Source organism: Nocardioides gilvus, from assembly GCF_003194605.1.
GTDB lineage: Bacteria > Actinomycetota > Actinomycetes > Propionibacteriales > Nocardioidaceae > Nocardioides > Nocardioides gilvus.
The window spans coordinates 115,344-346,029 of sequence record NZ_QHKY01000002.1; the positions used below are offsets into that span (position 1 = coordinate 115,344).

At 68.9% G+C, this 230,686-nt stretch carries 206 protein-coding genes, 7 tRNA genes and 2 pseudogenes (2 of these 215 only partly in view); 103 read left to right on the forward strand and 112 right to left on the reverse strand.

Annotation, left to right across the window (positions count from 1 at the left end; genetic code table 11):
- The 16 genes from DNK52_RS05900 to DNK52_RS05970 all read left to right on the forward strand — a co-directional run.
- Positions 1-1,023, forward strand: the 3' end of a protein-coding gene (locus DNK52_RS05900) for a hypothetical protein (protein ID WP_110240078.1). Its footprint begins 1,992 nt before the window's first position; the window shows 1,023 of its 3,015 coding nt (coding positions 1,993-3,015); its start codon lies off the left edge, out of view; it ends in the stop codon at positions 1,021-1,023.
- Positions 1,023-1,490, forward strand: a complete 468-nt coding sequence (locus DNK52_RS05905) for a phage tail protein (protein WP_110240079.1) — start codon at positions 1,023-1,025, stop codon at positions 1,488-1,490. The genes DNK52_RS05900 and DNK52_RS05905 overlap by 1 nt, the downstream gene beginning before the upstream one ends.
- The gene (locus DNK52_RS05910) at positions 1,483-2,214 is read left to right on the forward strand and encodes a CIS tube protein (RefSeq protein WP_110240080.1); all 732 of its coding nucleotides are present in this window, start codon (positions 1,483-1,485) and stop codon (positions 2,212-2,214) included. Before DNK52_RS05905 ends, DNK52_RS05910 begins: the two co-directional genes overlap by 8 nt.
- Before the next feature lies 1 nt (position 2,215).
- On the forward strand, positions 2,216-2,374 hold the full coding sequence (locus DNK52_RS15995) for a hypothetical protein (RefSeq protein ID WP_162598642.1): 159 nt from the start codon (positions 2,216-2,218) through the stop codon (positions 2,372-2,374).
- The gene (locus DNK52_RS05915; protein WP_110240081.1) at positions 2,374-3,450 is read left to right on the forward strand and encodes a phage late control D family protein; all 1,077 of its coding nucleotides are present in this window, start codon (positions 2,374-2,376) and stop codon (positions 3,448-3,450) included. The genes DNK52_RS15995 and DNK52_RS05915 overlap by 1 nt, the downstream gene beginning before the upstream one ends.
- A complete protein-coding gene (locus DNK52_RS05920; protein WP_110240082.1) occupies positions 3,450-4,151 on the forward strand; it encodes a phage baseplate assembly protein V in 702 nt (233 codons plus the stop codon). The genes DNK52_RS05915 and DNK52_RS05920 overlap by 1 nt, the downstream gene beginning before the upstream one ends.
- On the forward strand, positions 4,148-5,668 hold the full coding sequence (locus DNK52_RS05925) for a hypothetical protein (RefSeq protein ID WP_162598643.1): 1,521 nt from the start codon (positions 4,148-4,150) through the stop codon (positions 5,666-5,668). Before DNK52_RS05920 ends, DNK52_RS05925 begins: the two co-directional genes overlap by 4 nt.
- Positions 5,668-6,084 (forward strand): GPW/gp25 family protein, encoded by a 417-nt coding sequence (locus DNK52_RS05930; RefSeq protein WP_110240084.1) that lies wholly within the window; start codon positions 5,668-5,670, stop codon positions 6,082-6,084. Before DNK52_RS05925 ends, DNK52_RS05930 begins: the two co-directional genes overlap by 1 nt.
- Entirely contained in the window at positions 6,081-8,276 is a 2,196-nt protein-coding gene (locus DNK52_RS05935) for a baseplate J/gp47 family protein (protein ID WP_110240085.1), read from the forward strand. The genes DNK52_RS05930 and DNK52_RS05935 overlap by 4 nt, the downstream gene beginning before the upstream one ends.
- A complete protein-coding gene (locus tag DNK52_RS05940) occupies positions 8,276-11,026 on the forward strand; it encodes a phage tail protein (RefSeq protein ID WP_110240086.1) in 2,751 nt (916 codons plus the stop codon). The genes DNK52_RS05935 and DNK52_RS05940 overlap by 1 nt, the downstream gene beginning before the upstream one ends.
- Positions 11,027-11,060: 34 nt before the next feature.
- Positions 11,061-12,677: a hypothetical protein gene (locus DNK52_RS05945; RefSeq protein ID WP_110240087.1), complete on the forward strand. Its 1,617-nt coding sequence runs from the start codon at positions 11,061-11,063 to the stop codon at positions 12,675-12,677.
- Positions 12,677-14,416, forward strand: coding sequence for a hypothetical protein (locus tag DNK52_RS05950; protein ID WP_110240088.1), 1,740 nt, complete (start codon positions 12,677-12,679; stop codon positions 14,414-14,416). Before DNK52_RS05945 ends, DNK52_RS05950 begins: the two co-directional genes overlap by 1 nt.
- Positions 14,417-14,418: 2 nt before the next feature.
- The gene (locus DNK52_RS05955) at positions 14,419-16,011 is read left to right on the forward strand and encodes a hypothetical protein (protein ID WP_162598644.1); all 1,593 of its coding nucleotides are present in this window, start codon (positions 14,419-14,421) and stop codon (positions 16,009-16,011) included.
- On the forward strand, positions 16,008-18,083 hold the full coding sequence (locus DNK52_RS05960) for an ATP-binding protein (RefSeq protein ID WP_110240090.1): 2,076 nt from the start codon (positions 16,008-16,010) through the stop codon (positions 18,081-18,083). Before DNK52_RS05955 ends, DNK52_RS05960 begins: the two co-directional genes overlap by 4 nt.
- Positions 18,084-18,217: 134 nt before the next feature.
- Entirely contained in the window at positions 18,218-21,568 is a 3,351-nt protein-coding gene (locus DNK52_RS05965) for an eCIS core domain-containing protein (protein WP_162598645.1), read from the forward strand.
- A gap of 14 nt (positions 21,569-21,582) precedes the next feature.
- Positions 21,583-22,629, forward strand: coding sequence for a tetratricopeptide repeat protein (locus tag DNK52_RS05970; protein ID WP_110240092.1), 1,047 nt, complete (start codon positions 21,583-21,585; stop codon positions 22,627-22,629).
- 82 nt (positions 22,630-22,711) lie between these two features.
- On the opposite strand, the gene DNK52_RS05975 is transcribed toward DNK52_RS05970, so the two are convergent.
- The 3 genes from DNK52_RS05975 to DNK52_RS05985 all read right to left on the reverse strand — a co-directional run bounded on the left by DNK52_RS05975 (position 22,712) and on the right by DNK52_RS05985 (position 25,749).
- A complete protein-coding gene (locus tag DNK52_RS05975; protein WP_110240093.1) occupies positions 22,712-24,352 on the reverse strand; it encodes a cation:proton antiporter in 1,641 nt (546 codons plus the stop codon).
- A 98-nt stretch (positions 24,353-24,450) separates the two neighbouring features.
- Complete coding sequence (locus tag DNK52_RS05980; RefSeq protein ID WP_110240094.1) at positions 24,451-25,221, reverse strand: isocitrate lyase/PEP mutase family protein; 771 nt, start codon at positions 25,219-25,221, stop codon at positions 24,451-24,453.
- A 57-nt stretch (positions 25,222-25,278) separates the two neighbouring features.
- Entirely contained in the window at positions 25,279-25,749 is a 471-nt protein-coding gene (locus DNK52_RS05985) for a PPOX class F420-dependent oxidoreductase (protein ID WP_110240095.1), read from the reverse strand.
- 113 nt (positions 25,750-25,862) lie between these two features.
- Between DNK52_RS05985 and DNK52_RS05990 the strand changes: the two genes are divergently transcribed.
- The 3 genes from DNK52_RS05990 to DNK52_RS06000 all read left to right on the forward strand — a co-directional run bounded on the left by DNK52_RS05990 (position 25,863) and on the right by DNK52_RS06000 (position 30,751).
- Positions 25,863-26,369 carry a DUF3253 domain-containing protein gene (locus tag DNK52_RS05990; protein WP_204163414.1) on the forward strand — a complete coding sequence of 169 codons (507 nt, stop codon included), beginning with the start codon at positions 25,863-25,865 and terminating at the stop codon, positions 26,367-26,369.
- Between the two features lie 112 nt (positions 26,370-26,481).
- Positions 26,482-28,656: a glutamine synthetase III family protein gene (locus DNK52_RS05995; RefSeq protein ID WP_110240097.1), complete on the forward strand. Its 2,175-nt coding sequence runs from the start codon at positions 26,482-26,484 to the stop codon at positions 28,654-28,656.
- Positions 28,657-28,840: 184 nt separating this feature from the next.
- Positions 28,841-30,751, forward strand: coding sequence for a heavy metal translocating P-type ATPase (locus DNK52_RS06000; RefSeq protein WP_204163415.1), 1,911 nt, complete (start codon positions 28,841-28,843; stop codon positions 30,749-30,751).
- Here the strand turns inward: DNK52_RS06000 and DNK52_RS06005 are convergent.
- The 4 genes from DNK52_RS06005 to DNK52_RS06020 are packed head-to-tail and all read right to left on the reverse strand — an operon-like array spanning position 30,699 to position 34,282.
- Positions 30,699-31,514 carry a hypothetical protein gene (locus DNK52_RS06005; protein ID WP_110240099.1) on the reverse strand — a complete coding sequence of 272 codons (816 nt, stop codon included), beginning with the start codon at positions 31,512-31,514 and terminating at the stop codon, positions 30,699-30,701. The two genes, DNK52_RS06000 and DNK52_RS06005, sit on opposite strands and share 53 nt — an antisense overlap.
- 4 nt (positions 31,515-31,518) lie before the next feature.
- Entirely contained in the window at positions 31,519-31,812 is a 294-nt protein-coding gene (locus tag DNK52_RS06010) for a hypothetical protein (RefSeq protein WP_204163416.1), read from the reverse strand.
- Positions 31,809-33,053, reverse strand: coding sequence for a TFIIB-type zinc ribbon-containing protein (locus DNK52_RS06015; protein ID WP_110240100.1), 1,245 nt, complete (start codon positions 33,051-33,053; stop codon positions 31,809-31,811). The genes DNK52_RS06010 and DNK52_RS06015 overlap by 4 nt, the downstream gene beginning before the upstream one ends.
- A gap of 14 nt (positions 33,054-33,067) precedes the next feature.
- A complete protein-coding gene (locus DNK52_RS06020; RefSeq protein WP_110240101.1) occupies positions 33,068-34,282 on the reverse strand; it encodes an SHOCT domain-containing protein in 1,215 nt (404 codons plus the stop codon).
- Positions 34,283-34,522: 240 nt separating this feature from the next.
- Between DNK52_RS06020 and DNK52_RS06025 the strand changes: the two genes are divergently transcribed.
- A complete protein-coding gene (locus DNK52_RS06025; RefSeq protein ID WP_110240102.1) occupies positions 34,523-35,212 on the forward strand; it encodes a hypothetical protein in 690 nt (229 codons plus the stop codon).
- Positions 35,213-35,266: 54 nt separating this feature from the next.
- On the opposite strand, the gene DNK52_RS06030 is transcribed toward DNK52_RS06025, so the two are convergent.
- Entirely contained in the window at positions 35,267-37,051 is a 1,785-nt protein-coding gene (locus DNK52_RS06030; RefSeq protein ID WP_110240103.1) for a thiamine pyrophosphate-requiring protein, read from the reverse strand.
- Between the two features lie 75 nt (positions 37,052-37,126).
- On the opposite strand from DNK52_RS06030, the gene DNK52_RS06035 reads away from it, so the two are divergent.
- The gene (locus tag DNK52_RS06035) at positions 37,127-37,531 is read left to right on the forward strand and encodes a secondary thiamine-phosphate synthase enzyme YjbQ (RefSeq protein WP_110240104.1); all 405 of its coding nucleotides are present in this window, start codon (positions 37,127-37,129) and stop codon (positions 37,529-37,531) included.
- A gap of 14 nt (positions 37,532-37,545) precedes the next feature.
- Here DNK52_RS06035 and DNK52_RS06040 read toward each other — a convergent pair whose 3' ends face one another.
- The 6 genes from DNK52_RS06040 to glnA form a co-directional block, all read right to left on the reverse strand.
- Positions 37,546-38,349 carry an alpha/beta fold hydrolase gene (locus tag DNK52_RS06040; protein ID WP_162598646.1) on the reverse strand — a complete coding sequence of 268 codons (804 nt, stop codon included), beginning with the start codon at positions 38,347-38,349 and terminating at the stop codon, positions 37,546-37,548.
- Between the two features lie 92 nt (positions 38,350-38,441).
- On the reverse strand, positions 38,442-38,984 hold the full coding sequence (locus DNK52_RS06045) for a signal peptidase I (RefSeq protein WP_162598647.1): 543 nt from the start codon (positions 38,982-38,984) through the stop codon (positions 38,442-38,444).
- A 65-nt stretch (positions 38,985-39,049) separates the two neighbouring features.
- A complete protein-coding gene (locus tag DNK52_RS06050; RefSeq protein WP_110240107.1) occupies positions 39,050-39,628 on the reverse strand; it encodes an alternate-type signal peptide domain-containing protein in 579 nt (192 codons plus the stop codon).
- 124 nt (positions 39,629-39,752) lie between these two features.
- Positions 39,753-41,894, reverse strand: a complete 2,142-nt coding sequence (locus tag DNK52_RS06055; RefSeq protein WP_110240108.1) for an ATP-binding protein — start codon at positions 41,892-41,894, stop codon at positions 39,753-39,755.
- Positions 41,887-42,555, reverse strand: coding sequence for a response regulator transcription factor (locus DNK52_RS06060; RefSeq protein WP_204163417.1), 669 nt, complete (start codon positions 42,553-42,555; stop codon positions 41,887-41,889). The genes DNK52_RS06055 and DNK52_RS06060 overlap by 8 nt, the downstream gene beginning before the upstream one ends.
- Before the next feature lie 304 nt (positions 42,556-42,859).
- A complete protein-coding gene (glnA, locus tag DNK52_RS06065; protein WP_110240109.1) occupies positions 42,860-44,281 on the reverse strand; it encodes a type I glutamate--ammonia ligase in 1,422 nt (473 codons plus the stop codon).
- Between the two features lie 177 nt (positions 44,282-44,458).
- On the opposite strand from glnA, the gene DNK52_RS06070 reads away from it, so the two are divergent.
- Positions 44,459-44,851 carry an RDD family protein gene (locus DNK52_RS06070; RefSeq protein WP_110240110.1) on the forward strand — a complete coding sequence of 131 codons (393 nt, stop codon included), beginning with the start codon at positions 44,459-44,461 and terminating at the stop codon, positions 44,849-44,851.
- A 40-nt stretch (positions 44,852-44,891) separates the two neighbouring features.
- Positions 44,892-45,749, forward strand: a complete 858-nt coding sequence (locus DNK52_RS06075; protein WP_110240111.1) for a hypothetical protein — start codon at positions 44,892-44,894, stop codon at positions 45,747-45,749.
- 12 nt (positions 45,750-45,761) lie between these two features.
- Here DNK52_RS06075 and DNK52_RS06080 read toward each other — a convergent pair whose 3' ends face one another.
- From DNK52_RS06080 to lipB, 5 genes are all read right to left on the reverse strand, one after another.
- A complete protein-coding gene (locus tag DNK52_RS06080; RefSeq protein WP_110240112.1) occupies positions 45,762-46,469 on the reverse strand; it encodes a DUF4191 domain-containing protein in 708 nt (235 codons plus the stop codon).
- 52 nt (positions 46,470-46,521) lie between these two features.
- The gene (gene lipA / locus DNK52_RS06085) at positions 46,522-47,490 is read right to left on the reverse strand and encodes a lipoyl synthase (RefSeq protein ID WP_110240113.1); all 969 of its coding nucleotides are present in this window, start codon (positions 47,488-47,490) and stop codon (positions 46,522-46,524) included.
- 36 nt (positions 47,491-47,526) lie between these two features.
- Complete coding sequence (locus DNK52_RS06090; RefSeq protein WP_110240114.1) at positions 47,527-48,519, reverse strand: ABC transporter permease subunit; 993 nt, start codon at positions 48,517-48,519, stop codon at positions 47,527-47,529.
- Entirely contained in the window at positions 48,519-49,448 is a 930-nt protein-coding gene (locus DNK52_RS06095) for an ABC transporter ATP-binding protein (RefSeq protein WP_110240115.1), read from the reverse strand. Before DNK52_RS06095 ends, DNK52_RS06090 begins: the two co-directional genes overlap by 1 nt.
- 136 nt (positions 49,449-49,584) lie before the next feature.
- A complete protein-coding gene (gene lipB / locus DNK52_RS06100) occupies positions 49,585-50,310 on the reverse strand; it encodes a lipoyl(octanoyl) transferase LipB (protein WP_110240116.1) in 726 nt (241 codons plus the stop codon).
- A gap of 67 nt (positions 50,311-50,377) precedes the next feature.
- Between lipB and DNK52_RS06105 the strand changes: the two genes are divergently transcribed.
- Positions 50,378-50,908, forward strand: coding sequence for a hypothetical protein (locus DNK52_RS06105; protein ID WP_110240117.1), 531 nt, complete (start codon positions 50,378-50,380; stop codon positions 50,906-50,908).
- Here DNK52_RS06105 and DNK52_RS06110 read toward each other — a convergent pair.
- On the reverse strand, positions 50,882-51,778 hold the full coding sequence (locus tag DNK52_RS06110; protein ID WP_110240118.1) for a TIGR01777 family oxidoreductase: 897 nt from the start codon (positions 51,776-51,778) through the stop codon (positions 50,882-50,884). The genes DNK52_RS06105 and DNK52_RS06110 overlap by 27 nt on opposite strands.
- A 52-nt stretch (positions 51,779-51,830) precedes the next feature.
- Entirely contained in the window at positions 51,831-53,645 is a 1,815-nt protein-coding gene (gene sucB, locus DNK52_RS06115) for a 2-oxoglutarate dehydrogenase, E2 component, dihydrolipoamide succinyltransferase (RefSeq protein WP_110240119.1), read from the reverse strand.
- 297 nt (positions 53,646-53,942) lie between these two features.
- Here sucB and DNK52_RS06120 point away from each other — a divergent pair, with 297 nt between their 5' ends.
- Entirely contained in the window at positions 53,943-54,266 is a 324-nt protein-coding gene (locus DNK52_RS06120; RefSeq protein WP_110240120.1) for a hypothetical protein, read from the forward strand.
- Between the two features lie 51 nt (positions 54,267-54,317).
- Here DNK52_RS06120 and DNK52_RS06125 read toward each other — a convergent pair whose 3' ends face one another.
- A complete protein-coding gene (locus DNK52_RS06125; RefSeq protein ID WP_239455420.1) occupies positions 54,318-55,832 on the reverse strand; it encodes a leucyl aminopeptidase in 1,515 nt (504 codons plus the stop codon).
- 63 nt (positions 55,833-55,895) lie between these two features.
- Between DNK52_RS06125 and gcvT the strand changes: the two genes are divergently transcribed.
- The 7 genes from gcvT to DNK52_RS06160 are packed head-to-tail and all read left to right on the forward strand — an operon-like array spanning position 55,896 to position 60,237.
- The gene (gene gcvT, locus DNK52_RS06130; RefSeq protein WP_110240121.1) at positions 55,896-57,029 is read left to right on the forward strand and encodes a glycine cleavage system aminomethyltransferase GcvT; all 1,134 of its coding nucleotides are present in this window, start codon (positions 55,896-55,898) and stop codon (positions 57,027-57,029) included.
- Positions 57,030-57,032: 3 nt separating this feature from the next.
- Positions 57,033-57,251, forward strand: a complete 219-nt coding sequence (locus DNK52_RS06135; RefSeq protein WP_110240122.1) for a hypothetical protein — start codon at positions 57,033-57,035, stop codon at positions 57,249-57,251.
- A gap of 3 nt (positions 57,252-57,254) precedes the next feature.
- Positions 57,255-58,076 carry a PhzF family phenazine biosynthesis protein gene (locus tag DNK52_RS06140; protein WP_110240123.1) on the forward strand — a complete coding sequence of 274 codons (822 nt, stop codon included), beginning with the start codon at positions 57,255-57,257 and terminating at the stop codon, positions 58,074-58,076.
- Between the two features lie 55 nt (positions 58,077-58,131).
- Positions 58,132-58,941, forward strand: coding sequence for a thymidylate synthase (locus DNK52_RS06145; RefSeq protein ID WP_110240124.1), 810 nt, complete (start codon positions 58,132-58,134; stop codon positions 58,939-58,941).
- A complete protein-coding gene (locus tag DNK52_RS06150; RefSeq protein ID WP_110240125.1) occupies positions 58,938-59,435 on the forward strand; it encodes a dihydrofolate reductase in 498 nt (165 codons plus the stop codon). The genes DNK52_RS06145 and DNK52_RS06150 overlap by 4 nt, the downstream gene beginning before the upstream one ends.
- Entirely contained in the window at positions 59,432-59,782 is a 351-nt protein-coding gene (locus DNK52_RS06155; protein WP_110240603.1) for a GntR family transcriptional regulator, read from the forward strand. The genes DNK52_RS06150 and DNK52_RS06155 overlap by 4 nt, the downstream gene beginning before the upstream one ends.
- Positions 59,783-59,835: 53 nt before the next feature.
- On the forward strand, positions 59,836-60,237 hold the full coding sequence (locus DNK52_RS06160; RefSeq protein WP_110240126.1) for an NUDIX hydrolase: 402 nt from the start codon (positions 59,836-59,838) through the stop codon (positions 60,235-60,237).
- A gap of 70 nt (positions 60,238-60,307) precedes the next feature.
- Here DNK52_RS06160 and DNK52_RS06165 read toward each other — a convergent pair whose 3' ends face one another.
- Positions 60,308-61,762 carry a protein adenylyltransferase SelO gene (locus DNK52_RS06165; protein ID WP_110240127.1) on the reverse strand — a complete coding sequence of 485 codons (1,455 nt, stop codon included), beginning with the start codon at positions 61,760-61,762 and terminating at the stop codon, positions 60,308-60,310.
- A gap of 60 nt (positions 61,763-61,822) precedes the next feature.
- On the opposite strand from DNK52_RS06165, the gene DNK52_RS06170 reads away from it, so the two are divergent.
- The 3 genes from DNK52_RS06170 (at position 61,823) to DNK52_RS06180 (ending at position 65,427) form a co-directional block, all read left to right on the forward strand.
- Complete coding sequence (locus tag DNK52_RS06170; RefSeq protein ID WP_110240128.1) at positions 61,823-62,752, forward strand: LLM class F420-dependent oxidoreductase; 930 nt, start codon at positions 61,823-61,825, stop codon at positions 62,750-62,752.
- 75 nt (positions 62,753-62,827) lie between these two features.
- Complete coding sequence (dapA, locus tag DNK52_RS06175) at positions 62,828-63,724, forward strand: 4-hydroxy-tetrahydrodipicolinate synthase (RefSeq protein WP_110240129.1); 897 nt, start codon at positions 62,828-62,830, stop codon at positions 63,722-63,724.
- Between the two features lie 8 nt (positions 63,725-63,732).
- Entirely contained in the window at positions 63,733-65,427 is a 1,695-nt protein-coding gene (locus tag DNK52_RS06180; protein ID WP_110240130.1) for a ribonuclease J, read from the forward strand.
- Between the two features lie 38 nt (positions 65,428-65,465).
- Here the strand turns inward: DNK52_RS06180 and cydD are convergent, their stop codons facing one another.
- From cydD to DNK52_RS06195, 3 genes are read right to left on the reverse strand one after another with little or no spacing between them, the layout of a single operon-like run.
- A complete protein-coding gene (gene cydD, locus DNK52_RS06185) occupies positions 65,466-68,813 on the reverse strand; it encodes a thiol reductant ABC exporter subunit CydD (RefSeq protein WP_110240131.1) in 3,348 nt (1,115 codons plus the stop codon).
- Positions 68,814-68,818: 5 nt separating this feature from the next.
- Entirely contained in the window at positions 68,819-69,871 is a 1,053-nt protein-coding gene (gene cydB, locus DNK52_RS06190; RefSeq protein WP_110240132.1) for a cytochrome d ubiquinol oxidase subunit II, read from the reverse strand.
- 13 nt (positions 69,872-69,884) lie between these two features.
- Positions 69,885-71,330 (reverse strand): cytochrome ubiquinol oxidase subunit I, encoded by a 1,446-nt coding sequence (locus tag DNK52_RS06195; protein ID WP_110240133.1) that lies wholly within the window; start codon positions 71,328-71,330, stop codon positions 69,885-69,887.
- A 121-nt stretch (positions 71,331-71,451) separates the two neighbouring features.
- Here DNK52_RS06195 and DNK52_RS06200 point away from each other — a divergent pair, with 121 nt between their 5' ends.
- From DNK52_RS06200 to DNK52_RS06235, 8 genes are all read left to right on the forward strand, one after another.
- Complete coding sequence (locus DNK52_RS06200; protein WP_110240604.1) at positions 71,452-71,847, forward strand: BlaI/MecI/CopY family transcriptional regulator; 396 nt, start codon at positions 71,452-71,454, stop codon at positions 71,845-71,847.
- Positions 71,848-71,855: 8 nt separating this feature from the next.
- A complete protein-coding gene (locus DNK52_RS06205; protein WP_110240134.1) occupies positions 71,856-72,719 on the forward strand; it encodes a M56 family metallopeptidase in 864 nt (287 codons plus the stop codon).
- A 93-nt stretch (positions 72,720-72,812) separates the two neighbouring features.
- Positions 72,813-75,452 (forward strand): FtsK/SpoIIIE family DNA translocase, encoded by a 2,640-nt coding sequence (locus tag DNK52_RS06210; protein WP_204163418.1) that lies wholly within the window; start codon positions 72,813-72,815, stop codon positions 75,450-75,452.
- A complete protein-coding gene (locus DNK52_RS06215; RefSeq protein WP_110240136.1) occupies positions 75,449-77,311 on the forward strand; it encodes a helix-turn-helix domain-containing protein in 1,863 nt (620 codons plus the stop codon). The genes DNK52_RS06210 and DNK52_RS06215 overlap by 4 nt, the downstream gene beginning before the upstream one ends.
- 93 nt (positions 77,312-77,404) lie before the next feature.
- Positions 77,405-78,844: a 30S ribosomal protein S12 methylthiotransferase RimO gene (gene rimO / locus DNK52_RS06220; protein WP_204163458.1), complete on the forward strand. Its 1,440-nt coding sequence runs from the start codon at positions 77,405-77,407 to the stop codon at positions 78,842-78,844.
- Positions 78,841-79,467: a CDP-diacylglycerol--glycerol-3-phosphate 3-phosphatidyltransferase gene (gene pgsA / locus DNK52_RS06225; protein WP_110240138.1), complete on the forward strand. Its 627-nt coding sequence runs from the start codon at positions 78,841-78,843 to the stop codon at positions 79,465-79,467. Before rimO ends, pgsA begins: the two co-directional genes overlap by 4 nt.
- Positions 79,468-79,470: 3 nt before the next feature.
- Positions 79,471-79,971, forward strand: coding sequence for a CinA family protein (locus tag DNK52_RS06230; protein WP_110240139.1), 501 nt, complete (start codon positions 79,471-79,473; stop codon positions 79,969-79,971).
- Between the two features lie 40 nt (positions 79,972-80,011).
- Positions 80,012-80,317 (forward strand): helix-turn-helix domain-containing protein, encoded by a 306-nt coding sequence (locus tag DNK52_RS06235; RefSeq protein WP_110240140.1) that lies wholly within the window; start codon positions 80,012-80,014, stop codon positions 80,315-80,317.
- Between the two features lie 23 nt (positions 80,318-80,340).
- On the opposite strand, the gene DNK52_RS06240 is transcribed toward DNK52_RS06235, so the two are convergent.
- Together DNK52_RS06240 and DNK52_RS06245 are read right to left on the reverse strand one after the other, a co-directional pair.
- Entirely contained in the window at positions 80,341-81,126 is a 786-nt protein-coding gene (locus DNK52_RS06240) for a DNA-formamidopyrimidine glycosylase family protein (RefSeq protein ID WP_110240141.1), read from the reverse strand.
- On the reverse strand, positions 81,119-85,660 hold the full coding sequence (locus DNK52_RS06245; protein WP_110240605.1) for an ATP-dependent helicase: 4,542 nt from the start codon (positions 85,658-85,660) through the stop codon (positions 81,119-81,121). The genes DNK52_RS06240 and DNK52_RS06245 overlap by 8 nt, the downstream gene beginning before the upstream one ends.
- Before the next feature lie 71 nt (positions 85,661-85,731).
- Here DNK52_RS06245 and DNK52_RS06250 point away from each other — a divergent pair, with 71 nt between their 5' ends.
- The 6 genes from DNK52_RS06250 to DNK52_RS06275 all read left to right on the forward strand — a co-directional run bounded on the left by DNK52_RS06250 (position 85,732) and on the right by DNK52_RS06275 (position 89,838).
- On the forward strand, positions 85,732-85,926 hold the full coding sequence (locus DNK52_RS06250) for a DUF3046 domain-containing protein (RefSeq protein ID WP_110240606.1): 195 nt from the start codon (positions 85,732-85,734) through the stop codon (positions 85,924-85,926).
- Positions 85,927-86,130: 204 nt separating this feature from the next.
- Positions 86,131-87,216, forward strand: coding sequence for a recombinase RecA (recA, locus tag DNK52_RS06255; protein WP_110240607.1), 1,086 nt, complete (start codon positions 86,131-86,133; stop codon positions 87,214-87,216).
- The gene (locus DNK52_RS06260; protein WP_239455421.1) at positions 87,206-87,799 is read left to right on the forward strand and encodes a regulatory protein RecX; all 594 of its coding nucleotides are present in this window, start codon (positions 87,206-87,208) and stop codon (positions 87,797-87,799) included. Before recA ends, DNK52_RS06260 begins: the two co-directional genes overlap by 11 nt.
- 46 nt (positions 87,800-87,845) lie before the next feature.
- Positions 87,846-88,703, forward strand: a complete 858-nt coding sequence (locus DNK52_RS06265) for a PPK2 family polyphosphate kinase (protein ID WP_110240143.1) — start codon at positions 87,846-87,848, stop codon at positions 88,701-88,703.
- Positions 88,700-89,461, forward strand: a complete 762-nt coding sequence (locus DNK52_RS06270; RefSeq protein ID WP_110240144.1) for a HipA family kinase — start codon at positions 88,700-88,702, stop codon at positions 89,459-89,461. Before DNK52_RS06265 ends, DNK52_RS06270 begins: the two co-directional genes overlap by 4 nt.
- Positions 89,458-89,838 carry a DUF3037 domain-containing protein gene (locus tag DNK52_RS06275; RefSeq protein ID WP_110240145.1) on the forward strand — a complete coding sequence of 127 codons (381 nt, stop codon included), beginning with the start codon at positions 89,458-89,460 and terminating at the stop codon, positions 89,836-89,838. The genes DNK52_RS06270 and DNK52_RS06275 overlap by 4 nt, the downstream gene beginning before the upstream one ends.
- An 84-nt stretch (positions 89,839-89,922) precedes the next feature.
- On the opposite strand, the gene DNK52_RS06280 is transcribed toward DNK52_RS06275, so the two are convergent.
- The 4 genes from DNK52_RS06280 to DNK52_RS06290 form a co-directional block, all read right to left on the reverse strand.
- Entirely contained in the window at positions 89,923-90,666 is a 744-nt protein-coding gene (locus tag DNK52_RS06280) for a sirohydrochlorin chelatase (protein WP_110240146.1), read from the reverse strand.
- Positions 90,667-90,792: 126 nt separating this feature from the next.
- Positions 90,793-91,539: a phosphoadenylyl-sulfate reductase gene (locus DNK52_RS06285; RefSeq protein ID WP_110240147.1), complete on the reverse strand. Its 747-nt coding sequence runs from the start codon at positions 91,537-91,539 to the stop codon at positions 90,793-90,795.
- Positions 91,536-91,700 carry a hypothetical protein gene (locus DNK52_RS16110; protein WP_204163419.1) on the reverse strand — a complete coding sequence of 55 codons (165 nt, stop codon included), beginning with the start codon at positions 91,698-91,700 and terminating at the stop codon, positions 91,536-91,538. The genes DNK52_RS06285 and DNK52_RS16110 overlap by 4 nt, the downstream gene beginning before the upstream one ends.
- Position 91,701: 1 nt before the next feature.
- The gene (locus DNK52_RS06290) at positions 91,702-93,402 is read right to left on the reverse strand and encodes a nitrite/sulfite reductase (protein WP_110240148.1); all 1,701 of its coding nucleotides are present in this window, start codon (positions 93,400-93,402) and stop codon (positions 91,702-91,704) included.
- Between the two features lie 343 nt (positions 93,403-93,745).
- Here DNK52_RS06290 and DNK52_RS06295 point away from each other — a divergent pair, with 343 nt between their 5' ends.
- The gene (locus tag DNK52_RS06295; protein WP_110240149.1) at positions 93,746-95,191 is read left to right on the forward strand and encodes a glycine hydroxymethyltransferase; all 1,446 of its coding nucleotides are present in this window, start codon (positions 93,746-93,748) and stop codon (positions 95,189-95,191) included.
- Positions 95,192-95,270: 79 nt separating this feature from the next.
- Here DNK52_RS06295 and DNK52_RS06300 read toward each other — a convergent pair whose 3' ends face one another.
- Both DNK52_RS06300 and DNK52_RS06305 read right to left on the reverse strand, forming a co-directional pair.
- Entirely contained in the window at positions 95,271-96,152 is an 882-nt protein-coding gene (locus DNK52_RS06300; RefSeq protein WP_110240150.1) for a PDDEXK family nuclease, read from the reverse strand.
- A gap of 162 nt (positions 96,153-96,314) precedes the next feature.
- Positions 96,315-97,949: an acyl-CoA dehydrogenase family protein gene (locus tag DNK52_RS06305; RefSeq protein WP_110240151.1), complete on the reverse strand. Its 1,635-nt coding sequence runs from the start codon at positions 97,947-97,949 to the stop codon at positions 96,315-96,317.
- A 17-nt stretch (positions 97,950-97,966) separates the two neighbouring features.
- On the opposite strand from DNK52_RS06305, the gene DNK52_RS06310 reads away from it, so the two are divergent.
- The 3 genes from DNK52_RS06310 to cobU are packed head-to-tail and all read left to right on the forward strand — an operon-like array spanning position 97,967 to position 100,604.
- Positions 97,967-98,938, forward strand: a complete 972-nt coding sequence (locus DNK52_RS06310; RefSeq protein ID WP_110240152.1) for a YihY/virulence factor BrkB family protein — start codon at positions 97,967-97,969, stop codon at positions 98,936-98,938.
- Complete coding sequence (locus DNK52_RS06315; protein ID WP_239455422.1) at positions 98,935-100,026, forward strand: potassium channel family protein; 1,092 nt, start codon at positions 98,935-98,937, stop codon at positions 100,024-100,026. Before DNK52_RS06310 ends, DNK52_RS06315 begins: the two co-directional genes overlap by 4 nt.
- Positions 100,026-100,604 carry a bifunctional adenosylcobinamide kinase/adenosylcobinamide-phosphate guanylyltransferase gene (gene cobU / locus DNK52_RS06320; protein WP_110240154.1) on the forward strand — a complete coding sequence of 193 codons (579 nt, stop codon included), beginning with the start codon at positions 100,026-100,028 and terminating at the stop codon, positions 100,602-100,604. The genes DNK52_RS06315 and cobU overlap by 1 nt, the downstream gene beginning before the upstream one ends.
- A gap of 24 nt (positions 100,605-100,628) precedes the next feature.
- Here cobU and DNK52_RS06325 read toward each other — a convergent pair whose 3' ends face one another.
- The 7 genes from DNK52_RS06325 to DNK52_RS06355 all read right to left on the reverse strand — a co-directional run bounded on the left by DNK52_RS06325 (position 100,629) and on the right by DNK52_RS06355 (position 103,124).
- Positions 100,629-101,384: an adenosylcobinamide-GDP ribazoletransferase gene (locus DNK52_RS06325; RefSeq protein ID WP_110240155.1), complete on the reverse strand. Its 756-nt coding sequence runs from the start codon at positions 101,382-101,384 to the stop codon at positions 100,629-100,631.
- On the reverse strand, positions 101,377-102,411 hold the full coding sequence (gene cobT / locus DNK52_RS06330) for a nicotinate-nucleotide--dimethylbenzimidazole phosphoribosyltransferase (RefSeq protein ID WP_110240156.1): 1,035 nt from the start codon (positions 102,409-102,411) through the stop codon (positions 101,377-101,379). The genes DNK52_RS06325 and cobT overlap by 8 nt, the downstream gene beginning before the upstream one ends.
- Before the next feature lie 103 nt (positions 102,412-102,514).
- Positions 102,515-102,589: transfer RNA gene (locus tag DNK52_RS06335), tRNA-Val, on the reverse strand.
- A 49-nt stretch (positions 102,590-102,638) separates the two neighbouring features.
- Positions 102,639-102,714, reverse strand: a tRNA-Gly gene (locus DNK52_RS06340).
- A gap of 132 nt (positions 102,715-102,846) precedes the next feature.
- Positions 102,847-102,921, reverse strand: a tRNA-Val gene (locus DNK52_RS06345).
- 19 nt (positions 102,922-102,940) lie between these two features.
- Positions 102,941-103,011, reverse strand: a tRNA-Cys gene (locus tag DNK52_RS06350).
- Between the two features lie 40 nt (positions 103,012-103,051).
- Positions 103,052-103,124 (reverse strand) — tRNA-Gly (locus DNK52_RS06355).
- 162 nt (positions 103,125-103,286) lie between these two features.
- Here DNK52_RS06355 and DNK52_RS06360 point away from each other — a divergent pair.
- Complete coding sequence (locus tag DNK52_RS06360; RefSeq protein ID WP_162598648.1) at positions 103,287-103,997, forward strand: aminotransferase class IV; 711 nt, start codon at positions 103,287-103,289, stop codon at positions 103,995-103,997.
- An 80-nt stretch (positions 103,998-104,077) separates the two neighbouring features.
- On the opposite strand, the gene DNK52_RS06365 is transcribed toward DNK52_RS06360, so the two are convergent.
- Complete coding sequence (locus DNK52_RS06365; RefSeq protein ID WP_110240158.1) at positions 104,078-104,512, reverse strand: SsgA family sporulation/cell division regulator; 435 nt, start codon at positions 104,510-104,512, stop codon at positions 104,078-104,080.
- A gap of 119 nt (positions 104,513-104,631) precedes the next feature.
- On the opposite strand from DNK52_RS06365, the gene DNK52_RS06370 reads away from it, so the two are divergent.
- Both DNK52_RS06370 and DNK52_RS06375 read left to right on the forward strand, forming a co-directional pair.
- Entirely contained in the window at positions 104,632-105,132 is a 501-nt protein-coding gene (locus DNK52_RS06370; protein ID WP_204163420.1) for a PGPGW domain-containing protein, read from the forward strand.
- 67 nt (positions 105,133-105,199) lie between these two features.
- Positions 105,200-105,271: transfer RNA gene (locus tag DNK52_RS06375), tRNA-Val, on the forward strand.
- A 92-nt stretch (positions 105,272-105,363) separates the two neighbouring features.
- Here the strand turns inward: DNK52_RS06375 and DNK52_RS06380 are convergent.
- The 13 genes from DNK52_RS06380 to DNK52_RS06435 all read right to left on the reverse strand — a co-directional run bounded on the left by DNK52_RS06380 (position 105,364) and on the right by DNK52_RS06435 (position 116,149).
- On the reverse strand, positions 105,364-105,603 hold the full coding sequence (locus tag DNK52_RS06380; RefSeq protein WP_110240159.1) for a helix-turn-helix domain-containing protein: 240 nt from the start codon (positions 105,601-105,603) through the stop codon (positions 105,364-105,366).
- A 73-nt stretch (positions 105,604-105,676) separates the two neighbouring features.
- Positions 105,677-105,829, reverse strand: a complete 153-nt coding sequence (locus tag DNK52_RS16000) for a hypothetical protein (protein ID WP_162598649.1) — start codon at positions 105,827-105,829, stop codon at positions 105,677-105,679.
- A gap of 8 nt (positions 105,830-105,837) precedes the next feature.
- Entirely contained in the window at positions 105,838-106,833 is a 996-nt protein-coding gene (locus tag DNK52_RS06385; RefSeq protein ID WP_110240160.1) for a DUF4192 domain-containing protein, read from the reverse strand.
- A 37-nt stretch (positions 106,834-106,870) separates the two neighbouring features.
- Positions 106,871-108,022 (reverse strand): hypothetical protein, encoded by a 1,152-nt coding sequence (locus tag DNK52_RS06390; RefSeq protein WP_162598650.1) that lies wholly within the window; start codon positions 108,020-108,022, stop codon positions 106,871-106,873.
- A gap of 161 nt (positions 108,023-108,183) precedes the next feature.
- Complete coding sequence (locus DNK52_RS06395; RefSeq protein WP_239455423.1) at positions 108,184-108,486, reverse strand: hypothetical protein; 303 nt, start codon at positions 108,484-108,486, stop codon at positions 108,184-108,186.
- 121 nt (positions 108,487-108,607) lie between these two features.
- Positions 108,608-109,141, reverse strand: a complete 534-nt coding sequence (locus DNK52_RS06400; protein WP_110240162.1) for a hypothetical protein — start codon at positions 109,139-109,141, stop codon at positions 108,608-108,610.
- A 12-nt stretch (positions 109,142-109,153) separates the two neighbouring features.
- Positions 109,154-109,576, reverse strand: coding sequence for a single-stranded DNA-binding protein (locus tag DNK52_RS06405; protein WP_110240163.1), 423 nt, complete (start codon positions 109,574-109,576; stop codon positions 109,154-109,156).
- 197 nt (positions 109,577-109,773) lie between these two features.
- Positions 109,774-110,673 carry an amidase domain-containing protein gene (locus DNK52_RS06410; RefSeq protein ID WP_162598651.1) on the reverse strand — a complete coding sequence of 300 codons (900 nt, stop codon included), beginning with the start codon at positions 110,671-110,673 and terminating at the stop codon, positions 109,774-109,776.
- Positions 110,674-110,993: 320 nt separating this feature from the next.
- Positions 110,994-112,664 (reverse strand): TraM recognition domain-containing protein, encoded by a 1,671-nt coding sequence (locus tag DNK52_RS06415; RefSeq protein WP_239455424.1) that lies wholly within the window; start codon positions 112,662-112,664, stop codon positions 110,994-110,996.
- A 41-nt stretch (positions 112,665-112,705) separates the two neighbouring features.
- The gene (locus DNK52_RS06420) at positions 112,706-113,173 is read right to left on the reverse strand and encodes a hypothetical protein (protein WP_110240166.1); all 468 of its coding nucleotides are present in this window, start codon (positions 113,171-113,173) and stop codon (positions 112,706-112,708) included.
- Positions 113,170-114,249 carry an ArdC family protein gene (locus DNK52_RS06425; protein ID WP_110240167.1) on the reverse strand — a complete coding sequence of 360 codons (1,080 nt, stop codon included), beginning with the start codon at positions 114,247-114,249 and terminating at the stop codon, positions 113,170-113,172. Before DNK52_RS06425 ends, DNK52_RS06420 begins: the two co-directional genes overlap by 4 nt.
- Complete coding sequence (locus DNK52_RS06430; protein ID WP_110240168.1) at positions 114,246-115,745, reverse strand: VirB4 family type IV secretion system protein; 1,500 nt, start codon at positions 115,743-115,745, stop codon at positions 114,246-114,248. Before DNK52_RS06430 ends, DNK52_RS06425 begins: the two co-directional genes overlap by 4 nt.
- Positions 115,742-116,149: a hypothetical protein gene (locus DNK52_RS06435; protein WP_110240169.1), complete on the reverse strand. Its 408-nt coding sequence runs from the start codon at positions 116,147-116,149 to the stop codon at positions 115,742-115,744. Before DNK52_RS06435 ends, DNK52_RS06430 begins: the two co-directional genes overlap by 4 nt.
- A gap of 555 nt (positions 116,150-116,704) precedes the next feature.
- Here DNK52_RS06435 and DNK52_RS16005 point away from each other — a divergent pair.
- From DNK52_RS16005 to DNK52_RS06445, 3 genes are all read left to right on the forward strand, one after another.
- The gene (locus DNK52_RS16005; RefSeq protein WP_162598652.1) at positions 116,705-117,052 is read left to right on the forward strand and encodes a hypothetical protein; all 348 of its coding nucleotides are present in this window, start codon (positions 116,705-116,707) and stop codon (positions 117,050-117,052) included.
- A 449-nt stretch (positions 117,053-117,501) separates the two neighbouring features.
- Positions 117,502-118,691, forward strand: a protein-coding gene (locus tag DNK52_RS06440; protein WP_110240170.1) for an IS3 family transposase whose coding sequence is annotated in 2 segments (ribosomal slippage) — positions 117,502-117,786 and positions 117,789-118,691 — 1,188 coding nt in all. Because the reading frame shifts where the segments join, the coding sequence is not laid out codon by codon here.
- Positions 118,692-118,911: 220 nt separating this feature from the next.
- Entirely contained in the window at positions 118,912-119,313 is a 402-nt protein-coding gene (locus DNK52_RS06445) for a DUF4209 domain-containing protein (protein ID WP_162598653.1), read from the forward strand.
- Positions 119,314-119,353: 40 nt separating this feature from the next.
- On the opposite strand, the gene DNK52_RS06450 is transcribed toward DNK52_RS06445, so the two are convergent.
- The 3 genes from DNK52_RS06450 to DNK52_RS06460 form a co-directional block, all read right to left on the reverse strand.
- On the reverse strand, positions 119,354-119,707 hold the full coding sequence (locus tag DNK52_RS06450; RefSeq protein WP_162598654.1) for a hypothetical protein: 354 nt from the start codon (positions 119,705-119,707) through the stop codon (positions 119,354-119,356).
- A complete protein-coding gene (locus tag DNK52_RS06455; protein ID WP_162598655.1) occupies positions 119,691-120,590 on the reverse strand; it encodes a lecithin retinol acyltransferase family protein in 900 nt (299 codons plus the stop codon). Before DNK52_RS06455 ends, DNK52_RS06450 begins: the two co-directional genes overlap by 17 nt.
- Before the next feature lie 259 nt (positions 120,591-120,849).
- The gene (locus tag DNK52_RS06460) at positions 120,850-121,917 is read right to left on the reverse strand and encodes a hypothetical protein (protein WP_110240174.1); all 1,068 of its coding nucleotides are present in this window, start codon (positions 121,915-121,917) and stop codon (positions 120,850-120,852) included.
- Positions 121,918-122,198: 281 nt separating this feature from the next.
- On the opposite strand from DNK52_RS06460, the gene DNK52_RS06465 reads away from it, so the two are divergent.
- On the forward strand, positions 122,199-122,591 hold the full coding sequence (locus tag DNK52_RS06465; RefSeq protein ID WP_110240175.1) for a hypothetical protein: 393 nt from the start codon (positions 122,199-122,201) through the stop codon (positions 122,589-122,591).
- Positions 122,592-122,796: 205 nt separating this feature from the next.
- On the opposite strand, the gene DNK52_RS06470 is transcribed toward DNK52_RS06465, so the two are convergent.
- Entirely contained in the window at positions 122,797-123,249 is a 453-nt protein-coding gene (locus DNK52_RS06470; protein WP_162598656.1) for an Imm8 family immunity protein, read from the reverse strand.
- A gap of 157 nt (positions 123,250-123,406) precedes the next feature.
- Here DNK52_RS06470 and DNK52_RS06475 point away from each other — a divergent pair, with 157 nt between their 5' ends.
- Both DNK52_RS06475 and DNK52_RS06480 read left to right on the forward strand, forming a co-directional pair.
- Entirely contained in the window at positions 123,407-124,000 is a 594-nt protein-coding gene (locus tag DNK52_RS06475) for a hypothetical protein (protein WP_110240177.1), read from the forward strand.
- 72 nt (positions 124,001-124,072) lie between these two features.
- On the forward strand, positions 124,073-124,963 hold the full coding sequence (locus tag DNK52_RS06480) for an arginase family protein (RefSeq protein ID WP_275426145.1): 891 nt from the start codon (positions 124,073-124,075) through the stop codon (positions 124,961-124,963).
- Between the two features lie 41 nt (positions 124,964-125,004).
- Here the strand turns inward: DNK52_RS06480 and DNK52_RS06485 are convergent, their stop codons facing one another.
- Both DNK52_RS06485 and DNK52_RS06490 read right to left on the reverse strand, forming a co-directional pair.
- On the reverse strand, positions 125,005-125,802 hold the full coding sequence (locus tag DNK52_RS06485; protein WP_110240179.1) for a hypothetical protein: 798 nt from the start codon (positions 125,800-125,802) through the stop codon (positions 125,005-125,007).
- 75 nt (positions 125,803-125,877) lie between these two features.
- Positions 125,878-126,825: a class II glutamine amidotransferase gene (locus tag DNK52_RS06490; protein WP_110240180.1), complete on the reverse strand. Its 948-nt coding sequence runs from the start codon at positions 126,823-126,825 to the stop codon at positions 125,878-125,880.
- 165 nt (positions 126,826-126,990) lie between these two features.
- Between DNK52_RS06490 and trhA the strand changes: the two genes are divergently transcribed.
- Complete coding sequence (gene trhA / locus DNK52_RS06495; RefSeq protein ID WP_239455425.1) at positions 126,991-127,704, forward strand: PAQR family membrane homeostasis protein TrhA; 714 nt, start codon at positions 126,991-126,993, stop codon at positions 127,702-127,704.
- Positions 127,705-127,711: 7 nt separating this feature from the next.
- On the opposite strand, the gene DNK52_RS06500 is transcribed toward trhA, so the two are convergent.
- From DNK52_RS06500 to dnaK, 4 genes are read right to left on the reverse strand one after another with little or no spacing between them, the layout of a single operon-like run.
- Positions 127,712-128,137 carry a heat shock protein transcriptional repressor HspR gene (locus DNK52_RS06500; RefSeq protein ID WP_110240181.1) on the reverse strand — a complete coding sequence of 142 codons (426 nt, stop codon included), beginning with the start codon at positions 128,135-128,137 and terminating at the stop codon, positions 127,712-127,714.
- The gene (gene dnaJ / locus DNK52_RS06505; protein WP_110240182.1) at positions 128,137-129,303 is read right to left on the reverse strand and encodes a molecular chaperone DnaJ; all 1,167 of its coding nucleotides are present in this window, start codon (positions 129,301-129,303) and stop codon (positions 128,137-128,139) included. The genes DNK52_RS06500 and dnaJ overlap by 1 nt, the downstream gene beginning before the upstream one ends.
- Before the next feature lie 58 nt (positions 129,304-129,361).
- The gene (gene grpE / locus DNK52_RS06510) at positions 129,362-129,970 is read right to left on the reverse strand and encodes a nucleotide exchange factor GrpE (protein ID WP_239455426.1); all 609 of its coding nucleotides are present in this window, start codon (positions 129,968-129,970) and stop codon (positions 129,362-129,364) included.
- A complete protein-coding gene (gene dnaK / locus DNK52_RS06515; RefSeq protein ID WP_110240183.1) occupies positions 129,967-131,817 on the reverse strand; it encodes a molecular chaperone DnaK in 1,851 nt (616 codons plus the stop codon). Before dnaK ends, grpE begins: the two co-directional genes overlap by 4 nt.
- A gap of 246 nt (positions 131,818-132,063) precedes the next feature.
- Between dnaK and DNK52_RS06520 the strand changes: the two genes are divergently transcribed.
- Positions 132,064-133,287, forward strand: a complete 1,224-nt coding sequence (locus tag DNK52_RS06520; protein WP_110240184.1) for an MFS transporter — start codon at positions 132,064-132,066, stop codon at positions 133,285-133,287.
- Here DNK52_RS06520 and DNK52_RS06525 read toward each other — a convergent pair.
- The 3 genes from DNK52_RS06525 to DNK52_RS06535 all read right to left on the reverse strand — a co-directional run bounded on the left by DNK52_RS06525 (position 133,274) and on the right by DNK52_RS06535 (position 136,127).
- A complete protein-coding gene (locus DNK52_RS06525) occupies positions 133,274-133,882 on the reverse strand; it encodes a hypothetical protein (RefSeq protein WP_110240185.1) in 609 nt (202 codons plus the stop codon). The genes DNK52_RS06520 and DNK52_RS06525 overlap by 14 nt on opposite strands.
- 84 nt (positions 133,883-133,966) lie before the next feature.
- A complete protein-coding gene (locus tag DNK52_RS06530; RefSeq protein WP_239455427.1) occupies positions 133,967-135,253 on the reverse strand; it encodes an MFS transporter in 1,287 nt (428 codons plus the stop codon).
- A gap of 1 nt (position 135,254) precedes the next feature.
- Positions 135,255-136,127 carry a sucrase ferredoxin gene (locus tag DNK52_RS06535; RefSeq protein WP_110240186.1) on the reverse strand — a complete coding sequence of 291 codons (873 nt, stop codon included), beginning with the start codon at positions 136,125-136,127 and terminating at the stop codon, positions 135,255-135,257.
- A 69-nt stretch (positions 136,128-136,196) separates the two neighbouring features.
- Here DNK52_RS06535 and DNK52_RS06540 point away from each other — a divergent pair, with 69 nt between their 5' ends.
- On the forward strand, positions 136,197-136,802 hold the full coding sequence (locus DNK52_RS06540) for a nitroreductase family protein (RefSeq protein ID WP_110240187.1): 606 nt from the start codon (positions 136,197-136,199) through the stop codon (positions 136,800-136,802).
- 8 nt (positions 136,803-136,810) lie between these two features.
- Here the strand turns inward: DNK52_RS06540 and mnhG are convergent, their stop codons facing one another.
- From mnhG to DNK52_RS06570, 6 genes are read right to left on the reverse strand one after another with little or no spacing between them, the layout of a single operon-like run.
- The gene (mnhG, locus tag DNK52_RS06545; protein WP_110240188.1) at positions 136,811-137,179 is read right to left on the reverse strand and encodes a monovalent cation/H(+) antiporter subunit G; all 369 of its coding nucleotides are present in this window, start codon (positions 137,177-137,179) and stop codon (positions 136,811-136,813) included.
- Entirely contained in the window at positions 137,176-137,472 is a 297-nt protein-coding gene (locus tag DNK52_RS06550) for an MrpF/PhaF family protein (RefSeq protein WP_110240189.1), read from the reverse strand. Before DNK52_RS06550 ends, mnhG begins: the two co-directional genes overlap by 4 nt.
- Positions 137,472-138,053, reverse strand: a complete 582-nt coding sequence (locus DNK52_RS06555; protein WP_110240190.1) for a Na+/H+ antiporter subunit E — start codon at positions 138,051-138,053, stop codon at positions 137,472-137,474. The genes DNK52_RS06550 and DNK52_RS06555 overlap by 1 nt, the downstream gene beginning before the upstream one ends.
- Positions 138,050-139,774: a Na+/H+ antiporter subunit D gene (locus DNK52_RS06560; RefSeq protein WP_110240191.1), complete on the reverse strand. Its 1,725-nt coding sequence runs from the start codon at positions 139,772-139,774 to the stop codon at positions 138,050-138,052. The genes DNK52_RS06555 and DNK52_RS06560 overlap by 4 nt, the downstream gene beginning before the upstream one ends.
- A complete protein-coding gene (locus tag DNK52_RS06565; RefSeq protein WP_110240192.1) occupies positions 139,771-140,403 on the reverse strand; it encodes a Na(+)/H(+) antiporter subunit C in 633 nt (210 codons plus the stop codon). Before DNK52_RS06565 ends, DNK52_RS06560 begins: the two co-directional genes overlap by 4 nt.
- Positions 140,400-143,285, reverse strand: a complete 2,886-nt coding sequence (locus DNK52_RS06570) for a Na+/H+ antiporter subunit A (RefSeq protein ID WP_110240193.1) — start codon at positions 143,283-143,285, stop codon at positions 140,400-140,402. The genes DNK52_RS06565 and DNK52_RS06570 overlap by 4 nt, the downstream gene beginning before the upstream one ends.
- A gap of 116 nt (positions 143,286-143,401) precedes the next feature.
- Here DNK52_RS06570 and DNK52_RS06575 point away from each other — a divergent pair, with 116 nt between their 5' ends.
- The 6 genes and pseudogenes from DNK52_RS06575 to DNK52_RS16270 all read left to right on the forward strand — a co-directional run.
- Positions 143,402-144,730 carry a M20/M25/M40 family metallo-hydrolase gene (locus tag DNK52_RS06575; RefSeq protein WP_110240194.1) on the forward strand — a complete coding sequence of 443 codons (1,329 nt, stop codon included), beginning with the start codon at positions 143,402-143,404 and terminating at the stop codon, positions 144,728-144,730.
- Between the two features lie 60 nt (positions 144,731-144,790).
- Positions 144,791-146,263 (forward strand): MFS transporter, encoded by a 1,473-nt coding sequence (locus DNK52_RS06580; protein ID WP_110240195.1) that lies wholly within the window; start codon positions 144,791-144,793, stop codon positions 146,261-146,263.
- A gap of 40 nt (positions 146,264-146,303) precedes the next feature.
- On the forward strand, positions 146,304-146,873 hold the full coding sequence (locus DNK52_RS06585; protein ID WP_110240196.1) for a DnaJ family domain-containing protein: 570 nt from the start codon (positions 146,304-146,306) through the stop codon (positions 146,871-146,873).
- Positions 146,874-146,957: 84 nt separating this feature from the next.
- Positions 146,958-148,034 carry an HpcH/HpaI aldolase/citrate lyase family protein gene (locus DNK52_RS06590; RefSeq protein ID WP_110240613.1) on the forward strand — a complete coding sequence of 359 codons (1,077 nt, stop codon included), beginning with the start codon at positions 146,958-146,960 and terminating at the stop codon, positions 148,032-148,034.
- Between the two features lie 24 nt (positions 148,035-148,058).
- Complete coding sequence (locus tag DNK52_RS06595; RefSeq protein WP_110240197.1) at positions 148,059-148,931, forward strand: HpcH/HpaI aldolase/citrate lyase family protein; 873 nt, start codon at positions 148,059-148,061, stop codon at positions 148,929-148,931.
- 147 nt (positions 148,932-149,078) lie between these two features.
- Positions 149,079-149,885, forward strand: a pseudogene (locus DNK52_RS16270) (IS3 family transposase); the annotation flags it as partial.
- 112 nt (positions 149,886-149,997) lie between these two features.
- Here DNK52_RS16270 and DNK52_RS16015 read toward each other — a convergent pair.
- The 5 genes and pseudogenes from DNK52_RS16015 to DNK52_RS06630 all read right to left on the reverse strand — a co-directional run bounded on the left by DNK52_RS16015 (position 149,998) and on the right by DNK52_RS06630 (position 157,194).
- The gene (locus DNK52_RS16015) at positions 149,998-151,164 is read right to left on the reverse strand and encodes a hypothetical protein (RefSeq protein WP_162598657.1); all 1,167 of its coding nucleotides are present in this window, start codon (positions 151,162-151,164) and stop codon (positions 149,998-150,000) included.
- Between the two features lie 1,160 nt (positions 151,165-152,324).
- Positions 152,325-152,981, reverse strand: coding sequence for an ABC transporter ATP-binding protein (locus DNK52_RS06615; RefSeq protein ID WP_110240201.1), 657 nt, complete (start codon positions 152,979-152,981; stop codon positions 152,325-152,327).
- A 963-nt stretch (positions 152,982-153,944) separates the two neighbouring features.
- Entirely contained in the window at positions 153,945-154,370 is a 426-nt protein-coding gene (locus DNK52_RS16120) for a transposase (protein ID WP_204163422.1), read from the reverse strand.
- 1,084 nt (positions 154,371-155,454) lie between these two features.
- Positions 155,455-155,633 (reverse strand): annotated as a pseudogene (locus DNK52_RS16475) (transposase); the annotation flags it as partial.
- A 169-nt stretch (positions 155,634-155,802) separates the two neighbouring features.
- Positions 155,803-157,194: a hypothetical protein gene (locus tag DNK52_RS06630; protein ID WP_110240203.1), complete on the reverse strand. Its 1,392-nt coding sequence runs from the start codon at positions 157,192-157,194 to the stop codon at positions 155,803-155,805.
- A gap of 549 nt (positions 157,195-157,743) precedes the next feature.
- Between DNK52_RS06630 and DNK52_RS06635 the strand changes: the two genes are divergently transcribed.
- Genes DNK52_RS06635 through DNK52_RS06650 form a run of 4 tightly spaced genes read left to right on the forward strand, consistent with a single transcriptional unit; the run spans position 157,744 to position 160,954 of the window.
- On the forward strand, positions 157,744-158,583 hold the full coding sequence (locus tag DNK52_RS06635; RefSeq protein WP_162598658.1) for a hypothetical protein: 840 nt from the start codon (positions 157,744-157,746) through the stop codon (positions 158,581-158,583).
- A 2-nt stretch (positions 158,584-158,585) separates the two neighbouring features.
- Positions 158,586-159,857 carry a methyltransferase gene (locus DNK52_RS06640; RefSeq protein ID WP_110240205.1) on the forward strand — a complete coding sequence of 424 codons (1,272 nt, stop codon included), beginning with the start codon at positions 158,586-158,588 and terminating at the stop codon, positions 159,855-159,857.
- Positions 159,854-160,480: a TetR/AcrR family transcriptional regulator gene (locus tag DNK52_RS06645; RefSeq protein ID WP_110240206.1), complete on the forward strand. Its 627-nt coding sequence runs from the start codon at positions 159,854-159,856 to the stop codon at positions 160,478-160,480. The genes DNK52_RS06640 and DNK52_RS06645 overlap by 4 nt, the downstream gene beginning before the upstream one ends.
- Before the next feature lie 48 nt (positions 160,481-160,528).
- Entirely contained in the window at positions 160,529-160,954 is a 426-nt protein-coding gene (locus DNK52_RS06650) for a hypothetical protein (protein ID WP_110240207.1), read from the forward strand.
- A 59-nt stretch (positions 160,955-161,013) separates the two neighbouring features.
- Here the strand turns inward: DNK52_RS06650 and DNK52_RS06655 are convergent, their stop codons facing one another.
- The gene (locus tag DNK52_RS06655; protein ID WP_110240208.1) at positions 161,014-161,358 is read right to left on the reverse strand and encodes a hypothetical protein; all 345 of its coding nucleotides are present in this window, start codon (positions 161,356-161,358) and stop codon (positions 161,014-161,016) included.
- A 125-nt stretch (positions 161,359-161,483) separates the two neighbouring features.
- On the opposite strand from DNK52_RS06655, the gene DNK52_RS06660 reads away from it, so the two are divergent.
- The gene (locus tag DNK52_RS06660; protein ID WP_110240209.1) at positions 161,484-165,170 is read left to right on the forward strand and encodes a heterodisulfide reductase-related iron-sulfur binding cluster; all 3,687 of its coding nucleotides are present in this window, start codon (positions 161,484-161,486) and stop codon (positions 165,168-165,170) included.
- A gap of 114 nt (positions 165,171-165,284) precedes the next feature.
- Here the strand turns inward: DNK52_RS06660 and DNK52_RS06665 are convergent, their stop codons facing one another.
- A complete protein-coding gene (locus DNK52_RS06665) occupies positions 165,285-165,803 on the reverse strand; it encodes a MarR family winged helix-turn-helix transcriptional regulator (RefSeq protein WP_204163423.1) in 519 nt (172 codons plus the stop codon).
- Positions 165,804-165,869: 66 nt separating this feature from the next.
- On the opposite strand from DNK52_RS06665, the gene DNK52_RS06670 reads away from it, so the two are divergent.
- The 5 genes from DNK52_RS06670 to DNK52_RS06690 all read left to right on the forward strand — a co-directional run bounded on the left by DNK52_RS06670 (position 165,870) and on the right by DNK52_RS06690 (position 172,932).
- A complete protein-coding gene (locus tag DNK52_RS06670) occupies positions 165,870-167,372 on the forward strand; it encodes an MFS transporter (protein ID WP_204163424.1) in 1,503 nt (500 codons plus the stop codon).
- Positions 167,373-167,556: 184 nt separating this feature from the next.
- A complete protein-coding gene (locus tag DNK52_RS06675) occupies positions 167,557-169,149 on the forward strand; it encodes an AMP-binding protein (RefSeq protein ID WP_110240212.1) in 1,593 nt (530 codons plus the stop codon).
- 249 nt (positions 169,150-169,398) lie between these two features.
- The gene (locus DNK52_RS06680; protein WP_110240213.1) at positions 169,399-169,692 is read left to right on the forward strand and encodes a YiaA/YiaB family inner membrane protein; all 294 of its coding nucleotides are present in this window, start codon (positions 169,399-169,401) and stop codon (positions 169,690-169,692) included.
- 137 nt (positions 169,693-169,829) lie between these two features.
- Positions 169,830-170,447 (forward strand): TetR/AcrR family transcriptional regulator, encoded by a 618-nt coding sequence (locus DNK52_RS06685; protein ID WP_110240214.1) that lies wholly within the window; start codon positions 169,830-169,832, stop codon positions 170,445-170,447.
- A 115-nt stretch (positions 170,448-170,562) separates the two neighbouring features.
- Positions 170,563-172,932, forward strand: coding sequence for an MMPL family transporter (locus DNK52_RS06690; RefSeq protein WP_110240215.1), 2,370 nt, complete (start codon positions 170,563-170,565; stop codon positions 172,930-172,932).
- 73 nt (positions 172,933-173,005) lie between these two features.
- Here the strand turns inward: DNK52_RS06690 and DNK52_RS06695 are convergent, their stop codons facing one another.
- The 6 genes from DNK52_RS06695 to dcd form a co-directional block, all read right to left on the reverse strand.
- Positions 173,006-173,947 (reverse strand): siderophore-interacting protein, encoded by a 942-nt coding sequence (locus tag DNK52_RS06695; protein WP_239455428.1) that lies wholly within the window; start codon positions 173,945-173,947, stop codon positions 173,006-173,008.
- Positions 173,948-174,823: an ABC transporter ATP-binding protein gene (locus tag DNK52_RS06700; protein ID WP_110240216.1), complete on the reverse strand. Its 876-nt coding sequence runs from the start codon at positions 174,821-174,823 to the stop codon at positions 173,948-173,950.
- 5 nt (positions 174,824-174,828) lie between these two features.
- Positions 174,829-175,887 carry a FecCD family ABC transporter permease gene (locus DNK52_RS06705; RefSeq protein WP_239455429.1) on the reverse strand — a complete coding sequence of 353 codons (1,059 nt, stop codon included), beginning with the start codon at positions 175,885-175,887 and terminating at the stop codon, positions 174,829-174,831.
- Entirely contained in the window at positions 175,884-176,930 is a 1,047-nt protein-coding gene (locus DNK52_RS06710; RefSeq protein ID WP_110240616.1) for a FecCD family ABC transporter permease, read from the reverse strand. Before DNK52_RS06710 ends, DNK52_RS06705 begins: the two co-directional genes overlap by 4 nt.
- Positions 176,930-177,961: an ABC transporter substrate-binding protein gene (locus DNK52_RS06715; protein ID WP_110240217.1), complete on the reverse strand. Its 1,032-nt coding sequence runs from the start codon at positions 177,959-177,961 to the stop codon at positions 176,930-176,932. The genes DNK52_RS06710 and DNK52_RS06715 overlap by 1 nt, the downstream gene beginning before the upstream one ends.
- A 124-nt stretch (positions 177,962-178,085) precedes the next feature.
- Positions 178,086-178,661: a dCTP deaminase gene (dcd, locus tag DNK52_RS06720; RefSeq protein ID WP_110240218.1), complete on the reverse strand. Its 576-nt coding sequence runs from the start codon at positions 178,659-178,661 to the stop codon at positions 178,086-178,088.
- 98 nt (positions 178,662-178,759) lie between these two features.
- On the opposite strand from dcd, the gene DNK52_RS06725 reads away from it, so the two are divergent.
- The 3 genes from DNK52_RS06725 (at position 178,760) to DNK52_RS06735 (ending at position 180,390) form a co-directional block, all read left to right on the forward strand.
- The gene (locus DNK52_RS06725) at positions 178,760-179,521 is read left to right on the forward strand and encodes an SGNH/GDSL hydrolase family protein (protein ID WP_110240617.1); all 762 of its coding nucleotides are present in this window, start codon (positions 178,760-178,762) and stop codon (positions 179,519-179,521) included.
- A 30-nt stretch (positions 179,522-179,551) separates the two neighbouring features.
- A tRNA-Gly gene (locus DNK52_RS06730) sits at positions 179,552-179,627 on the forward strand.
- Between the two features lie 127 nt (positions 179,628-179,754).
- Entirely contained in the window at positions 179,755-180,390 is a 636-nt protein-coding gene (locus DNK52_RS06735; protein WP_110240219.1) for a DUF2461 domain-containing protein, read from the forward strand.
- 159 nt (positions 180,391-180,549) lie between these two features.
- Here the strand turns inward: DNK52_RS06735 and DNK52_RS06740 are convergent, their stop codons facing one another.
- Positions 180,550-181,008, reverse strand: coding sequence for an RrF2 family transcriptional regulator (locus DNK52_RS06740; protein WP_110240220.1), 459 nt, complete (start codon positions 181,006-181,008; stop codon positions 180,550-180,552).
- Between the two features lie 265 nt (positions 181,009-181,273).
- On the opposite strand from DNK52_RS06740, the gene DNK52_RS06745 reads away from it, so the two are divergent.
- Positions 181,274-183,154, forward strand: a complete 1,881-nt coding sequence (locus tag DNK52_RS06745) for an acyl-CoA dehydrogenase (protein ID WP_110240221.1) — start codon at positions 181,274-181,276, stop codon at positions 183,152-183,154.
- 72 nt (positions 183,155-183,226) lie between these two features.
- On the opposite strand, the gene DNK52_RS06750 is transcribed toward DNK52_RS06745, so the two are convergent.
- Positions 183,227-183,472: a DUF6458 family protein gene (locus DNK52_RS06750; protein ID WP_110240222.1), complete on the reverse strand. Its 246-nt coding sequence runs from the start codon at positions 183,470-183,472 to the stop codon at positions 183,227-183,229.
- A gap of 158 nt (positions 183,473-183,630) precedes the next feature.
- Positions 183,631-185,385, reverse strand: a complete 1,755-nt coding sequence (locus tag DNK52_RS06755; RefSeq protein WP_110240223.1) for an NHL domain-containing thioredoxin family protein — start codon at positions 185,383-185,385, stop codon at positions 183,631-183,633.
- Positions 185,386-185,421: 36 nt separating this feature from the next.
- Between DNK52_RS06755 and DNK52_RS06760 the strand changes: the two genes are divergently transcribed.
- Positions 185,422-186,222, forward strand: coding sequence for a maleylpyruvate isomerase family mycothiol-dependent enzyme (locus tag DNK52_RS06760; RefSeq protein ID WP_110240224.1), 801 nt, complete (start codon positions 185,422-185,424; stop codon positions 186,220-186,222).
- Between the two features lie 13 nt (positions 186,223-186,235).
- Positions 186,236-187,180: an SDR family NAD(P)-dependent oxidoreductase gene (locus DNK52_RS06765; RefSeq protein WP_110240225.1), complete on the forward strand. Its 945-nt coding sequence runs from the start codon at positions 186,236-186,238 to the stop codon at positions 187,178-187,180.
- A gap of 21 nt (positions 187,181-187,201) precedes the next feature.
- On the opposite strand, the gene DNK52_RS06770 is transcribed toward DNK52_RS06765, so the two are convergent.
- The gene (locus tag DNK52_RS06770; RefSeq protein ID WP_110240226.1) at positions 187,202-188,761 is read right to left on the reverse strand and encodes a hypothetical protein; all 1,560 of its coding nucleotides are present in this window, start codon (positions 188,759-188,761) and stop codon (positions 187,202-187,204) included.
- Between the two features lie 110 nt (positions 188,762-188,871).
- On the reverse strand, positions 188,872-189,063 hold the full coding sequence (locus DNK52_RS06775) for a hypothetical protein (RefSeq protein WP_110240227.1): 192 nt from the start codon (positions 189,061-189,063) through the stop codon (positions 188,872-188,874).
- A gap of 146 nt (positions 189,064-189,209) precedes the next feature.
- On the opposite strand from DNK52_RS06775, the gene DNK52_RS06780 reads away from it, so the two are divergent.
- The gene (locus tag DNK52_RS06780) at positions 189,210-190,157 is read left to right on the forward strand and encodes a hypothetical protein (protein ID WP_110240228.1); all 948 of its coding nucleotides are present in this window, start codon (positions 189,210-189,212) and stop codon (positions 190,155-190,157) included.
- Between the two features lie 154 nt (positions 190,158-190,311).
- Here DNK52_RS06780 and DNK52_RS16125 read toward each other — a convergent pair whose 3' ends face one another.
- The 5 genes from DNK52_RS16125 to DNK52_RS06810 all read right to left on the reverse strand — a co-directional run bounded on the left by DNK52_RS16125 (position 190,312) and on the right by DNK52_RS06810 (position 197,919).
- Positions 190,312-192,171, reverse strand: a complete 1,860-nt coding sequence (locus DNK52_RS16125; protein WP_204163425.1) for an MSCRAMM family protein — start codon at positions 192,169-192,171, stop codon at positions 190,312-190,314.
- Between the two features lie 82 nt (positions 192,172-192,253).
- Positions 192,254-193,903 (reverse strand): carboxypeptidase-like regulatory domain-containing protein, encoded by a 1,650-nt coding sequence (locus tag DNK52_RS06790; RefSeq protein ID WP_162598659.1) that lies wholly within the window; start codon positions 193,901-193,903, stop codon positions 192,254-192,256.
- A gap of 124 nt (positions 193,904-194,027) precedes the next feature.
- Positions 194,028-195,284, reverse strand: coding sequence for a hypothetical protein (locus DNK52_RS16020; protein WP_162598660.1), 1,257 nt, complete (start codon positions 195,282-195,284; stop codon positions 194,028-194,030).
- A 179-nt stretch (positions 195,285-195,463) separates the two neighbouring features.
- Complete coding sequence (locus DNK52_RS06805; RefSeq protein WP_110240231.1) at positions 195,464-196,723, reverse strand: fatty acid desaturase family protein; 1,260 nt, start codon at positions 196,721-196,723, stop codon at positions 195,464-195,466.
- Between the two features lie 71 nt (positions 196,724-196,794).
- Positions 196,795-197,919 carry a ferredoxin reductase gene (locus DNK52_RS06810; protein ID WP_110240232.1) on the reverse strand — a complete coding sequence of 375 codons (1,125 nt, stop codon included), beginning with the start codon at positions 197,917-197,919 and terminating at the stop codon, positions 196,795-196,797.
- Positions 197,920-198,111: 192 nt separating this feature from the next.
- On the opposite strand from DNK52_RS06810, the gene DNK52_RS06815 reads away from it, so the two are divergent.
- From DNK52_RS06815 to DNK52_RS06825, 3 genes are read left to right on the forward strand one after another with little or no spacing between them, the layout of a single operon-like run.
- A complete protein-coding gene (locus DNK52_RS06815; RefSeq protein ID WP_110240233.1) occupies positions 198,112-199,047 on the forward strand; it encodes an ATP-binding cassette domain-containing protein in 936 nt (311 codons plus the stop codon).
- Positions 199,044-199,874 carry a hypothetical protein gene (locus DNK52_RS06820; protein WP_110240234.1) on the forward strand — a complete coding sequence of 277 codons (831 nt, stop codon included), beginning with the start codon at positions 199,044-199,046 and terminating at the stop codon, positions 199,872-199,874. Before DNK52_RS06815 ends, DNK52_RS06820 begins: the two co-directional genes overlap by 4 nt.
- A gap of 41 nt (positions 199,875-199,915) precedes the next feature.
- Positions 199,916-201,118, forward strand: coding sequence for a PucR family transcriptional regulator (locus DNK52_RS06825; protein WP_110240235.1), 1,203 nt, complete (start codon positions 199,916-199,918; stop codon positions 201,116-201,118).
- Here the strand turns inward: DNK52_RS06825 and DNK52_RS06830 are convergent.
- Positions 201,070-202,560 carry an amidohydrolase gene (locus DNK52_RS06830; protein ID WP_110240236.1) on the reverse strand — a complete coding sequence of 497 codons (1,491 nt, stop codon included), beginning with the start codon at positions 202,558-202,560 and terminating at the stop codon, positions 201,070-201,072. The genes DNK52_RS06825 and DNK52_RS06830 overlap by 49 nt on opposite strands.
- Before the next feature lie 46 nt (positions 202,561-202,606).
- Between DNK52_RS06830 and DNK52_RS06835 the strand changes: the two genes are divergently transcribed.
- Positions 202,607-204,100: a carboxyl transferase domain-containing protein gene (locus tag DNK52_RS06835; RefSeq protein ID WP_110240237.1), complete on the forward strand. Its 1,494-nt coding sequence runs from the start codon at positions 202,607-202,609 to the stop codon at positions 204,098-204,100.
- Between the two features lie 199 nt (positions 204,101-204,299).
- On the opposite strand, the gene DNK52_RS06840 is transcribed toward DNK52_RS06835, so the two are convergent.
- The 6 genes from DNK52_RS06840 to pdhA form a co-directional block, all read right to left on the reverse strand.
- The gene (locus DNK52_RS06840) at positions 204,300-205,691 is read right to left on the reverse strand and encodes an AI-2E family transporter (RefSeq protein WP_110240238.1); all 1,392 of its coding nucleotides are present in this window, start codon (positions 205,689-205,691) and stop codon (positions 204,300-204,302) included.
- A 77-nt stretch (positions 205,692-205,768) separates the two neighbouring features.
- On the reverse strand, positions 205,769-206,227 hold the full coding sequence (locus DNK52_RS06845; RefSeq protein ID WP_110240239.1) for a DUF4265 domain-containing protein: 459 nt from the start codon (positions 206,225-206,227) through the stop codon (positions 205,769-205,771).
- Between the two features lie 37 nt (positions 206,228-206,264).
- Positions 206,265-207,245, reverse strand: a complete 981-nt coding sequence (locus tag DNK52_RS06850) for a DUF2804 domain-containing protein (RefSeq protein WP_204163426.1) — start codon at positions 207,243-207,245, stop codon at positions 206,265-206,267.
- Between the two features lie 101 nt (positions 207,246-207,346).
- Positions 207,347-208,885 carry a dihydrolipoamide acetyltransferase family protein gene (locus DNK52_RS06855; protein WP_110240241.1) on the reverse strand — a complete coding sequence of 513 codons (1,539 nt, stop codon included), beginning with the start codon at positions 208,883-208,885 and terminating at the stop codon, positions 207,347-207,349.
- A 10-nt stretch (positions 208,886-208,895) separates the two neighbouring features.
- Positions 208,896-209,903, reverse strand: a complete 1,008-nt coding sequence (locus DNK52_RS06860) for an alpha-ketoacid dehydrogenase subunit beta (protein ID WP_110240242.1) — start codon at positions 209,901-209,903, stop codon at positions 208,896-208,898.
- A complete protein-coding gene (gene pdhA / locus DNK52_RS06865) occupies positions 209,900-211,006 on the reverse strand; it encodes a pyruvate dehydrogenase (acetyl-transferring) E1 component subunit alpha (protein ID WP_204163427.1) in 1,107 nt (368 codons plus the stop codon). The genes DNK52_RS06860 and pdhA overlap by 4 nt, the downstream gene beginning before the upstream one ends.
- Positions 211,007-211,125: 119 nt before the next feature.
- Between pdhA and DNK52_RS06870 the strand changes: the two genes are divergently transcribed.
- Positions 211,126-212,079 carry a cation diffusion facilitator family transporter gene (locus tag DNK52_RS06870; protein ID WP_110240244.1) on the forward strand — a complete coding sequence of 318 codons (954 nt, stop codon included), beginning with the start codon at positions 211,126-211,128 and terminating at the stop codon, positions 212,077-212,079.
- Between the two features lie 87 nt (positions 212,080-212,166).
- Here the strand turns inward: DNK52_RS06870 and DNK52_RS06875 are convergent, their stop codons facing one another.
- From DNK52_RS06875 to DNK52_RS06885, 3 genes are all read right to left on the reverse strand, one after another.
- The gene (locus tag DNK52_RS06875) at positions 212,167-213,744 is read right to left on the reverse strand and encodes an MFS transporter (RefSeq protein ID WP_239455430.1); all 1,578 of its coding nucleotides are present in this window, start codon (positions 213,742-213,744) and stop codon (positions 212,167-212,169) included.
- A 91-nt stretch (positions 213,745-213,835) separates the two neighbouring features.
- A complete protein-coding gene (locus DNK52_RS06880) occupies positions 213,836-214,822 on the reverse strand; it encodes a glutathione S-transferase family protein (RefSeq protein ID WP_110240245.1) in 987 nt (328 codons plus the stop codon).
- A gap of 42 nt (positions 214,823-214,864) precedes the next feature.
- Entirely contained in the window at positions 214,865-215,452 is a 588-nt protein-coding gene (locus tag DNK52_RS06885) for a VanZ family protein (protein ID WP_110240246.1), read from the reverse strand.
- Between the two features lie 32 nt (positions 215,453-215,484).
- Between DNK52_RS06885 and DNK52_RS06890 the strand changes: the two genes are divergently transcribed.
- Positions 215,485-216,441, forward strand: coding sequence for an EamA family transporter (locus DNK52_RS06890; protein ID WP_110240247.1), 957 nt, complete (start codon positions 215,485-215,487; stop codon positions 216,439-216,441).
- A gap of 72 nt (positions 216,442-216,513) precedes the next feature.
- Here the strand turns inward: DNK52_RS06890 and DNK52_RS06895 are convergent, their stop codons facing one another.
- Positions 216,514-217,782, reverse strand: coding sequence for a S8 family serine peptidase (locus DNK52_RS06895; protein WP_110240248.1), 1,269 nt, complete (start codon positions 217,780-217,782; stop codon positions 216,514-216,516).
- Positions 217,783-217,924: 142 nt separating this feature from the next.
- Here DNK52_RS06895 and DNK52_RS06900 point away from each other — a divergent pair, with 142 nt between their 5' ends.
- The 5 genes from DNK52_RS06900 to DNK52_RS06920 all read left to right on the forward strand — a co-directional run bounded on the left by DNK52_RS06900 (position 217,925) and on the right by DNK52_RS06920 (position 221,985).
- Positions 217,925-218,314 (forward strand): phage holin family protein, encoded by a 390-nt coding sequence (locus DNK52_RS06900; RefSeq protein WP_110240249.1) that lies wholly within the window; start codon positions 217,925-217,927, stop codon positions 218,312-218,314.
- Positions 218,307-218,876: a low molecular weight protein-tyrosine-phosphatase gene (locus DNK52_RS06905; protein ID WP_110240250.1), complete on the forward strand. Its 570-nt coding sequence runs from the start codon at positions 218,307-218,309 to the stop codon at positions 218,874-218,876. The genes DNK52_RS06900 and DNK52_RS06905 overlap by 8 nt, the downstream gene beginning before the upstream one ends.
- A complete protein-coding gene (locus DNK52_RS06910) occupies positions 218,873-219,784 on the forward strand; it encodes a fructosamine kinase family protein (protein WP_110240251.1) in 912 nt (303 codons plus the stop codon). The genes DNK52_RS06905 and DNK52_RS06910 overlap by 4 nt, the downstream gene beginning before the upstream one ends.
- Positions 219,785-219,859: 75 nt before the next feature.
- Positions 219,860-220,567 carry a response regulator transcription factor gene (locus tag DNK52_RS06915; RefSeq protein ID WP_110240252.1) on the forward strand — a complete coding sequence of 236 codons (708 nt, stop codon included), beginning with the start codon at positions 219,860-219,862 and terminating at the stop codon, positions 220,565-220,567.
- On the forward strand, positions 220,564-221,985 hold the full coding sequence (locus DNK52_RS06920; RefSeq protein ID WP_110240253.1) for a sensor histidine kinase: 1,422 nt from the start codon (positions 220,564-220,566) through the stop codon (positions 221,983-221,985). Before DNK52_RS06915 ends, DNK52_RS06920 begins: the two co-directional genes overlap by 4 nt.
- Positions 221,986-222,183: 198 nt before the next feature.
- Here the strand turns inward: DNK52_RS06920 and DNK52_RS06925 are convergent, their stop codons facing one another.
- The 4 genes from DNK52_RS06925 to DNK52_RS06940 form a co-directional block, all read right to left on the reverse strand.
- Entirely contained in the window at positions 222,184-223,470 is a 1,287-nt protein-coding gene (locus DNK52_RS06925; protein ID WP_110240254.1) for an anthranilate synthase component I family protein, read from the reverse strand.
- Positions 223,467-224,093, reverse strand: coding sequence for an anthranilate synthase component II (locus DNK52_RS06930; protein WP_110240255.1), 627 nt, complete (start codon positions 224,091-224,093; stop codon positions 223,467-223,469). The genes DNK52_RS06925 and DNK52_RS06930 overlap by 4 nt, the downstream gene beginning before the upstream one ends.
- A gap of 17 nt (positions 224,094-224,110) precedes the next feature.
- Entirely contained in the window at positions 224,111-226,036 is a 1,926-nt protein-coding gene (locus DNK52_RS06935; RefSeq protein WP_110240256.1) for an anthranilate synthase family protein, read from the reverse strand.
- A 138-nt stretch (positions 226,037-226,174) separates the two neighbouring features.
- Entirely contained in the window at positions 226,175-227,089 is a 915-nt protein-coding gene (locus DNK52_RS06940; protein ID WP_110240257.1) for a hypothetical protein, read from the reverse strand.
- Positions 227,090-227,306: 217 nt separating this feature from the next.
- On the opposite strand from DNK52_RS06940, the gene DNK52_RS06945 reads away from it, so the two are divergent.
- The 4 genes from DNK52_RS06945 to DNK52_RS06960 form a co-directional block, all read left to right on the forward strand.
- Positions 227,307-228,074, forward strand: coding sequence for an enoyl-CoA hydratase-related protein (locus tag DNK52_RS06945; RefSeq protein ID WP_110240258.1), 768 nt, complete (start codon positions 227,307-227,309; stop codon positions 228,072-228,074).
- 191 nt (positions 228,075-228,265) lie between these two features.
- Positions 228,266-228,823: a SigE family RNA polymerase sigma factor gene (locus tag DNK52_RS06950; RefSeq protein WP_239455431.1), complete on the forward strand. Its 558-nt coding sequence runs from the start codon at positions 228,266-228,268 to the stop codon at positions 228,821-228,823.
- Complete coding sequence (locus DNK52_RS06955; RefSeq protein ID WP_110240260.1) at positions 228,820-230,169, forward strand: hypothetical protein; 1,350 nt, start codon at positions 228,820-228,822, stop codon at positions 230,167-230,169. Before DNK52_RS06950 ends, DNK52_RS06955 begins: the two co-directional genes overlap by 4 nt.
- A 114-nt stretch (positions 230,170-230,283) precedes the next feature.
- Positions 230,284-230,686, forward strand: partial view of a HelD family protein gene (locus DNK52_RS06960; protein WP_110240261.1) — the start only. 1,769 nt of this gene lie beyond the right edge of the window; 403 of the gene's 2,172 nt are visible here — the first part of the coding sequence; the start codon lies at positions 230,284-230,286; its stop codon lies off the right edge, out of view.

Here is a 230,686-nt window from a genome sequence, read left to right on the forward strand (position 1 = left end):
GACCCGGTGTTCTCCTCGGGCACGCTCACCCACCCGGTCGCGGTGCGACAGTTCCTGGTGCCGCGGCCGCTGGGCGCCACCACGTACGTCCGGGTGCGGTCGGTCGCTGGGCCCATTCCCGGGGCCTGGTCCAACACGGTCATCGTGAGCGCTGTGCCCGCTCGTCGGTGGCTGCTCCACGAGCCCGACGGCCAGGACCCGGAGGCGACGCTCTCACCGGCCGGGCTGGCAGTGCATCGCGCGCTGGTCGTCCTGGCTGCGGCCCGACGCGACCTCACGCTGCTCCTCTCCTTCCCGCGCTGGTACGGACTCGGGACGATGGAGCGGCATCTCGGTCTGCTGTCAGCCGCCCCGGGGGCCGGGACGGACTGGGCACAGTTCCACCACCCCTGGACCCTCACCTCAGGCGAGGACGGTGTGCGTACGCTGCCGGCCGACGGGGCCGTCGCCGGACAGATGGCGCGCGGTGCGCTGCTGCGCGGGCCCTGGATCGCGACCGCAGGAGTTCCCCTGGTCGGTGCGGTCGGGGTCGACGAGATTCGCGGCGGCACGGAGCCGGGTGCCCTGCGGGCCGCCGGGATCAACCCACTCACGGTCTCCCGCGTCGGTGCCCCCGGGCTGCGTGGTGCGGGCGTGCGGGCGTGGGGTGTCGACACGCTCGCTGCCGATCCGGGCGTACGTCCGGTGACCGTACGACGACTGCTGATCCTGCTGCGGCGTCTAGCGCTGCGCGAGGGGCGGGAGCTGGTCTTCGAGCCGAACGGACCGGACCTGCGTCGACTCACCCGGACCCGCTTCGAGTCGGCGTTGGGGGAGATGTTCCGGCTCGGCGCGCTGGCAGGCACTCGGCCCGACCAAGCCTACCGAGTGCTCTGCGACACCGGACTCAACCCGCAGCGGGTCAGCGACGCCGGGCTCCTGGTGGTCGAGCTCCAGGTCGCACCGTCCTTTCCCCTGGAGTTCCTGGTGGTCCGCCTCGTGCAGTCCGACGACGGCGGCTTCCGACTCTCGGAGGTGGCCTGATGGGGATCTTCACCGCCTTCAACTTCTCGGTGCTGATCACGCTCGAGGGGGAGAGCGCCCCCCTCTGCGAAGGAGGGTTTTCCGCCTGCGACGGGTTGGAGGTCACGCTCGCCAACAAGACGATCCGCGCCGGTGGGGACAACGGTCGGATGATCCATCTGGGCGGGATCGTCAACAACGGCACGCTCACCCTCAAGCGCGGAATGACGAGCTCGTTCGACCTCTGGGACTGGTTCGAACGGGTCACGCTCGACGAGGAGCGGGGTCTGCGGGCCACCTGCCAGGTGGTCTCCCTGGCAGCCGACCGCAGGAGCGAGCAGGCGACCTTCGTGCTCGAACGCTGCCTCCCCACCAAGCTGAAGGTGCCGGCCCTCGACGCCGCCACCGGACAACTCGCCGTCGAGGAGTTGCAGGTCGCCTACGAGACGATCCGCCTCCGCAAGCCACAGGAGGCCTCCCGTGACTGACCAGACACCGCTCGCGGTGGCCGAGCTGATCGAGATCGATCTCGGTACCGAGCACCAGGACGCCCAACCCACCTCGGGTGGCAGGACGGTCAAGGTCCAGTTCAACCCGGAGTCGCTGAAACTGACCGCAGCCAACACGGTGGCGAGGACAGAGGCGGCCGGGACTGCTGCCATGCAGTACGTCGGCGCCAGCTCGACGAAGTTGGATCTGGAACTCTGGTTCGACGCGACCGTTGACCCCCAGGGCCGCGACCTGCGGACGCTGACCGAGGGTGTCCATCACTTCATCACTCCCCAGAAGTCGGACGGCGCTCCGGCTGAGTTCAAGGTGCCCGGCGTGCGCCTCCAGTGGGGCGCGTTCACCTTCGACGGCGTGATGACCACCCTCAACGAGACACTGGACCTGTTCAGTCACGACGGGCGCCCGCTGCGATCGAGGATCGCGCTGAGCTTCTCCGCGCAGGAGATCCGCTTCCGCATCGAGGGGATGGCGAACAGCGGTGGCTCCGGCGGTGGCGCCACCCCCGGGGTGACGCCCCAGACCCCATTGGCCCAGGGGACGTCGGTCCAGCAGGCGGTGACCGCCCCCGGAGCGACCTCGGCCGCGTGGAAGAGCGTGGCAGCGGCCAACGGCATCGAGAACCCCCGCTTCCCCGAGACCGATGCCCTGATCGGTGCCACGGCCGGTGCCGGTGCCGGCCTCCAGCGCCCGAGGAGGAGTTGAGATGCCTGTCGTCGTGGGAGAACTCGAGGTGGTCGCCGCCCCGCCTCCGGGCGAACCCGCCTCCTCCGCCGCCAGTCCACCTCCCGGGCTGCGCGCTGCGGACGTGGTCCGGATCCAGGCGCGCGAGGACCAGCGCCGAGCCCGCAGGGCGGCGGACTGATGACCGTCGTCCCGGCCCTGCAGGCCGCTACTCCCCTCGTCGCGGTGGCCGGGGAGGGCAGCGGGGTGCTCAGCGCCTCGCTGGAGCAGCTGACGGTGAGCGAGTCGACCGAGGGAATGGTCACCTGCGAGGCCAGGTTCAACAACGTCTCCGCCGCGGGGTCTGACCCCGGGTTCCTCTTCTTCGACCGTGAGCTCCTCGACTTCGGTGCCGAGGTCAGGATTGACGCGGGCGCCGGTGAGCGCGAAGGCACCCTCTTCACCGGGCGGATCACCGGACTGCGAGCCGAGTTCGCCCAGCAGGGGGGCGGCCAACTCACGATGCTGGCCGAGGACGCGCTGCAGGACCTGCGGATGACGCGGCGTACCCGGGCGTTCGAGGAGATGAGTGATGCCTCGGTCTTCGAGCAGATCGCTGCCGACCACGGGCTCGGTGCCGAGGTGGACCTGCCCGGCCCCGTCCATCGTGTCGTGGCCCAGGTAGACCAGAGCGACCTGGCCCTGCTCCGTGGCCGTGCCCGGCCGGTCGGGGCCGAGGTCTGGCTTGGTGACCGCACCCTGCACGTGGCCCGGCGCAGTAGTCGGCGCGGCCAACCGGTCGTGCTCAGCAACCGGCAGAACCTGCGCGAGGCCAGCCTGGTCGCTGACCTGGCGGGGCAGCGTACGTCCTTCGCCGTCAGCGGGTGGGACCCCTCGACCAAGGAGTCCATCGACGTACGCACCGAGGTCGCCGCCCTGGCCTCTGAACGGGTCGGGGGCGGCACCGCCGGTGCGGAACTCCTGGAGCAGTCGTTCGGCACCCGCGCGGAGAGAATCGTGCACGCCGTGCCGTTGGGTCCGGACGAGGCCCAGCAGATGGCCGACGGTCACTTCCTGGCGATGGCCCGGCGGTTCGTCACCGGCGAGGTGGTGGCCGACGGCGACGCCCGGATCCGGGTCGGCACCCGCGTCGAGCTGGTCGGTGTGGGGCCCTGGTTCTCCGGGGTCCACGACGTCGTCGCGACCCAGCACCTGTTCGACCTCGAGCAGGGCTACCGCACCCTCCTGCACGTCGAGCGCGCGGAGTTGATGTTGTGATGACGCTGACCAGACCCGAGCAACGGCTCGGCCTGCACGACGACTCGAGATGGTTCGGGGTGTTCGTCGCCCTGGTGGTGGACGTGGTCGACCCCGATGGGCAGGGCCGGGTGCGTGCACAGTTTCCGTGGGCCCCGGACACCGACGGGGTGCCCCTCGAGGCGTGGTGCCGGCTGGTGGTGCCGATGGCCGGTGGTGGGCGCGGGACCTGGTGGGTCCCGGATGTCGATGACGAGGTCGCGGTCAGCTTCGAGGCCGGCGACCCGCGGCGCCCCTTCGTGGTGGGCTCGCTGTGGAACGGGGTCGACGACCCGCCCGAGTCGATGGACGGTGGGGGAGCCAACAACATCCGCGCGATCCATTCGCGTTCGGGGATCCGGGTCGTCATGGACGACACCGACGGGGCGGTCGCCTTCACGATCGACACCCCGGCGGGGCACTCCATCGAGATGCTCGACAGCGGCACGACGCTCACCGTGGCCGATCCCAACGGCAACCGGGTCGAGCTGGCCCCCGGTGGGATCACGGTGGAGACCAGCGCCAAACTGACCGTCAGCGCGAGCACGGTCGAGGTCACGGCCGGCACCGTGACCGTCAATGCAGGGATGTCCAGGTTCAGCGGTGTGGTCCAGGCGGACACCCTCATCGCGAACACCGTGGTGGGGACCAGCTACACCCCCGGCGCCGGGAACATCTGGTGAGCCCGGCTCGCGCCCCGCAGGCCCCCGGGCCGGGCGAACGCGTGGTGTGGCGCAGTCCCCGGGTGCTCGGTCAGGGCGAGACACCGCGACTGCTCGCCTTCCGGTCCGATGACTTCATGGTGGAGCTGGAGACCTCGTTGGCCACCTCGCCGGCCGCCGTGGCGGCCCGGATCGCTGGCCCTGAGCACTGGTCCGACACCCAACCACCCCTGCACGCGGTGCCGGCCCGACCCAAGAGCCCCACTCCGGTCGGTCTCAAACTCTTTCAACCGGCCCACCAGCGCTACTACCTGGTGAGTGCCCACCTCTGCTGCCGGCGATTCGGCTTCCCCGACCGTCGCCTGTCGCCCAGCGAGTCGGTCGGCTTCGTGCTGCGCCGCGTCGAGCCCAGCGGCAGCGCAGCGGTCGACGTCCTCGACCCCACCTCGTTCGACGAGTTCGCGTGGACCCCTGAGGGCAGCGCCGGTTCCTGGCAGCCGGTGGCCCAGCGTCATGCCCTCGGTGAAGGAGAGGAGCTGCTGCCCCTGGTGCCGACGGTGCACACCCACGACGCGCGCCGCTCCCGGTTGCTGACCGGTCTCGTACCGGTCGGGGCGCGGGAGCGGTACGAGGCACGTGGGCGCGCGGTGGTCGCCCAGACGACCACCACCGGTGACCTCCTGGCCAATCCGCACAGGGCGCTGCTGGAGGGGACGGTGATCGAGGCGTTCCGGCAGGTCGGCGTCTTCGCCGCGGGTCCGGTGGTCACCGATGACGACCTGGAGGAGATGTTCCTCTGGGCGTTGATCGACCTGGTCGACTTCGTCAGCGAGGTCGTGCACGGCAGCCCCGCCACCATGGCTGACACCCACCTCGACGTCCAGGCGCGCGCCACCCCCGCACTGACCTGGGCCACGATCGTGAAGCGGGTGGCCGCCGAGCGCGCAGCCCTGCAGGACGGAGACCCGCCCTCGGACGAGTTGGCCAGTGACCTCGAGTCGGTGCGTGACCTCGACGTCGCGACGCTCATCACCCGGCTCATCAGCTACCGCGGCACAGTGCCGGCGCCGCCGACGCCTCCCGCAGCACCGACCGGGGACCCCGACCCGGTGCGCGGACTGGAGTACGTGGCGCGCTGCGTCTATCGGCGACTCGACTGCCCGACCCCGCGCCCGGAATGGGTCAGCCCGCCGACCGTGCCGTTCCGTTTCGCCTCGTTCTTCGACCCGGACGCCCCGGCCCGACCGGTCCAGATCTCGCTGCCCTTCGACACCTCCCCGGCCGGGCTGCGGTCCTTCCCGCGCAACGTCTCGGTGGTCATCTCGAAGCAGTTGCGGGCCCAGATCCAGCAGGTCAGGGGGCTCGACGACATCGGCGGCAAACCGACCTTCGATCTCGGGATGGTGTGCCAGTTGTCGATCCCGATCATCACCATCTGTGCCCTGATCCTGCTGATGGTCGTCGTCTCGCTGCTCAACATCGTCTTCTTCTGGGTGCCGTTCTTCAAGATCTGCCTTCCCAAGCCTGGAGGTGACTGATGGAACTCGCCACCACCTTCGGTCGCGGAGTCGCCTTCCCCGTGGGCCTCTCGGACGGCAGCCGCGTGGCGCTGAGCCAGGGCCCGGACAACATCGCGACCTCACTGCGGATCATCCTGTCCACCGAACCGGGGGAGCGGGTGATGCTTCCGGCCTTCGGTACCGGACTGCGTCGCTACCTCTACGAACCCAACGTTGCGCTCACCCACCACCTGATCGAGGAGGCCGTGCGCAGAGCCGTCCACCGGTGGGAACCTCGCGTACGCCTGGACCAGGTGCAGGTGGGCGCCGACCGGGACGACCCGCGTACGGCGCGGATCGAGGTGCGCTACCGCCTGGTGGCCACCGGAGCTCCCGGGGAGCTCTCGCTCGCCGTGCCCGTCGCGGCCGGCACCGTGGAAGGAGCGCTGCGATGAGTCTGGAGATGCCGTCGATCGACGACCTGGACTACGAGACGCTGATGGCGGAGGCCAAGGCCAGGATCGCGGTGCACAACCCGGACTGGAACAACTGGAACGACGCCGATCCCGGAATCACCCTGCTCCAGCTCTTCGCCTTCATGACCGACAGCCTGCTCTACCGGGCCAATCTGGTCCCTGAACGCAACCGTCGGGCCTTCCTGCGCCTGCTCGGGTTGCGCCAGCGCTCCCCGGTCCCGGCCGAAGGGCTGGTCGCCTTCGACGCGACCAAGGGGCCGTTGGCCGCGCACGTCGTGCCGGGCCGCGCCGAGGTGCGGGCGGGCAACGTGCCGTTCCTCACCGACCGTGCCATCGACGTGCTGCCGGTGAGCGCACTGGCCTGCGCCAAGGTGCCGTCGACGGCCGAGCTGGGCGACTCCGCGCGCTCGGCCTACCTGTCCATGTACGCCGACCTGGACCCCGACGCCGACGACGTGCAGCTCTACGACACCAGGCGTCTCGACGTGCCCGCCGGAGGCGCCCGCTACCGGCCGATCCGGATCGCCGAGTCGGTGGACCGCTCACTGTGGGTCGCGCTGTTGGCGCCGAGACCGACCCTCGTCCAGGCGGTGCGCGACCTGATCGGCGGCAAGGTGCTCTCGATCGGGATCGTGCCCGACGTCGTCGACGCCTCCCGCGTCATGGCGCCAGCCTCGGTCCTGAGGGCGAGTCCCGCCCCGCGCCTGGTGGTGACCACTCCGGCCCCCGGTCCGTTGCCGGTGGACCCGGAGCCACGGATCCCGACCTACCGAGAGCTCGACACCTCCGAGCACGGAGACGTGCTCGTCGAGCCCGGGGTCCTCGACGTGACCCTGCCACCGCCCGACGAGCTGGTGCTGTGGGACGACCTGGAGGGCAGCGAGGAGGGGTTCGGTGACTTCCCACCGCCCCTCGAGCCCGGTGAACGGGCCCGTGTGGTCACTTGGCTGCGCATCACCCGGGCGCTGCCCAGCAGCGGCCCCGGGGGTGCGCTCGGTGCCTCCTTCTCGTGGCTCGGGGTCAATGCCACCACGATGCGGCAGATCGGCCGAGTCGCCGAGGAGCGGCTCCCCGACGGGACCGGGGAGTCGGACCAACGCGTCCACCTCGGACAACGCTCGGTGCTTGCGGAGTCGGTCAGGATCCGGGTCGACGGAGTCGAGTGGCAACGCGTCGACGATCTGCGAAGCGCGCCGGCGGAGACGCATGCGGGCACGGTGGCGGACCGCAGCCCCCACGTCTTCTTCTGCGACTCCGACGGAACAGTGCGCTTCGGCGACGGGCTGCGCGGTGCCCGGCCGCCGAGGGGCGCGCGGATCCGTGCCGAGTACGCCTGGTCTGAGGGAGCCGCAGGCGTGCTGCCTGCCGGTGGGGTCAGGACGGCGCTCGGACTGCCCCCGGGGCTCCAGGTCACCAACCCGGTCGCGACGTGGGGTGGGCAGGACGCGGAGAGCATCGAGGACGCCGAGGCCCGGATGAGTGAGGAGATCCACCACCGCGATCGTCTGGTGACCCGCCAGGACATGCTGGAGATCGTCCGGCGCACTCCGGGTGTCGATCTCGGGCGGGTCGAGATCCTTCCGCTCCTGCACCCGCTACTGGTCGGGGTCGAGTCACCAGGAGTGGTCACCGTCATGGTGATCCCGCGATTCGATCCCGCCCAACCCGACGCACCGCGGCCTGACCAGATGTTCCTCGACCAGGTCTGCTCCCACCTGGAGCCTCGGCGTCTGGTCACCACCGAGTTGCACGTGCTCGGGCCGCAGTATGTCGAGATCGTGCTCTCGATCGGGTTCGACCCGGCTCCGGGACGAGACGTCCCCGACGTGCGCGAACGCATCAAGGCCCGCGTACGCGCCCTGCTCTCACCCGTGGACACCGTGGCGGACGACGACCTGGGTGCCTGGCCCCTGGCCAAGGCCGTGGACCCACTGGAGATCCTCACGGTCGTTGCGCGGGTGGACGGTGTCGCCCGGATCAACGGGGTGCGACTCACCGGTCCGGACGGCGTCACGGTGGTGGGCTCGCTGCCCCTGGGCGGACTGCAGTTGCCCAGGCTGGTCGGCCTCGCCGTGCAACCCGGTGACGCCCCCACCATCGCCACCGGTGCCGACTCCGCACCGCCCACGACCCGGCTGCTTCCGGTGCCGGCGATCCCGGAGGAGTGTTGATGGCTGACGTCAACGGCTCCTCGTTCCACCTACTCCTCACCGAGCAGGACTGGTTCACGCGCGTCGGGGAGAGTGGTACCCCACCCGTCGTCAGCGGCGACCCCGAGCCGGACCTCGAATGGACCCCCACCTGCGGGCTGCGTCTGCGGCGTACCGTGCCCTTCGACCGGACCGAGAGCCTCGTCCGCCTCCAGCCCGATGACCGCCGGGGGAGTGACCGCGACGTCGACGGAGTCTTCTGGCACGTGGGCGAGGACGCCGTGAGTCTGTGGCGCACCGACGAGGGTGATGCCACGAGGTACTGGCCTCCCCGGGCCGCGGTGGGCGCGGAGACCTTCAGCCCCTGTACGCCGAGCATGAGCGTCCCGACACGACTGGGGGCGGTGGTGGCGACCCGGGACCGCTGGCTCGTCGTCGGCCTCCTGGACACCCCGGGCCCCGGACTGCTCCTGCTGGATCTCCTGGGTGGCGGCGACCCGGTGGTGCGCGACTGGTCGGCGTGGGTGCCGGACTTCCGGCCCGTCGAGGCGTGTCGACGCCCTGACGGTGGACTCCTCGTGCTCGACGCCCTGCCCGGACGCGCCGAGCCGACGCGGATCTGGCCGCTGGACTCCCGTGCCGACCCCGAGCTGCTGATCGCGACCGAGGTCGAGGCACCGGTCTTCGATCGCTGTGCCGAACTGCCCCCTGATGAGAGTGAAGAAGGCGACACCGGGAGCGACGAGGTCGAGGAACCAGCCGTGGTCGGCCTCCCCGTGCCGTGGGTGTTGCCCCTGCAACGGGCGGTCTCGGTGGTGGCCCTGGACGATGCCTCCTACCTGGTGCTCGACCTGGCGTCTCGTCAGGTGGTGCGATTCGAGGGCGAAGCCCGTGCCGGGCACCTCGACCTCGACATCGCCCTGGCCGGCAGGCTCACCGACCCCACGGCGGACCCGGCGGTCCGGGGCCACGACATCGCGGTCGTGCGGGACACGGCAGGGCGATCCATCCTCTTCGTCAGCGACGCCGGTGGCGACGAGGTCTTCACCTTCGACGTCGACGACGACTTCGCTCCTCTGGCGGAGCACTTCCCCATGCGGCGCCACCACGGCCGAGGGCTGGTCAGTGACGGGGAGTCGGTCTGGTTCGACACTGCGCGGCGGTGGCACCCGCTGGTCACCCGAGGTCGGTCGCGCCACCGCTCCTGGGGCACGGTGGTGACCTCGGAGTTCGACGGTCATGAACGAGGCTGCCGGTGGCACCGCGTGCTGATCGACGGACGCCTCCCGAGCAGCACGTCGCTGCGGGTCGAGACCCGGGCCGCCGACGACTTCGAGGCCCTGGCCGGGATGCCGTGGCGCCTGGAGCCGACGCCGTACCGGCGACGGGACTCCCGCGACCCCGGTGACTCCAGTGACTTCGGGGACCGTGTTGACCCCGAGGCCCCCGGGACCTGGGAGACGCTCGTCCAGCACACCGACGGACGCTTCTGCCAGTTGCGGGTCACCCTGGAGAGTGCCGGGGGAGCGACCCCGGAGATCGCCGCCCTGCGGCTGGTGGCGCCCCGCTTCTCCTACCTGCACGCGTACCTGCCGCAGGTCTACGCCCAGGAGGACGCGCCCACCCGCTTCCTGGAGCGCTACTTGGCCAACCCCGAGGGACTGCTGAGCGACCTGGAAGGACGGATCGCCGACGTCGACCTCCTCTTCGATGCCCGGACCAGCCCGGCGCGGTACCTCGACTGGCTCAACTCCTGGCTGGGATCGGTCTTCGACTCCGACCTCGACGAGCGTCGGCGGCGACTCTTCCTGACCCACGCCACCCGGCTCTTCGCCCGACGCGGGACCCCCGGCGGTCTGGTGGCCATGCTGCGTCTGGTGTTGGACGAGTGCCCGGAGGCGGCCTTCGACGATGTCGCCGACGACCCGACCTTCATCGTGCGAATTGCCGAGCGGTACCTGAGTCGGTCGGTCACCATTCCGTTGCCCGGAGGGCCCACGGAGACGCGGGTCGAAGGGCCCGACGAAGTCGCGGCCACCGACCGCTGGGTGCCAGGACTGGGCAGCAGCGAGCTGCACCAACGTTTCCGCGAGGCGCTGGTGGCTCGACATGGTCCCGACTGGAGCAGCACGGCGATCGGGGTGCCGGACTGGCTGCGCGGGCGGACACCGGACGAAGTGGAGATCAGCCCCTTGACACCGGTGGCCCCCGACGCGAAGGCCGACTGGGTCCGCTTCCTCGGTGGCCAACTCGGTCTGCGTACGGTCTCGCTGACCGATGCCCACCTGCCGCTGTGGCGTCGGTTCCTGCTGCAACGCCACGAGCGGATCGAACGACTCGTCTCGGCCCACCAGATGGTGCCGGCGCCTTCCTCCTTCGACGCGGTCGGCTGGCCGGATCGTCTGCCGGCCTTCGGCCCGGGACTGGAGGACTGGACCGCGATGGTCTCCCTGGTGGTGCCGATCGCCGAGTCCGCCCACCGCTTCTCGGTGCTGCTGCCCGTCGACCTGGAGACACCCGAGGGCGAGCAGTTGCGCCTCCTCGAACGCGCTCGCCGGGTGGTCGAACAGGAGAAGCCCGCGCACACCGTCTTCGACGTACGCCCTTACTGGGCTGCCTTCCAACTCGGCGACGCCCGTCTCGGGGTCGACACCCGGCTCGGTGCCGGTGCGCGGCGAGCCGCCCTGGTCCTCAACCGCAGCCGCCTGACCCAGGCGGGGCTGGCTCCACCCACCACCCACACCGCGTCCTGCGGATGTGACCACGACTGATGCACCCACGCAGGTGGGAGGAAGGGGAGCGACGATGACCGTCTTCGCGCCGTCGCACGAAATGAGCGAACTCGATCCGGACAAGCGGGTCCGCTACTCGTTGGGCATGATCGTCGGTGACGACGAGCTGCGACAGGACCAGCGTTACCTGATGGCCAGGGACGAACGGCACCAGCGGGCCCTCCACGGGTGGGGGGTCGTCGCCGGGTTGGAGCTCGTGATCGCGGACGAGGCGCACGTGGAGGTGCATCCCGGTGCTGCCCTCGACGCCCAGGGGCGGTGGATCGGCATCGACGTCACCCAGTGCGCCGACCTCCTTCCGTGGCTGGCGGCCCACCGTGAGGAGTTGCCGGCGCTCCCGGCAGACGTCCCCGTCTGGATCACACTCTGCTACGACGAGTGCGCGACCGACCTGATCCCCGTGCCGAGTGGACCGTGCCGGACCCTCGACAACTCGGTCCAGCCCTCCCGGGTCAAGGACTCCTTCCAGCTGGGATTCACCTTGGAGGAGCCTCCGGTGCGTGGGGACCTGGACGAGTTCCCCGAGGCCGGAGTAATGACAGTGCTCCTCGACGAGGACGCCGACCTGGCGACCAAGCGCAGCGCCCTGTCCGACTTCGTCTCCTCCAGGGGCGACCCGGGTGGCTTCGCGAACCCCACGCTCGACGCCCTGGAGCCCGGATGTGTGGTCCTCGGTCGCGTCGACGTGCCCTTGGCTGTCGTCGAGGAGGAGCTGGTCCTGGGCAGCGACGTGGAGGCGTCGTGGCTGACCTTCTCCGACCGGCCCCTGGTGCTCTCGACCCAGTTCATCCAGGAGTGGCTGCTGCGGGTGGAGGGCGGAGGGACTGTCGTCATTCCACCCGACCCGGATCCGTTCTTCACCCTGGACGAACTGACCGACGTCAACGCCCCGACCGCTCGAGAGGGCAACGTGGTGATCGGCACGGTGCGCCCCGACGAGGTCGGGACCGGGATCGGTACCGACGCCCCACCCCCCAACCCACGATGGGAGGAACGCCTGCTCAACCTCGATCTGCTGGCGGACGTGCAGATCCCGGCCAACTTCGGGGCAACTTCCTCGGACATCGGGCTGGTCCTGAAGTTCGACGGTCGGGTGTGGCGCCCCCAGACCGACGACGTGGGCACAGTGACACCGGAGATCCAGCCTCACGTCCGCTGTCGCCCGACGCCGTACGCCATCGTGGCGGGAGGAGTTCTGGACCTGCACCTCAACTCCGACGGGTTCCTCGAAGAGGTCACCCAGCGCACCAGGTACGGGGGGCTCGAGGCCGAGATTCTCGCCCGGGGGCGGGTCGGCAGCCTGCTGCACCTGCGTTTCCACGGCTACCGGGAGACCCGCGAGGCCTTTCGGGAGCTCTTCGGACGACAGTTCGTCGTGAAGCTGACACCGGAGGCCGGGGGTGCCCTGCTGCGGACCCAGGTGGTGCACATGGGTGACGAGGGAGTCGTCGTCTTCGTCGGACAACTCCTCGAGCGCGACGTCGAGGAGTACCGGAACATGGTGGTCGAGCACCTCGGTGACGACGTGCTCGCGATTTCCGCCCTGCACGTCGAGATCTCTGCCTTCGACGACCGCGAGGCCGGCAACGAGACGCTCGACAAGGTCCCCCAACTCACCGAGGACCTGTGATGAGCACGCCCTTGGACCAGATCGACGTGACCGGCGGGATCTCGGTCCCGAACTTCTTCAACGGCCGGATCCTGAGTGCCGAGGACATGCGCCAGTGGCAGGGCGCCGAACGCAGTCACCGGCGCCTGCTCGGCCGGTCGATCGGCCCGGGAGTGGCTGCAGGTCTGCACGTGACTCGACTCAGCGCCACGACCGTCCGGGTGAGCTCCGGGGTGGGGATCAACCGTCTGGGGGAGACGATCGAACTCCCCCTCGACACCGAGGTGCGCCTGGCCGGGACGGCTGCCGTGGCCGAACCGGCGACGTCCTCGGGCCCTGTCTTTGCCGACTGCGGGGGGACCAGTGGTGGCTCCAACGCCTCGAACGCCTTCCTGCTCACAGTGCGTCCCGACAGTGTGGAGGCGGGGTCGGCACCGGCAGATCCCTACCTCACCGGACAGTCCTGTGGACCCGGCCACGTGACCGAGGGCGTGCGATTCCGCCGGATCGGCATCGACCCGACCTACCTGGCCGCGGTGCTGGACCTGTCCGGGACGGCCAACCTGGGTAGCGCCTCAGCCCTCTCTCGCAACATCGTCAGTCACCTCTTCCTGGGGTCCAGACGCTGGGAGATCTTCGGTGACGTGACCACGGCCTCCGGCACCCAGCCCGATCTCGAGGCCGCCCAGGACCTGGTCGGGTTGCAGGGCTGCGAGGTCCCACTCGCGCTGTTCTACCTGCAGGGCGGCACGGTGACCCAGCTCGACGAGTGGTCCGTACGGCGACCCTGTCGTCCCGCCGGTGACGACGCGACCGGACTGGGCGGCTTCGTCTCCTCGATGCGGGCGGCGGCGGGGGAGGCCACCTTCAGACAGTTCCAGGCGCAACTCACCGACCTCCTCGGGGGCAGCTCCAGCGACCCTCCCCGGGCGGGAGTCCACTTCCGTCATCTCCCGGCCGCCGGCATCCTTCCCGGGACAGCGATCGGGTCTCCCGCCACCTTGGCTGCTTTCCGCACCTCGGCGACCCTGCCCTTCTTCCAGGCACTGTCGTCAGTGGCGTGGAGACGCTCGGAGCGCACGATCGACAGCGCCCGGGTCGAGTCGGTGATCCGGGACGGGTGCCGTCATGCTCCGGTGGACCTCGTCAGCACCCGAGGTCTGCCGCTCACCGTGGTGCCGGTCCGGGAGTCGTTGTCGTCCGGCCGCCCCTACGCCGTCTTCGTCTCCGCCACTCACCCCTATCGGGACCGCATCGACCTGGACGGGGTGATCGACCGGATCGCCGCGCTGGAGCCGGAGATCGACGACGAGCCGTACGTGACCGTGGTCAGCCAGGATGTCCGGCCGGTCCGCAGCTTCGACGGACATGCAGTCCGCGTCCAGTTCCGGATCACCACCAACACGGCGGGGGAGTACGTGCTCGATCCGGTGGCCTCCTCGCGGCTGGCCAACCGGGCCGATCCGGAGGCGACCGTGGCCTCCGGTGAGGCGGTCCAGTCCCTGCCCGAGGGGAGCACCGTGGTGGAGGTCAGGTACTTCATCGCCTTGACCGAGACGAACGGCGGCCTCCTCCGGGAGAAGAGGCGTCCGCTCTCCGACGACACGGAGAGAGGCAGGAGTGACGAAGAGTTCGAGGCGTCCGAAGGTGACCAGCCCTCGAAGTCGTTGAAGCTTCCCTACCTCCTGGGTCTCGAGGTCGCCCTGGAGAGCGATCCCGAGGTCAGGGCGCGCGCCAGCGTGGGGTACCGGCCCTCGTGATCGTGGACGATCGTATTGCCCGACTTGCTCTGGTCGACTGGCCCGAGGGGAAGGCCGTGCCCCAGATCCAGGAGTTGCGCCCTCCTGCCCTGGACGACCGCGCCGTGCTCCTGGTCCGCCGGCTCAGTGTGGTCGCCGATCCCGACGACGTGCCCGCAGCCGTGGCAGCGGAGGTGCAGGCGGGTGCTGCGCGGGCCGTACGCCCGATCCGCGGTGGCCTGGCCCTCGAGGCCGAGGCAGTGCTCTTCGACGACGAGAGCCAGATGCTGGCCTGCTACCTGCTGGCTGCCTCGGGTCACACCCTGGAGCACCACTGGTGCTGGCCGCTGCTGCGGACCACTCTGCCGCCTCCTTCGCTGCGCGCGGTGGTGAGTGATCCGAGCACTCCGGTGCTGGGGGTGTTGGCGGCGCTGATCGGCTGGGGTCGGTTGGTCGACGTGGTCGGCGAACTCGACCGAGCGACCCGGTGGCGGGTGCTGACGGCCATCGCCGAGCGCCACGACCTCTGGCTGCGCGAGGTCGCAGCGGTCGACCCGACGACAGGTGACCCAGGGGGTGGGCGAGGTTCGAATGGGTGGTCACCAGAGCAGTCACCCGCCGAGGAGGGGGTCGGCCTCCGCCTCGGGGGAGTGTTGTCCGCGCGGGGCGCCAAGGGCGACCTCGGCGCCGCGTCGACGCGGACGACCTCGCATGACTCCCCGGCGGACTGGGCGCCCTCCGGGCGGAGGGTCGGGTCCGGTGGCCTCCCGGGTTGGCACGTCGGGCGCGAGGGCTCCGCGCGTGCCCTGTGCCACCTGCCTGCCGGGGAGGACTTCCCCACGGGCCTCGCCCGGTTGGTCGCGACACTGCTGGGGCGACGGTCCGGGGTCGGGGACGGTCATCGGACCCTGATTCATCCCGGGGCTCGTGGGCTGGAGGACGTGGCCCAGCGGCTGTCGCCGCACACGGTGCCCGTCGCCCTGAACAGCCCGCGGGACGAAGTGGAGTCCCCTGCCGGGAGAGTGCCCGATTCGCGTACGCCTTCATCGGCGGCGACCGGGCGGGAGACGTACGCACTGGATCACCCTGGTCCTGGAGAGGGCATCGAGCACGGGGTCCGCACCAACCTCGGCGGGGTGCTGTACCTGGTCAACCTCCTACGCCGTTTCGACCTGCTTGAATTCGGCCTCGTCGACGCAGACGCCTGGGACGTGGTCGACGGACTGGCGCGGGCCGCCCTGTCGTGGTCGCAGGGCGAGGGCGGCGCCGCTCCCGATCGGGATGGCCTGACGTGGGACGACCCGATCTGGGACCTGCTCTCTGCCCTGGCCGGTCGCGAGCCCGGTGAGGCTCCCGAGCCCGTCGTCGTCCAGTGCTGTCGCGAGGCACTGAGGGCCCTCCTGCCCGCGTTGGCCTTCGCCGACGACGAGCCGGGGTGGGGGACCTTGTTGGCCGTTCCGGGTCGCGTCACGAGCGACGCGACCCACGTCGAACTCTTCACCGCCTTGACCCAGGTGCACCTGTCGATCCGCAGACGGGCGCTGGACAGCGACCCCGGGTGGGTGCCGGCACTGGGCCGAGTGGTGCTCTTCCACTTCACCGGAGGGCAGCGATGAGTCCCCGTCGGGGCACCACCACCCAGGAGCACGCACGCGCCCTCACCCTGGCGGGGGTCACGGCACTGCTCAACCTGGCCGAGACCACCCTGCCCGGCGGGGTCGACGAGCTCGTTGAACGCCAACCCTTCGTCGCAGGCTACGTCGACGAGCTCGCCCGGGTGCTGCCCGACCCGATCAGCTGGGAAGCAGCCGTGGTTTGGTGGCACCGACATCTCGCCGACCTCGAACGAGCAGCCCCGGCGGCACGACGCGGATCGGTGCCACCGCTCCCGTTGACCCTGGTCCCCGGCCTGGCCGAGGTCCGGGACCGGATCGCCGTGGGGCTGGTGGCGTTGCCCGAGGAGGACGAGCGCTTCACCCAGGTCGTCAGGGAGTTGCAGGGCGTCGCTCCCGCCGAGGGCATGCCCACCGCGGTGGTGGTGGGTGCCCTCGAACGACCGGGCGAGCGCGTCGTGGCGCGCCTGCTGGATCGGCTCACCCGTGACCAGGTGCTCATCGAGGTCCCCGGTGTCGGGCAGGCACGTCGAGTGGCGCCGTCATGGTGGGCGAGCGTCCGCGACGACGAGGCCTGGGCCGACTTCGCCGCGGCGACACCGGCAGGTGATCCGAGCCGACTGAGGCACTGGCACCGATCGCGTCGTGAGGAGCTGGTCCGACTGCTGCGGATGCTGGAGGAGGAGCAACTCGACACCGTGGTGATCCGCCAGGTGCCGGGGGCCGACGGCGCCGCCAGCGTCGCCGCCGCCAGCACCCGGCGTCTGCTCTGGCGTACGCCCGACGAGCTTCTCCGGGGGCCGGGGCTCGTGCTGGCGGCCTCGCTCGACGCGATCCCGGCGGTCTCGCTCAGCCTGGTGGCGGGGGAGGAGATCGACGTGCCGCGCCCACCGGGCTACTCCGGCCCACTGGTCGTCCTCACCGGAGTGGCCGGGGGGCTGCGCACCACGGAGAAGGAACGCTCCGCCTCGCTCACCCTCCACCGAGGCGATGCAGACGAACGACACAGGCTGTGGAAGGCCCTCTTCCCGCGCGCAGGAGACGTCCGCCTCACCGAGCTCGCCGCGGCCTGTGTCGTCCCCGACGGGCACCTGCGCCGCCTCGCGGCAGACGCAACGGTGATCGCACGTCTGGACGGGCGACGGCTCCCGGGCGTGGACGACGTACGAGCGGCCAGTCGTCGGCTCTGCGACCACGTCCTGGAGACCCGCGCGACCCGGATCGACAACGAGGACCTGAGCTGGGACGACGTCGTGACCAGTGCTCCTGTGCGCACGGACCTGGAGATGCTGGAGAGTCGGTGCCGGCTGCGCGAGACCCTGGCCGTCGGTGACCGCGGGGTCGGAGGCGCTGGCGTACGCGCCCTGCTCACCGGTGCCAGTGGGTGCGGCAAGACCCTGGCGGCCAGGACGCTGGCCTCCGTGCTCGGTCGCAGCATCTACCGCGTCGACCTGGCCGCTGTCTTCGACAAGTACGTCGGGGTCACCGAGAAGATCCTCGACGGCCTGCTGACCGAGGCCGAGCAGCTCGACGCGGTCCTGCTGCTGGACGAGGGCGACACCTTCCTGGGCAGCCGCACCGACGTGCGCTCGGCCAACGACCGGTACGCCAACCTCGAGACCAACTTCCTGCTCCAACGCCTGGAGACCTACTCCGGGATCATCGTGGTCACCACCAACTCCCCGGACCGGATCGACACGGCCTTCAACCGCCGGATGGACGCCACGATCCTCTTCGGCAAGCCGCGCGCCGAGGCACGGGCCGAGATCTGGTCACTGCACCTGCCCGACGGCCACCAGGTTGGGCCCGAAGAGGTGGCTCTCATCGGGCAGCGTCACCGCCTCACCGGCGGCCAGATCCGCAATGCCGTCCAGTACGCCCGACTGCTCAGCGCCCGTGACGAGCGGCCGCTCGATGCCCGCACCGTGCGCGATGCGATTGCCGCCGAGTACCGCAAGGCCGGCGCCATGCCGCTCGGCCTCTCCCCGGCGCCGCCCGACTCGGCGGTGGCGCTGGACACGTACGTGCGCTCCGTGGCGGAGGCCGCCCCGCGCCGGGCAGGGAGACGGAAGTGACCACGGACCGGGCGCGCAGCAGGGCCACGTCAGGGTCAGAGTCGACCGCGCACCCCCGCTCGCACCGGCCTCCGGTGGTGGGTCACCGCGCAGGCGGGTCCGTCCCCCCGGCGCTCCAGTTCAAGGAGGCGGCGGTGGGGTCCTCCGGGGACGGGTTCGAGAAGGAGGCAGACCAGGCCGCCGAGCACGTCGTCCAGGGGCGTACGGCTCCTGCGTTGTCGGGAGTGACCCCGCAGGCCCTGCAGCGGATGGCCGAGGTGCCTGCGGTCTCGCCCGACGAGTTGGCCGAAGGCGGGGGACTGACCCAGGCCCTCTTCGATGAGGAGGTGACGGAGGAGGAACCGGTGCAGGCCAAGGCAGCGGGACGTTCGGGCTCGCCGTCCACCGTCGACCTGCCGGCGACCGGCGCGGGGCGAGCGTTGGCGCCCGCCCCCCGGGCCGCGCTCGAGTCCGGCTTCGGCACGGACCTGGGGGCCGTACGCGTCCACGACGACTCGACCGCGCGCAACGCTGCCGACCGGATGGGTGCCAAGGCCTTCACCCACGGCACCGACATCTCCCTGGGTTCGGGGCAGTCGGCCGACGACGTGGGCCTGCTGGCGCACGAGGCGGCCCACGTGGTGCAGCAGGCCGGCGGCTCGGGAGCAGTGGCCCAGCGCAACGAGACCACCGACGCAGCACCGGCACCGGCACCGGCCGCCACCGTGACTGACAAGACCTGGCCGGACGGAGCCGCGATCAACACAGCGACCACCCCACGCCGGGTGACTCTGGGCAGCCTGCAGGTGCCGGCGACGAAGCGGGACCAGACGTCCAACCCGCTACCCACCGACGTCCCGGTCGGCAGGGATCGCCACACCACCCAGTCGACGAAGTGGGCACAGCAGCTGCGGGCAGCCACCCGGACGGCTGCGGAGACCGTGTTGGCGAAACCCGAGGTGATGGCCACCAAGGACGAGAACGACCAGTTCTTCCTGGTCAACCCGGTGGCAACGAATCACCCGGTGGTCGTCAGCACGGATTCGCTGGCGACCCTGGCGCTGCGGCCGACCTGGGACAAGAGCGGGGTCCCGACCCGATTCCACGTCGACCACCGGGTCGAGTACCAACTCGGCGGCGCCGATGAGCCGGAGAACTACTGGCTGCTGGAGGAACAGGCCAACATGAGCTCCGGCTCCTCGATCGCGAACCTCATCGCCGAGGGCATCAACAACGTCTTCACCCGGGCTCGCGGCGAGGGTGTGGCCAACGTGCCGGCTGATGTCGCCGCGGCCCGCGGTGGACAGTGGAAGTTCTCGGTCGCCTCGATCTCGACCTCGCCGCTGCCCGTCGCGGGCCGTGAGACCAGCAACTGGACCAAGGACGAGGTGGAGCAGGGAGACCCGGTCCTCGATCACCTGCGGGCGATGACCACCACGGAGATGCAACAAGCAGGCGGGACCGCCGATGAGCTGGTGCTCTTCCTGGGGCCTGAAGGTGGCGCCCGGGCGCCCGTCGCATGGGGAGCTGCCGGAGCCACCGGGGTGAAGGAGATGCCGGGCTGGTGGTTCCACTTGGGCACCTCTGCACCGGGGGCGACCAACAACAACTTCCGGGTGGAGCGCATCCGCTGGTCAGCAACGGCCGACGGGGCCGTGGAGGGGAAGCTCTTCAAGGCGAACCGCCGCAACAAGGGCGTGATCGCCGAGGTGGCCAAGTCGATCCCGATCAAGGTTCGCCCGCAGATCCCGTGGTCGGGCTTCCTGGACAAGCAGCGCTTCCTCAACGAGGCCCGGACCGAGCTCTCGTTCACCGGCCTGAGCCCGATCGAGCTCGAGGAGATGGATCTCGACTCGGCGCGCGGGTTGGTGGCGCGGGGCCGGCTCCTCCCCACCGTCCCACTCATCTCCGAGGCCGAGGTCGACGTGGTCATCGAGGGCGACAACGTCTACCTCTCGAAGGTCTTCACCACCGACGACTTCTCCTTCCCGGGCCCGATCGAGGTCGGCACCTGCAGCCTCGAGCTGCGGTTCGGCACCCAGGGGTTCGAGATCCTCGGCGAGGCGGGCTTCCAGGTCCAGGGCCTCGGCACCGGTCGAGTCTTCGCCCAGGCTGGCGCCAACACCGAGGAGGTCTCCTTCGCCCTGGGTGGCGAGTTCAACTTCCTCTCCGACCTCTTCGACCCCGCCCGCGTCGAGCTCTGGTACCGCGACGGCGAGTTCGGGGGCCGGGGCACGCTCGGCATTCCCGAGGGGCGGGTCAACGGGCTCAGATCGGCCAACGCCACGGTGGAGTGGGCCGGTGGACAGATCACGGCGAACGGCACCTTCGCCACCGAGATCCCGGGCGTCGAGTCGGGGACCCTGGCGTTCGCGTACCGCCCCGACGGCACCGTGGAGCTCGGCGGCACACTCAACCTGGGTTCACAGGTGCCCGGCATCTCCAGCGGCAGCGTCGAGGCCCAACTCGTACGCAATCCGGAGGGTGGGTGGAAGGTCTTCGGTCGCATCCGCGCCGTGCCCGCGATCCCCGGGGTGGCGAGCGAGATCACCGGCACCTACGACGACGGCGCTATCCAGATGGAGGCGAGCGTCGCCTACGAACGCGGGATGGCCGCGGGACAGTTCACCGTCGGCGTCTCCAACCGTCCCCTCGACTCGGCCGGACAACCCGCCGGCGACCCGGGGCCCGACCTCACCGCGTACGGCGGCGGGCAGGTCGCCCTGACGCTGGCACCGTGGTTGCGGGCCACCGCAGGGCTGCGGCTGCTGCCGTCGGGCGAGATCGAGGTCAGTGGTGAGATCGCGTTGCCGTCGACCCTGGAGGTCTTCGCGCAGCGCTCGGTGGAGCGTGAGCTCTTCCGGATCGGGCTCGACATCCCGATCGTCGGGTTGGCCGTGGCGGGGCAACGAGTGGGGATCTTCGCGACCATCGCCGGAGCCGCGCAGCTGCGGGCCTACTTCGGACCGGCCGAGTTGCGCGAGGTGCGCCTCGGAGTGGTGTGGAACCCCGACCGCCAGGAGGAGACCACCGTCACCGGGCACGCCGCGCTGCACCTGCCGGCCGGCGCCGGGGTCCGACTGAGCGTCTCTGCGGCGCTCGGGGCCGGGATCCCGCTGGTCTCGGCCCGCCTGGGCCTGGAGATCGGAGGCCAACTGGGCATCGAGGCGGTGATCGGGGCAAGCCTCGACGTGGCCTGGACCCCGACCACCGGGCTGGTCCTGGAGACCGTGGCCGAGGCCTACGCCGAGCCGGTCTTCCGCTTCGACATCACCGGCTTCGCCAGCGTCGACCTCGACCTGTTGCTGCGCACCATCAATCTCTACGAGCAGCGCTGGGAGCTGGCCGCATTCGAGTACGGCTCCGGGCTGCGCCTGGGGATGCGGTTGCCGATCACCTACCGCGAGGGAGAGCCATTCGAACCATCCCTCTCCGACGTCGAGTTCGAAGTCCCTGACATCGACCCGGGCCAGTTGCTCTCGGGTCTCGTCGACCGTCTCACCTGACCCGGGAGGTCACCATGAAGTCCAGCACCGGACCCCACGCGATCGCCGCCCGACGCGCGGCCCGAGGCGCCGCCGAGTGTCCCGACCAACCCGGCGGCGAGGACGACCGGACCACTCTGCTGCGGCGTGCGGCGCTGCTCCACCTCGACGGTGACTGGGACGGCGCCCAGAAGGCGTACGAAGCGGTGCTGGCCGACGATCCCGGCCATGCCGTGGCGCTCAACAACCTTGGCCTGGTACGCGCCCAACGACGTGACCCCACGGGGGCGCTGGCGGCCTACGAGGCGATCGGTCCCGACGAGACCCTCACCCCGACAGCGCTGCTCAACAAGGCCAACGCCCACCTGGCCCTCTCCCACCCGGACCGGGCGTTGCCCCTGCTCCAGCGCGCCGTGAGCCTCGACCCCGGCTCGAGCGCCTGGGTGGCGTTGGGTCAGTGCCACCTTGTCACCGGGGACCTGGCTGCCGCGGAAGCTGCCCTGCGCCAGGCGTACGAGCGCCTGCCCGCGCGCGCCGACGTGCACCGTTCGTACGCCTCCTGCCTGGCTGCTCGTGGAGCGGTGACCGAAGCCGCGGATCTCCTGTCGGAGGCGGTCCGGCTGGATCCTCACGAGGAGTCAGGATGGCGCCAGTTCGGAGCAGTGCTGCTGACGATGCGGGACCTCGGCTCGGCTGCCCGAGCGACAGCCGAGGCTGTGCGTCTGGCGCCCGACTCCGTGACGTCGCTGCGGCAGATGGCCGTGGTCCTGGTGGCACTTGGGCGCCCGAGCGAGGCGGCTGAGCAGTTGGACCGGGCCCTCGCAGCGGAACGCCAGTGTGACGTCCTGGTTGACCGGGCCGTGCTCCACCTGGCGTGTGGCGAGCCGGACGGCGCGCTGTCGCTGCTCGACGAGGCCTGCAGCGGTGCGGGGCACCCGCGAGCGGAGTTGTACCGGGCGTACGCCCTGCTGGCTGCCGACCGGATCGAAGAAGGTCGGCGCCAGCTGGAGGCGGTGACGGTGGAGCCGTACGCAACGCAGGCGCGCGAGGCGCTGGAGCGGGTCCAGCCAGAGCCCTCCTGACGTGTCCCCAGTCGTTGAGCAGACACAAGGACCTGTCAACGGGTGGTGGATGGGTCTGATCGATCAAGTCGGTCCGGGGTGATCACCCTTCGGAGTTGAGGGCGCGCGCGGCCTGTTCGGCTGCTGCGTGGAAGGGGTGGAGGACGAGGTCCACGTGCCCGGAGTCGAGTTCGCGGGTGAAGGAGGCGGCCTCGGCATTGGTGTGTGCGGTCACCGCGAACCTGCCCGCGAACTGCCAGCGTCGCAGTGCGGTGGCCAGGATCCGATTGGTCGTCACTCGGGGGATCGTGCTGACAACCCAGGGGGTGGAGGAGAGCGGCAGGCTGGCGGGGAACTCCGGGTCGTCGGCGTCACCGAAGACGAGGTGCACGCGTGCGGCTGCCTCCTCGGTGGGCAGGTCGAGGCGCGCGTACGGGTCCCAGTCGACGACGAGGACCCGCATGCCTTCGTCGGCGAGGCGTCGTACGATGTGATGGCCGTAGCGCCCGTAGCCGTAGACGATCACGTCGACCGGTTCGTCGCAGTGCTGCGTGGGATCCAGTGGCCTCCGCCGCTCGAACGGACGCAGGAACGGTGCCAGCCTTTCGTAGATCTGGTGCGAGTAGAGGATCAGGTAGGTCGAGGTGCCGATCGTGATGATTCCGACGAGGGTGACCAGCCCGACGGCGTCGTTCTCGATGTGACCGAGACTGAGGCCCAGCGCCACCAGGATCAGGGAGAACTCGCTGATCTGGGCGACTGCGAGGCCCGCCAGGAAAGAGACCCGTTTCGGGTAGCCCATGAGCCCCATCAGCACCAGGACGATCAGCGGGTTGCCGACCAGGACGAAGACTGAGAGGACGAGGGCCGCAGGAATCTGCGAGCCGATCTCCGCGAAGTCGAACTGGGAGCCGAGCTCGATGAAGAAGAAGAGCAGGAGAAAGTCCCGCAGGCCGGTCAGCGAGGAGGCCAACGACTCGCGATAGCGCGTCGAGGCGAGGGCGAAACCCGCGAGGAACGCGCCGACCTCGATCGAGAAACCCATCCAGTCGCCCAATGCTGCGACCGAGGTGGCCCACGCCACCGCGAAGACGACCAGCAGCTCCTGGGATCCCGCCACGAAGCCCATCAGACGGGGCAGCACCCAGCGCATCAGGATGGCCAGCCCCACAACCAGGCACACTCCTTGGGCCACCACGAGCATGATCTGCACCCCTGCAGAGCCTTCGTGCTCCCCGCCGAACGAGGAGAGCACGATCATCAGCAGCACGACCACGATGTCCTGCACGATGAGGAACCCCAGTGCGATCCTGCCGTGCAGTTCATCGAGCTCACGTTTGTCGGAGAGCAGTTTGACGATGATGATCGTCGAGGAGAAGGTGAGGGCGATCGCGACGTAGAGGGCAGTGACCGGGTCCATGCCCAGTGCCAGCGCGAGCCCGTATCCCACCACTGAGGTGAAGACCACCTGACCCAGTCCGGTGATCAGGGCGACCCGGCCCGTGGTGCGGACCAGGTGGAGGTCGAGTTTCAGCCCCACCAGGAAGAGCAGGACCGCGATGCCCATCTCGGCGAAGAGTTCCAGCGGTTCGCTCTCCTCCACCCACCCGAGCACCGAGGGCCCCACGAGCACACCGACGGCGATGAAGGCGACGATCAGCGGCTGACGAACCCGATTGGCGATCATGCCGACCGCCGCGGCGACCGCTAGCACTGCGGCCGTGCTCTGGAAGGTGCTCTCCATGTCAGCTCACCAGGTTGGTCGTCGGGCACGGGTCTGGTGAGGCATCGGGGCCCCCGGCGGTGGTGGGCGGCGAGGACCTGTTGGTGGGAGGTGGTGACTCATCGCCAGCGAGCAAGCCACTCCTGCGACACCTTCGCCAGCGCCATCTGCCAGGTCGGGCCGAAGCTGATCCGGCCGGCGCCGGCGCGGCGGTACATCTCCAGGTCGTCGACGTCCGGGCGAGCGATGGCATTGACCGGCAGGGTCAACTCACTGCAGAGGCGGGTCAAGGTCGCCTCGTCGTGGAACCCGACCGGGTAGAGGCACGACGCGCCGGCGTCGGCGCACAGTTGCATCCGGGCGATCGCGTCGTCGATACGGGTTGCCTCCTCACCGTGCTGGCCCTTGAACCAGTCGGTGCGCGCGTTGATCACCACGGGCACGCCGGCCGCATCGGCAGCGGCACGCAGGTCGGCGACGTACGCCGCGTGCTCCTCACCGCTGCGCAGACGTCCGCCCTCGGAGTGGACGGTGTCCTCGACGTTGATGCCGACGGCGCCCACCTCGAGCATCCCGTTGATCAGGGCGGCGGGTTCGAGCCCGTAGCCGGCCTCCACGTCGACGGAGACCGGCACGTCGACGGCCTCGGTGATCTGGGCGACCCGCGTGGTGACCTCCTCGAAGGTCATGCCCTCCCCGTCGGGACGACCGATGGAGTCGGCCATCGGGTGGCTGCCGACGGTCAGGGCAGCGAAGCCGGCGTCCACGGCCAGCGTGGCCGACCACGCGTCCCACACGGTCGGGAGGACCACCGGATCGCCGGGCCGGTGCAGGGCCTGGAGAGCCTGGGCGAGCGCTGACAGGGACGTGCTCGAAGCAGTCTGGGTCATGTCAACCAATCTAGCGATGCCGTGGTCCGGGCAACAGGCCCGCGACGGTGAGCAGGCTCAGGCCACGCTCGCGGGGAAACCGCCGGTCGCAACCGGGCCCCAGGCATTCGGAGTGATCCGCAGCAACGACTTGCCCTGGTCGACCATCGCCCGGCGGTACTCGTCCCAGTCGGAGTGCTCGCCCGCAATGGTGCGGAAGTACTCCACGAACGCGTCCAGGGCGGTGTCACCCTCGGTGGCGTCGAGCACCTCGCAGTCTCCCGTGACCTGGACCCAGGGTCCGTCCCACTCGTCCGAGACGACCACGACGTGGACCTCCGGGTGGCGGCGTGCGTTGCGCGTCTTCGCGCGCTCGGGGTAACTGGCGATGACGAGGCGGCCCTCCCGGTCGACCCCGCCGGTGACCGGCGAGGCCTGGGGTGAGCCGTCGCTGCGCTGGGTGATGAGGAGCATGCGGTGACGCGGTTTCACGAACTCCACGAGTCCGTCCCGGTCCACGGGGGTGTTCGTGGCGATGTTGCGGGCCATGACTGCTCCTTCGCTGATCGGTGTCGAGGTCCGAGTCTAGGGAGTCTGGCGGCGCCACCAGTGATGTGCGAACCTCGGGGAGGTCAGGACCGGGTGTGGCAGGAGGTGTGGACGTGCCGGACTCGTCGGAGGTCGAACGTACGCCGGACGGCCGGTACCTGGTGGTTGACGGTCGGCGGTGGCGCGCCAGCGATCCGGGCATCCCGGAAGGGCTGCGGCAGGAGTTGGTCGACGAGTTGATGGCGGCGCGACGTGGGGTGCGTACGGACCCGGCAACGGCCCGCCCCCGGGTGCACGACGCCAAGGTGGCGCTGGGGGAGCGCGGGCGGGCCTGGTGGGAGGAGCCCTCCGAGCCGGAGCTGGTCGAGCGGATCACCGCGACCATCAGGGCCCTGCTGCGCAAGCGTGACGGCAAGTCGATCTGTCCCAGCGACGTGGCACGCGTGGTGGGCGGTGAGGGGTGGCGGGGCCGGATGGCAGACGTACGCGCGGTCGCCGGTGAGTTGGCTGGGCGCGGAGTCCTGGTGGTGACGCAGAAGGGCGAGACGGTCACCGTGGACGCGTCCGGGCCCATCCGCCTGAATCGAGGGACGGCCTTCGACGACGGTCGCGAGGCGTAGGCGAGGGCTCTGGATGACCAGACGTTTAACATGCCTGAAACACGTGGGCCATCGGAGGTAACAGGAGCGACCTAGGGTCATCGCAACGAACATCGACGATTGTGAGTTGAACATGACTGCCAACGAAGTCCGTAGCGGTGCCATCACCGAGGTACTGAACCGCACTGGCGTGGAGACGGCCGAGATCCGCCCCCTGAGCGAGACCTGGGCAACCGACGTCTTCAACCTGGACAAGATGGAGGAGGCGCTCTCGAAGAACGCCTTCAAGGCCGTCAAGAAGACGGTCCAGACCGGAGAGCCGCTCGACCCCGCCACGGCCGACATCGTCGCCGCCGCCATGAAGGACTGGGCGATGGGCAAGGGTGCGAAGTTCTTCTCGCACGTGTTCTACCCGCTGACCAACATCACTGCGGAGAAGCACGACGGCTTCATCATCACCAACGCCGACGGCAACGCAATCACCGAGTTCACCGGCAGCCTGCTGATCAAGGGTGAGCCGGACGGCTCCTCGTTCCCGAACGGCAGCCTGCGGATGACCAACGCGGCACGCGGTTACACCGCCTGGGACCCCACCAGCCCCGCGTACATCATGCAGACCGCCAACGGCGCCACCCTGATGATCCCGTCGGTCTTCATGTCCTGGACCGGTGAGTCGCTCGACAAGAAGATCCCGCTGCTGCGCTCCAACGCTGCGATGGACCAGGCTGCTCGCCGCGTGCTCACGCTGATGGGCGAGACCGACATCGCGCCGCTCAACGCCAGCTGTGGCGCCGAGCAGGAGTACTTCCTGGTCGACCAGCACTTCGCTGCCGCGCGACCCGACCTGATCCTCGCCGGCCGCACGCTCTTCGGCGCCCCGCCGGCCAAGGGCCAGGAGTTCGACGACCACTACTTCGGGGCGATCCCCGAGCGCGTCCAGATCTTCATGCAGGACTTCGAGGACAAGCTCTACCGCCTGGGCATCCCGGCCAAGACCCACCACAACGAGGTGGCCCCCGGCCAGTTCGAGATCGCGCCGTACCACGAGGCCGCCAACATCGCCGCCGACCACCAGCAGCTGCTGATGACCGTCATGAAGAAGACCGCCGCAGAGCACGGCTTCCTGTGCCTGCTGCACGAGAAGCCGTTCGCCGGTCTCAACGGTTCGGGCAAGCACGTCAACTGGTCGGTCGGCAACGCCACCCAGGGCAACCTGCTGGACCCCGGCACCTCCCCGGAGCAGAACCTCAACTTCCTGCTCTTCTGCGGTGCGGTCATCCGTGGCGTGCACAAGTTCGGTCCGCTGCTGCGCGCCGTCATCGCCAGCGCTTCCAACGACCACCGTCTGGGCGCCAACGAAGCGCCCCCGGCGATCCTGTCGGTCTACCTCGGCGACCAGCTCGAGGCTGTCTTCGAGGACATCAAGAACGGATGCGTCTCCGTCTCCAGCGACGGTGGCGAGATGGACCTCGGTCTGTCGCAGATCCTCAACTTCAAGCGCGACCCGGGCGACCGCAACCGCACGTCGCCGTTCGCCTTCACCGGCAACCGGTTCGAGTTCCGCGCGGTTGGTTCCTCCCAGTCGGTCTCCGGTCCTCTCGTCGCGATGAACACGATGCTCGCCGACTCGCTCAACTGGATCGCCGACCGCCTCGAGGTCCAGCTCGAGGGGGGCAAGACCCACGCCGAGGCCGTGGCGGTCGTGCTGAAGGAGCTGCTGGAGCAGCACGGCAACGCCATCTTCGGTGGCGACGGCTACTCGTCCGACTGGCACGAGGCCGCCGTCTCCGAGCGTGGCCTGCGCAACCTGCCGACCAGTGCTGACGCTTTGCCGGTCTTCACCGAGCCGGAGGTCGTGGAGCTGTTCGAGTCGACCGGGGTCCTGTCGGCCGTCGAGCTCAACGCGCGCTACGAGGTCTACGCCGAGCAGTACATCAACTCCATCGCGGTCGAGGCCAAGCTCGTCATGGAGCTGGCCAAGACGGTCATCTACCCCGCCACCCTGAAGTACGCCTCGGAGCTGGCCCGGACGATCACCGCCGCGCAGGAGCTGGACGCGTCGTTCGACACCGGCCAGGTCAAGGTGATCGCCGACAACGCGAACAAGCTCATGGAGACGGTCAGCCAGTTGGCCGTCGAGGCGGAGAAGCACGACTTCGCGGACACCGAGGCGCACATGCACCACTGCGCCAAGGCCATCCGCCCGCTCATGGAGAAGGCCCGCGTCTACGCCGACACCCTCGAGGCCGAGGTGGACGACGCAGTCTGGCCGTTGCCGAAGTACCGGGAGATGCTCTTCATCAAGTGATGAGGTAGCGATCCGCACATCGCCCCGCCAGCCCTCATGGCCGGCGGGGCGATGTCGTCGGTCGATCTGGTCCGGCCGAGATCCACAGACCTGACATCATGGAGGTCGACAGGCGGCAATGGTCCCGGTGCATGACCCCGTGCATGCCCAGGGGCATTCCGCAGCGACACGAAGGGGTCCACGCGTGCGCCAATCGGTCGTCTTCCTCCGCCAACAGTTGTTGACCCTGTTCGCCGCCCTCGGGCTGGGGCTGGGAGTGGGGCTGTGGGCATTCGGGCCAGCCTCGGCCCTGGCGGTGACTGCCTTCGTAGTGCTGGGTGTCGTCATGGTCGCCACCGCGATGGGCATGGTGCGCGACCTCATGGAGGGCCGCTGGGGCCTGGACGTCCTGGCGCTGATCGCCATGGGCGCGACGTTGGCCGTCGAGGAGTACGTGGCCGGCCTCATCATTGCGCTCATGCTGACGGGCGGGGAAGCACTGGAGGCGTGGGCCGCGCGTCGCGCGACCCGGGAGCTCGACACGCTGCTCAACCGAGCTCCCGCGTACGCCCAGCGGATCGATCCGCGGACCGGGGACGTCGTACAGATCAGCGTCGACGAGGTGGCCGTCGGGGACGAACTGCTCGTCCGATCGTCGGAGATCCTGCCGGTCGACGGCGTCGTCGTCTCGGAGCGGGCGGTCATCGACGAGTCCTCGGTGACCGGCGAACCGCTGCCCTCGACCTTCGCAGCCGGTGACACCGTGTTGTCCGGCACGATCAACGGCACCGAGACCTTCACGATGCGGTCCACGAGGACCGCCAAGGACTCCCAGTACGCCACCATCGTGCAGCTCGTCGAGAGTGCCGTCGCGTCCAGAGCGCCGATGGTGCGCCTCGCGGACCGCTATGCGCTGCCGTTCACGGGCATCGCGCTGCTGATCGCTGCTCTGGCCTGGTATCTCAGTGGTGACCCGGTGCGTTTCGCCGAGGTCCTCGTCGTCGCCACGCCGTGCCCGCTGCTCATCGCAGCGCCGGTGGCCTTCATGGGCGGCATGAGTTCGGCGGCGAAGCTCAACGTCATCATCAAGGAGGGCGGCGCCCTCGAGAAGCTTGCTGGGATCCGTTCAGTGGCTTTCGACAAGACAGGCACGCTCACGGCCGGTCGGCCCGACGTGGCCCGGATCGTGCCGGGCGCGGAGTCCCCGCGGGAGGTCCTGAGGCTGGCGGCCGCAGCCGAGCAACACTCGGTGCACGTCTACGCCCAACCCGTGATCGAGGCGGCCCGCGGCGAGCATCTCGAGCTGCCTCAGGTCCGTACGGCTGCAGAGGTCGCCACCAACGGCGTGCGGGTCACCCTCGTCGACGGGTCACAGGTGCGAGTGGGCAAGCCTGCCTTCATCGAGGAGGCAGTGGGCCCGTTCGACCGGGACGTCCTCGACGGGGGTGAGACGGCCGTCTACGTATCCGTCGACGACGCGCTCGCCGGTGTGATCGTGCTGTCGGACCCGGTGCGCAGGCATGCGGCGCAGACCGTGGAGCGGTTGCGTGCGTTCGGGGTGAGCGGGTTCGTGCTCGTCACCGGAGACGTCGCCTCGACCGCGGATTCGGTGGCGGCCGAGGTCGGGATCGCTACGGTGCACGCGGAGACCACCCCGCAGCAGAAGGTCGAGATCGTCAGGGCCCTGGAGCCCCGGCCGGTGTTGATGGTGGGGGACGGGATCAACGACGCACCCGTACTGGCGGCAGCTGACGTCGGGATCGCGATGGCGGGCAGGGGCGCGACCGCCGCCAGTGAGTCCGCCTCGGCAGTCGTCACCTCCGACGACCTCTCGCGGGTTGCCGACGTGGTGGAGGTGTCGCAGCGCACGGTGGCCATTGCGCTGCAGTCGATCTGGATGGGCATCGTCATCTCGATCGGTCTGATGCTGGTGGCGGCCTTCGGTCACCTCCCGGCGGTGGCTGGCGCCCTGCTGCAGGAGGCTGTCGATCTGGTCGCGATCGTGTCTGCGTTGCGGGCCCTGAGGCTTCACCGTCGCTTCGGGCGTGCTCCGGTGGGTGATCTCAAGGGCCTTCGAGGCGACTCGGAGCTGTCGGGGGGTCCATCTCACGCCTGAGCTGACGGGCGGCCTCGAGTGCTTGGTCGAGCTCGTCGAGGTCGCCGTCAGGGGCGAACTGCAACTCGCCGGCATCGACCTGTCGTTGCGTGGCGGCCTCCAGCTCACGCTCGGCCTCGGCGAGCGCCGACGCCTTGGCCGCGCTCCGGAAGACCCACTCCCGCGAAGCTGCGTGCTCCTTGGTGTCCTGGTGGCCGGGCACGCCGTCGGCCCGACCCAGCGCAACCACCAGGGCTTGCATCCTGAGGTCGTTGGCAGCGATGGCTGCCCGGGCCTGGGAGGCCCCGTCGAGAGCCTCGACCTTGTCGCGTGCGGCAAGCCAGTCCCTCCAGGCGTCCGCGAGACCACCCCGCAGGGCCAGGTGACGCTCGGCGTCCAGTTGTCGAAGGGCTCGACCACGATGGGCCGCCAGGGCGACGACAGGCAGCAGCAACGCCCAGATCGCGAACTGCGCCGCGAGCGGGCCGACGGCCACCCCGACGATGAGCAGGACCGGAGCCAGCAACACCGCCAGGCCGAGTTGCGTGCTGAGCTCGCGGTGGCGCTGGTTCAAGGCGGCGTAGCGACGTGGGGACACCGACGGATGGGGGAGTGCGACCTCGGAGGTCGTGGATCGCTGGTAGCGGCGCAGGGCCGTCTCCTCCGGCGTACGGACGAGGCCACCCGCCGAAGCGATCCTCGACCGCAACTCGGCGGCGTCGCGGGTCCATCGCTCCAGTCGACGACCGAAGGTCTTGTCCCCGGGTCCTGGATCGACGGCCATGGGTTCAGTTTAGGCGCTTGACCCGAGACCGGTGGTCGGAGACGTTGTTGCCGCTGATCTCCGTACGCTTCGTGCCCCGGACGCTGTCCACCTTGTGCTCCGACCCGGTGACAGGTTGGGACTCGATGTGAGTCTCCTTCTCGAAGGCGTGGGACTTGTCGGTGTTGCGGTAGTAGCGGTAGATCGCCCAGTAGACACCCGCCGCACCGGCCGGCCCGAGGAGCAGCAGGGCCAGCGAACCGTCCGCATCCGTCGCCATCGGAAGGACCGCGTACGTGAGCATCACGAGGGTGGTCACGATGCCACCAGGATCGCGATGGCGATGGTCTCCAGGACCGTGCCCGTGGTCAGGGCAGCGACCATCAGCCGCCAGTGCGAGACAGGGACGCTGCCCATGGTCTCGCCGGTGCGCCCGTTGACTGCGATGTAGTGGACCATCGCCCGGCCCCCCTCCTCGTGGTAGTAGGAGTAGAGCCATACCGGCAGATACATCGACACCCACCGGGTCCCGTGCACCGTGAGGCGTTCGGTCTCCCACCGCACCCCGCGGTCATAACGCTTGACCGAGTCGCGCACCTCGGAGCGGGTGATGGAGAGCAGTTGGTGCTCCAGCGCCGGCACCAGGGCAGACACGTCGGTGTCGCGTCGTTCTGAGGTGTATCCGACGAGGTAGTTGGCGTTCCACTGCACTGCGTTCTTGGTGTCGAACGGCAGGATCGTGTTGATCACGTTGTTGGTGTTGACGAAGGCGTTCATGTTGGCGCGCTCGGTGGACGACTCCAGGGTCAGGTCGTCGACCGTGAAGTCGACGTGGCGGTCCACGCGGTAGATGTCCGCGTCGTACACGGTCTCCTTGTTGTCGCCGCTGCCGCGGGTGTAGCGCCGGGTCTGGACCTCGCCGACCCCCTGGACGTCACCGCTCGCGTTGCTGTCGACGATCATGTACGGGAGGTAGACACCGACGACGTTGCCAGGGGTGAACTCCCGGACGAAGCGTCGGTGCGCGAACAACTTCCGCTTGCCGGCGAAGGCCGTGATCTGCTCGATCGCCTGGTCCCTGGTGATGCTGAACGGCAGGACCGCGTCGGGGACGGCGCCGTTGGGCACCTGTTCGTTGACGGTGAGCACGTGACGGCACCAGTGACAGCGCGACGACGTGGCCTCCGCGGTGTTGACCACCACTTCCGCGCCGCAGCCGGAGCACTTCATGGTCAACATCTCGGCATCGGCCTGGATGTCTGACGCGCCCGACGTCACCGTCGTGCCGGTGAGGTCGCGGATCGACCCCTCACCGGTCACGAGCGGCTCGATCACGGCTTCTGCCCACTCGTGGCGACAGAACAGGCAGATCAACTTCGAGGTCGACACCCGGAGCTGGATCTCGGTGGATCCGCACTTCGGGCAGCGGTTGACGCCGTCCTCCAACCGTTCGTTGGCGGTGTTGATCACCGGATCCGTCGCTGGGGTCGGACCGGCGAGGTTCAGGTCGGGGGAGTCGCTCGGGACCGCGTGCGGCGCCCCGGTGGAGTTCTCAGTCATGGCCGGTCTCCGGGTTACAGGCCCAGAGCCTTGGCCTTGGCCGCGTCGTAGTCCTCCTGGGTGATCAACCCGGCGTCGAGCATCTGCTTGGCCTTCGTCAACGTCGCCATGGCGTCGTCGGCCGCGGGTGCCGGCGCGGCCGCAGCAGGAGCAGCCGGCTGAGCCGGGGCGGCCTGGGCCGGGGTCGACTGTGCGCCGACGCCGGGCACGGGCTGCTGGAGCCCGCCGATCCCGGCGCCACCGGCGGCCATCCCCATGCCGATCAGGCCGCCGGGGCCGGCGTTCTCGCCCGCCGACTCGAAGCCTGCCGCGACCGAGGCCTGCAGGTTGGAGTTGCCACGTGCCCCCGAGAGCGCGTCGGCACGCTGCACGTTGCGGAGCAGTTCACGGGTGGACTCGTCATACTCGATCGAGATGATGGCGACCGAGATGATCTCGAGCCCGCGGCCGGTGCTCCACTTGTAGTTGTCCTCTACGGCGGCCGACAGGCTCTGGGCGAAGCCCACCGAGTCCTGCTGGATCTTGGTGATCCGGTTGCCCTTCGACGGGTCGTTCGTGTACATCGAGAACGCGGGCGCCAGAGAGCCGACGACCTCGTTGAAGAGCTGCGAGGCGGCGTCGTTCTCGACATCGGTGAAGTCGAAGACCTTGCCGGGCTCGAGGTATGCAGCGGGCACGAAGGCCTTGATGAAGAGGATCGGGTCAACGATGCTGAGTGTGTACGTGCCCCGGGTGATCGCGCCGACCTGGGCGTTCATGTAGGCGTCGTCCCAGTAGATCTCCGACTGGGTCCCGAAACGGTTGTTGGGCAGCTCCTTGAGCGTGACGAAGTAGGCCCGCTGCTGGCTGCTGGGGCGTCCACCGAACTTGAAGCGCTCCCACGAGGTGGTGATCAAGGGGCTCACGAGGCCGTTGCCCGCGAAGATCGACTGCGAGTCCTGCGCCTCGGAGTTCCACTCGTAGCCGCCCGCCTCCGCGGCGAATCCGGTGATGGCTCCGTCCTGCATCAGGACCAGGCCATAGCCCTCCGGCACCACGATCTTGCTGCCGTTGGTGATGACGCCGTCCGACGCCTTGCTGTTCGATCCGCGACCGGAGTTGCTGCCTCGGGGAACCGCGGCGAAGAGCGCGGCGGTGGGTGCGAGACCGTCAGGGACTGTGTAGAAGTCCTTCCACTGGTCGGCCAGGGTGCCACCGAGTGCACCGATCGCTGCCTTGATGAGTCCCATGGATGACGCCTCCGCTTTCGGCTGACAGGAGTGCTCACCCTAACCGGGAGGGGAGCAGGCCCCTGCACGTCTCGACAGGAGGGCGCGGTCGAGTCAGTGGGCGCCCGACCGGCGAGTTGTGGTCGCCGTCACATTTACCGCATTTGGAACTTCCGCCCCGGGGCCATACGGGCGTCTTCTGGAATTCAGGTTTCATCCCTCCTCACACCGGGACACGAGATGCGAGATTCCCTTGAAAAGTTGGGCAGTCGATTCACCTACGCCAACGTCGTCAGCACGGTGGCGCTCGTCATAGCTGTCGGTGGGGGCGGTGTGGCAGCCAACGCTGCCCTCGCCAACAACACCGTCGGTTCTCCACAGATCAAGAACGGTCAGGTCAAGAACGTTGATCTGGGCCGCAAGTCGGTCACCACGTCCAAGCTGCGCAACAACTCTGTGCTCAGCAGGCACGTGAAGAACGGCACTCTGCAAGGAAAGGACGTCAAGAACGGCTCCCTCACCCGCAACGACCTGGCGCCGAGCTCGATCGTCGCCAGTCTGCTGGCGTCCGGCTCGGTCACTGGAGACGCGATCGCCGACGGCGCAGTCGCTGCCGACGACCTGGCGTCGAGCCCCCTGGGGGTGGCTCGTGCCTACGCGTGGAACAACATCCCCGCAGGCCCCCTGGGCGTCAGCTCGGTGCTGAACAACGGATACGTCTACAACAGCAGCGGGGAGGACACCACGGTGACCCGAAACGGAGTGGGCTACTACGCGGTGCGGTTCACCGGGGTGGACCTCGGATCGGGTTCTGTCCACGTCACCGCGTACGGCTCCTCGTCCGACACGTGCAAGGTGCAGTCGTGGGGCGCCGAGAGCGTCTGGGTCAGGTGCTTCGACGCTGCCGGGAATCCTGCGGACAACCGGTTCACCGTGGGGTACTACCGCTGATCCGCTCGGCCTTCCGGTTGCGACCGTCACGAGCGGTGCCACCCAGGGGCTGGTTCACTCCTGCTCCTGGGCGGCCTGGTCGTCCAGCAACCTGCGAGCGCGATCACCGTTCTCCTCCTGCGCCAGGGCACGACGGAAGTTGTCCAGCTTCTGCTCGCCAGCAGGGAAGGGCGGCAGCAGCGGCACGTCCGGATCGACGATCGCCTCCAGCACGACCGGCCGGTCCGCGCTCAGCGCGCGCTGCCACGCCGCATCGACCTCGTGACCGTGCTCGACGCGGATGCCGGTGAGGCCGAGCAGTTCCGCGTACGCCGCGTACGGGAAGTCGGGCAGCGACTGGCTGACGTCGTAGCGCGGGTCGCCCTCGGTCTCGCGTTGCTCCCAGGTCACCTCCGCCAGGTCCTGGTTGTTCAGCACGAGCACGACGAACCGCGGGTCGGTCCAGTCCTGCCAACGCGAGGCGACGGTGATGAGTTCGGCGATGCCGTTCATCTGCATGCCCCCGTCGCCGACGAGCGCCACCACTGGTCGCTCCGGGGCCTCCAACTTCGCTGCGAGCCCGTACGGCAGACCCGAGCCCATCGAAGCCAACGTCGAGGAGAGGTGGGCCTGGACGCCGACCGGCAGCGTGAGGTGACGGGCGTACCAGTAGACGACGGACCCCACGTCGACGCTGACCTGCGCGTCGGCGGGCAGACGCGGTGTCAGCGCCCGGACGACGTACTCCGGGGTGAGCGGGTGGGCCTGCGCCGAGGCGCGCTCCTCGGCGATGCGGTGCCAGCGCTCGACCTGCTCAACCACCTGGGATCGCCACGTCGACTCCGAGCGGTCCTCGAGCAGGGGGAGGAGCCGTTCCAGGGTCTCGGCGGCGTCTCCGACGAGCCCGACCTCGACCGGGTAGCGATTGGCGAGGTGACGTCCGTCGATGTCGACCTGTACGCCCCGCGCCTGACCCGGCGCGGGGTAGAACTCGGTCCACGGGTCGTTCGTGCCGACCATCAGCAGCGTGTCGCAGTGGTCCATCAACCATCCCGACGCCGTGGTGCCCAGATGGCCCATGACCCCGCAGCTGGTGGGGAGCGTCTCGTCCCACCACGGCTTGCCGAGAAGGCTCGTGGTGACGCCGGCCCCCAGTCGCTCCGCCACTGCTCGCACCTGTGCGCCGGCGTCCCTGGCCCCTTGGCCGACCAGGAGCGCGACACGCTGGCCTGCGTTCAGGACGGCTGCGGCCTCTGCGAGGTCGTCGTCTGCGGGGATCACACGGGGCTTGCGCCACTGTGGTGCGGTGGGCACGACGCCGTGCTCGTGTGGCGGCTCCTCGGGTGCGGGTTCGACCTGTACGTCATGGGGCAGGACGACGACGCACGGCGAACGGGTGGCGAGGGCCGTACGGAAGGCACGGTCGATGACCATGGCAGCCTGCTCAGGAGCCAGCACCGTCTGGACGTACTGGGCAGCGACGTCCTTGAAGAGTGACGGGAGGTCGATCTCCTGCTGGTACTCCGAGCCGAGCGCCGTGGTCGGCTGCTGGCCGACGATGGCCACCACCGGCTGGTGGTCCAGCTTCGCGTCGTACAGCCCGTTGAGGAGGTGCACGGCCCCGGGACCCTGGGTGCTGGTCACGACGCCGATCCCGCCGGTGTACTTGGCGTGGCCAACGGCCATCAGCGCGGCGTTCTCCTCGTGACGTGCCTGGACGAACGCCGGGTCGCCGCCCGCTCGTCGCAACGCACCCATCACCGGATTGATGCCGTCTCCGGAGTAGCCGAAGACGCGGTGCACGCCCCAGGCCAGCAGACGTTCGACCACCAGGTCCGCGACCAACCGTTGTTCCGTCATCGAGGCTCCATACCCCGACGTCGGGGGAATCATGCGAGCCTTCACGGGCTGGTTCGGGCAAGCCACCATGGGCTGGTGGAATCACAGGTGCACCGCTACCGGACCGGGGACGTCGAGCGCGTCCTCGACATCACCGACGACGTTTCCGACTGGGTTGCTGAGCGCGGGGACGGGTTGCTGCACGTCTTCGTACCGCATGCCACTGCCGGGATCGCGATCCTCGAGACCGGTGCTGGTTCGGACGACGACCTGCTGGCGGCCCTGGCCGACCTGCTGCCGGTCGACGACCGTTGGCGCCACCGGCACGGTTCGCACGGCCACGGTCGCTCGCACGTGATGCCGGCCCTGGTTCCGCCGTACGCGACGGTCCCGGTGCTCGGCGGGCGGTTGATGCTGGGGACCTGGCAGAGCATCTGCCTGGTCGACCTCAACATCGACAATGCCGATCGAGAGGTCCGCTTCTCGTTCGTCGCCGGGTGACGCAGTCCGGCAGGTCAGTCGACGAAATCCCGGACCAACCTCGCGAGCTCCGCGGCGTGCAGGTCGAGCATTCCGTGGCTCCAGCCGGGTAGGTGCCGGTAGGCCAGGTCAGGGCGTAGGTCGAGGGCCTTCAGCGTGTGGTCGTGCAGGTCGTCATCGCCGTTCAGGACCAGCGTGGGGACGGCGCTTCGGGCCACCGCGCTCGCGTAGTCATGGTCGAACGCGGCGGCGTGGCCCCACCACGAGGTCCGTGGGTTGCGCAGGACGTCGGCGAACTGTTCGGCCAGGTGGTCGGCCGTCCAGGCGGCCTCCGACCATTTGCGATGCCCGTCCCACATGCGCTGGATGTGGCTGCCGTCGTCCTCGACTGCGGGTCGCAGGTAGTGCTCGCGCATCGCTGCGCGCTCGTCGTCGCTGAAGATCGGCGCGGAGATCAGCACGGCGTGCTTGACGAGGTCCGGTCGGCGTTCCGCGACGGCCAGCGCGGTCATCGAACCGGTGTGGTAGCCGAGCACGTCGATCTCGTCCCACCCCAGGGCGTCCGAGAGCTCAGTGATTGCCTCGGCATAGTCGTCGATGCTGGGCCGCGTGGAAGGCACGTAGCTCTCCCCGAAACCGGGGGTGTCGGGGGCCGCGACGATCCGGTCGGTCCCCATCTCGTCCTGGAACCGTCGGTAGATGCGCCCGGAGTTGGGGCTCATGTGCAGGCACACGAGCGGACGGACAGAAGCAACTTCCGGCGTCGCGACTCGGCAGTGGAGCTGCCCCTCGGGGACATCGACGTAGGACTTGCTGAACGACGGAGTGGACTGAGTCACAGTCGCAGATTACAACGATGTTCCGCTCCGTGGAACCTGTGAGTTGGGGGGGGCCTGCCTACGTCCAAGGACTTCTGTCCCCGGGGTTGTCGTCACGAGGCCACGGCCGAGTCTTGTGGCTGCGCGCTCGACTCGGCAGGCTCTGCCGGCAGCCGGCGCGCACGATCGCGCCACGCGCTGACGAACATCCACGCGGCGTAGAGCAGCAGTGCGCCACCCGCGACGGGGACGAATCGCATCCTCATCTCGCCGGAGATCATGACGTTCATCCACCCCAGCAGGGGGATCGAATACGTCACGACGCCGCGCAGTTGCTCCTCACGTACGGGCTCGAGGTCGGCGGTGGCGTTCGCGTCGCCCTTCGTGACCAGCAATCGGGCGCCGTCCTCGACCCCTGTGCCGACCACCCGGTGGGTCGCGACGGTCGGCTTGCCGGACTCCAGCTGAAAGGTGACCACGCTGCCGACGGGCACGTCATCGATGCTCCGGGGCCGCACGACCACCAGCGACCCCACTGGAATGGTCGGCTCCATCGAGGCACCCAGGATTGTGTAGCGCTGCGCGCCCGTGACAGCGGGGACCACGATCACCGCGATGACAGCCAGGGCCGCCAGGCCGAAGAGTCCCCACGTCACTCCGCGACCGAGGTACCGCCACGCCGATCGGGTCGTCCACGAGGACCGGGCCCGTCCGACGAGCATCAGCCTTCGGCGGGGGGCAGAGGCTCAGCGACCTGGGTCAGGGTGACCGGAACGGGCTCAAGGAAGATCCCGTTCACCATCGACTCCGGGTCCTCGAGGTCCGCCGGCACCGAGATCGAGATCTTGACCTCGACCATGCCGCGACCCGTGACGTTGAAGGCACGCGCTTCGTTCGTCGGTGCATAGCTGAGGCCGTCGGACCATTCCTCGACCGTGCTCACTGTCAGTTCGGCGTCGATCGCGTCCATGACTGACGAAGAGGTGTTCCCGAAATCCAGCGCGGCAACGCGCAGCACCGCGTCCGCCCCCAGGGCCACATCGATCCCGAAGTTGTGCTGGTACGTGACGACATCGCCGGGGACCAGACGATTGCTGTAGCCGATCAGCGTGTCGTAGGTCATTGCCTCGCCGTTCAACGAGTACGTCTTCGCACCGCTGTCGAGCAGGAGATGACCCATCTGGAGAGTCATCGCGTCCGTGCTCTCGGAGTCCTGCCAGTAGGCGAGCGAACCAGCACCGCTTCCGAAGAGTGCGACGGCCGCGGCGGCGGCGACTGTTCCTTTGATGACCTTGTTCATGACAATCCTTAGGGGAGGGGGGACACGCCGTTCAGTGGCGGTGCGCTCACCCTAGGAACGCGTGTCATCGAGCATGCGGCTTCCAGCCACCGACATCGGTGGTTGTGGGAGCCGTCCCTTGCTCTCAACCGTGGTAGGTCTGTGCGCGATCGTCCACGAGGACCTGCGCGGCCCACGGTCGATCCGGGGGGAGCAAGCGACCTACGAAGCGGTTGTCCGCCTCGTCGAGCAGGACTCGCATCCATGCGGCGACCGCCGTGGCGGTCGCCGGCTCGACGCGGCCGTCACCTGCGTCGTCCAGGAGGACCACGTCGACGCCGCGGGTGCGCGCCCGCATCGCCGCGTCGATCAACGCAGGGTCCAGCAGCCGACCCGCACGATACCCGTCTCGCAACCGCCCCTCGATGCCACGCGCGCGGGCTCGACCCGCCGCGTCGAGAGCATGTCCCGCCGCGACTCGCGAGAGGAACGGCCCGGCCAGGTCGTCCATGGCGGCGGCGTGATCCTCGAGCTCGTGTCGGGCCGCGGCATCCCACTCCCGCTGCTCGGTGGCCGTCACCGCCCGACGCGCGAGCGCCCGCGTGGAACGCCGCAACCGAACGATGGCGACGGACAACAGCGTTCCCAGGCCGACTGTCGTCGCTGTGCGCACACCGACGCTCACGAGCTGGACAGCCTCACCGTCGCGCAGCGCGGCGTGAGTCAGGAGCATTGCGAGCATCACCACCAGACCGCAGATGGCGAGCACCGGGCGCGCGTTCAGTGCCACGGCCACGAGCACGAATCCCGCGGCGGGTAGGAACCACGCGCTTCCGTAGGTCAGCGGGGCCGGTGTTGCGAGCAACCCCAGCAACACCGTGACGCAGGCCAGCACGACCGTCGCCACGTTGCGGATCGTCGGCGCGGGCAGTGAGGGAAGCGTGAGTGCGGCAGAGACCAGGATTCCGGCGAGGATGAGCAGTGGCATCCACCAGCTGTCGGTGACGGTCACGGACGCCGCCACAGCGACGAGGGTCTGGGTCGCAACGAACAGGACGGTGGCAACGAACGCACCCACCCGGTCACCGTCCAGAGTCGGCCCCGGTGTACCTGCCACGTCATCATCCTCGCCGTCGCTCGCCTCAGCCCAGCGCAGCTCGACCGTCGTACCGTGCTTCGGCTCGGACGTCACGCGGCCGGTACCGCCCGCGACATCCCGCATCGCACCCACGATGCTGGCGGTGACACCCATCCGCCCTGGCCGGATTGACTCCGCAGAGAATCCGATCCCGTCGTCAGCGATCCGCAGCAGGAGATCGCTGCCGCCGACCTCGAGCCGGACGCTGCGCCTGCACGGCCCGGCGTGGCGGACGCTGTTGTCCAAGGCCTGGCGGGTCGCGATGAGCATCGCCTCTGCCACGTCACGGCGAGGGACCAGTGCCTGCGGGACGCAGTTGATCTGTAGGTCAGCGCCGGCGTCCGCAGCCATTGCGCGCAGTTGCTCGATCCAGTCACTGACATCGCGGTCCGCATCAATCATCGCAGCGGCCCGCCGAGCCTGCGATTGCACCGCTGTCGCGGTGTCCGGCGTGTACTCGGCTGCGCCACGAAGGGCGGCCAGCACCTCGTCGTGGACGAAAGCGGCGACTCTGGCGCGTGCGGCCAACCGGCCCCGGGCGGCGCCCTGCTCGGCCGCGAACTGCTCGGCCCGCCCGGCGGCAGCGTCGAGCTCGCGACTCGTCCGCAAGGCATGGGCGGCGATCACACACAGGGCCGCAGCCGTCATCAGCGCCTGGGCGTCGTTGGCGAGTCCGATCATCGAGTAGCCGCCCAGGAGCAAGCGGTACAGCACCACGAGACACACCCACACCACAGTTGATGTCCACCCGAGCCGTGCGCCGCCCGCTACAACAGCGGCCACGGCAAACCCCCCGAAGGTGGTCAGCGCCCACGGCAGTGTCCCGCCCGATCCGGTTCCGGTGAGGGCTCCGCTCACCGGGGCGAACAGCACGAGCGCCGCGAAGAACAGTGCGACGCCGGTCGCTGCTCCGCGTCGCAGGGCCCGCGCACCCAGCCAGGGCGCCGCCACACCGACGACCAGGAGCACGGCAAAGGCTGAGGTCGTGAGCGCAACGAGCCAACCCGGTAGCTCCACCCGGCCACGGGGGTCCGCGACCGCGGATGTCACGACGGCGGAGAAGATGACCGCGACCGCCACGCCGAGCAGCAGGATGCGCAGGGTGGCCAGCTCAGCGGGGTGCCCCTGTGACCGTCCGGAGTCAGCCATGGCGCGGCGTCGGCAGGAACCCGTCTTCGAGGCTGCGCCGATACAGCTCGACCTTTGTCGCTGCAGGTCGGCCGAGCTGGTGGTAGACGCTCCGGATGCGCCGCAGGTGGTCGTTGACGGTGTTCTCACTCACGAACAGCATCTCGCCGACTTCTCTCGCCCCCAGCCCAAGGGCGTACAGGCTCAACACCTCACGTTCACGCGCCGACAGCGGCGCCGAACGGAGGATCGGATCAGTGTCGAGCGCAGATGCCCACTCTGTGGTCGGGACGCACTCGCCCTGCGCCGCCGCGAGCAGCGCCGCGCTCAGCACCTCACGGGGAGCAGACTTGCGCATGATCCCGAGCGCCGCGGTCTGGGAGGCCGCCCGCACCAGAAAGGGGTTCTCGGCCGCGGTCAGGAACAACACCGACGCACCCCACGCGACTGCCGCCTGCACGTTCTCGTCCGGCGTGCTCTCGTCAGGGAGGCTGAGGTCGAGAACGACGAGGTCTGCGTCCTGGCCCGGTCGGATGAGGGACTTCATCGACGTCTCGTGGCGCGCGAACACGAGTCCGGGTGTGTCATCGACGATGGCCTGCACCGCCATGGCCACGAGCTCGTGGTCATCGACGACGGCGACCCGCTTCGGCTGGGCCACCAGCTCAGTCTCAGATGACACCCGCTGAGCCTATCGTCCTGACCGGGGCTGGTCAGGCAAAGCAGTGAACACGGCAGCATCCGTCGGGACCCCTCACTCGATCGAACCGACGCAAGTCAGGCTCGAGCCCGGACTGCGTCGGATTGTGCGGACTGTGCGGTGTCTGGGTGTCACTGGGTGACACCCAGACACCGCACAAGCACTGAGCCACCGGTCCGGGGGCTTCGGGATCTCCATGCACTCCGTGGTCAAGCTCTGGAGCAGACGAAAGGGCCCCTGGTCCTGCGGTTGCAGGTTCGGGGCACCTTCGGGGTTCAGGCGTGGATCAGATGTCGTAGTAGAGCTCGAACTCGTGCGGGTGCGGGCGCTGCTGCACCGGCTCGATCTCGTGGGTGCGCTTGTAGTCCACCCAGGTCTCGATGAGGTCGGGGGTGAAGACGTTGCCCACCGTGAGGTAGTCGTGATCGTCCTCGAGAGCACCGAGCACGGCCTCCAGCGAGGTCGGGACCTGCGCGATCTCGGCCATCTCGTCCGGCGGCAGCTCGTAGATGTCCTTGTCGATCGGGTCCGGCGGCTCGATCTTGTGCTTGATGCCGTCGACACCGGCCAGCATCAGGGCCGAGAAAGCCAGGTACGGGTTGGCCGACGGGTCGGGGAAGCGCGCCTCGACGCGCTTGGCCTTCGGGTTGGTGCCGGTCAGCGGGATCCGGATCGACGCCGAGCGGTTGCGCGAGGAGTAGACCAGCGAGATCGGGGCCTCGAAGCCCTTCACCAGGCGGTGGTACGAGTTCACCGTCGGGTTGGTGAAGGCCAGCAGCGACGGCGCGTGCTTCAGGATGCCGCCGATGTAGTGCCGCGCCATCTCGGAGAGGCCGCCGTAGCCGGTCTCGTCGTAGAAGAGCGGCTGGCCGTTGGTCCACAGTGACGAGTGCACGTGCATGCCGGAGCCGTTGTCGCCGAAGATCGGCTTCGGCATGAAGGTGACCGACTTCTTGGCTTCCCAGGCGGTGTTCTTGACGATGTACTTGAACTTCATGACGTCGTCAGCGGCCTTGAGCAGCGTGTCGAAGCGGTAGTTGATCTCCGCCTGACCGGCGGTCCCGACCTCGTGGTGGGCGCGCTCCACGAGCAGTCCGGAGGCCTCGAGGTTCTTGACCATCGCGTCGCGCAGGTCGGTGTAGTGGTCGTACGGCGCGACCGGGAAGTACCCGCCCTTGAGTCGGGTCTTGTACCCGAGGTTGTCGTCGCCCTCCTTGCCGGAGTTCCACCAGCCCTCGACGGAATCGATGTGGTAGTACGACTCGTTGACACCGGTCGAGTAGCGGACCGAGTCGAAGATGTAGAACTCCGCCTCCGGGGCGAAGTAGGCGGTGTCCGCGATGCCTGTCGAGTCGAGGTACGCCAGCGCCTTGCGAGCGATGTTGCGAGGGTCGCGGGAGTAGGCCTCGCCGGTGATCGGGTCATGGATGAAGAAGTTCACGACCAGCGTCTTCGCCGTACGGAACGGGTCGAGGTAGGCGGTCGACGGGTCGGGGAACAGGTTCATGTCCGACTCGTTGATGGCCTGGAAGCCGCGGATCGACGAACCGTCGAAACCGAGCCCCTCCTTGAAGACGGACTCGTCGAACGACGAGGCAGGCACCGTGAAGTGCTGCATGATGCCGGGCAGGTCGCAGAAGCGTACGTCGACCATCTCGACGGCTTCGTCCTTGATGTACTTCAGCAGATCATCGCTGTTTGCGAACATTCGTCCTCCTTGGCCGCGTGTCTGGGGCGACCTGACGTTCCGGGGAGTGGCCGGTGCGACGCTGCACCGAATGACGTGTACTTGCAGGGCAGATGCTGAGACCGTATCCCGATTGTTTCAGGCCCGTCCCCATCGCCCGCCCAGTGGGTGTCGCTGTGGTGCGACTAACCTGACGACGTGATCGAGACTGCTTCCTGGGGACACCGCATCCTCGCCCTCGCCATTGACTGGGTCGGCAGCATCTTGGTGGTGATGGCGTTCATCGGTCTCGACGGTTGGATCGAGGACCCCGCCTCCGGGCTCTACACGCTCGGGGTCTTCGTCCTGCAGTCCGCGATCCTGCTCGCGCTCGCCGGTGGTTCGTTCGGCCAGTTGGTGACCAGGTTGCGCGTCGTCCGTTACGACGGCGTCCCGCGCCCCGTCGACCTGATCCGTGCCCTCGTACGCCAGGTCCTGATCGCCCTGGTCATCCCGCCGTTGGTCTTCCGCCCCGACGGTCGCGGTCTGCACGACATGGCGGTCGGCTCCGCTGTGGTTCGTCTCCGCGACCTGCAAGGGGCAGCGCGCTAGGGTCGACGACGCACACCGTCTCGACCCGAAAGGCCCTCCGATGTCTCGACCCCTTGCCCTACGTCGTGCCGGCGCAGCACTGGCGCTGCCCCTGCTCCTGGGCCTGACGTCCTGCGCCGATGACTCCAACTCGGAGGACTCGCAGAGCTCTGTCAGCGAAAGCACCCCGACCGATGACTCGTCGGAGTCTCCTGACGGGGCCGGTGACAACGAGGCCGAGGCCGACGCGAAGGACGCTCCGCAGGGCAGCAAGAAGTCTGGGAACAGCTCCGGCACGCAGTCGCCGCTCACCACGCTCGACGTGGAGGCGGGGGCGACCGTCGACGGCAAGAAGTTCGCGGCCCTCACGAAGTGGGCCCTCGACAACGCCACGACGGCTGACATCGACCTCGACTCCAGCGCCCAGGGTGGGGTCAGCGGCTCAGGCTCGGTCGACCACACGACCACACCGCTGTCGCTCCAACTCACGATCGAGGCGAACGGCAGCAAGGGGGACGTACGTCTCGTCGACGGCGCCATCTACATGTCGACGCCCGGGATGGGCGGAGGCAAGTACCTGAAGCTGGACGTCTCCGAGGGCGCAGGCACCGGGCTGGGGCTCCCGGAGCTCGACCCGTCGCGCGAGCTCGAACGCGGCCTCGGGAAGAAGAAGTTCACCTACCGCGGGGTGGAGACGATCGACGGCACCCCCGCCCGACGCTTCTCCACTGCCGACGTCGACATCTGGTTCGACGAGAGCGGTTTCCTCCGTCGGGTCAAGCGCGACGCCGGGGACAAGGGAGTGACGACGGCGACCTACTCGAACTGGGGCAAGGAGGTCGACATCTCGGCTCCGCCGGCCGACCAGGTGCAGGAGATGCCGTCGCTGCCCTCGATGCCGCAGGCGCCGAAGGGTTAGAGCACCCAGAGGTCAGCGGCCGCGCATGTTGCCGCGCATGCCCTTCATGCTGGTCGGCACGGGGCCCTTGGGCATGGGGATGTTGGACCGGTTGGCGTCCAGCGCCTTGAGACGGTTCAGGATGTCGGTGATCTCGGCGGGCTTGACGTTGCGGCCCAGTTTGGTCACGTGCTTGATCAGCTTGTCCAACGGCACCTCGCCCTCGTCCTTGCCGCAGACGACCTCGAAGATCGGTGTGTCGGAGACGAGGCGCTCGTGCTTGCGGCGCTCGCTGATCATCAGGCTGCGCAGACGGGCCTTGCTGCGGCCCTCACCCACCAGCACGATGCCGGGAGGACCGATCACCCGGTGCACGACGTCCTGCTGCTTGGTGAAGGCCACCACGGCGTCCACCTTCCAACCGCGGCGAAGCATGCCCAGCGCGGCCGCGGCCGCGCCGACCTGACCGTCCATCTGCTTGTACGCGGCGCGTTGGACCCGGCGTCCGAAGATGAGGAGGGCAGCCAGGGTGCCGACCAGGATCGCGCTGATGGCCGCGAAGATCCAGGAGAGGATGCCGCCCCCGGGGATCAGCCACACGACGAAGAAGCCGACCACTGCGCCCAGGGCGAACCACGCCAGCAGGATCAGACCGAGCTTCGGGTCGCTCTTCTTCGCCATCTGGTACGAGCGGACCAGCTGTTGGCGACGGCTGAGGTCTTCGGTGACGGGGGTCGACATGCGATGCCTTTGCTGACTGGCCGGGGGAGATGACCCCGGCAAGGGGTCGGACTCAGAAGGTGGCCGCGGAGGCGGCCTGCTTGGACGTACGCGCATCCATGGCCTGACGGTACAGGCGTCCGGCGCGGTAGGACGAACGTACGAGCGGGCCGGACAGGACCCCGGAGAAACCGATCTCCTCGGCCTCTGTGTTGAGCTCCACGAACTCCTCCGGCTTGACCCACCGCTCCACGGGGTGGTGACGCGCCGAGGGGCGCAGGTACTGGGTGATGGTGATCAGCTCGCACCCGGCCTCGTGCAGGTCACGCAGCGCCTGCGAGACCTCCTCACGGGTCTCGCCCATGCCCAGGATCAGGTTGGACTTCGTGACCAGGCCGAAGTCGCGGGCCTGGGTGATCACGTCGAGGGAGCGGTCGTAGCGGAAGGCCGGACGGATCCGCTTGAAGATGCGCGGCACGGTCTCGACGTTGTGGGCCAGGACCTCGGGACGGGACTCGAAGACCTCCTGGAGGAGCTCCGGCTTGCCGTTGAAGTCGGGGATCAGGTTCTCCACGCCGGTGCCGGGGTTGAGCTCGTGGATCACCCGCACCGTCTCGGCGTAGAGCCAGGCGCCGCCGTCGGCGAGGTCGTCGCGAGCAACGCCGGTGATGGTCGCGTACTTCAGCTGCATCTTCTGCACCGACTCGGCGACCCGACGGGGCTCGTCCCGGTCGAGCGGCTGGGGCTTCCCGGTGTCGATCTGGCAGAAGTCGCAGCGACGGGTGCACTGGTCACCACCGATGAGGAAGGTCGCCTCGCGGTCCTCCCAGCACTCGTAGATGTTGGGACAGCCCGCCTCCTGGCAGACCGTGTGGAGTCCCTCGGACTTCACGAGACTCTGGAGGGCCTTGTACTCGGGCCCCATCTTGGCTCGCGTCTTGATCCACTCGGGCTTGCGCTCGATCGGGGTCTCCGCGTTGCGCACTTCCAGACGGAGTAGCTTGCGACCTTCGGACTGGGGTGATGCAGGCTGGGACGTCACGGTGCAGACTTTACGCCGCGCTCGGCGCCGACCCAATCAAGGGACGTCCCTGCGGCGGAACGAGACGATGCTGGGCACCAGGATGAGGACCAGGATCACCCCGAGGTACGTGGCGCCGTGGGCAGCGGTGATCAGCGCGGTGTCGTCACAGTTGCCGTACTCATCGCAGGTGCCGGTGCCCGGGACCCAGTACTCGTAGCCGTCCATGACCACCGCCATGGCGTTCGTGGGCAGCATCCACTTCTCGGCACCCACGCCGAAGACGGCGGCGATCAGCAGACTGCTGAAGAGGGTCACGCCGAACATCAGCCCCAGGGAGCCGACCGTGCTGCGGAACCACATGGTCAGGGCGTACGCCGCCAACGCGGCAGCGGCGACGAGCCCCAGACCACGGGCCTGGGTCCAGACCACGTCGCGCCACACGTCTGACGTGGCCTCGACGTCGCGGAGCTGGGCCAGGACGAAGATCGCTGCCCAGAAGAGCATCACGGCGACAACGGCCATCGTGAGTGACCCCACCACGACTGCTACTGCCTTCGCGAGCCAGATCCGGGGACGACGGCTCTCGAAGAGCAGTTGGTTGCTCATCGACCCGCTGGCCCAGTCGTGCCCGACGAAGGTGGTGCCGATGAGTGCGCCGAGCAGTGCCAGCACGGTGATGACCGCAACCCCGGTGTCCTGGTTGGTGCGCTCGATCTGCATGGGGGTGCGGTAGAGGTAGTCCTCGACCGCCCCGCCGTATCCCATGTTCTCCTCGCAGGCCGCGGTCAGTTCAGCCTCCGGCAGATCCTCCGAGACGCCCCAGTCCTGGGGTTCGGCGAGACAGTTGGGCAGTTCCTCCTGCGCATACACCAGGGATTCTTCGTAATTGGCCTGGGCCTCGGCGTACTCGGCGTCCGTGAAGGGACGGGTGTTCCACGCCTCGGCGACGAAGAGCACCGCGGGCACGAGGATCATGGCTGCGAGCAGCACGAGGACCGCGCGACGCAGGCGCAGACGGGTGAACTCGGTGCGGATCAGGGGCCACATCAGCGCTCACCTCCCAGGGTGTCGTGCGCGGTGAGCTCGAGGAAGACGGACTCGAGGTCGCGGCGTACGGGGGTCAGTTCGCGCACCCAGAGGTCGGCCTGCGCGAGCGACCTGACGACCTTGGTGGCGTCCTCGGCCTCGACCAGGAGGCCCTCGCCGTCGGTGGACACGGCGAATCCTGCTGCCCGGAGGAGTTGTTCGGCCCTGACGGGGTCGTCGACGACCACCCGGTGCTGGGTGGCGGTGGTGGTGTCGGCGATCAGTTCACTGACCGGCCCCGATGCGATCTGCCGGCCGTTGCCGATGATCGTGGCGGAGTCACACACCTGCTGCACCTCGGCCAGGATGTGGGAACTGAGCAGGACGGTCACGCCCGCGGCGCCGAGCCCACGGATCGTCTCGCGGATCTCCCTGATCCCGGCCGGATCGAGACCGTTGGTCGGCTCGTCGAGGATCAGCAACTGGGGTTCCTTGAGCAGGGTCGCGGCGATGGCCAGGCGCTGCTTCATCCCCAGCGAGTACGAGTTGTACCGGTCGTCGGCACGCTCGCCGAGGTTGACCGTGGTCAAGGCGGACTGCACCCGCTCCTGCGGAAGTGAGACCGAACGGGCCAGCAGGGTCAGGTTCTGGCGGCCGGTGAAGTTGGGGGAGAACTTCGGCGACTCGACCACCGCACCGACCGCACCGATCACCTCGGGCAGCCGCTCGGGCACCGGGGTGTCGAAGATCCGCATGGTCCCGGAGGTGGCGGAGGCCAGCCCGAGGAGCATCCGGATGGTCGTGGTCTTGCCCGAGCCGTTCGGCCCGAGGAAACCGTGGACCCCGCCGCGCGGGACGGCCAGGTCCAGGGACTCGATGGCGACGCGACGCCCCCTCCTGCCTCTGAACTCCTTGCGGAGCCCATGGGTCTCGATCACCAGATCGCTCACGTGTTGCCTCTCGGGTCTGCACCCGGGAACGGACCGAGACGGGTGAGTCAGGCAACCATGGCGAGGCAGTCGAGGGTTGTCACGCCACCACGCCGGGTGTCGCGCAAGGGGCTGGGGCGTGAGGTTCGGATTCTCGTCAGCCGGGGGTGACGAGCTGGATGCGGGGCGTACGGCCCGGCTCGGGGCGTGCTTCGTAGTCCGGGGTGGCTTCGTAGGCCGCCCACTCCAGCAGGCGCGCGACGTGCTTCTCGACCAGCGGGGCGACTTCGGCGACCGTGACGTCGCGACCGAGCTCGGCGCTCAGCGAGGTGACTCCGGCATCGGCGATCCCGCACGGCACGAACCGGCCGTACCAACTGAGATCGACGTCGCAGTTCAAGGAGAAGCCGTGCATCGTCACACCGCGGCTGACTCGGATTCCGATCGCGGCGACCTTGCGTTCGGGGCCGCGGGCATCGGCCTGCAACCACACCCCGCTGCGTCCGGGTACCCGGGCAGTGGTCACGCCGAGCTCGGCGCAGACCGCGATCAGGGCCTCTTCGACCCGACGTACGTAGTCCACGACCTTCACGTGGTCGGGCAGCGCGACGATGGGGTAGCCCACCAGTTGGCCGGGGCCGTGGAAGGTGATCTTGCCGCCACGATCGACCTCGATGACGTCGGCGCCACCGGGGTCGGCCGGGAACTCGTGGGCGTCGGTGCGCTTGCCAGCGGTGAAGACGGGCGGGTGCTCGAGGAGCAGCACGGTGGGCGGCCGTGAGCCGGCCACCACCTGGGCGTGCACGCCCTTCTGCAGCTCCCAGGCCTCCAGGTAGGGGACTGCCTCGTCACCGAAACCAGCGACTTCGAACTGCAATGACATGCCCTGAATCTAACCTGCCTGTGGATGAGCCGGAACGGGGTGGCGCAGAAGTCGGCACAGTTGACCCATGGCTCTCACCCGCGCTGCCGTCGTCGCCTGCCTGGTCGCCCTGCTGTGTCTCAGCGGGACGGTGCTCCTGTGGCTGTTGACGCCGGGCGGGGCGGACGAGACGTCCGAAGCAGCGACTGCGGATCCCGGTGGTGCGCCGGCGGTGGAGGTCGTACGTGCCTGGGACGCCCAGCGTTCACGCGCCTGGGCCTCGGGGTCCCTCAGCGAGCTCGAGGGGTTGTACGTCGACGGGTCCCGCGCCGGGCGTCGCGATGCCGCCATGCTGCGCGCGTACGTGGATCGCGGCCTGGTCGTGGAGGGGCTCGACGTGCAACTCATCAGCGTCGAGGAGGTGCGACGTGGGCAGAAGTCGATGGTGCTGGACGTGACCGACCGGGTGCATGCCGGCCGAGTGGTCGGTGAGGGGGTGGAGCAGGTGCTGCCACGCGACGGCGCCGACACCCGCCGTCTCGTTTTTCGCCTGGTCGAGGATCGGTGGGTGCTCGATCGGGTCGCCGACCGCTCAGACCGGGTCGGCCAGGCCAGTTGAGAGCACGTCAGTGACGTCGTGGTCGCGGAAGTCGTACCCGGCGGCCTCCAGCGCCGCGGGTCGGGTGCGCAGCGACCCGAGGAGTTCGGGAGCCATGGCGCCTGCCCCCACCTTGATCAGCGGTGCGGGCACCTTGAGGAAGACCTTCCGCCCAACCGCCTTGGCGAGAGCGGCGGTGAACTCGGCGTTCGTCGGGGTCACGGGGGAGCAGAGGTTGAACGGTCCGGAGAGGTCGTGCGACTCGGCGAGGAACGCCGTGGCGCAGAGCCAGTCCCGCAACGAGATGATCGGGAAGTACTGGTCCCCGGGGCCGAGCCGGGCCCCGAGACCGAGCCTGAAGAGCGGGGCCATCGTCTGCAGCGGCGGGGACTCCTTGTCGAGCACCGGAGCCGTACGCAGCACGCAGACCCGCGCGCCGGCGCGTACCGCCGGCTCGGCGGCTGCCTCCCACTCGCGGGTGACGTCGGTCAGCAGCGCGTCACCGCGGGAGTCCGAGGACTCGGTGAGCACCTCGTCACCGTGGTCGCCGTAGACCGAGATCCCGTTGCCGGCCAAGAAGGCGGGCGGCTTGGCCTGGGCGGCGATCGCCTCGGCCAGCACCTGGGTGGTGCGCACCCGGCTCTCGCGCAACTGCGTGGCCCACTTGGACGAGTGCGGATTGCCGATGGTCGGGGAGCCCGCCAGGTTGATCACCACGTGCACGCCCTCCAGGGCCGCCGGATCGAGCGGTCCGGCGTAGGGGTCCCACTGGATCTCGTCGGGGCCGGGGGTGCGACGCACAAGGGCACTCACCTGGTGACCGTGACCACGGAGGTGACGGACCAGATGAGTGCCCAGGAAGCCGGACGAACCGGCGATGACGATGCGCATGGGACCAGCCTTGCAGGTGACTGGTCAGCGGTCCCGCGATCGACTCAGTGCATCAGATGTCGAAGCCACCGGCCTCGAGGCGTGCCTTGACGTCGCTGAGGAAGCGAGCCGCGTCGGCACCGTCGACCAGACGGTGGTCGTAGGTGAGGGCGAGGTAGACCATCTGGCGCACCGCGATGGTCTCGCCGAGGTTGGCGTCGTCGATCACCACGGCCCGCTTCACGACCGAGCCGGTGCCCAGGATGGCGACCTGGGGCAGGTTCAGGATCGGGGTGTCGAAGAGCGCGCCCCGGCTGCCGGTGTTGGTGAGCGTGAAGGTGCCGCCCGACAACTCGTCGGGGGTGATCTTGTTGTTGCGCGTGCGGTCCGCCACGTCGGCGATCTTGCGAGCCAGACCGGCGACCGACAGGTCTCCGGCGTCCTTGATGACCGGGGTGAGCAGGCCCTTCTCGGACTCGACGGCGATGGCGAGGTTCTCGCGGTCGAAGTAGGTGACCTCGCCCTTCTCGACGTCGATCTGGGCGTTGACGACCGGGTGGTCCTTGAGCGCGTCGATCGCAGCCTTCGCGAAGAACGGCATGAAGGAGAGCTTCACGCCCTCGCGGGCCAGGAAGTCAGCCTTCTTGGCGTCGCGCTGGCGGGAGATGTCAGTGACGTCGACCTCGACCACGGTGGTCAGCTGGGCGGCGGTCTGGAGCGACTCGACCATCCGCGAGGCGATGACCTTGCGCAGACGCGAGAGCTTCTCCGTACGGCCACGCAGCGGGGAGGCCGAGGACGCTGCTGCGCCGGAGCTGGCCGGAGCAGCGGGTGCCTCTGCGGCCGGAGCCTCCGCGGCGGGAGCAGCCTTGGCCGCCGCAGCGTCCAGGATGTCCTGCTTGCGGATACGGCCACCGACGCCGGTGCCGGTGACGGAGTCCAGGTCGACGCCCTGGTCGGCGGCGAGCTTGCGCACCAGCGGAGTGACGTACGCGCTCTGGTCGTCGTCGCGCGACGGACGCGAGGACTTCTCCGCGGTCGTCGGAGCAGCAGGTGCTGCGGGGGCGGCCGGGGCCTCCTTGGCAGGCTCAGGCGCCTTCTCGGCCGGCTTCTCAGGAGCGGCCTCAGGGGCGGGCTGAGTCTGGGCAGGCGCAGGCTCGGGCTTCTTCTCCTCGGCAGCCGGGGCGGGCGCCTCGGGCGCCTTCTCCTCAGCGGCAGCGGGAGCGCCAGAGCCGATCACGGCGAGCTCGGCGCCCACCTCGACGGTCTCGTCCTCGGAGACCTTGATCTCCATCAGCGTGCCGGCCACGGGGGACGGGATCTCGGTGTCGACCTTGTCGGTGGAGACCTCGAGCAACGGCTCGTCGACGGCGACCTCGTCACCGACGGCCTTGAGCCAGCGGGTGACGGTGCCCTCGGTGACCGATTCACCCAGCGCAGGCAGGGTCACGGAGGTGGACTCACCGGAGGACGCGGCCGGCTTCTCGTCCTGCTTCTCCGGGGCCGCGGGCTTCTCAGCGGGGGTCTCCTCAGCCGGTGCTTCTGCGGCCGGTGCCTCTTCGGCGGCGGGCGCTTCCTCGGCCGGGGCAGGGGCCTCGTCAGCCTGGGCAGGCTCCTCGGCCGGAGCGTCGTCGCTGCCGCCGCTCTCACCGGCCTCGCCGATGACGGCCAGCACGGCGCCGACCTCGACGGTGTCGTCCTCGTTGGCGCGGATCTCGAGCAGGACCCCTGCGATCGGGGACGGGATCTCGGTGTCGACCTTGTCGGTGGAGACCTCGAGCAACGGCTCGTCGACGGTGACCTCGTCACCGACCTGCTTCAGCCAGCGGGTGACGGTGCCTTCGGTGACTGATTCGCCGAGTGCTGGGAGGGTGACTTCGGAGGCCATGAGTGTCCTGTCGTCTCGTGAGGGTGGTGGGGGTTCAGGAGTTGGTGTGCCGAGGGGCGCCGGCTGGAGCCAGGTGTGCTCGGATCAGCGCCTCGTTCTGGGCGGGACGGCAGACGAAGGGTGCGTCGTGTGGGGCCGCAGCCACGGTCGTGAGTCCCTCTTGTTGATGAGGAGTGTGTTCGTCGCCACCATCTTCGCACTTCCGTCTGTGCTGTCCAGCACCGGATCTTCACCCCACCCGTCACACTGTGTGCCATGAGTTTGTTCGATCGATTCCGCCGAGGCGGTTCTTCCCGCATGCGCAGGCCCTCCGGCGACACCGCGCGCACCGGGTCGACGACGGTGCGTTCCGCCACTGCCGCCGACACCAAGCACCTCAACGACTGGGTCGCCGGCAGGCGCGGGGTCGAGGGATTCGTCGAGCCGCGCACGGCGGTCAACGACGTCACCCTGCTGCTCGTGGCGCACGACGGGGAGTGGACCCGACGCCGCGTCCAGTCGGTCAAGTGGGCACACGACTTCTGCAACCACCACCGCATTCCGTCCTACGACGCCGCCGTGGTGGGCGTGCCGCAGCGGATGCGCGAGTGGAACCGGCGCAAGAAGGCCGGCGAGGTCTGACCTCGACCCACGCCGACGCCCCACGCCCCACGCCCCAACGCCCTACGCCGGTCAGGCGGGCAGTCCTTCGTCGGCGAGCGTGCGGGCGTACTCGACGAGGGTGGCCACGGCAACGCCCGTGCCCCCCGAGGTCCAGTCGCCGAAGGGACCGCCGGAGTTGAACGAGGGCCCTGCGATGTCGAGGTGGGCCCACGGGAGCCCGCCGGTGAACTCGCGCAGGAAGGCGGCTGCGTAGAGGCCTCCGCCCCACCGGGTCCAGTCGTGCTGGGCCAGGTCGGCGACCTTGCTGCTGCGGATGCGTTCCTTCATCTCCTCCGGGATGGGCATCGGCCAGGCGGCCTCACCCACCCGCGCACCGGCGGCGACGACGCTGGCGACGATGTCGTCAGAGCCCATCACCCCGGTGACCTTCTCGCCCAGGGCGACCACCATCGCGCCGGTCAGGGTGGCGACGTCGAGCACGACGTCGGGCTCCTCCTCCGTGGCGAGCACCAATGCGTCACCGAGGACGAGGCGTCCCTCCGCGTCGGTGTTGAGGACCTCGACCGTCTGTCCGCCGCGCATGGTCAACACGTCACCGGGCCGGCTGGCCGCGCCGGAGACCATGTTCTCCGCCATCGGAGCGAATGTGGTGACGCGGATGGGGAGACCCAGGGCGGCGATCGCGAGGGTGGCCTGGACGACGGCCGCGGCACCGGCCATGTCGGACTTCATCGTGCCCATGCTGTTGGCGGGCTTGATGCTCAAACCGCCAGAGTCGAAGGTGATGCCCTTGCCCACGAGGGCCAGGTGAATCTTGGCGCCCTTGGGTGCGTACGTCAGCTTGGCCAGACGCGGGGGAGCGGCCGAGGCGGCGCCCACCGCGAGGATTCCGCCGCACTCCAGCTCCGCGAGCCGGGTTTCGTCGAAGACCTCCAGGGCCACCTTGGGTGCTCCCCGGCCGTGGGTGGCGACCCGGTGGGCCTCGGTCACGGCGTCGCTGAACTTGGCGGGGGTGAAGTCGCCGGGAGGCTGGTTGACCCAGTCGCGCGTGGTCGCGACGGCGGAGGCGATCACCTGCGCGGTCTCGAAGGCGGCCTTGGTGGCTCCGCTGCGGGCGTTGGGGGCGAGCACGACGACCTCGCTGGCCCTCGTGTCGGGCGTGGGCTTCTTGTAGGTGGTGAAGGTGTACCCACCGAGCACGTAACCGCTCAGCGCGGCGGCGACCAAGGCGTCCTCGTCGGCCGGCAGCGCCAACGTCACCGAGGAGGCGTTGGGAACGTTGCGTGCCGCGACCCCGGCGGCCCGGCGCACGGAGACGACGTCAGCGGCCTCACCGAGTCCGACCAGCACGAGCAACGGAGCCTTGATGGTGCCACTGGTGGGGATCTTGACCGCCTCACCAGCCTTGCCGGTGACGCCCATGGTCGTCAGCAAGGGGTGCAGCTTGCGCCCGTACGCGTCGGCGACGTCTGCGCCGCCCGGGGCCAGGACCGGCCCTCGCTCGGTCTTGAGGACACCGACGACGACGGCGTCGCTGCGGGTCTTGGCGGGGCTGGCGGAGCGCAAGGTGTACGTCGGGGTCACCTCTGCACCCTAGCCAACGCGTCGCGCGGGCTCGGTGGCCGCGGGCTGCGTTAAGGTCATCGCATGTCGACAAACTCGGGTTTGAAGCAGTCGCCCCTGCATGCTCGTCACGTCGCCCTGGGCGCGAAGTTCTCCGAGTTCGGCGGCTGGTCGATGCCCCTGGAGTACGCGACGGGCATCGTCAAGGAGCACACCGCGGTCCGCGAGGCGGTCGGGGTCTTCGACGTCTCCCACCTCGGCAAGGTGCTGATCAGTGGCCCCGGTGCGGCGGACTTCGTCAACGCGACCCTGAGCAACGACCTCGGTCGGATCGAGCCGGGCAAGGCGCAGTACACGCTCTGCTGCGACGAGGAGACCGGCGGGATCGTCGACGACCTCATCGCCTACCTCTCCGACGACGAGCACGTGTTGCTGGTGCCGAACGCGGCCAACTCCGCTGAAGTCGTACGCCGCCTCGCTGCGCAGGCACCCGACGGCGTCAAGATCACCGACCATCACGACGACTACGCGGTCCTGGCGATCCAGGGCACGAAGTCCGACGAGGTGCTCGCTGCGGTCGGGCTGCCGGCCGACCACGGCTACATGTCCTTCGTCGAGGCCCCCTGGGAGCCGGCGGCCACCGGTGAGGAGGTGCCTGCGATCGTCATCTGCCGCACCGGCTACACCGGTGAGCGCGGCTACGAGTTGATCGTCCCCAACGCGCAGGCGGAGCAGGTCTGGGACGCGCTCATGACGGCCGGAGCCGAGTTCGGGCTGACGCCGTGTGGTCTCGGTGCCCGTGACACCCTGCGCACCGAGATGGGCTATCCCTTGCACGGCCAGGACATCACCCCCGAGACGACTCCGCTGGAGGGCGGCCTCGGGTGGGCGGTCGGCTGGGACAAGGAATCCTTCTGGGGCAAGGACGTCCTCACCGCGAAGAAGGCCGAGGGTGCGACCCGGGTGCTGCGCGGCCTCGTCGCGACGGGTCGTGGCATCCCGCGCCCCGGGATGTCGGTCACACTGACGGCTGACGTGCGGTTGGGTGACGTCACCTCCGGCACCTTCAGTCCGACCCTCAAGAAGGGCATCGGCCTGGCGCTGCTGCCCACGACGATCGCGGTGGACACCGAGGTCGGGGTCGACGTACGTGGACGCCGGGAGATCTTCCGGGTGACGAAGCCGCCCTTCGTCGACACCTCTGTCAAGGAGAAATGACGCATGGCTGCTGACGACCAGTGGTACTGGACCCTCGAGACGACTGCCGGGCTGCCGGTGCAGGTGAGTGAGGAGTACACGGGCGTTCGCTTCGAGACCGAGCTCGAGGCAGAGGCCTGGATCGGCGAGGTCTTCGATGCTCTCCTCGACCAGGGCGTCGACGCGGCCACTCTCTTCGAGGGTGAGCGCAAGGCGTACGGCCCCATGTCGCTGCACCCCTGAGCGGTGCACGACTTCTCCCAGGTCGACGTCTTCTCGGACGAGCCGCTGCGGGGCAACCCCGTGGCCGTCGTGCACGGGGCCGACGACCTCAGCGACGAGCAGATGGCTGCCTTCGCCCGGTGGACCAACCTCAGCGAGACCACCTTCTTGTTGACCCCCACAGATCCGGCCGCCGACTACCGGCTGCGGATCTTCACCATTGACGGCGAGCTGCCCTTCGCGGGGCATCCCACACTCGGGTCGGCGCACGCCTGGCTCGAGGCCGGGGGAGTGCCCCGTGGTGACGATCTGGTCCAGGAGTGCGGGGCCGGGCTCGTACGCATCCGTCGCCGGGAGGTGCTCTCGTTCGCGGCGCCCCCGTTGCGGCGCAGCGGGCCGGCCGACACCGCGACCATCAACGAGGTCGTCAGAGCGCTGGGGATCGAGCTCTCCGACGTGGTCGCTGCGGAGTGGGTGGACAACGGACCGGGCTGGGTGGCGGTGCTGCTGCGTGATGCGGCCGCGGTGCTCGCCGTGCGCGGTGACCGGGTCGATGCTGGCGATCTCGCGATCGGCGTGGTCGGTCTCCACGACGCCGGTGCCGAGTGCGCCGTCGAGGTGCGCGCCTTCTTCCGCAGCTTCGAGGACCCGGTGACCGGTTCACTCAACGCAGGACTGGCGCAGTGGTTGATCGGGCGAGGCACGCTGCCCCCGACCTACACCGCTGCCCAGGGCACGGCCCTGGCCCGTCGCGGCCGGGTCCGGGTCGAGCAGGTGGGCGCCGACATCTGGGTCGGTGGCGCCACCCGGACCACGATCACCGGACAGGTGATGCTCAACGACTGAGGTCGTTGGTCGGGCCTCCCGCGCCCACGTGGCGACCGGCGATAGTCTTGCGGCCATGCGTGCCTACCTCGACCTGCTCCAGCGGATCCTCGACGAGGGCGTGGACAAGTCCGACCGTACCGGGACCGGGACCCGTTCGGTCTTCGGCCACCAGATGCGCTTCGACCTCTCCGAGGGTTTCCCGCTGGTGACGACCAAGAAGGTCCACACCCGCAGCATCTTCGGTGAGCTGTTGTGGTTCCTGCGTGGGGACACCAACGTGAAGTGGCTCCAGGACCGCGGCATCACCATCTGGGACGAGTGGGCCGACGAGAACGGCGACCTCGGCCCGGTCTACGGCTACCAGTGGCGTTCCTGGCCGACCCCCGACGGCGGCACGGTCGACCAGATCGCCAAGTTGATCGAGGGCATCAGGACCAACCCCGACTCGCGGCGCCACATCGTCTCGGCCTGGAACGTCGCTGACGTTGACGACATGGCCCTGCCGCCGTGCCACTCGCTCTTCCAGTTCTACGTGGAGCCGGTCGCCGACGGCCCGGCCAAGCTCTCCTGCCAGCTCTACCAACGCTCTGCCGACGTCTTCCTGGGCGTGCCGTTCAACATCGCCTCGTACGCCCTGCTCACCCACATGGTGGCGCAGGTGACGGGTCTTGCGGTCGGCGACTTCGTGCACAGCATCGGCGACGCACACCTCTACTCCAACCACGTCGAGCAGGCCAAGCTCCAACTGACTCGCGAGCCGCGGGAGTTGCCGCGCCTCCAGCTCAACCCTGCGATCACCGAGATCGACGGCTTCGACCTCGAGGACATCTCCGTCGTCGGCTACGACCCGCACCCCGGCATCAAGGCCCCGATCGCGGTATGAGCACGGACGACGGTCCGGGCCGGCGGATCACCCTCGTCGCCGCGCACTCCCGGGGGCGGGTCATCGGCAACGGCCCCGCCATCCCGTGGCACAGCCGTGAGGACTTCGCCCACTTCAAGGCGACCACCCTGGGACACACGTTGGTGATGGGTCGCGTCACCCACGAGTCCATCGGACGTCCGTTGCCGGAGCGGCGCACGATCGTGATCACGCGTTCGCCCGACTGGACCGACGCCGGAGTCGAGGTGGCGCACTCCTGGGAGGAAGCGCTCGAGATGGCGGGCGAGAGTGAGCTCTTCGTGGCGGGGGGCGCCCAGATCTATGCGCTCGCCCTGCCGCTGGCCACCCATCAGGTGATCACCGAGATGCACCTCGACGTCGAGGGTGACGCCTTCTACCCGGACTTCTCGACCGAGGAGTGGATCGAGACCGAGCGTCGTTCGCACCCGGAGTTCGATCCCGGACTCGACTGGGTCTGGTGGGAGCGCCGGTGAAGGTGCACATCGACCACGACGCCACCGAGCCGGCCTTCGAGCAGGTGCGGCGTCAGATCACCGAGGCCGTCGACAGCGGTGACCTCGCGCCGGGGCAGAAGCTGCCACCGGTGCGTACGTTGGCGGCCGAGGTCGGCCTCGCCGTGAACACGGTGGCCAAGGCGTACAAGGAGCTCGAGGCGCTCGGAGTCGTCGCCACCCGGGGCCGGGCCGGGACCGTGGTCCTGGGCCGTGGCGCTGACCGCGCCGCCCGCGAGGCCGCCGCCACCTACGCCGCCACCGTGCAGGCTCTGGGACTGGGTCAGGCCGAAGCCATCGAGCTCGTCCGCCGGGCCCTGACGCCCTGAGGCTCGTCGCCCTGGCGTGCTGACGCTCGGAAGGTCGCGGCAGACTGTGCGGCGTGAGTCCCACGATCGTCGTCTCCGCCGTTGCCCTCGTCCGCGACGGAGCCGTGCTGACGGTGCGCAAGGCCGGGACCAGCCGCTTCATGCTGGTCGGCGGCAAGCCGGACCCCGGCGAGAGCCCGCTCGACTGCGCGCTGCGCGAGACGCGTGAGGAGGTCTCCCTCGACCTGGCCGATCTCGTCCTGCTGGGGGAGTTCGAGTCGGAGGCCGCCAACGAGCCGGGACACCGACTGCACTCCACCGTCTACACGGCCGAGCTGACGGGAGAGCCCGTGGCCGCCGGGGAGATCGCCGAGCTGCGCTGGACCGGGCTCGACCGCGCCTACGACGACCTGGCACCGATGCTGGAGTTCAACGTCCTGCCACTGCTGCGCGGGCGCCACGCCCCGACTGAGTAGTCCCCGGCAACGTGTGACGAAGCGGTCGCGCTGGCGACCGGATCGTCACACGTCACACCGACAAGGAGGCTCAGGTCCCGCAGAAGGTCTGGAAGCCCTCTGCGAAACCGGGCGGTGCCGGCTGGGCGTAACGCTCGCCGCCCTCGATCGGGGTGAAGGGCGCGCGCACCGCTGCCAACAGTGCCTCGTACGGCCCCAGGTCGCCGGCGGTGGCGGCCCTGAGGGCTTCGTCGAGGAGGTGGTTGCGGGGGACGTGCACCGGGTTGACCGCGTCCATCGCGTCGGCGTCGGGGGAGTGGGCCATCCACCGGTCGAGCCACTGGTCGAGCGCCGTGACGTCGTGCGTCGTGGCGTGCACGGCACTGCGGTCACCGCGGGCGGCCCGGGTCAGGTCGCGGAAGAAGGTGGTGAAGTCGACCCGGCTCGCCTCGAGCAGGCCGTGCAGGGTGGTGACGAGGTCGACCAGGTCGGCCAGGTCCGCGGAGATTCCCAGCTTGGCAGCCATCGCTCCCATCCACGCCTCGTTGAAGTAGGCCGGGAACTGCTCCAGCACCGCTGAGCCGGCCTGGACGGCCTCGGCCTCCTCATCGGCGATGATCGGCAACAAGGCCTCTGCGAAGCGCGCCAGATTCCACTGGGCGATCTGCGGCTGGTTGCCGTAGGCGTAGCGGCCACCGGTGTCGATCGAGCTGAACACCGACCCCGGGTCGTACGCGTCGAGGAAGGCGCACGGACCGTAGTCGATGGTCTCCCCGGAGATCGTCATGTTGTCGGTGTTCATGACGCCGTGCACGAAGCCGACGGTGAGCCACTGGGCGACCAACCGTGCCTGGGCAGCGACGACGTGGTCGAAGAGGGCCAGCGGCGGGTTGTCGGCCTGGAGACCTTCGGTGTGGTGGCGCTCGAGGGCATAGCGGGAGAGCTTGACCAGCACCCGCATCTGGTTGCTGGCCCGGGCGTACTGGAATGTGCCGACCCGCAGGTGGCTCGACGCCACCCGGACGAGAACGGCGCCGGGCAGGGCGCCCTCCTCGCGCAGCACCGGGGTGCCGGTCGCCACCACGGCCAGCGAGCGCGTGGTGGGGATCCCGAGAGCGTGCATCGACTCGCTGACCAGGAATTCGCGCAGCATCGGGCCCAGCGCGGCGAGGCCGTCCCCACCGCGGGTGAAGGGGGTGGGCCCGGAGCCCTTGAGGTGGATGTCGCGCAGCCCGTCAGGGGTCTCGACCTCACCGAGCAGCAGGGCGCGGCCGTCTCCCAGCTGCGGGGAGTAGCCGCCGAACTGGTGGCCCGAGTAGAGCTGCGCCACGGGCATCGCGCCCTCGGGCAGGTTGAGCCCGAGCAGGAAGAGCACGCCGTCCTCGGTGCGCAACCACTCGACGTCGAGGCCCAACTCGCGGGCCAACGGTTCGTTGAGCACGATGAGTTGGGGCGCGGGCACCGGTGCGGCCGAGGCCTTGCGGGCAAGCTCGGGGAGTTGCTCGGCGAAGCCGTGCTGCAGGGCGATGTTCTCCGGCGCGTTCACAGGTCCAAGGCTACGGGGCGGGTGATGCGTCGCCTTGTTCGCGGTGGCAAGGTGGCAGACATGGAACTGCGCATCTTCACCGAACCCCAGCAGGGCGCCACCTACGACGAGTTGCTCGCGGTGGCCCAGGCGGCCGAGCGGCTCGGATACGGAGCGTTCTTCCGTTCTGATCATTACCTGACCATGGGCGGTGACGGCCTTCCCGGACCCACCGACGCCTGGACCACGCTGGCAGGTCTGGCCCGCGACACCAGCACCATCCGCCTCGGCACCCTGATGACCTCGGCGACCTTCCGCCACCCCGGCGTCCTGGCGATCCAGGTCGCGCAGGTCGACCAGATGAGCGGTGGCCGGGTCGAGCTCGGTCTCGGAGCCGGGTGGTTCGAGGGCGAGCACACGGCGTACGGGATCCCCTTCCCTGACACCCGTGAGCGCTTCGACCGCTACGAGGAGCAGTTGGAGATCGTCACCGGTCTGTGGGCCACGCCGGTGGGTGAGCAGTTCACCCACTCCGGCGAGCACTACCAACTGGTCGACTCGCCGGCCCTGCCCAAGCCGACCCAGGCCAAGCCGCCGGTGCTGATCGGTGGCCGCGGCAAGCGGCGTACGCCCGCACTCGCGGCCCGGTACGCCGACGAGTTCAACCTGCCCTTCGTCGACGAGACCGAGACCCGCGACCAGTTCGCCCGCGTCGCTGCGGCCTGCGAGGCGATCGACCGGGACCCGGCGACGATGACCTGGTCGAACGCCCTGGTGCTCTGCGTCGGCGAGGACGAGGCCGAGATCGCCCGCCGCGCCGCCGCCATCGGGCGGGACGTCGAGGAGTTGCGCGCCAACGGTCTGGCCGGCACCCCGTCCGAGGTGGTCGACAAGCTGGGCCGCTTCTCCGACCTCGGGAGCCAGCGCGCCTACCTGCAGGTGCTCGACCTCGACGACCTGGACCACCTGACGCTGGTCGCCGAGCAGGTGCTGCCACACCTACGCGACTGAGTGTGGGCCGGCGCAGGTGACCACGGTGGTTCACCTGCCGCAGATCCGCCCCGCGAGGGGGATAACCTTGCCCTCATGAGCACTGCACCCATCGCACCGTTCGGACGCATGTTGACCGCGATGGCGACGGCATTCAAGGACGACGGATCGGTGGACCTGGACGGCACCGCCCGCATCGCGGCCCACCTCGTCGACCACGGCAACGACGGCGTCGTCGTCTCCGGCACCACTGGTGAGTCCCCGACGACCACCGTCGCCGAGGACGCCGAGATCCTGGTGGCCGTGAAGGACGCCGTCGGTGACCGGGCCACGGTGATCGCAGGAGTGGGCACCAACTCCACCCAGCACTCCGTCGAGCTGGCCCGCAACGCCGCCAAGATCGGGGTCGACGGCGTGCTCCTCGTCGCTCCGTACTACAACAAGCCTTCTCCTCGGGGAGTGCAGCACCACTTCGACTCGGTGATTGACGCGACCGACCTGCCGGTCATGCTCTACGACGTGCCCGGCCGGGTCGGCATCTCCATCGCCATGGAGACCTACGAGCGCACCGTCGCCTCCGACAAGGTCCTGGCGGTGAAGGACGCGTACGGCGACATGGTGCGGGCCACCCACCTGGTCGACATGGGTTACGCGGTCTACTCCGGCGACGACCCGGCGACGCTGAGCTTCCTCGCGCACGGCGGCTGCGGTCTCGTCTCGGTCGTCGGACACGCGGCCTCGCCCCAGCTCAAGCAGATGATCGACACCTTCCTGGCCGGCGACCACGTCGCGGCCCATACCATCTTCCGTCGGCTCATCCCTGCCTTCGACGCCGTGATGGGGGTGCCGAACTACGGCGCCACCACCGCCAAGGCCGCCCTGCAGATGCAGGGCGTCCTCGACAACCGCAACGTCCGCGGCCCGCTGGTGCCGCTGGACGACGCTGAATACGCCGCCCTGCGCGAAGGACTCGCTGCCGCAGGCCTGATCTGAGGAACTGCATGTCTCATCCCCACCCCGAACTCGCCGCGGCCCCGCCGCTCGCCCAGGGCGCACTGCGTGTCATCGCCCTCGGTGGCCTGGGCGAGGTCGGTCGCAACATGACCGTCTTCGAGTACGACGGTCGTCTGCTGATCGTCGACTGCGGCGTCCTCTTCCCCGAGGAGCACCACCCCGGCGTCGACTTGATCCTCCCTGACTTCGACGCCATCCGGGACCGCCTCGACGACGTCGAGGCCCTGGTCCTCACCCATGGCCACGAGGACCACATCGGCGCGACGCCCTACCTGCTCCGGGAGCGCGGCGACATCCCGCTGGTCGGCTCCGAGCTGACCCTGGCCCTGCTCGGGTCCAAGCTGCGCGAGCACCGGCTCAAGGAGACCGTGCACCATGTGGTCAAGGAGGGCGAACGCATCCAGTTCGGTCCCTTCGACCTCGAGTTCGTGGCCGTCAACCACTCGATCCCCGACGCCCTCGCTGTCGCCATCCGCACCGGGGCCGGCATGGTCCTGCACACCGGTGACTTCAAGATGGACCAGTTGCCGCTGGACGGCCGGGTCACCGATCTGCGGGCCTTCGCGCGACTCGGCGAGGAGGGGGTCGACCTCTTCCTCACCGACTCGACCAACGCCGAGGTGCCCGGGTTCACCACCCACGAGAAGAGCATCGGTCCCGTCCTGGACCGGGTCTTCTACAAGTCGAAGCAGCGCATCATCGTGGCCTGCTTCGCCTCCCACATCCACCGGGTCCAGCAGGCCCTCGACGCGGCGGTCGAGCACAACCGCAAGGTCGCGTACGTCGGACGGTCGATGGTCCGCAACATGCAGATCGCCAAGGACCTCGGCTTCCTGACCGTGCCGGCCGGCGTGCTCGTCGACGCCAAGGAGCTGGCCCATCTGCCGCCCGAGCGTCAGGTCCTGATCTCGACCGGTTCGCAGGGCGAGCCCCTCTCCGCGCTGGCCCGCATCGCGCAGCGCAACCACTCGTTCGTCCACCTCGAGGAGGGCGACACCGTCGTCCTGGCCAGCTCGATGATCCCGGGCAACGAGAACGCGATCTACCGGGTGATCAACGGTCTCGCCAAGTTGGGGGCCAACGTCGTGCACAAGGGCAACGCTCTCGTGCACGTCTCGGGCCACGCCAGTGCCGGGGAGCTCCTCTACTGCTACAACATCGTGAAGCCGCGCAACGTCATGCCGGTGCACGGGGAGATCCGTCACATGCTGGCCAACGCGGCGCTGGCTCGAGAAACCGGCGTGCCGGCGGAGAACGTCGTCATCGCCGAGGACGGCGTCGTCGTCGACCTCGTCGACGGCCACGCCAAGATCGTGGGCAAGGTCGACTGCGGTTACGTCTTCGTCGACGGCACGACCGTCGGGGGTGACATCACCGAGGCCTCGTTGAAGGATCGTCGGATCCTCGCGGAGGAGGGTTTCATCTCGATCATCACGGTCGTCGACTCGGTCACCGGCAAGGTCTCCACCGGCCCGGAGATCCACGCCCGGGGGTTCGCCGAGCACGACGCCACCTTCGACTCCGTACGTCCCCAGATCGTGCGGGCCATCGAGGCCGCCATGGAGGAGGGCGTCACCGACACCTACCAGCTCCAGCAGGCCGTACGCCGTGTCGTCGGTCGCTGGGTCAACAAGGCGCACCGTCGCCGGCCGATGATCGTCCCGGTCGTCATCGAGGCCTGAGCCCCGGCGTACGAGCATGACCCCGAGCATGACCCCGGTCAGGCGACCGGGGTTGGCTGCCCTGCGTTCATCGTGACCACGTGGTCCATCTCATCCAGCCCGATGGTGCCGTGGGTGATCCAGAGGATCGTGCGACCGGTGGTGCCCAGGATCTCCGCGGTGACGGTGCGCGCGTTCTCGGCGTCGAGGTGAGCGGTCGGTTCGTCGAGGACCAGCACTGGCAGATCGGCTAGCAGTGCGCGCGCCATCGCCAGGCGGGCCCGCTCGCCGCCGGAGACGTGGGCGAATCCTTCACCGATCATCGTCTCGGCACCGTGGGGGAGCGCGGCCACCCAGGCACCGAGGCGCGCCTGGTCGAGGGCCGTGCGCACCTCGGCGTCGGTGGCCGTGGGACGGGCGAGACGTACGTTCTCGACCACGGTCGAGGCGAAGACGTACGGGTCGTCGTCGACCAGCCCCACACGCTCCCGGATGCGGTCGGCAGCCAGCGTGCGGGCCTCCTGGCCGTCCCACCGGACGGCGCCGCCCATCGGGTCGAGGAAGCGCATCAGCAGCGCCGCCACCGTTGACTTGCCGCACCCGCTCGGGCCGACCAGGGCGACTCGGCCCCCCGCCGGGAGGTCGAGATCGAGTCCGGTGAAGGCGGGGGTGGCGCCCCATCCGGCGTCGACACTGTCGAGCGTGCCGTGCGGGTGGGCGGACAGGGGCGCCTGTGAGTTGTCGGTCTCGTCGATCGCTGGGGCCTGGCTGGTCAGGGCATCGAGGCGCATTCGCGCGGCGCGCGTGCGCACCGCCACCGGGGCGGCGTCGACCAGGGGACCCAACACGTCAACCAGTGCCAACGGCAGCATGACCAGGAGCGCGGTCATGGCCGGCGACAGCTCACCCCGGCTCAGGGGGTCGGTGAGCAGCCACGCCATGGCGATCAACCCGAAGCCACAGGTCAGGGTGACGAGGAGATGACCGCGTGCGGTGGCTGCCGCCGAGCGGACGGACGAGGTGCCCAGGCGCCTCGAGGCCCCGTCGACCTCGTCGAGCACCCGGTCGCGCGCCTGCCACAACACCCACTGGCGCAGGTCGTGGAGGTAGCCCTCGACGTGGGTGGAGACACCGGCGCGGGCGGAGACGAAGTCAGCTTCGGCCGACCACACGCCGCGCAGGGTGCGGATGTGGATCAGCACCCCGAGCAGGCAGACCGCGACGATGACGGCGCCGCCGACCGGGTGGACCAGCACGGCGAAGAGGCCGGCGAGCACGAGCACGAAGGCAGCCGTGGAGCGCGGTTGGCGCACCCGCAGCTGTTCGTCGACGAAGGCGTCCACGTCGTCGACGACCGAGGTGAGCAGGTCACCGCGACGCACCCCGAGTCGGCCGGGCACCAGCGGCACCAGAGCGTCGTAGACCTGGGCTCGCCGCTCGGCGAGCATGCGGAAGGCCGCGTCGTGCGAGACCAGGCGCTCGGCGTAACGGAGCACGGGTCGGGCGAGACCGAACGTACGGACCCCGACGATCGCGACGATCAGGTACATCACCGGCGGATGCTCGGAGGCACGCGTGATCAGCCACGCGGCGGTCGCCGTCAGAGCCACGCCGGAGGCGACCGAGAGACCACCCAGGAGGGTGCCGGTACGCACGCCCCACCGGGTCGGCTCCACGGCGTCGTCCGAGATGGTCACCTGTCGGGCCCTTCGGGGCGCTGCGAGTGGGGGAGTTTCCACGGCGACACCCGCAGAAGCGATCGGCGCGGGGACGTGCACCACGTGGTCGGCCGCTTCGACGACCTGCTCCCGGTGAGCCACGACGACGACGAGGCAGCGGTCGGCGAGGCGACGGAGCGTACGCAGGAGGACAGCTTCGCTGGCGGCGTCCAGGTGGGCGCTCGGCTCGTCGAGCAGCACCACCGGGCGCTGTGCCAGCACCACTCGCGCGAGGCCGAGTCGAGCGCGCTGGCCAGCGGAGAGACCGGCGCCGTCCTCTCCCAGGAGGGTGTCGATGCCTCGGGGCAGGAGGCTGACGACGTCGCCCAGGTCGACGTCGTCCAGGGCACGCCACACCGCGCAGATCAGTGCCTCGGGTCGACCCACCCGCAGGTTCTCCTCGATGCTGCCGGGGGTGAGCCAAGGACGCTGGGGTGCCGTCGCCACCGTGGCACGCCACTGCTCGGGCTCCACGTCGGCCAGTAGATGCTCGCCGATCCGGACGTCACCGACGGTGGGTCTGAGTTCACCGGAGAGCACGGACAACAGTGTCGACTTGCCGGAGCCGGACGGGCCGGTGATCGCCACCAACCCGGTGGTGGGCAGCGTCGCGGTCACGGGCGCGAGGGCGGGTGTCTCGCGGCCGGGGTAGGTGAAGCCGACCCCAGCCAACGTGATCGAGATCGGCGTCTGCAGGGCCCTGGCGGGGATGGCGCCGGAGGCGTCGGCTCGCTCCTCGACACCTTCGAGCAGGGCGGTGGCGGCCTCGAAGGTGGCTGCACCTTCCGCGGCGCTGTGGAACTCCGCCCCGACCCGACGCCACGGCCAGTACGCCTCCGGGGCGAGCAGCAGCACGATCAGGGCGGTCTCGAAGTCCATGCCGTCGGCGGTGAGGCGCAGACCGACGACGACGGCGACCAGCGCGACCGAGATGGTGGCGATGAACTCCAGGGCGGCCGAGGAGACGAAGGCGATCCTGAGGGTGTCGAGCGTGGCCTTGCGGTAGCGCTCGGTCACCTGGCGGATCGTGCGCGACTGCGCGTCGGCGCGACGGTGCGCCACCAGGGTGGGCAGACCGCGTACGACGTCGAGGAAGTGTCCCGACAGGGTGGCGAGCTCCCGCCACTGGCGGTCTGCGGTGTCCCTGGTGTTGAGACCGACGAGGATCGCGAAGATCGGCACCAGGGGCAGGGTGAGGACGACGATCAGCCCGGAGATCCAGTCCAGCCAGAAGATGGTCGCCACCGTCGCGACGGGAAGCACTGCCGCGAGCACCAGCGACGGGAGATACCTGGTCAGGTAGGGCTCGACGGCGGCCATGCCCCGGGTGGCCAGTGCGGTCATCTCGCCCGTACGCGTGCGCGAGAGGTCCACGGCGTCGAGGCGGGCGGCGGACTCCAGGAGCCGGCGTCGCAGGGTGGTGGAGACGACGTCCGCGGCCTTCGCGCCACTGACGTCGACGACGTAGGAACAGGCGGCGCGGACGATGACGATGCCGCCCAGCCAGAGGGCGGGGGAGTGCCACCCGGGGCCAGCGGGGTCGGTGACCAGGCGGACGATCAGGACGCCGATCGCCCAGGCCTGGGCGACCGCCAGAAGGCCCTGCGTCGTCCCGGCAACCAGCCCCACCACGAGAGGGCGGCGCGCGGGCAGGAGGTGCGGGACGAACGCAGGGTCAAGCGGTTTCATGCGACTCAGCTCTCCACGTGCTCGGTGACGGCGGCGTGTCCGGTGTGGCCCGTGTGAGCGATGTGGTCGGGGATGTGCGCGGTGGTGATGCGCTTGCGGAAGACCCAGTAGGTCCACCCCTGGTACATCAGGACGATCGGGGTGAAGGCGACCGCTACCCAGGTCATCACCTTGAGCGTGTAGGCCGTGGCAGCCGCATTGGTGGTGGTCAACGAGAAGGCCGTGTCGGTCGTCGAGGGCATCACGTCGGGGAAGAGCGCCAGGAAGAGGCCTCCGACCGCGAGCGCAATGGTCACGAAGGTGCCGATGAAGGCCCAGCCCTCACGCCCTGCCTGGTTGGCGATGAGCGCGCCCACCAGGGCCAGAGCGGCCACCACGAAGGCGACGGCCGAGCTGAGGTCGCCGGTCCTCACCTGGATCCACACCATGAAGACGACCGCCAGGACGGCGGCCAGCAGGCCCAGTCTGGTGCCCAACGCCCGCGCCCGGTGCCGGATGTCGCCGTCGGTCTTCAGTGCGATGAAGAAGGCGCCGTGGGTGGCGAAGAGCGTTGCGGTCACCAGACCACCCAGCAGGCCCAACGGGTTCAACAGGGTGAAGAGGTTGCCGGTGAACTCCTTGGTGGCGTCGATCGGGACACCCGCAACGATGTTGGCGAAGGCCACGCCCCACAGGACGGCCGGCAGCCAGGAGCCCAGGATGAGCGCCCGGTCCCACCGTGCCCGCCAGCTGTCGGTGTCGCCCTTGTGGCGGTACTCGAAGGCCAGGTTGCGCACGATCAGGGCGACCAGGATCAGCAGCAGCGGCAGGTAGAAGCCGCTGAAGAGAGTGGCGTACCACTCGGGGAAGGCCGCGAAGGTGGCGCCGCCGGCGACCAGGACCCAGACCTCGTTCCCGTCCCAGGTCGGTCCGACGGCGTTGTACATGACACGGCGTTCCTTCTCGTCCTTCGCCAGCACGGGCAGCAGCATGCCCACGCCGAAGTCGAACCCCTCGAGGGTGAAGTAGCCGATCCACAGGATCGCGATGAGCGCGAACCAGACAGTGGTGAGTTCCATTGATCCTTCTCCCTCAGTACGCGAACGCCATGGGGCGGTCGTCGTCGTTGCCGCCCACGGGGACCTCAGGGGTCTCCTCGTACGGGGCGGCGCCGATCTTGATGAACTTGGCGAGCAGCCCGAGCTCGATCACCGCGAGCACGGCGTAGAGCAGGGTCAGCACGATCAGCGACGTGGCCGCCTCGAAGACGCTCACACCGGGCGACACAGCGTTCTGCGTGGTCATCAACCCGTAGACGGCCCAGGGCTGGCGACCCATCTCGGTGAAGATCCAGCCGAACGAGTTGGCACCCACCGCGAAGACCGGCAGCGAGATCCCCATCCACCCGACCCATCCCATGATCGGGTTCCGACGGCCCTTGCGGGTCATCCACAGCAGGGCGGCCGCACCGCCCGCGACGACCATGCCCAGGCCCATCATGAAGCGGAAGGACCAGTAGGCCACCGGGATCACGGGCGAGTAGTCGCCTGCGTGGTAGTACGTGGCGCCCGGGTCCTGCCCGTACTGCTCCTTGTACTTCTCGCGCAGTGGGTTGATGCCCTCGACCTCGCCGTTGAACGAACCGGTGCCGAGGAAGGAGAGCAGTCCGTGGACCTCGATGATCGGCGTCGCCTCCGAGCCGTCCAGCTTGCCCCAGGTGAGCACCGAGAACGGCGCGGTCGAGGTGGTCTCGTACAGACCCTCGGCGGCCGCCATCTTCATCGGCTGCACCTCGGTCATGACCTTGCCCTGGAAGTCGCCCGAGACGGCCACGCCGAGGCCGCCGATCAGGGCCGCGACGGCACCGATGCGGATCGCGGTCCGGTAGAGCGGACGGTCGTGCTCGTGCCTCTTGCTGACGTAGAGGTAGGCCGCGACGCCGGCCATGAACGCACCCGCGGTCATGTAGGCGGCCATGATCACGTGCGGGAAGGTGACGAGCTGGACCTTGTTGAACATGACGGCCCAGAAGTCGATCATCTCGGCGCGACCGTTGGCCTCGTTGTAGAAGTAGCCGACGGGGTGCTGCATCCAGCTGTTGGCCGCGAGGATGAAGTAGGCCGAGGCGAGCGTGCCGAGGTGGACCAACCACATGCAGGCGGCGTGCAGGGCGCGGGGGAGCTTGTCCCAGCCGAAGACCCACAGTCCCAGGAACGTGGACTCGAGGAAGAAGGCGAGCAGTCCTTCGATCGCCAGGGGTGCTCCGAAGACATCGCCGACGAAGCGCGAGTAGTCGGACCAGTTCATGCCGAACTGGAACTCCTGCACGATGCCGGTCACCAGGCCGAGTGCGAAGTTGATCAGGAAGAGCTTGCCGAAGAACTTGGTCAGACGCAGGTACTCCTCCTTGCGGGTGCGCAGCCACATGGTCTCCAGGATCGCCAGCAGGGCGGAGAGACCGATCGTGAGCGGCACGAACAAGAAGTGATAGACGGTGATGATGCCGAACTGCCATCTGGCAATTTCCAGAACGTCCACATTGACTCCGTTGGTGAGTGGCCATGGCCGGAGTTCCTCGAACCCCGGCCTCTACTACGCACTGTAGTTACTACGCACTGTAGTACGGAGTGCTCCGTAGTACTATGTGGGGGTGACCACGATGAAGCGGACCCCCCGTAAGCAGGCCAAGGCATCGCTCGGTGAACTCGAGCGCGCGGTGATGGACGTCCTGTGGGAGCTGCCCGATGGACAGGACGTCACGGTGCGTGAGGTGCACACCACGCTCAGCTCCACTCGCGACGTCGCCTACACCACGGTCATGACGGTGATGGACCGGCTGGCTCGCAAGGAGCTGGTCGTGCAGCAGAAGTCCGGGCGTGCCTACCGTTACCACCCAGCGACCTCGCGCGCGGAGATGACCGCCGACATGATGCGCGGCACCCTGTCCACCCTCGGGTCGGGGGAGCGTGGCCCGGCACTCGTCGCCTTCGTGGAGGAGGCGTCCGCCGAGGACGTGGAGGCGCTGCGTCAGGCCCTCGCTGCCCTGGGCGACTGACTGCCGACGTGATCACCCCCTTCGTGCTCGGTCTGCTGGCCGTCGCGCTGGCCGGCCCGGTGCCAGCGCTGATGGCGCGTTGGCGCGGCCTCCACCACACCCCGTTCGTCGCCATGCTCCTGTGGCAGTCGGTGGCGCTCGCCGGTGTCCTGGCCGCCGTCGGTGCCGGTCTCTCGTTGTTCACCCACACGACCGGCACCTCGGACCTGACCTGGCGCACCGGTCCGATCACTGTCCTGACCGTGCTGATCACCGTCACCGTCGTGGGCCGCCTGCTGCTCAGCGGCCACCTGGTCGGCACCTCACTCCGGGTCGTACGACGCCAGCAACGCCAGGAGCTCGACCTGCTTGCCGAGTGGCGCGGTCGGGTCCGCGTCGTCGAGCACGACGTGCCCGTGGCCTACTGCGTGCCCAGCGTCACCGAGCCGCGGGTCGTGGTCTCCGATGCGACCCTGACCAGGCTCGACGAGGGCCAGCTCAACGCCGTCTTCGCGCACGAACGGGCCCACCTCACCGCCCGCCACGACCTGGTCCTCGAGGCGTTCACGGTCCTGCACCGGGCCTTCCCCCGCTGGGTCTCCTCCGACGCCGCGCTGCGAGAGGTGCGTCTGCTCGCGGAGATCCTTGCCGATCGCGCCGCACTCCGGGTCGCTCCGGCCAAGGACCTCGGGGGAGCGCTGCTGGCGATGGCGACCGGGCGTACGCCCGAGGGCGCCATGGGTGCCAGCACCGTGGACCTGGTCGAGCGGGTCCGACTTCTCGGCGAGCTCCGACCTCGACCTGCCCAGACGGTGCTCATCGCGTTGCTGGGGTGGGCCGTCCTGGTGCTGCCCACCGGGCTGGTCGTCGCGCCCTGGCTCACCGCGCTCTGACTCCGCTCTCTGGCAGGCCGATCCCGCAGCCACTCGGCGACACGCATCTGTGGTTCATGTGACTGATGGGACCGATCAACTAGGGTCGAAACCATGGCGACCCGTACGTCTTCCCCGCCGGGTTCGCGGAGTTCGAGCGCTTCCACGAAGAGTTCCGCTTCACGATCCCGGAGTACTGGCTCAAGCGCAGCCAGCAAGAACACCAAGCGTCCTGCCCCCAAAACGGCAGGACGCTCCTCTGCCGCGTCCCAGAACCGTTCGGCCCAGCGACGGCCGGCCCCCCGGGCCGTCCGCAACGGTCCGGGTCCGGTGAGTCGTGGTTTCGGCGCTCTCGGGCGCGGGGTCCGTACGGTCTGGCTCGGCACGGCGCACGGCGCCGGTTCCGTCGCACGCAGCTTCGGCCACAGCGCTCGAGACCTTGACCCGGCGCTGAGGCGTGACGGGGTCGGTCTCTTCCTGCTGGGTCTGGGAGTCGTCGTCGCGGGTGCCGTCTGGTTCCAGCCGCCCGGTGGCGCCATGGACCTGATCCGCTCCGCCACCGCCGGCACCGTCGGCAAGGTCGCGTGGATCGTCCCCCTCGTCTTCGTCTACCTGGGGTGGCGCATGCTGCGCGACCCCGAGCGGAACGGCCCGGCCGGACGCCAGGTTATCGGCTGGACCGCCGTCCTCCTGGGCGTGCTCGGGCTGATTCACATCGCCAACGGCAGCCCGAAGCCGAGCCTGGGCGACGCCAGCGAGCTCCAGCAGGCCGGGGGAGCGATCGGGTTCGTCGTCGCCAGCCTGCTCCTGGACCTCTTGCGCACCCCGTTCGTGGTCGTGCCGTTGCTCGTCCTGCTCACGCTCTTCGGGGTCCTGGTCATCACGGCCACCCCGATCTACCAGATCCCGACGCGTCTGCGTGAGCTCACCGACCGTCTCCTGGGTCGCACGTACGACGAGGACAGCGAGGAGGAGTCCACGCGTCGTCAGCGCCGCGGCGCAGGCGACGAGATCGACCCCGACATGGGCGACCCCGCCTACGACACCCCGCTCCTCGAGGATCGTGAGATCACCAAGCGGCGTCGTCGGCCGGACCCGATCGACGTGGCCCTGGGTCACGACGCACTGGGCCACGACGCACTGGGCCACGACGCGGACACCGAGGTCAACCCTGCGGTGCCGGGCAACGCCGGCGTCGACATCTTCAACCCCGCCGACGAGGCCGTCGAGCCCCCGCCGCACACGCCGCTGCCGCCTCGCGTGGAGCAGTTGGCTCTCTCCGGCGACATCACCTACACGCTTCCGTCCAGCGACGTGCTCAAGCCCGGTTCGGTCGGCAAGAGCCGGTCCAAGGCCAGCGACGACGTCGTCGTACGGCTGACGCAGGTGCTGGAGGAGTTCGGCATCGACGCGCAGGTGACCGGCTACACCCGTGGTCCGACCGTGACCCGCTACGAGGTCGAGCTCGGCCCGGCGGTGAAGGTCGAGAAGGTCACGGCGCTGTCGAAGAACATCGCCTACGCCGTCGCGTCGGCTGACGTGCGCATCCTGAGCCCGATCCCGGGCAAGTCCGCGATCGGTATCGAGATCCCGAACCTCGACAAGGAGATCGTCTCCCTCGGTGACGTGTTGCGCTCCGACGCGGCGCGCAACAACCACCACCCGATGGTGACCGGCCTGGGCAAGGACGTCGAGGGCGGCTACGTCGTCACCAACCTGGCCAAGATGCCCCACCTGCTGGTGGCTGGTGCCACCGGATCCGGAAAGTCGTCGTTCATCAACTCGATGATCACCTCGATCCTGATGCGCTCCACGCCCGACGAGGTGCGGATGATCATGGTCGACCCCAAGCGGGTCGAGTTGAACGCCTACGAGGGCATTCCCCACCTGATCACCCCGATCATCACCAGCCCCAAGAAGGCCGCCGAGGCGCTCCAGTGGGTCGTGCGCGAGATGGACATGCGCTACGACGACCTGGCGAACTTTGGTTTCCGTCACCTGGACGACTTCAACAAGGCCGTGCGCGCCGGCACCGTCGAGGTCCCGGCCGGCAGCGAGCGCGTGCTCTCGCCGTACCCGTACCTCCTGGTCATCGTCGACGAGCTCGCCGACCTGATGATGGTCGCCCCGCGCGACGTCGAGGACGCGATCGTCCGCATCACCCAGCTCGCGCGAGCAGCCGGCATCCACCTGGTGCTCGCCACCCAGCGCCCGTCCGTCGACGTGGTCACCGGCCTGATCAAGGCCAACGTCCCGTCCCGTCTGGCCTTCGCGACCTCCAGCCTGGGCGACTCCCGGGTGATCCTCGACCAGCCCGGCGCCGAGAAGCTGGTCGGTCAGGGTGACGGTCTCTTCCTGCCGATGGGCACCTCCAAGCCGGTCCGTGTCCAGGGTGCCTGGGTCACGGAGGCCGAGGTGGCCCAGGTCGTGGCTGCCTGCAAGGAGCAGTTGGAGCCCACCTACATCGAAGAGGTCACCGCGCCCGCAGCCGCCAAGCGCGACCTCGACGACGACATCGGTGACGACCTCGACCTGGTCGTCCAGGCGATCGAGCTCGTGGTCTCCACGCAGTTCGGTTCGACCTCGATGTTGCAGCGCAAACTGCGTGTCGGTTTCGCGAAGGCAGGTCGACTCATGGACATCATGGAGAGCCGCGGAGTCGTGGGGCCCAGTGAGGGTTCCAAGGCACGAGACGTACTGGTCAAGCCGGACGAGATCGACGGCGTGATCGCCACCCTGGAGGGGGACCGATGAACACTGCCGAGCAGTACGACGACAACGCGTCCGAGTTGGACCACCACAGGTCCGAGATCGACGGCGCGGGGTTGACGGTCGCCGGGGAGATCGTCGAGGTCCGTCGCAACGCGGGTGTCTCCGCCGGTGTCGGCGCCGTGGCCTCAGCCGTGGGCATCGCCTGGTTCGGTCGAGCCATCGGCACCGGTTCGGTCCTCGACTGGGCGCTCGTCGCCGTCATGGCCCTGCTCAGCGTGAGTTGGCTCGCAGCCTTCGTCGACGCCCGTACGCCGCTCCTCGTCGCCGACGCGCAGGGTGTGCGGCTTCGCCTCGGCCGAGCGTGGCTCGGTCTGCCCTGGAGTGCGGTGGCCCGGGTCGAGCACCGTCCGCGCCGCGGTCTCCTGCGCGACGGGGTCCTCAACGTCGTTCCGCACAACCCCGACCGTCTGCTCGCGGAGGTCGGCCCGGCCGGCAAGCGGCAGGCTCGCCTGGCTTCTCGACTGCACGGTGGCCCGTTGGCTGTACCGCTCGGCCTCAGCACCAAGGTGATCTCCGATGTAGACCTCACCGACGCCCTGGCCCGACTGGCCGAGCGCAACGCCGAGGTCGTCCTCATCGACGCCCCCCAGGCGGACACCGAGCTCGTCGACGTCGACGGTGTGGACCGGGCTGATGTCTCGAGCGAGCTCGCCGAGGGTGACCAGCTGGACGTCGCTCCCACGGACTCGCCTCGCCGTGGGGCCAGGGCTCGCGCGTTCGTGTCCCGTGCCAGCTCGGGCGTGACTGCTGCCATCGGCGCAGTCACCTCGAGGCGTACGCACGACGAGGTCGTCGAGGACGACCTCGAGGCCTCGGACCTCGCCCTGCTCGACGACGAGACGGCCAGCGAAACCCCCGAGCCGATCCGCCCGGTCACCGCGCCGGCGCGGGGCGAAGTGGTGAGCATCGCCGCGGTCGTCGACGAGACCTCGGAATTGGTGCTTGCCGAGACCGAGACCGAGTCCGTCGAGTCGGCTGACGAGACGGACCAGGACCAGGCTGGGCAGGACGAGGCTGAGCAGGACCGGGCTGAGCAGGACCCGAGGTGGGCCCAGCGGGTGCGCCCGATCTCACGCGAGGGCCACGCGGTCGCTCCGCTCGTCCTGGACGCCTTCGACGTCGAACCTGCCTCCGACCCGGTTGTGGGCCCTGAGCTCCGAGCGGCTCGTACGCGCCTGGGTCTGACCACTGACCAGTTGGCCGAGCGGACCCGGATCCGTCCGCACGTCATCGAGGCCATCGAGGTCGACGACTTCGTGCCGTGCGGCGGCGACTTCTACGCACGCGGTCACCTTCGTACGCTCGCCCGGGTGCTGGGCGTCAACGTGGCACCGCTGTTGACGAGCTACGACGAGCGGTACGCCCACGCCCCGATCGACCCGCGACGGGTCTTCGAGGCAGAGTTGGCGACCGGTGCGCACGGTTCGATCCGTGGCACGCGTGGCGGCCCCAACTGGTCCATCCTGGTGGCCGCAGTGATGGCCCTGGTGCTGGTGTGGTCGGTGGCCAGGCTGGCCATGGACACGCCCGACGACGTGAGCAACACCCCGGTCCTCAACGGCTCCGGCGGACCGCAAGGAGTGGGTTCGGTGATCACCGAGCCCGTCTCCGTCACGGTGGAGGCCCCGGAGTCGGGCGCCGAGGTCGTCGTGCGCGACGCCAACGGTGCGGTCGTCTTCCAGGGCACCCTGGCGATCGGCGAGAGCCAGGTCGTGAAGGCGTCCCCGCCGGTGCGGGTGCAGAGCAGTGACGGCTCCGTCACGGTGGTCGTCGACGGCGCCGAGCGCGGTGCCATCGGCGAGGGTGGAGAGCCCGGTCAGGGGACGTACGCCGGGGAGTGACCGCGCGGCCCACAGGATGCGGCTCTGCGCTGCCCCAGCGGGCATAATCGTGAACCTATGAGCCTCAAGATCTCTCCCGCCCCCGCTGCCCCGATCAGCGTCGCCGTGGTCACCCTCGGCTGCGCCCGCAACGAGGTCGACTCCGAAGAGCTCGCCGGACGCCTGGAGGCCGACGGCTTCCGCCTGGTGGACGACCCCGAGGACGCCCAGACCGTCGTGGTCAACACGTGCGGATTCGTCGAGTCGGCGAAGAAGGACTCCGTCGACACGCTGCTCCAGGCCAGTGACCTGAAGACGCAGGGTGGGGTCACTCAAGCAGTCGTCGCGGTCGGGTGCATGGCCGAGCGGTACGGCAAGGACCTCGCCGAGTCGCTGCCAGAGGCCGACGCGGTCCTGGGCTTCGACGACTATCCCGACATCGCGCAGCGTCTGCGCTCGATCCTCGGCGGTGAGAAGCACGAGCCGCACGTCCCGGCCGACCGTCGCCGACTGCTGCCGATCTCACCGACCGAGCGCGACGCCACGACGTTGAGTGTCCCGGGTTTTGCGGCCCCGGACCTCAACGCGGCCGAGTCGCCCGCCAGTGGGCCGCGCGCCATTCGCCGCCGTCTGGACGGTGGCCCGATGGCTCCGCTCAAGCTGGCCAGCGGCTGCGACCGTCGTTGTTCGTTCTGCGCCATCCCCAGCTTCCGCGGCTCCTTCGTGAGCCGTCGTCCCAGTGACGTCATCCAGGAAGCGCAGTGGCTCGCCACCCAGGGGGTGAAGGAGCTCTTCCTGGTCTCGGAGAACTCCACCTCCTACGGCAAGGACCTCGGTGACCTGCGCCTTTTGGAGACGATGCTGCCCGAGCTCACCGCCATCGACGGGATCGAGTGGGTGCGCGTCTCCTACATGCAGCCGGCCGAGACGCGCCCGGGGCTGATCGAGGCGATGGCCCAGACGCCGGGCGTCGTCCCCTACTTCGACCTCTCCTTCCAGCACGCCAGCGCCGCGGTGCTGCGCCGGATGCGCCGCTTCGGTGACCCGCAGAGCTTCCTCGACCTCCTCGCGAAGGTCCGGGCCCAGGCGCCCGAGGCAGGCGTACGGGCCAACGTCATCGTCGGCTTCCCCGGGGAGACCGAGGAGGACGTCGAGACGCTGTGCCACTTCCTTGAGGAGGCCCGTCTCGACGTGACCGGCGTCTTCGGCTACTCCGACGAGGACGGCACCGAGGCCGCGACGTACGACGGCAAGGTCGACGAGGACGAGGTGGCGGACCGTGTGGCCCACGTCAACGCCCTGGTCGAGGAGCTCACCAGCCAGCGGGCCGAGGAACGGATCGGCCAGCGCGTGCAGGTGCTCGTGGAGTCGGTCAGCGACGGCGTCGTCGAGGGCCGCGCCCAGCAGCAGGGCCCCGAGGTGGACGGGATGACTGCACTGCTCGATGCTCCTGTGGGCGCCGCGATCGGTGATCTCTACTGGGCCGACGTGGTGGCGAGTGAGGGAGTCGACCTGGTGGCTCGTGTGCAGGACCTGAGTGGAGGAGCCCGATGACCGACACCGTCGTCAAGGCCAGCAACTACAACATCGCCAATGCCCTCACGGTCCTGCGGATCGTGATGGTGCCGTTCTTCGCGTGGGCGCTGCTGATGGACGGCGGCGACTCCGCACTGTGGCGCTGGGTGGCCTTCGGCATCTTCGTGGTGGCGATGATCACCGACAAGATCGACGGTGACCTGGCCCGCAAGTACAACCTGGTCACCGACTTCGGCAAGATCGCCGACCCCATCGCCGACAAGGCGATCACCGGCATGGCCCTGATCGGGCTCTCGCTGGTCGGCGACGTGTGGTGGTGGGTCACCATCGTCGTGCTGCTGCGGGAGTGGAGCGTGACGCTGCTGCGGCTCTCGGTGCTCAAGAGGGTCGTCATGCCGGCGGCCCAGTCGGGCAAGATCAAGACGGTGCTGCAGTCGCTGGCCCTCGGTCTCCTGCTCATGCCTATGCCGCACGGTGACGCCCACGGCGGAGCCTTCGACAACCTCGGCACTGCGGGTGAGGTCGTCTTCTACGGCGGTCAGGTGGCGTTGGCCGGTGCGGTCGTCATGACCTTGTGGTCGGGCTTTGAGTTCTACCGAGAGGTCTGGCGCCAACGCGGGTCCTTGAAGCAGGGGGCCTGAGCCATGGACCTTGCCTCGTTGGGCGACTCCACCGGGGTCGTCAGGGAGTTGCTCCTCCGGGAGGCGACAGTGGGGACCGCGGAGTCCCTGACCGGCGGTCAGGTGGCAGCAGCGATCACGACGGTCCCGGGCTCCTCAGGTGCCTTTCTCGGCGGCGTGGTGGCCTACGCGACCGAGGTCAAGGTCAAGGTGCTCGGTGTCCCCGAGCAGGTCGTGGAGGAACACGGAGTCATCTCGGCCGAGTGCGCAGAGTCGATGGCCACCGGAGTGCGCGAGTTGACCGGCGCCACGTACGGGATCGCCACCACCGGCGTGGCCGGTCCTTCCGAGCAGGAGGGCAAGCCCCCCGGGACGGTCTTCGTCGCGGTGGCCGGGCCACGGGGGGTGGAGGTCGCGGCTTTGAACCCGCAGGGCAACCGGACCCAGATACAGTGGGCTTCGGTCGAAGGAGTCCTCAGTCTGCTGCTCGGAATCCTCCGCCGGGAAGAACCAGCTGTCGGGTAGCGTTGTGACCGTTGAACCACTGATCAACCGAGGAGGGCGCATGGTGCTGTTTCGCCGGACGTTGGGTGAGGTCCTTCGTGCTGCTCGGATGGAGCGTGGTCTGACGCTGCGTGAGGTCTCCGCCCAAGCGCGCGTGAGCCTTGGTTACATCTCCGAGATCGAGCGTGGTCAGAAGGAGGCCTCCTCAGAGCTGCTGGCCTCCTTGTGCGGCGCTCTCGGGATGCCGCTCTCCCTGGTGCTGCGTGAGGCCAGTGACTCCGTGGCTCGCGAAGAGGCCTTGGCGGCCCCGACGCCCATTGCTGCGGCTCGCACCACCAGCGGCGCCGTCGTCGCCTCCGCAGCCTGAGCCCAGAGCTCGTCGGCCGAGGTCTACCTGGCCGGTTGACAGGACGCGCACCAGTAGGTGGCGCGTTCGCGACCGGGCGCCCCGATCATCGTCGTGCTGATCGTGGTCCCGCAGCGCAGGCAGCCGCGCTGCCGATAGACCCACGTACGCCGCCCCTTGCGCAGGTCGCCCGTCGTCGACTGGCTGGCCCGGACCTTGTTGGCCTCGAGCACTGACTTGGCGCGGTCGACCAGACGGCGCGGATCCGGGACCTCACCGATGGCAAGTTGCGGAGCCAGGCCGGCAAGGAAGCAGAGCTCGTTGGCGTACATGTTGCCCACGCCCGCGAGTCGCGTCTGGTCCTGGATGGCCTGGACCACGGGTGTCTCCGGGGTGGCGAGCAACCGCGCGAGCGCGGTGTCACGGTCCCAGTCCGGGCCGAGCAGGTCAGGGCCCAGGTGTCCCACGAGCTCGTCCTCGGTCGAGCGAGGGACCAACTCCACGACGCCGAGGGAGAAGCCGACCGCGCTGCCGGCGGCAGTGGTGAGGACGACCCGTGCGGTGTGCACCGGACGCCGCCAGCGCTCACCCGCCCGGTAGGCCTGCCAGGCGCCCTCCATCTTGAGGTGGGTGTGCAGGGTCAGCGGGGTCGCCGCGTCGATGCGGGTCAAGAGGTGCTTTCCGCGCGAAACCGTCCCCGCGATCCGGGCACCGCTCAGGTCGACGGTGGCGATGCTGGGCACCCGGAAGTCGGAGTCGAGCAGGGTCTGTCCCGCCAGCGCGCGGTCGAGGAGGCGCGCGGCCCGCCAGACGGTGTCGCCCTCAGGCACGGATCCGCAGTCCCTTCGGGGTGACCACGAAACCGGCCTCGGCCAGCGCCAGGCGCAGCGGGGTGTCGCCGGCTCCCAGGAGGGGGGTCCCGTTGGCCTTCTCGACGGTCAGCTTGCCCAACGCCCCGCGGCGTACGGCGTCGGCCAGCCCGGCGGCCGCGCCAGCGAGGTCACCGTTGTCCTCGGTCCAGGTCAGCAGGGTCTTCCCACCGCGTTCGACGTAGAGCACGAGACGGCCGTCGACCATCACGACCAGGGCCCCGGCCTTGCGTCCGGGTCGGTGGCCGCCGCCTTCGTGGTTCGCCGCGGGCCACGACAGGGCAGCGCCGTACGGATTCGCGGGATCGGTGGCCGCCAGCGTGATCGTGGTCGGCGGTGTGGTGGGGTCCACCGACGTCTCGGTGAACGTACGCAGTCGGTCCACGGCGCCGGGAGAGCCGAACTGTGCGGCCCCGAGCCCTTCCACGAAGTAGCCCCGCCGACAACGCCCGGCTTCCTCGAAGGCCGAGAGCACCTTGTAGACACCTGCGAAACCCCCGATCACGCGCTCGGAGACCACCGCACCGCGGGTGACGACGCCGTGCCGCTCGAGCAGGTGTTCCGCGCGGGCGTGGGCCCGCAGGGTCGGATCGGAGTCGGTCTGGGGCAGCAAGGACCAACGCCCCGCCACGTCGGCCGGCCCGGTGCGGGCAGGCATCCGGCCGGTCCGCGGAGGCGTCCGGCGGGTGCGGTGCGACGCGGTGCCGGAGCGGACCAACGCCCGCAGGGGAGTCAGGGTGTCGTTGGTGACGTGCCCGCTCCACACCAGTGACCACAGGGCGGAGCTGAGGGCGGAGTCGGAAGGAACGGAGTCGGTGAAGTCGCCCACCCGCTGGGCCAGCTGGCGGAAGAACCACGCGCCTCCGCCCGCCAGGACCTCGAGGAGGGCCTGGGCCAGCTCATCGACCGCGTCCGGGTCAGGAGGAGCCAACGTCAGGTGGCACTGGTCGGCGAGGTGGAGGCTGACCCATCCGTCGCTTCCCGGCAGCGCCCCCTGGCCGGCCCAGACGATCTCGCCGGAGGCGGTCAGCTCGTCGAGGTAGGAGGGTTGGTAGTCCTTGACCCGGGCGGCCAGCACCAGCGGCTCCAGCGCACTGGCCGGCACCGGGCAGCCGGCGAGGTGGTCGATGGCGCTGAGGACCCCGTCGACCCCGCGCAACCCTGATCGCGGTCCGCTCGCGGCGACCTTCTGCCACGCGGGGAGGAAGCGAGCCAGCGCTTCCTGGGGGACTGGCTCGACCTCGTGCCGCAGTCGGGCCAAGGAGCGTCGGCGCAGTCTGCGCAGCACCTCGGCGTCGCACCACTCCTGACCGCTGCCGGACGGGCGGAATTCGCCCTCGACGAGACGTCCGCGTGCGGTCAGCCGCTCCAGGGTGTGGCGTACCACGGCGACGCCGAGCCCGAATCTGGTTGCCACCTCGGTCACGTCGAAGGGGCCGTGCGTGCGCGCATGGCGGGCGACGAGGTCACCGATGGGGTCCTCCTGGACCTCGGTGAAGGCCACGGGCACCCCTTGCGGCACCGGGACGCCGAGACCGTCACGCAGACGGGCGATCTCCTCGACCGTGCACCAGACCTCGCGGCCGGCCATCCGGACCTGGGCGATCCGCCGGGCCTGTTGCAGCGACTGGAGCCAGCCGCGTACGTCGGCCTCGTCGATGCTGCGAGCGGCGATCTCCTCGGTGCTCAACGGCCCGAGCAGTCGCAACATGTCGGCGAGCGCCTCCGCGGTGCGAGCTCGACGTTCTTCGCTGAGCCACTGCAACTCGGCCTCGATCTCGGCCAGGACCTCGGGGTCGAGGAGGTCGCGCAGCTCGGTGCGGCCGAGCAGTTGGGCGAGCAGGGACGCATCCAGGCTCAACGCGGCGGCGCGCCGCTCCGCGAGGGGCGAGTCGCCCTCGTACAGGAACTGCGCGACGTAGCCGAAGAGCAGGTTGCCGGCGAAGGGGGACGGCTGGGTCGTCGCGACCTCGGTGACGGTGATCTCGCGGCGTTGCACGGCACCCAGCAGGCCGATCAGCGCGGGCAGGTCGTAGACGTCCTGGAGGCATTCGCGTACCGCTTCGAGCACGATGGGGAAGGTGGGGTAGCCCGCGGCGACCTCCAGCAGTTGGGCGCTGCGTTGGCGTTGTTGCCACAGCGGGGAACGGCGCCCGGGATCGCGACGCGGGAGGAGCAGGGCGCGGGCGGCGCACTCGCGGAAGCGGCTCGCGAAGAGCGCGGAACCACCCACCTGGGTCGTGACGATCTGTTCGATCTCCTCGGGCTCGAAGACCACGATCGAGGCGTCCGGCGGCTCACCGTCGGTGTCGGGGACCCGGATCACGATGCCGTCGTCGGAGGCCATCGCCTGGGTCTCCACGCCGTAGCGCTCCCGCAGTCGCGCGTTGATGGCAAGGGCCCAGGGGGCGTGCACAGCGGTGCCGTACGGGGAGTGCAGGATCAGCCGCCAGTCACCGAGCTCGTCGCGGCAGCGTTCGAGCAGGACCTGCTTGTCGTGGGGGAGCAGGTTGGTGGCTTCGCGCTGCTCCTCGATGTACCGCACGAGGTTGTCCGCGGCGTACTCGTCCAGGCCCTCCTCGCGAGCCCGGGCGCGGGCGGCCTCGCCCGGCATCGAGGCCAGGGTCCGGGTGAACTCCCCGATGGCCGCCCCCAGCTCGGCGGGACGCCCGAGGCTGTCGCCCTTCCAGAACGGCAGCCGGCCCGGCACTCCTGGTGCCGGGCTGACGAGCACCCGGTCGTGGGTGATGTCCTCGATGCGCCAACTCGTCGCGCCGAGGGCGAAGACGTCGCCGACCCGGGACTCGTAGACCATCTCCTCGTCCAGCTCGCCGACTCGGCGCCCGACGCCGTCACCGACCAGGTAGACGGCGAAGAGTCCCCGGTCCGGGATGGTGCCGCCGCTGGTGACCGCGAGGCGTTGTGCGCCCGGTCGGGCGTGGATGCGTCCCGCGACCCGGTCCCAGACGATGCGGGGGCGCAGCTCCGCGAACTCCTCGCTCGGGTAGCGCCCGCTCAGAAGGTCGAGTGTCGCGTCGTACGCGCTGCGCGGGAGAGTGGAGTAGGGAGCGGAGCGCCGCACCAGGTCATAGAACTCCTCGACGTCCCACTCATCCATCGCGGTCGCGGCCACCACGTGCTGGGCCAGGACGTCGAGGGGGTTGCTCGGCACCCGAAGACTCTCGATGGCGCCGCTGCGCATGCGTTGCACCGCCACTGCGGTCTGGGCCAGGTCGCCGCGGTGCTTCGGCATCAGGACACCTCGGCTCACCTCGCCGACCTGGTGACCCGCGCGCCCGACCCGCTGCAGGGCGCTGGCGACGCTCGGCGGGGACTCGATCTGGACGACGAGGTCGACGGCGCCCATGTCGATGCCGAGCTCGAGGCTGCTGGTGGCGACCACGCAGGGCAGTCGGCCCTGTTTGAGGTCGTCCTCGATCAGAGCGCGCTGCTCCTTGGAGACCGAGCCGTGGTGCGCCTTGGCGATCACGACCTCCGCGCCCTTCGAGGCATCAGAGGCAGCCATCAGTTGGGCCGGAGGGGCGACGTCGTCCGGGAGAGCGGCGCCAGCGCGGGCGGAGGCGATCTCATTGAGGCGGGCGGTCAGCCGCTCGGCCAGGCGACGGGAGTTGGCGAAGACGATGGTCGACCGGTGTTGCTCGACCAGGTCAACAACGTGCTCCTCGACGTGTGGCCACAGCGAGGGCGAGGAGCCGCCGCCGTCAGCGCTGTCGTCGTACTCACCCGGCGCGGTCATGTCCTCGACCGGCACGACCACGCGCAGGTCCCACTCCTTGGTGCTGGGCGGTGCGACGACGTCGACCGGGGCGGTGCCGCCGAGGAACCGGGCGACCTCCTCCACCGGGCGCACGGTGGCGCTCAGTCCGATGCGTTGGGCCGGGCGTTCCAACAGGGCGTCGAGTCGCTCGAGGCTGACGCTCAGGTGGGCGCCCCGCTTCGATCCGGCGACCGCGTGTACCTCGTCGATGATGACGGTCTCCACACCCCGGAGCGACTCGCGCGCCTGGCTGGTGAGCATCAGGAAGAGCGACTCGGGCGTGGTGATCATGATCTCGGGTGGACGGGTCACCTGACGACGCCGCTCGGCCGCTGGCGTGTCTCCCGAGCGCAGGCCCACGCGTACGTCCGGAAGCGTGGTCCCCAACCGTTCGGCGGTGTGGCGAATGCCGGTGAGCGGTGCGCGCAGGTTGCGCTCCACGTCGACCGCGAGCGCCTTGAGCGGCGAGACGTACAGCACCCGGCAGGCGTGCTGGGGATTCGTGTCGGGCGCGGGACTGGTGAGCAGGTCGTCGATCGCGGAGAGGAACGCGCTCAGCGTCTTGCCCGAGCCGGTGGGTGCCACCACGAGGGCGTGTCGACCGCGGGCGATCGCATCCCAGGCACCTTCCTGGGCGGCCGTCGGCGCGGCGAAGGCAGCCGTGAACCACTCACGGGTCGGCTGGCTGAAGCGGTCGAGTGCAGGCACGCCACACATCTTGTCACCGTGCACCGACTACACCGGCCTCTGGTTTTCCTCCGGGCGGCTGGTGTGGTCCCATGCTGGGCATGAGGCACACCGAGTTCTGGTCCCGTCTGGACGCCGCCCTGGGGTCCGCGTCCTCGCGGACCTGGGCAGAGATGTTCGTGATGGCAGAGCTCGGCTCGCGCACGGCGCAGGAAGCGCTTGATGCGGGCGTCGCGCCGAAGACCGTCTGGGCCGCCTGCTGGAAGCACCTGGGTCTGCCCGACCGCGATCGCTGACCCCCTTTCCCGGTCCTTCTCCTGCGCCGACACGCCCACACAACCACTCGCCCATCGAACACCTGTTCGGGTACTCTCGTGTCAACAGGTACGACGCGGTGGTGAGGTTCTCCACAGCTTCGTCAGGACTGATCAGGTCTTGTCGGTGGCTCCCACTAGCGTCGAAGACGTACTTGGGACACCGACGATCTGATGGAGAAGAAGATGGCTGCGCACGGACCGAAGAAGAGCAACGGCGGCGGCGGGGGAGACCGGAGCAAGGCTCTGGACGCTGCGCTGGCCAACATCGAGAAGAATTTCGGCAAGGGCTCGGTGATGCGTCTGGGCGACGAGACCCGTGCGCCGCTCGAGGTCATCCCGACCGGATCCATCGCCCTGGACGTGGCGCTCGGGCTCGGTGGTCTGCCCCGAGGCCGGGTCGTCGAGATCTACGGCCCGGAGTCCTCCGGTAAGACGACGGTCGCCCTGCACGCGGTGGCCAGCGCCCAGGCGGCCGGAGGCATCGTCGCCTTCATCGACGCCGAGCACGCCCTCGACCCGGAGTACGCGAAGAACCTCGGCGTCGACACCGATGCCCTGCTCGTCTCCCAGCCCGACTCCGGTGAGCAGGCGCTCGAGATCGCGGACATGCTGGTTCGCTCCGGGGCGCTCTCCCTCATCGTCATCGACTCCGTGGCGGCGCTGGTGCCTCGCGCCGAGATCGAGGGCGAGATGGGTGACAGCCACGTCGGTCTGCAGGCCAGGCTCATGAGCCAGGCGCTGCGCAAGATGACCGGTGCGTTGAACAACTCCAACACCACCGCGATCTTCATCAACCAGCTGCGCGAGAAGATCGGCGTGATGTTCGGTTCGCCCGAGACCACCACCGGTGGCCGGGCCCTGAAGTTCTACTCCTCGGTGCGTCTCGACGTGCGACGCATCGAGACGCTCAAGGACGGCACCGACATGGTCGGCAACCGGACCCGCGTCAAGGTCGTGAAGAACAAGGTCGCCCCGCCCTTCAAGCAAGCGGAGTTCGACATCATGTACGGCAAGGGCATCAGTCGTGAAGGTGGCCTGATCGACGTGGGGGTCGAAGCCGGACTGGTCCGCAAGGCTGGCGCTTGGTACACCTACGAGGGTGACCAGCTCGGTCAGGGCAAGGAGAACTCGCGCACCTTCCTCAAGGACAACCCGGACCTGGCCAACGAGCTGGAGAAGAAGATCCTCGAGACGCTGGGAGTCGGACCGCAGGTCGATGCGCCGGCCGACGTCCTGTCGGACGAGCCCATCGGGGTCGATGACTTCTGAGTCGCGGGCCGACGACCCGTGGAGTGGTGACGTCCGCCTGGGTGTGCAGGCCTGGACCGGGGATCTTCCTGAGGACCCCGTCCAGGCCGGCCCGCCGGCTGACGCCGAAGAGGTCGCCCGCAAGATCCTGCTCGATCAACTGACCGGTCAGGCGCGCAGTCGCAAGCAGCTGGCCGACAAGTTGGCGCAGCGTGACGTGCCGCCCGAGATCGCGGAGCGGTTGCTGGACCGCTTCGTCGAGGTCGGCCTCATCAACGACGAAGCCTTCGCCCGCATGTGGATCGCGAGCCGGCAGCCTGGAAAAGGGCTCGCCGGCAGGGCGCTGGCCCAGGAGTTGCGTCGCAAGGGGATCGACGACGAGATCGTGCGCGAGACGATCGCCGAGATCGACCCCGAGGACGAGGTCGAGGCGGCCCGCGCCCTGGTCCGCAAGAAGTTGCGGACCCTGCGCAACGTCGACCGCACCACGGCGACCCGTCGCCTCGTCGGCCTCCTGGCCCGCAAGGGGTACGGCAGCGGGATGGCCTTCAGTGTCGTCCGCGAGGAGCTCGGGGATTTCGAGGCCTCCGAGGAGACGGACTGAGTGTCCGGTCGGACATCATCGGTGTCCGTTCAGACATGATGTCTCCATGACGAACACCACTCCCGTCGACACCAGCGCGCTGCGCCTGCCACCGGGGTCGGTGGACCTCCGAACTCTCTCCCCGGACGACACCCCGGGGTTCGAGGGGGAGAAGGAGGACGGAAAGAGCGCTCTCGCGGCACTCGAAGGATCACTCGCGGACCTCCAGGAACGACTGTGGGCCGAGCGCACCACGGGGTCGAACCGTCGCGTGCTGCTCGTGCTGCAGGGGATGGACACCAGTGGCAAGGGCGGGGTGATCCGCAAGGCGCTCAGCCTGGTCGACCCCCAGGGGCTGTCGATCATGGCGTTCAAGGCGCCGACGGAGGAGGAGCAGCAGCAGGACTTCCTCCTTCGCATCCGCAACGCGCTGCCCGAGCCCGGACACATCGGGGTCTTCGACCGCAGCCACTACGAGGACGTCCTGATCCACCGGGTGCGGGAGTTCTGCGCCCCCGAGGAGATCGAGCGTCGCTACGACGCCATCAATGCCTTCGAGACCGAGCTCGTCGAGGACGGGGTCGTCATCCTCAAGTGCATGCTGCACATCAGTGCCGACAAGCAGAAGGAACGGCTGGCCGAGCGGCTGACCAACCCGGAGAAGCACTGGAAGTACCACCCCGGTGACGTCGACGACCGCGCTCTGTGGCCGGCCTTTCGCGACGCCTACGAGGTCGCCCTCGAGCGGACCAACACCGAGGTGGCCCCGTGGCACGTCATCCCGGCGGACCACAAGTGGTTCCGCAACCTGGCGGTGGCCTCCCTGCTCCACGACGCACTCGCGAGGATGGGACTGCGCTGGCCCGAGGCCGAGATCGACGTCAAGGCGGAGTTGCAGCGACTGGAAGAGTTGGTGATCGAGTGATCCCCACCGTGGGAGTGGTCCGGTACGTGACCCCGCTGCGCGAGGGCGGCAGCCTGCCCGGCGTGGTGGAGGGTGAGGACCTGGGCACGTACGTGTGCAAGTTCGTCGGTGCCGGCCAGGGCGTACGGGTGCTGGTCGCCGAAGTGATCGTCAGCGGACTGGCCAGCCGCCTGGGGCTGCGTACGCCCCGTCTGGTCGCCCTCGACCTGGCCAGTGAGATCGCCCGCTACGAAGCGGACGAGGAGGTGCAGGACCTCCTGCAGGCCAGCATCGGACTCAACCTCGGCGTCGACTTCCTGCCCGGCTCGTTCGGGTTCGACGGCGAGGTGAACGCCGACAGCTCCACCTACGGGATGATCCTGTGGCTCGACGCCTTCTGCGCCAACGTCGATCGCAGCTGGCGCAACCCGAATCTCCTCGTCTGGCACGGCGACGTCTGGGTCATCGACCACGGTGCCTCCCTCTACTTCCACCACGCGTGGAGCAAGGGCATCACGGATCCGGCGCGGTTCGCGCAGCAGCCCTGGGACATCAGGGACCACGTCCTCGCGAAGCACCTGGCTCTCGTGCCGGAGGCCGACGCCCGGGCCCGTGAGCTGTTGGGCCCCGAGGTCTTCCGTGAGATCGTCGACGAGATCCCCGATGAGTGGCTCTGCTCGATCCCGGACGTGAGTCCGGGCGCGTTGCGTGACGCCTACGTCGAGTTCCTCACCGCCCGGCTGGGCAGCCGCGCCTGGGCCCCGGGGGAGGCGTCATGAGCCACCTCGCCTACCAGTACGTCGTGCTGCGCTGCGTGCCTCGACCGGAGCGGGAGGAGTTCCTCAACGTCGGGGTCGTCCTCTACTGCCAGGCCGAGGACTTCCTGGCCGTTGCCTGGGACGTCGACCGCGCACGGCTGGCGGCCTTCGCCCCCGATCTGGACCTCGACCGGGTCTGCGCCGGGCTCGACTTCGTCGAAGGGGTCTGCGGCGGTGATCCCCGCGGCGGGGAGGCCGCGTCGCGTCCGTTGACCCAGCGGTTCGGCTTCCTCAAGGCACCCAAGTCGACGGTGCTCCAGCCCGGCCCTGTGCACGGTGGGGTGACCGCAGACCCTCAGGCCCAGTTGGAGCGTCTGCTCACCCAGTTCGTCGGCTGAGCCCAAGGGTCCGGAGAAGCAAGCAAGCCCCAGCCCGAAGGCTGGGGCTTGCTGATTGCTGCAGTTGTGCCTCGGGCGGGAGCCTCAGACGGGCACGAGCTCGACGGCGCCGACGGCGTACCGGGCGAGGATCGTACGAGCCACCTCCGGGTGGGCACCCAGCGGCTCGGAGACGGCGACCGCGCCGGCCTCGTAGGCCAGCTCCGCAGCCCGGTCCGGCAGGAAGCCGGGGGCCAGGAAGAGCGACGCCACGGCGATGTGGCGGCGGCCCTGGCCACGGAACGCGCGCACGGCCTCAGCGGTGGCCGGCGGAGCTGCCGAGGCGAAGGCGGCCTTCACGGGCAGCTTGTGGCGGGTGCCCCAGAGTCGGGCCAGACGGGCGACCGACTGGTTCGCGAGCGGGTCCGAGGAGCCGGCGGATGCCAGGACGAGGGCATCGAGCTCACGCACCCGGCTCTCCTTCAGCGCCTCGCGCATCCTGATGTCCAGCACGTCGAGGAACGCCGTCTCCAGACCGAGGACCGAGGTCGCCCGGATCTGGATGCCCTCGTGGCGGGCCATCGCCGTGGCGACGGCCTCGGGGACGTCCACCTTGGCGTGGTGGGCCTCGGTGAGCAGCAGCGGCACGACGACGATCTCGTCGAAACCGGCGCGTACGAGCTTGTCGACGGCCGTCTGGAAAGACGGCTTGGACAGTTCCAGGAATGCGGGCTCGATCCGGAGGTCCGGGCGCATGCGCCGGACCTCGTCAACCAGGGCCTTCACAGTTGCGGCGGACCGCGGGTCGCGGCTTCCGTGGGCGAGTGCAACCAACGCAGGAGCAGCCATCGATGAGCCTCCCAGCTCTCAAGTGATGTGCATCGACGTCGTTGTCGATCCGTGTGTTCGTTCGGTGTGCTTCGGTGCTTGTGCGGGGGGAGTTCTGTGGGGGAGTTCTGGGGTGCGGCCGCTCCGTCAGGAGTGGATCCCGCACTCGGTCTTGTTGGTCCCTGCCCAGCGGCCGCTGCGCGGGTCGTCGCCAGGGGCGACTCGGCGTGTGCACGGCCAGCACCCGATCGAGGGGTAGCCGTCGTACACGAGGGGGTTCACGAGCACGCCGTTGTCGGCGATGTAACGCTCCACCTGTTCGTCGCTCCAGCGCGCGATGGGTGAGATCTTCACCTTGCCCTTGCGTGCGTCCCACCCGATGACAGGTGCGATGGCCCTGTTCTGGGTCTCCGCGCGGCGCAACCCCGAGGCCCAGGCGTCATAGCCTGCCAAGGAGTCGGCCAGCGGCTGGACCTTGCGCAACTTGCAGCACAGGTCAGGGTCGGTCCGGTAGAGGTCCTTGCCGTACTGGGCATCCTGTTCCGCCACGCTCAGGGGTGCCTGAATGGTGATCAGGTTGACGTCCAGAACGGCCTCGACGGCGTCACGGGTCCCGATGGTCTCGGGGAAGTGGTAGCCGGTGTCGAGGAAGACGACGTTGATCCCCGGGGCGACGCTGGAGGCCAGGTGGGCCAGCACGGAGTCACCCATGGAGGAGGTGATGCAGAAGCGCTCGCCGAAGGTGGCGAACGCCCATTCGATGATGGTCTCGGCAGGAGCGAGCTCCAGCTCGGCGCCCATGTGCGAGATGAGTTCGCGCAGCTCCTCGGGCGTACGTCCCTCGGTGTGCGTGCCGCGGAAGGCGCGGGCAGCAGCAGTCGTCTCCGTCGTCATGCCTTCACCTCCGGTCGCGGAATCGATCCGAGCATCTTGAGCACGAAGTGACGCAGGCAGGAGCGGCACTCCCAGGCAGCGAGGCCGTCGACGGACTCACGGGGCCACAGGTTCTCGTCGCCGCAGTAGGGGCAGTTGTTGGGCTGGGATCGCTCTGACATGTCAGACCGTTTCCAGGACGACGTCGCCGCGCAGGTGGGCCTCGTCGGCGCGGGCCGCCCAGTGCGCGAAGGACTCGCCGTCGGTGCGGTCGGCGAGGTAGTTGAGCACCACGGTGGTGATGTAGTCGTCCAGTCCCACGCTGGTGACCTTGTGGGCACGCAGCTTGCGGCCGTGGTTGGCCTCGAGCCCGAGCGCGCCGCCGAGGTGCACCTGGAAGCCGTCGACCTGGTTGCCGTGCTCGTCCATGACCAGCTGGCCCTTGAGGCCGAAGTCGGCGCTCTGGGTGCGGGCGCAGGCGTTGGGGCAGCCGTTGACGTTGACGGTGATCGGCACGTCGAGGTCGGGGATGCGTCGCTCGAGCTCGGAGATGAGCGCCTTGCCGCGTGCCTTGGTCTCGACGATCGCGAGCTTGCAGAACTCGATGCCGGTGCAGGCCATCGTGTTGCGACGCCAGTTCGACGGGGCGGGGTCCAGACCGATCGCCTTGAGCTCGCTGCTCACGGCCTCGACGTCGGCACCGTCGACGCCGATCACCACTGCCTTCTGCTGGGCGGTCAACCGCACCCCGGCTGCGCCGTACTTCTCGACGACATCGGCCAGGTTGAGCAGGAACTGGCCGTCGATGCGACCGACCACAGGGGCGCCACCGATGTAGAACTTGCCGTCGCGCTGCTCGTGCACACCGACGTGGTCGCCGGGGATGCTGGGGGAGGCGGGGGACTCGTTGCGGACCAACTCACGCTGCAGGTACTCGCCCTCGAGGATCTCGCGGAATTTCTCGATGCCCCAGTCAGCCACCAGGAACTTCAGCCGGGCACGCGAGCGCAGGCGGCGGTAGCCGTAGTCACGGAAGATGCCGGCCACCCCGGCCCAGACGTCGACGACCTCGTCGAGCGGCACCCACACGCCGAGCTTCTGGGCGAACATCGGGTTGGTGGAGAGACCCCCGCCGACCCAGACGTCGAAGCCGGGACCGTGCTCGGGGTGCACCGTGCCCACGAAGGAGACGTCGTTGATCTCCGGCGCCGAGTCGTGACTCGGGTGACCGCTGACCGAGGTCTTGAACTTGCGGGGGAGGTTGGAGAACTCGGGGTTGTTCAGGGCCAGGGCCTTGATGTCGTCAAGGGCCTTGGTGCCGTCGATGATCTCGTCCTTGGCGATGCCGGCGACCGGCGAGCCCAGGAAGGGGCGCGGTGAGTCGCCGCACGCCTCGACGGTGGTGAGGCCGGCACTCTCGAGGCGCTCCCAGATCGTCGGCACGTCCTCGACCTGGATCCAGTGGTACTGGATGTTGGTGCGGTCGGTGATGTCGGCGGTGTTGCGGGCGAAGTCGGTCGAGCAGCTGCCCAGGGCGCGCAGCGCGGCGGCGTCGAGGATGGCGCCGTCGGTGCGGACCCGCATCATGAAGTAGCGGTCGTCCAGCTCTTCTTCCTCGAGGGTGGCGGTCTTGCCGCCGTCGAAGCCGGGAGCGCGCTGGGTGTAGAGGCCCATCCACCGGAAGCGGCCGCGCAGGTCAGCGGGGTCGATGGAGTCGAAGCCGCGCTTGGAGTAGATGCCGAGGATCCGGTCCCGCACGTTGAGCGGGTTGTCGTCCTTCTTGCTCTGCTCGTTCTTGTTGAGCGGCTCGGAGTAGCCCAGTGCCCACTGACCCTCGCCGCGCTTGCGACGGGGACGTGCGGTGGGAGCAGGGGTGGCAGTCATGAGGTGGTCCTGGATTCGCTGAGGCCGCTCAGGAGTCGAGCGTGCAGTGGTGGTCGTCAGGGAGTCAGTGGGGCCAACAGGTCATGCTGCCGACGCGCATCAGGTCCACGTGGCGTCGTACCACGAGGTGCTTGTGCGTTGCTCGGCTGATCACAGAGTGGAGTCTCACTGGCCGGACAGGCTTGCGGCAATTGCGGATCTCATATGGCGGAATGCCGTACCAAATAGTGAGACCCAAATTGGGGATGCCAGTCGAGCCGCTGAGCCTCAGTGAGGCGCAAGTCACATCGGGCCCGGGTGCCCGAACTTCGGGGACAGCCGCAGGCTCATTAGTCTGGGGCCCATGACCGATTCTGTTGCCGCGACCGCCAGCACTGCCTACGACGCCGCTCTGAAGGTGATTGCCTCCGTCGAGCCCCGGATCGCCGAGGCGACCCGGCGCGAGTTGGAGGACCAGCGTGGATCGCTGAAGCTGATCGCGTCGGAGAACTACGCCTCGCCCGCCGTCCTGCTCACCATGGGCACCTGGCTGAGCGACAAGTACGCCGAGGGCACCGTCGGTCACCGCTTCTACGCGGGCTGCCAGAACGTCGACACCGTGGAGTCGCTGGCCGCCGAGCACGCTCGCGAGCTCTTCGGCGCCGACTACGCCTACGTCCAGCCGCACTCCGGCATCGACGCCAACCTGGTCGCCTTCTGGTCGATCCTGGCCAACCGCGTCGAGACCCCGGCCCTGGCCAAGCTCGGCGCCAAGAACGTCAACGAGCTCACCGAGGCCGACTGGGAGACGCTGCGCGGCGAGCTCGGCAACCAGCGCCTCCTGGGCATGAGCCTGGACGCCGGGGGTCACCTGACCCACGGCTTCCGCCCGAACATCTCCGGCAAGATGTTTCACCAGCAGCAGTACGGCACCGACCCGGCCACGGGCCTGCTCGACTACGACGCCGTCGCCGCCAAGGCCCGCGAGTTCAAGCCGCTGATCATGGTGGCCGGCTACTCCGCCTACCCGCGCCGGGTGAACTTCGCCAAGATGCGCGAGATCGCCGACGAGGTCGGCGCCGTGCTGATGGTCGACATGGCCCACTTCGCCGGGCTGGTGGCCGGCAAGGTCTTCACCGGCGACGAGGACCCGATCCCCTTCGGCCACGTCGTCACCACGACCACCCACAAGTCGCTGCGCGGTCCGCGCGGCGGCATGGTCCTGGCCCAGAAGGAGTTCGCGGCCGACGTCGACCGCGGTTGCCCGATGGTCCTCGGCGGCCCGCTCTCCCACGTGATGGCCGCCAAGGCCGTCGCGCTCGCCGAGGCGCGCACCGACGAGTTCAAGGCGTACGCCCAGAACGTCGCCGACAACGCGAAGACGCTCGCCGATGGCTTCATGAGCCGCGGCACCAAGCTGGTCACCGACGGCACCGACAACCACCTGGTGCTCCTCGACGTCAGCTCGTACGGCCTCACCGGCCGGCAGGCCGAGTCGGCGCTGCTCGACGCCGGCGTGGTCACCAACCGCAACTCGGTGCCCAACGACGCCAACGGCGCCTGGTACACCTCCGGTGTCCGCCTCGGTACGCCGGCGCTCACCACCCGCGGTTTCGGCAAGGACGAGTTCGACAAGGTCTCCGAACTCATCGTCGACGTGCTCTCCAACACCCAGCCCGGCGTCACGAAGGCCGGCAGCCCGTCGAAGGCCTCTTACAAGCTGGCCGACGGCGTGGCTGACCGCGTACGTGCGGCGAGCGCCGAGCTGCTCGACGCCAACCCGCTCTACCCGGGTCTGCAGCTCTCCTGACGTTGCACCTCGGGTCTGTGTGCGCAGATCCACCCGACTTGCCGCTGGGTGAGGGCATATGCGCACACAACCCGGGAGGTCAGGGCCCCAGCTTGGGCCAGAGCAACGCCCGACCCGCACGGGTGAGGGTGGACGTACGCAACGTCTGCCCCCACCCTGCCAATCGGGCGGGTTCGTGCACCCGTCCCAGCGTCCGGTCCACGTCACGCAACAGGTCCTGAGGACGGTGCAGGAGATCTCGTGACGTGTAGCCACGGCGTACCCAGCCGGCTTCCTCCAACCGGCGGTCTCGCAGCAGGTCGGAACGGTGCTGCTCGATGTCGCGATGCACGCCGCCGTCGTACTCGTGCAGCACCGCGGCCTCACCGACCCGAAGGTCGCCCCGCGCCACGAACCGACCGTCGGCTCGGGTGACGACGTACTGCGGGGTGACCGGTGCCTCGACGTGTCGGTGGAACTCTCGCAGCACGGTCTCCCATGCAGATTCCGTACGCGCCTCGCAGCGCCGCAACAGTCGCCGCAGCCGCGGAGCCCCGTGCCGACCACTCGCACAGGCATCCTCCAGGACCTGTCGGGTGAGGTACTTCTGGTGTAGCGCTGCGTCGAGGGCCATCAGGGCTCCCAGGTCGTCGAGGTCACGGCAAAGGCTGAGGAGTACGTCCGGCACCGAGGCGACGGGCATGCCACGAGCCGTTCCCGGCCGTCCTACGGGATCGCTGCGCAGCGCCCGCAGACCGGGACGGCGGACGGGGTGCGCGCCGGGAGGCAGTTGGACGACCACCGCGGTCTGCGGTGGGAGCGGCGGCAACCAGAGGCCAAGTATTTCAGCTGCTGTCACGTGCGTGAAGCAGGTGCCGGGCGGTAGTACCTCCAGCCAGGCGGTGAGGGTGGCGCGCACGGGGTCAACCGCGTCGAGCGGCCGGTAGGCACCGTGGGTGACCCGGATCAGTCGTCCTTGCATGGTGCGGACTCTGACCCATGGGTCCTGCCGCCGTGCGGCCCTACGCATCCTCCTGTGGACAGGCGTACGTCTGTGTGCGCGGACGGGCACGACACGCCGGTGACCGGCCCGGTTCGTGCACACAAACCTGAGGCGCAGCGCAGGTCGCCCGGCAGTCGAGGGTCAGTCGACGACGGGCGTGTTCCGCTCCACCACGTACGCCTGCTCGCCGCCGGTGAGCATCCCGAAGACGCCCATCGGCGCGCCGTCGAGCCGGGAGGCGCAGAAGAGGTCGGAGACCTCGGCGGGGGAGTGACGCACCAGCAGTGCGCCCTGGAGGCAGAGCGCCATCCTGCTGGCCAACAGACGGGCGTTGGCCTCGACCCCGATGTTCTCGCCGAGCAACGCGAGGGTCTCGTCGACCGCGCGGTCCAGGTGACGGTTGGCGCCGCGGGCGGCACCGACCTCGAGCATCCAGGCCTCCATCGACTCCGGCTCCCGGGCCAGCGCGCGGAGCACGTCGAGGGCGTTGACGTTGCCGGAGCCCTCCCAGACGGAGTTCAGCGGGGCTTCGCGATACATCAGCGGGAGCCCGGACTCCTCGACGTAGCCGTTGCCGCCCAGGCACTCCAGCGCCTCGGCCACCGCGGCCGGGGTGCGCTTGCAGACCCAGAACTTCGCCAGCGGCAACGCGATGCGGCGCAGCGCCTTCTCGTGCGGGTCATCAGCTGCGTCGACGGCCGTGGCCAGGCGCATCGCCAGCGCGGTCGCGGCCTCCGACTCGAGCGACAGGTCGGCCAGCACGTTGCGCATCAGCGGCTTGTCGGCCAGCAGGCCGCCGAAGGCTGAGCGGTGCGCGGCGTGCCACGACGCCTCGGCCAGCGAGTGGCGGATCAGCGCCGCGGAGCCGAGCACGCAGTCGAGCCGGGTCGCGGCCACCATCTCGATGATGGTGCGTACGCCGCGCCCCTCCTCGCCGAGCCGCCGGGCCAGGGTGCCGTCGAACTCGAGCTCGCCGGAGGCATTCGAGCAGTTGCCGAGCTTGTCCTTGAGCCGGACCACGTCGAAGGTGTTGCGGGTGCCGTCGGGCAGCACCCGCGGCATCACGAAGCAGGTGAGCCCGCCGGGGGCCTGGGCTAGCACCAGGAAGACGTCGTTCATCGGCGCCGAGGTGAACCACTTGTGGCCGTGCAGCGTGTAGAGGCCGTCCTCGCCGGTGGGTCGCGCGACGGTGACGTTCGTACGTACGTCGGAGCCACCTTGCTTCTCGGTCATGCCCATGCCGGCGAGCAGGCCCGACTTGTCCTGCGGGGTGCGTATGCCGAAGTCGTACGTCGTCGAGGTGAGCCCGGGGACCCATTCGTCGGCGAGCGTGGGGTCGACGCGCAGGGCCGGGACCGCGGCGTACGTCATGGAGATGGGGCAACCGTGGCCCGGTTCGGTCTGTGACCAGGCGTAGAAGCCGGCGGCGCGGCGCAGGTGGGCGTCGGGCTCCGGCGAGCCCCACGGCGCGGCCTGGAGTCCGTGGTCCACCGCGCGGTCCATCAACCAGTGCCAGGAGGGATGGAAGGTGACCTCGTCGACGCGGTTGCCGTGGCGGTCCTGGGTGAGCAGGCGCGGAGGGTTTTCGTTGGCGGCGAGCCCGTGCTCACGGGCCTCGGCGCTGCCTGCCTCCACTCCGAGTGCGGTGAGGCTGGCCAGTGTCTCGGGCGAGCCGTGGCGCAGGACCGCCTCGCGCAGTGCGGGGTCCCCTCCCACGACGTCGTGACCGGTCAACGGTGGTGTCTGGTTGGAGGTTGCCCGGAGTTCGCTGCGCATATGACTACGGTAGGCGCATGTCGTCGTCGTTCCAGTGGAATCGTCTGACCACTGGGGCCAGGGACCGGGGCTCTGCGTGGCTGCACCTCGCGTGGCGCCTGATCGTGAACACGGTGGGCGCGTGCCTGCGCCACCGGGTCACGGGTCTGGCTGCCGAGGCTGCGTTCTTCGCGATCCTCTCGGTGCCGCCGCTGATCTTCGCGTTCACGGGCGCCATCGGCTTCATCTCCGAGCGCTACCCACCGGCAGCGGTCGCCGACCTGCAGGCAGCGATCATCGAGTTGGCGTCGCGGGCGCTGACCGACGACGCGGTCCAGCGGGTCATCTCCCCGACGATCGAGGAGGTCCTGGGCCAGGGCCGCTTCGACGTCATGTCGCTGGGCTTCTTCCTGGCGCTCTGGTCGGGGTCGCGGGCGCTCAACGTCTTCGTGGACACCATCACGATCATGCACGGGCTCGGCGGGCACCGGGGGATCGTGCGCACCCGCGCCCTCTCCTTCTCGCTCTACCTGATGGCGATGGTGCTCGGCTCGATCGCGCTGCCGCTGGTGGTGGCCGGGCCCGGGCTGATCGGGAGCTGGCTGCCGGACCGCTTCGAGATCGTGATGACCTTCTACTGGCCCGTGCTGGTCGTGCTCTGCATCCTCTTCCTCGCCACGCTCTACCACGTGGCCGTCCCGGTGCGGACCTACTGGACCTTCAACCTGCCCGGGGCGGTCTTCTCGCTGGTCAGCTGGATCATCGGCTCGTTTGCCCTGCGCTGGGTGCTGACCGCCACCGCGTCGGAGTCGAGCTCGGTCTTCGGGCCTCTGGCGGCGCCGATCGCGGTCCTGCTGTGGCTCTACGTACTCTCCATCGCGGTGCTGATCGGGGCCGCGCTCAACGCGGCCTTCGACCAGGTCTTCCCGCAGCCGGCGACGACCGAAGGGCGCAACTCGCTGCGACAACGCTTCAGGGGGCGGATCGGCGTGGGAGACTCCAGATCGTGAACGAACCGTCGCCCCTCTCTCGTGCCGGGAGCATGATCAAGCTCCCCGACCCGGTGCAGTCGCCGTGGGTGGCCCTGGGTCGCCGGATCCTGGCGGCGGCCTCAATCCTGCTCGGCACTGTGCTGCTGGTCTACCTCGACCGGGAGGGGTACCGCGACTCCCAGCACCCCGGCGAGACCATCGGCCTGCTCGAGGCGTTCTACTACACCACCGTCACGCTCAGCACGACCGGTTACGGCGACATCGTCCCGGCGACCGACCAGGCCCGCCTGGTGAACGCCCTAGTGATCACCCCCGCGCGCATCGCCTTCCTGGTGCTGCTGATCGGTACGACCCTTGAGGTGCTTGCCAGCCAGGGCCGCGAAATGTTCCGGGTCGCCCGGTGGAGGAAGAACATGCGAGACCACATCGTCATCATCGGCTACGGCACGAAGGGGCGCAGCGCTGCGCTGACCCTCGTCAAGAACGGGCACGCCCGTGAGTCGATCGTCGTCGTCGACCCCTCGTCCACCGCGCTGGTCGAGGCGCACGCCGACGGCTTCGCGGTGATCACCGGTGACGCGACCCGTCGTCAGATCCTGACCAGCGCCGATGTGGCCGAGGCCCGCCAGGTCATCGTCACCACCAACCAGGACGCCACCAACGTGCTGGCCACGCTGACCGTGCGCCAGCTCAACCCCGAGGTCCAGATCGTCGCCGCGGTGCGCGAGGAGGATAACGTCCCCCTGATGAAGCAGTCGGGTGCCGACTCGGTGATCACCACCGCGGAGACCGTGGGTCGTCTGCTCGGGCTCTCCACGCTCTCTCCCGATCTGGGCGACGTGATGGAGGACCTGTTGACCTCCGGCGCCGGGCTCGAGGTCGCCGAGCGTGACATCCTGCTCAGCGAGGTCGGCATGCAGCCGCAGCGGGTCTCCGACCAGGTGATCGCGGTCGTGCGTGACGAGAAGACCCACCACTACTACGACCCGGTCGTGACCCAGCTGGCGCGCGGTGACCGGCTCATCGTCGTACGTCCTTCGCAGGAGCGGCCGTGGGCGCCGCGCCCGGGCACGCACGTCGACGAGGACTACGCGCAGGACGCCTGATGGTGTCCGTGGCGTCGAGCGGCGCGGAGCGCCCGCGTACGGTCCTGGTCACTGGGGGAGTGCGCTCCGGCAAGTCGACGCACGCCGAGCGGCTCCTGGCCGACGAGGCAGCGGTGGTCTACGTGGCGCCCGGCCCGAGCCCGGACGTCGAGCAGGACCCCGACTGGGCAGCCCGGATCGAGGCGCACCGCTCTCGCCGCCCGGCGCACTGGGAGACCGTCGAGGGTGACGATCTGGCGGGGGCGCTGCAACGCGAGGGTCAGCGCGAGGGCGCGGCGGTGCTCGTCGACTGCCTCGGCACCTGGCTCACCAGCGTCATCGACGCCGCGGGCGCCTGGGAGGAGAGCTCGGAGGCCGTGCACGACCTCGTGCTCGATCGTCTCGCTGCGGTGACGGTCGCGATCCAGGGGCATCCGGGGCGGATCGTGCTGGTCACCAACGAGGTGGGGCTCGGAGTGGTGCCTGAGCACCGTTCGGGTCGGCTCTTCCGGGACCTGCTCGGCACCGTCAACCAGCGGGTGGCCGAGGTGTGCGACGAGGTGCACCTGGTGGTCGCCGGCCGGGTCCTCGTCCTCTGACGCCTCGCGTGCCGGGGGTCCACCTCAGCTGAGCGTGATCAGCAGGACGGCCAGCGACAGTTCGATCGCTGCGCCGAAGACGTCACCCGTGACGCCACCGAAGCGGCGACGGGTGTGTGCCACCAGGGCCAGGACGACGGCCGCCATCAACCCCAGGCTGAGCGCGGCGCGCCACCACTGCAGGCCCAGCCACAGCGTCAGGGCGCTCAGCAATGCGCCGGCCACGAGCCAGGCGAGCACCACGACGGGGGTCGGGACGACCTCGGCCATCGGCTGCCCGAGCCCCTCCTTGCGAGCCGGGACCACGCCGCGGCGACACGTCAGGGTGAGGGCGAGGCGGGAGAGGCAGACCAGGACGCCGGCCAGCACCGCCCCTTCGACGGTGCCCAGGAGTGCTGCGAAGCCGGCCACCTGGAGACCGGCGACGACGAGGGTGGCCAGCACCCCGGCGGGGCCCGAGGTGCCGGACTTCATCACCTGCAGTGAGCGCTCGGGGTCGTACGACGCGGTGAGGCCGTCAGCGGTGTCGGAGAGGCCGTCCCAGTGGAAGACGCGCGTGCCGAGCGCGAGCACGCCGAGCGCGAGGAAGCCCATGACCAGCCACGACAGGCCGGTGGCCTGGCCGAGGAGCCCGACGGCCAGGACGGCTGCACCCAGGGGCACCACGGCCAGGGGAGCAAGCAGGACGGTCCCGCGGGCCGTCGCGGGGGTGACCTCCGACGGGGGCGGCGTGGGGAGCGCGGTCAGCGTCCCGACGGCGAGGCGCCAGGAGTCACGCACCGTCGCCCATCACCTCGGAGAGCAGGGCCACGTCACGCAGGATCGCGATCGCGCTGCGGAGCACGGGGACGGCGGCGACGGCGCCGCTGCCCTCACCGAGGCGCATCTCGAGGTCGACCAGCGGGCGCAGGCCCATCTTCTCCAGGGCCATGGACTGGCCCGGCTCGGTGGAGCGGTGGCCCGAGGCGAACCAGGCCACCGCACCGGGGGCAATCTGCTCGGCGGTGAGAGCGCAGGCCACCGACATCAGGCCGTCGAGCAAGACCGGCACACCGGCCTCGGCGGCGGCGACGAGGAAACCGGTGGTGGCGGCGAGGTCGGCGCTGCTCAGTGCCTTGAGGGTCTCGTACGGGTCTGCGGTGCGGTCACCGACGCGGTCCAGTGCCGTCTGGACGACCGTGACCTTGTGCCCCCAGGCGATGTCGTCGATGCCGGTGCCGCGACCGGTCACCTCAGCGGCGGGCACGCCGAGGACAGCAGCGATCATCGCTGCGGCGGGCGTGGTGTTGCCGATCCCCATGTCGCCGGTCATCAGGAGCTGCGCGCCGGCGGCGATCTCCTCCGCGGCGACGGCGCGGCCGACGGCGTACGCGGCCGTGAACTCGTCGTCGCTGAGCGCGTCCTCGAGGTGGATGGCGCCGCTGGAGCGGCGGACCTTGTGGGCGGTGACCTCGGCGGGCACGCCGACCAGGTCGTCGTTGACGCCCAGGTCGAGGACGCGTACGGAGACGTCGTGGGCGCAGGCCAAGGCGTTGACCCCGCCCTTGCCGGCCAGGAACGTACGCAGCATCGCGCCGGTGATCTCGGAGGGGAACGCGGAGACGCCGTGCGCGGCGACACCGTGGTCGCCGGCGAAGATCACGAGGCGGGCGTTGGTGAGCTCCGGCGGGGGGACCTGACCCTGGGTGGCGGCCCACCAGACGGCCGTCTCACCGAGGCGCCCCAGGGCGCCGGGGGGAGTGGCCAGCCCGGCCAGCCGGTCGGCGGCGAGTTGGCGGACGGTGTCGTCAGGCGCAGTCAGGGTCACCGGCTCATCCTAGGACTCGTGGTCCGACTCGGGACGATGCGCCCGTGGGAGCGGACGCAGAAGACCCCCGACCGGCGCTGTCGCGGGTCAGGGGTCCTCGTGGTGGTGGGCGATACTGGGTTTGAACCAGTGACCTCTTCCGTGTCAGGGAAGCGCGCTACCGCTGCGCCAATCGCCCATGTTCAGTTGTGTTGCGCGAAGCCCTGGTGCGGGTGGTGCTGGCTTCGTGGAGCGGACGACGAGACTCGAACTCGCGACATCCACCTTGGCAAGGTGGTGCTCTACCAACTGAGCTACGTCCGCATGTGCATGTCCCGTCGGGTCGGACCCGTCGGTTGCTGCGGGAGAAACCTTAACTCATGTGGGCAGCGACCTCGCCATCCGGGTCGCAAATGCAGAGCACCCCGGCCGCTGGGGTCGGGGTGCTCGTCGTACTGGTGGGCGATACTGGGTTTGAACCAGTGACCTCTTCCGTGTCAGGGAAGCGCGCTACCGCTGCGCCAATCGCCCATGTTGAGTTGTTTCTTCGAGGTGGGTACGGGATTTGAACCCGTGTACACGGATTTGCAGTCCGTTGCCTCGCCTCTCGGCCAACCCACCATGGAAATCCCTCCACAGAGGAACGATGGAGAAGACCCAGAGCGGACGACGAGACTCGAACTCGCGACATCCACCTTGGCAAGGTGGTGCTCTACCAACTGAGCTACGTCCGCATGCAACTTCCCGGACGTTTTGAGGCGCCCGGTTGGTGCGATACGAAACATTAGCCGATGCCTCGAATCGCGCAAAACCGGGGCGCCTCCGGAGTGTTGCCTCGACTCGTCGCCGCTGGGCGCGGTGCCGCTGACCTGCGGTTATTGCCTACAGTGACGCCCATGCACCCAGCCTACGGCCTCTTCGAGACGCTCAAGGTCCTCGACGGCGTCCCCTTCGCGCTGACCCGCCACCTGAGGCGTCTGGAGAGCTCCGCACAGGCCTTGGGGATCGAGGGCTACGACGAGACCCAGGTGCGTGACGCGGTGAGCCGGGCGCTCGCGAGTGCGGGTCCGGAGGCGATGCGGATGCGCGTGCTGTGGGGGAGTGGCGGTGTCGAGGTGGAGCTCACCGCGCTGCCGCCCGTGGCGGCGTCCACGGCCGTACGGACGAGTCGGTGGCGCCGCAACGAGCAGAGCGCCGTACGAGGTCACAAGACCACTGCGTACGCGGAGAACCTGCTGGCCCTCGCGGAGGCGACGCGCCAAGGCTGTACGGAGTCGTTGCTGGCGGACACCCGCGGGATGCTCAGCGAGGGGACCGGCGCGAACGTCTTCTACGTCATGGATGGAGAGTTGCGTACGCCGTCACTCGCGACCGGTTGCCTGCCCGGCGTGACCCGCGCCCTGGTGTTGGAGTGGTGCGGGGCCGTCGAGGTCGACGAGCCGATCACGGTGTTGGAGCGCGCGAACGAGGTGTTCCTGACCTCCAGCACGCGGGACGTGCAAGCAGTGCGCCAGGTCGACGGGCGCCAGTTGACTGCGCCGGGGCCGCTCACCCGCGAGGTGCAGGAGACGTGGCGCGAGCGCGTACGGACGACACCTGATCCCTGAGGTCGAGCCTGCAGGGAGGAGATGTCAGCCGACGAGGAGCTGCTCGACTCTGTCAGCCGACGAGCAGTTGCTCGACTCTGTCAGCCGACGAGCAGTTGCTCGATCATGGCGTCGAGGCTGAGGTGCTGCGACTCCTCGCCTTCGGGGACGAGCGCCAGCGAGCGCTGTACGAAGGTGAAGAGCTCGTTGGTGGGGGCCTCGGTGACGAGGTGGCCGTCGGGCGAACTGAGCTCGATGATCACGACGGCGTGGCCGCGGTCGTTGATGCTCGGGCAGACGTGGACGTCGCCCTCGCCGATCGGGGCGGTCAGGCCGCGGAGCAACAGGTCGCGGCTGAACGTCCACGGGAGGTCACCCTCGGGGGTGAGGAACGTGATCGTCACCGCGAACGGGTCATCCTGGGCATACGAGAAGACGGTGTCGAGGTCGTGCGCGCGCCCGGACGTGTCGATGCACTGAATGGTGATGTCGTGCGTAACCGTACCGGCGACACGACGGTCGTTGCGACTTGCCATGATGACCCTCCAACTGGTCTCTGTTGGTCAAGAGACGCTGTGCACAATCTGCCATGACGCGGCTTTTCATCCTTCATTTTGGGGAAAGTCGTCTTGGTCACTTTCGGTAGGCTCAGATCGTGACCGAACCGGACCTCGCGGAGCGCCGTGCAGCCGTCGATGACGAGGCTGCCGCGGAGTACTTCGGGCCCAAGTTCTTGGCGCGGCTGCACACGCGGATGCACCGCAACCCGGTCACTGGGTTCATCACGAAGATCGTCGTCACCATCGCCGGCGTGCTGATGATGACCGCCGGCCTGATCATGATGGTCACCCCCGGGCCGGGGATCGTCGGTTTGATCCTGGGTCTCGCGATCCTCTCAACCGAGTGGCGCTGGGCCGACCGGTGGCTGGACGCGGCGCGCGCTGCTGCGCACAACGCCGCGGAGAAGGCCAGGGAGATGGACCCCGCCGTACGCCGTCGCCGCCTCGCCGCCGTCGTGCTCCTGGCCGTCGCCGCGGTTCTGTTGGTCTCGGGGTTGTTGCGGCTCTTCGGGTGGCCGGAGGTCGCGATCGACGGCTGGGACTGGGTGCAGGGCCTGAACGGTGCGGTGCCTGACCTGCCAGGGATGGACGGTTGAGGCGGGCTCGGGGGCCGGATGTGGTTGGGGCCACGACCATGCGCTAATGTTTCGCGACGTACCACGCGGGCGATTGGCGCAGTGGTAGCGCGCTTCGTTCACACCGAAGAGGTCACTGGTTCGAACCCAGTATCGCCCACCGCATGCAAAACCGCCTCTGACCTGCGGAAACGTGGTTCAGAGGCGGTTTTCATTTCGGGCTCCGTGGTCTCTACGTGGTCTTAGGAACAGTCACCAGTGGGCCGCGGGCATGCGCTGGAACGCCGCTTCGAGGTCCTCCAGCCGGATCCGAATGTTGCGTCGGCCACACTGATAGGCGGGGATCGTGCCGTCGCTGATCCGCCGCCTGATCGTCTTGGCCGAGACCGACATGACCGCTGCGGCCTCGTCAACGCTGACGTAGATGGGCAGAGGTTGGCTGCGGTGAGCCTGCTTTGCGGAGATGCGTGGCCTGGGTGTCTGAGTCGTCATGTGGGGCTCCTTGGGTGCGTGCGTCCGCAGAGAAGGTGGGCGCACCCGACCACTCCCTGGTGGGTGATCCGGATCAGCGCTCGCGGGGTATCGGCACGACGTGGATGTCGTGGATGAGGTCGACCCGCGTATGTGACGGCTCCGAGGAGTCTGAGCGGCCGACGAGGTGCGCGAGGAGCCGCTCGATGCGGCTGTGCGGCGTATGACGCTGGCGGGTGGTGTTCATGTTGGTGCTCAGATCCCTGGTGCGGGCGGGTCGGGTCGGGTCCTCGTCGTGGAGCTGAGGGCTTCGATGCGTTGACTGACGTCGTGGGCGGTGGTGGTGAGCGCCGCCCACTCGTGGGGGTGGACGCCGTTCTGCACCAATGCGGTGACAAGGTGCGCGGCGTCGTACGGCTTGTCCTTGGGCACCTGATCGAGGGCACACCACGCGAGTGCGCCGTTGCCGTTGAGCCAGCTGGCGAAGGCGAGCATGGTGGCCGGGGCTGCCCGCAGCGAGTCGGGCGCCCTGCGGGTCAGATCGCTCCAAAGAGCGACGTGTGACGTGGCGGTCTGCGCGTTCATGTCGACCCACAGTCGGTCGCGGACCGGGATGGACTCGAGCGCGACGAGGAGCTGGGTGGCCGTGAGGTCAGGGAGGCGTTTGCCATCGGTGTGGAAGGCTCGGAGACGGTGGAGCGCGAACGCTGTCTCGGCGCGGATGCTGCTGCTCGCAGCGTGCGTCCGGGCGTCGGTAAGGTGGTCGGTGATGGGTTGGCGATCGCCGACGAGTGAGTCGGCCAGCGAGGTACGACTGGCTGCAGGCTGGGCCATGCCGTTCAGGACGGTGCTGGCAGCGATCCGGTCACGGGTGGCGGTGCTTAGCGGGCCGGAGACCTGGTTGCCGAAGTCGATCCACGCGGTCTCGCTGGCTCCCAGGCGGATCGGGGTGGCCACCCCAACACCGCCCAGGCGCAGGGCGAAGTCTTGGCTGAGCCTGTCCCCGTAGTCGCTGTCGGTGGTGAAGGTGACGATCGCAACCCTCGATGTCGGTTGGGCGCAGCGGGCGTACACCTCGCCGATGGAGTCCCACGCCTGTTCACGCTCGCGCGCCGAGCTGGGAACGTCGACTCGGACTACCGGAAGGTCCGGAGCGAGGGGGACGAGGACGAGCGATTCGTTCGGGTGGAATCCGAGAAGGTGGGGGATGGACACCACCAGTTCTTCGGGGGAGCGGATGGAGAGGTTCATGTCCTGTAGGTGAGCGACACCCGCCGGAGACTCGGAGTCACGTGCCGAGAGCGCCGTAATCGCTGCGCGTTGGAGGTCGGTGAGTGAGGGCGGCGTGCAACTCGACCCGTGTGGGTCCCGGAGTCGCAGCAGTCGGGGGTGCCTGCGGGCGAAGCCTTTCGTTCACGGTGCCTACGACCGCCAGGTCTGTCGCCGGTGAGACCGGTTCGAAGCGCTCGTTGACCGGGGTGCCCATGCCCCCGGTTCCGCTCTCGAAGTGGGGGAGTGTGAGGCGCTCGCAGTAGGCGCCGCGCTGCACGCCTTCGTTGATGACGTCGGCAATGCGGTGGTCGACCCCGTTGAAGAGCAGTTGGAAGCCTGAGAGCACGCGTGGCTCGACGACTGTGTCTGGCCTGACTGCGCGCAGACGCGCGACAGCATTGGCTCCTTCGGCTGCGGCCGAGGCACCGTTGCCGAGTACGCCGCCGATCCCGCGGAGCTGCTTCTGGATCAGCGTGTAGGTCTCTGCGCGCTCGGACCAGCGGCCCGCGAGCCGGTCGTCGACCCGTGCTGCGAACGGAACGAGGTGGGCTGAGACGAGCCGTTGGGAGTCGACCACCAGACGCAGGTTCGTGGCGCTCGGGAAGGCGCTCATCCGGACCGCGAGATTGTGTTGCGCCTGCAGCACGCCGAGGATGCCTGCCCGGACGGGGTCGAGGATGACCTTGGTCTTGGGACGCCACCCCAGCTGGTCGACGCTGTAGTCGGGTTGTCCGAGATTGATGTCGAGGGCTGCGGCGAGTGAGACCCATCCGAGGCGTGCGCTCTGGGTGAGAGGCTCCCAGCCTGGGGTGTTGCGGTAGCGCTGGTCTAGGACCACGAGAGCCTGCGTCATCGCCGCGATGTCGGCGACGATCGCTTGGGCTTGGGGCGCCGTCAGCCTGGCCGCGAACCGTGGCGAGGTGTCGTGTTCGGCGAGTGCAGCAGCCCGGGCCGTACGACGCCAGGGCTCGACCATCGGCCAGCGGTGAGGTGAGGCCAGTGACTCCAGCGTGGGGAGCGGCGCCGTGGACTTGGCGACAGCGAGGTCGATGGCGCGCGCGAGTTCGGCTGCAGAGCTGTGGCTGGCACCGGACAGCCCCGCCGAGCGGAAGGGATTCGGCTGCCTGTGCGGCAGGTTGGAAAAGGCCAGCGGGCTGACGGCGTGCATGGTCCGGCTCATCCACACCAGCACCGCCTGGCGATATGCCCGGACTGCCGAGCCGACTTCCTCGCGATCCTCTCGCGACCGCCCCAACTTATGTTGCACCCGGTGCTGCCGCAGGAGAGTCGCCAACTCTTGCCGCATCTCTGCGCCGGTCTCGCCGTACATCAGGGACCGTCGAGGGTGTAGGCGTCGTCCAGCATCGCGATGATGAGTTCGATGCTCAGCGCGTCGACCCCGTGTCGATCGAGTTCCTCGAGCGCAACTGTGGCCATCGGGAGGAGGATCGCCCGGTCTTCGCAGCGCCTCTTGCTGTCGATTGTCGGCACGTCGTCGCCGTGGACCCGGTCGAGTTCGATCAGTGCATGTTCGTAGGCCGACGACGCGTCGATGGTCGTGGCGTGATCGGCGAGCGCAGCCAGGTAGGAGCGTGCCTGGGCGAGCGTCATCGCGTGGGGGAGCAGGATCATCGGCAGCTCCTTTCGTGGATGGATCCTCCGAGGGTGCGACTAGCAGTTCGTCGGCGTCGTTCGACCGTGGGCTGCGCTGTGGAGGAGACCGCCCGGCCTGCTGCTGTGGGGAGAACCGTGCTCAGCCGACCAGCGGGCTGTTGACCGAGGCTTCGATACGGCGCCTGCGCTGCACGTCCCGGCGTACGAACTCCTCAAAGTGGCCGTCGCGGTCCTGGATCGTGATCTCGGCGGGTTGGACGACAGGTTCCTCTCCGGGCCAAGCGGTGACTCGGGTCGGACGGTCGCGATCGAGACGGGTGCCGGAGATCGCTACCCAATCGCGGAGCCGATGCTTGGCATCCTCGAAGTCGCGTCGCCACGCGATCGGCGCTGAAGGTGACGCTGTCTGGTGGTAGCAACTCAGCCAGTGGGTATGGAGCGCTGAGAGCTCCCAGACGAGTTCGTCGTGCAGGTAGTAGAACGGCGGGACGATCGAGGGGGAGAGCCCGTGGCTGGTCTTGAGCCACTTCACCCACCGATCGAGGTCGTGCCATTCGTACTCGGCCTCCTCGGCCAGGAGCAGGTTCCAGTTGATCGGCCCTGGGAGGTCGTCGCGCAAGAAAGCGCCCGACGACGAATCGTCGGGACCGTCGTGGCCGACGTACGGATCCATGGTGGCTCCTCGTCAGATTCCGACGGCCGGACTTGTCTGCTCTGGTGATGTACGCGGCGCAGGAGCGGTCGGCTCCAGTCGGCGACGCTGCACCTCATACGCCGTCTTGTTGACGTTGTGGCCGATCTTGCGCGCGACGAACTCCTCCTTGATCACGCTGCCATCGCGCCGCTCGACCTCGTACTCGTGGACGTAGCCGCTGGCGACAAACGAGTCACCCTTGCGGAACCGTGCGTAGGTCTCGCGGGCCGTGCTCTCGAAGGCGACCATGTCGTGGAAGGTCGGGTCGAGCTTGGTGAAGTTGCCGTCGACTTCCCGACGCCACTGCTCGACGCCCACACGGACGCGGAGGTACTCGGCGCCTGCAGCGGTGAAGTGAAGGTCCGGCTCGCTGGCGATGAAGCCGACCAGGCTCATTCGGGTGGGGATGGACATCGCGACTCCCTCGGTCGTGCACACCACGGACTGGAGTGTGCTCGATCGACAGGTGTGCGACACCTACCACCGGATCGCGGATGAAGCCAGCGAACCCCGGGCACTCGAGTATGCCCGGGGTCGTGAACGACCCCCAGATCTTGTGCCTCCGGCTACCGAAAGCTGCAAGGTCTGGGGGCCGCCTACACGCTTCGGTGCTAGTTGAAGCGGACCAATTGGGCGCTTACGTCAGGCTCTACTTCCTGAAGCCAAGCCTGGTTCTTCTCCGAGTAGGTCCAACCTCGGTAGTCGTAGGCCACGACATTGCCCTTGTACCAGTCGACGGTGCCCCATTCCGAGACCAGCGGGTAGTCACCTTCGTCGATATCCACGATGAGCGCGAGGTGGTCGATGACACCGTCGGACTCCCAGTCGTAGGCCACGACATCACCGGGCGTCGCCTCTGGGACCGCGTTCCCGGAGAAGTCCATGGGGATCAGGCTCGCGCCCTTGGTTGCGACTAGGTGCTCGACCAGATCCTCCGCGAGCCATGCTGTGGCGCTGCCCTGGCGCTGACCAAAACGACCGTTGACGTCGGTGCCGTTCCACTCGACATCCTGCGACATACCTCCGGCCCACAGAGCCTGGCTTACGAACCATGTACACCCGGCAACCCCGATGGGTTGTGGGTCGGTGACGTGGCTCAATGCCCAGGCGACCGCAGCGTGGCGATCAAAATCGTCGGATTCGCTCGAGTTTGATACCGGAACCTCGCACTCGGGGAGCCCGACCGGAACCCCGAAACTTCCTGTCTCCAACCACGCCTCGGAGAAGTACCCCGAGGACGGGTCGAGGATCCAGATGTCGCTGGTGTACCCGCCGGGGCTGGTTACATCATCGCCAGCAGCCCAACAGGCCGCGACAATGGTCGAACCTTGCGGCAGTGCAGTCCCCACTCGAGCGTCGTAGACCGGAATCGAACGAGGATAGGCGCCCGTGCCCGCGGTGAAAGCGAGGACGTACGTGTTGTCTGACGCGTGCGCCGAGGGGGCGGTGAGAGTCGTGGTCAGGAAGGCAATGATGGTAGCCACCAGACCTGCGGTCGAGAGTCGGATCATGATGAGGTCCAATCCCCGGCCTGTGCGCACCCCCGGATTGGGGTGCGTGTGGTCCCGGAATCCGAGAGTAGGGTTTGAGCAGGCCGTGCAGAATCCCCCGTCTCAGGAACGACGTGTCGTGCGCCGGGAGTCGCAGCGGAGACTCTCGAGAATCAAGCGCGGTCAGGGTGCTCGCACAATCGACACTCTTGGATAGGCCACATACCGGCCCCCACCGCACCGACGCTACAACCGACCATGCCTTCCCGGAATAGAGCGAAGTGCCCCGCGCTCCCGCAGCCGCCTCCTTGTCGCACAGGAGCTGGAGGACTGCGGTCCGTCTACCGGGCGCGCCACGAGCGTAGGCGAGCGACGATCGGCGGGGCGCTTCGCAGCAGCACGAGGCCGGTGCCGAAGGGGAGCATCCTGATCTGCTCCGGCGGCATGACGTGTCGCCGGCGGGTTGACCTTTGAACGGAACGCGCGCCGTTTTCGTTGATCGTGATCGTGTCGTTGGGGTCGTCGCGCTCGCCGATGAGGACGGAGAGTTCCTGCAGGTCCTTGGACGCGGAGGCGCCGCCCAAGATGACCTTGACGATGGATGCGTCCCAGATGGTGCTGGCCGCGTGCTCGCCCCACTTCGCGCGGGCCTGGGAGAGCGACTGGAGGACCGGCATGGTCGTGATCCCGTTGCCGCCGCCCTCTGCCATGAGGACCGGGAGCGACGGGAGGGGAGCGAGGTTGCCGATCTCGTCGAGCGCGAGCAAGAGGGGTGGGTCCAGGCGGGTGCCTGGTGATGCTGCTGCGAGGTGGCGTGCGGTTTCGGTGAGGTCTTCCAGGAAGGCAGCTACGAGAGGCCAAGCAGCTCCTGCTCCGGCTCCGGTGGCGAGCAGGTAGAGCGTCCCGTTGTTGGTGAGGAAGTGGGTGGGGTCGAACTCGTCGCCGGGGGAGGGGCTGACAGCGTCAAGCACCTTGGGGTCCGCGAGGGAAGCCATGGACTGGGAGACGGCCATCCAGATCGAGTCGCGGGTGCGCGGGTCGGAATGGATCATCCCGTGGAGTGAGTCGGCCCAACCGGGCGCGGCACCGCCGTGGCTGGCGAGGATCCCGACGGCGTCCATCGCTGCTGTCGCGGAGAGTGACCATTCGAAGAGCACGCGGGTGGGGAGTCGGTCGAGCGCGGCGGCGTGAAGAAGTGCCTGGATGACGGCACGGGCGCGTCCTTCCCAGAAGCCACCTGACTCGGTTCCCCCCGCCGAGAGGCCGGTCGAGGACGCGAGCCCGGTGGCGCGGATCATGGCCGTGAGCGGGTCTTCGCATCCGCGGATCGGTGACCAGCGCACGCCGACTCCACCAACGTCGGTGAGCCCGGCGGTGAGACGCTGCGGATCGAAGACTGCAACCGGTCCGACGTCGCGCCGCGCTCGGATCGTGGCCGCGAGGTTGTCGGGGCGCGTCGAGGTGGTGACGACGGCGCCTGGTGCGCCGAGGATCGCGTTCACCACCAGGTGAAGGCCTTTGCCAGAACGCGGTGGACCAATGACGAGGATCGAGTCTTCGACCGAAGCCCAGACACCTCGCCCGTGGCTCTTGCCGAGTAGGTAGCCGACGTCGCGCGCTGTGGGGCGAGTGAGCGATGGGCGCAGAGTGTGACCCCGACGGAGCAGGGCCTTCTCCGAAGCGGTGTCGTCGATGTCCCGTCTGGTCGCGGTGCCTTGGATACGGCTGGGGTCGTGGGCGCTGCGGTGCCGCCCTCTGGAGACGAGCACCCACACCGTCCACAGGAGTCCGATCAGCAGCGCGACCAGGGTGAGCATGCTGCACCAGTACGCGACAGCCGAGAGGCTGGAGGCGCCGAGCGCCAGCCCGGGCGTACGCGGCTGAACAAGAACGCGTAACCCGGCCGCCAGGCCTGCAGAGGGTTGCTCTGACCCGGTGGCGAAGGCGGCGATCAAACCGGCGGCGTGCAGGAGCAGCGCGAGAATGAAGACCCCACAGATGGCGATCAGCACGGCATTCGTGAGCCTATTGTCGACGGATTGACTCCGGGTGTTCATGCCGGCTGCTCGATCTCGGCTACGGCGGCGGACGTCATCCCGACCAGCAGCAGTTTGGGTCCGCCCCGGCGCAGGACAGCGGGCGGCAGGTTCAGGCTTGTCTGCCCGTCAGCATCGGCTGTCTGCGTGCACACGACGTACGCGATGACGACTTCCTCGCCCGGGTGAAACCCTTGGCCGTGGAGGCCCGGTTGGGACACCGGGATCGGTGCGTCGCACTTAGGACTGTTCTCTGTTGCAGGCGGGGGTGTGGCGATGTCGGCGTAGGTGGCGCCGTCGGCTTCACGGATCTCGACGCGAACGGCGGTCCCGAGGCCTGTCGTGATTGCGTCCAGCACCGACTGGAGGTCGCCGCGCCCGAAAACATGCTCGCTCTGGTGGGGGGTGCCGTCGACATCGACGGTGAGGCGCCCGTCAGGGTCGATGTCGACGTGGACGGCGCTGAGAACGACCGGGATCTTCATAGTCCGAGTCCCGTCGAGTCATTGCGTACGCCGGTGGCCACCGCAGGTCTCCTGGCTTGGTGGTTGAACGCCTCGCGGTCGAGGCCTGGTGGATTGCCGTCCCCGATCTTCTGCGTATCGAGTCTCTCGAGGATCCCCAGCGCAGCACTCCTGACGCGGTCGGCCGTCGACTGGACGACCTCGAGCGGGGTCTTGCCCGGGACACTCGATGCCCACGTGGAGACGTACGGGATCGTGTAGGTCGACGTGTCGAGGCCGTGCGCGGCGCCGACCATCAGGGCGATGGACTCAGCCTCAACTTCCGCGATGCCGCGATGCAGGGTCGCGTCCGCTGCCGGCTCGGTGGACATGGGGTCAGCGCGGGGGCTGTGGAGCAAAGCATGCCCAAGTTCGTGGCTGAGTGTCTTGACCTGGGCTGCGTCGTCCATGTCCACCCGGACCGACACCTCGCGGGTGAGGAAGTCGGTCAGCCCGTTGGCTCCGCCGATTGTGGCGGCTGACGAAACCAACCGGAGGTCAAACCCCAGCCCCGTGACCTGATCGGCGAGGCCGTCCCACAGCCCGCTCGGTGCCTCGCCCCGGAGCAGGTGGGGTCGGGGGAGCTCAGGCAACGGGTCACCTGCGGTCTGAGAAACATCCCAGACGTGAGTCGGTTTGAGGCCGATGAGCTTCGACTTCACAGCCTCGCCGAAGCCGGGCTTCTCACCGCGCGCGAGCCGATGCCACGACGCAGGATTCGACGGGGTCGCGGAGACGAACCTGGCGGTGACGGGCGCGAGGATGCCGTACCCGTGCTGGCCTTTCTCAACATGGCGGCCTAGGGAGAGCCACTGGTGGAACCCCGCGACGTACGTGGGAGTCGGCGCGGGTACGCGTCCCTCGGTGTACGCCGCGTAGTGCTGGGCGTAGATGAGGATCGTGTTGTTGAAACTGCGGGAACGGAACCGGGCCGCGAACTCCAGAGCACGCTTCCAGTCCTCGCCCGTGACGAGTGCTGCAACGGACCCGCTGAGTTGTTGGTGTAGTGCCTCCAGCTTGGCTTCCCGAGCCCCTCTCCCTCGAACTTCAGTGGTCATGACGCAGTGCCTCCTGTCATGCGGCCGGTGGTGTCGAAGAGTTCGAGCTCGTCGGGGTGCATCTGGTGCTGCACGACGAAGGATCGGTTCTTGATGCGCCAGAGTCCTTGGCCGGTACCGAGCGTGGGGATGAGGGACTGCTCGGTGCCCGTGAGACCCAGCGCGGCGGAGGTGGCCCCGAGCTGGTCGGACTCCTGCCGGTAGACGATGCGGGTCTCGGCGTTGGCGAGCAGCGACGAGGCAAGGGCACGCATCGCGGAGCCGGAGTCGCCGACGTTGTCGAGGTCGGAGAGCTTGTGAAAGATCAGCATGTTCGCGATCCCGTAGTGCCGCGCGAGGCGCCAGTGGGCGTCCATTCGGCGCAGGAGCGCGGGGTGCGACATCAGCCGCCAGGCTTCGTCGTACACGACCCAGCGCTGCCCGCCGGCCGGGTCCATGAGCGCGGACTCCATCCACGCTGAGGCACACGTCATGAGCACGGAGACGAGCGTGGAGTTGTCGGCGACTCGGGACAGGTCCAGCGAGATCATCGGCAGCGACGGGTCGAAGTCGACGGTGGAAGGGCCATCGAATAGTCCGGCGAGGTCGCCGGCTACCAGTCGTCGTAGGGCGTGGCCTACGAGCCGTCCGTCTTCAAGTAGTCGACCGTCGTGGTCATCGGTTGCGTCGGGTGCGAGAAGGCGGTCCACCACCATCGGGAGCACCGGTACGTCCGCTCCGCGGACCGTGCGGTCCAGGGCCACGTCGATCGCGGTGTGCTCGAGGGGAGTGAGGCGTCGGTCGAGGACGGTCTCGGCGAGCGCTCCGATCAGGTCGCGTCGTCGGCTGGTGACTTGGCTGGCCCACTGTGCGTTGTCGAGTCCGGCAGGACGGTGGCCCTCATCGAGTGGGTTGAGCCGGTTTGGCATGCTGTGGCCCAGCGCGATGGCCTTGCCGCCGATGGCCTCGGCGACGGCGGTGTGTTCGCCCTTGGGGTCGCCGGGCACGTAGACGCGTCGGCCGAACGGGATGGAGCGGGTGTAAAGGCTCTTGGCGAGGCTCGACTTGCCGGAGCCGACGATCCCGGCGAGTACGAGGTTCGGTGCGGTGATCAGGCCGCGGGCGTAGAGAACCCACGGGTCATAGACGAACGACGATCCCGAGTAGAGGTCCTGGCCGACGAAGACGCCCTCGCTACCGAGCCCTCCTTCGGCCAGGAACGGGTAGGCGCCAGCGAGGGTGGCGGAGGTGTCTTGATGCCGGGGGAGACGGAGCCGTCCGGGGGTACGCAGCGTCGCGGGACCAGGTTCGCCGGCGCGGGGAAGCAACACGGTCGCGCGCTTCTCGGCCGCCAGGTCGGCGGCCTTCTGACGTGCTGACGATCGCTGGACGTCGCGGTCGTCGTTGATCAGCGCCCGCGCGGAGGCGCTTCTGAGTTTCCGGTCGGCTCGTCTCTCGCGTCCGGGGGACACGAGGACTGCGGAGTGCAGGTTTGATTTCTCGAACCGTTTGGTCATAGCGACAGTCCGCGCCCGCGCTGCGTCCGAGGCGTTTCGATCGATAGATCAGCCTCGCGGAGGTCGTACGTGATGGTCGCCTCGAGCTCGTGAGCCTTGTCGAGGGCCTTCGCCCCTTGGGCGAGCATCTCGGCGGCCCGGTGCAACTCCCAGGCGACTTGGTACGAAGTTGCGCGCCCTGCGCGCGCGTCACCAGCCAACTGGACGTGCCCCCGCCCTGGCGCATCGTGGAACGCGGCAATCTGGTGCAGCGACTGCGCGAAGGAGACGAGACCGTTCGAGAGGTCGCCCAAGATTGCGTAGATCTGCGTGGGATCCTCGATGTGACGGGTGCCGTGGGCCAACTGCCGGAGTGCTTGCCGTGCCTTGTCAGCGCGGGCTTCGAGGCTGTCGGAGGTTGTCATGGGCTACTCCCTGATGAGGATTTCATCAGGGAGGTAGTCGCGGCGCCCCGGGGCGATTCAATCTTTGCGCTGCGTCCTGGGGCACGCCTGGTCCGAGCCACGCCCGGGAGAGGTGAGTGAGTCAGGTGGTACCTATAGCGGCTACTAGACGGTTTCCTCAGGACCGGGGTCCGGCCAGACTCGGTCAAGGTGATTGGCGGGGTGCGCTTCTTGCGGGTGCCCACCGGGCCCGGCTGTGGCACTTGTTCGGGCCGCGTCCAAGTCGACCACTGTGTGGAGGTGAGGCTCAAGAGGGGACGGTACTGCCCAGCTCGCAGCAGCAATGGCGGCCTCGCACCTACATGCAGTCGCGGCCTGAAGACGGACTCCATATACGGGTGTTTGTCGGGCTCTACCGCGGACGCACGGGCTGTTACCGGACCGGCAGAGTTGTAGCCGGGCCCCAGCCTCAACCCCGGGCCTTTGGCAAAAATCCCAAGAAGGGATGGACATCGAGTGAGACACGCGGATACGGTCACGCACGTAACAAATAGCTGCATATCAGGAGGTTCCACGATGGGTCTGTTCCGCAAGAAGGCATCAAATTCCGCGAAGCATGACCAAGCGTTCCAAAAAGCTCTCGATGATGCTGGTCAGTTGGATATTGCTGCCGATTTCCCCAGCGCGACCCCCGAACAATCCGAACTGATGGAACAGATGTGGATTGGTGTCGTTAGCAAGGTTGGCGGTGCGGGTTCGTTCGATCCACAGCAGGTTGCTGCCATGAGTACGCTAGGCGAGCGCCTAGTCGCCGATAGCCCTGCGCTTGGCGCCTTCATAGAACGGCTACGCGGAATAGCCGAGGCCGAGTCTTCCCGTCGACCAACAGACCCCTCCTGGCGGGCCCTCGTCAGGCACCTGTAAGTACGCGGTGGCTAGTGGCGGGAAGCGGTGACAGTAACGTTACCAAGTGAAGAGGTGCCGCGAACCAGTGCATCTCAATCCGACGGGTGCGCGCGCACTCCCCGACGTCACTGAGAATAGAGCCCATATGTGGCGCCCGTCCGACCAAAATTTGCGGTCGAACCAATGCTCAGGTCAGTAACAGCACTCCGGAGACCCGGCTTAGACCCGGGCCCAGCCAGACATTGCCATGCATGAGAGGGCATCCATATGTTCAAGGTTGACGCGAAGAAGACCTCTGAGGGGAACTACAACGTGGCTACTACCTGTTCCAAAGGCCACACCTCGTTCAAGAAGGCTGGTGACACCTCGAGCGCCTACAAGTGTCCGTACTGCGGGCACGGGACTGCTGCACGGATAGGTGACAACCGAGCGGCCTAACCAGATGGTTGGGCTGGAAGGATGTCCCCGTGACGAAGCCGTACCCCAAGGAGTTCCGCGACGACGTGGTCCGCGTCGCCAGGAACCGTGAGCCCGGTGTTGAGCTCTCCCAGATCGCCAAGGACTTCGGGATCCACTTCACCACCTTGTACACGTGGATGAAGAAGGCCGACATCGACGACGGTGACCGCCCCGGCACCACCGCCGTTCAGTCCGCTGAGCTGCGTGAAGCCAAGAAGCGGATCAAGACCCTCGAACAAGAGGTCGAGGTCCTCAGAAGGGCTGCGGCCTACTTCTCCCAGGCTCATCTGCCGGGAAAATGAGTTACCCGCTCGTCCGCGACCTTGCCGCTGATGGGATCCCCGTGACGGTGACGTGCCGGGTGCTCAAGATCGCCCGCCAGCCCTATTACCGCTGGCTCGCGAACCCGGTCACGACCGCGGAACTGGATGAGGCCTACCGCGCCAACGCCCTCTTCGATGCCCACCGCGACGACCCCGAGTTCGGCTACCGGTTCCTCGTTGACGAGGCCCGCGACGCCGGCGAGCCGATGACGCCACGAACGGCGTGGAAGATCTGCTCCAGCAACGGCTGGTGGTCAGTGTTCGGAAAGCGCAAGAGCGGCACCAAGAAGGCAGGGCCACCGGTCCACGACGACCTCTGCGCGATCACCGATGAGAAGGGCCGGACCCGGCACGAGTTCACCGCCGATGCTGCGAACCGGCTCTGGATCGGGGACATCACGGAGCACTGGACAAGTGAAGGGAAGCTCTACGTCTGCGCGTTCAAGGACGTCTACTCCAACCGGATCGTGGGCTACTCCATCGATTCGCGGATGAAGTCACGCCTGGCCGTCACAGCCCTGAACAACGCCGTCGCCCGGCGCGGTGACGTGGCCGGGTGCGTGGTCCACACCGACCGAGGCTCGCAATTCAGGAGCCGGAAATTCGTGCACGCTCTGAACCGTCACGACATGGTCGGATCCATGGGCAGAGTCGGGGCCTGCGGCGACAACGCCGCCATGGAATCGTTCTTCGCCCTGCTACAGAAGAACGTCCTGGACCGTCGCGCCTGGGCCACCCGTGAAGAGCTGCGGATCGCGATCGTGACCTGGATCGAACGGACCTACCACCGGCGCCGCAGACAGGACCGTCTCGGCCGGTTGACCCCGATCGAGTTCGAGACAATCATGACCACGCCAGCCACTCAGGCTGCGTGACTAATCACTGTCACCTGATCGTGCAGCAGTCCCGACCGGAATCGCGGTCACCGGCTTCATCATCCCCGCGCACGAGGTGGTGACTTTCGAGCACCGGTACGACCTAGGCTTCTTGCAGCGCGTCTGCGCAGATTCCCCCCTCGTACCGTCGGGACACGAGGACCTCTGGGCCCGCGGCCTCCGCCACGGCCTGAACGGCGACTTCGCCTCCGCTGCGGCCGTGCTGATCCCTCAGATGGAACAGCTGATCCGGGCCGTCCTCAAGCGCCAAGGGATCCACACGCTGTTCGTTGACACCTACGGCGTGGAGTCGGAGAAAAGCCTGCCCTCGCTGCTCGCCATGCCGGATACAGCGCGAATCCTCGGTGAGTCGCTTCAGTTCGAACTCCAAGCAATGCTGGTCGAGCAGAGTGGGCCCAACTTGCGACATAACACTGCCCATGGACTGTTGGACGACGCCCAAGCGTGGAGCGCATCGTCGGTCTACATCTGGTGGCTGTGTCTGAAATTGGTGGTCGTGCCACTCTGGAACATGACGCAGCCAGCCGAGGACGAGGTGTCTGACGAGGCGGACGCCGCAACGCCTCCTGGAAGCGGTTCGGACACCCCGACTGGGTCATAGCGCCGCGTGGCGGGGCCAGCCATGCACGTGGACCCGTCAATCAGGGGTCAGCCAACCCCATGCTGCGTCGATCCAGCAGGAGGGTGAACCGCTCGCGAGCCGCGAGGTAGTCGTCCAGCATTAGGTCGAATGTGCGGTCGACTTTGAATCCATCCTCGACCCACTGCTTCTTCTCCCGCAGCCCCCACAAGTGAGTCTCGCCGGTGCCGAGCTTCTTCATGCGAAACTCGTCCACGTCAGCCAGCCGTTCGGTATGGACGTCTCCTTCGCCCGAGACCTCGTCGTTGAAGGTGCTGACCTTGAAGTTGCCAGTCACCTCTGCCCCGTGCCTGTTGTAGACGTAGGCGAGAGCAAGGTCGTGAGCGATCTGATGCCGGTCAATCACTTTCGGCACCCTCGGTCGTGGCAGATGGCTCGATGCTCGAGTCGGTGCGATGGTCTGTCCGCCTCAGGTGCCGACTAAGCATGAAGACTCCGGCACCCAGGCCCGCGCCCACCACGGCAGGAGCAGCCACGACTGCGACAGTGCCCGCCGCCATCCCGCCTCCCACAAATCCGCCGATCGTAGCGAGACCGCTGGCAATACCAGCAGCACTCAAGCCGGTCGTTCCAGCTGCGCTGATGGCGGCAACCCCACCGAGCGTGCTGGCGCCGGCACCGACTAACGATGCGGCCCGCCCGTCGCGACGGGCCTTCCGCTCGTCCTGCGGCAATGTCTCATCATCACGCAAAGCAACTTGGGTGATCCCCACGCTTACAACGGCGGGCCCGAGTCCGATCATGGCCGGCCCAATCGCGGCCCCGCCACCCGCAAACCCTCCTGCGGTTGCCAGGCCCGACATGATTCCTGCGCCGCTCAGTCCACCCACCGCGCCCATCGCGCCGACGACGCCGGTCGTCGCTGCGACTGTGGTTCCCGCGACCGCGCCGTGTGCGGTGAGACTTCCCGCTCCGCGCACCTGCTTGCTCAGGCTACGTCCGGTGCAGCACCAGGTCGCGAAGTGCTCACAGTTGTTGACGACCAAGTGGTAGCCAGTCTCTCCGAGACGCGCCTCTGCACGTTCCATAGTCGTGTCCGCGTCATCCCGCGTTCCATACCGCCGGGTCTTGAGATCGCCCCCCTTGAGGAACTCGCCCATTGAGGATCGGGCGATCGAAGCGTTGATCTTGGCGGTCCCTGGTTCGCCGGTGAAGTGGATGACTGTGCCATCTCCAGCATCGATCCCATGGTGCGTATACGGACCACGGCTGACGTAAATGTGATCGGCCCTACCCACGGACGCCCCCAGTTGTTCGCATGGACAGCAAACATAGAGCGCGAACCGTCCTCATGTAGGAGATCGGGTAGCTCTACGCGTATGAGCCCTGCAGCGCAGGCAATTCCTTCGGACGGGGGGTGCGTCACTCCGCCGCGTACGGCCGGGCAGCACCTTAGGTCGTTGACCGACGTTGACGCTGCATCATTCAAGCCTAGGGCGCTCGATCATTGGCGTCCGGGTGAGCAAACGCGATGGATCAGCAAGCTTGAGGCCCGCCTCAGGCTGGCGCCGGGTTATCCGCCCATGCAGCGCGCTCACGGATGCGTAAAACATCCGCGACCACGAGGTAGGTCTGGACGACGCATGTATCGACCTCGTAGGTGGTCACATCTGCGTGCACACCTTTGCTCGCAAGCGCGTTGAGCGCGTCTAGGCGTGCGGAGACATCCATGAGCGCGGCCTGCACAACGGCACCGTTCTCGTGCTTGCCCACGGTCTCGGCGACGTAGTGGAGGATCCGGTTTACGAACATCATGTCGTTGAGCACCCGCGTCTTTCCGTCCGCGCCGGTCACGGGCTCTGAGGTCGCGGGGTAGAGCTCGTCGGCCAAGGTCTTGAGCACTCGACGGCAGGATGTGAGGGCATGCGCCCGGTCCTCATTGCCGCCGTCTTTCAACCGACGGTAGGCGGCCTGGAACTGTTCGAGAGCCGGCGGCGAGATCGTCGTGAGCTGCTTGTCGACGTAGGACCGCAGCCGGTCGAACGTCTCGGCCGAGGCTTCGCCGAACGAAAGCTCATATTCAGTCTCGCTCAGGAACTCCCAGAGACGGCTCTTGATGCGGGCAAGCACCGTGTCGAGCGAGATTCGTGTGGTGACAAGCTTGGTACGTGTCCGATCTCGATCGGAGATGAACCTACCGAGCTCCGGACCGCTCATTCCAGGCGGTGGCGGGACCAGCGTCGCGGCCTCCTGCTCGCGCAGCATTTGGACCAACTCCTCGATCTGCTGAACGCTGCGGAGATTGGCTTCTTGCTGGCCTGACTGCACTCGGCGCCGGCTTATGTAGTCGTTGTACTCCGCCGTCCACTTCGCGTTCGTTTCGTCACCGGGCAGGGCGTTGAGCAGACGAGCAACCAACGACCCGCGCGGCATATCTGTCGTGCTCTCGTTCAGGTTCGCGACGTCTGTCGACTCGAGTGTCAGCCACGAAAGTGCGATGGCGTCCCCGCGCAGAGTGGCGATCCGCTGACAGCGCCGGGTGAGCGCAGCCACCGCAGTTCCTGGCGCATCGAACTGGTCCATGGTGTCTTGAACGAGGATTGAGGCGCGGTCGACGATTGGCACCGCGCAAGGCTATCGGTCGTCTGGGTCACGGTGTGGCAATAGCGGAGTCGTCGGGTCACCGCAAGCCACGCATGCCTGGCCAGACAGACGGGACTGCTGCACCGTTGGGACAGCAGAACCTGCTGCACTTCGCCGCCTGTCGGCGTGTGACGCGGACGTACCTCTCTGCCGACATCCGGTCGCAGGGCGGCGACAGCGCGCGTCCGGCAATTCCTCAAGGTCGAGCGCCGGCAGCTAAGCGGGCTGGGCAACGTCCGCCAGCGTCCCGATACAGTCCAGGGGTGACCATCCACGTTCTCGTCAATCGCGACCCGGCCGCCCCCTTCAGCGACTCCTGGGAGCGCGTCGGCACGCTCGAGACCAGCGAGCCCAAGATCAACCAGCAGGCTGGCCGGAAGCTGCAGCAACTGTCGGCGGGTGGTGGGGTTCGCATCGAGTTCTACCTCTCCGGAGATGCCGACAACGGTTGGGTACACGACGAGCCCGCACACGCCCGGTTCGGCATCGCGTTCGACCTTTTCGGCGACGGCACGCGGGTCCTTGTCGCCGAACACGGCGGGCATGTCGCCCCGCTTACTAGCCGTCCTTCCGAGCCCCACCCTGGCCTCCTCAAACGGCCGGTGATGCTTGGCGTGAAGGTCAGCGGCAAGCTCCGCAGGGTGGCGGGCGAGTAGTTTGCCGGTCGCCGCCCGGCCGTCGCCTGCATCCGGCGCCACCGACGCGGTCAGCTCACGGACGGAATGCTGCCCTGCCAGCCGAGCAGCGTCTGGTCCTCGACGGTGAGCCCGAACTGGGTGAGCAGCAACTGCGTCACTTCCCCGCCAGCCGGGCGCACCTATCCCGGCACGGGCCTACGTTGCGGCGCCGCCCGGGTACCCGTTAGGTGCGGTAGTCGTCGTGCCAAAAGGAGTGCTTCCGCCGGGGTAGGCCTGCGCGCTCGTTCAGTTGGTCGTCGTGTCTGTAGTCGTACTCCCAGGGCAGGTGGCGGCCTATGCGGGCGGCAACCGTTTGCCAGTCTGGGCCCGGGCTCACTGCCGTAACCAGTCGTTCTACGGCGGCTTCAAACGCGGCCGGTGACCACGTCTTCATCAGCCATACACCGCGTACGGGCAGGACTTCGCCGCCCGGCAGGACATCTTCTGCGAATCCATGGCCCCATCGCTCGACCCCGAATCGGTCAGCGAACATGCTGGGGGAACACAAGATGACGTCAAACGAGTCGGCCAGGTCGCTGTCTGTCGAGCCGATCAAGACCTGCGCGGTAACCCCGAAGTGCCTTGCTCCGACCTCAGGCTCGGTGTTGTCCCACCAGTGATACAGGACTTGCTTCACGTCTGCGACGACTCCTGGCGAACCCATGGTCCAACTCTGTCAGAGGGCGCCCCCGCAAGTGAGTCACTTCCCCGCCTATGAGCGCGGACATGGTGGGACGGACCCTGAAACCTGCATCGCCAACACGCTGGTCGGCCGTTCGTGCAACGATCGCTCGGTGAGCAAGGCTGATCCGCGCATCGACGAGCTTGAAAGGGCGATGCGCGAACAGACCCTGGTCAACATCAGTCGGTCGCCGAGGAACGCCGACCGTGTAGACGGGTTCGTCGTCGCGATGGGCTCCAAGTGGGTCCTGATCGCGCAGACTCGAGACGGTGGCTACTTCGACGGCCTCACCGCAGTTCGACTCAGGGACGTCGTCAAGGTCGCCGATGACTCCACCTTCGCCGAGAGGTTTGCGCGCTCCCAACCTCAATGGCCACCAAGTGCGCCGGAAGACTTGGACCTCGGCAAGACGCGCCGCCTCATCGAGACCCTCAGCAAGGCATCTGAACTGATCGGGATTGAGCAGGAGAGGCGCCACAAATCGGCCATGCAATGGATCGGAGCCGTCGACGAAATCGAGTCCGGATGGCTCTGGCTGCGCGAAGTACGCTCCGACGCGACGTGGCACGACGAGGCCCTGGGCTACAAGCTCAGCCGAATCACCAAGGTCGTCGTCCTCAATGACTACCAGCTTGGCCTGACGGCAATTGCCGGCCAGGTCCCGGATGGTGACTGCACGGGGCTCCCTCGCGAGTGCTTCCCGTAGGCCTGCGTCTCTGAGACAGTGTGAATGCCGGATCAGCCGCGGGGGTGATCTCACATCAAGGACATCGAGCTCATCGGGGTGCCGTTCGACGGTTACGGACGCCCGGGCAATCAGGCTGCCGCTTCTGCGGCGCTGCGTGCGGTGGGGATCAGGCACGCGTTCGGTAGTCGAACTGTCCGAGACACGGGAGATCTGGCCCTGCCCGCCCCTCACCCACAGCGCGGGCGCGCAACGTCGCTCATCAACGAAGTTGCGCTCCTCGCCATGGTCGAGCGTCTGGGCGACGCCGTGGCACGGGCCGTGTCCAGCCACCGATTCCCGATCGTCTTCGGCGGCGACTGCACATCGCTCCTGGGCATCATCCCGGCGCTGCGCGGCCCCTTGGGGCCGGTCGGACTGCTCTTCGTCGACGGCCACGAGGACACCATGCCGTTGGACGTCTCCGAGGACGGCGAGGCAGCCAACACGGAAATCGGGTTGCTCCTCGGACTGACCGGGCACCTCCTCTCCGGTCCGCTGGCCGCTCGGCTGCCGGCGCTCGAACAGTCAGAGCTCGCCGTGCTCGGCCCCAGGGACGAAGCCTGGCGACGACAGTTCAACGTCGGTTCGCTACGAGACAGCGGCGTGTGGCTGCGCGACTGTCGAGAGACAGCGATGGACCCTGCCGGCTGCGCGCAAGAAGCCGTGACGCACATTCGGTTGGCCGCCGACCAGTGGTGGCTCCACGTGGATCTCGACGTACTCGACCCCACACACTTCTCCTCCCAAGGACTCCCCGGCGTCCCTGATCAACCGGGCGGGCTCACGTGGCCGGAGTTGACGCGCTCGCTCGCCACCGCGCTCGAGCAGACCGGCTGCCTCGGGTGGAGCATCGCCATCTACGACCCCGACCAGGACGCGACCGGCGCTGATGCCGAGCGCATAGTCGCGATGATCGGCGAAGTCATCGCCTCCCTCGACTGACAAGCCCGGCAGCTTGGCCAGGGCAGCACGCGAGATGAGGTTCAGGCCTGGGACCGGCGCCGCCGCCAGCGCCGGAAGCGAACGCTGACGGGGTCGATGAGGAAGGCCAACGGCACCAGGCAGACGATGAGGGCCGGCCAGAAGTGATCGGCCCAGGGAGAGTGCTGGCTCGCGACGTCCCCCTCCGCAGTCACCCAGATGTCCTGCGGGCTGTCCGTCGAGGCGCCGCAGCCGGTGTACGACCTCACGACCGAGGATCCGTCATCGATCCAGCTGTAGACCATGTCGATGCGTGGCGAGGTGTCCCAGGTCTCTGCGCCCTGACAGGTGCCGGCCTCGTGCCACGACTCGACGGTCGCCTCCACCTTCGTGGTCTTGAAGGCGAGGTGCTGCCACATCGTCCCGGGCTCGGGCGAGGGTTCGAACACGGTGAATCCGTAGGCGATGGCGCCGATGACGAGCGCCAGCGCGGCACCGGTCATCGCCGTGGAGAAGCGTTCACCCCAGGTGCTCCGTGGCGCGGCAGGGGGATCAGGCTCCACGCCGACCACCGGCACCCCGTCCACCTCGAGGATCTCGTGGCGGACGTCCTCCAGCTCCACCAGGTGGGCACTCAGGGAGCGGTCGCTCGGATGCCGCAGGGTGTCTCTGCCTCGCTCACCCCAACCCCGCTCCTTGAGGCGGCGCCAGCCCGTCTCGGTGACGAGGAGCTCGACTCGATCGGCAGTCGAGGAATGATCGCGGGAGAGTCCGTAGCCAATCCGGCCGACGGAGTACTCCCCCGAGGGCAGCTTGAGGCGCCGCACCTCGTCGCTGAGGCGCACCCAGTTCCACGTCACGATGGGTCATCCTGTCAGGTGCCGGAGCACCCCGATGGGTGGAGAACTCCTGGTGGGATGCCCCCTCGCTGCCGCTTACACCTTCAGGCGGTTGACGGTCCTGGTGATGGTCTCGCCGTCCCTCTCGAGGAACACGATCTCCCCGAATTCCAGTGTCGACCAGTCGTCGGTGCCCTCGGTCAGCGGCTCGGAGGCGAAGATGACGGACGTCGCCTCCTTGACGGAGCAGTCCTCGAAGCCGTACCTTCCCTGGTCCTGGAAGTCGCGACCCATCAGCAGATACATCGGCTCAAGGAGCATGCCGAGGGCGAAGTCATCCGTGCCCGGGGCTGCCTTGGTCAACTCTCTCCAGTCACCAGCCGGGTCGGTCTCGCCCTCGTGCCCCGTCCCGACGTTGACCCCGATGATCCGGTTCGGAGAGACCAGGGCCATCTTCAGCTTGGTCAGAGCCGGGAGATCGAGCTCCTTCATCGCCTCGACGATGAGCCTCATCATCTCCTCGAAGGCGCGCTTCACGTCCTCGTCGCTGTCGCTCTCGAGCAGGGACAGGAGAAGCACGTAGAGGAACTCCGTGTCCGTGTTGCCCATCATCTGCTCCAGGTACTGGTCCTTGCAGTGCTTCAGCAGCTCGCGCTGCAAGAGCTTCCAGTTAGGGAGATCACCGTTCTGCGCGACGATCCACGGGGTCCCCTTGAAGGAGAAGGGATGGCAGTTCTCGTCGGCCAGCACGGTCTTCGAGTTGTAGTCCGCCGCTCGCACGTGCGCGAGCATGGTGCTGACCTGAAGACTCGGCACGATCGTTTCGACGTTGTCGTCGTAGAAGGCAGCCATGGGACGGTGGTAGAGGAGGGGTTCGTCCGGCTTGAGCAGATGCTCGCTCCAGGCTCCGAACCCCCACCCGGCCAACTGCAGCTGAGGGTGGCGCTCAGGGTCGAGGGTCTGGTTGATGAGGCTGTTCTCCGGCTTGATCAACAGATCTTCCAACGGGATTTCCGGCCCGATGTAGGCGAGGACTCGGCACATAGACTTCCTTCGTTGATGGATCTCGGATCCGTGATCGCTGGACCTCCTGTTCCCCGGAGAGCGGCTGCGTAATCACGACGCGGCTCTGCTCGAGGTCACCAGGAGGGGCGCGCCACTGGGCGAGCACCGGTTCGTCCGGAGCTCTTCGGGGCCCATGATGGCCTCGTGAGCAAGTTCCTGGACCACGATGCGGCCCTGGTGGTGATGGCCGACAAGATGGCCGAGATCAAGCCGCGATTGCGGGGGTGGCTCCATGCAGGGTCGATCCCGCTCGTGCTGGTGGCTGGCGTCGTCCTGATCCTGCTGTCCCCCTCGTTCGACACGAAGATCGGATCAGGGGTCTTCATCGCGTCTGCACTGCTGCTCTTCGGCACCTCGGCGACCTACCACCTCGGCACGTGGCAGCCAGCCGTCTGGGCGCTGTTGCGCCGGCTCGACCACTCGAACATCTTCATCCTGATCGCCGGCACGTACACGGCGTTCGCGATGTTGCTGCTGGAGGGCAGCGCGCGCGTCTGGCTGCTCACCGGCATCTGGAGCGGCGCCCTCCTGGGAGTGCTCTTCCGCGTCTTCTGGACCGGCGCTCCGCGATGGCTCTACACGCCGATCTACATCGGTCTCGGTTGGTTCGCTGTCTTCTTCATCCCCGACTTCATCGACGGCGCCCAGCGAATGAGCACTCCTGCAGCGATCGCGACCTTGAGCCTGGTGGTGGCAGGCGGGCTGCTGTACACCGTCGGCGCCGTGGTCTACGGCCTCAAGAAGCCGAACCCGCACCCCGCGTGGTTCGGCTTCCACGAGGTGTTCCACACCTTCACGGTCCTGGCCTTCATCGCGCACTACGTGGGTGTGTCCCTGGCGACGTACGCCCTGCGCTGACCCGCGCTCAGCGGGCGTTGCGCCGCCACACCACGAGCGACGACTCGGTGGAGGTCGGTCGCAGCGCGGGCAGTCGGTTCGACGAGCCGACACGCACCGCGGCATGCGCCTGGCGCAGCGCCTCACGCGTCGCCGCGAGCTCGGCCATCAGCTCGGCGTTGATCTCGCGCAGGGCAATGTTCTGGGCATCGAGCTCGAGGATGCGGCGTACACCCTCGAGCCCGATGCCGCTGCCGGTCAGCTCGGAGATCTGCCGGAGCAGTTCAAGGTCCCGGTGCGAGTACCTGCGCCCGCCGCCGCCCGTGCGCCCGGGGGTGATCAGACCCATGCGCTCGTACGTGCGCAGGGTCTGCGGGTGCAGTCCGGTCAACTCCGCGGCGACCGAGATGACGTAGACCGCCGCATCGGGCGACGGGACACCGAACGTGCTCATCACTCCTCCTCGAACAACTTCGTGCGCAGCGGCCGACCCTGGGTGGCGACACGATAGGCCTCCAGGGCCTCGCGTGCAGCCGGATCCAACGTGGCCGGCACCTGGACCACGACGGTGGCCAGGAGGTCGCCCTTCGTGCCGTCGCGGCGGGTGACCCCCTTGCCGCGCACCCGGAACGTACGCCCGGTGGGGGTGCCCGGGGGCACCTTCAGCGTGACGGCCGGGCCGCTCAGCGTGGGGATGCGCACCTCGGCGCCCAGCGCCGCCTCGTCGAAGGAGATCGGGACGTCGATGGTGAGGTTGTCACCCGTACGTCCGAAGATCCGGTGCTTGGCCACCTTGACGGTGACGATCAGGTCACCGGCGGCACCGCCGTTCTCACCGGAGCCGCCCTTGCCCTTGACCCGGATCTTCTGGCCGTCCTTGACCCCGGCGGGAATGCGCGCCTGGATGGTGCGCGAGGACATGCCGCGACCCGATCCCCCACAGGTAGGGCAGGGCTCGTCGTACAGCAGCTGGCGTCCACCGCAGGCAGGGCAGCGCTCGTTCATCGAGAAGCCGCCGCCCACGGAGTTGATGACGGTGCCGGCACCCTCGCAGACCGAACAGACGTGCGGCTTGGTCCCCGGCTTGCCGCCGGAGCCCTTGCAGGTCCCGCAGGAAGCGTCCGAGGTCAGGCGCAGGGAGATCGTGACACCGTCGATCGCGTCGGTGAAGCTGATCGTGGCCGTCGACTCGACGTCCTGACCCTTCCGTGGCCGGTTGGCGCGCCGACTGCCGCCGAACATGTCACCGAAGACGTCGCCGAATCCACCGCCGCCTCCACCACCACGGCGCTCGCCGAAGAGGTCGTTGAGGTCGAACCCGCCGGCGTGGCCCGCGCCGAAGCCTCCGGCGGCGCCGCCTGAGGCGTACAACGAACGCATCTCGTCGTACTTCTTGCGCTTCTCGGGGTCACCGACCACGTCGTACGCCTCGGCGACCGCCTTGAACCGCTCGGACTTGGACTCGTCGCCCGGGTTGGAGTCGGGGTGGTTCTCCCGAGCGAGCTGGCGGTAGGCCTTCTTGATCTCCGCTGCGTCCGAGGTCTTCTTCACCCCCAGGACCGCGTAGAAGTCCTTGTCCGCCCAGTCGGCCCGGAAGCCCTCCGTGCTGTTGTTGCTCATTTGCTCACCCTCCCCTCACTCCGGATGGTCATTGCTGTCCTTCGTCGCTGTGCTGCAATCACTCGCCGGCGGCTGGATCGACGACGAGCACCTGCGCGGCGCGCACGATCCGCTCACCGACCCGGTAACCCGCGCGGGCGACGACCTTGACGGTGGTCACGGTGACCTCCGGGTCCTCACCCATGTGGGTCAGCGCCTCGTGCAGGTTGGGGTCGAACGCGTCGCCCACCTCGCCGTAACGAGCCAGCCCGGAGGCGTTGACCGCCCGCTCGAGCTTTTCGGCGACGGACTTGAAGCCGCCGTCGACGTCGCCGGCCTGACGGGCCAGGTCGATCGCGTCGAGCACCTCGATGATCGGCGACAGTGCCTTGATCGTCGCGTTCTGGGCGATCAACTCACGGTCCCGGTCGACGCGGCGCTTGTAGTTGAGGAACTCCGCCTGGAGACGCTGCAGGTCGCTGGTGCGCTCCGCGGCCTCGGCCATCGCGATGCTCAACGGGTCCACGCCCTCCGCGTCCTTGTGGCCGGGCCCCCCGGCCCCCTCGACCGCCGGGTTGGCGGTCGAAGGGGTCTCGGGGACCTCAACCTCGGGGATCTCGAACTCGGGCGGCAGGTCCACGTCGGACTGCTCGGCGCCGGGCTCGCGGGACTCCGGGGACTCGGTCACTTGTCGTCACCCTCGGCGGGCTCGTCCACGATCTCGGCGTCGACGACGTCGGCGTCCTCGCCACCCGTCGACTCGTCCGTGCCCCCGGCGGCGGCCTGCTCGGCCTCCGCGGCGGCGTACATCGCGGCGCCCATCTTCTGGCTGGACTCGTTGAGCTTGGTGGTGCCGGCCTCGATCTCCTCGGCCGCTGCCTCCTCGTTGGCGAGCGTCGCCTTCAGGGCCTCGACGTCGGCGGCAACCTCGGTCTTGACGTCCTCGGGCAGCTTTTCGGTGTTCTCCTCGAGGAACTTCTCGGTCGTGTAGACGAGCGAGTCGGCCTGGTTGCGGGCGTCCACCGCGGCGCGACGCTTGGCGTCCTCCTCGGCGTACTTCTCGGCCTCGGCGACCATGTTGGCGATGTCGTCCTTGCTCAGCGCCGAACCACCGGTGAGCGTCATCGACTGCTCCTTGCCGGAGGCCTGGTCCTTCGCGGTGACGTGCACGATGCCGTTGGCGTCGATGTCGAAGGTGACCTCGATCTTCGGCACGCCGCGCGGAGCCGGCGGGAGACCGGTCAGCTCGAAGTTGCCGAGGGACTGGTTCTGGGCCCACATCTGGCGCTCACCCTGGGCGACCTTGATCTCGACCGACGGCTGGTTGTCGTCAGCCGTGGTGAAGACCTCGGAACGCTTGGTCGGGATGGTGGTGTTGCGCTCGATCAGGGTCGTCATGACGCCGCCCTTGGTCTCGATGCCAAGGCTCAGCGGAGTGACGTCGAGGAGCAGGACGTCCTTGACCTCGCCCTTCAGCACACCGGCCTGCAGCGCAGCACCGACGGCGACGACCTCGTCGGGGTTGACGCCCTTGTTGGGCTCCTTGCCGCCGAGCAGCTCCTTCACGACCTCGGCCACGGCCGGCATGCGGGTCGAGCCACCGACGAGGACCACGTGGTCGATCGCGGAGATGGCGACGCCACCGTCCTTGAGGACCGCCTTGAAGGGGGTCTTGGTGCGCTCGAGCAGGTCGGCGGTGATCTTCTGGAACTCGGCGCGGGTCAGCTTCTCCTCGAAGTGGAGGGGGCCGGTCTCGCCGTGGGTGATGTAGGGCAGGTGGATCGTGGTCTCCGAGGAGCTGGAGAGCTCGATCTTCGCCTTCTCGGCGGCCTCGTCCAGGCGCTGCTTGGCGATCTTGTCGGCACCCAGGTCGACACCGTTGTTGTTCTTGAACTTCTCGATCATCCATTCGACGACGCGGTGGTCCCAGTCGTCACCACCGAGGTGGTTGTCACCGGAGGTCGCCTTGACCTCGACGACACCCTCACCGATCTCGAGCAGGGAGACGTCGAACGTGCCGCCACCGAGGTCGAAGACGAGGATGGTCTGGTCGTCGCCCTTGTCGAGGCCGTAGGCCAGAGCGGCCGCGGTGGGCTCGTTGACGATGCGCGAGACGTTGAGGCCCGCGATCTCGCCGGCCTCCTTGGTGGCCTGACGCTGGGCGTCGGAGAAGTAGGCGGGGACGGTGATGACCGCGTCGGTGACGGGCTCACCGAGGTAGGCCTCGGCGTCGCGCTTCAGCTTCTGCAGCACGAAGGCGCTGATCTGCTGGGGGTTGAAGTCCTTGTCGTCGATCTTCGTCTTCCAGTCGGTGCCCATGTGGCGCTTGACCGAGCGGATGGTGCGATCGACGTTGGTGACGGCCTGACGCTTGGCCACCTCGCCGACGAGGACTTCACCGGACTTGGCGAAGGCGACGACGGACGGGGTCGTACGGGCCCCCTCGGCGTTGGCGATGACGGTGGGCTCGCCGCCCTCGAGGACCGAGACGACGCTGTTGGTCGTACCGAGGTCGATTCCGACTGCACGTGCCATGGTGATTCCTCCGTGATTGTTGCGGTTGAGGCATACCCGGGGATCCCCCGGGAAGACTGTGTTGAGACCATTCTGCGTCGTGGGACGCGATGAGACAAATAAGTTGAGTGTGATTCGCTCAACTTCACTCATGGGGTTCAACGCAAGCCCCTGGAGACTTGTTCCCGGGTTGCCCACATTCTTTTCAGAGGTCCGCAGCGCGGTGGCGGAAGCGGTGCCGGCGGCCGCTCCGTGCACAATCGGGACATGACGAGCCAGCGTGAGTTCCGCTTCCGGGACATCGCGCTCGCGGCGTACGGCCCCACCGTGGTCAACTCGATCGGCCACGGCGCCATCGCTCCGCTGATCGCACTGCACGCCCGGGACCTCGGCGCCGACGTGCCCACCGCGGCCATGGTCGTCGCGCTCCTCGGGCTCGGCATGCTGCTCGGCTCGCTGCCGGCCGGCGCGCTGATCGCCCGGATCGGTGAGCGCCGCGCGCTGATGATCGTCGGTTTCGTGGACGCCGTCGCCATGCTCGCCGCGGCCTTCGCCCCCACCCTCCTGGTGCTGTCGTTCGCGATGGTCCTCAGCGGGTTGAGCTGGTCGGCCTTCCTCCTCGCGCGCCAGGGCTTCATGATCGACGCCGTGCCCCCGGTCTACCTGGCCCGCGCGATGGCCGGCCTCGGCGGCAGCCACCGGGTGGGGCTCTTCATCGGCCCGCTGCTCGGCGCCCTCTTCGTGCACCTCTTCGGCATCGGGGCCGCGTTCGTCCTGGGAGCCACGATGTCGGCGTCCAGCGCACTGATGGCACGCCTGATGCCCGACCTCGGACAGGACGGCCGCGAGGAGAGCCGCGCAGGCGGCCACCTGTCGGTCGTCAGCGTGCTCGCCGAGCACCGACGTACGTTGCTCACCCTCGGCTCGGTGGTGCTGCTGATCGGCGCCTGCCGGGCGTTCCGGACCAGTCTGATGCCCCTGTGGGCCGACCACATCGGGTTGGACGCCACCACCACGTCGCTGATCTTCGCCGTGGCGGCCCTGGCCGACATCGCCTTCGTCTACCCGGGCGGCTGGCTGATGGACACCTACGGGCGGATGGTGGTGGCACTCCCGGTGATGGTGGCCGGGGCGCTGGCCCTGCTGCTGCTGCCGCTGGCCACGTCAGCGCTGGCGATGGCGGCGGTGATGGTGCTGATGGGCATCGGCAACGGGCTGAGCTCGGGCATCAACATGACCCTGGGAGCCGACGTGGCACCGGTGCGAGGACGCGCGCAGTTCCTGGGTGGGTGGCGCCTGATGGGCGACCTGGGGGTGAGCGGCGGTCCGTTCCTGGTGAGCGCCGTCGCCGTTGCCCTGTCCCTCTCCGGCGTCGCGGTCGTCCTCGGCATCCTGATGGCGCTGGGCAGTGCCTGGGTCGGTTGGTGGACCCACGACGTCGACGTCCGCCGTAGGGCTGGGCTCGGAGCCCGGCCGGTCAGCCGATCTTGACCTTGACCGCGTTGGAGGCCCGTCCCGAGTCGGTGTCGAGCACGCGGAACCGGGTCTCGCCGCCCTGGCCGCTCACGACGTACGTGGAGAACGAGCCGCCGGAGACCGACATGGTGACGGGGAAGTTCTTCCAGCCGCCGCCCTCGAAGCGTTGCACCTGGAGAATCGCACCGTTGCCCTCGGGGTAGGTGCCGGAGAGGTCGATACGCTGCATCGCGGTCACCGACTCCTGCCCGGCGATCAGGGTGATGCCCTTCTTCGCCTTCTCCTTCTTCTTCTTCGCCTTGGCTTCTTCCTCGGCGTCCACCTCGTCGTCGCCCTCCTCGTCGCCGGAGGCGGGGGTCGGCTCGACGTCCAGGGTGATCTGCGGACCGCTGGGCGCGCTCGTGGCGACCGGATCGGGGAGGTAGAGGGTCTCCGAGGAGCCAGGGGCGTCCGCGGAGCTGCCGGCGTCGACGCCGCCGAGACCGAGGATCTTCGTGCCCATCAGCATCGTGATCCCGGCGAGCAGGCCCACGACCACCGCGACCCCGGTGAGGGCGATCAGGCCAGCGACGACGGGGCGTTCCCCGAGCGGGGTGGGACGATCAGCCACGACGAGGCTCCTCGGTCGACGACGACACGGACAACGACATTCTTCCATCCCGGTGGGCAGGGTCCACATCCTCCGTTCGGGCCATCATCGTCCTCGGGACGCCCGCGCCTCGCGTTCAGCCGTGGCGTGGGCGTCCGTACGCGCGTCGTACGACCAGAAGTCACGCAGCCAGAGCGCCGTGAGACCGACCCCGACCACGCAGGCGACCCCGCCGCTGACGACTGCGCCGCGCGGATTCCACAGGTCGGCGACGAACCCGCCCCGCACCTGACCCATCCGGGGCCCCAGCGAGTAGGAGAGCATCTCGATGCCCGCCAGGCGTCCGCGCATCTGCTCAGGGATGGTCTGGTTCCACACGGTCCCCCGGAAGATCGCCGAGACCATGTCGGCGGCCCCGGCCAGGGTGAAGAAGGCAAAGGCGAGCCAGAAGCTCGGAGCCAGCCCGGCCAACGCGATGCAGGCACCGTAGACCGCGGCCGCGATCACGATCGCGCGCCCGTGCAGGTGCACCTGACCGATCCACCCCGAGGTGAGCGTCGCGATCAGCGCGCCCAGCGTGCCCGCTGCGTAGAGCAGCCCGAGCAGCTCTGGGTCGCGGTAGACCTCCGCGGCCAGTGCCGGAAAGAGCACCACGGGCACCGCCAGGAACATCGCGGCAATGTCGACGAGGTAGGTGCCCAGCAGGTCGCGACGCCGCACCCCGTACCTCATCCCCTCGACGATCGAGGCGATGCTGGGCGGAGTCGTCCGGCCGAGGTGCGGGTACGAACGCATCACCAAGTACATGCCGGTCGCCACCGCCAGCCCGACGACGTCGACGACGAAGCACCAGCCGATGCCGACGTACGCGATCAACAGGCCGCCCAGCAGCGGCCCGGCGAGCATCCCCATCTGTCCGCCGAAGCTGGTGAGCGCCTGGGCTGCGGCGATCTGGTGGTGCTCGACCGTACGCGGCATCAAGGCCTCGCGGCTCGGTCGCTGCAGCGCCCCGGCCGAGGTGAGCAGGGCGGCGACCACGAAGATGACCCACAGCTGCGGGTCGCCGAGGAAGGCGTTGAGGGCGAGCACCGCCACGAAACCGGACTGGGCCACCCCGGCGACGATCAGCAGCTTGCGCCGGTCGAAGTGGTCGGCCATCGCCCCGCCCCACAACCCGAAGACGATGAGCGGGACGAGCTCGACCAGACCGACGAGACCGACCATCAGGTTGGAGCCGGTCAGCTCGTAGACCTGGTAGGGGATGGCGACATAGGTCACCATCGAGCCGAAGAGGAAGACCGTGCCTGCGACGAAGAGCAGGCGGAAGTCTCGGTGCTCGCGCAACGGGCTGGCGTCCATGCGCAACGCGCCCAGACGACGAAACCAGTTCAACTCAGGCGACCGGTCCTGCCAGGACGACCTCGTGCACCGCACCGGGCTTTTCAAAGGTCTCACCACAGCTCTGGCGCCGCGGCTCCGACTTCGAGGTCCGCACCGCGACCTGCCACTCGGTGTCGTCGGCGAGCAGGCGTACGACGCCGTTGACCTCCTCGAGGACGACCACCTCGTCGTGGCGGTCGAGGCCGGTCTGCTCGACCACGTGCACCTGGGCGACCTGGGCCGGCTCACTCGCGCCCACGCGGCCACGGCTGAAGCCGATCGGGTGACGCCCCGCCTCGACCTCCTCGATGGCCAACACGGCCGACTCGGCGTCGAGGCGCCCGAGGCAGAGCCCGCTCGGGAAGGAGAGCAGCGTGGAGGCGAAGCGGTGGCCCCCCAGGTGGGTGACCTCCCACGTCTCCTCGGGCCAGCGCGCGGCCAACGCGGCGGTGACCGGTCGACCGAGCTCGGCGCAGCAGATGTCGCGGCGGCCGTTGGTGCAGACCAGGTGGATGTCATGGACGTACGGCGTCAGGCCGAGGTGGGTGCCGCTGGCCAGCGAGGCGAGGTCCAGCTCGAGCAGGTCGGTGACCTCGCGCAGCAGACCGGTCTCGATGGTGCAGCCCGCAGGCGTGACCTGGACGGTGAAGATCCGGACCCCGGGTCCGCTCACTCCGCCGTGGCGACGGATCAGCAGGACACGCACGGAGTCGAGGTTGCCGAGCCGCTCGCGGACCGCCTCGGGCAGGCGGGACTCGGCGAGGGCCTTGCGACCCCAGGCCCCGGCGTACTCGACGAGGAGGAAGGTCGTGTCGGTCGGTGCGGTGCCGACCATGGGTTCGCCCGAGAGGCTGGCGGCTGCGGTGCAGCGGAAGGTGTCGACCACCGCCCCAGTCTGCCTCAGCCCTCGACGGTGAACTGTCCCAGCACCCGGGCCAGCGGGCAGGATGAGGCCATGGAGTTCCGTGAGGTCGTACGCCGGCGCAGGATGGTGCGCTCGTTCACCGACACTCCGGTGCCCGGCGAGGCGGTGGACCGGATGATGGAGCACGCGACCCGGGCGCCCAGCGCAGGCTTCTCCCAGGGCTGGGCCTTCCTGGTGCTGGACACCCCCACCGACGTCGCTCGCTTCTGGAGCGCCACCTCCCCGGACCCGCAGGCCGACAACGCCTGGCTGCGAGGGATGCGTACGGCGCCGGTGATCATCGTGCCGTTCGCCCAGAAGGACGCCTACCTGGACCGCTACGCCGAACCCGACAAGGGTTGGAGCGACCGTGACGAGGCGCGGTGGGTAGCACCGTACTGGTACGTGGACACCGGCATGGCCTCGCTGCTCATCCTCCAGACAGCGGTGGACGAGGGACTCGGCGCCTGCTTCTTCGGGATCCCGGTCAGCCGGGTCGAGGCGTTCCGCGCCGAGTTCGGGGTGCCCGGTGACCATGCTCCGCTCGGCGCGATCGCCATCGGGCACCCGGCCGCCACGCCGAAGCAGGGCTCGGTGACCCGTCGCGGGCGCCGCGAGGTCACCGAGGTCGTGCACCGCGGGCAGTGGCGCAGCTGACGTAACGGTCAGGGTGCCCCGCGCGGGTCCTGCCAGTCCTGGAGCTCCTCGCTGAGCTCGTCGACGACCAGGAGGTCTGAACGCACGTGCCCGGCCCGGAACGACGCCCGGGCGACCATGTGGCTCGACACCACGCTGGTGACCATCTGCAGCCAGACCACGAAGAGCAGGATGGCCAGCACCGACGGCTCGCGCAGGCGCAGGGCCAGGCCCGTGACCACGAGCATCAGGCCGATCACCTGGGGCTTCGTGGCGGCGTGCATGCGGCTCAGCAGGTCGGGCAGGCGCACGGTACCGATCGCCGCGATCAAGGTGAAGACCGAGCCGGCCAACAGGCAGACGGCCGACGCGAGATCAAGGAAGTTCTCAGGGGTCATGCTCGCTCACCTTCCTCGTCGTCGCCGGACTCCTCGTCCTCGGTGCCGGAGGCGAAGCGGGCGATGGAGACCGCCCCCACGAAGCCCACCATCGCCAGCACCAGGAGCATCGGCAGCCCCCACGACTCCTCGCGATGGATCATCTTCAGGGAGACCGCACAGACCATCACCGACATCATCACGTCGAGGGCCATCGAGCGGTCCAGGATGGTGGGGCCGACGGTCATCCGGACCACCAGCAGACCCGCCGCCACGGTGAGCAGCACGGCGGAGACGATCAGTACGACGGTCATCAGGTCCTCTCCTGGGCCGGGCCCTCGGGGTGGTCACCGTCGGCCAACGGCTCGAAGGCGCGCAGGAAGCGTCGCTCCACGGCGAAGGCCTGGGCCCGGAACCGCTCCACCGCCGCCTCGTCGTCGACGTCGAGCACGTGCAGGTAGAGCGTGTGGGTGGAGCGCCGTGCCTCCACGACGATCGATCCCGGCACCAGGGTCAACAACGCCGCGACGGCCGTGAGCACGAAGTCGGAGTCCGAGTGGAGGTCGACCGTCACGATCGCGTTCTTCACGGGCCGACGGCGCAACACCACCAAGGAGACCTGGATGCTGGCGCGCAGGACGTCGACGAGGAAGTGCCCGATCAACCACAGCAGCGGGCCGAAGCGCACCTTGGCGCCGATCGAGATGGGCGGGAGGGGGAAGGCCAGGACCACGGCGAACGCGGCCAGCACACCGGTCAGCACGATCATCGGCGACCAACTGCCCCACAACCCCATCCAGACGAGCACCAGCCAGAGCATCGGCCAGGGCTGCATCGCCCGATGACGTGCGGGCTTGACCTTCCCACTGCGGGTCACCCGCATCTGGGGACTCATCTCCCACCACCCCCGGAGAGCGGCGCGGAGTCTTCGAAGTCGACGCCCAGGACGGCCTCGGTGTAGGGGCGACCGTCGATGAGGTCCTCCCCGGCCCGATCGGCGTACGCGAAGAGGGGTCCGGCCACGACGGAGAGCGCAACCGTCGCCGCGACCAGCGCGGAGGCGGGTCCGACCATCGAGCGGGGCAGGTGCGGGGTGTCGTCCCCGGCCTCGATCAACTGGTGGAAGTCCCGCTCGTCGACGTCGGCGTCGGTGACGCGCTGCGCCTCGGCGATGCTCGCGGCCGGGACCACGCCCTGCGGGGTGTGCAGGTGACCCCGGTGCTCGGTCGACCGGTTGCGGCGGGTGATCGACGCCTTGGTGTCCAGCGCGTTCAGGTCGACGAGGGCCTGGTGAGCCTCCTCGGGCGTGCGCCAGAAGACGACCGACCAGGTCTTGGCGATCGCGTAGAGGGTGAGCAGGCTGGTCACCACGCCGCCCGCCACGAGGGCCCAGGCCAGTGGGGTGCCCAGGTCGATGGTCGCCTGGAGCAGTCCGACCTTGCCGATGAAGCCGGAGAAGGGTGGGATGCCGGCCAGGTTCATCGCAGGCACGAAGAAGAGCACCGCGAGCAGCGGGGCGACCCGGGCCAGCCCGCCGACGCGCAGGAGCGACGTACTGCCGGCCCGCCGCTCCACCAACCCGATGACGAGGAAGAGGGCCGTCTGCACGGTGATGTGGTGGACGACGTAGAAGATCGTGCCCGAGACGCCGTTGACCCCGCCCACCGCGATGCCCAGCACCAGGTAGCCGATGTGGCTGACGAGGGTGAAGGAGAGCATTCGCTTGATGTCACTCTGCGCGATCGCGCCCAGGATGCCGACGATCATCGTCAGCAGGGCCACCCAGAGCAGCAGGTTGCGCAGCGGCGACTCCGGAAAGAGCACCATCTGCATCCGCAGGATCGCGTAGACACCGACCTTGGTCAGCAAGCCGGCGAAGACCGCGGTGACCGGGGCGGGGGCCGTCGGGTAGGAGTCCGGCAGCCAGAACGAGAGCGGGAAGACGGCCGCCTTGATCGCGAACGTCGTCAGCAGCAACAGCTGGATCATCAAGGAGACGCCGGGGTCCAGCTCCGCGAGCCGCAGACCGAGGTGGGCCAGGGTGAGCGTGCCGGTGGCGGCGTAGGTCACGGCCAGGGTGATCAGGAAGAGGATCGAGGAGAGCAACGCGACCAGGACGTAGATCGTGCCGGCCCGGATCCGGGAGTCGGTGCCGCCGAGGGTCAGCAGCACGTAACTGGCGAAGAGCAGCATCTCGAAGCTGACGAACAGGTTGAAGAGGTCACCGGCGAGGAAGGCGTTCGAGACGCCGGCGACCAGCACCAGGAAGGTCGGGTGGTAGACCGCGAGTGGCGCCGACTCCTCGTCCTCGACCATGCCCTGCCCGATCGAGTACCCGAGGACCGCCAGGGTCACCAGCGCGCTGACCAGCAGCATCAGCGCCGCCAGCCGGTCGGCCACCAGCACGATCCCGATGGTCTCTGGCCACGCGCCGACCCACAGGGTCTGCGGGCCCAGGGTGTCGGCCTGGTGCATCAGGATGCCGGCGACCACCGAGATGGTGAGCAGGACCAGGACGCTGAGCGTCAGCTGGATCCGGGGGCGCTGCGAGAGGACCAACGAGAGGCCTGCCCCCAGCAGCGGGAGGATGACGGGGATCGGGACGAGCCAGTTCATGACTCATTTCCCTTCTTCTCGTCGGAACCACCCGGGTGCGTACGTCTGGACTCGCGTTCCTGGGCGGCCTTCTCCTTCGTCCACAGGTCAGCGGCGATCTTCTCCTGGGCGAGGCGCTCTGACTGCAGTCGCTCCGCCTCGAGCCGCTCGGCGACCTCAGCGGCCTCCGCGAGCTCCTGCTCGGTGAAGTCGGAGGCGGACTTCTCCTCGTCCTCCTCGTCACTGCGATCGGCGCGGTAGGAGTCGGAGGCGACGTCGCGGGCGGCCAGCCGCCGGATCAGAGCGTCCTCGGTGTCGTCCTGCACGTCGTCGTGGCCGGTGAGTTGCCAGGACCGGTAGGCCATCGCAAGGACGAAGGAAACGGTGGCGAGCATGATCACGATCGCGGTCAGCACCATCGCCTGGGGGATCGGGTCGACGTACGTCGTCTCGACGCCGTCCTCGACGATCGGGGCGGTGCCGGCCGGTCCTCCCGCGACGAGGAAGGCCACGCTGACGCCGTTGCCCATCATCACCAGACCGACCAGCACCCGCGACAGTGATCGCTCGAGCAGCAGGTAGACCCCGCACCCGATCAGGCTGGCCGAGATCACCACGAGGGTCAGGTTGACCTCGACGGGCGACGTCACGAGGACGCTCCTTCCAGAGTCTTGAGGCGACGCTGTTCACGCTGCAGGTGGCGGTCGATCTGCGAGCCGAGGGCGCGCAACAGGTCCAGGACGAGGCCCAGCACGACCAGGTAGACCCCGATGTCGAAGAGCGTCGAGGAGACCAGGTGGATCTTGCCGAGGACTGGCACGGCGACGTCCAGGATGGCCGACTCGAGCAAGGTCCCGCCGAAGGCCAGGGGCAGCAGGGCGGCCAACGCCGCAAAGGCGAGACCGGCCCCGATCACCTTGCCCGCATCGACCGGCATGGCTTCGTCCAGCTCGTAGCGCCCACCGGCGAGGTAGCGGATCACCAGCGCCATCCCCGCGGTCAGTCCCCCGGCGAAGCCTCCACCGGGGGCGTTGTGCCCGACGAAGAGCAGGTAGAGGGAGAAGACGATGACGGTGTGGAAGAGGAGCCGGGTGACGACCTCGAAGATGATGGCCCGCTTGTCCGGGGCGAGCGTGCGCGGTGCGGGGAGCCACACGCGGCGTCCCGGCGCGGTCGGCACCTTCGCGACGCCTTCGGGGAACGGGATCTCGTGGATCCGACGGATGCCGGTGCCGCGCACGTCCAGGAAGATCAGGCTGGCGACGCCGGTACCGGCGGCGACGAGGACGGCGATCTCGCCGAACGTGTCCCACGCCCGGGTGTCGACCAGGATCACGTTGACGATGTTGTGACCGCCGCCGTACTCCACCGCCAGCTCCGGAAGCGTCGCCGAGACCGGGGCCGCGATCCGGGCGCTGGCACCCACGAGCATGAACCCGGCGGCGACGACGCCGACCGCGACGCCGAGCGCCATCCGCCAGTAGCGACGCGAGCTCAGGGGTCGGTCGGTGAAGTACTCCGGCATCCGACGCAGGGCGAGCACGAAGACGACCACGGTCAACGTCTCGACCAGGGCCTGGGTGAGCGCCAGGTCCGGAGCGCCGTGCAGCATGAAGATCACGGCGGTTCCGTAGCCGGTGGCACCGGCCAGCAGGACCGCGCGCAGCCGGCGCCGCGACCGGACAGCCATCACCGCGGCGGCCAGGATGACCACACCGATGACGGCCTGGGCCGGGTTGTCCCAGGCCCGCACGTTGATCTGGTCCCACGTGGTGAGCAGCGTCGAGCCCGGCATCACGACCACGACCAGCAGGATGATGCCCAGGTAGGCGGCCGCCGAACCTCGCTGCACGACGGCGGTCAACTCGACGGCGAAGCGATCGAGCGCCCGCATGCCTGCGCGGTACCCGTTCTCCATGCTGATGTCGAGTGACAGCGCACCCTGGAAGGTGGCGAACGGCCGCCTGATGACGAAGAGGCCCAGACCGAGGAGGACCGCCACCACGGTGGCTGCGAGCGGGAGCCCCACCCCGTGCCACAGCGACAACTCGGCCTCGTGCGCCCCTGCCGGCAAGGTGTCCACGTGCGGTGCGAAGACCCCGGTGAGCTGGGCGCCCAGGAAGCCGAGCACCAGTCCCACGGCTGCGAGCAGGACCGGGCCGGCCGCGAACCCGATGGGCACGTCGGCGACCCGCAACTCCTCGCTGACCTGGCGGTCGGCGAAGGCGCCCCAGCAGAAGCGGATCGAGTACGCCACGGTGAGCACCGAGCCGAGCACCACTCCCGCGAACAGCAGCCACCCGACCGGGCCCGCCCAGCCGGTGCCGTCGCCGTACTCGGCGACGTCGACCAGGGCGACGAAGACGCTCTCCTTGGCCGCGTAGCCGACCAGGGGCGGGATCCCCGCCATCGAGGCGGCCGCCAGGACCGAGGCCCCTGCGACCCACGGCATCCTGCGTCCCAGGCCAGTGAGGCGCCGCAGGTCCCGGGTACCGGTCGTACGGTCGATCAGGCCGACCACGAGGAAGAGCGTGGCCTTGAAGAGGGCGTGGGCCACGAGGAGCCCGAGCCCGGCGAGCATCGCGGAACGGGTGCCGAGGCCCAGCACCAGGATCATGAAGCCCAGTTGGCTGACCGTGCCGAAGGCGAGCAACAGTTTGAGGTCGTGCTGACGCAGCGCCCGGAAGCCCCCGATGAGCATCGTGAGCAGGCCCAGACCGACCAGCATGCCGCGCCAACCGGGGACCCCGGCGAAGGCCGGAGCGAGCAACGCCACCAGGTAGACGCCCGCCTTCACCATCGAGGCCGCGTGCAGGTAGGCGCTGACCGGGGTGGGCGCCGCCATCGCGGCCGGGAGCCAGAAGTGGAAGGGGAAGAGGGCCGACTTGGAGACCGCGCCCACCAGGAGCAGGAGTACGCCGACGGTCACCGCGGTGCCGGTCGGCGGGTTCGCGAGGATCTCGCTGATCCGGTAGGTGCTGGCGGCGTCACCGACCAGCAGGGCGCCAACCAGCATCGCGAGGCCGCCGAAGGTGGTCACGATCAGCGCCTGGATCGCCGCCTGGCGCGAGGCTCGACGCGCCGGGTCGTGGGCGACCAGGAGGAAGGAGAAGACCGTGGTCAGCTCCCAGAAGACGTACAGCAGGAGCAGGTCGTCGGCCAGGACCAGGCCGAGCATCGCCGCGACGAAGGCGACCAGGACACCGGCGAAGCGCGGCACCCCCACGCTGTCGTCGTGGAAGTACCAGGTGCAGTAGGCCAGCACCACGGCGCCGATGCCGAGCACGATCAGACTCATCACCCATTGCAGGGCGCCCAGGCTGAAGGAGAGCTCCAGACCGATCGAGTCGACCCACCGATGACTCTGGGTGTGCACCTCGCCGTCGATGACCGACGGCCCGAAGGAGGCCATCCAGATCGTGGCGGCCAGCAGCGCCCCCGCTATCGGCAGGAACGCACGTCTGCCCCACCGCAGAACCAGCCATGGGCTCACCGCCGCGAGGAGGAAGAGTGCGGCGGTGACCAGCAACAAGGGCAGACCTCTCGTCTGGGCGTGGGCGGTCGGGTCGGCTGCCCCAATCCTACCGGGCGAGTCGACAAAGCGAGTCGGCGGTCGCCAGGAGGGGTTTGCGTACGCACAATGGGGCGGTGACCCCCTCCCGAGCCCTCGCCAAGCTGCAACGACTGGTCCAGATCCCGACGATCTCCTCCAGCGACGCCGCGCTCATCGACACCGCAGCCTTCGACCGGCTGCTGGAGGCGATGGTCGAACTCTTCCCGTTGCTGCACGCGCGTCTGGAGCTCACCCGTGTCGGCGCCCACGGCCTCCTCTTCCGGTGGGCCGGCGCCTCGGCAGAGCGTCCGGTGGTGCTGATGGCCCACCTCGACGTGGTGCCCGTCGACGCGGACTCCAGCTGGACCCACCCACCTTTCGACGGCGTGATCGCCGACGGCTACCTGTGGGGTCGCGGACCGCTCGACGACAAGGGATGCGTGGTGGGGATCTGCGAGGCCGTGGAGCTGCTGCTCGAGCGTGACTTCGTCCCCGCGCAGGACGTCTGGCTCTCGTTCGGCGCCGACGAGGAGGTCTTCGGCACCGACGCGTCCGACGCAGTGGCGATCCTGACCGAACGCGGCGTACGCCCTTGGATGGTGCTCGACGAGGGCGGCGCGGTGGCGCACGACGCCTTCCCGGGCGTGACGCGGCCGGTCGCCGTCGTCGGGGTCGCCGAGAAGGGGTCCAGCTCCTTCGAGATGCGGGCCGAGGGACGCGGTGGCCACGCCTCGATGCCCGCCCGGATGGGGCCGACGGCCCGCCTGGCGCGAGCGATCCTGCGGATCGAGCGCTCCCCCTTCCCGGCGAAGCTCCCCGCTCCCGCGATCGAGCTCTTCTCCCGTCTGGCGCCGCATGCCCCTGGGCCGCTGCGTCCGCTGATGGCGAACGGCGCCAAGCTCGCTCCCCTGCTGACCCGTGCGCTGGTCCTGGCCGGAGCCGAACCGGCAGCACTGGCGCGTACGACGGTGGCCGTCACCACGCTGTCCGGCTCGCCGGCCATCAACGTGATCGCCTCGACGGCGAAGGCCGGGGTCAACGTCCGGATCATGCCCGGCGAGAGCGTCGCGAGCACCCGACGCCACCTGGAGAAGGCGATCAGCGACGAGCACGTGCACCTGGACCTCCTCGAGTCGGGCGAGCCGAGCCCGGTCTCGCTCTACGAGGACGAGCCCGCCTTCAACCTCCTGGAGGAGTGCGTGGCCGAGGTCTTCGGTGACGCCGTCACCTCGCCGTACGTGTTGATGGGCGCGACCGACAGTCGTCACTTCACCGCGATCTGCGAACGGGTCTACCGCTTCGCGCCCTTCCGGATGAGCAAGGCGCAGCGCGAGTCGATCCACTCCTACGACGAGCGCATCGGCACCGACGACTTCGAGGAAGGCGTGCGCTGGTACGGCCGCCTGATCGAGCGACTCACCTGACACTGAACCCATTTGCGTGACCGGGCCCCGACCGGGCGGGAGCGCTGTTAGTTTCCACCCATGACGACTCCTTCGGCGAAGACCGCTCCCGTCAAGGCGGCCCAGGGGCTGGTCGCGGTCGTCGGCTTCCTGGCCGCGGTCGAATTCGCCAGCGGCATGCTGCAGGGCTTCTACACCCCGATCTTCAGCCAGATCGCCGACCACCTGACGATCGCCGACGGGGACCTCAACTGGTTCGAGGCCGCACAGCTGATCGTCTCCGCGCTGTGCGTGCCGTTGCTGGCCCGGATGGCCGACCTCATCGGCCACAAGAAGGTGTTGCTGCTCTCCACCGCGGTCACCGCGTTGGGCTCGTGGATCATCGTGTTCGCGCCCTCCTTCACCACCTTCCTGATCGGTTGGGCCCTGCAGGGGGCCTACGTCGTCTGGCTGCCGATCGAGGTGGCGCTGATCTACCGGATGACCGCCGGGACCGGGCGCCAAGGGCTCCTGACCCGCCGCGCCGCCGGCATCCTGGTCGGGGTCCTGGAGGTGAGCGTGATCATCGCCGCGCTGACCAGTGGCGCGCTGGTCGAGCATCTCTCGATGCCCGCCCTGCTCAGCATCCCGGCGATCGTGGTGACGCTGTGCTTCGCGCTGATCTGGTTCGGCATTGCCGACCTCGCCCCGACCAGCACCGGCCGGCTCGACCTGGTCGGTTTCGCCCTGGTGACCGCTGCGCTGGGCCTGGTGATGACCGGCCTGATCACGGTGCGTCTCGAGGGACCGGGCTCGATCCTGGCCTGGCTCTTCGTCATGGCCGGCCTGCTCACCCTCGTGCCTCTGGCCAGGCACTCCGCGCGGCTGGCCGACCCCCTGGTCGACGTACGACTGCTCGCCTCACCCCAGCAGTGGCCGCTGCAGCTGACCGCCTTCCTCTTCGGCTTCTCGGTGCTCGGCGCCCAGATCCCACTCTCGACCTTTGCCCAGACCCCCACGGAGCTCGGCTACGGCCTCGGCGTGGACTCCGGCACGGTGTCGATCCTGATCGCCGTCTACGTGCTCTCGATGGCGGCCGGGGCCTTCTCGCTCCCCCTGTGGTCGCGCTGGCTCGGCGCCCGCAACGCCCTCGTCTTCGGTGCCCTCATGGTCGGGCTCGGGTACGCCCTGTGGTTGCCGTTCCACGACACCGTCACCCAGGCGCTCACCAACATGGCGCTGGCCGGTTTCGGGTCCGGCATCCTGGTCGCCGCGCTCCCTGCTGCGGCGGCTGCCGCGGCCCCACCCGAGCGCACCGGGTTCGCCACCGGCATGACCAACGCGACCAAGACCATCGGCGGCGCGATCGCGTCGTCAATCTTCGCGATCGCGTTGGCCTCGACGGGCTCGTTGGAGGACCCCAGCGCTGGACACGCCTCGCTGGCCGGCTACATGACGGTCTGGGGTGTCTGTTCGGTGGCCGCCCTGCTCGCGGCCGGATTCCTGCTGCTCGCCCCCAAGCACGTCTTCGAGGGTGCGGGCGCCGACGACGAGGCGATGCCCGTCGTCGTGTGAGCCTGTCAGGGCTTCGGGACGCGAAGTATTCTCGGAGCCGATGGTTGAGCACCCCGACCCACGCCCCCGCGAGCCGGAGCGCGACGAGCGCACCGGGCGGTCGGCCGCGGTCGCCAGGATCCAGCACCAGAACCACTGGGTGGAGCAACAGATCCGACGGGCCCAGGAGCGCGGTGACTTCGAAGGCCTGCCCGGGTTGGGCAAACCGCTGCAGGGTCTCGGCACCGAGCACGACCCCGACTGGTGGTTGAAGAAGCTCGTCGAGCGCGAGCAGGTGACCGGCGTCCTGCCACCCGCCCTGCAGTTGCGCAAGGACGACGCCGAGCTGGACACGAGGCTGGACTCGATCACCGACGAGAGCCGGGTGCGTGAGGCCGTGGAGGAGTTCAACGCGGCGGTGCGCAAGGCCCTCTACACCCCGCCGGGACCCCACTCGGTCGCGTTCCCGGTCGTCACGCGCCAGCGCGACGTCGACGCCGAGGTCGTACGGTGGCGTGCCCGGCGTACGCAGCGACGCGAGGCCCAGCGCGCCCTGCTGACCGAGCACCCGCACGACGCATCCCCGGATCCGGCTCCCACACCACACCGCTGGTGGCGTCGACGCGGGTGATCCGACCCACGACCGCCGGCGACCGGCGTCCATCGTGGGGTCCGTCATACCTGTGGGCGCAGATGCGCTGTTATGTTCGCGCCCATGCGCACTGCCAAGGACTTCTTCGCTCCCCTCGCCGTCGGCGCCCCCGCCCCGCTCCGCGAGATCCCCGCGCGGCCCAGCCGCGCCATCCACTTCTTCGACCCGGGCAACCCCAAGATGGCTGCCAAGGTGCCGGACATGGTCGGCAAGGTCGACGTGCTCCTGGGCAACCTCGAGGACGCGGTCAAGGCCGAGAACAAGGAGATCGCCCGCGAGGGCCTCGTCAAGATCGGCCAGGAGACCAACTTCGGTCCGACCCAGTTCTGGACCCGGATCAACTCGCTCGACAGCCCGTGGATCCTCGACGACCTGACCACCCTCGTGCCCGCCATCGGCGACAAGCTAGACGTCATCATGGTGCCGAAGGTGCAGGGCGCCGAGGACATCCACTACGTCGACCGCATCCTGGCCCAGCTCGAGGCGAAGGCCGGCATCACCAAGCCGATCCTGATCCACGCCATCCTGGAGACCGCTCGCGGCGTTGCCAACGTCGAGGAGATCTGCGCCGCCAGCCCGCGCATGCAGGGCCTCTCCCTCGGCCCGGCCGACCTGGCTGCCGACCGTCGGATGAAGACCACCCGTGTCGGTGGCGGCCACCCCGGCTACCTGGTCCGCCAGGACCCGCCGGCCATCGACGGGGGCGGTTGGGCCTATGACGCCGAGCGCACCCACTACCAGCAGGACCTGTGGCACTACACGATCGCGCGCATGGTCGACGCCTGCGCGATGCACGGGATCTACCCGTACTACGGCCCCTTCGGCGACATCAAGGACACCGTCGCCTGCGAGGACCAGTTCCGCAACGCGTTCCTCCTCGGTTGCGTCGGAGCCTGGAGCCTGCACCCGGTGCAGATCGGGATCGCCAACCAGGTCTTCTCGCCCTCGGTCGAGGACGTCAAGCACGCCCGCCGCGTGATCGCCGCCATGGGCGACGGCACCGGCGCGGTCATGCTCGACGGCAAGATGGAGGACGACGCGTCGGTCAAGCAGTGCAAGGTGATGGTCTCGCTGGCCGAGGAGCTCGCCGCGATCGATCCCGACCTGAAGGCCAAGTACGACGCCATCACCCTCGACTGAGCTGACTGAGAAGGAACCCCTGAGATGAGCGAGACCCCGCAGTTCACGCCCCTGAGGTCCGTCCTCTACATGCCCTCCTCCAACGAGCGAGCGCTGGAGAAGGCCAAGACCATCGCGTGCGACGCCCTGATCCTCGACCTCGAGGACGCCGTGGCTCCCGACGCCAAGGTCGACGCCCGCTCCGCCGCGGCGGCTGCCGTGCAGTCGGGCGAGTACGGCCGACGCACCGTCACCATCCGGGTCAACGGCATCGGCACCGAGTGGCACGATGACGACATCGTCGCCGCCTCGGAGGCCGGCCCGCAGGCGATCGTGGTGCCGAAGGTCAACAGCGCCGCCGAGGTGCAGCAGTTGGTCGCCGCGATGGAGGCCGCAGGCGCTCCCGAGCACACCAAGTTGTGGGCCATGGTCGAGACCCCGATCGCGATCCTCGACTGCCTCTCGATCGCGCAGGCGTCACCACGCCTGGGCGCCTTCGTGCTCGGCACCAACGACCTGGTCAAGGAGTTGTACGCCGAGCACGTGCCCGGTCGCGCTCCGATCCTCCCCAGCCTGCACACGGCCCTGCTCGCGGGTCGCGCTGCTGGCATCGCGGTGATCGACGGCGTCTACAACGACGTCAAGGACACCGAGGGGTTCCTGGCTGAGTGCGAGCAGGGGCGCCAGATGGGATTCGACGGCAAGACCCTGATCCATCCCGGTCAGGTCGAGGGCGCGAACACCGCCTTCGCGCCGTCCGAGGCCGCCGTCGAGGATGCCCGCGGGCTGATCGAGGCCTTCGAGGCGACCACCACGGGTGTGGCCACCTACAAGAACAAGATGATCGAGAACCTGCACGTCGAATCAGCGAAGCGCACGCTGAGCATCCACGACGCGATCAGCGCGCTCGAGGGCTGAGCCAGGCTCAGTGTACGACGCAGTTCGGGTCCCGGGGACATGACCGTTTGGGACTGCTGCACGATCAGGTGACAGTGTGACCTGCCCCACCAGAAAGGTTCCAGTTGGGGTGGCTAAGTGACTGCCTCCACCGGAAGGCTGACCACCGTGCCCAGTGCCTACCCACCCGAATTCCGCGCCCGAGCCATCGCGCTCGGCCGTGCGGGCAAACCGCAGAAACAGACGGCCCACGAACTCGACATCCACCCCGTCACGCTGTCGAAGTGGGTCAAGCAGGACAAGATCGATCGCGGCGAGATCCCCGGCGTCAGTAGCAACGAGTCCGCGGAGCTCCGGGCGGCTCGTAGGCGCATCCAAGAGCTCGAGACCGAACTACTGATCGTGCGCCAGGCTGCGAAGTTCCTCGGCGAGGAGCGGCCCCGCCCAAAAGGCTCTACCCGGTGATCGACCGCCTCATCGACGCCGGGGTCCCGGCCGATCGCAGCTGCCGGGTTCTCGGCATCGCACGGCAGAACTACTACAAAGCGAAGAGGACGCCGACCACACCCACACAGTTGCGACGCGAGTGGCTCACCGGCTTGATCCGCGAAGAGCACGTCGCCTCTCGTGGCACTTACGGGTACCGCCGCGTGCACGCAGAACTCACCCTTGGCATGGGCATCACCGTGTGCGAGCGGACTGTCTGGCTGCTCATGAACCGGGCCGGTATCTACGGCCTGCCTGGACCGACCAGAGTCAAGCGACTGCGCGGCGTCGCGACCTCCGGGGACTTGGTGAACCCGGAAGTTCCACCGGCTACGGCCCAATGAACTATGGGTCACCGACATCACCCAGCACCGCACACGCGAAGGGTGGATCTACAGCGCCGCAGTCCTCGACGCCTGCAGCCGCCGCATCGTGGGCTGGTCCATCAATTCCAAGCAGGACTCCACGTTGGTCGTCAACGCACGCGACAATCCGGCAGCCTCAGCCGGTCCATAGTCGCGCCCATCAGCAGGACAGGGCTCATGACACTTGCGGTGTTCACGTCTAGATCGGTGTCGCTGAACCGGCTTCATGAATGACCTCACTCCGCCGCTGCGCGCCCTGGCACGGCGACGAAGGCGCGCTGAATGACGGTGACGACAACCAATCCCGCCACCATGCTGGCCGTCCACGCCCACCCGTAACTGCCGTGCATGCCTGCTCCTGCCGTCCCGGCTGCCCATCGTCCGAGCAATCCGGCTGCTGCGATCGTCGCGCCTAGTGGGAACACCCATAGCCAAGCGACCCGACGACGAACCCGCACCCTGCCGAGATCCACCAGGATTCGGCGCGTACGACGGTGGCCGACCACAGCCGCGAGACCTGCCGGGAGCACCACCAACCAGACTCCCGCGACTCCCAGCCCAGCAATGAGTGCCGACAGGCTCACGGCCCTGTCACTCCTACCCATGTCCGCTTCGGCAACTTGTGCCGCAGGCGCGAGTCGCGTGGTTAAGGCCCGCAGGCGCGCTTGGTTCTCCTGTGTCAGCGCACCAAAATCGTAAAGCGCAAGCAGCTCGGAGCCCGAGCGCTCGAGACCCATCCGACGTGCAGTCGGGCTCCCTTCTACCACCACAACTCCGGGCAGGTTCCCGCCCAGTCGTTTGTCAGGGACGGCCTTGGTTCGGGCTAAGCGGTCCACACGCGGGGATCCCGCTGGAAACCGGAGCAGTCCCACCTCTGATCCGCTCAGAAGGTTGCTATCCGCTTGAGTGGGGCCTTCAGCCGCAAGCATCGTCGCGTTGATGGGCGCTAAGGTTTCCTTGGGATAGCACTCCTCAGGCAAGTGGTGTGGATCGGACATCTCCCCTTGATCCATACAATCCAATACACTTGTACTGGTCGCGCGCCACATGTGTTTCCGTTCTCGCGGAAGAAAATAGCGGACCGCTTGCCCTTCACCCATGGCTTGATATTCTTCTATCAAGAGGGCGGCCACACGTTCTGGCACCTCGTACACAAGAAACGACCCCTCTGGTTGAGGCGCCGAGTTTAGAGGCTCAACTTCGCTCGCGGCGTGCTGGATGATCGCTGGGTAGTAGGCCGTGGCGAACACGAGCGACCCCGCCACCATCGAGACCGGAACCAGCGAGCGCGCCATAATAATCGCTGTACGCCGATAGATTTTGCGCTTGCTCCAAAGGGTGAGGAAATGCTGGGAGACCGACGCCAGTGCCAAAGAAGTCACAAGTCCAGCGATCGGGGCCATCTGGGGACTCAAGAAGCCAGTGGACGAAGCGACCAGCATTCCCAAACCAAGAACAACCGCGCCTGCCCCAAAGACGGCAGAGACTCGCGCTCGACGCGAGCGGTTCGCAGCCAGTCTCCGCACAAGAGATGCGGATGAGATCACTGAGACGAGAGCGGCGGTAAGGGTACCAGCGATCAAGAAAAGAGAGCCGGCGGGGACGACGATTGTGGTCCAATCCTGACCGATTGCGCGCGAGATATGGCTGCGAGCTACAGCCACCGACGTGACACCCGCAACCATTCCGAGCAACGTGCTAGTACCAACGACCACGAGGCACGCCCTAGTAGGGACCAAGGAGGCCGCCCTTGCAGGCAACCCCGCAGCGACCAGGCCCTCAGTATCTCGACTAAAAGAACGAGACACGGACAGCCACATTCCCCCAAGGACACATATCAATGCCACGCTGATCGCCAGAGGTAACGATCGGGTGCGAGAGAGAGCCGCCGGGAGTCCGCTTTCACCCCGCTCATCGGCAAGCATCTCGGTCGTACGCATTGTTAAGGATCGCTCGTCCAAGAGCGGCTGAAGAACCTCGTCCTGATAAGGATTCAGTCGCGAAAGGAAGACTGTAGCCGCTGCGTCAGCTAGGTCCCTATCGATCATTACCACGGTCGCTGCCTGCGAGTCTGCGGGGTCTCGAATCAACCCTACGATCGTGGCCTCAACCTCTGACTGAGCCTCGTCGGCCCTCACGGATACCCGATCGTGGAGGCCAACCCCTAGCACATCGGCTAAGTGCCGCGTGATGCTGATCTCGTCCTGAGAGCGAGGGTGCCTACCAGTCGCTAACACTCCCAGCGCCGTCTCCCGATCAACGATACGCAAGGCCGACGGGGCGATGGACCCGTTTCCAACGCGTACAGTGGCGTGTGCGTCCCGAACCGACGTCAGGCTCTGAACCAGACCCAGTTCGGCCAGGACTGACGAATCCTTCACTTGGAGACTAAACGTCGCGCCAGCGTGCTCGGCGCGTATCGATTGCGCAATCGCTGCCTCCGAACTTTGGAGGACAGTCGCCCATCCCGCGGCTGCGCTGACCGTGACGCCCACGACAACCGCGCCTAGCGTCATTGACCGCCACCGGTGGACAGCGAACCGCAGAGAGAGCCGCCTGCCGTTCATACGAGGCTGCGCTCTTCTGGCACGACGCGTCCATCGACCAAGCGCAACCAAAGGGCCATACTTTCAGCCACACCCAGGTCGTGTGTCGCCACGATTACGACCTTGCGGTGACGCACGGCGATATCTATGAGCAGTTCGGTCACCAACGTCGTGTTCTCTGGGTCGAGGTTGCCCGTCGGCTCGTCGGCCAACAAAACTTCAGCGCCAGAGACGACGCTGCGTGCGATGGCCACCCGTTGCTGCTCGCCCCCAGACAGCGTCGCCGGAAGGCGATGCCCGAATCCCGAAAGTCCCACATCTCCCAGGACATCCTGAAGGGAATCCGTCGACACATTGAGCCCGTTGACCTCTGCAGCCAGTCGCAGGTTGTCAAGCACGTTCAAAAACTCAACCAGACGGAAATCTTGATGTATCAAGCTTACTCGCGGATCACTCGGATTCAGTTCATCCGACTCCCCATGCAGGGACACAACCCCTGCGTCTGGGCGCTGAAGACCTGCCAAAACCCGCAACAGCGTTGATTTGCCGCTCCCGCTGGGACCTGTCAATGCGACAGACGAACCAACCTTCACCTCGAAAGAGACCGAGCGCAGTGGAACAATTAGGCTGCCACCTTGACGATACGAGACGCTAATACCCTCGACCGAGATCATGAGAATCCCCTCAATTTTCTGCGAACGGCCTTGCCCGTAGCGGGTGGGCCAAATTTCTGACCCACCCGCTCTAGGAAATCAGACCCATCCAAGCCTGTAAGAAGCTCCCCTGTTGGGGCCGCTGTCATAGGAGCTGTAGTAGTCCTTGTTGAGCGTCCAGAACCAAGGCGTCTTCTTATCGAGGGCCCCTACAAGATCCAAGTACCCCTGCGCTTTGCGATCGCCGTTCAGAGCCGTGCACCAAGTGCGAGCCCTGTGCAGATCTGGTGCAAACGAAACCGCTTTGGTTTGCACTTTGCTGTCGCAGGTATTGGCAGCGTGCGCAGGGAGCGGAGCCGCGAACAATACGGAGGTTGTGGCCACACCAACCATGAGCAGACTTGTTACCTTCTTGCGCATATGTGCCCCATTCTGTTATCGCGAGGGGACTCCCTCGTCGGGTGGACGGTAGCGAACCAGGAGGAGCAGGAATGCTGATCCCAGAATGCGGACTGGGCGCCCTCGGGGCACGGGGCAGCAATGGATTCCCCCTCCGGGCGGTGTCAGGGACTGCCCCCGGCTTCCTCGTAACTCAGAGTTTGCGGTAGGCGGGCCGCGTCTGCAACGGTGCGGGTGATCTTAAGTCGAGAGGTGTGAACTTGCCGAGGGCCGTTGGCGGCATGGCGGTTGTACTTTTTCGTTTCCACGTGACATTCCTAAGCTGGAGAATTTCTCGGTGTCCCACGTGGGCGTGTCGAGCATTTGCGTAGCACGCGCAAGGACTTCTCCCCACTGGCGTTGATTGCTCCTATATTTGTCAAGCGGCCCGGAGGGCGCTGGGCATCGCGGAGGGACGCATCGCGGCCTACAGTTCACGTGCCAGCAGGCGTTTGAGGCACCGGATGATCTCAGATTTGGTCTTGCCTCCGGCCATGCGCCTTGCGACGTAGGCCTTGGTCGGTTTGTGGTGCTGCATGCGCACGATCACGACCCGGTACAGCGCCGAGTTCGCCTGCCTTGGCCGCCACGGTTGAGCTGGTGGTGGGTAGTCATCCCTGATGAGGCCGGGATGGGTGCGACGCCGCAGCGTGTCGCGAAGGCAGGCTCCGATCGGATTCGGTCGGGGTTGTCGCCGGTAACGATAGGTATCTCGGCGGCCGTGTCTGGCCCGACGGCGAACACCGCGGCCAGTTGCGGGGCAGCTTGCGTGGTGAGGGTGCGGAGAATCCTCTCGTGGTCTGTGACCTCGGCGTTGAGTTGCTGCCGGCGTCGAGCGATGGCGCGCAGGGTGTGCTTGGTCGAGGGGGTGATCGTGGTGATCGGCCCGGGGCGTAGCCCGGCACACTTGGTGATCAGCGCCAGCTTGGTCAGCGGTTCGAGGTCTTCGCGGATCTCTGGTGAGGCGTTCACCAGGACCTGCTTCAGGCTGATGATCGCTGCGGTGCGAGCCCTTCACGGCAGCGTCTTGGGCGCCTTTGACCTGCCAAATCATCTCCAAGACACCGGCGTGGGACTTGGGGATCGCGATTGCTTGGCCGGCGAGGACTGCCCGGGCGGCGTTCTCTGCGTCGATGGTGTCGGACTTGCCCGCAGCCGACGATCGCGCCGGTCGGTAGGGGTGACTTCGATGGCTCCGCTGGCGCTTCGACGAACGGCTGCGGTCAGGCCGGCTCCGTAGGAGCCGACGCACTCGATACCGAAGGTGAACTGCCGCCGAACCCCACGGCCCAGTCGATCAGCTGCGTGTAGCCCCGCAGTCCGCAGCGAATGATCTGCTGTCGAGGATGGTGCGACATCATCGATCGCGACAGCGACGTGGACGTGCTTGTGGGTGTCGACGCCGACGATGACTCGACGGCCGGACGGGCCCTGTTGCATGCTCATCTTGCCTGCTCCAACCAGACCAAAGGACAGGGTGAGTGACACTTGCCGGTCGGGTGGACGGGACTGTGATGCGACTGCTGCAATCAGGCTCCTATGAGGTCACGCCCGCCCGGCCACCACCGGCCCCACTCAGCAATCGGGAAGGCCGCACCCATCACCAGGTTGAGCAACTTGGCTGAACATCACAGCTGGCCAGGGTCTTGTACGCCAGGAGCCGCTGGACCTTTTTGGCCTTGAACTGGCCGACTCACAGGTTTGCCCCCCGCGCGATCCCAGCAGCGGCAGCACCGGGTCGTCCATCCAAGTGATGGTGATCGAGAGCCCCCACGAGATCCAGACCGAGCCGTGTTCGGCCGCGGCTGGGCGACCTGACCACTGTCGCGAGCAACCGGTCCGCGATGGCAACGCTGATCGAGCGCACGACGCGATCCACTCCTGCTGGTCGAGCGCACGACGCGATCCACTCCTGCTGGTCGAGCGCACGACGCGATCCACTCCTGCTGGTCCACCTGTCCGAGGCCCACGACGCCGAGAGCGTCGGCGACTGGCTCGTTGCGGCGCTGCCCCGTTCCAGTGGAGGTGGTTCACCACGGCCTGACGCACAGGGTATTCCGTCGGCACTGGATCGGACCTCGTAGGCGCGGGTTTCTGGATGGCACCGTACGAATGATGGCCACAGTATGAAGCGCACGATTCAATGCGCGGTCGCCGCCGCGGTTCAGGCGGTGAGGGGAGTTGAGGCCACTATTGCTTGCAATTGGAGCGACACCCGGCCAGAGCCGCGAAGGCTGTCGTCGCGGACGCGTCGATGGTGGGTCAGCTGATCAACCCAGAACCCCAGCCCAGCAGGCTGTGATCTCGTCGCCTAAATGTCCTGAACACCTAGGAACCGGAGCGGTGTGGGACGACTACTTGAACCGGACATCTCCCGGGGCCCGAACTCTTTGTCGTACGTCTCTCAGCGGCGAGTGATGAAGCGCTGCGGCTTCTCGGGCCGCGCCGCACGCTTACCCCCGCGCTCGGCACGCTTGCCGGAAGGGGCAACCTCGTAGTTGGCGGGGAGTTGCGCCGGAGCGCTCCCGGCCCGCTCGCGGATGATGGCCATCGCGTTCGCGACGGTGGCGGCGTCCTGCTCCGGGGTGGTGCTGCGGGTGACGGCCGGCCGGGAGGGAGCGACCGTCTCCTGGCGGGGGAAGGCCGAGCCCTGCTGCGGGACGCGCGGCGCTTCGACGGCAGCGTCCGCGTTCTGCGACTCCAGCGTCATGAGGCGAGCTGCACCCGGGCGCGGAGCCAGAGGCGTCGACTCCAGACGCGGGGGCCCGACGTAGGCGGGAGTGCTGGAGTCGTCGCGGCGCGGGGAGGCCGGTTCCGGTGATTCCGTCCGAGCCACGCGCTCCGGCTCCCTGACGGGATCCCTGACGGACTCCCTGGTGGCCTCCCTGGCGGCCGGGACGCTGACGCGGCGCCCGGGGGCCCTGCGGTCGACCTTGCGCTCCGCGTTGCGCGGGGTCGCGGGGCCGACGGGCGTCTCGCTGCCGCCGATCTTCCTGATCCGCGCGTACCCTGCGGCACCGAGGCCACCGAGCACCAGGGCGTAGAGACCCCACGGAGCGAGCGTGGTGCTGGCCTCGACGGGGGCGTACAGGTCACCCACGACGACCTGGCCGGAGACGGAGTGCTCACCCTGGGCGAACGATCCGAACTTCAGCGGCACCTCCACCTCGACGCTCTCGCCGGGCTCGACGATCGGCAGACCGGAGTCGGTGATGGGTTGGGGAGCATCGTCACCGTCACGCCAGACCAGGTCCAGCGTGGGCTCGGCCGGGGCGACGCCTGCGTTGCGCAGGGTCATCCGCAGCGTGACGTCGGGAGCGGCGCCCAGCCAACGGCCCAGCCCTCCGGAAGGCTCCAGGGTGGCAGCGTCGACGACGAGGTCGGGCGCCTGGACGGCCTTGGCCATGGGGTGTCCGACGAGGTTGATCGGCGTTGCAGCCGGCGGCGCGCCGGGACTGACCACCACCACCGAGCACGGGCAGTCGCCGGGGGGTTCCTCGACCGTCAGCGGGCCACGGACCGTGCCGTCGAAGGCAACCTCGAGGCTCTCGTTGCCTTCCACGCAGGCCAGTCGCCCGGTCGCGTCAGGCGCACCGCAGACCCTGAAGCTGACCTGGTCGCCCTCGGTGAAGCCACTGCCCGTCACGGTGATCTCGTCACCGAGCTGGGGTCGAATGTTGTCGACCGACACCTCACCCCCGGTGTCGGCCCAACTGCTGACCGGCACGACGAGCAGGCCGAGCGCCACCGCGGCGGCACCGACCAGGCGTCCTCGCGTGCGTGCGTGAGTCCTCATTGTGTGTTTCCCTCCCGCCACGAGGCTGACAGGTGGATCACTGAGCGGTCAACAAGCGTTGAACCACCTTGAGCGCGAAGTCGTCGCGCGACTTGACCGATATGCGGTACGGAAAGTTTTCCGAGGGAATGTTTGAACGGTCAAGCGGCCGGGCAATTGTCCTGCACTGACGTGAGCAACGCGCTCATGCACGCAACAGGAGGTAAGAACCCATGGTCGCCCTTGGCCTGATTCTGCTCATCATTGGTCTCATTGCCAGCATGCCGATCCTGACGACCATCGGTCTCATCCTGATCGTTGTCGGCCTGATCCTGAACTTCATCCCGATCGGCGGCAACTCGCGCCGAGTCTGGTAACTCAGCTCGACACAGTCTGACCGCAGAAGGGCCGCGCCTCCCGAGGCGCGGCCCTTCGGCCATTTTTCCTCGATCCTTGTTTGAGCAGATGCTTTAAGCGTATGCTCAAGACAAGGACTACTCACCTTTTCCCGCGTCGACCGCGGACGAGGAGCCCGATTCCCCTGAGGAGTCGTTCCGTTCGCGTCTGGGCGTGATGCTCACCGCCGTCGTGCCCGTGGCGCTGGCCGCCACCGTCCTGGCGGCATTCCTCGGGCGGCTGGACACCGCACTCTTCTTCGTCGGGCTGCCGGCACTGCTCGCCCTGGTCGTGGGCATGGTCCCCGGCGAGGACGGGGCCGGACAGCTCTTCCAGGCCCTCACCGTGGCCCTGCTGCTGGTCTCGGCCTTCCTGCACGAAGGAGCCTTGTGCGTCCTGATCGTGAGCCCCTTGGTCTACGGCGTCGCCTTCGCCATCCACGGCCTCGTCGAGGCCACCCGGCGTGGCCGACACGGCCAGGGTCCGCACACCCGGCACGCCCTCGGCGGGATCCTCGTGCTTGTCGCGCTCGAGGGCGTCGTGCCGGGCCTGCGGATCAACCCTGTCCAGGAAGTCCACGCCGACCGGCTCGTGGCCAGTGACTGCAGCGACTTCACCGACGCACTGGCCCGCGGGCCCCAGTTCGAACCCGAGAAGGACCGAGGGCTCCTGCTCCGCCTGGCGCAGTACCCGACCCCGACCGCCGCGCAGGGCACCGGCCTGGAGGTGGGCGACACCTGGGACCTGGCCATGCCGATGGGTTCGATCAGCACGGAGGTCAGGGCCGCCGAGTCGGAGTCGATCGTCTTCGACGTCACTGCGGACGACGCCCGCACCACCCGGTGGGTCAGCATCCAGGAAGGCCGGCTGAGCTGGGAGCAGACCGCCGACGGCTGCCGTGCTGACGTACGGATCACCTTCGAGCGCGACCTCGACCCCGCCTTCTGGTTCGCTCCGGTCAGCAGCCTCTTCATGAACGCCAGAGCCGAGGCGTTCCTGGCCGGACTCGACTGACCATGGAGGAGGCGATCGCGCGCAACGTCGTGCTGGCCGTTCCGCTGCTCCTCGTGGCGGTGGCCGCCGTACGCGTGCGTCTCGACCTCGTACGCCGGGTGCCGGCAGCCTTCCTCGCCGGCCTGTGGGTGTGGGTCGCGGTGCTGGCGGTCGAGGTCGGCACCGACTGGTGGACGTTCGCGCCGGCGCCCACGAGCGTGGGCGGAGTGCCGCTGGAGATCTCGCTGGGGTGGGCGCTGCTCTGGGGCGCGGTGCCGGTGCTGGTCGGCGGTCCGCTGTGGGTCTGGTTGCTCGCCTTCGCCTGGATCGACCTGCTGGGCATGGATCGACTCCCCGGCCTGGAGCTGCACGACGGCTGGCTGTGGGGCGAGCTCCTCCTGCTGGCCGTCGCCGCCGGCCCGGGGTTGGCGTTGGGGTGGGCCACCCGTCACCGCCGGTGGCTGTGGCTGCGCGTCGGTCTGCAGGCAGTCCTCTTCACCGCAGCCTTCTTCTGGCTCCTGCCCCACCTGGTCCTCACGGCCGAGGGGTCGGCCTGGGCCGACGTGGTCGACCACTCCTACCTCGTGCGCTCAGTCCTCCTGGTCGTGGCGGTCCTTGTCTTCGTGCCCGCGGTGGCTGCCGTCGTGGAGTTGGGCCACGCCGGCGGCACCCCGTTCCCGTGGGACCCACCAGCGCGACTCGTCACCACTGGCCCGTTCGCCTACGTCGCCAACCCGATGCAGATCGGCATGTCCGGGTTGATGGTCCTGCTCGCCGTGGCTGCGGGGTCTCCGGGGCTGGGGGCCGCTGCAGTGTTCGCGATCGCCTTCTCCGTCGTCCTCGCCGAACGCCAGGAGCATGCTGCGCTGAGCGCGCGCTGGGCGGCGTACGAGACCTATCGCACCCACGTACGCGCGTGGTGGCCCCGATGGCGCCCGTACGTCCCCTCCCCGCGCACGCTCTGGGTCAGCGAGACCTGCGAGCTCTGCGCAGCCACAGGGGCCACCCTGCAAGCACTGGGCCAGGTCGGACTGGAGACCCACGTCGCCGAAGAGGCGCCACACAGGGTCCCCCGCATGGAGTGGAGCGACGGGGAGACCGTCTCCTCAGGGGTGGCAGCCTTTGCGCGCGCACTCGAGCACACCACCCTGGTCTGGGCCTGGCTCGGTTGGTGGATGAGGCTGCCGGGTGTGGGATGGGTGCTACAACTCATTGCAGACGCGTGCGGCCTCGGGCCCCGAGAGCTGCCACGCCGAGAAACCACCCCACGAAGCACAGTTGAGGACGCCGGATGAGCAGCGAAGAGACCAAGGTCGCCCTGATGGAGGCCGCTGTCCGTCTCACCTCCAGGGTCGGCACGAAGGGGCTCACGGCGCGCGGCATCGCCGGCGAGGCAGGGGTCAACCAGGCGCTGGTCTACTACCACTTCGACGGCGTCGACGGCCTGGTCCACGACGCCTACGAGCGGGCCACGCTGGCGATGATCGCGACCTACACCCACGACCTGGAATCGGTCTCCAGCTTCGACGAGCTCTACCGCGTCGGCGCGAAGCTGGCCACCGTGGCCCGCGACGACGGCAGCGCCGCGCTGTTGAGCCATGTCATCGCCGCCGCCTACAACGACGAGGCGATGGCGTCGATGCTGCGTGACAACATGACGCGATGGAACGAGGCGGTCGCCACCAGCATCCGCTCCATCCTGTCCCAGCGCGGACTGTCCGGGGCGATCGACAGTGACGCACTCACCGCATCCCTGGTGGCCTCCACCATCGGCATGCTGACGATGGGTTCGGTGCCCGGGCAGCCCCTCGGCGACCCGATCGCCTCCGTACGAGGCCTGCCGCCGTTGCTGGACCGCGCGATGCGAGTCGTCCCGGCGCCGATTGCTCGACGCATCTTCGGGGGCGTGAAGGAGTAGCACAGCCGATCAGGCATGGACCGACGCCGAGGTGGGTACGGCAGAGGCATGGACACTCAAGAGATCATCTGGATCGTGGTTGCCGTTGTCGTGGCCCTCGTCGTGATCGGCCTGATCGCCTGGCTGTTGCGGAAGAAGAAGCACCAGAAGGCAGAGGCCGAGCGTGTGGAGCGCACCGAGCAGGCCGCCGCCCTGCGCCAGGACGCGGACCGACAGGCGCAGGTGCTGCCCGACGCCGAGCTCCGGGCCAAGGAGGAGCAGGTCAAGGCGGAGAAGTTGCGTCGTGAGGCGGATCGCGCGGAGGAGCGTGCGAAGGTCGCCGAGACCGACCACCTGCAGCAGGCCGCGCGTCACGAGGACCGTCTGCGCGAGGCGGACCGTCTCGACCCGGACGGTCACGCCGACCCAGCTGGCAACCCCCGCGACCCCCGTCACGACGAGGGCCCGCTCGACGGCGGATCACACCGCGCCTGAGCCGGCCCCATCGCAGCGCAGGCCGGTCCCCGGTCCGCGCTGCGGTGGAGCCGTACCGCTCAGTCGTCGGAGACGGTGAACTCGCGCAGCGCACCCGAGGCGATGTAGTCCTCGATCGGCTTGTCGAGAAGGATCTCCCACGCACCGGCACCCGGCTCACCCTCGGGAGCCCGCCGCGCCCCACAGGTGAGCGGCAAGGAATGCACGAGGAGGTAGGCGACGTCGGGCGCCAGGCCTGATGTGCCGAAGGGGAAGAGACGTCCGTCGACGGACTCCAGCGGAGTGCCGATCTTGACCTCTGCGGCCGGCAGGACGCCGCTCGCTCCTACTTGGTCCATCAACTTCACGGCGAGGTCCACCGCCTGGGTGGTGAGGCTGCGGGGGCGTGCGGGTGGGGTGCTCATGAGTGCATGATGTCGCACAGTGATTACCGACCGGTAGCATCCATCTCACCGCGCCACCGCTGCGCAGAGCTTGTGTGCCCTTTAGAGTTCAGGGTGCGCTACGCCTGACCGAGGAGCCTTGCCACATGTTGCAGATCACTGCGATCGTCATCTCACTAGCCTTCACGGCAGTGGGACTCGTCATGACCACCATGGCCGTCAGGCACATGTTGAGGACCTTCCGGATCGGTCAGCCCCTCGTCGGGCGCCGAGGCAACCCGGTCGGCCGCACGCTGACGATGCTGAAGGAGACCTTCCTCCACACCCGCATGCTCCAGGTCACCTGGGTCGGGGTGCTGCACTGGTTCGTCTACCTGGCCTTCATCGTCCTGGCCACCGCGGTCGGAGGGGCGTACTTCCAGCTCTTCAACCCTGAGTTCGCGCTGCCGATCATCGGGCACTGGCCGGGCTACACCTGGGTCGCAGAGTTCATCGGTCTCCTCGGCACGCTGGCGATCATCCCGCTCTTCATCTACCGCGTGCGCAAGCGCCCGTCGGCCAACGGGCGCAGCAGCCGCTTCTTCGGCTCGACGATGTGGCAGGGCTACTTCGTCGAGGCGATGGTGCTCCTCGAGTCGGTGGCGATCCTCTTCATCCGCGGCGCCGAGTACAAACTCTTCGAGGTCGAGGGCAGCTCGCACGCGACTGGCTGGGAGTTCCCGATCTCCCAGTTCTTCGCCGGGCTCTACCCCACCGAGAACGTCGGCACGCTCGAGAACATCATCATCGTCATCGCCATGATCAAGATCGTCTCGGCGATGATCTGGCTGATGGTCATCTCCGCCAACCTCACCATGGGTGTGGCGTGGCACCGTTTCACCGCCTGGCCCAACATCTGGTTCAAGCGTGAGGACGACGGCAGCACCGCGCTCGGCGCGATGAAGCCGCTGCTCGTCAACGGCAAGCCCTTCACGATGGACGACATCGAGGAGATGGACGAGGACACTGTCCTGGGTGTCGGCAAGGTCGAGGACTTCTCATGGAAGGGCGTCCTCGACTTCGCCTCCTGCACCGAGTGTGGCCGTTGCCAGAGCCAGTGCCCCGCCTGGAACACCGAGAAGCCCCTCTCCCCCAAGCTCCTGGTCATGGGTCTGCGCGAGCACGCCTTCGCGAAGGCCGCCGGCGACGAGGCGCACGCGGACCGCGCCCTGATCGGAAAGACCGACCAGGCCATCGAGACCGGCATGGGCACCGAGGTCACCGACTGGTTCTACAACCCCGAGGGCGCCGACTTCGTCATCGACGAGGACGTCCTGTGGTCGTGCACCAACTGTGGCGCCTGCGTCCAGCAGTGCCCGGTCGACATCGAGCACGTCGACCACATCAACGACATGCGTCGCTACCAGATGCTGGTGGAGTCCAACTTCCCCGCCGAGCTCAACCAGCTCTTCAAGGGCCTGGAGTCCAAGGGCAACCCGTGGAACATGTCCACCACTGCCCGGATGGACTGGGCCAAGGACCTCGACTTCGAGGTCCCGGTGGTGGGCGAGGACATCGAGTCCCTCGACTCCGTCGACTGGCTCTTCTGGGTCGGCTGCGCAGGTGCCTACGAGGACCGCGCCAAGAAGACCACCCGCGCGGTGGCCGAGCTGCTCGACATCGCGGGCATCTCCTTCGGCGTCCTGGGCAACGGCGAGACCTGCACGGGTGACTCCGCCCGCCGCGCCGGCAACGAGATCCTCTTCCAGTCCCTTGCCATGGAGAACGTCGAGACCTTCAAGGAGTTCAAGGTCAAGAAGGTCGTCTCGACCTGTGCTCACTGCTTCAACACGTTGAAGAACGAGTACAAGGAATTCGGCATCGAGCTTGAGGTCGTGCACCACACGCAGCTCCTCAACCGCCTCGTACGCGAGGGCAAGCTCACCCCGGTCAAGACCGGCGAAGGCGCCCAGCAGCGCTCGATCACCTACCACGACCCGTGCTTCCTTGGCCGTCACAACAAGGTCTACGAGCCGCCGCGCGAGCTCCTGGAGATCCTTCCCGGCGCCAAGGTCGTCGAGATGGAGCGCAACTCCGAGAAGTCCTTCTGCTGTGGTGCCGGTGGCGCCCGCATGTGGATGGAGGAGAAGATCGGCGAGCGGATCAACGTCAACCGTACGCAGGAGGCCGTCGCCACCGGTGCCGACCAGATCGCCGTCGGTTGCCCCTTCTGCCGCGTGATGCTGGCAGACGGTCTGACCGCCGAACAGGCAGCTGGTCGTGCCGAGGAGGCCGTCGAGGTCCTCGACGTCGCGCAGATGCTGCTCGCCTCGGTCAAGGGCGTCCAGGCAACCAAGGCCGCCCCCGGGTCGTCGCAGAAGGCAGCAGCCGTCGGCGCCACCGCCAAGGCCGCCGCGAAGGGCGACGAGAACGTCAAGGACGAGCCCGAGGTCGGGGACGTCACCCAGACCGAGAACACCGTCACCGAGACCGCGGACGTTGGCCCGAACGCCAAGGCCAGCGGTGGTTCGTCGCTGTTCGACACGCCTGCCACCGAGGCGAAGGACAAGGCCACGCCGACCGTGCCGGTGCAGGGCGGCTCGCTCTTCGACACCCCGGCTCCCGAAGCCAAGGCTGCCGAGACCCCGACCAAGCCTGCTGTCGAAGAGGCCCCGACCAAGCCTGCTGTCGAGGAGACCCCGACCAAGCCTGCTGCTCCCGCGGCGGACCTGGGATCGGGATCACTCTTCGACGTGGCTCCCGCCGAGACCCCGGCTCCCGAAGCCAAGGTTGCCGAGACCCCGGCCAAGGCTGCTCCCGAGGCTCCGGCCGAGGAAGCTGCTCAGGCTGCCACCGAGGCACCGGCTCCGGCCACGGACCTCAACGCCGGTGGGTCGCTCTTCGACATCGCTGCCCCGACCGAGGCTGCGCCGGCCGCTGAAGCTGCTCCGGCCGAGGCAAAGGCACCCGCTGCCGAAGCCGCTCCGACCGAGGCGAAGGCACCCGCTGCCGAAGCCGCTCCGACCGAGGCGAAGGCACCGGCTGCTGAAGCTGCTCCGGCTGCGGCCGCCCCCGGAAGTGGGGTGGCCAGCACGCCGCGTACCGACGTGGACGTGCACGCCGTCTCCTCGCTCTTCGACATCGAAGCGCCCGAGGGTTCGGTCCAGGTAGAGGCGGGCGCAACACCCGCCCCGGCTGCTCCAGTTGCGGCTGCTGAGGCTCCGGCCGCCGAGGCACCCGCCGCCGAGGCACCCGCTGCTGAAGCACCCGCTGCTGAAGCACCTGCTGCCGAGGCACCCGTCGCTGAGGCTCCGGCTGCTGAGGCACCCGCTGCTGAGGCTCCGGCCACGGCAGCTCCGGTCGCTGGGAGCGGCACGGTCAGCACGCCGCGTACCGACGTGGACGTACACACCGTCTCCTCGCTCTTCGACATCGAAGCACCGGAGGGTTCGGTCCAGGTTGCTCCCGGGACCGTGGCTCCGGCCGCAACCGCAGCCACGTCAGTTGCGGAGGCGCCGGTCGTCGAGGAGTCACCCGCAGCACCAGCCGAGGAGGCCGCGGTCGCTGAAGCGCCGGCGGCTGACGAGGCCCCTGCCGAAGCGGCACCCGCTGAAGCTCCGGTTGCCACCGAGGCACCCGTTGCTGAGCAGGCACCCGTTGCGGAGCAGGCACCCGTTGCGGAGCAGGCACCCGTTGCGGAGCAGGCACCGGTTGCTGAGCAGGCACCCGCCGAGGCTCCGGCCACGGAGGAGGCAGCCACTGAGGTTGCAGCAGCACCCGCAGCCAGCGGTGAGGCACACACCCCCCGCACTGACGTGGACATCCACGGCGCGGAGAGCCTGTTCGACCTGTAGGCATCAGCACCAGGCGAGGCCGCCGTTGACCTTCGGGTCGACGGCGGCCTTCGTCGTTATGTTCTGGTGAACGTACCGGGCGGGTGGCGTACCGATGCTGCCCCAGCGTCAGGCTCAGGCGGTGGGGGCCGCGGCGGCGGGCGGCACGGCGCCGACCTCGGCGTCAACCGCGTCCCGGTAGGCGCTGGCGAAGACGCCCATGAGCTTGACGTACTCCTCGGCCCGCCCATCGGGCAGCGCGCCGAGCGCGGCCTCGAAGTGGCGAGCGGCCCGCGCCACGTCGGCGCTGAAGACGGCCAACCCCTTCTCGGTCACGGTCAGGGAATGGGCGCTCTCCCCCTGCGCCTTGACCCGCTCGAGCAGACCGGCGGTGATCGCGGCGTTGACCTGACGGTTGACGGTCGACTGCTCGAGCTGGAGCTGCTCGGCAATGTCGCGCATGGTGTGGGGCTCACCGTCCATCAGCAACCACAGCAGTCTCCGTTGAGCCATCACCAGGTCGGCATGCGCGTCGGAGAGCTGCCGAGCCCGATCAAGGCGAGCGGTCGCGACCAGCACGTCCCACACCGGAGTGCCCATCACTCCCCGTGTGACGTGGTTCATCTTCGTGGTCTCTTCAGACGGACCGCTCATGTATGTAGTCTACATATCTACCGATATGTAGCCTACACATCGGTCCGCCCGCCAGACAGGACCCACGTGGACTCCACCCATGAGGCATCGGCCGCACCGGCAGCACCGGCGCCCACCCGCTTCCCGCCGATCGCGATCATCCTGACGCTCTGCTTCGGCAGCCTGGCCGGCGCGCTGATGCAGACGCTCGTCATCCCGATCCAGACCGAGTTGCCCCAACTGCTCGGCACCAGCGCAGCGAACACCTCCTGGGCGGTCACGGCCACCCTGCTCGCTGCGGCCGTCACGATGCCAGTGACCGGCCGTCTCGCCGACCTCTACGGCAAGAAGCGCGTCCTGGTCGCCTCCGCGGCGATCCTCGTACTGGGCTCCTCCGTGGCCGCCATGTCCAGCACCCTGCTCCCCTTCCTGACCGGCCGCGCACTGCAGGGCATGGCAATGGGCTACATCCCGGTCGCCATCAGCCTGGTCCGCCAACTGGTCCCGCCGGCCAAGGCCGCCGGAGCGGTCGCTGCCGTCAGCGCCACCCTCGGCGTGGGCGGCGCACTCGGCCTGCCGCTCTCGGCGTGGATCGCGCAGAACTACTCATGGCACACGCTCTTCTGGTTCTCGGCCGTCCTGGCCGTGGTGATCCTGGTCGCGACCGCCATCGTCATCCCCCCGGTCCACGACGCCCACCCCGCGCACATCGACTTCGTCGGGATCATCGGCCTCGCGATCGGTCTGTGCTCGACGCTCATCGGCATCTCCAAGGGCTCCACGTGGGGCTGGAGCGACGGGCGTACGGTCTCCAGCATCATCGGCGGCATCCTCGTCCTGCTCGTCTGGGGTGTGCACCAACTGCGTCACCACGACCCGATCGTCGACCTGCGCACCAGCGCCCGGCGTCCGGTGCTCTTCACCAACCTCGCTGCGCTGCTCATCGGGTTCGGGATGATGGCCCAGGCGATCGTCATGCCCCAATTGCTCCAGATGCCTGAGTCCACCGGCTACGGGCTCGGCGAGACGATGCTGGCGGCAGGGCTGTGGATGGCTCCCGGCGGGCTCATGATGATGGTCTTCGCGCCTGTCTCGAGCAAGTTGATCAACTCGGTCGGAGCCCGGATCACCCTCTCCACCGGCGCCGTCGTGACGGCCGTGGGCTACCTCGTGGCGGTCAACCTGATGGATGCCCCGTGGCAGTTGATGCTCGCTTCGATCATCGGTTCGGCGGGCGTCGGCATCGGCTACGCCGCGATGCCCACCCTGATCCTCGACAACGTTCCGGAGCACGAAGCCGGCTCCAGCGTCGGGCTCAACGGCTTGATGCGCTCGGTCGGCACTACGATCGCGGGTGCCGTGATGGCCGCCGTGCTCACGAGCAAGACCATGGACCTCGCCCCGGGTGTCACCATCCCGACCCAGGGCGCCTTCCAGCTCTGCTTCCTGATCGGCGCCGGCGCAGCCTTCGCCGGCGCCATGGTGGCCCTGCTCGTCCCGCGTCAGCGGCGCAGGGCGGCGTCAACTGGCGACTCCGCCGAGCTCGCCACGACGTCGGACTCCGGGTCCGAGACCGTACTGGCCAACTGAGCGTCCGAAGCGAGCCGCGTCGCGCCTGACCAACCCACGTACACCCGTACGGGGGGATGGCCTGACCGCTGGGCGCCGACCGCGAGCCTTTCGTCGCAGGACGCTGGTCACCTCGACGCCCGATTCCTAGACTCAGCAAGGCCCACAGGCCGTCCTTGCCCCTCCACGGACCCGGAGCCCCACTGTGTCGATCCAGACCGCGAACCACTCTGCCCTCACGCCGTTGCGCTTCCTCGAGCGATCAGCAGAGGTCTACCCGACGCGCACGGCGATCCTGCACGGCGAGCGGTCGTACACGTACGGCGAGTTCGCGCAGGCCGCCCAGCTGCTGGCCGCCGCGCTCGCCGCGGACGTCGCGCCCGGCGAGCGGGTCGCTGTCCTGACCCCCAACACCCCCGAGTCGATCTTCGCGCACTTCGCCGCCCCGCTGGCCGGCGTCACGCTGGTCGCGCTCAACACCCGACTGACCCGGCCCGAGATCTCCGACATCCTGCGCCACTGCGAGGCACGCGTGCTGCTGGTGGACACCGAGCTCGTCGAGCGCATCGAGGGCATCCGCGAACTGGTGCCCTCACTGACCAAGGTCATCGAGATCAACGACTCGGTCTCCGGCCTCCCCCTCACGGGCAGCTCGAGCGTCGCGACCGACTACGAGTCGTACGTCTCCGCGCAGACGCCGCTGACCACGACCCGCCCGTACGAGGTCGCCGACGAGGACGCGGTCATCACGATCAACTACACGTCGGGGACCACCGGCACCCCGAAGGGCGTCATGTACTCCCACCGTGGCGCCTACCTGGCTTCGCTCGGTTCGGTGGTGCACAACCAGTTCACCGCCGAGAGCAACTACCTGTGGACGCTGCCAATGTTCCACTGCAACGGTTGGTGCACCGCGTGGGCCGTCACCGCCGCCGGCGGCACCCAGGTCTGCCTGCGTGCGGTCGACGCCGACGCGATCTGGGACGCCATCGACGACCTCGAGGTCAGCCACATCTGTGGTGCGCCGGCGGTCTGCACGACCATCGCCACCGCCGACCGGGCGCACGCACTCGACCGTCCGCTGCGGATCACCACCGCCGGTGCGCCACCCTCGCCGACGGTGATCGGCCAGCTGGAGGAGATCGGCGTCCACGTCGTGCACGTCTACGGCCTCACCGAGACGTACGGCCCTTTCACCATCTGCGAGCACCAGGCGGGCTGGCCCGACCTGCCGGCCGACGAGCGTGCCGTCCTGCTGTCGCGCCAGGGCGTCGGCATGCTGCAGGCCGAGCAGGCCCGTGTCGTCGACCTCGACATGGTCGACGTGCCCGCCGACGGCGAGACCATGGGTGAGATCGTGCTGCGCGGCAACAACGTGATGGTCGGCTACTTTCGCAACAAGGCCGCCACCGAGGAGGCCTTCCACGGCGGCTGGTTCCACACCGGCGACCTCGGAGTGATGCATCCCGACGGCTACGTCCAGGTGAAGGACCGCGCCAAGGACATCGTGATCTCTGGCGGTGAGAACATCTCCACCGTCGAGGTCGAGCAGGCCCTGTTGCGCCACCCCCAAATCGTCGACGTCGCCGTGATCGGCGTACCGGACGCCAAGTGGGGCGAGCACCCGCGCGCGTTCGTCATCACCGAGCCGGGCGTGACCCTGAGCGTCGAGGAGGTCGTGGCCCACGCCCGCGAGTGGATCGCCGGCTACAAGGTGCCGCGCGACATCGTCTTCGCCGACGGCCTTCCGCGTACGTCGACCGGCAAGGTCATGAAGCACGAGCTGCGCACCCGCTGACTCCACCTGCGCAACCCCTCGGACGTCATCACCAGCGGTCGCCCGAGGGCTCGTACGTGATGACGTCCGGGTGGACCCACGCAGGACGTCATCACCAGCGGTCGTCCGAGGGCTCGTACGTGATGACGTCACGGTGGCCGGGCGGCCGGGCGGGCGGGGCGGGCGGGCGGACACTGCGGCGACCTACCCAGCCCCGAATGAGTACCTGCACGGATACGGCGCCCCGGGCACCCGGCGCAAGGTTGAGACATGGAAAACAACACCACTCCCTCGTCCAAGACCACCCAGGCCTTCTTCGTGCAGTCGGTCATCGCATTCGGCGTCGCGCTGATCGGCCTCGTGTGGGCCATCCTCTTCCTCCCGCTGGACCCGTGGGCGCGCGCCTTCCTCGGGATGACCGGCCTCTTCCTGGTCTCCTCGACCTTCACGCTGGCCAAGGTCGTGCGTGACAACCAGGAGACCCAGACCGTCTACAACCGGATCGACCAGGCCCGCATCGACCGCCTCCTCGCCGAGCACGACCCCTTCAAGCAGGTCGCCTGAGCCGTTGTGCCCCCTCCCTTCCACCACTGATCCTCCGGAGCCCCCGTCGCCGTCAGGCACGGGGGCTCCCTTCGCGTGCGCGACGTCACGCTCTATTCCACGTGCACTGTGACGACCAGAGTGCAAGACTGCACTTCGTGACTCAAAGTGCAGAGGAGTGGCTCGCGAGTTGGCCCTCCACCAAGAACCCTCGCTCCCGCGCCCGCGAGGAGCAGATCACGCGCACCGCACAACGGCTCACGGTTGAGCGCGGTCTCGACGGTTTCACCATGGAAGAACTGGCCGAGGCCGCCGCGGTCTCCCGGCGCACCGTCTTCAACCACTTCGGCAGCAAGCTCGACGCAGTGCTCGGCAACCCACCCCCCATCACCCTCGAAGAGGTGGAGCGGTTCCGCGCAGGCCTTCCGCACGGCCACCTCGTCCGAGACATCGCCGTGGTGATCGCCTCCATCCTGACCACCAGTCAGCACACCCGCGAGGACGCGCTGCGCCTGCCCGCCCTGCTGCGCGAACCCAGGCTGATGGCGGCCGCCAACGAGCGGCTCGTCAACGTGGCAGAACGCCTCGCCTCGCTGGCCGCCTTCCGCGGCGCCGCGCTCACCGCCCAGCAGTCGCGCATGTTGGTGCTGCTCTTCGGCGCAGTCGCGCACGAGGCGCTCGAACACTTCGTCCGCGGTGACGAGGCGGACAACGCACCTGACCTGCCCGCCCTCTTCCTGGATCTCCTGGAGGAGACCCTGACCCTCCTCGACTGAGCCTGCGCCACCGCACCCGCGTCACCGCCTCGCGTCACCGCCTCGCTCCATGGGGCCGCGAGCCCCCGCACACCTGAACCCCGGCACCCCGGTGCCCCACCCAGAAAGTTCCCTCATGGCTTCTCTCCTCTACCGACTCGGGCGTACGGCCTTCCGTCGCTGGCCCCTCTTCCTGGCGGGCTGGCTCGTCGTGATCGTCGCCGTGGGCGGTGTGGCCGGCGCCTTCGGCAAGCCCATGGTCGACGCCTTCTCCATCCCCGGCATCCCGTCGGAGAAGGCCTCAGACCTGCAGGCAGAGCTCTTCCCGGACGCAGCGCGGGCCGACGCCCCCTCGGGCAACGTGGTCATCTCGGTCCCTGCCGACGACGCGCAGGGCAAGCTCACCGACGAGAAGTACTCGGCGCTCGTCGACCAGGTCGTCGAGGACCTGAAGGCCGCGCCCCAGATGGGCGAGAACGCCGAGGCCGTCGTCTCCCCCGTACGTCAACTCGAGGGCGCCATCGCGCAGAGCATCGAGGCCGGCGCCGACGAGGAGACCGCGACCGCCCAGGCGAAGGCCGGGCTCGAGCAGGGGGCGATCCTCTCCGATGACGAGCGCACCGGCACGGTCGGCTTCGTCTTCGACCAGGAGGCGGTCACCGACATCGAGGTGACCACCCAGGAGGCCGTCCTCGACCTGGTCGACGACGCCCGCGACGCCGGCCTGGTGGCCGAGGTCAACGGCCAGGCCATGCAGCTGACCGAGATCGGAATCACCTCCGAGCTGATCGGCATCGCGATCGCACTGCTCGTCCTGGTCCTGACCTTCGGGGCCCTGGTCGCCGCTGGCCTGCCGATCCTCATCGCCGTCGTCGGGGTGGGAATCACCTCCGCAGGCATCACCGCCATGACTGCCTTCACCGACATCGGTTCCTCGACCCCGCTGCTGGCCACGATGCTGGGGCTCGCGGTCGGCATCGACTACACGCTCTTCATCCTCGCCCGCTACCGCGACGAGCTGCGCCACACCAAGACCCGTGAGGACGCGGTCGGTGTCGCGCTGGGCACCGCCGGCTCCGCGGTCGTCTTCGCCGGACTGACCGTGATGATCGCCCTGGGCGCCCTCGCCGTGGTCCGGATCCCGTTCCTCACCACCATGGGCCTTGCCGCCGCCAGCGCCGTCGTGGTCGCCGTGCTGGCCTCCCTCACCCTGCTGCCCGCCATCCTGGGCATGCTGAAGAACAAGGCGTTCGCCGGCCGCGTCCGGACGTACGTCCCTGCCACCGAGACCGGCGCGGACGGCAAGAAGCACGTCGTCAACAACAGCGTCCGTTGGGGTCGCCTGGTCGGCAAGGCACCGCTCGCGGCCGTCCTGCTGGTCACCGTCGCCCTCGGCGCGCTGGCGATCCCGGTCAAGGACATGCACCTCGCCTTCCCGACCGACTCCACCGCGGCCAGCGACACCACCCAGCGCAAGGCCTCGGACCTGCTCACCGACGCCTTCGGGCCGGGCCAGGAGGCGACCTTCCTCTTCGTCGTCGACGGCCGCGAGCTGGCCGAGGAGGAGCGCGCCGCTGCGTACGCCGAGGTCACCGAATGGGTCGGCGGGTTCGACGGCGTGAAGCACGCGCTCCAGGCCGCCGGCACCAACCCGGACGGGTCGACCATGGAGGGTGCGATGGTCGTCGCGGTCCCGACCACGGGCCCGCAGGACGCGGCCACCGAGGACCTGCTGCACGACCTGCGCGACGGACAGTCCGGCATCGAGGAGGCCACCGGCGCCGAGATGGGCATCACCGGACTGACCGCCATCACCGCGGACGTCTCGGAGAGGCTCGCCGACGCACTGCCGATCTACCTGGCCGTCGTCGTGGGCCTGGCCTTCATCCTGCTGATGCTCGTCTTCCGCTCCATCCTGGTGCCGCTGACCGCGACCGTGGGCTTCCTGCTCTCGGTGATGGCAACCCTGGGCGCGACGGTGGCGATCTTCCAGGAGGGCTGGTTCGGCGTGATGGAGGGGCAACCGATCGTGGCCTTCATCCCGATCTTCCTGATCGGTCTGGTCTTCGGCCTCGCGATGGACTACCAGGTCTTCCTGGTAACCCGGATGCGGGAGGCGCACGTGCACGGGGCCTCGCCCACCGAGTCGGTCATCGACGGCTTCCGCAACTCGGGCCGGGTGGTTGCGGCCGCCGCGACGATCATGATCGCGGTCTTCGCCGCCTTCATCGCCCAGGACAACGCCATCATCAAGTCGATGGGCTTCGCCTTGGCCGTGGCCGTCGCCTTCGACGCCTTCGTGATCCGGATGACCTTCATCCCCGGCCTGATGTACCTGATGGGCGAGAAGGCCTGGTGGTTGCCGAAGTGGCTCGACAAGATCCTGCCCAACGTCGACGTGGAGGGCGAGAGCCTGGAGCGCAACCACGTGGTCGAGCACGAGAACACGTTCGACACCGATGCCGGTGGGTCGACCGACGAGACCGGCGAGCCGGTGAAGGTCTGAGCGCCACTCGCTGAAATCGACCCCGCCCGCCGACCTGTCCCCAGGTCGGCGGGCGGGCTTCGTTCCGGATGGGTCAGGACTTCATCGAGACGCCGCGGCGCCAGTACCCCATGAAGGCGACCTGGCGACGGTCCATCCCGCGCTCCTTGACCAGGTGGCGGCGCAGGCCGGTGACGACCCCGGCCTCACCGGCGATCCAGGCGTACAGGTCGCCACGCACCGAACCGTCGTCGTTGATCTCCTCGCCGGACGAGGACCACTGCGGGGTCTCCCACAACTCCGGGTCGACCTCCTCCGGGATCTCCAGCGCAACGACCGCCCCACCCAGGTGAGCCGTCACGGCGGCGGTCAGGGCCGCCCCGTGCTCCTGGGCACCACGCGCCAGCCAGGTCACCTCGACCCCGGCCGGGGCGCTGACCTCCTGGACGTCCGCGGAGTACGGCACCTCCAGGAAAGCGGCGCCCTTCGCGTCGGCGGGCAGGTGCTCGAGGATCGCGCAGATCGCCGGCACGGCGGTCTCGTCACCGACGAGCAGAAGCCGCTGCTCGGGTCGCGGCAGGAACTCGATGCCCCCGAACGGGAGCCCCCGCTTCGGCAGCAGCACCACCGCCCGGGTGCCGACCTCCGCGGCGAGCGCCCAGTCGGAGCCGGGCCCGCTGACGCCTTCATGGAGCACGATGTCGACCACGAGTCGACGCTGCTCGCCACTGCCGCGCAGTTCCCGCACCGTGTACGTACGCATGTGGCCGCGCTCCTCGACCGGCCGCTCGAGCCAGGTGCCCAACCAGGAGGCGTCGGCGTCGGTCACCGAACCAAGACCACCACCGGCGTGCGGCACGACCAACTTGAAGCGTTGGTCCCACCACGGGCCGTCGCTGCCGTCGGGCAGCCCCACCTCGGCGAGCTCGGGGGCGGCGAGCTCCAGGCGTACGAAGCTGGGCGAGAGGCGCTGGACCGAGGCGACCTGCACCTCGGCGAGCACCATCGGGATCGGTTCGGTCGCGGTCACGGTCATTCAGTCCTCCTGGGGGTGGGCGGCGCGAGCGCGCCGCCCGAGGGGAAGCACCAACGGGGTGCCTGAGACGGGGTCGGGGATCACGCGCGCCTCGAGACCGAAGACGTCACGGACGAGCTCTTCGGTGACCACCTCGCCGGGAGGGCCCTGGGCGACGAGGCGACCGTCCTTCATGGCGACCAGGTGGTCGGCGTAGCGGGCGGCCAGGTTGAGCTCGTGGAGCACCATCACGATGGTCGTGCCGCGGTTGGCGTTGAGGTCGGCGAGCACGTCGAGCAGCTCCACCTGGTGGGCCAGGTCGAGGAAGGTGGTCGGTTCGTCGAGCAGCAGGAGGTCGGTCTGCTGGGCCAGGGCCATCGCCACCCAGACCCGTTGGCGCTGACCCCCGGAGAGCTCGTCGACGTTGCGCTGCGCCAGGTCCAGCGTGCCCGTCAGGCGCAACGCCTCGGCGACTGCTCGGTCGTCCTCGTCGCTCCACCGCCGCCACAGCCCGGTGTGCGGATGGCGGCCCCGAGCGACCAGGTCGACGACGGTGACACCCTCGGGCGCGACCGCGGTCTGCGGGAGCAGGCCGAGGATGCGGGCGACCTCCTTGGTGGGCATCTGGTGGATCGCCCGGCCGTCGAGGACCGCGCGCCCCGCTGTCGGCTTGAGCAGCCGGGCGAGTCCGCGCAGCAGCGTCGACTTGCCGCAGGCGTTGGCACCGACGATGACCGTGATCGCGCCGTCGGGGATGACCAGACTCAGCTCGTCGACGACCGTGCGCTCGCCATAACCCAGGCTCAGCGACTCGGCGCTGAGTCGGCCTGGCGCACCCCGGCCATCCGGCGCCCCTGCGGGGGCCGGGTCGACGTCGGGGCGGGTGTCCGAATTCATCACACTCATGATGCTCTCCTTCCGGTGCGACCGGTCGCGACCAGCCAGAGCAGGAACGGCGCCCCGAGCGCGCCGGTGACCACCCCCACGGGGAAATTCACGTTGCCGACCGCGTAGTCGCCGATGTAGTCGCCGCCGACCAGCAGGGCGGCGCCGACGAAGCCGGAAGCCAGCAGGGTCGTACGTCCGGCGTTGAGGAAGCGGGCGATGGGGCCCGACAGGAAGGCCACGAAGGCGACCGGGCCGGCCGCGGCGACCCCGACTGCGGCGAGCAGGGTGGCGAGCACCAGCAGCAGTGCCTGGCGCGCCGGCCCCTCGCCCAGTGCGTACGCGGTCTCCTCACCGAGCTCGACCACCCGCAGCCCCCGCGCCGCCCAGGCGACCAGGGGCAGCAGGACCACCAGGATGAGGGCCAGCACACCGATCTGCGACCAGTTGGCCTGACTGACGCTGCCGGTCAGCCAGCGCAGCACGAGTTGGGTGTCCCACTCGTCGGCACGGGTGAAGAAGTAGTGGATCACCGAGAGCATGGCCGCCGCCAGACCAATCCCGGCCAGCACCAGACGGTGGGTGCCTCCGGGACCGGCGACCAGACGGATCACGACGGCGCAACCCAGGGCTCCGACGACCGCAGCCAGGGAGACCATCGAGCCCGACCACCCGAAGGCGACGATCGCGACCACCGCCGACGCGCTGGCGCCGGCCGAGATGCCGATGACGTCAGGGCTGGCCAGCGGGTTGCGCAGGGTGGCCTGGAAGACGGCCCCGGCAACGCCGAAGGCGAAGCCGACGAGCACGGCCAGCACGGCGCGGGGCAGCTTGACCTCCATCAGGATGAAGGAGGCGCCGGGGATCTGCGTGCCGGTGAGGATCCGGAAGAAGTCCGGGACCGTGATGGTGTAGTCGCCCAGCAGCGTGCGGGCGGCGAAGAGCGCCAGGACGAGCACCGCTGTGCCGGCGATCACGAGGCGGCGACGCCGCACCGGGCCGCGCGCCGCACGGCGTACGAGCTCGACACCTGTTGCGTGGGGGGCCGGCGCGGGGGCCACCTGGACGGCGTTCACAGCCCACCGGCCCGGGTGTGGCGGATCAGGACGAGGAAGAACGGCAGCCCGACGACCGCAGCCATCACCCCGACCTGCACCTCGGTGGGCGGCAGCGCGACGCGTCCGACGGTGTCGGCCAGCAGCACCAACGCAGCGCCGACCACGGCGCTCCACGGCAGCAGGCGGCGGTGGTCGGGGCCGACGAAGGTGCGTACGACGTGGGGCACGACGAGGCCGACGAACGCGATCGGGCCGGCCAGGGCGGTGGCGGTGCCGGCGAGCAGGACGATCGCCAGGCCGATCACGGCGCGGTCCAGGGCCGTACGTCGGCCCAGGCTGCGCGCGACGTCGTCACCCAGAGCCAGCGCGTCGAGCAGCCGCGAACCGGCGATCGCCAGCACCAGGCCGGCGAGCAGGAAGGGGAGGCCGGTGAGCAGCACGTCGAGGCCGCGGCCACCGACCGTGCCGACCGCCCAGAAGCGGTACGACTGCAGCGTCGCCCGGTCGAGCAGCAGGATGCCACTGGTGGCGCTGGTGACAGCAGCGGTCACGGCGGCGCCGGCCACCGCGATCTTCACCGGGCTGGCGCCGCCGCGGCCCAGCGAGGCGATGGCGTGCACCAGGAGGGCGGCGACGGCGGCCCCGAGCAGCGCGAACCAGACGTACGCGGTGAGGGTGGAGGCACCGAGGAACGAGATGGAGAGGACGATCGCCATCGAGGCGCCGGCGTTGACGCCGAGCAGGCCGGGGTCGGCGATCGGGTTGCGGGTCAGGCCCTGCATGAGGGCGCCGGCCAGGGCCAGTGCAGCGCCCACGGCGGCGGCCAACCAGGTGCGGTCCAGGCGTGCGGCGGCGATCGCATGGTCAGGATGGCCCGGGGTCCACAACGCTTCCACCGGCACGGGTGCTGCACCGATCGTCGCGGAGCAGACCAGCGCCCCCGCCAGTACGAGCACCGCGACGAGCGGCAGCCATCTCCGGGACCGGCCTGATGTGGCGACCCTGCCGGTCCCGGAAGCGTGGGGGTCCGGATCGGTGACCCGGACGTCTGCGACCGTCATCACTCGCCGATTGCGTCGGCGACCTTCGGCAGGAAGTCGTTGATGATGACGGGCAGGGAGAGCGGCGTCGGGTTGGTCACGGCCAGGCCGAGCTCCTTGTCGGTCTCCGCGACGTAGGCCCCGGAGGTGAAGGCGGGGATCCGGCCGAGCAGACGGTCCTTGCGGAACTTCTCCACCTCGGCGTCGTCCTCGGCGTACGTGATCACCAGGTCGGCCTCGATGGTGTCGGCCTTCTCTGCGGACACGTTGCCGAAGAAGGCGTTGTCGGGAATCACGCCGTCGACCCAGTCCGGGGTCTCGAGGCCGAAGTCCTCCATGATGTCGACGCGGGAGTCGTCCTCGCTGTAGATGCCGACGGTGGAGAGGTCGGTGGAGGTCAGGTAGGTGAAGACGAAGCTCCGGTCCTCGAGCTGCGGGTGCTCGGCCCGGGCGGCCTCGATGTCGCTCTCTGCCTGCTCGACGAGGTCGGCGGCAGCAGCCGGACGGCCCAGTGCCTGGCCGACGATCTCCAGGGATTCACGCCACGGGGTGACCCACGGGGCCTCGGGGTAGACCACGACGTCGGCGATCTCGCTGAGCTTCTCGTACTCCTCCTCGGTGATGCCCGAGTTGGTGGCCAGGATGACGTCGGGGTCGAGCGCGGCGATCTCGGCGACCGGCGCACCGTCGGTGTCGGCGTAGCGGGTCGGGGCCTCCCCGTCGACCTCGGCCAGCGCCGCGTCGAACCAGTCGGTCGATCCCTCCTCGTTGCCACCCCAGGTCATCTCGGTCGCGCCCACGGGCACGACGCCGAGGGCCAGAGCGTGGTCCTGGTCGGTCCAGCCGAGGGTCGCGACCCGCTTGGGCTCCTCGTCGATCGTGGTCTCACCGAAGGCGTGCTTGATGGTGACCGGGAAGGCCCCCTCCTCGACGCTGGTCTGCGTGGCACTCTGGGCGGAGTCCTCGTCGTTGGTGGAGCCGGTGCTGCAGGCGGTGAGGCCGGTCGCGGACACGAGTGCCGCGGCGGCGAAGATCCCCAGGTGACGCTTCATGCTGACAGTCCTTCAGTAGATGGTTAGGTGAGCCTAACCTCAGAAGGGTGTATTCACGCAAGCCCTGTGTGGCGTACTCCACACGGAGCACGCCTCAGACGATCAGCAGAGCCGGCCGGAGGGCTCAGATCTTGGTGCGGTGGAAGTTCGCGTACGACTTCGACGGCGTGGGGCCACGCTGCCCCTGGTAGCGCGAGCCGTACTTCGCGGAGCCGTACGGGTGCTCGGCGGGCGAGGAGAGCCGGAAGAAGCAGAGCTGACCGATCTTCATGCCCGGGTAGAGCTTGATCGGCAGCGTCGCGACGTTGGCGAGCTCAAGGGTCACGTGGCCGGAGAAGCCGGGGTCCACGAAGCCGGCGGTGGCGTGGGTCAGCAGGCCGAGGCGGCCCAGCGACGACTTGCCCTCGACGCGCGCCGCGATGTCGTCGGGCAGGGAGCAGACCTCGTACGTCGACCCCAGCACGAACTCGCCCGGGTGCAGGATGAACGCCTCGTCACCCTCCGGCTCGACGATCCGGGTCAGGTCCGACTGGTCGGCCGCCGGGTCGATGTGCGGGTAGCGGTGGTTCTCGAAGACCCGGAAGAAGCGGTCGAGGCGGATGTCGATGCTGGAGGGCTGGAGCATCTCCGGCTCCCACGGGTTGATCCCGATACGTCCAGCGTCGAGCTCGGCGGAGATGTCACGGTCGGAGAGCAGCACGCAACGAACCCTACCGTCGCCGGGCCCCGGGCGTGGTGACGCTCACGCTTCAGGGGTGAGGATGCAGGACTTTGTGCCGGTGCCTGACAATGGGCGTCATGAGTTTCCAGCGCTACGTCGCCCTCGGCGACTCCTTCACCGAGGGGGTCGGCGACAACGACCCGACCCGGCCCAACGGACTGATGGGCTGGGCCGACCGCGTCGCCCTGCACCTGGCCAGCCAGGACCCTGAGTTCACGTACGCCAACCTCGCGATCCGCGGGCGCAAGCTGCTCGGCATCATCGACGAGCAGGTCGAGCCGGCGCTCGCCCTGGAGCCCGACCTGATCTCGATCCACGGCGGTGGCAACGACGTCCTGCGACCCAAGGTCGACATCGACGCGATCGCCGCGCGCTACGACCGCGCCGTCGCCCGGCTGCAGTCGAGCGGCGCACACCTCGTCATGTTCACCATGTTCGACCCTGGCCCCGGCGGGATCTACGGGCCCGTGCGTGGGCGCTTCGCGCTCATCAACGAGTGGATCCGCGAGATCGCAGACACCCGTGACGTCACCCTCGTCGACATGTGGCGGATGCGGCGCGAAGACCTCCGAGGCCTGATGGACGCCGACCGGATGCACCTCAACTCTGCCGGTCACCAGTTCATGGCGATGCAGGTCCTCGACCGGCTCGGGGTCGCCCACGACCTCGCACCACTGCCCCCCACGCCGATCCCGGAGTTGACGCGCAGGGAGGCGCTCGCCCGCAACGCGCGGTGGACCAAGGAGTTCCTCGGTCCGTGGGTCCACCGTCGCCTCACCGGCCGTTCGTCGGGCGACTCGATCGTGCCCAAGCACCCCACCCTCGACCGCATCGGCTAATCTTTCCCTCAGCCGGGGCGACCCGGTGTTGCGGACGTAGCTCAGTTGGTAGAGCGCGACCTTCCCAAGGTCGATGTCGCGAGTTCGAATCTCGTCGTCCGCTCCAGTTCAGTTCGTTCAGTTCCGGTTCCAGTTCTTCACCGTTGCGACCACCACGTCGGACGTTTGGCCGTCCAGAGCCGCCACCGGCCCACTGAGGGCCGAGTCTCCGACGTGGTGGCTAGGCTCTCGGGGTGCCGTTCACTGGTTTTCCCGTCGCCGCCCTCGACTTCTACGACGACCTCGAGATGGACAACTCGAAGGCCTTCTGGGAGGCCCACAAGGAGGTCTACCGCGACGCCGTACGCGGTCCCATCGAGGCTCTCGCAGCGGCGCTCGAGCCGCAGTTCGGCGCCGCCAAGATCTTCCGGCCCTACCGTGACGTGCGCTTCCGGGCCGACAAGACGCCGTACAAGACCCACCAGGGGATGTTCGTGGCTGTCGCCCCGCGCACCGGGTGGTACTTCGAGATCTCACCGCGCGGCACCCGCGTCGGCGCGGGCTTCTACGAGGCTTCGGGCCCGCGGCTGGCCGCAGTGCGCGCTGCGATCGACGAGGAGAAGTCAGGTCGCGCCCTCGAACGACTCGTCAAGAAGTACGAGAAGGCCGGATGGGAGATCGGGGGCGACGCGGTGAAGACCGCCCCTCGCGGCTACACCGTGGACCATCCGCGGATCGAGCTGCTGCGCCACAAACAGCTCTTCGTGGGCAAGGGCTACGGCTTCGAGGCAGATGCGCTCGGGCCTGATCTGGTGGAGCGGGTGCGAGAGGACTGGACCGCGTTGCGACCTCTGATGACGTGGCTGACGACGCATCCCGCACCTGAGTGAGGCGCCCACCTCCCCCACCCATCGGGACGTCATCACCACCGGTCCCCCGAGCGAACGCTCACGATGACGTCCGCCAGGCTTCGTCCGGGACGTCATCACCACCGGTCCCCCGAGCGAGCGCTCACGATGACGTCCGCAGGTTTGCGGGCCGCTCGAGGATCAGTGCGGCTGCCAGGCGTCCTCGTCGGCCGTACGTGAGGTGACGGCGTCGGGGAGCTCTCGACTCTGGAGGTCGGCGATCGAGACCTGCTCGAAGACGTCGCGCAGCGAGTGGCGCGCGGCGATCCAGACGTGCTGGAGCACGTCGGCCGTCTCGTTGTAGGAGACGGCCTCGGGGCGCAGGCCGTAGACGGAGACCAGCGGTCCGTCCACCGCGCGGATCACGTCCGCGACCGAGACGTCCTTGGCCTCACGGGCCAGTCGCCAGCCACCCGACTGGCCGCGTTGGGAGACGACGATCCCCGACTTGCGGAGGTCGGCGAGGATCGCCTGCAGGAACCCGTGCGGGATGTCCTGACGGCGACCCAGTTCCTCGGCGCTGATCGGTCCGACGCCCGTGCTGCCCGCCATCTCGATGAGGGCTCGCAGGGCATAGTCGGACTTGGCGGAGACACGCATGCGGGTCAGTTTGTCAGACAACTCCGAGCACGCGTGCCGACCGCACCAACCGCCATCGCGGCGGCTGGTCGACGCGCCGGGCCAGAAGTCGCCAAGCACACTTGTGCACCAAGTTGCAAGGATCACCACCGCATAGTGTTGCGCGAGTCGCATCAACAAGGCACAATCATGTTACTGACCGGTAATTCTGGCCAGTCATCACACGTGCAAACAACAGGTCGACCACACAAACGGTCGGTTCTCCGAATCAGAAACGGGTGGGGCAGTGAGCCACTACAAGAGCAACCTGCGTGACATCGAGTTCAACCTCTTCGAGGTCCTGGGCCGCGACAAGGTCCTTGGCCAGGGACCCTTCGCCGAGGTCGACAGCGACACCGCTCGTGAGGTGCTGGCCGAGGTCGAGCGCCTTTCCCGCGAAGACCTCGCAGCCTCCTTCGAGGACAGCGACCGCAACCCGCCGGTCTTCGACCCCAAGACCCACTCGGCTCCCCTGAGCGAGACCTTCAAGAAGAGCTACCAGGCCTGGATGGACGCCGAGTTCTGGCGTCTCCAGATCCGTGAGGAGCTCGGCGGCACCCCCGCCCCGCCGTCCATCGTGTGGGCCCTGGGCGAGATGGTGCTCGGCGCCAACGCCCCGGTCTGGATGTACGCCGCCGGCGCCCCGTTCGCCGGTGTCCTGTGGAACAACGCCAACGGCCAGGAGCGCGACAAGCGCGTCGCCGAGATCATGGTCGAGCGCCAGTGGGGCTGCACCATGGTCCTCACCGAGCCCGACGCCGGCTCCGACGTGGGCGCCGGTCGCGCGAAGGCCACCCCCAACGAAGACGGCTCGTGGAACGTCACCGGCGTGAAGCGCTTCATCACCTCCGCCACCAACGACATGACCGAGAACGTCATGCACCTGGTCCTCGCCCGCCCCGAGGGCGTCGAGGGCGCTGGCGGTCCGGGCACCAAGGGCCTCTCGCTCTTCTGGATGCCGGAGCACCACTTCGACCACGAGACCGGCGAGCTCACGGGTGAGCGCAACGGCATCTACGTGACCAACGTCGAGCACAAGATGGGCATCAAGGTCTCCAACACGTGTGAGGTCACCTTCGGCGACCCCCAGACCGGTGGCGGCGAGCCCGCCCAGGGTTGGCTCGTGGGCGAGATCCACAACGGCATCGCGCAGATGTTCGACGTCATCGAGAACGCCCGCATGATGGTCGGCTCGAAGGCCATCGCGACGCTCTCGACCGGTTACCTCAACGCCCTGGAGTACGCGAAGACCCGCGTCCAGGGTGCTGACCTGACCCAGTCGGCCGACAAGACCGCTCCCCGCGTCACGATCACGCACCACCCCGACGTACGCCGCTCGCTGATGACCCAGAAGTCGTTCGCCGAGGCGATGCGCGCACTGGTCCTCTACACGGCCTCCTGGCAGGACGACGTCTACCTGGCCGAGCACAACGGCACCTCGGACTCCGAAGAGGCCAAGCTCGCCGTGGCGGTCAACGACCTCCTGCTCCCGATCGTCAAGGGCTACGGTTCCGAGCGCTCCTGGACCCTCCTGGGCACCGAGTCGCTGCAGACCTTCGGTGGTTCGGGCTTCCTCCAGGAGTACCCGATCGAGCAGTACGTGCGTGACGCCAAGATCGACACCTTGTACGAAGGCACCACCGCGATCCAGGGCCAGGACTTCTTCTTCCGCAAGATCGTCAAGGACCAGGGCAAGGCGCTGGGCCACCTGGCTGCGCAGATCGAGTCGTTCATCAACGCCGACGACGCCGACGACCGCCTCAAGGTCGAGCGGGGTCTGCTCGCCAAGGCCCTCGAGGACGCCAACGCCATCGTCGGTCACATGATCAACGACCTGATGTCTGCCCAGAGCGACATCAAGAACATCTACAAGGTGGGTCTCAACACCTCCCGCGTGCTGATGGTCCTGGGCGACGTCGTCTGCGCCTGGCTGCTGCTGCGCCAGGCCGAGGTGGCGCTGGCCAAGCTCGGCGGCGAGGTCTCCGCGAAGGACAAGTCCTTCTACGAGGGCAAGGTGGCCGCGGCCTCCTTCTTCGCCACCAACCTGCTGCCCAAGCTGAGCGCCGAGCGCGCCATCGCCGAGAGCATCGACCTCTCGCTGATGGAGCTCGACGAGGCTGCGTTCTGATCTGACGTAACGACACGAAGGGCCGCCCCGGATCAACCGGGGCGGCCCTTCGTGCGTGGTGACGAAGTTGCGTCAGACGACGTCGCGACGACCGTCGACGTCACGACGGGTGTCGACGTGGTGCTCCTCCACGTGGCGGCTCTCACCGCGCTGCTTGTTCATGATCAGGCCGAGGACGATGGCCAGCACACCGGCTGCGACCAGGATCCAGCCCAACGTGTCAGTGGCGACGTAGTCCTCCATGCCGGGGATGTTGACGACGCCCAGTCCGAAGATCAGACCGATGACGATCAATACGATTCCGAGTCCGAGTCCCATCACATACCTCCTACGGGTGGGCGCGGCCGATAGCCGCACGCTGACTGACACCCAGCGACTGTCTGCCCCGTAGCGGAGGAGTTCAAACCGCCCCACTGCAGGACGTCATGGCCACCGGTCGCTCCAGCGACCGGACGCCATGACGTTGCGGGGTGGTCTCAGTCGTCCGCGGCGCCCCCGAGCGGCAACCTGAGTACACCTTCGGCCGACGCCGACACCTGCACCGGGACGCCCCAGTCCTGCTGGTGCATGCGGCAGGCCGCCCCTTCCCCACCGTCGGCGTCGCAGGAGGCCGCCCGCGCCGCGACGTGGAGCACTCCCTCACCGACCGCGGGGTCGAGGACGAGCCGCCGGGTCAGGTCGGTCCCTCGCCCCTCTCCTTCGCGCAACAGCGCGGGCGGCGTGGAGCTGACGAGCAACTGGGACGGCGGCCCGAAGCGGTCGTCGACCTTCTGACCGGGCGGTGGCGTGAACTCGATGACCAGGTCGAGCTGGGCCGAGACCTCGGTGACCGGACGCTGCGTACGGTGCGCGAAGGCCTCCACCTCGACGACGCCCCCGAGCGGCACCCGGCTGATCCGGTGCGCGGTCGACTCTACGACGAGCAGGTCGGCACCGTTTTCGCTGAGCAGCAGTGCGCTCGGTTCGGCCAGCTCCGTGGCGATCGTGGTGACCTCACCGGTGGCGGGCGACCACCGGCGTACGGCGCCGTTGTAGGTGTCCGCGATCGCCATCGAGCCGTCGGGCAGTGTCGCCACGCCGAGCGGGTGCTGCAGCAGTGCCTGGTCGGCGGGACCGTCCCGGAGCCCGAAGTCGAAGAGCCCGGTGCCGATCGCCGTGTGCACCTGACCGCGACCGGACTCGTACGAGACCCAGCGCAGCGCGGAGGTCTCGGAGTCCGCCAGCCAGAGTCGTTCGCCGTCGACCGCCAGGCCCGAGGGCTGCGCGAACCAAGCATCCGGCAGTGGTCCGTCCAGCAAGCCTTCGTTGGTGGTGCCGGCCACCACCTCGACGACACCGGTGAGCGGATCGAAGGTCCACAACTGGTGGATCCCTGCCATCGCGATCCAGACCCGGTCACGCCACCACGCGACGTCCCAGGGGCTGGAGAGCCGGGCGACGCCGTCTCCGGCCATCCACTGGTTGCCGTCGCCGGCGAGCGTACGTACGTGGCCGGTCGCGAGGGCGACTCCGGCGAGGCGGTGCGCGACGGTGTCCGCGACCACGAGGTCGTACCCGACCTGCGCTGCGACGTCCGGCGGCAGGAGGCAGAGGCCGTTGGGCTCGTTGAAGCCGGCGATGCGTTGCTGCACGCCTCCGTCGGCGTCGAGCAGCACGACCTCGTCGTGGCCGGCGTCGGCGACGGCAAGGCGACCGGCGGGCAGGCGTACGGCGGAGGCGGGGAAGCGCAGGTCACTCGGCTCGACGGCGGGCGGCACGTACAGCGAGTCCCCCGGCTGGAGCGTGCCACGCTCCCGGTGCTGCTCGACGAGCTCGGCGAGCAGCGCGTCGATGGCGTGCGCGTGGCCCTCCCCCGCGTACTGGGCGACGACGTAACCCTCCGGGTCGACGAGGACCAGCGTGGGCCAGGCCCGCGCGGTGTAGGCCGACCAGGTGGTCAGCTCGGGATCGTCGAGGACCGCGTGGTGCACCGAGTAGCGCTCGACGGCCGCGACCAGGGCGTCGGGATCGGCCTCGTGCACGAACTTGGGCGAGTGGACGCCGATGACGACGAGCTCGTCGGACCACTTCTCCTCGAGCGGCCGCAACTCGTCGATGACGTGCAGACAGTTGATGCAGCAGAACGTCCAGAAGTCGAGGAGGACGAAGCGACCACGCAGGTCGGCGATCCGCAGATCGTCCTCGGTGTTGAGCCAGCCTCGGCCGGTGAGTTCAGGGGCGCGTACCTTCACGTGCTGATTGTCCCCCCTCACCCCTAAGGTGGACGCATGAGCGAGCTGAGCGCGTACGTCGACATCTGGTGGAGCGGGATCACCGACTTCACCCTTCTTCTCGAGGAACTCCCGCAGGAAGCCTGGGCCACGCCCACCGACCTCCCGGGCTGGACCGTGCGTGACGTCGCTGCCCACACCGCCCACCTGGAGCACCTGCTCGCGGGTGGGCGCCACGACGACATCAAGGTCGTCGACGCTCCGCACGCCAGGGGCTTCATGGGTGAATTCACTGAGCAGGGAGTCATTGCGCGACTGTCCCGCTCCAAGGACGAGTTGATCAACGAGATCCGGGAGTCGGCCACCGCCACCCACACCGCGATTCTGTCCGACGGCGTCCCCGAGGGCACCACGCCTGCGCGCGAGCCGTTCGGATCCATCGGCTGGACCAGCCGCACGCTGTGGCGCAACCGCCCCCTGGACCTGTGGATGCACGAGCAGGACGTCCGTCGCGCCGTCGGGATCCCCGGCAACCTGGACTCCCCCGGAGCCCTCCACAGCATCAACTATCTCTCCGACTCCCTCGGCCTGGTGCTCGCCAAGCGGGTGGGCGCCCCGGCCGGGACGGTGCTCCGCCTCGAGGTCGACGGACACACACCACGCGGCTTCACGGTCAACGAGTCCGGACGCGGCGAGGAGCTCGACGAGGTGCCCTCCTCGGTCGACGTCACTCTCTCCTTCGATCGCGAGAGCTTCGCGCGGGTCGCCGGTGGGCGTGGCACAGCTGACCGGGTGACCATCTCCGGCGACGAAGAACTCGGCGCGAAGATCCTCAGCGCCATGGTCGTGACGCCGTGAGGTCCCTGGTGGGATGAAGCCCAGCGCCTGGCGCCCGGAGTCGATCACTGACCAGACCGGGCGCACCTTCCTCGTCACCGGCACCAGCCCGGGCGGGATCGGCTTCCACGTCGCTCTCTCCCTGGCCGCGGCCGGGGGCCGGGTCGTACTGGCCGGGCGCACCCCCGAGCGCATCACGGCCGCCGTGGCGCAGATCCGCGCCGCGGCGCCCGAGGCGGACCTCGAGGAGCTCGTGGTCGACCTCGCCGCCCAGGACTCCGTACGCCGTGCCGCCCGGGAGGCCGAAGTCTTCGGGCCGCTGCACGCCCTGGTGAACAACGCCGGGGTCCGGGCCACCCGGCTGCAGCGCACCGTCGACGGTCTTGAGCTGCAGATGGCCACCAACCACTTCGGGCCGTTCCTGCTCACCGGGCTGCTGCTGCCCCAACTGGTCGCCTCGGGCGACGGACGAGTCGTCACTGTTGCCTCCCGAGCCCACCACCGCGCCAGACGTGCGCCGCTGGAGGACCCGCGTACGCCGCCGTTCCCCTACCGCAAGCTCGCGACGTACGACCGGTCCAAACTGGCCAACCTGCTCTTCACCTTCGAGCTGGACCGGCGCCTGTGGGCGGCCCAGTCAGCGGCCCAGTCACCGGTGCGAGCACTGGCCGCCCACCCCGGGTACGCAGCCACCCCACTCTTCGCCAACGGGGCCTACGGTCGCCCCTCCGGTGGGCCGGCCTCGATCCTCGACGCGGTGCACAAGGCCGTCGCCCAGCCCGCTGCCCACGGCGCCTGGCCGGTGCTGATGGCGACGCTGGACGACCTGCCCGGTGCGACGTACTGCGGGCCCACGGGCCGCGGGGAGCTGCGCGGTCCACCCGGCGTCGTGCAGGCCAGCAACCTGGCGCACGACGCGGCTGCCCAACGTGAGCTCTGGGAGATCAGCGAGCGGACCGTCGGCCTGCGCTATCCGTAGGCCGGCGACGAGACGAGCGCGTCACTCGCGCTCGACGTCTTTCACCCGGACGATGCCCCGCCGGGTGCCCACAAAGGCCGCTCCGTCGGGTCCGAGGGCGACGTAGCCCAGGTCGGTGGTGTGCATGAAGCCGGTGCCGGTGCGCACGGAGAAGGCGTCCTTGCCCGTGCGTACGTCGATGGCGCTCATGTACCACGCCGAGACGCCCAGGGCGGACGGCCGCTTCGTCCAGATGTATGCCAGACCCGTCGCCCAGGAGACGGTGGGACGCACGTAGACAGACGATGCCTCGTTGGTCCACACGACCCGACACTCACCGTCACTGTGGTCGACGCGGGCAATCCCCCCGGTGGGGGTGAACCCCAGCGCGGTGGAGGCGAACGAGTCGTTGCCGTGGGCGTTGGTCACGAGCACACCGTTGCCCACCGAGACCAACGACGTCTCCGTGGAGCTCTCACCGCCGTCGAAGACCGCTGACTTGCAGACTTCTGCACCCGTGGAGCGGTCGTGGAAGGTGACCTGGAGACGCGGCTCGGCGTTGTCGGCGAGCGCCACCAGGTTGTCGTCGACGAGGACGGGACCCGAGCCGGTGCCCTGGACCGACTGCCCCGACTTCACCTCGACGCCGCGGTCGTACTCGGTACGCCAACTGACCGCGGCGGAGCCGGTCTCGTCGACCACGAGACGGTAGACGGCCTCTTCGGAGGTGAGGAAGACGCCTGACTCGTCGACCGTGAACGGCTGGGTGATGCGCTCGTCGAGGTCGAGGATCTTCGCCCCACCGGCGACCGTGTCGAGCATCCCGACCTTGCCCTTGTAACTGGCCCACCAGATGCGTCCGGACCAGTCGGGCAACGCGCGGACCAGACAGTCGTCGTCGCCGATCAGCTTGGTGAGGTTCCAGGTCTGGGCCACCGTCAGGTCGGCCTCGCCGTCGGCGTCGGCGGTGCCGATGGACTGGATGCGACCGTCGGTGGTGGCCACGATCGCCCGGTCGCCGTTGTCGAGGTAGAAGCGAGAGCCCGAGCAGACGTCCGCACGGACCGGGTCATCGGTCTCCACCCGGTCGGGGAGCCGCTTGGTGGCCAACGGCCGCAACGAGTCGGCATCGACGACGCGCAGCAGCGGGCCCTTGCGGTCCCGGCAGAGCGTGACGAGTCGGCCGTCGGTGGCGAACTGCATGCTGCGGCAACTCTCCATCCCGTACCAGGCGGAGTCTGCCTCGGGCTGGTCACCCAACGGCCCGGGACGGTCGATCAGCGAGTCGGCCAACCACGGGTGCTGGGCCGGCTCACCGACGTCCAGCGGCTTGGCGGAGGCCTGTTGGCCCTGGTAGGCCGGAGTGGCGAGGAGTCCCCCGGCGCCGGGGATCGGGAGCACGCCGTCGGGGACCACGACGACGATCGCACTGACCAGGGCAACCACGGCGGCGCTGATTCCGGCGCCCTTCCAGCTCAAGCTGGGCCACGGCACCCGGGCCCGGACCTGCGGGACGCACAACAGCACGAGGACCAGCCCCAACGCGAGCGGGCCAATGGCCAGCATCAGCACCAGGACCAGAACGACGAGCCCCCACCACATTTCAGCGGCCCCGGCTCGTGGAGAACGAGGGCACGGGGAGGAGGGAGCGCGCGGACATGGCACGAGGATATGTCGCGGTCACGCGGATCCCGCAGCCAGCAGTCACCGGGTCACCGACGTCGACGTCCGGTCCACAGCAGCGCCACCGCTCCGGCCACCCCGGCGAGCAGGACCGCCACCAGGACCCTGGCCCACCAGTCGAGGTCGGTGGTCAGGTCGAGGAAGAACGTCACGACGATCACCACCATCAGGAAGGTGATGCTCGGAACGACACTTGCCTGGCGTGGCCTCTCATCCGTCATGGATGAAACCTAACGAACTTTGCAGGAGGGCTTCCCCCCGGTCCGTGGAGTCTGCTGACCGGAGTGCGGAGTTCGGCATTGTCCAGGTCTCGACGTCCCACAGGCAGTAGCGTTCGGTCACTGTCAGCAGACTCCCGAGGAGAACCATGTCGCGTCCCTTCCGCTTGCCTGCGGTGCTGTCCGCAGCCGTCACCGCAGCCCTGGCCGGCGCGCTGCTGAGTGCCCCGACCACCGCGAGCGCCACCACGTTCGCGGCGCCCAAGGCTTCGCACGTGAAGGCCTGCAAGAAGGCAGACTTCGCCGGCGCCTCCCGGATGCGTCTGCAGAGCAGCAAGAAGGCGGTGGGCAAGTCGGGCAGGACCAAGGCCACCGCGCGAGCCTGGGTCTACACCAACCAACGTCAGCAGGCCTGCGTCGTCACCTCGGCCACCAGCCCGAAGGTGAAGAAGACCAGGAAGACCACCGACATCTCCTACAGCGGCTACTCGCTGGTGGAGAGCGACTCCGTCATCAAGTTCGCCCAGGGTCACCAGCTGAGCATGGATGACTTCTGGGGCGACTCGAACAGCTTCGCCCGCTGGGGCCGCAAGGCGCCCCGGACCACCAGCGCATCAGTGATCGACCTGGTTGACGACGGGGTGATGACTGCGGCGGACCTCGACGGCCTGCCCCAGGAGTTGCAGACCCTCAAGGGCCAGAAGTACCGCATGGAGACCACCTCGCTGGTCGTACGTTGGCAGATGTACGGCGACCGCACGGTGAAGACCAAGAAGGTCACGAAGGCCAAGGCTGCGAAGGTCCGCAAGGCGAAGTTCAAGAAGATCGCCGCGCGCCGTACGGCTGGTCTCAAGGAGGCACGGACCTCGTGGCAGGAGTGGGTCGCCGCCCAACGCCAGACGACGGCCGAGGAGCGCGCGTGGGTGAAGTTCTACGGTGACCTCATCCACGACATGGACCGGATGATCGTCAAGGGACAGGCGCAGTCCGACAAGGCCATGGCTCGCCATGCGGCCAAGGAAGCTGTGCGGGGCGCCAAGTTGGTGTCGGGCTACCGCATCAAGATCGACCTCCCGCTGTCGCTTCCGCGAAGCTGAGCAAAGCTGAGCAAAGCGAAGAGCCCCCGTCCGACCTTCCGGTCGGGCGGGGGCTCTTCCACGTTTGTCCTGGCCCTGGGCACTGGGCACTGGGCCCTGGGCACTGGGCACTGGACCCGGACGAGTCAGCCGGAGCCGCGGCTCCCTCGGCCAACTACTTCTTGACCTTCCTCGACCACTTCGACGTGAACTTCACCGTCTTGTAGCCCGGCTTCGACACCGTCACGACCACTCGGTACTTCTTGTTGCGCATCGAACGCTTCAGCTTCAGCTTGGACTTCTTCCCGGCCTTCACCTTGACGAGCTTCTTGCCGGACTTGGTGAACCACTGGTACTTCACCTTCACCGACTTCGGTTTCCAGACGCCCTTCGACACCTTCAGCGTCTTCCCGACGCGGGCCGTGCCCGTAACCTTCGGCGCCTTGACCCGCTTGAGGGTCTTCACCGGCTTCGGGGCAGGTGACGGCGTGGGGGTCGGGGTCGGCGTGGGCGTCGGGGTGGGGACTGGGGTGGAGGTGGGCGTGGGCGTCGCGGTGAGTGTCGGGGTCGGGACCGGGGTGACCGTCGGCGTAGGCACAGGCGTGACCGTCGGCGTAGGCACAGGCGTGGGAGTCGGGGTGGGCTTCGGAGGATCCGGAGGACCTTCCACGCTCAGAGTCGCGTCGATCCCCCTGACCGTTGCCCCGGAGGCGACGACGACGTCGCGCCCGGTCGCCACGGTCGGGGCGTCGTCCCAGAACTCCGGGGCGAGTCCGCCCGTGGGGTCCTCGAACCCCACCCGGTAGGTGCCGGGGGGCAGTTGCACGAACCTGTAGCCCCCGCCGACGGCAGTGATGACCGGTTCACCGACTCTGCGCCACCGCGCGGCAGCTCCTGAGCCGTCGAGCCGATAGACGCTCACCTCGAGATCGTTCACCGGCTTCGACTCCTGCGCGGAGACGGTGCCCTCCAGGCTCGCGCCGACTCCGAGCAGGGCGTCGACGGTCACCACCTCACGGTGTCCCAGGACGACGTCCTTCGCGCCCTCGACGGTTGCTGCGTCCTTGTAGAACTCCGGGAGGAGGATCTCGTTCTCGATGTCCCTGAAACCAACCCGATAGGTGCCTGCCGAGAGCCCTGAGATCTCGTAGCGACCCTCAGGGTCCGTCCGACCCGAGTTGACCGGCTCCCACTGGTCGCTCCCCTCGCGGCCGAACTCGTACACGGTCACCTCCACCTTGCCGAGCATGTCGCTGGCGACCGGGGCGCTGATACGGCCCGTGATGGTGCCGCCGCTCTCCAGGGTTGCGTCGATGTCGAAGACCGCTCGGCCGCGGGGCACGACCACGTCCTTGGCCTGCTCGATGGTCACTGCGTCGTCGTAGAACTCGCTCTGGACCGCGCCGGCGTCGTCCACGAACTCGAGCCGGTAGGTGCCCGCCCGGAGGGACCGTGCCTGGTAGCGGCCGTCGGACTCAGCAGCGGTCCTCCCCACCTGGCGCCAGACCGGCCCGGCGCCGTCGTTGTCGCCCACGAAGATGTTGACGTTCAGGGAGACGACATCCGCGTCCTCTGGCGCCGTCAACGTCCCTGCGATGGACCCCCCGGGCTCAAGCGCGATGCCGATCCCGGTGACGGTCCCGCTCTCTGCCAGGGCGATCACCGTCGCCGTACGCATGAGTGGACCGCCGTGGAAGGCGGGCGCGAGGTCGTTCTTCATGTCCTCCGCCTCCACGAGGTACCTGCCGGCGGGAAGGTCACGGAACTCGTACGAGCCGTCGTCGCTCAACACCGACAGGTCGACGAACGGCGTCCAGCGGAAGGCGCCATCGGATTCGGCCCAGCGGTGGAGCTTGACGACCGGATCCGGCTGCTCGCCCCGCGGCCAGGTGACCGAACCAGAGATCGAACCCAGGCCGGTCTCCGGATCATCGACCGCAGAGGCCGGCGCCACGGCGAGCGCCCCGCCCAGCGCAACGACGAGGGCCAGCGCCCACGCCACGTACGTCCTGCTTGCTCGCAACTTCGGCCCCACGACGATCCCCCTACGCCTCCTGCTCCGGCTGACACCGGTGGAGGAAGCGTAGGCGGTCGCGCCGACAGCCGAGCAGAGGTGCCTACTTCTTGATCTTCCTGGACCACTTCGACGTGAACTTCACCGTCTTGTAACCCTTCTTCGACACCGTGACGACCACGCGGTACTTCTTGCCGCGCGTCGACTTCTTCAGCGCCAACTTCGACTTCTTGCCCGTCTTCACCTTGTAGGACTTGTTGCCCTTCTTGGCGAACCACTGGTACCTGACCTTCACCGACTTCGGCTTCCAGACGCCCTTCGACACCTTCAGCGTCCGACCCACCTTGGGCCTGCCGGTGACCTTGGGCGCCTTGAGGCGCTTGAGGGCCTTGAGAACGGGCTCGGGGTCCGGGGTCTCTGCCTGCGGCACAGTCACGTCCACACCGGTCGTCGTCTGACCGAGAGTCACCTCGAAGTCCTTGGCGGCCTCCACGGTCCGAACCCCCGGATGGAAGATCTCCCAGTCAGCACCCTGCAGACCCTCGGCCTGGAGGCGGTAACGACCGGCGGAGACGCCACGGATCCGGAATGAACCGTCATCCTCGGTGACATGACTGGTGCCGAGACCCTTCCAGGTGGCAGGGCCCGAGTCACTGGTGACCTCTCGCCACAACTCGACCGTGGTGGAGCCGGGGTAGAGCCCCAGCGACGGATCGACACGGCCGGTGACCACACCGCCCACGACGAGTTCACCGTCGACACCGGCACGGTCCGTGCCACCAGCCACCGGGACCTCGGTCGCCTCCTCGACGAACGACACCCCGGGCCAGAAGCTCGTCGTGAGGGCCGAGCTCCCAGAGGCCGGGTAGAACTGCACGTAGTAGGTGCCGGTCGGCAGCCCTGCGAGCAGGTAGGGCTCGCCCGCCTTGACCTCCACGGACTTTCCCCATCCCCATGAGCCGTCCTGCTCGCGGGTCGTGGCCAGGACGCGTACGGTCTCACCCGCGCTGGCGGCCGGTACACGCACCACACCCGAGATGGAGTTGGTGCGCCGCGGGGCCACATCGATCGTGGTGACGCCGGGAGCTGTCACCCGCACAGAGAGACTCGTGCCCTCGACCAGTTCGTCGGGATGCGTGAACTCCAGGACGTAGTCACCGTCCCGCAGCGGGATCACGTACGTGCCGTCCGCGGCAATCCGACCCGACTGTGCCGGAGTGCGCGGCGCATTGCCGATGGGAGGTCGCGGGTAGTAGGCGGTGACCGCCATGTCGGTCGGGTCAGCGCCTGCCGGGAGCGTGATCTTGCCACGCAGCGACCCTGAACGGATCAAGGTGTGGTCGACACTCACTGTCTCGCCGGCCGCCACCAACGTCGCGGACGCCAGGTAGGCCGCGTCGGGGATCGCGTCCGAGCCCTGGTGCAGGCTCCACAGGTGGTCACCCGACGCGTCGACGAAACGGAGCAGGTAGGACCCGGGCGCCACCGAGACCTCGTACGTCCCGTCCGACGCCGTCGTGACCCTGGTCGTGGGCTGGCCGTACCACGCGTTCGCGTCGATCACCTCGACGGTGACGTCTCCCGCGGGAGCTCCGCCGGGGAGCAGCACGGTGCCGGCGAAGGCTCCTGACTCGCCGGGATCCGCAGTCGCTGTCGTGGCACCCGACAGTCCCGCCACTGCCAGCAGCATCGCCAGCACGGGTGCCAGCCACCATGCTCTGACCGGACTGTGCCCGGCACGTGTTCGAACCATCACGATTCTTCCTCCCCCAGGAGCCCGAACATCCATTCGGGCGTGTGTTGGCAACCTAGACCGGCAAGACAGTTCCCGGCAATGAACTCACCCGGGACCCGGACGTGGTCAAGTGCTCAGCTCGCTACTTCGTGACCTTCCTGGACCAGCTCGTGGCGGCTGTGGCGCTCGCGTGGCCGGGGCGCGACACGGTGACGACCGCGCGTACCTGTTTGCCCAGAAGCGCCTTGGACAGCCTGAGGCTGAACCCCGTCGCATTGGCCACGGGCTCGACCTCGTCACCGTCCTTGGTGAACCACTGGATCTCGGTCTTGACCAGGAACGGCTTCCAGAAGCCGGGCAACACCCACATGGTCCTCCCGACTCGGGGTGAACCGAGGGCCACGGGTGGCAGCAGCGCCTTGATCGGCTTCAAGGCGGGGCCTGGGTCAGGACTGGGCTCCGGGGTCGGGTCGGGGCTGGGCTCCGGGTCGGGGCTGGGCTCGGGCGCGGGGCCGGGCTCGACCCCCTCCCGAGGCTCGAGCGACTGGTCAGCGACCCGCGAGGTCTCACCGTCGATCACCTCGACCTCGATGTTGGACACCGTGCCGGGTGGGCCCCCACCGAACGGAGTGTCGACGAAACGCGCCTGCGGATCAGTGAAGCCGAGGCGATAACCGCCACCTCCGTAGTTGAGACCACCTGGCGTCTCCTCGGTGCGTTCCACCAACCCGGTGAAGCGGTAGGTCCCGTCCGCATCGACCTCGACCGTACGACTCGCCGCGAAGGAACACCCGCGAGGATCGCAGTAGGCCTCGTACACCTGCGCCCGGACACCTTCGACCGAGATGCCGGCGACGGTGCTCGACACCGTCCCCTCCAGCACTCCCCCGACCACCATCAGCGCAGTGGGGACCTGGGTGATCCCCTCGGCCGCCACCACGAAGGCGGGCGAGAACATGTACCGCTCGATCTCGCCGCCACCGGACCAACTCTTGGCGTAGAGGCGCTGAGCCGCATCGGTCACCAAGAGGTGGTACGACCCACCCTCGAGACCGACGAACTCGTACGTCCCGTCTGCGCCGACCTCGACGGTTCCGACGCTGGAGATGTCGGCCCACCCGCCGCAGCAATCAGGCAGCTGCTTGAAAGCCTCCACCCGCACCGTCGTCGGCGAGATTCCCTCCGGGACCTCCAACTGTCCCCGCGCCGTGGCCGTGCCGACGGCCTCAGGCCCGACGACAGGCTCGGCGACAGGCTGGGCGGCGAGCACCGTCGTACGCGCTGACTCACCGCCGGCGCCCGACGCCGCGACGCCCGTGCCGGCCAGCGACCCTGCTACCAGCCCCACGACCGCCAGCACAGCCGGGATGGTCCGTCGTCTCTTGTTTTCTGCACGCATGCGCGGCCCCCCGTTGACTCCCTACCGGCACTTCAGTGCCGGGTCCCGCCATCAACGTAGCGCCGCCAAGGGGTCAGGCACCATGCGCAATTCACAGGGCCGCGACCGTCGACGAGGAGCGAAATCACCGAAGCCCCCGGTGATCCACCGGGGGCTTCGGTCGGGTGTTGGGCGCGAGGTCAGGCGGCCTTGACGACCGCGTCACGCTCCGTGCGCGTGACCTTGGCAGCCTTGCTGTCGAGGTGTCGCTGCAGCAGACGACGCGTACGGCGGTTGCCGGTCACCATCTTGGCGAGCACGCCGAGCTGCTGGGGCGCGTTCTTGATGGTGGTGGTCTCCAACCAACCGTTGGGAAGGCTCAGACGCACGACCTTGTGCCAGGCCGAGTAGACCTGCGCAGGCAGCGAGGCCTCGTGGTAGTTGAGGTCGTACTTGGCGAAGAGCTCCTTCACCTTCACGGCCGCCTCGGCGTAACGGTTCGACGGCAGGTCGGGGAAGAGGTGGTGCTCGATCTGGTGCGACAGGTTGCCGGTCATGATGTGCATGGCCTTGGACCCGGAGATGTTGGCCGAGCCGAGCATCTGGCGCAGGTACCAGTCGCCACGGGTCTCGTCGTCGTCGAGCATCTCCTTCTCGAAGGTCTCGACACCCTCGGGGAAGTGACCGCACATGATGACCGAGTGGCTCCACATGTTGCGGGCCCAGTTGGCGACCAGGTTGGCGCCGATCGTCGGCAGGAAGGAACCCGTCGGGATCGAGAGCACCGGGTGGATCACGTAGTCACGCGTCATGTGCTTGCGGATCTTGGTGAGCACGGCCTTGACCTGCTCGTCGAAGTCCTCGGGGCGCTTGTCCTTGGGGCGGGTGAGGTTCTTGCCCAGCTCGAGGTCGTAGGCAGCGATGCCGTACTGGAAGAAGCAGGCGTTGATGAAGTTCCAGGCCGGCTGCGCGATGTAGAACGGGTGCCACTTCTGGTCCTCGTCGACACGCATGATGCCGTAGCCGAGGTCGTTGTCCTTGCCCACGATGTTGGTGAACGTGTGGTGGACCTCGTTGTGGCTGTGCTTCCACGCCTCCGACGGGGTGACGTTGTCCCACTCCCAGGTCGACGAGTGGATCTTCGGGTCGCGCATCCAGTCCCACTGGCCGTGGAGGATGTTGTGACCGATCTCCATGTTCTCCAGGATCTTGGAGACGCTCAGGCCGAGGGTGCCGAGCACCCAGGCCGGCGGGAAGACCGAGAAGAGGAGCACGCCGCGCGAGCTCATCTCGAGGTAGCGCTGGGTCTTGATGACCTTGCGGATGTAGGCGGCGTCGCTCGCGCCACGGCTGTCGATGATCTCCTGGCGGATCGCGTCGAGCTCGTTGCCCAACTCCTCGATCTGCTGCTTGGAGAGGTGGGCGATCGGGTTGTCGCTCTTCTTCTGGATGACAGTCATGTGGAACTCCTCAGCTGGATGGCTGGTGGTCGGACGGGCGGCCTGTGGGCCTGGTCAGTACGAGGTAGGGGTCAATGATCGAAGTGGCAGGGCCCGGCTGCGGTGTTGATGCAGGTCTGCACCTTGACGGTGCCGGACTCGCCGGGGATGGCGGTGGTGAGCTGGCCGTTGCGCAGGTCGCGCACGGTGCCCTCGGTCATCGGGACCAGGCATCCCTGGCACAGACCCATGCGGCAACCGCTGCGCATCAACAACCCTGCGTCCTCAGCGGCGTCCAGGATGGTGGTGGCGCCGTCGACGACGAGCTCGCGGTCACGCTTCTCGAAGCGCAGGGTGCCGCCCTCGCCGGGCTCGACCCGGGCCACGCGGAACTGCTCGACGACGAGGTCGAGCCCGTGCTTCTCGTGGTGCTCACTGAGCGCGTCCAGCAGACCGGAAGGCCCGCAGGCCAAGGTCGTACGCTCGGCAAGGTCAGGCACCAGGGACTTGATGTCGTTGACGTCGAGCACCCCGTGGACGTCGTCGTAGCGGGCGATGAGACGGATCATCCCGGCCGCGTCCAGGGCCTTGAGGTCGTCGAGGAAGATCGAGTCCGGCTCGCTCGGCGCCACGTGCACCACGACGATGTCGTAGTCGGCGCTGCGCTCGAGGCGTACGACGCCGGAGTCGGCCACCGGGAACAGGTTGCGCAGCATCCCGATCACCGGGGTGACGCCGGAGCCGGCGGTGACCATCAGGAACTTGGTCGTCTCACCCGGAGCGCGCTCGGGAAGCACGAACTCGCCGGAGGCCTGCTCCAGGTGCACGATCGAACCGACGGGGCGATCGTGCACGAGGTGGCGGCTCACGACGCCGTCGGCGACTGCCTTGACGGTGATCGAGATGTTGCCGTCCTTGCGCGGACCGTGGGTCAGTGAGTAGGCGCGGAAGTGGCGTACGCCGTCGACGTCGATGCCGACGCGGGTGTACTGGCCAGGCACGTGGCCGGCCCAGTCAGCGCCGGGCCTGATCACGATCGTGGCGGCGTCAGCGGTCTCGGGGTGCACCTCGACGATGCGACCCCGGAGCTCGGCGCCGGGGCGCAGCGGGGCGAAGAGGTCCAGGTAGTCGGCGGGCAGCAGAGGGGTGGTCGCCGCCTCCACCAACCTGATGGCGCGGTCGCGGATGCGGCCGGGTCGTTGCAGCGTCGAACTCATGTGTCCATCATGCCGTGGGACGGGCAGGGAATTCCTGACCACGAGACGTGAACCTACCGGCCAGAACTGTTCTTGGCGATCAATTCCTAATGTTTCCCTCACGTTAACCACCCAGCGCCTTGCCCCAACCGGGTCATACCGGTGCCTGAGACGTCTCCACACTGAGGCCGATCATCACTACTGTCCCACCCGATGATGACGATCACCTCGCTGACCAAGACGTACGGCTCCTGCACCGCACTCGCCGACGTCACCCTCAGCGTCCCCGATGGTGCGGTCACGGCCGTCGTGGGTCCCGCCGGATCGGGCCGGAGCACCCTGTTGGGCATCCTCGCGCAGCTGGTCGTCGCCGACTCCGGACGCGTGCTCGTCGACGGCGAGGACTTCGCACGCTCCCGACGTCCCGGCTCCGTCATCGGCACCGCGGGCGCGGGCGACCAACTCCCCGAACACCTGCGCATCGACAGTCACCTGGCCCATGTCTGCGCACTGCAGGGGCTGGGGCGCGGTCGGGTCAACGACCTGCTCGCCGAGGTCGGGCTGCACCAGGCGCGAAACCGCCGGATCAAGGACGCGTCGCTCGCGGTCCGGCGCCGGGTCGGTCTCGCCGTCGCCCTGAGCGGCGATCCACGCCATGTCCTGCTCGACGAGCCGTTGCAGGGCCTGGGGAGCGAGGACCGGGAATGGACGCGACGGATCATCCGGCGCACGGCACGCGCCGGGAGCGCCGTGGTCCTGACCGCTCCGCGACTGCGCGACGTGGCCACCCTCGCCGACCACGTGGTCACCCTCGACCGCGGGCGGGTGGTGCGCGCCGGGCCGCTGCAGTCCTTCGTCGCGGGCGGCGAGGAGCGTACGTACGTGGAGTCCGAACACCTCGAGGACGTCGCAGCCGTGCTGCGTGAGCGCGGCTACTTCGTGGTGCACGAGGACGAGGGCATCCTCGTGCACGGCGCAGCTCCGCACGAGGTCGGACGGATCGCCTTCGACCACGGCCCCGGCCTCTCCCACCTGCGCTCGTGGCACCCCGCGTTCGATGCAGCGCTCGACTCCGGGCTCGATCCCGGGCTCGATTCCGGGCCCGATTCCGACCGCGACTCGGCACTCAACGCCCGGCACGCCTCGTGAGACCACCCGCCCAGAGCACCTCGTCAGTCGCACGGGCCGAGGTGCGCCGACTCCTGCGACAGGGAGGTCTCGTCACCGGGCTCGTGGTCGCTGCGGCGCTCGGCCTGGCCAGCGGCCTCGGCAGCACCGTCGTCGTACGACAGGCGCAACCGGAGGCTCCCGGAGCGTGGCTGATCGCCACCCCCACCGCGGTCGCCGCACTGGTCAGCGGGTTGGCACTGGCGCTAGCCGTCGCAGTGCGTTTCGGTGGTGACGCCCGCAACGGCACGCTCGCTGCCACGCTCGCGCTGGTCCCGGACAGACGTCGGCTCGTCACCGCCCAGGCCGGCGCGGTGGCCGTCGTCTGCGGCGCCGCTGTCGCCGCGGTGGCACTGGTCGCCGGCGCCATCGCCATGAACCTCAACGATGACGCGGCCCACACCGGCAGCGCGTTGCTGGTCGGGACCCTCAGTGGCGCCCTGAGCGCTGCCCTGCTCGGGGTCCTGGGCCTGGCCGTCGCGGTGGCCACCCGCCACCCGGTCGTCGCCGGCCTCACCCTCGCGGTGTGGTGGCTCGTCCTGCCGATGGCACTGTCGGCCGCGCGTGTCTTCCTCCCCGGCCCGCTGTCGGCGCTCACCCACGCCCTGCTGGTCACCTCCCCGCCGATGCTCGCCGCCGAGGCCGCCCACCCCGGCACCCTCGCGGGGGCGTCGGTGACCTCGCTCCTGCTCGGCACGGGGGCCCTGTGCGCCTGGGCCGCCGCTGCGACGACGGGCGCCCACGCACTCTTCGTACGCCGGAGCGTGCGCGAGGGTGACGAGCCCGGCCGCCGCCTCATCGCCGGGTAGGTTGTGCTTCCACGCGACAGGACTCGACAGGGGGTGCAGCCATGGCCGAGGGCAGACCTGAGCCACAGCTGAGGCTGTCGCCGGAGTTGGTGGAGACCCTGCGCGCCCGACTGCCCGAGGTCGCCGACGGGGCCGTCGACGCCATCATCGCGGAGGTCCCCTCCTACTCGAACGCGTTGGCCGGGCCGATGGGCGAGATCATCCGCAACGCCGTCGCGTTGGCCCTGGGCGGTTTCGTCCAGATGGGGTCGCGCGGCAACAGTCAGGGGCGACCTGCCGCCCCGTCGATGGAGGGCGCCTACCAGCTGGGCCGCGGCGAGGCGCGCTCCGGACGGACCATGGAGGCACTGCTCGCGGCGTACCGGGTCGGCAGCCGGGCGTCGTGGCGCCAGATGGCCGACGTGCTCGTCGCCGGCGGCACCGACGCGGCGACGATCGCCAGGTACGCCGAGCTCGTCTTCGCCTACATGGACCTGCTCTCCGACTCCAGCGCCGCCGGCCACCGCGACGAGGTCGACGAGTCGGGCCGCGCCCGTCAACGGCTGCTCGCACGGTTGGCCCGGGCCCTGATCGACGGGGCCGCCCCCGAGGTGATCGTCGAGGCGGCCGCCCGGGCCGAATGGGAGCTTCCGGCGACGCTCACAGCCGTCCTGCTGCCCGGGGCCCAGGGGGCCGCGCTGCTGGGCGTGGTCTCACAGCGGGCGTTGCGCCTCGACGACCCGCTGAGCGCCAGCCAGCGGGTGGTGGTCCTGGTCCCCGACGCCCACCGCGCGGTCCTGCTCCGCTCGGTCGCCGGGCACCGCGCCGTCGTCGGCCCCGAGCGGGCGTGGACCGAGGTCCGTTCCTCCTACCTGCGGGCCCGTCGCGCGCTCGTCCTGCCCGGCGTGGCCGACGGCGAGATCGTCGACACCGAAGCCAGGCTGGGCGAGCTGGTGGTCGGTGCCGACCTCGAGGCCCTGCGGGACCTGCGCGCCCAGGTCCTCGCACCGCTCGTCGGCGCGTCCGGCGGCTCGCGCGAGAAACTCACCGACACCCTGCGGGCCTGGCTCCTGCACCAGGGCCGCCGTGAGGCGATCGCGGAGGCACTCTTCGTGCATCCGCAGACCGTGCGTTACCGGATGGGCCAGCTGCGTGAGGCGTACGGCGACCTGCTCGACGATCCGGACTTCGTGGCGCGGGCCACGGTCGCGCTGGGTTATCCCGGGGACCCCGGCCTGGCCCAGACCTCGACGCCGTCGACGTAGGTCGCCAGCACCCGGTCCTTCATTGTCAACAGGTGGGCCGCAGCCTCGGACCCACTGCCCCCGCCCGCGAGCGGGTCGGCGTCGAGGAGCACGAAGTCACCGTTGTTTTCTGATCCGAAGGTCGGGGCACCGTCGACGGAGGCGGCCAGCGCCTCGCGCGCGGTCAGGGACTGCTCGGGGTGCCAGCTGTCACGTTCGTCGGCGCTGCGGTGCACGGCGGCGGCCATCGCCAGCCACGGGTCGAGCGGGGAGACAGGAGCGTCCGACCCCAGCGCCAGGTCGACCCCGGCGTCGAGCATCCAGCGCAGCGGGAAGCAGCGCTCGCTGCGGCCCGGCCAGAGGTGCTCGATCGGGTCACGGTCGTCGAGCAGGTGCGCAGGCTGGACGCTGGCCCGCAGCCCCAGCTCGGCGATGCGACGCACGTCGTCGGGGCGTACGAGTTGGGCGTGCTCGATCGACCCGCGGGCGCCGGTGGCCGCGAAGACGTCCAGGGCCACCTCGACCGCCCGGTCGCCGATCGCGTGCACCGCCGCCTCGAGCCCGTACGCATGTGCGCGGGTGAGCAGGTCCGCCAACTCCTCGGGCGTCTGGTTGGGCTCGCCGAAGGGCAGCACCGCCCCGGGGGCGTACGGCTCGCAGCACCAGGCGGTCGCGGTGTTGAGCGAGCCGTCGCTGATGATCTTCAGCGCCCCCATCGTGAGCCGCCGGTGCCCACCGATCGTCTGGCCGGTGCGCAGGTCGCGGTTGATGACGGCCTCCAGCCCGTCGGCGTAGGTGGCGGTCCGGATCCGCAGCAGGTCCGCGCCGCCCTCCCACAGGTCCAGCCACTGCGCCGGACCGACGGAGAACTCGAAGTCGACCAACCCGGTGACCCCGATCGCGGCCGCGGCCTCCATGGCGCTGCGATAACCCTGGGCGGTCGGCTCCTCGGAGCCGAAGGCGTCGCCGAGCCGGGCGTACGTCGCGAACCACTCGTCCTCGCTGACCACACCCTCGCGCCACAGCAAACCGAGCGCCCCGAGCGCCGCGCTGTTGAGCCACCCGTGGTGGGCGTCGCCGGCGATCAGCACGATCGGGATGTGCTCGCTGACCGCGTCCAGGTCAGCGGTGGTGGGAGCCTGGGACCACCCGCTGGGACGGTGCCCCCACCCGATCACGGGCGCCCCGGGAAACTGTGCCATCCGGGCCTCGAGACGCTCCACGACCTCACCCACCGAGGTCACGCCGGCCAGGTCGAAACGGCCTCCCGCGAGCGACCACTGGGCGAGGTGGACGTGCTGGTCCCAGAGCCCGGGGATCACCCAGGCGCCGTCGGCGTCGACGACCTCGTCGGGGGCACCCACGTGGTCCAGTCGTACGTCGACGGGCTCGGTGGAGACCGCCCCGTCACCGTCCGGGCCGAGGGTGCCCAGGGGGACGGGTCGGGCGTTTCGCAGGATCACAGGGCGAGGCTACGGGGCCGAGGTGGCGCACCCCTACCCTTGGGCCATGACGACCCGCCTCTCGGCCCGTGAGCTGATCGACCTGGTCCTGGACGAGGGTTCCTGGACCTCCTGGGACACCCCACCCGACCACAGCAACGCCACCGGGACGTACGCCGAGCAACTCGTCGCCGCGGCCGAGAAGTCAGGCGTCGACGAGTCCGTGATCACCGGCGAGGGCACGCTCCAGGGGCGCCGGGTCGCGATCTTGGCCAGCGAGTTCGCCTTCCTGGCCGGTTCGCTCGGCATCGCCTCCTCAGAACGCCTCGTCGCCTCCATCCGCCGGGCCACGGCCGAGGGGCTTCCGCTGCTCGGGTCGCCGGTCAGCGGCGGCACCCGGATGCAGGAGGGCACGGCCGCCTTCGTCCAGATGGTCCGGATCTCGGAGGCGATCGCTGCGCACAAGGCCGTCGGTCTGCCCTACTTCGTCTACCTGCGCCACCCCACCACCGGCGGAGTGATGGCGTCGTGGGGCTCGCTCGGCCACATCACGGTCGCCGAGCCGCACGCCCTGGTCGGCTTCCTCGGCCCGCGGGTCTACGAGGCGCTCTACGGCAAGCCGTTCCCCGAGGGCGTGCAGACCTCGGAGAACCTCTTCGCGCACGGCATCATCGACGCGGTCGTGCCGCCGCCGCAGATCGGGCACGTGGTGCACCGGGCCCTGGAGATCCTCGACCGCTCCCTCTATCCGCGTACGCCCGTGGGCACCGCGGAGAACGACGCCGTCACCGATGCCGGTGCCCTGCCCGACGTCGACGCGTGGGAGTCGATCACCATCTCCCGGCGCCCTGAACGACCCGGCGTACGTCGGTTGCTCAGGTACGCGGCCAGCGACGTCGTCCCCCTCCAGGGGACCGGACAGGGCGAGGCCGACCCCGGTCTGCTGATCGCCCTGGCCCGTTTCGGTGACGCCCCGTGCGTCTTCCTCGGCCAGGATCGCCGCGGCCAGACCGAGGCCCACCCGATGGGGCCCGGCGCGCTGCGCGAGGCGCGCCGCGGCATGCACCTGGCCTCCGAGCTCGGTCTGCCGCTGGTGACCGTGATCGACACCCGGGGGGCCGCACTCAGCGCCGACGCGGAGAACGGCGGGCTGGCCGGCGAGATCGCCCGCTCGCTGGCCGACCTGGTCACCCTCGACGCCCCGACCGTCTGCCTGCTCCTCGGCGAGGGCACCGGGGGCGGGGCGTTGGCCCTGCTGCCGGCCGACCGGGTGATCGCCGCCCAGCACGCCTGGCTCTCCCCGCTGCCACCGGAGGGTGCGAGCGCGATCGTGCACCGCTCCCTGGACCACGCGGCCGACATGGCCCGCGCCCAGGGCGTACGTTCGCTCGACCTGCTGGCCGACGGCACCGTCGACCGGATCGTCGTCGAGCATCCCGATGCCGCTGACGAGCCGGAGGAGTTCTGTCGGCGGGTGGGGGCCGTGCTCGAGCAGGAGATCCACGCCCTGCTGCTCAGCGGGCCGGGCACGCCACGATCACGGGCCGACCGCCACGCCTGATGTGGGCTGCTGCGGCCTCATCGGCTGCCCCCGGCGGCATCGATCGCCCCGACGACCTCACGTTGTGGGGAGGGTTTCGGTCACCTGGCGCCTGAAACCCTCCCCAAAGAATGATCCCGGACGTCCGCAGCCAGCCGGTGACTGCAGACGTCCGGGATCAGCGCGCGGGAGATCCACCGGGCGACGTGAGCGGCGTACGTCAGCTCTTGGTCTGCTTGCGCTCCCGCCGCGCCTTGACCTTGGTGACGACCGAACCAACCTTCTCGCCGACCTTCGTTCCCATCCCGGCGAGCGGGTTGTACGGCGCATCCTCGTCCTCGGTCTCGTGCTGAGGCAGCGGAGGCTTGCCGCCCATCGCGACGGTCCGGTCGGTCTGCTCGCGCAGGTAGCGGAAGATGACCGCGCCCACCGCAGCGACCGGCACCGCGAGGAACGCGCCGGCGATCCCGTACAGACCGGCACCGAGGGTGACCGACAGCAGCACGACGGCAGGATGCAGGTTCATCGACTTGGACTGCAGGATCGGGGAGAGCAGGTTGCCCTCGACCTGCTGCACGACGACGATCAGGAGCAGCACCCACAGCGCGCCCGTGAAACCGTTGGAGACCAGGGCGACCAGGACCGCGATCGCACCGGCGGCGATCGCCCCGACGATCGGGATGAAGCCTCCGAAGAAGGTCAGCACCGCGAGCGGGATCGCCAGGGGCACCCCGATCACGAGCAGCCCGATGCCGATCAGCACGGCGTCGATGCCGCTGACCAACGCCTGCGTGCGGATGAAGCCGCCCAGGGTCTGCCAGGCGCGACTCAGCACCTCGACCAGGTGGGCGCCGGCCCGGGGACCGCTGACCTCGCGCATCCACGGGAGGAACTTGCGGCCGTCCTTGAGGAAGAAGAAGACCAGGAAGATGATCACGACGATGTTGACCAGCGCCGAGGTGAGGGCACCCACGCCGCTGATCACGCCGCCGGCGATCACGGACGCGGAGTCGGTCAAGCGGTCCTGCGCGGCGGCCAGGAACTCATCGATCTGGTCCTTGTTGAAGAGGTCCGAGTCGTTGACCCACTCCTGCACCCGGTCGATGCCACGGACCGCGTCGTTGGCGATGTCGGTGCTCTGACCCGCCACGGAGGGCGCCATCAGGTAGCCGGCTCCGATGATCAGGGCGACTCCACCGATCAGCGTGAGGGCCGCGGCGAACGCCGGCGGGGCCTTCAGGCGGCGTTCGAAGAAGCCGGCGACCGGGGCCAGCACCGCCGTGACCAGCAACGCCAGTGCGATCGGCATCAGGATGCCCCAGGCGGTGCCGATCACCTCACCGAGGATGACCAGCGCGATCGCGATCAGGATCCATCGGGCGCTCCAGGTGGCCAACCACGAGATGCCGTTGCCGATCACCTTCTCCTTGCGGGCGCCGTCCGGGTCGACCGGAGGGCCCACCAGGACCGAGGTCACCCCCTCGGCCGGTGTGGCCGCCCCTGACCTGACGCCGGGCGTGCCCGACGTGCCCGGGCCGGCGTCGGAGGGCGTGCTGGTGCGCTCTGGCCGGGTGGGCCCGGCGTCTTCGTCGTGATGCTTCGGGTCAGACATGGAGGCAGTCTGTCAGGTGGAGTCCACCGCAACCGTGCGACACAACCGTCGGCGGACACCGCCGCGCGGCCTGCAGGTCAGCTGCGACCCACGTCGTACGTCAGGTGCCCGGCGTCGCGGCGCTCGCCGAGGAACTCCGCGATCTCGTTGGCGTGGGTGGCGTCGCGCGCATCCACCGCCATCATGCTCATCCCGGACCACTCGAGCAGACCGCCGGCGGCCTCGAGGGCGTCGATGGTGTCGGCCAGGGCGTGGGCGGAGGTCCCGAGGTGCACCCGGAAGACGTACCGGCCCGAGGGGCGTACGACTCGGGTGATGCGGTGGTTGGCGTCGACCTCGACGACGTCGCCCATCGCCAGGTCGAACGCGTAGAACGGGATGCAGCAGAGTTCGTAGAGGTCCTCGGCGACCTGGCGACCCCACAGCTGTTCGGTCGCGGCGCTGCCGTCGGCGAGCGTGACGGCGGTCGCGACCACGGAGTCGGCGTGCTCGCCCCAGGCCGGCTCGCGGTGCAGGATCTCGCGCTGGGTACTCATCTCTGGGCACTCATCTCAGGGGCACTCATCTCTGGGGTCACCATCGGTTGTGCGCCTCCTCGGCCCACCCGACGAGGCCGTCGAGCGAGACCCTGGTGCCGTCGTCGGTCGTCGCCCATCCGGAGAAGTGGCCGAAGCACTGGTGCGTCTCGCCGGCCAGCACCAGCAGGTTGGTCCGCGCGACGCGTTCATGGAAGGGCACGAAGGTCGCATCGAGCCGGGAGCCGGAGATCCGCCAGGGCTTGAGCCAGTCGGTGCGGTCGTAGATCCACTCGAGGTCGTCGCTGATCTTGTGCAGGCGTCCGTCGATGACCAGGGCGTTCTCGGTCGACCCCGTGCCGTCGGTCCACTGGCCGCCGACCTGCAGACCCAACGTACGTTCGGGGTTGGAGGCCGCTGCCCAGTTCCAGGTCATCGAGTAGGGCCACTTGCCGCGCCCGTGGTCGAGCACCGCGAAGGAGCCCTGGCCGATCTCGTACGTCTCCCCGTCCAGCGCCAGGGTGCCGGTGACGGCGCGGGCCACGTCCTTGACGGTGTACTGGAAGCGGGTCGCGCTCCACGGCACGACGACACCGAGCGCCTCGCGCTCAGGCTCGGTGGGGATGTCCAGGTCGAGCGCGATGCCCCCGGCGACCGCGGAGATCGTGGTGCGGGCGGGCTCCTGCTCGATGTTGATGCGTACGCCGCCCCCGGAGGTGCGCGCCCGGCCGCGGCCGGCGACGTCGGGCAGGACCACGCCGCGTGCCAGGGGGACCACCGCGTCCTCGGCCCACTCACGGCCGGTGGCGCGCTCGAGGACGTACAGGCTGGGGACGCCCGCGTAGTCGAGGGAGGAGATCACGACGCCGATGATGTGGGTGGGCGTCACGACGCCCCAGTACTCCCAGCGCTTCGCGCGCCCCCAGCCACTCAGGTGCGTGCGGTGCAGGGGCGTACGGGTCCAGCCGACGGCGTCGGGGTTCAGCCTGCCGTCAGGACCGCACAGGTCGACAGGCGTGGTGATCTCGCGTTCGGGCACCAGGACAGCCTGCCAGACGACGGCAGCAGTGTCGGCATGACTACGGGGAGGATTTCAGGCACCTGATGCCTGAAACCCTCCCCGTTGACAGAGTTGTCAGATCAGAACTGCAACGCGTTGGCCGGATCGCGCATGATCGAGGCGACGTCGGCCAGGAATCGGGAGCCGGCCGCCCCGTCGACATGGCGGTGGTCGAAGGACAACGCCAACGTGGTCACGTCGCGCGCCACGATCTCGCCGGACTCCTCATCGACCCATGGTCGCCGTGAGATCGCCCCGAAGGCCAGGATCGCGGACTCGCCGGGGTTGATGATCGGCGTGCCCGCATCGATCCCGAAGACGCCGATGTTGGTGATCGTGAAGGTGCCGCCGGCCATGGCGGCGGGTTGCGTACGTCCGTCGCGCGCCGTCGCGGTGAGCTCGCCCAGCGCGCGGGCCAGGTCGAGCATCCGCATCGTGTGGGCCTCCTTGACGTTCGGCACGACCAGGCCACGCGGCGTCGCCGCCGCGATCCCCAGGTTGACGTAGTCCTTGAAGACGATCTCGCCGTGCTCACCGGCGCCTGCGTCGAAGGTCGAGTTGATCTCCGGCGTCCGCTTCATCGCCAACATGCATGCCCGCGCGAGCAGGAGCAGCGCGGTGACCTTGACCCCCGCGTACTCGGGTCGTTGGCGCAGACGCTCGACGTACCGCAGGCTGCGAGAGACGTCCACGGTGACCCACTCGGTGACGTGTGGCGCGGTGAAGGCCGAGTCGCTCATCGCCTGCGCCATCAGCTTGCGTACGCCCTTGACGGGTTCGCGGCGCTCGCGCGGGTCACCACCCTCCCGGACGTCATCACGAGCGGTCGCCCCGGCGACCGGAGGTGATGACGTTGCACGACGATGCGTCGGGACGTCATCACGAGCGGTCGTCCTGGGTGCGGATCCTGATGACGTTGCGGAGGGGGCGGTGTCGGCGGAGGCACCGGATGCGGCGAGCACGTCGTCGCGGGTCACCACACCACCCGCACCGCTCGGTGTCACCGACGACAGGTCCACCCCCAGCTCGCGGGCCAGTGCCCGTACGGGCGGCTTCGCCAAGGGACGTACCGCCGGGCGACGCGAGACGTCATCACGAGCGGTCGCTCCAGCGGCCGGCGGTGATGACGTTGCGGCGACTGGGGGCGCAGGTACGGCCGGTTCGTCGGCGCTGACCACCTCCTGGCTCTGCGCACCGCCGGGCGCGAAGGCGCCCTGGAGCTGCATCTGGGCGGTGGCGCCGGCCAGCGTCGACGGTGAGGCCGCACCCCGCCGCGGACGCCGCTGCGGCCCACGCTCGGCCTTGTTGCGACCCACGAGGCTCTCGCCCTCCGTACGTCCGCTCGCCGCCGGGTTGGAGAGGTCGATCTCGAGGTCACCTGCGACCGGCTCGCCGATCGAGATGATCGGCTCACCCACCGGGACCATGTCGCCCTCGGCCACCAGCAACGCCGTGACCTCACCGGCGTACGGCGAGGGCAACTCCACGATCGACTTCGCGGTCTCGATGTCCACCAGCACGTCGTTGATCTCGACCACGTCGCCCACCGCGACCCGCCAGGTCACGATCTCGGCCTCGGTCAGCCCCTCACCCACGTCGGGCAGCAGGAAGTCAGCCATCTCGTCTCCTTCAGAAGTCCAGGCTCCGGTCGACCGCGTCCAGCACCCGGTCGAGGTCGGGCAGGAACTCCTCCTCGTTGCGTGACGCGGGGTAGGGGGTGTCGTAGCCGCCGACGCGCAGCACCGGCGCCTCCAACGAGTAGAAGCACTCCTCGGTGATCCGGGCCGCGATCTCCGCGCCCATCCCGAGGTTGACGTGCGCCTCGTGGGTGACGACGGCGCGTCCGGTGCGGCGTACGGAGGCGAGGACGGGGCCCATGTCGAGCGGCGAGAGGGTGCGCAGGTCGATGACCTCCAGCGACTGTCCCTCCGCCGCGGCGGCCTCGGCGGCGGCGAGCGCGATCTTCACCTGGGGGCCGTACGCGAGCACGGTGACGTCGTCGCCGCGGCGTACGACCCGACTCGCGAAGAGCGGATCGGGAGTGGCGTCGACGTCGACGTCGAGGTCAGCCTTGTCGGCGTGGTACTGCCGCTTCGGCTCGAGGAAGATCACCGGGTCGTCGCAGGCGATCGCCTGCTGGATCATCCAGTAGCCGTCGACCGGGTTGGAGCAGGCCACGACCTTGAGGCCCGGCGTGTGCGCGAACTGCGCCTCGGGAGACTCGGAGTGGTGCTCGACGGCACCGATGCCGCCACCGAAGGGGATCCGGATCACCATCGGCATCTTCGAGCGGCCGCGCGAGCGGTAGTGCATCTTGGCGACCTGGCAGACGATCTGGTCGTAGGCGGGGTAGACGAAGCCGTCGAACTGGATCTCCACCACGGGCCGGTAGCCGCGCAGCGCCAGGCCGACTGCCGTGCCCACGATGCCGGCCTCGGCGAGCGGGGAGTCGATGACGCGGTCCTCGCCGAAGTCCTTCTGCAGCCCGTCGGTGATCCGGAAGACGCCGCCGAGCTTGCCGACGTCCTCGCCCATCACCAGGACCTTGTCGTCGTCCTCCATCGCGCGGCGCAGGCCGGCGTTGAGGCCCCTCGCGAGAGTGATGCGCTGGGTGGTCTCGGTGCCGGCGGCGCTCATCGCGCGACCTCCTGGGGGTGGTGCGCCTCGAACGTCTCCCGGTAGGCGACGAAACCCTCGCGCTGGGCGCGCAACTCCTCGGTCTCCTCGGCGTAGACGTGGTCGAAGATGGCGGTGGGCGGCGGGTCGGGCATCGCCTTGCACCCCTCGCGCAGGTGGTGGCCCAACGCGTCGGCCTCGCTCTTCAGGTCGGCCAGGAAGGCGTCGTCGACCAGTCCGTGGCGGCGCAGGTAGACCTCCAGCCGAGCGATCGGGTCCTTGAGCTTCCAGTGCTCGAGGTCGGCGTTGAGCCGGTAGCGGGTGGGGTCGTCGGTGGTGGTGTGGGCCCCCATCCGGTACGTGTACGCCTCCACCAGGGTGGGCCCCTCACCGTCGCGTGCGCGTTGCAGCGCGGCCTGGGTGACTGCGTACGTGGCGAGCACGTCGTTGCCGTCGACCCGCACGCCGGGGAAGCCGAAGCCACGCGCACGCTGGTAGAGCGGGATCCGGGACTGACGCTCGATCGGCTCGGAGATCGCCCACTGGTTGTTCTGGCAGAAGAAGACGACGGGTGCGTTGTAGGACGCAGCGAAGATGAATGCCTCGTTGACGTCGCCCTGGCTCGAGGCGCCGTCGCCGAAGTGGGCCACCACGGCTGCGTCGCGGTCGGGGTCGCCGGTACCGATGACTCCGTCGCGCTGCATGCCCATCGCATAACCGACCGCGTGCAGGGTCTGTGCGCCGATCACGATCGTGTAGTGCCCGAAGTGCTTCTGGGCCGGATCCCACCCGCCGTGGTCGACCCCGCGGAAGAGGCCGAGCAGGTCGAGCGGGTCGATGCCGCGCGTGTACGCGACGCCGTGCTCGCGGTAGGTCGGGAAGACGTGGTCCTGGGCCCGCAGCGCCCGCCCCGCCCCGATCTGGGCGGCCTCCTGGCCCAGCAGCTGCGCCCACAACCCGAGCTCGCCGTGCCGCTGCAACGCGGTCGCCTCGGTGTCGATGCGGCGTACGAGGACCATGTCGCGGTAGAACCCGCGCAGCGTCTCGGCGTCGAAGTCCTGGTCGTGGTCCGGGGGGTGGACCCGCTCCCCCTCGGGGGTCAGCAGCTGGACGAGTTCGTTCATCGGGGCGCTCCCTTCGCAGTCGCGGAGCCCGGGGTCGCCGGTCCGCCATGACGTCAGTGGACGCATCCGGGAATGGGTGTGACCCAGGACACATCTCAGGTAGAACCTACCCTGTCCCCATGACCACGACACCACAGCCCGGGGCTTCCGGGAGCGGGAGCGGGAACGGGAGCGGACACGGACACGGACACGGCATCGGCGCCCACGCCGGCGCCCGACACCGCTGGCGTCTGTCCCTGGCACTGGCGGTCATCGCCACCTTCTTCGTGGTCGAGCTCGTCGCGGGTTTTCTGGCGCAGTCATTGGCACTGCTCTCGGACGCCGGTCACATGGCCGCCGACGTGCTCGCCCTGAGCGCCGCACTGGCCGCCACCCGGGTCGCCACCCGCCCTGATCGCACCGGCCTGCGTACGTTCGGTTCCTACCGCGCGGAGGTCTTCGCGGCGGGCTTCACGGCCCTGCTGATGGTGGGCGTCGCGGTCTTCATCCTCAACGAGGCACGGCAGCGCATCGGTGACGACGTCGAGGTGGCCAGCATCCCGATGATGGTCGTCGGCGCGCTCGGCCTGCTCGCCAACCTGGTCGCGCTGGCGTTGCTCAAGGGTGGCGCGAGCGAGTCGATCAACATCAAGGGCGCCTACCTCGAGGTGCTCGCCGACACCATCGGTTCGGTCGGCGTGATCGCCGCCGGGGCGCTGGTCCTGTGGACCGGCAACTCACTCTGGGACACGGGCGTGGCGCTGGCGATCGCGCTCTTCGTCCTGGTCCGGGCCTTCTTCCTGGGCCGCGAGGTGGTCACCGTGCTGGGCCAGCACGCGCCCGCCGGCATCGTCCCGGCCGAGGTCGAGGCCGCGCTGAGCGCGGTGCCGGGCGTCACGCAGGTGCACGACCTGCACGTGTGGTGCCTGACGTCGGGGATGAACGTCGCCACCGCCCACCTCGTGGCGACCCAGGGACGGACCGACGAGGTGCTCGCCGCCGCTGCCGGGGTGCTGCGCGAGCGGTTCCACGTCGAGCACGCAACCCTGCAGGTCGAGGGAGCCGACCACGAGTGCCACCGCACCGACTGGTGAACGGACCGACAGCCACCACGTCGGAGGTTCGCCGTCATTCGAGGCCTCCGGGGCCGAATCCGGGGCGAGCTTCCGACATGGTGGTCGTCAGTCGAGCGGGTCCGGTGCCCGCAGGGCCCGGCGTGCCACCAGTGCCATCACCGCGGTGAGCACCGCCCCCAACCCGGCGGTCAGCACCACCCCGTGGTCGAAGGCCTGGGAGGCGGAGAGCAACAGGGCCTCGCCGAGCGCGGCGGGCAGACCTTCAGACACCTCGACCGCACCGGCCAACGTCTCGCCGGCCAGCGCCGCCTGCGTGGGGTCAAGGCCCGTCGGCAGTTGTACGCCGGTGCGGAAGGCGACGTTGAGCAGCGAGCCGAGCACGGCCACGCCGAGCACCGCGCCGACCTCGTACGCCGACTCCGAGGCCGCAGCCGCCGGCCCGGCCTTCTCCGGTGGCACCGCACTGAGCGCCAGGTCGTTGGAGATGGTCTGGGAGAGACCGACCCCGGCGGAGAGCACCACGAAACCACCCAGCAGGGCGAGCAGGGCGCCGTCCGCGCCGAAGAGCGCGACCATCGCGTAGCCCAAGGTGTTGAGCAACAGCCCGACCACCACCACGTTGGCCGGCGTCATCCGGTGCACCAGGGGCACGGCGATCAGTCCGAAGATGACCGTGGTGACCAGGCCGGGCACCATCAGCCAGCCGGCGACCATCGGCGAGTGACCGGCGACCAGTTGCAGGTGCTGGCTGAGGAAGTAGATGAAGCCGACGAAGGCGAAGACCGCGACCAGGTTGGTGGCCAGAGCACCGGAGAAGACCCGGTTGCTGAAGAGGCGGACGTCGAGCATCGGTTGGTCGAGGCGCAGCATCCGGCGCACGAAGCCCACCCCCGACGCGATCCCGACCACGGCGGCGGCCAGCACCACGAGGGCCGGGTCCCCACCGCCGGCGGCCTTGATCGCGAAGACGATCCCACCGAGACCGAGGACGGCAAGGGCGATTCCGACCGGGTCGACCGGCCCGGGCTCGGGGTCCTTCGACTCCGGGAGCAGCACCGGGCCGAGCACCAGGAGCGGCACCAGGACCGGCACCGCCATCAGGAAGATCGAGCCCCACTCGTAGTGCTCGAGCAGCCACCCGCCCACGATCGGACCGAGCGCCGCGCCGCCGGAGAAGCCTGAGGCCCAGATCGCGATCGCCTTCCGGCGTTCGTCGGCCTCGGTGAAGATGTTGCGCAGCAGCGACAGCGTCGCCGGCATCAGCATCGCGCCGAAGAAGCCGAGCGCGGCGCGGGCGGCGATCAACCACCCAGCGCTGGGGGCGAAGGCGGCGACCGCGGAGACCACGGCGAAGCCGGTGGCGCCGATCAGCAGGAGGCGGCGACGACCGATCCGGTCACCCACCGACCCCATGGCGACCAGGAGCGCCGCGAGCACCAACGGGTACGCATCGACGATCCACAGCAACTGCGTGGCGCTGGGCTGCAGGTCGCGGGCCAGTGAGGGGACGGCGAAGGAGAGCGCGGTGTTGTCGACCGAGATCAGCAGCACCGGGAGCATCAGGACGACCAGCGCCGCCCAGCGCCGTCGCGAGGAGGCGATCGGACTGGAGTTGCCGGGGTTGGTCCGGGGGCCACGCTGGGGGTCGGGACGTCCCGGGGGACGCACTGCGGTCTCACTCACCGATCAACTGTAGGTCGCGCCCCGCCGTCGCCACGGATCGGCGATTCCACGCTGAGCGGGCGGAGTGACGACCGCCACCGTACGAGGTGGTTCAGAGCACCTCGCGCCCGTGCGGCGTCAGCCAGGAGTCCAGCTCGGGCCCCTTCGGCACGATCCCGGTCGGGTTCACGTCGGTGTGCACCACGTAGTAGTGCTCCTTGATCTGCTCGAAGTCGATCGTCTCCCCGAAGCCGGGGGTCTGGAAGAGGTCGCGGGCGTAGCCCCACAGGTTCGGCATCTCGGTCAGCTTGTTGCGGTTGCACTTGAAGTGGCCGTGGTAGACCGCGTCGAAGCGCGCCAGCGTCGTGAAGAGGCGTACGTCGGCCTCCGTGATCGCGTCCCCCATCAGGTAGCGACGCGTCGCCAGACGTTCCTCGAGCCAGTCCATCGCCGCCCAGAGACGGTCGTACGCAGCCTCGTACGCCTCCTGCGATCCGGCGAAGCCGCAGCGGTAGACACCGTTGTTGACCTCGGTGAAGACCCGCTTCATCACGGTCTCCATCTCCTCGCGGAGCTCGGCCGGCCACAGGTCGGGAGCGCCCTCGCGGTGGTGCTCCTTCCACTCGAAGTAGAGGTCGTGGGTGATCCATGGAAAGTCGTTGGTGACGACCTGCTTGGAGTCGATCTCGACCATCGCGGGCACGGTGATGCCCTTCGAGTAGTCCGGGTAGCGGTTGAGGTACGCCTCCTGGAGGCGCTCCATCCCGAGCACCGGGTCGACTCCGCCGGGGTCGCGGTCGAAGGTCCACGAGCGCTTGTCGTGGGTGGGCCCGGGCTTGCCGACGCTGATCACGTCCTCGAGGCCGAGCAGGCGGCGCACGATCAGGGTGCGGTTGGCCCACGGGCAGGCGGGCGCGGCGACGAGACGGTAGCGACCGGGCTCCACCGGCCACACGGGCACGTCGCTGCGGGCGCCGTACGTCGACTCGAGCGGGTCCGCGGGCGCAGCACCGGCCAGGATGCGGTCGGGGATGTAGTCCATGTCGCGCTCGAAGGACTTGCCCTTCTCGGTGTACTTCGGCGTCAGGTCATCGCTCATGCAGCCACCCTAGGCCGGGTTGGTCCAATTTTCAATGAACCGTCAGGCAGTCCGGTCGACCCCTCGGCGGCCCGCGCCCCGCCACGGCCGCAGGACGACCAGCAGCACCAGACCGACTCCGAATCCGACCAGGGCACCGAGCGCGTTGTCGACCATGTCGGTGATGTCGCACGCCCGATCGATCCGCGCCACCTCGAGCTGCGCCCACTCGATCGCCACCGAGTAGCCGAAGAGGCCGAGCAGGCCCAGCGGCGCCAACACCCTTCCGACCCGCCACCGTCCGACGGCCAGGACCAACAACGCCCCGGCCGGCGCGAAGACGACCATGTTGAGCAGTCGTTGTCCGCCACCGACGATCCAGAAGCCGTCGGGCGAGGGACCGCCGTAGTCCAGCGAGCACGACGTGGGCCTGTCCTCCGCCAGGACCACCGACGGGACCTCGTACGCCGGGGTCAGGGTCAGCACGCCGATGCAGGCCACCGCGAAGACGAAGCCGGCGATGGCCCAGGCCGAGACGAAGGGGAGGCTGCGGCGCAACAGCGCTCCCAGGAGCCCAGCGACGACCCCGGCCAGGGCGACTCCGGCCAGCATCGTCGTCACCCCACCGCCGCTGAGCATCCCCACGTCCACGCGGGAGAACCTACCTGCGGGACAATGCGTGCGTGTCCACGAACCGCGGGGTGGGCGTGGGTCTGGTCACCTTGGGCGCCACCCTCTTCATCCTCAACTCCGGAGTCTCCCGGGTCGCCCTGCGCGCCGGGATCAGCTCCCTCGAACTCACCTCGATCCGCGTCACCGGCACCTTCGTGGTCCTGCTCGTGGTGGTGGCCCTCTTCCGGCCCGATGCTCGGCGCAGCGCGTTGCGTGTCCCGCGGGGCCGGGAGCTCTGGCTGGTGCTCGGGCTCGGGTTGGTCGGCGTGGCGGCGCTTCAGTTCCTCTACTTCGTGGCGATCGACCGCCTCACCATCGGCCTGGCGTTGCTGTTGGAGTTCCAGGCACCCTTCCTGGTCGCCCTGTGGGCGAAGTTCGTGCAGGGCAACAAGGTCACCGCCCGTTTGTGGTGGGGTCTGGGCCTGGCGATCATCGGGCTCGCCGCCGCGACCGAGGCCTGGAAGGGAGCAGCCTTCGACACCTTCGGGGTGCTCGCCGGACTGGGCGCCGCCGTCGCGTTCGCCGGCTACTTCCTCCTGGGTGAACGGATCCAGCATTCGATGAGCTCGGTCGGCACGATGCTGTGGTCCTTCGGCGTGGCTGCGGTGGCGATGAACCTCGTCCAGCCCTCCTGGCAGATCGACGCCGCCCTCGGACAGCGGGTGTCCCTGCAGGGCAACCTCGACCACCTGTCCCTGCCGCTCTGGATGCCTGTGGCCTCGATCATCCTCCTGGGCACGCTGGTGCCGTTCGGCGTCGAGCTCGCCGCTCTGCGCTTCATCCCCGCGACCGCCGTGACCGCGATCGCGATGCTCGAGCCCGTCGGCGCAGCGGCCCTCGGCTGGGCGTGGCACCAGGAGGCCCTCGGTGCGGTCGCCGTCGCCGGCTGCATCACCGTGGTCGTCGGGATCCTCTTGGCAGAGAGCTCACGCGTCGGGCATCCGCCTGACCCGGTCGCGCTGACCTGAGGTCACCCCTGGACCGTCACCCCTGGACCGTCACTCCTGGACCGTCACTCCCGGACCGTCACTCCCGGACCGTCACTCCTGGACAGAGTCGTCCGAGGCGCGGCGGCGGCGCGTCAACCAGAACACCAGGCCACCCATAAGAGCGAGGACGAGCACCCCGACCCCGACCACCAACGGCCACTGGGCCACGGAGTCGTTCTCGTCGGCAGCAGACTTCTCTGCGTCGTCCGTCGAGGCGGTCCCCTCCGGCCTCGGGACCTCGGTGGCACCCGCGTACTTGCCGTAGATCTCCGGCGGGTAGACGGCCATGATGTCCTCAGGGGTGTCGATCAGCGGGTTGATGTCGGGCCAGCCGGTCGGGTCCTTGGCCAGCATCTTGGTCACCGAGACAATGCCGAAGCCGCTGGTCGGTTGGAACACGAATTCGTCGCCGCCCGTCTCGTGGATGAGGTGCTGGATCAGTTGATTCCCGGTGGCGCTCGGGTACTCCGCCTTCACCAGCGCGAGTGCGCCGGCCACGATCGAGGTGGCAGGCGCGGTACCGGTCACCTCTTTGCCCGACACCCACTTCCTGTCGTCGCTGGCCCCGGCGGGCACGTCGACGCCGGGGGCCAGGACCGTGATGTACGCGCCGTTCGGCTCGGGGACCTCGGTACTGCCCTCCTCGTCGGCCCGCAACCCGGCATTGCCGGTCCAGTTGTAGCCCTCCTGGTCGGCCGCACCCACGGCCACGACGCCGAGGCGCGACGCCGGCTCGTCCAACTGGGGCTCGAGGTCACCCGCCGCGGCCACCAGGACCCGGTTGTCGCTCAGCAACCGCTCCACCTGGGCGTCGTCGGTCGGGTAGTTGCCGGAGTGGCTCACGATGTGCGCCTGGAACTGCGCAGCGAGGTCAGCCAGCGGGCGCTCGCAGTGGTCGGACTCCTCGGGCCCGGGAGCGCCGGCGACGAAGAGCACGGCCGCCGAAGGAGCCACTCCGACGATGCCGCCGTTGCCCTGCCCCGCGACGAGGGCGGTCATGGCCGTCCCACGGCTGGCGTCCGGACTCGTCGCCGCAGATGTGGGGTCGTAGCTCTCCGCAGCACTGTCCTCACCAGCCTCGCACTGGGTGCTCCATTCGAGGCTCGCACCTTCGAGGTCCGGCACGGTGGGGTCGATCTCGGCGTCGTAGACCAGGACCCGTGCCCCGCCACCCTTGGTGATCGCGTGAGCGTCGCCGATCCGCATCTTCTCGAACCACCACGGATCCGCAGCCTGCGCCGGGCCGGCGGAGAGCAGCACCAGCGAGGCAGCCATCGCTCCAGCCACCCAGGTCAAGGTCTTCGTTCTCGAGCTCCGCATGGTTCCCCCTACTTCGCATCCGCCGGCAGAGCGCACTGGCGGTCTCCCGTGGTCGGGTGGAACCTATCGCGACCGAACGCGGTTCCTTCTGGCCAACTCGCGCACCGGGACGCGACTGGTCGCGTGTGCCTACAGTGAGGTCATGCGCTTCCTCTCATCCCTCCTCGCCACCATGGCCGGCGTCGCGGTCGCTGCCTGGTTGTTCGCGGGCATCTCGTTCGACGGCGTCAGTGACCCCTTCGGCGAGGAGTTCCAGGACAAGATCCTGCCGCTGGTGGCGGTCTCGGTGATCATGTGGGCCGTGTCGCTGGTGGTGAAGCCGATCGCCACGCTGCTGTCGTTCCCCTTCATCATCCTCACGCTGGGTCTCTTCCTGCTCGTGGTCAACGCGCTCATGCTGAAACTGGTTGCCTGGATCTCGGGGAGCCTGGGCATCGGTTTCACCGTCGAGGGCTTCTGGGTCGCGCTGGGTGGCGCCCTGGTGATCACGCTCGTCGAGCGCGGTGTCCACATGGTGCTGAGCGATGACTGACACGCCCACCTCCTCCTCCCTGTCCCGTTCGACGTCCCCTTCCACATCCTTGGCGACGTCCCTGCCCGCTCCCCGCCACGAGGGCCGTTATCGGGTCGCGATGGTCTGCCTGGGCAACATCTGCCGCTCCCCCGTCGCCGACGTGGTCTTCTCCGAGCGGGTCGCCGCGGCCGGTCTGGCCGACCGTGTGGAGGTCGTCAGCGCCGGGACCGCCGACTACCACGTCGGCAAGCCGATGGACCCCCGCGCGGCGCAGAGCCTGACCACGGCCGGGTACGACCCCAGCCGCCACCGCGCCCAGCAGTTCCAGGCCGTTTGGCACGACGAGGCGGACCTGATCCTGGTGATGGACAACTCCAACCTGGCCGACGTGCGGGGCCTCGGGGATGGCGGCGAGCCGGAGCGCGTACGCCTCTTCCGCGACTTCGATCCGGACTTTCCCGGCGGTGAGGTACCGGACCCGTACTACGGTGGCGAAGAAGGATTCGGGGAGGTGCTGTCCATGGTCGAACGCACGAGTGCCCATCTGGTCGAGCTCGTGGCGGGTGTCGTCACGCGATGACCCGGGCCCCATTGGTCGCCAGGCGTGCCGAGGCCCTGCTGGGTCGGCCGGTGGTGAGCACTGCGCCCGTGGCGGGCGGCGACATCGCGACTGCCCACCGACTGCGCCTCAACGACGGCACCACCGCGCTGATGAAGACGCTGCCCCATCCGCCCGTCGGCTTCTTCGAGGCCGAGGCCGCGGGCCTCGACTGGTTGCGCGAGGTCGAGGACGGTGCCCCCGTGGCCGAGGTGCTCGCGGTCGCGCCGGACTGCATCATCGTCCGCTGGATCGAGCCGGGCCGTGCGACCGCTGAGGCCGCCAGCGACTTCGGCGCCCGCCTCGCGCGCACCCACGCAGCGGGAGCGCCGGCGTACGGAGCCGTAGGTGGTTCGAGCGGCGAGAACGACGGCGCAGGTGGTGGGGACGCTGACCAGCCAGACACCTTCATCGGTCGCCTCCCGATGCCCAACCGTCCGGCTCCGACGTGGGCGGAGTTCTACGCGACCCGCCGGGTGCTCCCCTACCTCAAGCTCGCCCGCGACCGCGGCGCGATCCTCGAGGCCGACGCCGCCGCGGTCGAGGGCCTGGTCGGCAGACTGCCCGACCTGGTCCCCGAGGAGGGCCCAGCGCGCCTGCACGGTGACCTCTGGAACGGCAACTGCCTGTGGGGCCTCGACGGCCAGGTGCACCTGATCGACCCCGCCGCGCACGGTGGTCACCGCGAGACCGACCTGGCCATGCTGGCGCTCTTCGGGCTCCCCCACCTGCAACGCGCCACCGCGGCGTACGCCGACGTCTCACCGCTCGTCGACGGCTGGGAGGAGCGGCAGCCGATCCACCAGCTCTTCCCGCTCCTGGTGCATGCCTGCATGTTCGGCGGCAGCTACGGCGCCCGCGCGGGAGCGATCGCCGCCCGCCACGCCTAGGACTCGCCCTACCTTCTTCGCGGTGTCACGCCCGGGTTTCAGCCCTGTCTCAGGCGGCGGTGGCACAGTGGTCGCGTGAGCCCCTCGTCTGCCCCCGGCCGTCCGAAGATCCTCGTCGTCGACGACGACAAGGCAGTACGCGAGTCCCTGCGCCGATCCCTGGACTACAACGGCTACGAGGTCGCGCTGGCCAGTGACGGCGCCGAGGCGCTCGCGACGATCGGCTCCACCCAGCCCGACCTGATCGTGATGGACGTGATGATGCCGCGCCTCGACGGCCTCGAGGCGACCCGCGCGCTGCGCTCGGCCGGCAACGACGTGCCGATCCTCGTCCTGACCGCGCGCGACGCGGTCGGTGACCGGGTCGAGGGCCTTGACGCAGGCGCCGACGACTACCTGACCAAGCCGTTCGCCCTCGAGGAGCTGCTGGCGCGCGTACGCGCCCTGTTGCGGCGCGCCACCCCCAGCGACGACGAGGCGGGTGAGTTGCTGACGTACGGCGACCTCAGCATGGATCTCGCCAGCCGCGAGGTGCGCCGGGGCGAGCGGCTCATCGAGCTGACCCGCACCGAGTTCACCCTGCTGGAGATGTTCCTGCGCCGACCCCGGCGGGTGCTCGAGCGCTCGTTCATCCTCGACGAGGTGTGGGGCTACGACTTCCCGACCACCGCCAACTCCCTCGAGGTCTACGTCGGCTACCTGCGCCGCAAGACCGAGGCGGAGGGTGAGTCGCGAGTCATCCACACGGTGCGCGGGGTCGGCTACGTCCTGAAGGACGCATGAACGCGATCGCCCGGTGGGGTGCGCGCTGGTGGGAGCGCCGGGGGTGGCACTACCGCCGCTCGCTCGCCAGCCGTGTCGCTCTGCTGGTCACGTTGTCGCTGGGGGTCTCGATCGCCTTCATCGCCGCCACCGCCTTCGTCACCATGCGGATGCAGATCCAGTCGTCGCTGGACCAGTCGCTGCTCGACCGGGCCAGCAAGGCCGCCTCCTACTCGACGCTCGCGGAGATGACCCGGCGCGAGGTGCCGGGATGGATGCTCGGGGCGGCCGACGTGCGGGTCGCCTTCGTCGACTCCGAAGGCACCGTCCTGACTGCCGACACCGGCCCCCAGGTCAAGCTCGGACGCCCCGAGATGCGGGTCGTCGCCGGCCTCGACGACAACTCGATCCGCACCATCTCGGCCGAGGGCGGGGTCCGCTACCGGGTGGCCACGGTGCCCTCGGGCGCCAACTCGGCGCTGGTGCTGCTGCAGCCGTTGGCCGACACGGACCGTACGTTGCGCAAGCTCGGCATGGTGCTGCTGCTCTTCGGCGGTGCCGGGGTTGCGGCGGCCGCGGTCGCCGGTTGGGCGGTGGCCCGCAACGGACTGCGCCCGGTACGCCGGCTGACCCGGTCGGTCGAGCAGATCGCCCGCACCCAGGACCTGCGTCCGCTGCCCGTCGGCGGGGACGACGAGATGGCGCGTCTGGCGACGGCGTTCAACCAGATGCTGCGGGCGGTCTCGGTCTCCCGCGAACGCGAACGGCGCCTCATCGCCGACGCCGGGCACGAGCTGCGTACGCCGCTCACCAGCCTGCGCACCAACATCGACCTGCTGACCCAGGCCGGGGACGGCCTGCCCGCTGATGCCCGCGCCGAGCTGCTCGACGACGTACGCGCCCAGCTCCAGGAGCTGACCCAGCTCGTCGGCGACCTCGTCGAGCTGGCCCGCGACGAGCCGATGCACCTGGTGATCGGAGAGGTCGACCTGGCCGATGTCGTTGAACGGGCACTCACCCGGGTGCGGCGCCGCGCGAAGACGGTGACCATCGACGTGGACCTCGAGACCTGGGCAGTGCGCGGCGATGCCGCTGCCCTGGAGCGTGCGGTCACCAACCTGCTCGACAACGCCGTGAAGTGGAGCCCCGAGGAGGGCACCGTCACGGTGCGCCTGGTCGACGGCGTCCTGACCGTGGACGACGAGGGCCCGGGCATCGACGAGGCGGACCTGCCGCACGTCTTCGACCGCTTCTACCGCTCCGACGACTCCCGTTCGATGCCCGGCTCGGGGCTCGGCCTGGCGATCGTCCAGCAGGCGGCCGAGCGCCACGCGGGTGCTGTGCGGGCCGACCGGGCGCCCAATGGAGGCGCCCGTCTGGTGATGTGGATCCCGGGCGTCAAGACGACGACCAGCTCGGGGCAGGTCTCCACCAGCTGACCAGTTGAACCTTGGGGAAATGCCTGAACGGGCAGTGCGCGACGCCCTCCCCTGCGTCGCACCCTGCCCGTTCAGTCCCCCGTTTTCCCTCCCGGTGAAAGCAGTCAAACAAGGAAATCCGGGGGGAGCGAGAGATTGGCCACAGCATCCCCCATTTGGATGAACACCGGTCCAGTCCACTCGGTCTGAGGTGGCATTTCAGCTCGGGTCGAGGAGGGCCCGTCGCAGCCGTTCGGCCTTCCACTGGGCCTCGGCCCACTCCTCGCCCACCTCGGAGCGCACGGTGATCCCGCCGCCCGTACCGAGCACCCATTCGCCGTCACCGGCCGTCATCAGCGACCGGATCACCACGCCGAGGTCGGCACGGCCGTCGGCGGAGAACCAGCCGAACGCGCCCGCGTACGCACCCCGCGGGGTCGCCTCGACGACCTCGGTGATCTGCATCGTGCGCAGCTTCGGCGCACCCGTCATCGAGCCGGCCGGGAAGAGCACGCGCAGCGCCTCGAGCGTCGAGACGCCCCTCCGCAGGCGCCCGCGGACCGTGGAGACGAGTTGGTGCACCGAGGCGTACGACTCGACCTGGGTCAGCGCCGGCACCTCGACGCTGCCGGGCTCGCAGACCATGGAGAGGTCGTTGCGCAGGAGGTCGACGATCATCAGGTTCTCCGCGCGAAACTTCGAGTCGCTGGCCAGCAGGGCGCGCGACTCGGCGTCGGCCTCGGGGGTCGCACCACGCGGTGTGGTGCCCTTGATCGGCTTGGTCTCCAGCGTCCGATCGGCCGTCACCAGCGCGTACCGCTCGGGGGACGAACTCAGCAGCCAGGCTCGCGCGCCCTCGACGTCGTGCTGCAGGAAGCCGGCGTACGGGGCCGGGTTGAGAGTGCGCAGTCGCCCGTAGACGGTGACCGGGTCGAGGCCGAAGCCGGTGGCAACCCGGTGGGTGAGGTTGACCTCGTAGGAGTTGCCGGCGTGCAGCTCCTCCTGGACCTGCGCGAAGGCGGCGGCGTACTCAGGTGGGACCGGTGCTGACTCCTCCGGCGCCTGCTCCCCCGGCGCCTGATCGCCCGGCGCCTGATCACCCGGGGTCGGTGTCCGGGCAGACTCCGGCGTCGCCGGGTGGGTGAAGGAGCGGACGACGCTGGGCCGCATCCACACCGCGTCCGGCATCCGCGGGTCGGGGCGGGCGGGAAGGTCGGTGCGGCTCGCATAACCGAAGTAGCCGAACCACTGCGCGTCATTCGGCCCGTCGGCCAGCTCGCGTCCGAGCACCTCGAAGATGTCGTCGCCGACGACGGTGGTGCGCCCGTCGACGTGGCGACGCACCTCCCGGGTCGCGGCGTGGAAGGTGAGCGAGACGTCGCCGGGGTCGAGGTGGCCGATGATCGAGCGGCGACCGGACCACTCCCGGGCGCCGCCCCCGTCGAGCCAGAAGCAGCGGGGCCGCTCGGCGGCGATCCGGGCGAAGTACTCCTCGGGCGAGCTCACGAGTCCCCCGCTCGCACGGACGCCAGGAAGTTGGCGACCAGCGCGGCGCCGTGCTCCGAGAGCACCGACTCGGGATGGAACTGCACGCCCTCCAGCGGCAGCGAGCGGTGGCGTACGCCCATCACGGTGCCGTCCTCGGCGCGGGCGGTCACCTCGAGTGCATCGGGCACGGTGAGCGCGGCCAGCGAGTGGTAGCGCACGGCGGCGAACTCCGGCGGCAGGCCCGCGAAGACCCCGCGACCGTCGTGGCTGATCCGGGCCACCTCGCCGTGCGCGGGCGTGACCCGGTCGACGCTGCCGCCGTACGTCGTGACGAGGCCCTGCATGCCGAGGCAGACACCGAGCACCGGGCGGGTGGCCTCGCGCAGCACCTCACCGCCGACCGCGAAGTCGGCGACCCGATCGGGGCGTCCCGGGCCGGGCGAGAGGATCACGGCGTCGTACGCCAGCACATCCGTCGCGCTCGCCTCGTCGTGCTGGACGACGTCGGGCAGCTCGCCGGTCACCTTGGCGACCAGGTGGACGAGGTTCCACGTGTAGGAGTCGTGGTGGTCGACGACCACGACACGGGGGACCCGGGGAACACGGGGGACCCGAGCGACCCGGCGGGCGCGGGGGCTCACGTGATCACCCGTCCACGTCAGTCGACGAGCAGGTCGGTGACGAGCTCGTTGATGAGGTCGAAGCCGCGCTCGGTCAGGATCGACTCCGCGTGGAACTGGATGCCGCGGAAGTGCGGGCCCTTCACCGCGTGGATGTCGCCGGTCTGAGGGTCGGCGTCGACCGTGACGCCCGCCGGCAGACCGGCCTCGCCGACGCGGCCCACAAAGGTGTTGTAGAAGCCGACGCGCTCGACCCGGTCGCCGATCTCGATCGACGCCTGGGTGCCCTGGAAGACGATCTCCTTGAAGCCGAGGTCGAGGCCGAGCTCATGGCACAGCGTCTGGTGACCGAGACAGACCGCCAGGAACTTCTGCTCGCGCTCCAGGAGGCGACGCGTCGCAGCCCGGAAGTGCGCCAGCTTGGGGGCGTCGCCATCGCGCGGGTCGCCCGGGCCGGGGCCCACGATCACCAGGTCGAAACGGTCCAGCGCCTCGGTGGTCCACGCCTCGTGGCGGATCACCTCGCTGGTCAGCCCCATCACCCGCAGCACGTGGCGGAGCATGTTGACGAAGTCGTCCTCGCCGTCGAGGATCCCGACGTGCTTGCCGGCGATCGCCGGGTTGGGCGTCGCACCGGCCTGATCGGTCAACCAGAAGGTCGACAGGCGGCGGTTGCGCGACTGCAGCGCGATCAGCACGTCCTCGTCGTTCGCGAGCTCGACGAGCCCCTGTGAGGGCGCGCCGGCGGCGGGCACCAGACCGAAGGCCGACAGGATGCCGCCGGCCTTCGCGTGGGTCTCGGCCACCTCGTACGCCGGGTCGGAGTCGCGCACCAGCGTCGCGCCGGCGGTCACGGTCAGCGAGCCGTCGAGCTTCACGTCGGCGGTGCGGATCACGATCGGCGAGTCAGCGGTGGGCTCGCCGCTCGCGTCACGGCCCAGCAGGGCGAGCGCGGAGGCGTAGTAGCCGCGGCCAACCTCCTCGTACTTCTTGATCAGGCGGCACGCGTTCTCCACGGGGCTGCCGGTGACGGTGGCGGCGTACATCGTGTCGCGCAGGATCGCGCGGACGTCGCGGCTCGAGCGCCCGGCGAGCAGGTACTCGGTGTGGATCAGGTGGGTCATCGGCTTGAGGAACGGGCCGAGCACCATGCCGCCCTGGTCGCAGATGTCGCACATCATCTTGAGCTCTTCGTCGACGACCATGAAGAGCTCGTAGATCTCCTTCTCGTCGCGCAGGAAGTCGAGCAGCGCCGGCTTCATCTCGGCAATGGAGCGGCCACCGACGCGGAAGGTGCCGGAGATCGGGTTCATCCGCACGTCGCCGCCGTGCACCGAGACGTGGCGCTCAGGTGAGGCACCGATCAGAAAGCGGTCGCCGGTGAAGAAACAGAAGGTCCAGTACGCCCCCCGCTCGCGGTCGAGCAGGCGCCGGAAGACGGTCAGCGCCTTGTTGACGCCCCAGTCGGCGACGACCGCGGTGTACTGCCGTCCGACGACCAGGTTGGCGCCCTCGCCCTGCCCGATCTCGTCGCGGATGATCGTCTCGACGACCTTCTCGTAGTCGGAGTCGGAGGTCTGGAACCCACCCCGGTCGGTGAAGTCGATCCCGTCGTCGGTGATCGCCTCGAGCACTGCGTCGACGTCGAAGCGCTGCTCGGTCTCGATGTCGACGACGACCAGCGGGGTGCCGTCGTCGTGCGCCTCGAAGCCGCGCTCGGTCACCTGGTGGAAGGGGACGGCGATCAACCGGTCGAAGCGGCGACCCTCCGGCGGGACACCCTCCTCGAGCGGGACGTCCATCAGCGAGGTGACCTCGCTGCGGCTGCCTCCGACGAAGGTGACGACGTCGGGGTCGCCCGGCTCGCGTCGCGCCAGTCGTACGAGCGCCCACGCCTCGTGCCCCTGGAGCTCGGCGAGCGCTGCTCGCACCTCCTGGGACGTGGTCTGCGTGGGCTCAGTCATGGTGCGAAGACTAGTTCGCCGCGGGCAGGCTCGTTTCCCGCGGTCCACCTCTGACGGTGCGACGTCCGGCCCTTGTGCGGTGGCTGGGTGTCACCTGGTGACACCCAGCCACCGCACAAGCAGCCGGACGCGATCGGATCAGGCGCAGTCGCGGCAACTGCGTGGCCGACCGGACCACCCGCGCGTACGCAGCAGTGCGCCGACCCGCTCGGCGGTGTGGCACGGACGACCGAACACCTGGCCCCATCCCAACCTGACCGTGCTCAGCCCGTCGATCGCGGAGTCGAGATCGCGGTCCAGGTCGGCGTCCCGCTGCCGCGCCGAGTCGTGGAAGGCACGACCGTCGAGCTCGACCACCTGGGCCTGGCCGGCGTACAGCAGGTCACGGTAGAAGGGGCGGCTCCTGACCTGGCGCTGACCGACGGGGAGCCCGTGGGGACGTTCGACCCGGGTCAGGTAGCCGTGCTCCAGCACCGACCCGGTCCCCGTCGCGATGTCGTCGAGCACCGCGTCGAGGAAGGCCCGGCGAGCCACCCGCGTACGTCCGTGGAGAGCGGCCCTGACCCGCGCCGGCGTGGTGCGACGGGCCTGCACCGCGTCTGCCAGCACCGCGATCGCCGCCATGTCGTCACGCGCCCCGGCAGCGAGGTCGACCAGGGCCTCCTCGATCCGGACCCGCGGCGGCGACGCGTTCCACAGCACCCGGTCGTCGAGGCCAGCCATGCGGTGCAGGCGGATCCCCGGCAGCGCGTCGTGGCGCCGCCCGCGATCGACTGCCACATGGATGGGCCCCGGCAGCGCGATCCGCCCCGGCCCGTCGGTGACGCGCAGTGCGGAGTCGTGGCTCAGGGCGGCAGGCGGGTGCAGAAGCACGGCGCCCCACGCCTGCTGCAGCCAGGTCGGCTCGCCGGTGTGGTTGACGTAGACGCCGGGGTGCAGGGGCACGAGGTCGCGGCGGCGAAGGAGGCGGCGTACGTCGTTGGGCATGAGCCCCACGTCGACCAACTGGCGCCGGGCCACGACGCCGGACTGGAGCGTGAGCAGTGATTCCATGCGCCCACGGTCGCGGGTCCCGTCCCCAGCTGATGGCGATCCGACCGCTGCCTGTGGAGAACCCAGCTTGTGCGGTGCCCTGGTGTCACCTGGTGACACCAAGGCACCGCACAGTGGCAGCCCGACGTCCCATCACAGCGCATCAGCGTGACCCACACCACATTATTGGTTAACGACCATTCACCAGTTTTGGCCCGAGCTGCGGCAGACTCGACCCATGTCCGAGACTCCCAACGAACTGGTCCACTACTCCGTTGACAGCGCTGGCGCCGTCGCGACCATCACCCTGGACTCCCCCCACAACCGCAACGCCCTCTCACGCCAGCTCGTCACCGAGCTCTTCGGTCACCTGCAGGCCGCCCAGGCCAACGCGGACGTCCGGGTCGTGCTGATCCAGAGCTCCGGCAAGGTCTTCTGCTCCGGCGCCGACCTCTCCGAGGCCGCGACGGTGAGCATGGAGGAGGGCACGCGCCGCATCATCGCGCTGCAGCGCCTCATCGCGACGATGGACAAGGTCGTCATCACCAAGAACCTCGGCGCCGTGCGCGCCGGCGGCATCGGCGTGGTCGCCGCCGCCGACATCGCGATCGCTGCTGAGGAGTCCTCCTTCGCGCTGACCGAGGTCAAGCTCGGTCTGGCCGCCGCGATCATCAGCCTCTCGGTCTTCCACCGGATGGACCCGCGCTCGGCGTCGCTGACCGCGCTCAGCGGCGAGACGTTCTCGGGTGCGGACGCCGCTGCGTACGGGCTGGTCACGAAGGCAGTGCCGGCCGCGGAGCTGGACGCGTACGTCGACGACCTGGTCGCCAACGTCGCCACCGGCGCCGCGCAGGGCATCCGCGAGACCAAGAAGGTGCTCAACCGCGAGCTCGTGGCCCGCATCGACGCCGACGGCGAGGAGATGGCCAACCTCAGCACCAGCCTCTTCGGCTCCGACGAGGCGCGCGAGGCAATGATGGCCTTCCTGTCTCGCCCCAAGGGCTGAAATGACCCAGCCCTGAACTCCCAGCTCTGAGACAGCGCGACTTCGAGGCACCAGACTCTCCCCGGACCGGCTCCACGGTCCGGGGAGATTTTTTTCTCCACCGGGCAACCGATCCACCACGCCGACCGGTATCACCGGGTATGACAGCCACCATCGCCGCCCGGGCGAACGACACCGCTCCAGGAGGGAACGTGACGAGCACCGTCGACTTCGACGACTTCGTGGCCGCTCGATCGCCCGCGTTGCTGCGCACGGCCTACCTGCTGACGCACGACCACGCGCTGGCCGAGGACCTGCTCCAGACCGCGCTCTCGAAGGCGTGGTTCGCCTGGGGTCGCATCGACGGGCAGCCCGAGAGCTACGTACGCCGCATCCTGGTCACGACGTACGCCACCTGGTGGCGCCGCAAGTGGAACGGCGAACGCGCCACCGACGAGCTGCCCGAGACGGCGACCACCGACTCCACTGCGGTGACCGACGCCGGCCACGACCTGTGGGAGGCGATGTCGCGGTTGCCACGCCGGATGCGGGCCGTGGTGGTGCTGCGCTACTTCGAGGACCTCTCGGTCAACGACACCGCCCACGCCCTGGGCATCTCCCCGGGCACGGTCAAGAGCCAACTCAGCAAGGCCCTGGAGAAGTTGCGCATCGACCCCTCCCTCACTCCCCCAGACGTATCCGCCGTATCCGCCGCCGAACCCTCCGCGTCTGCCTCCGTGCCCGCCGCAAGCGAAGGAGACCTGCGATGAACAGCCTCGACGACCTGCGCACCACCCTGCGCGACCACGCCCATGGCATTGACGGGCTCGACCCGGTCAGCCGTACGACCGGTGTCCGCGCCCGGGTCGCCGAGCAGCGTCGGCGCCGCAACGCCGTACGCGGTGGGGTCGCGCTCGCGGCCGTCGCCGCCGTCGTCAGCGGCGTCGTCCTCACCGACCCGGGCACGGGACCGACTCCCGACCCGGCCGCCGGCCTTGGCGCGCCCGAGAGCTTCACGGCCTTGGGGTGGACGTACGAGCTCGCCGACGCGGTCGAGAGCGATGGGTCCACGCAGACGATCTCGCTGCCGGCGAGCGAGCGTCCGTACCTGATCAGCTGGAAGACCGAGGGCGAGAGCCAAGACGTCACGGTGACGTCGAGGACCGAGTCCGACACCGAGCCCGTCGACGAACCCATCTGGAGCTCCTCGGCCGCTGACTGGGCCGACCACGTCGTGGTCAACGCCAGTCGGGACGAGAAGATCACGGTGAGCGCCGACGACGTCGCCGGCATCGCCGTTGCGACCTACGAGATCGACCAGGGCGAGGTCCCCCCGGGGATGGGGTCGGGCAAGGCCGATGCCTTCCACTTCCGGGAGCGGGTTGCTGAGCGCGTCCTGCTGGGCGCGGCGGTCGCCGACGGCGAGAGCGAGACCCGTCTCGACTACGACGTCTCCGGCGACAGGGTCACCATCGCCTACTCGTGCTCCGGCCTCCCGAAGGGCGCGTGGATCCGGCTCAGCCTGGACGGTTCAGACGACGACACCACCTCGGGGGACAGCTGCGACGCCACCACCTTCGACCCGGGAGCCGGCACCACCTACACCTTCTCTCCCCGGGAGGACTGGCCGCGAGAGGGCACTCTTCGTCTCTGGGTGTCGCGTTCGGAGTCGGACCTGACGCCGCTCCCGGCCTCTGAGGTCACCGGGACCAAGCTCGGCGTGGCCCTCTACTCCTCGGACTCCTCGAAGCTGTGGGGCACCGAGTCCCCCACCGAGGTCGAGATGTCGGGCCACGCGTGGAAGCGCGTAGAGGCTGTTGATGTCGAGCCGGGAGCACCGTTGCGTCTCGACTCCCTCGCGGGTGCCAGTGCGTACGACGGCCCCTGGCTGGTGCAGGTGGCGCACGAGGCGACCACGTACGACCGCGTCTCCTTCGAGGTCCTCACGGACGGGAGGACGAAATCCACCCACGCCTTCTCCTCGGAGGGCAGCGGCGTGGGGATCATGGGCGACGTCCTCCTCCCCCCGTCCGCCGAGACGGTCTCCGTCGAGATCACGGAGGGCGCCGACGTCGTCACCCGCCAGGCACTGCTCTTCTACCGGCTCGCCGACTGACGCCCGGCGTGAGGTGCACCACGCCCACCCCCGCCCAGAACGTTCGTTCCACCCCCGGGGCGGGGGTAGGCTGGTCCACTTGCCGAAACCCTCGCGGGAGTGGGAGAAACAGAGTTGTCCGAAGAGCTCGTCGCGCGCGAAGTCGCCGCGGAGCAGGCCTTTGTCGACCGTGTCTACGTCCAGCTGGAGAAGTCGGCCTCGGCCGCCCAGCGGCTGGCCAAGGAAGGTCACAGCCGCGCCCACCTCGGTCACGAGGGCGGGCTGGTCGAACGTGACGCCATGGTCTTCCAGGCCGCGAAGCGGATCGCCCAGCTCGACGCCGCCCACGAAGGGTTGGTCTTCGGCCGTCTCGACCTGCGTACCGAGCTCGACGCAGCCCCGCGCTACATCGGCCGGATCGGCCTGCGCGACGACGAACGCGACTCCCTACTGATCGACTGGCGCGCCCCCGCGGCCGCCGTCTTCTACCAGGCCACCGCAGCGACCCCGAGCGGCGTCGTACGTCGTCGGGTGCTGC

Coding starts and splice junctions, on each gene's coding strand:
- DNK52_RS05905 (WP_110240079.1), top strand. CDS start 1,023: ATGGGGATCTTCACCGCCTTCAACTTCTCGGTGCTGATCACGCTCGAG.
- DNK52_RS15995 (WP_162598642.1), top strand. CDS start 2,216: ATGCCTGTCGTCGTGGGAGAACTCGAGGTGGTCGCCGCCCCGCCTCCG.
- DNK52_RS05915 (WP_110240081.1), top strand. CDS start 2,374: ATGACCGTCGTCCCGGCCCTGCAGGCCGCTACTCCCCTCGTCGCGGTG.
- DNK52_RS05920 (WP_110240082.1), top strand. CDS start 3,450: ATGACGCTGACCAGACCCGAGCAACGGCTCGGCCTGCACGACGACTCG.
- DNK52_RS05930 (WP_110240084.1), top strand. CDS start 5,668: ATGGAACTCGCCACCACCTTCGGTCGCGGAGTCGCCTTCCCCGTGGGC.
- DNK52_RS05935 (WP_110240085.1), top strand. CDS start 6,081: ATGAGTCTGGAGATGCCGTCGATCGACGACCTGGACTACGAGACGCTG.
- DNK52_RS05940 (WP_110240086.1), top strand. CDS start 8,276: ATGGCTGACGTCAACGGCTCCTCGTTCCACCTACTCCTCACCGAGCAG.
- DNK52_RS05945 (WP_110240087.1), top strand. CDS start 11,061: ATGACCGTCTTCGCGCCGTCGCACGAAATGAGCGAACTCGATCCGGAC.
- DNK52_RS05950 (WP_110240088.1), top strand. CDS start 12,677: ATGAGCACGCCCTTGGACCAGATCGACGTGACCGGCGGGATCTCGGTC.
- DNK52_RS05960 (WP_110240090.1), top strand. CDS start 16,008: ATGAGTCCCCGTCGGGGCACCACCACCCAGGAGCACGCACGCGCCCTC.
- DNK52_RS05970 (WP_110240092.1), top strand. CDS start 21,583: ATGAAGTCCAGCACCGGACCCCACGCGATCGCCGCCCGACGCGCGGCC.
- DNK52_RS05975 (WP_110240093.1), bottom strand. CDS start 24,352: ATGGAGAGCACCTTCCAGAGCACGGCCGCAGTGCTAGCGGTCGCCGCG.
- DNK52_RS05980 (WP_110240094.1), bottom strand. CDS start 25,221: ATGACCCAGACTGCTTCGAGCACGTCCCTGTCAGCGCTCGCCCAGGCT.
- DNK52_RS05985 (WP_110240095.1), bottom strand. CDS start 25,749: ATGGCCCGCAACATCGCCACGAACACCCCCGTGGACCGGGACGGACTC.
- DNK52_RS05995 (WP_110240097.1), top strand. CDS start 26,482: ATGACTGCCAACGAAGTCCGTAGCGGTGCCATCACCGAGGTACTGAAC.
- DNK52_RS06005 (WP_110240099.1), bottom strand. CDS start 31,514: ATGGCCGTCGATCCAGGACCCGGGGACAAGACCTTCGGTCGTCGACTG.
- DNK52_RS06015 (WP_110240100.1), bottom strand. CDS start 33,053: ATGACTGAGAACTCCACCGGGGCGCCGCACGCGGTCCCGAGCGACTCC.
- DNK52_RS06020 (WP_110240101.1), bottom strand. CDS start 34,282: ATGGGACTCATCAAGGCAGCGATCGGTGCACTCGGTGGCACCCTGGCC.
- DNK52_RS06030 (WP_110240103.1), bottom strand. CDS start 37,051: ATGACGGAACAACGGTTGGTCGCGGACCTGGTGGTCGAACGTCTGCTG.
- DNK52_RS06050 (WP_110240107.1), bottom strand. CDS start 39,628: ATGAACAAGGTCATCAAAGGAACAGTCGCCGCCGCCGCGGCCGTCGCA.
- DNK52_RS06055 (WP_110240108.1), bottom strand. CDS start 41,894: ATGGCTGACTCCGGACGGTCACAGGGGCACCCCGCTGAGCTGGCCACC.
- glnA (WP_110240109.1), bottom strand. CDS start 44,281: ATGTTCGCAAACAGCGATGATCTGCTGAAGTACATCAAGGACGAAGCC.
- DNK52_RS06075 (WP_110240111.1), top strand. CDS start 44,892: ATGTCTCGACCCCTTGCCCTACGTCGTGCCGGCGCAGCACTGGCGCTG.
- DNK52_RS06080 (WP_110240112.1), bottom strand. CDS start 46,469: ATGTCGACCCCCGTCACCGAAGACCTCAGCCGTCGCCAACAGCTGGTC.
- DNK52_RS06090 (WP_110240114.1), bottom strand. CDS start 48,519: ATGTGGCCCCTGATCCGCACCGAGTTCACCCGTCTGCGCCTGCGTCGC.
- lipB (WP_110240116.1), bottom strand. CDS start 50,310: ATGTCATTGCAGTTCGAAGTCGCTGGTTTCGGTGACGAGGCAGTCCCC.
- DNK52_RS06105 (WP_110240117.1), top strand. CDS start 50,378: ATGGCTCTCACCCGCGCTGCCGTCGTCGCCTGCCTGGTCGCCCTGCTG.
- DNK52_RS06110 (WP_110240118.1), bottom strand. CDS start 51,778: ATGCGCATCGTCATCGCCGGTTCGTCCGGCTTCCTGGGCACTCATCTG.
- sucB (WP_110240119.1), bottom strand. CDS start 53,645: ATGGCCTCCGAAGTCACCCTCCCAGCACTCGGCGAATCAGTCACCGAA.
- DNK52_RS06120 (WP_110240120.1), top strand. CDS start 53,943: ATGCGCAGGCCCTCCGGCGACACCGCGCGCACCGGGTCGACGACGGTG.
- gcvT (WP_110240121.1), top strand. CDS start 55,896: ATGTCGACAAACTCGGGTTTGAAGCAGTCGCCCCTGCATGCTCGTCAC.
- DNK52_RS06135 (WP_110240122.1), top strand. CDS start 57,033: ATGGCTGCTGACGACCAGTGGTACTGGACCCTCGAGACGACTGCCGGG.
- DNK52_RS06145 (WP_110240124.1), top strand. CDS start 58,132: ATGCGTGCCTACCTCGACCTGCTCCAGCGGATCCTCGACGAGGGCGTG.
- DNK52_RS06150 (WP_110240125.1), top strand. CDS start 58,938: ATGAGCACGGACGACGGTCCGGGCCGGCGGATCACCCTCGTCGCCGCG.
- DNK52_RS06170 (WP_110240128.1), top strand. CDS start 61,823: ATGGAACTGCGCATCTTCACCGAACCCCAGCAGGGCGCCACCTACGAC.
- dapA (WP_110240129.1), top strand. CDS start 62,828: ATGAGCACTGCACCCATCGCACCGTTCGGACGCATGTTGACCGCGATG.
- DNK52_RS06180 (WP_110240130.1), top strand. CDS start 63,733: ATGTCTCATCCCCACCCCGAACTCGCCGCGGCCCCGCCGCTCGCCCAG.
- cydD (WP_110240131.1), bottom strand. CDS start 68,813: ATGAAACCGCTTGACCCTGCGTTCGTCCCGCACCTCCTGCCCGCGCGC.
- cydB (WP_110240132.1), bottom strand. CDS start 69,871: ATGGAACTCACCACTGTCTGGTTCGCGCTCATCGCGATCCTGTGGATC.
- DNK52_RS06200 (WP_110240604.1), top strand. CDS start 71,452: ATGAAGCGGACCCCCCGTAAGCAGGCCAAGGCATCGCTCGGTGAACTC.
- DNK52_RS06210 (WP_204163418.1), top strand. CDS start 72,813: ATGGCGACCCGTACGTCTTCCCCGCCGGGTTCGCGGAGTTCGAGCGCT.
- DNK52_RS06215 (WP_110240136.1), top strand. CDS start 75,449: ATGAACACTGCCGAGCAGTACGACGACAACGCGTCCGAGTTGGACCAC.
- pgsA (WP_110240138.1), top strand. CDS start 78,841: ATGACCGACACCGTCGTCAAGGCCAGCAACTACAACATCGCCAATGCC.
- DNK52_RS06230 (WP_110240139.1), top strand. CDS start 79,471: ATGGACCTTGCCTCGTTGGGCGACTCCACCGGGGTCGTCAGGGAGTTG.
- DNK52_RS06235 (WP_110240140.1), top strand. CDS start 80,012: ATGGTGCTGTTTCGCCGGACGTTGGGTGAGGTCCTTCGTGCTGCTCGG.
- DNK52_RS06245 (WP_110240605.1), bottom strand. CDS start 85,660: ATGTGTGGCGTGCCTGCACTCGACCGCTTCAGCCAGCCGACCCGTGAG.
- DNK52_RS06250 (WP_110240606.1), top strand. CDS start 85,732: ATGAGGCACACCGAGTTCTGGTCCCGTCTGGACGCCGCCCTGGGGTCC.
- recA (WP_110240607.1), top strand. CDS start 86,131: ATGGCTGCGCACGGACCGAAGAAGAGCAACGGCGGCGGCGGGGGAGAC.
- DNK52_RS06260 (WP_239455421.1), top strand. CDS start 87,206: ATGACTTCTGAGTCGCGGGCCGACGACCCGTGGAGTGGTGACGTCCGC.
- DNK52_RS06265 (WP_110240143.1), top strand. CDS start 87,846: ATGACGAACACCACTCCCGTCGACACCAGCGCGCTGCGCCTGCCACCG.
- DNK52_RS06275 (WP_110240145.1), top strand. CDS start 89,458: ATGAGCCACCTCGCCTACCAGTACGTCGTGCTGCGCTGCGTGCCTCGA.
- DNK52_RS06280 (WP_110240146.1), bottom strand. CDS start 90,666: ATGGCTGCTCCTGCGTTGGTTGCACTCGCCCACGGAAGCCGCGACCCG.
- DNK52_RS06285 (WP_110240147.1), bottom strand. CDS start 91,539: ATGACGACGGAGACGACTGCTGCTGCCCGCGCCTTCCGCGGCACGCAC.
- DNK52_RS16110 (WP_204163419.1), bottom strand. CDS start 91,700: ATGTCAGAGCGATCCCAGCCCAACAACTGCCCCTACTGCGGCGACGAG.
- DNK52_RS06290 (WP_110240148.1), bottom strand. CDS start 93,402: ATGACTGCCACCCCTGCTCCCACCGCACGTCCCCGTCGCAAGCGCGGC.
- DNK52_RS06295 (WP_110240149.1), top strand. CDS start 93,746: ATGACCGATTCTGTTGCCGCGACCGCCAGCACTGCCTACGACGCCGCT.
- DNK52_RS06300 (WP_110240150.1), bottom strand. CDS start 96,152: ATGCAAGGACGACTGATCCGGGTCACCCACGGTGCCTACCGGCCGCTC.
- DNK52_RS06305 (WP_110240151.1), bottom strand. CDS start 97,949: ATGCGCAGCGAACTCCGGGCAACCTCCAACCAGACACCACCGTTGACC.
- DNK52_RS06310 (WP_110240152.1), top strand. CDS start 97,967: ATGTCGTCGTCGTTCCAGTGGAATCGTCTGACCACTGGGGCCAGGGAC.
- cobU (WP_110240154.1), top strand. CDS start 100,026: ATGGTGTCCGTGGCGTCGAGCGGCGCGGAGCGCCCGCGTACGGTCCTG.
- DNK52_RS06360 (WP_162598648.1), top strand. CDS start 103,287: ATGCACCCAGCCTACGGCCTCTTCGAGACGCTCAAGGTCCTCGACGGC.
- DNK52_RS06365 (WP_110240158.1), bottom strand. CDS start 104,512: ATGGCAAGTCGCAACGACCGTCGTGTCGCCGGTACGGTTACGCACGAC.
- DNK52_RS06380 (WP_110240159.1), bottom strand. CDS start 105,603: ATGACGACTCAGACACCCAGGCCACGCATCTCCGCAAAGCAGGCTCAC.
- DNK52_RS16000 (WP_162598649.1), bottom strand. CDS start 105,829: ATGAACACCACCCGCCAGCGTCATACGCCGCACAGCCGCATCGAGCGG.
- DNK52_RS06385 (WP_110240160.1), bottom strand. CDS start 106,833: ATGAACCTCTCCATCCGCTCCCCCGAAGAACTGGTGGTGTCCATCCCC.
- DNK52_RS06390 (WP_162598650.1), bottom strand. CDS start 108,022: ATGCACGCCGTCAGCCCGCTGGCCTTTTCCAACCTGCCGCACAGGCAG.
- DNK52_RS06395 (WP_239455423.1), bottom strand. CDS start 108,486: ATGATCCTGCTCCCCCACGCGATGACGCTCGCCCAGGCACGCTCCTAC.
- DNK52_RS06400 (WP_110240162.1), bottom strand. CDS start 109,141: ATGGATCCGTACGTCGGCCACGACGGTCCCGACGATTCGTCGTCGGGC.
- DNK52_RS06405 (WP_110240163.1), bottom strand. CDS start 109,576: ATGTCCATCCCCACCCGAATGAGCCTGGTCGGCTTCATCGCCAGCGAG.
- DNK52_RS06410 (WP_162598651.1), bottom strand. CDS start 110,673: ATGATCCGACTCTCGACCGCAGGTCTGGTGGCTACCATCATTGCCTTC.
- DNK52_RS06420 (WP_110240166.1), bottom strand. CDS start 113,173: ATGAAGATCCCGGTCGTTCTCAGCGCCGTCCACGTCGACATCGACCCT.
- DNK52_RS06425 (WP_110240167.1), bottom strand. CDS start 114,249: ATGACCACTGAAGTTCGAGGGAGAGGGGCTCGGGAAGCCAAGCTGGAG.
- DNK52_RS06430 (WP_110240168.1), bottom strand. CDS start 115,745: ATGACCAAACGGTTCGAGAAATCAAACCTGCACTCCGCAGTCCTCGTG.
- DNK52_RS06435 (WP_110240169.1), bottom strand. CDS start 116,149: ATGACAACCTCCGACAGCCTCGAAGCCCGCGCTGACAAGGCACGGCAA.
- DNK52_RS16005 (WP_162598652.1), top strand. CDS start 116,705: ATGGGTCTGTTCCGCAAGAAGGCATCAAATTCCGCGAAGCATGACCAA.
- DNK52_RS06490 (WP_110240180.1), bottom strand. CDS start 126,825: ATGTGCCGAGTCCTCGCCTACATCGGGCCGGAAATCCCGTTGGAAGAT.
- DNK52_RS06500 (WP_110240181.1), bottom strand. CDS start 128,137: ATGAGCACGTTCGGTGTCCCGTCGCCCGATGCGGCGGTCTACGTCATC.
- dnaJ (WP_110240182.1), bottom strand. CDS start 129,303: ATGAGCAACAACAGCACGGAGGGCTTCCGGGCCGACTGGGCGGACAAG.
- dnaK (WP_110240183.1), bottom strand. CDS start 131,817: ATGGCACGTGCAGTCGGAATCGACCTCGGTACGACCAACAGCGTCGTC.
- DNK52_RS06520 (WP_110240184.1), top strand. CDS start 132,064: ATGACGAGCCAGCGTGAGTTCCGCTTCCGGGACATCGCGCTCGCGGCG.
- DNK52_RS06540 (WP_110240187.1), top strand. CDS start 136,197: ATGGAGTTCCGTGAGGTCGTACGCCGGCGCAGGATGGTGCGCTCGTTC.
- mnhG (WP_110240188.1), bottom strand. CDS start 137,179: ATGACCCCTGAGAACTTCCTTGATCTCGCGTCGGCCGTCTGCCTGTTG.
- DNK52_RS06550 (WP_110240189.1), bottom strand. CDS start 137,472: ATGACCGTCGTACTGATCGTCTCCGCCGTGCTGCTCACCGTGGCGGCG.
- DNK52_RS06555 (WP_110240190.1), bottom strand. CDS start 138,053: ATGAGTCCCCAGATGCGGGTGACCCGCAGTGGGAAGGTCAAGCCCGCA.
- DNK52_RS06560 (WP_110240191.1), bottom strand. CDS start 139,774: ATGAACTGGCTCGTCCCGATCCCCGTCATCCTCCCGCTGCTGGGGGCA.
- DNK52_RS06580 (WP_110240195.1), top strand. CDS start 144,791: ATGACGACTCCTTCGGCGAAGACCGCTCCCGTCAAGGCGGCCCAGGGG.
- DNK52_RS06585 (WP_110240196.1), top strand. CDS start 146,304: ATGGTTGAGCACCCCGACCCACGCCCCCGCGAGCCGGAGCGCGACGAG.
- DNK52_RS06590 (WP_110240613.1), top strand. CDS start 146,958: ATGCGCACTGCCAAGGACTTCTTCGCTCCCCTCGCCGTCGGCGCCCCC.
- DNK52_RS06595 (WP_110240197.1), top strand. CDS start 148,059: ATGAGCGAGACCCCGCAGTTCACGCCCCTGAGGTCCGTCCTCTACATG.
- DNK52_RS16015 (WP_162598657.1), bottom strand. CDS start 151,164: ATGGCCCCGATCGCTGGACTTGTGACTTCTTTGGCACTGGCGTCGGTC.
- DNK52_RS06615 (WP_110240201.1), bottom strand. CDS start 152,981: ATGATCTCGGTCGAGGGTATTAGCGTCTCGTATCGTCAAGGTGGCAGC.
- DNK52_RS06630 (WP_110240203.1), bottom strand. CDS start 157,194: ATGAGGACTCACGCACGCACGCGAGGACGCCTGGTCGGTGCCGCCGCG.
- DNK52_RS06640 (WP_110240205.1), top strand. CDS start 158,586: ATGGAGGAGGCGATCGCGCGCAACGTCGTGCTGGCCGTTCCGCTGCTC.
- DNK52_RS06645 (WP_110240206.1), top strand. CDS start 159,854: ATGAGCAGCGAAGAGACCAAGGTCGCCCTGATGGAGGCCGCTGTCCGT.
- DNK52_RS06650 (WP_110240207.1), top strand. CDS start 160,529: ATGGACACTCAAGAGATCATCTGGATCGTGGTTGCCGTTGTCGTGGCC.
- DNK52_RS06655 (WP_110240208.1), bottom strand. CDS start 161,358: ATGAGCACCCCACCCGCACGCCCCCGCAGCCTCACCACCCAGGCGGTG.
- DNK52_RS06660 (WP_110240209.1), top strand. CDS start 161,484: ATGTTGCAGATCACTGCGATCGTCATCTCACTAGCCTTCACGGCAGTG.
- DNK52_RS06665 (WP_204163423.1), bottom strand. CDS start 165,803: ATGAGCGGTCCGTCTGAAGAGACCACGAAGATGAACCACGTCACACGG.
- DNK52_RS06680 (WP_110240213.1), top strand. CDS start 169,399: ATGGAAAACAACACCACTCCCTCGTCCAAGACCACCCAGGCCTTCTTC.
- DNK52_RS06690 (WP_110240215.1), top strand. CDS start 170,563: ATGGCTTCTCTCCTCTACCGACTCGGGCGTACGGCCTTCCGTCGCTGG.
- DNK52_RS06695 (WP_239455428.1), bottom strand. CDS start 173,947: ATGACCGTGACCGCGACCGAACCGATCCCGATGGTGCTCGCCGAGGTG.
- DNK52_RS06700 (WP_110240216.1), bottom strand. CDS start 174,823: ATGAATTCGGACACCCGCCCCGACGTCGACCCGGCCCCCGCAGGGGCG.
- DNK52_RS06710 (WP_110240616.1), bottom strand. CDS start 176,930: ATGACGGTCGCAGACGTCCGGGTCACCGATCCGGACCCCCACGCTTCC.
- DNK52_RS06715 (WP_110240217.1), bottom strand. CDS start 177,961: ATGAAGCGTCACCTGGGGATCTTCGCCGCCGCGGCACTCGTGTCCGCG.
- DNK52_RS06725 (WP_110240617.1), top strand. CDS start 178,760: ATGAGTTTCCAGCGCTACGTCGCCCTCGGCGACTCCTTCACCGAGGGG.
- DNK52_RS06740 (WP_110240220.1), bottom strand. CDS start 181,008: ATGCGTGTCTCCGCCAAGTCCGACTATGCCCTGCGAGCCCTCATCGAG.
- DNK52_RS06750 (WP_110240222.1), bottom strand. CDS start 183,472: ATGGGACTCGGACTCGGAATCGTATTGATCGTCATCGGTCTGATCTTC.
- DNK52_RS06760 (WP_110240224.1), top strand. CDS start 185,422: ATGAGCGAGCTGAGCGCGTACGTCGACATCTGGTGGAGCGGGATCACC.
- DNK52_RS06765 (WP_110240225.1), top strand. CDS start 186,236: ATGAAGCCCAGCGCCTGGCGCCCGGAGTCGATCACTGACCAGACCGGG.
- DNK52_RS06770 (WP_110240226.1), bottom strand. CDS start 188,761: ATGTGGTGGGGGCTCGTCGTTCTGGTCCTGGTGCTGATGCTGGCCATT.
- DNK52_RS06775 (WP_110240227.1), bottom strand. CDS start 189,063: ATGACGGATGAGAGGCCACGCCAGGCAAGTGTCGTTCCGAGCATCACC.
- DNK52_RS06780 (WP_110240228.1), top strand. CDS start 189,210: ATGTCGCGTCCCTTCCGCTTGCCTGCGGTGCTGTCCGCAGCCGTCACC.
- DNK52_RS06790 (WP_162598659.1), bottom strand. CDS start 193,903: ATGGTTCGAACACGTGCCGGGCACAGTCCGGTCAGAGCATGGTGGCTG.
- DNK52_RS16020 (WP_162598660.1), bottom strand. CDS start 195,284: ATGCGTGCAGAAAACAAGAGACGACGGACCATCCCGGCTGTGCTGGCG.
- DNK52_RS06805 (WP_110240231.1), bottom strand. CDS start 196,723: ATGACTGTCATCCAGAAGAAGAGCGACAACCCGATCGCCCACCTCTCC.
- DNK52_RS06810 (WP_110240232.1), bottom strand. CDS start 197,919: ATGAGTTCGACGCTGCAACGACCCGGCCGCATCCGCGACCGCGCCATC.
- DNK52_RS06815 (WP_110240233.1), top strand. CDS start 198,112: ATGATGACGATCACCTCGCTGACCAAGACGTACGGCTCCTGCACCGCA.
- DNK52_RS06825 (WP_110240235.1), top strand. CDS start 199,916: ATGGCCGAGGGCAGACCTGAGCCACAGCTGAGGCTGTCGCCGGAGTTG.
- DNK52_RS06835 (WP_110240237.1), top strand. CDS start 202,607: ATGACGACCCGCCTCTCGGCCCGTGAGCTGATCGACCTGGTCCTGGAC.
- DNK52_RS06840 (WP_110240238.1), bottom strand. CDS start 205,691: ATGTCTGACCCGAAGCATCACGACGAAGACGCCGGGCCCACCCGGCCA.
- DNK52_RS06845 (WP_110240239.1), bottom strand. CDS start 206,227: ATGAGTACCCAGCGCGAGATCCTGCACCGCGAGCCGGCCTGGGGCGAG.
- DNK52_RS06855 (WP_110240241.1), bottom strand. CDS start 208,885: ATGGCTGACTTCCTGCTGCCCGACGTGGGTGAGGGGCTGACCGAGGCC.
- DNK52_RS06860 (WP_110240242.1), bottom strand. CDS start 209,903: ATGAGCGCCGCCGGCACCGAGACCACCCAGCGCATCACTCTCGCGAGG.
- pdhA (WP_204163427.1), bottom strand. CDS start 211,006: ATGAACGAACTCGTCCAGCTGCTGACCCCCGAGGGGGAGCGGGTCCAC.
- DNK52_RS06870 (WP_110240244.1), top strand. CDS start 211,126: ATGACCACGACACCACAGCCCGGGGCTTCCGGGAGCGGGAGCGGGAAC.
- DNK52_RS06880 (WP_110240245.1), bottom strand. CDS start 214,822: ATGAGCGATGACCTGACGCCGAAGTACACCGAGAAGGGCAAGTCCTTC.
- DNK52_RS06895 (WP_110240248.1), bottom strand. CDS start 217,782: ATGCGGAGCTCGAGAACGAAGACCTTGACCTGGGTGGCTGGAGCGATG.
- DNK52_RS06900 (WP_110240249.1), top strand. CDS start 217,925: ATGCGCTTCCTCTCATCCCTCCTCGCCACCATGGCCGGCGTCGCGGTC.
- DNK52_RS06905 (WP_110240250.1), top strand. CDS start 218,307: ATGACTGACACGCCCACCTCCTCCTCCCTGTCCCGTTCGACGTCCCCT.
- DNK52_RS06910 (WP_110240251.1), top strand. CDS start 218,873: ATGACCCGGGCCCCATTGGTCGCCAGGCGTGCCGAGGCCCTGCTGGGT.
- DNK52_RS06920 (WP_110240253.1), top strand. CDS start 220,564: ATGAACGCGATCGCCCGGTGGGGTGCGCGCTGGTGGGAGCGCCGGGGG.
- DNK52_RS06935 (WP_110240256.1), bottom strand. CDS start 226,036: ATGACTGAGCCCACGCAGACCACGTCCCAGGAGGTGCGAGCAGCGCTC.
- DNK52_RS06940 (WP_110240257.1), bottom strand. CDS start 227,089: ATGGAATCACTGCTCACGCTCCAGTCCGGCGTCGTGGCCCGGCGCCAG.
- DNK52_RS06945 (WP_110240258.1), top strand. CDS start 227,307: ATGTCCGAGACTCCCAACGAACTGGTCCACTACTCCGTTGACAGCGCT.
- DNK52_RS06955 (WP_110240260.1), top strand. CDS start 228,820: ATGAACAGCCTCGACGACCTGCGCACCACCCTGCGCGACCACGCCCAT.